The following is a 230,686-nucleotide window of genomic DNA, read 5'->3' on the forward strand; positions in this document are numbered from 1 at the left end:
GCGGCCCAAAAGACGACGAAGATTAAGCGATGGTACGTTGGATCTCGATAATTTCGAATACTTCAATCATATCGCCAACGCGAACGTCGTTGTAGTTCTTCACGCCGATACCACATTCCATGCCGTTACGGACTTCGTTAACGTCATCTTTGAAGCGGCGCAGGGATTCCAGCTCGCCTTCATAGATAACCACGTTGTCGCGCAGTACGCGGATTGGGTTATGGCGTTTAATCGTACCTTCGGTAACCATACAGCCCGCGATCGCGCCGAATTTCGGCGATTTGAACACATCGCGCACTTCAGCCAGACCGATAATCTGCTGTTTCAGTTCCGGAGACAGCATACCGCTCATCGCCGCTTTCACTTCGTCGATCAGGTTATAGATGACGGAGTAGTAACGCAGATCCAGGCTTTCAGATTCGATCACTTTACGCGCAGAGGCATCGGCACGAACGTTGAAGCCAACCAGAATGGCGTTGGACGCCGCAGCCAGGGTCGCGTCGGTTTCGGTGATACCACCTACGCCAGAACCGATGATCTTCACTTTCACTTCGTCGGTAGACAGTTTCAGCAAAGAGTCGGAGATCGCTTCCACAGAACCCTGTACGTCGGCCTTCAGCACGATGTTCACTTCGTGAACTTCGCCTTCGGTCATGTTGGCGAACATGTTCTCAAGTTTAGATTTCTGCTGACGCGCCAGTTTAACTTCACGGAATTTACCCTGACGATACAGAGCAACTTCACGCGCTTTCTTCTCGTCGCGAACGACGGTCACTTCGTCACCCGCAGCCGGAACGCCGGACAGGCCGAGGATTTCCACCGGAATGGACGGCCCCGCTTCCAGCACTTCCTGACCCAGTTCGTTACGCATCGCACGCACGCGGCCGTATTCGAAGCCACACAGCACGATATCTCCCTTATGCAGCGTACCTTCGCGTACCAGAACGGTAGCCACCGGACCACGACCTTTATCCAGGAAGGATTCGATCACCGCACCGCTCGCCATACCTTTACGAACGGCTTTCAGTTCCAGAACTTCGGCCTGCAGCAGGATAGCGTCCAGCAGTTCGTCGATACCGGTGCCCGCTTTCGCAGACACGTGAACGAACTGGCTCTCGCCGCCCCACTCTTCCGGCAGAATGCCGTACTGGGACAGTTCGTTCTTAACGCGATCCGGATCGGCTTCCGGCTTATCGATTTTGTTCACCGCAACCACGACCGGCACACCTGCCGCTTTCGCGTGCTGGATAGCTTCGATAGTCTGCGGCATCACGCCATCGTCTGCCGCTACCACCAGAACCACGATATCCGTTGCCTGGGCGCCGCGAGCACGCATAGAAGTAAACGCGGCGTGACCCGGGGTATCCAGGAAGGTGATCATCCCGTTGTCAGTTTCAACGTGGTAAGCACCGATGTGCTGGGTAATGCCGCCCGCTTCGCCAGAGGCTACTTTCGTGGAACGAATGTAGTCCAGCAGAGAGGTTTTACCGTGGTCAACGTGGCCCATGATGGTCACAACCGGTGCGCGCGGTTCAGCCGCAGCGCCGGTATCACGGTCGCTCATTACCGCTTCTTCCAGTTCGTTTTCACGACGCAGGATAACTTTGTGGCCCATCTCTTCGGCAACCAGTTGTGCGGTTTCCTGGTCGATAACCTGGTTGATGGTGGCCATAGCACCCAGCTTCATCATCGCTTTGATGACCTGAGAGCCTTTAACCGCCATCTTGTTCGCCAGTTCGCCAACGGTGATGGTTTCACCGATCACCACGTCACGGTTAACGGCCTGAGCGGGCTTCTGGAAGCCTTGCTGTAAAGAAGACCCTTTACGCTTGCCGCCTTTACCGCCGCGAACCGCAGCACGCGCTTCTTCGCGATCGGCTTTGGATTCGGCATGTTTGCCTTTTTTCGCCGGACGCGCTGCTTTTGCATTACGGCCACGACCACGACCGCCTTCAACTTCACGATCGTTTTCGTCTTCGGCCTGGCGAGCGTGCTGAGAAGTGGTGACATGATAGTCACTGGTGTCTTCTACTGGCTCAGGCGTTGCGGTCCATTTGTTTTCTTCCGCCATGCGGCGAGCTTCTTCTGCTACACGACGCGCTTCTTCTTCGAGTTTGCGACGTGCTTCTTCTTCCGCTTTACGCTTCAGCTCTGCAGCTTCATTCTCACGGCGGGCTTTTTCGGCCTGGGCGGTTTTGGTCATATCGTCAGTCTGTTGATTGCTCACTTTGTCTTTTTCCGCAGCTTCACGTTTCGCTTTTTCAGCGGCTTCACGCTTAGCTTGTTCTGCGGCCTCGCGTTCAGCTTTTTGTTGCGCCTCGCGTTTGGCCTGTTCTTCTGCCTCACGACGGGCTTGCTCTTCCGCTTCACGCTGCGCCTGCTCTTCCGCGGCCAGGCGTTCAGCCTCTTGCGGATCGCGTTTCACAAAGGTGCGCTTCTTGCGGACTTCGATTTGTACCGATTTACTTTTTCCACCGGTACCTGGAATGTTCAGGGTGCTGCGCGTCTTACGCTGCAGCGTCAGTTTATCGGGACCAGAAACCGCTTCGCGGTTCAGGTGCGCCAGTAAAGTCTGTTTTTCTTGTGCGGACACAGAGTCGTCAGCAGATTTCCGGATACCTGCATCAGCAAACTGCTGTACCAGGCGATCCACGGAAACCTGTCTCTCTGCGGCCAGCGCTTTTAGGGTTACATCTGTCATGCTGTTCCTTCCTGCTACAGTTTATTACGCTTCGTCGCCGAACCAGCAAATATTACGGGCAGCCATAATCAGCTCACCGGCTTTTTCGTCGGTCAACCCTTCGATATCAGCCAGATCATCAATGCCCTGGTCGGCGAGATCTTCCAGCGTACAAACACCACGAGCCGCCAGTTTGAAAGCCATATCGCGATCTAATCCTTCCAGATTCAGCAGATCGTCAGCCGGTTTGTTATCACCGAGGCTTGCTTCCTGGTCCTGCGCCAGAGTGGCCAGTGCGTTTTTAGCACGCTCGCGCAGTGCTTCAACGGTCGGCTCATCAAGGCCGTCAATTTCCAGCAGTTCTTTCATTGGCACATAGGCCAGTTCCTCGAGCGTGGAGAAACCTTCTTCTACCAGAACGGTCGCGAACTCTTCATCAATATCAAGATATTTAGTAAAGATCTCGATAGCGGCATGTGCTTCAGCCTGATGTTTAGCCTGCAAGTCATCAACGGTCATTACGTTGAGTTCCCAGCCGCTCAATTGCGAAGCCAGGCGGACGTTCTGACCATTACGTCCGATCGCCTGCGCCAGATTACCGGCTTCAACGGCGATATCCATGGTATGTTTATCTTCGTCCACCACGATAGACGCGACGTCTGCCGGCGCCATCGCATTAATGACGAACTGCGCCGGGTTATCATCCCACAGCACGATATCGATACGCTCACCGCCCAGTTCGGTAGAGACCGCCTGAACGCGCGCGCCGCGCATCCCCACGCAAGCGCCGACCGGATCGATACGTTTATCGTTGGTTTTCACTGCGATTTTCGCACGAGAACCCGGATCGCGAGCCGCCGCTTTAATTTCAATCACTTCTTCGCCGATTTCCGGCACTTCGATGCGGAACAGTTCGATCAGCATTTCCGGCTTGGAACGGGTGACGAACAGCTGCGCGCCACGCGCTTCTGGACGTACAGCGTACAGAACACCGCGGATGCGGTCGCCCGGACGGAAGTTTTCACGCGGCAGCATATCTTCACGCAGAATCACCGCTTCAGCGTTACCGGCCATCCCTTCGGATTTAATTTCCAGAGAGATATTGTCGCGGTTCACTTTCTTCACCACGCCAGTGACAATTTCGCCTTCCTGGTCGCGGAACTGATCGACAACCATCGCGCGTTCAGCTTCACGGACCTTCTGTACGATAACCTGTTTCGCAGTCTGCGTGGTGATACGGTCAAAGGTGACAGATTCAATCTGATCTTCAACATAGTCGCCGACATTCAGGCTTTCGTCTTCAAAACGCGCCGCTTCCAGCGTAATTTCCTTCGTCGGCATGGTCACTTCTTCAACGATCAACCAACGGCGGAAAGTATCAAAATCACCGCTTTTACGATCGATTTCTACACGAACATCGATCTCCTGCTCATATTTTTTCTTTGTTGCTGTCGCCAGCGCACTTTCCAGCGCTTCAAAAATTTTTTCGCGTGGCAGCGCTTTTTCGTTGGAGACGGCTTCAACAACAGCCAAAATTTCTTTGTTCATCGCGGGCTTTTCACCTCATCCAGACTGTTAAAAGTGGGGAACCAGGTTCGCCTTCTGGATATTACTCAGCGCGAACACTTCATCTTTGCCTTCGACTGTGACGGTAATCATTTCACCGTCCACCGCTTTGATAATGCCCTGCCACTTGCGACGGTTCTGTACCGCCATGCGAAGAACCAGCGCGACTTCTTCACCCTGGAAACGCGCATAATGATCGGCAGTGAACATAGGACGGTCGAGACCCGGTGACGAGACTTCAAGGTTGTAAGCCACGGAGATAGGATCTTCAACGTCCAGCACCGCGCTTACCTGGTGGCTCACATCAGCACAATCATCAACATTGATGCCATCTTCACTATCAATATAGATGCGCAGTGTGGATGTGCGACCGCGAATAAATTCGATGCCGACCAGCTCGTAGCCTAAGGCTTCAACTGGTGCTGTAATCATCTCTGTTAATTTTTGCTCTAATGTGGACAAGCCCACCCCCAAGACATAAAAAAAGGGCCTAAAGCCCAGTTATTCTGTAGTCAGATAACAAAAAACCCCGATAAATCGGGGCTTTAGATAACTGAACCCTATAACCGCAACGGCGGTCTGGTGTACCTTCCGAAAGAATTTTTTTCAAATCCAGCTACGAAGGACATAATCTTCACAGTATATTTGAAAAAGAACTCTAAGGGAAAGTGGTTGCGGGGGCCGGATTTGAACCGACGACCTTCGGGTTATGAGCCCGACGAGCTACCAGGCTGCTCCCCCCCGCGCCTGAAACGTGGCAAATTCTACTCGTTTTGGGCAAAATTTGCAAATACTGCTGGGATTTGGTACCGAGGACGGGACGTAAAATCTGCGCACAGTATAGTGACCAGGCATGAGTTATGTCAACCCTATTCCCAATATGCAGATGAATGAATATCACTCTTCGTTATACTCATCCCACCTCTCCGGCTTATACACGCATTTCACAACGTTATTTCAGTAAACCTTCACTAAACGCTTCCTGTCTCTGCTAAAAGATGATTAAATGAAAACTCAGTTATTTTGCATAAAAATGCACTAAAGCAGAAACCGATCTCATTATCAGTCAATCAAGCAGGGTTCTATTCTATGACGACGATTCTTAAGCATCTTCCAGCAGGTCAACGTATTGGTATCGCTTTTTCCGGCGGTCTGGACACCAGCGCCGCGCTGCTGTGGATGCGACAAAAAGGAGCTGTCCCATATGCTTATACTGCGAATCTGGGACAACCGGATGAGGATGACTATGACGCCATTCCTCGTCGCGCAATGGAGTATGGCGCAGAGAATGCTCGCCTGATTGATTGCCGCAAGCAGTTGGTTGCAGAAGGGATCGCAGCGATTCAGTGCGGCGCTTTCCATAATACGACTGGCGGACTGACCTATTTCAATACCACGCCTCTGGGCCGTGCCGTAACCGGCACGATGCTGGTCGCCGCGATGAAAGAAGACGGCGTGAATATCTGGGGCGACGGCAGTACCTATAAAGGCAACGATATTGAACGTTTCTATCGTTACGGCCTGCTGACGAATGCTGAATTACAGATTTACAAACCGTGGCTGGATACCGACTTTATCGATGAGCTGGGTGGTCGCCATGAGATGTCTGAATTTATGATTGCCTGCGGTTTCGACTATAAAATGTCCGTTGAAAAAGCCTACTCCACCGACTCCAACATGCTCGGCGCCACGCATGAAGCGAAAGATCTGGAGTTTCTTAACTCCAGCGTCAAGATCGTCAACCCGATTATGGGCGTGAAGTTCTGGGACGAGAGCGTGAAGATCCCGGCAGAAGAGGTGACCGTCCGCTTCGAACAGGGTCACCCTGTTGCCCTGAACGGTAAAACCTTCAGCGATGATGTTGAGATGATGCTGGAAGCAAACCGCATCGGCGGCCGTCACGGCCTGGGCATGAGCGACCAAATTGAAAACCGCATCATTGAAGCAAAAAGCCGCGGTATTTATGAAGCCCCCGGAATGGCGCTGCTGCACATCGCTTACGAGCGTCTGTTGACCGGTATTCACAACGAAGACACCATTGAACAGTATCATTCTCATGGTCGTCAGCTGGGTAAACTGCTGTATCAGGGCCGCTGGTTCGACTCGCAGGCGCTGATGCTGCGTGACGGCCTGCAACGTTGGGTCGCCAGCCAGATTACCGGTGAAGTGACGTTGGAGCTGCGTCGCGGCAACGACTACTCCATCCTGAACACCGTGTCCGACAACCTGACCTATAAGGCTGAGCGTCTGACCATGGAGAAAGGCGAGTCCGTATTCTCACCGGACGATCGTATCGGTCAGTTGACCATGCGTAATCTGGACATTACCGATACCCGCGAGAAACTGTTCGGCTACGCGAAAGCAGGTCTGTTAACCGCCTCTTCCGCGACCGGTCTGCCGCAGGTTGAGAATCTGGAAAACAAAGGCAAATAAGCCCGCGTCGTTGATGCAACAGGCCGCGAAAGCGGCCTTTTTTATTGCCAGCTTAGGCTCACATAATTTTTAAGTAAAACTAAATTGAAATTTACTAAAATAAAATCAATAATAAATTCACTTAATTAACGGTTTTATTTACTAAAAAGGTAGAAAAATGAACAGTGAGCACTTTGTACGCCTAGCCTTAGATATCCTTAAATGCAGCCAAAAAGAACTTGCTGGAAAGCTAGGGGTTTCCTCCACTCAAATTAGCAAGTGGAAAAAAGGTGAACATATATCTGATGATATGGAAAAGAAATTCAGAAAAATCACCAACATAGGCGAGTATTCTCCACTGCTTGTTGAGTGGGCAGGCTCCGTCAGTAATGCAGAAAAATGGGATCGTCTGATGCATTTTATTGCTGATAGAGTACATGACAGAGCAGAAACCGGCTACGTCACAACACCTCTACTCGACGAAGAAGGGTTCTTATGTGAAGAAACGATTGATACATTGGAAAAAATGGGGTTATCCGCTCCAAAATCTTTCCCTGTTGAATTAGATATCAACTATGAGAATACAGATGATGAAGAAACTGAAGATCTATGGGATCTCCATCAGCAATAACCCTCACAGTTCAATTATTGAAAAAATCTATAACTCGCTGAATGATGTCTATGGCTTTTATGCTGCTTATGTTGATGAATTAATACAAGATGAAGGGTTGGATATCTATTCAACTGATGCCATCAATATTATGTATTCTTTGATGTCGCTTGCAGCTTGCAAAATTGAGATTGATTCAGCAACAGCACCGAATTTTCGACAATTCCGTTATGAAGTTGAGAAGGATTATGAAAACTGGTTAAGCCAACTCAAACTTCTGGCATTCCGTGCAGGAATTCCATTACGAGCAGAGCTCCTCCAGATGGTTTACGATAGTGCAGATGATCTGAGTGTTGCAGCTGAGGCTGAAAGCTTAGATTTAAATAAATCACGAATCCACCCAGATATCTACATGAATGAAATACTGACTGGTATGCGAATCATTCACCAAGTTCTCCCTGTAATTATGGAAAAACTTGAAATTACAGATTTCGAGTTGGATGAAAGCGCCTTACACATAGGAAGATAACTGAGGCGGCCCTAAGTTAGTAAAGGGCCTCCGTTTTCAACAGACGAAAAAAAGACGCTTTTCAGCGTCTTTTTCCTGGAATATTGGTACCGAGGACGGGACTTGAACCCGTAAGCCCTATTGGGCACTACCACCTCAAGGTAGCGTGTCTACCAATTCCACCACCTCGGCACGGATACTGCTATTAGCGCGGGATATCGCTGGTCGGCTGGGCCGGTGCAGCAGGTTGAGTCTGCTCGGTCTTCGCCGGCGCGCTCAGATTTTCCCACTCGCTTCCTTTATTGGTTTTGTTGCTATTGATATTACCCAACACCAGACTGATGATGAAGAACAGCGTCGCCAATACCGCCGTCATTCGGGTCATGAAGTTACCAGAACCACTTGAACCAAATAGCGTAGCGGAAGCGCCTGCTCCGAAGGAGGCTCCCATATCAGCGCCTTTACCTTGCTGCAGCATGATCAGACCTACAAGGCCAATTGCCACAATAAGGAAAACAACTAAAAGAGCTTCGTACATAATCAACCTGTTCCTTGCGGAGTTGCCGCGTACCAATGCTTCTACCAATAAAGCGGGATTTTTACTGTTTCCCACTGAAGCGGGTGTGAATACTAACCAAAGCGAATGACCTTCGCAAGGGCAATTTAAGCGCATTGTATCAACTGCGGAAAAAAACAGCAAAAGCGTTGTTTTTTGCGGGCCGTAAGGCGGCAACCGCCGCCTTTTTAGTCACTTAAACGCTTAAACGGCTTTTACCGCATCCGCGATACGATGGGCGAATGCCGTAACCTGCGCTTCATCCTCGCCTTCCACCATCACGCGAATCAACGGTTCGGTACCGGATTTACGTAGCAGTACCCGCCCACGATTGCCGAGCGTGGCTTCTACGTCCGCCGTTACCGCTTTCACCGCTTCATTTTCCAGCGGATCGCCGCTACCGGCGGTGTAACGCACGTTAACCAGAATCTGCGGGAACATTTTCATACCGCTGCACAGATCATGCAGACTCATATGATTACGCACCATCGCCGCCAGAACTTGTAGCCCCGCTACAATACCGTCGCCAGTGGTCGTTTTATCCAACAGAATAACGTGACCAGAGTTTTCCGCGCCGATGCGCCAGCCTTTTTCCTGCAATTTTTCCAGCACGTAGCGGTCGCCCACTTTCGCCCGGGCAAACGGAATGCCAAGCTGCTTGAGCGCCAGCTCCAGCCCCATATTGCTCATCAGCGTCCCCACCGCGCCGCCGCGCAGTTGCCCCTGGCGCAGCCCTTCGCGCGCGATGATATACATAATCTGATCGCCATCGACTTTATTGCCTTCATGGTCAACCATGATGACCCGGTCGCCGTCGCCGTCAAGCGCGATGCCGAGGTCCGCCTTCTCCGCCAACACGCGCGCCTGCAACGCGCGCACGTCGGTCGCGCCCACTTCTTCGTTAATGTTGACGCCGTTTGGCTCACAGCCGATGGCGATAACTGTCGCGCCCAGCTCGCGCAGCACATTCGGTGCGATATGGTAGGTAGCGCCGTTGGCGCAATCCACAACCACTTTCAGGCCATTGAGGCTCAGTTCGTTCGGGAAGGTGCCTTTACAGAACTCAATATAGCGTCCGGCGGCATCGACGATGCGGCTCGCTTTCCCCAGCTCGGCGGAGTCTACGCAGGTGATCTCTTTTTCCATTTCGGCTTCTATGGCTTCTTCCACATCGTCAGGCAGTTTCGTACCGTCGATAGAGAAGAATTTAATGCCGTTATCATAGAACGGGTTATGCGAAGCCGAGATAACGATACCCGCCTCCGCGCGGAAAGTCCGCGTCAAATAGGCGACGGCTGGCGTTGGCATAGGTCCGGTAAACGAGGCCGACAGCCCCGCAGCGGCAAGGCCCGCCTCCAGCGCGGACTCCAGCATATAGCCGGAAATACGCGTATCTTTACCGATAATGATTTTACGCGAGCCATGACGCGCCAGCACTTTTCCGGCAGCCCAACCCAGTTTAAGCACGAAATCAGGTGTAATGGGGACATTGCCTACACGTCCGCGAATCCCATCGGTACCGAAATATTTACGATTACTCATAGCGTTTGTTTCCCTTTGCAGACAGAGTGGCTTCTACCACCCGCATCGCCTCTACGGTTTCTTTGACGTCATGGACGCGAATGATCTGCGCGCCCTGCATCGCGGCAATTACCGCGCACGCAAGGCTGCCGTTCAGACGGTCTGATGGTCCCACGTTAAGTAACTGACCAACCATCGTTTTACGTGACATGCCCACCAGCAGCGGCAGGTTAAAATGATGAAACTCACCCAGTCGCGCCAGTAAGGTATAATTGTGAGAGAGATTTTTACCGAAACCGAATCCGGGGTCGAGCAACAATTTCTCTTTTGCGATGCCGGCCTTCTCACAACGTGCTATTTGCTCAATAAAGTAGCGATTCACCTCGGCAAAGACATCGTCATATTTCGGCGCCTCCTGCATGGTTTTGGGGTTGCCCTGCATGTGCATAAGACTGACCGGCAAGCCGGTTTCCGCTGCCGCTTCCAACGCGCCGGGCTCGGAGAGCGAACGGACATCATTGATAATATGCGCGCCCGCCCTTGTCGCTTCACGGATCACCTCGGGTTTAGAGGTATCCACAGAAATCCACACTTCAAAACGTTGCGCGATTGCTTCCAGTACCGGAATAACGCGATCCAGCTCTTCTTCCACGCTCACTTCCGCCGCGCCTGGTCGCGTTGATTCCCCCCCCCACATCAATAATTGTCGCACCGGCATTCACCATTAAATTCGCATGTTTCACCGCCTCAATCAGCGTGTTATGCGCGCCGCCGTCGGAGAACGAATCCGGCGTTACGTTCAGGATACCCATAACATGCGGATGAGTGAGATCGAGCGTGGCGCCCTGAGCGAAGAGTTTCATGGTCAAAATCCCTGTTTTATTTGTGGTGAGTTAAAAAAAGAAAAACCCCGGGGCAAGCCCCAGGGTTTCGGTGAGCGCTAAACATAATGTTGTACAACAAACGTTTATTTATCGCCCAGCTGCTCTGACATCGTGTTGCCCGGGTTCGGCGTGCGTGGTTCATCAACCGGACGCGGCGCCTGAGGCGTACCATTGCTGTCAGAGTTATTGGTGCCGTTTGGATCTTCCCAGCCCGCAGGCGGACGCACTTCACGACGCGCCATCAGGTCATCAATCTGCGGCGCATCGATGGTTTCATATTTCATCAGCGCATCTTTCATCGCGTGCAGAATATCCATATTGTCAGTCAGGATCTGACGAGCGCGATTGTAGTTACGTTCAATCAGCGCTTTCACTTCCTGGTCGATGATACGCGCAGTTTCATCAGACATATGTTTCGCTTTTGCGACGCTACGGCCGAGGAATACTTCGCCCTCTTCTTCCGCATACAGCAACGGACCGAGTTTCTCCGAGAAGCCCCACTGGGTGACCATGTTACGCGCCAGGTTAGTCGCGACTTTAATGTCGTTCGACGCGCCGGTAGAAACATGCTCAACGCCGTAGATAATCTCTTCCGCCAGACGGCCACCGTACAGCGTGCTGATTTGGCTTTCCAGCTTCTGACGGCTGGCGCTGATCGCGTCGCCTTCAGGCAGGAAGAAGGTCACGCCCAGCGCACGACCGCGCGGGATAATCGTCACTTTGTGCACCGGATCGTGTTCCGGCACCAGGCGACCGATAATCGCGTGGCCCGCTTCGTGGTACGCGGTCGACTCTTTCTGCGCTTCCGTCATCACCATGGAGCGACGTTCGGCGCCCATCATGATTTTGTCTTTCGCTTTCTCGAACTCAACCATCGACACAACGCGCTTGTTACCACGAGCCGCAAACAGCGCCGCTTCGTTCACCAGGTTCGCGAGGTCAGCACCGGAGAAGCCCGGCGTACCGCGCGCAATGATCGCCGCATCAATATCCGTCGCTAACGGTACGCGACGCATATGCACCTTCAGAATCTGCTCACGACCGCGAACATCCGGCAGGCCTACCACCACCTGACGGTCAAAACGACCTGGACGCAGCAGCGCCGGGTCCAGAACGTCCGGACGGTTGGTTGCCGCGATAACGATGATACCTTCGTTACCTTCGAAGCCGTCCATCTCAACCAGCATCTGGTTCAACGTCTGCTCACGCTCATCGTGACCACCGCCCAGACCTGCGCCACGCTGGCGGCCTACGGCGTCGATTTCATCGATGAAGATAATGCACGGCGCCGCTTTCTTGGCCTGTTCGAACATGTCACGCACTCGAGACGCGCCGACACCGACGAACATTTCCACAAAGTCAGAACCGGAAATCGTAAAGAATGGCACCTTCGCTTCACCCGCAATGGCTTTTGCCAGCAGGGTTTTACCGGTACCCGGCGGGCCGACCATCAGGACGCCTTTCGGAATTTTACCGCCCAGCTTCTGGAAACGGCTCGGTTCACGCAGGTATTCAACCAGTTCCGCCACTTCTTCTTTCGCTTCGTCACAACCCGCGACGTCAGCAAACGTGGTTTTGATCTGATCTTCCGTCAGCATACGCGCCTTGCTCTTACCGAACGACATGGCGCCTTTGCCACCGCCGCCCTGCATCTGACGCATGAAGAAGATCCAGACGCCGATCAGCAACAGCATCGGGAACCAGGAAATGAAGATAGAAGCCAGCAGGCTTGGCTCTTCAGGTGGTTCGCCAACAACCTTGACGTTTTTAGTCAGCAGGTTATCAAGCAGCTTCGGATCATTAATCGGAATGTAAGTCGTGTAACGGTTACTATCTTTCTTGGTAACGTTGATCTCACGTCCGTTGATACGCGCTTCGCGAACCTGGTCCTGATTGACCTCTTGCAGGAAGGTAGAGTAATCCACCTTACGGCCATTAGACTCGCTGGGCCCAAAGCTCTGGAATACTGACATCAGCACAACGGCAATGACCAGCCAGAGTATTAGGTTTTTCGCCATGTCACTCAAGGGATTAACCTCTTATTACAACTGTGTTAAAAACAGCGTCAGGATACTCTATATCCAGTTTCTTTCAAACCTTACGTCTGAAATCTGCCGGTTATCACTTTCGCCCGGTCGCTACAATGTACACTTCACGCGAACGCGCACGCGAAGAGTCCGGCTTACGAACTTTAACCTTCGTAAACAGGGAGCGAATTTCCCTTAGATACTCATCGAAACCTTCGCCCTGGAACACCTTCACTACAAAACTTCCGCCTGGCGCCAGCACATCGCGGCACATCTCTAACGCCAGCTCCACCAGATACATGGCGCGGGGGATATCCACCGCCGGTGTTCCGCTCATGTTTGGTGCCATATCCGACATGACAACTTGTACTTTACTGTCACCCACGCGTTCCAGTAACGCTTTCATGACAAGTTCATCACGAAAATCGCCCTGAAGAAAGTCCACACCAACGATAGGATCCATAGGTAAAAGATCACAAGCGATGATGCGGCCTTTGCCGCCAATCTGCGTGACCACATACTGTGACCAGCCTCCTGGCGCAGCGCCGAGATCGACTACCGTCATTCCCGGCTTAAAAAGTTTGTCACTTTGCTGTATTTCATCAAGTTTAAACCAGGCACGGGAGCGTAGCCCCTTTTTCTGCGCCTGTTGAACATATTTATCGCTAAAGTGTTCCTGAAGCCAGCGGCTTGAGCTGGCAGAACGCTTTTTACCTGTCATTTAACTTTCCCGTCGGGGCAGTTCATCGTAGCCAATGGCGTAAATTTCTACACGCCTATTTGGCGATATAAGGGAGATGGCGGTAGAATGACCCGTTTTCAATCCCAACGTAAGCAAAAATATACGATGAATCTGAGTACTAAACAAAAACAGCACCTAAAAGGTCTGGCACATCCGCTCAAGCCTGTTGTTATGCTTGGCAATAATGGTTTGACCGAAGGGGTACTGGCCGAGATTGAACAAGCGTTAGAGCACCATGAACTTATCAAGGTGAAAATCGCCTCGGAAGATCGCGAAACAAAAACCTTGATCGTGGACGCTATCGTGCGCGAAACCGGCGCCTGTAACGTACAGGTCATCGGTAAAACGCTGGTGCTGTATCGCCCAACTAAAGAGCGTAAAATCTCGCTGCCGCGTTAAGGATATCCTAAAGTCGAACACAAAATCTGTGTAAAACGAGGGGTTTTCCACGAGCAGGAGAGCAAAATGCCACGCTCTCTCCGTTGATAAAAGGCCGCTATGCGGCCTTTTTCCTTTCTTTACAATACACCAACAATTTGCGTATTGAGTACTACTTAAAGGTATTCCACTTTAAGCACTTCGTATTCCACATCGCCGCCAGGCGTTTTGATCACCACGACGTCATCCTGCTCTTTGCCGATCAGGCCGCGAGCGATTGGCGAGTTTACCGAAATGAGATTTTGCTTAAAATCCGCCTCATCATCGCCAACAATGCGGTAGGTCTGCTCTTCGTCGGTGTCCAGGTTCAGCACCGTGACGGTAGCGCCGAAAATCACGCGGCCATTGTTCGGCATTTTAGTGACATCAATCACCTGCGCATTCGACAGTTTTGCTTCGATATCTTTAATGCGCCCTTCGCAGAAACCCTGCTGTTCGCGTGCAGCATGATACTCCGCGTTTTCTTTTAAATCGCCATGTTCGCGCGCTTCGGCGATAGCGGCGATGATTTCAGGACGGCGCACAGATTTCAGAAAATCCAGCTCTTCGCGCAGTTTTTCGGCTCCGCGTAAGGTCATCGGAATAGCTTGCATTTGTTATACCTCTTGAACATTCCTGTAGGGGGCAATGAACTCTACCCCGGCTGCTAAGCCAGCCCCGGCATATGCCATACCAGGGTCAGAAGCAAAAAAACACCACCCCGGGCGCGCAGTCCCAGGTCAGCTACAATTTCCTCTTTGATAACCATTTTACCCTGGAGTTCCCTATGGGTCATCGTTTACTTTTTAGGGCGTTGCGCCGTAGTATGACGGCTTGTTTCCAGGGTGTTAGCGCGAGATTATGCGATTTTCCAGATTTATCATCGGATTGACCACCAGTATAGCGTTCAGCGTTCAGGCCGCGAATATTGACGAATACATCAAACAGCTTCCGGCCGGCGCCAACCTCGCGCTGATGGTGCAAAAGATTGGCGCGCCCGCGCCGGCTATTGATTATCATAGTCAGCAGATGGCGCTTCCCGCCAGTACCCAAAAGGTGATTACCGCGCTGGCGGCGCTGATTCAACTCGGCCCGGATTTCCGTTTTACGACCACGCTGGAGACTAAAGGCAACGTCGATAACGGCATCCTGAAAGGTGACGTAATTGCGCGCTTTGGTGGCGATCCAACGCTAAAACGTCAGGATATTCGCAATATGGTCGCGACGCTGAAAAAGTCCGGCGTCACGCAAATCGACGGCAATGTGCTTATCGACACGTCGATTTTCGCCAGCCACGATAAAGCGCCAGGCTGGCCGTGGAACGACCTGACGCAGTGTTTCAGCGCGCCTCCCGCCGCCGCCATTGTTGACCGCAACTGTTTTTCTGTGTCGCTTTATAGCGCGCAAAAACCAAACGATTTAGCCTTTATTCGCGTGGCTTCTTATTATCCGGTAACGATGTTCAGCCAGGTACGGACTCTACCGCGCGGTTCGGCAGACGCGCAGTATTGCGAGCTGGATGTTGTGCCTGGCGATTTGAACCGTTATACGCTTACCGGCTGTTTACCACAGCGCGCCGACCCGCTGCCGCTGGCCTTTGCTATTCAGGACGGCGCCAGCTACGCGGGCGCGATCCTCAAGCAGGAACTGAAAGAGGCCGGGATAACTTACCGCGGCACGCTGCTGCGCCAGACGCAGGTTAACGAGCCCGGAACGATCGTCGCCAGTAAACAGTCGGCGCCACTGCACGATCTGCTTAAGATTATGCTGAAAAAGTCAGACAACATGATCGCCGATACTGTTTTTCGGATGATTGGTCATGTCAGGTTTAACGTGCCTGGCACCTGGCGGGCGGGATCGGATGCCGTTCGCCAGATCCTACGCCAACAGGCGGGAATTGATATCGGCAATACCATTATTGCCGACGGTTCCGGTCTTTCTCGCCATAATCTGATCGCTCCCGCCACGATGATGCAGGTGCTGCAATATATCGCCCAACACGATAACGAGCTGAACTTTATCTCTATGCTGCCGCTGGCGGGCTATGATGGTTCATTACAATACCGCGCCGGGCTGCATCAGGCGGGCGTAGACGGTAAGGTTTCGGCGAAAACCGGATCACTGCAGGGCGTGTATAATCTGGCGGGCTTTATTACCACCGCAAGCGGACAACGGATGGCATTTGTACAGTATTTGTCCGGCTACGCGGTTCCACCTGCCGATCAGCGTAATCGCCGAATCCCGCTGGTACGCTTCGAGAGTCGGTTGTATAAGGATATTTATCAGACTAACTGAGTGCATTATTGCCGGATGGCGGCGCTAACGCGTCTTATCCGGCCTACAACGAACATAATAAAATGGGCCGCAAATGCGGCCCGTTGGCTTTTGTAGGCCGGATAAGCTTTAGCGCCATCCGGCTACGAGATTAACGTTTGTAGATGAATTAGACGCCTTCTTCGTCGTCTTCATCCCAGTCGTCATCCCAGTCATCGTCTGCGTCTTCTTCCACTTCAACCAACTGCTGGCGATGATAATCGTCCCACATGAACTCGACTTTTTCCGGCTGTTTTGCTTCTTCAGCCTGCGCGATCGGATTCTCGATGATAAAGGTCATCACATCCCAGCAGAGATCTTTCACCCCTAGCTGACTGGCGGCGGAAATCAGATAGTATTTCCCTTCCCAGCCCAACGCTTCGGCGATCGCTTTCGCTTTCTCTTCCGCTTCGGTTTTATCCATCAGATCGATCTTGTTGAACACTAACCAGCGCGGTTTAGCCGCCAGATCCTGGCTGTATTTTTCCAGTTCGCCAATAATGATACGGGCGTTTTCCACCGGATCGGAACCGTCGATCGGATCGATATCAATGAGGTGCAGCAGTACGCGGCAACGTTCGAGGTGCTTCAGGAAGCGAATCCCCAGGCCCGCGCCTTCCGCCGCGCCTTCGATCAACCCCGGAATGTCGGCCACCACAAAACTCTTTTCGCTGTCCATACGTACCACGCCCAGGCTCGGCACCAGCGTGGTAAACGGATAGTCCGCGACTTTCGGTTTTGCTGCCGATACCGCGCGAATGAACGTTGATTTACCGGCGTTTGGCATCCCCAGCATCCCGACATCCGCCAGCAGCATCAGTTCCAGCAGCAGGTCGCGCTTATCGCCCGGCGTACCATTGGTTTTCTGGCGCGGCGTACGGTTAACCGAGGATTTAAAACGGGTATTGCCTAGCCCATGCCAGCCGCCCTTCGCGACCAACAGACGCTGACCGTGTTTGGTCATGTCGCCCATCGTTTCACCGGTTCCCTGGTCGATAACGCGCGTACCGACCGGCACTTTGATGGTCACGTCTTTACCGCGTTTACCGGTACAGTCGCGGCTCGCGCCATTCTGACCACGTTCAGCGCGGAACGATTTTTCAAAGCGGTAATCGATCAGCGTATTCAGGTTTTCATCGGCTTCCATCCAGACGTCGCCGCCGTCGCCGCCATCACCGCCGTCCGGGCCGCCTTTCGGGATATATTTTTCGCGGCGAAAGCTCACACAGCCATTACCGCCATCGCCTGCAACGACCAGAATCGATGCTTCATCAACAAACTTCATTTTATTCTCCGTAAATCATTCGCCTGAGCGGGGTTGCGAAACCACCGTTTCATGCTTGCGTAAACCGCCCCAAATACGATGACCAATGGCGGAATACATCGCGCCCGCAACCACGACAAACGCACCGAGATAACCTAAAAGGTTTAACATCGGTCTGGCGAAGAAATCGGGCCAGGCCATAGATAAAAGATCTGAAAACAGCAGGGTAAATAGCGGTGTAAGCGTGATTATCGCGCTCACCTGCGCCGCCTGCCAACGCGCCATCGCTTCCGCCAGGGCGCCATATCCTACCAGCGTATTTAGCCCGCAGAAAATCAAACAGGCGAGCTGCCAGTCGCTCAGTTGCGCTATCACCATCGGTTTTGCCAGCGGCAAGAGCGCTATCGTACATAAAGTGTACAGTAAAAACAGGATCTGCTGCGAGGCCAGACGTCGCAATAATACTTTTTGCGCCACGCCATAGCTCACCCACACCATCGCCGCACCTACGCCAAAAATAACGCCCCAGGTGTAGTCGGTCAGTCGGGTAAAAATCTCGATCAGACTGGTGTTAAAAAACATCACCAGCCCGCTCAATAACATCAGCGCGCCAATCACCTGCGTACCGCGCATCTTTTCTTTCAGAATAAAGACGCTGGCGACCATCATGCCAACCGGCGAGAGCTGGCCGATAACCTGCGACGCGGTTGGGCTTAAATATTGCAGGGAAGAACTGAACAAAATGAAATTACCGAACAGTCCGCAGGTCGCTATCGCCAATAACACCAACCAACGCGGCTTACGAAAAATACGCAGCGGCGGCAGCTTTCTTTTTACTGCCAGTATCGCCCCGAGGCCAATGCTGGCCATTAAGAAGCGGTAGAAGACAATGGTTGAAGGCTCCATCACCTCCAGCACTTGCTTCATTGCTATTGGCAACGCTCCCCAGCACATCGCGGTAGTGAGCGCTAAAAGAATGCCAATGCCTGCCTGCTGCTTCATGCCGTGTTCCCTGCAAAGACCCGTTAACGGCATTCGCACAGCCACACGGGTATATTTTAGTCGGCCATCGAATGTAAAAAGCCCCGCAACAGGTGCGGGGCTTTCATCCGTTACCGGACCACAAAAAACTTACTCAGCAACGATGCTGATGTATTTACGGTTTTTCGGGCCTTTAACTTCGAATTTCACTTTACCGTCTGCTTTAGCAAACAGAGTGTGGTCACGACCGCAACCAACGTTGGTGCCAGCGTGGAATTTAGTACCACGTTGACGAACGATGATGCTGCCTGCCAGAACTGCTTCACCGCCAAAGCGTTTTACGCCCAGACGTTTAGCTTCAGAATCGCGACCGTTACGAGTCGAGCCGCCAGCCTTTTTATGTGCCATTTAATCTGCTCCCCTAATCTTAAGCGCTGATGCCGGTAATTTTCACATCAGTGAACCACTGACGATGGCCCTGCTGCTTACGGTAGTGTTTACGGCGACGAAACTTAACGATTTTAACTTTCTCGCCACGACCGTGGGCAACAACTTCAGCTTTGATTACGCCGCCATCAACGAAAGGAACGCCGATTTTGACTTCTTCACCGTTTGCGATCATCAGAACTTCAGCGAACTCGATAGTTTCGCCAGTTGCGATGTCCAGCTTTTCCAGGCGAACGGTCTGACCTTCGCTTACTCGGTGTTGTTTACCACCACTTTGGAAAACCGCGTACATAAAAAACTCCGCTTCCGCGCACACCTTTCAATGATTCAGAGCGCGCTATAAATATTCACAATAGGGCGCGAATATTACGCAAATTGCACGGCTTTGACAAGTGCTACCATCAATACATGAAGAAAAAAAACACAACGCATACGGTAACGTTTATCTGCGGCGTTTTTTCAGTACAATCAGGGTATATTTCTAACCATAAACCCTACGTTACCTCATTCAGACATGGGATAATCGGGGCGATAAGCCCGGCTTTTGCGATGAATTTAGAAAAAATCAACGAGTTAACCGCGCAAGATATGGCGGGTGTCAATGCGACAATCCTTGAACAGCTTAATTCCGACGTTCAACTGATTAATCAGCTAGGATATTACATTATTAGCGGCGGCGGAAAACGCATTCGTCCGATGATTGCCGTTCTTGCCGCACGCGCGGTGGGTTATCAGGGTAACGCGCACGTGACTATCGCCGCTCTGATCGAGTTTATCCACACGGCGACGCTGCTACATGATGATGTGGTGGATGAATCTGATATGCGTCGCGGCAAAGCGACGGCAAATGCCGCTTTCGGTAATGCCGCCAGCGTGTTGGTCGGCGACTTTATCTATACCCGCGCCTTCCAGATGATGACCAGCCTCGGCTCGTTAAAAGTGCTGGAAGTGATGTCGGAAGCGGTCAACGTGATTGCAGAAGGTGAAGTGCTGCAATTGATGAACGTGAATGACCCGGACATTACCGAAGAAAATTACATGCGGGTGATTTACAGTAAAACGGCCCGTCTGTTCGAAGCCGCCGCCCAGTGCTCCGGTATTCTTGCCGGTTGTACGCCTGAGCAAGAGAAAGGGTTGCAGGACTATGGCCGCTACCTTGGTACGGCTTTCCAGCTCATTGACGATCTGCTGGATTACAGTGCCGACGGCGAGCATCTCGGTAAAAATGTGGGTGATGACCTCAATGAGGGCAAACCTACCTTACCGTTGCTTCACGCCATGCGCCACGGTACGCCAGAACAGTCAGCGATGATCCGTACCGCTATTGAACAAGGCAATGGCCGTCATCTTCTGGAACCGGTTCTGGAAGCGATGACCACCTGCGGTTCGCTGGAATGGACGCGTCAGCGAGCGGAAGAAGAAGCCGACAAAGCGATATCCGCGTTGCAGATATTGCCGGATACCCCATGGTGTGAGGCGCTAATCGGTCTCGCACACATCGCGGTGCAGCGCGATCGTTAATGCCGTTCTCTTATCCCGCGTACTGCGCGGGATACCCCATTAAGTTCTAATAAACTCCAGATACCCTATCGCCTGTTTTTCACATACTCATCCAGGACTTCCCCTGGCATATTCTGAATATTGCCGCCACTTACATGAACTTTTTAGAACATTCCTTCACGAAGCGTTATAGTATCGAACGTCGTCGGGTTGTTAAAACCGTAAGTGATTAACCTAAGGAGTGATGGATGTATGGAAAGCAAGCTTATTGACTGGCATCCGGCCGATATCATTGCCGGACTACGTAAAAAAGGGACTTCAATGGCCGCTGAGTCACGTCGGAATGGATTGAGTTCATCCACGCTGGCCAATGCATTAACGCGCCCGTGGCCGAAAGGAGAGTTGATTATCGCGAAAGCATTGGGAACGGAATCCTGGGTTATTTGGCCATCGCGTTATCACGATCCGCGCACGCATGAGTTTATCGACAGAACGCGGCTTATGAGAGCGCGTAATAAAGACAAACAGAATGTAGAGTAAGCGCCTGTAAAATACCCCCCGCAATCGCGTTCGCGGGGGTTATTCAGCGTACAGAAGGTTATTCGCCTTTCACGCGTTCAATATTCGCGCCTAGCGCGCGCAGTTTGTCTTCGATGCGCTCATAACCGCGATCGATGTGATAAATGCGATCCACAATCGTCGTGCCTTCCGCAATACAGCCCGCCAGCACCAGGCTCGCAGATGCCCGCAGATCTGTCGCCATAACCTGGGCGCCAGAGAGCGTTTCTATGCCATGGCATATGACGGTATTGCTTTCAATTTCCGCACGCGCGCCCATGCGGCTGAGTTCAGGCACGTGCATAAAACGGTTTTCAAAGACAGTTTCAGTGATAAAGCCCGTCCCTTCCGCCACCAGGTTCAGCAACGTGAACTGCGCCTGCATATCGGTCGGGAATGCCGGGTGCGGCGCGGTACGGACATTGACCGCCTTCGGTCGTTTGCCGTGCATGTCCAGACTAATCCAGTCCTCGCCCACTTCGATATCCGCGCCAGCATCGCGCAGTTTCGCCAGTACTGCGTCCAGAGTGTCCGGTTGCGCGTTACGGCAGAGGATTTTGCCGCGAGAGATCGCTGCCGCCACCAGGAAAGTCCCCGTTTCGATACGATCCGGCAGCACACGATAAACGCCGCCGCCCAGACGCTCTACGCCCTCGATCGTAATACGATCGGTGCCCTGCCCGGCGATCTTCGCCCCCAGCGTAACCAGGAAGTTAGCGGTGTCGACAATTTCCGGCTCGCGCGCGGCGTTTTCAATGATGGTCGTCCCTTCCGCCAGCGTGGCGGCGCACATAATGGTGACGGTCGCGCCGACGCTGACCTTATCCATCACGATATGCGCCCCTTTAAGACGTCCTTCTACGGAGGCCTTTACGTAGCCCTCTTCCAGCTTGATGGTCGCACCCAGTTGTTCCAGACCGGTAATATGCAAATCAACCGGACGCGCGCCGATAGTACAGCCCCCCGGCAGAGAGACTTGTCCCTGACCAAAACGGGCAACTAGCGGCCCCAGCGCCCATATCGAGGCGCGCATGGTCTTAACCAGATCATAAGGCGCGCAGAACACGTTCACCTGGCTGGCGTCAATGTGTACCGATCCATTGCGTTCCACTTTCGCGCCTAATTGGCTCAGGAGCTTCATCGACGTATCCACGTCTTTCAGTTTTGGAACGTTTTGGATCTCTACCGGTTCTTCTGCCAGCAGAGCGGCGAACAGGATCGGCAGCGCGGCGTTTTTGGCGCCGGAAATTGTGACTTCGCCCTGGAGCGTCGTTGGCCCCTGTACACGAAATTTATCCATTATTGTATTCTCAGTTAAGCATTCATCTCCGCTACCGGCAGGTTACCCGTAGCTTAAAATCCGTTAAGTTTACGATCGCGCGCCCATTCCGCCGGGGTATATGCTTTGATCGATACGGCATGGATACGGTTGTCCGCAATGTACTCCATTAGCGGCCCATAGACCGTTTGCTGTTTCTTGACCCGGCTCATGCCGTCAAACATCTCGCCCACGGCAATAACCTGAAAGTGACTGCCATCGCCGGAGACGTGGACTTCCTGGAGGGAGAGGGCATTCATCAGCACACTCTGAATTTCATGATTTTCCATGGGTTCTTTATTCGTCAAATAGTGAAAACAGCCCAACATCTTAGAGCAAAGTCGCGCCGTCTTAAATAAGCAAAAGATTACGCTGATAAATCAGCGCGGTAAAAGTGCCGGATGGTGCTGCTAACGCAACTTATCCGGCCTACGGGGATCATGCGAAGTGTAGGCCGGATAAACCATCCGGCATTCATTACATACGGGGAAGTACGTCTTCGGGCAAGTTATATAATTGCGCCAGCGCGTAAACCTTGTCGTTAACGCCAGACAGCGACACGGCATTGCCCTGCTTTTTTGCCTGGTTCACAAGGTGCGCCAACAGCGCCAGTCCCCCCGTATCCACCCTGGAGATCTGGCTCAGGTCGATACGGGTAACGCCAGTCATCGCTTCTACGCGCGCGTCCCATAGCGGCGCCAACACGTCCTGATCCAGCTCTCCCGCCAGCACCAGAGTGTCCGCCTCACGCGTCCAGGTGAGTTGCGGCGTCATTACTGTTTCTCGTCCAAAGTAATTTTCTGTTGAGAGATAGATTTCAGTTGTGCGGTCAGGCCGTCGATGCCTTTAGTACGCAGCAGATCGCTCCACTCATTTTGCTTGGTGGTGATCATGCTGACGCCTTCCGCAATCATGTCATACGCCTGCCAGTTGCCGGTCTGAGTGTTTTTGCGCCACTGGAAATCCAGGCGTACCGGCGGACGACCGTTGGGATCGATAATCGTTACACGGATAGGCACAATGGTCGCATCGCCCAGCGGTTGCTCAGGCGCTATCTGGTAAGTCTGACCGTGGTACATCGCCAGCGCCTGACCGTATGCCTGTTTCAGGTATTCGCGAAACGCGGCAAAATAGGCTTCACGCTGCGCCGGGGTCGCCTCTTTGTAGTAGCGGCCCAACACCAGCGCGCCGGCATATTTTACCTGCACGTACGGCAGAAGTTCCTGATCAACAACGTCTCGCAGGTAATCCGGATTGGCACGAATTTTCGGCTGTTCGTTTTTCAGGCGATCAAACGTTTTCTGCGCCGCCTCGTTCATCAGTTTATAAGGATTGCTCTGATCCGCTGCCGTTGCTGCGCTTAATGGCGCAATGACCAGCAGGGCCACCATCATCAGTCGTTTAAACATGCCTCAATTCTCCTGAGATTATTTCGTTTCGCCCGCGGGCGTTGTGGCTTCAGTATGGCCTTCCGTTGCGGCTGGCGCATCGCCAGAATTCTTATTGTCGTCGCCTTTGCTGTTATAAAGGAACTGGCCAATCATATCTTCCAGCACCATTGCAGACTTGGTGTCCTGAATCGTACTCCCATCTTTGAGGATAGACGTTCCCAGCTCAGGATCTTCAAAACCGACGTTTAATGCCAGATATTGCTCCCCCAGCAGCCCGGAAGTACGAATACTCAACGAGCTGGTATCGGGAATATGGTTATAACGCTCTTCGATGTCGAGCGTTACGCGCGGCAGGTATGTTTTCGGATCAAGCGAGATATCTTCAACCCGCCCGACAACCACCCCGCCGATGCGTACCGGGGAACGCACTTTCAGACCGCCGATGTTATCGAAGGTCGCATAAACCTTATAGGTCGGCTCCGTGCGCATAGAGGTCACATTTGCCGCCTTCAGGCAAACAAACAGCGCCGCCAGCAACGCTACCAGCAAAAAAACGCCTACCCAAATTTCATTTTTTTTCGTTTGCATGAACTCAATTCCCAAACATCAGTGCGGTCAGCACAAAATCCAGCCCCAGAACGGCCAACGATGCGTGAACCACGGTACGCGTCGTTGCCCGGCTAATCCCGGCAGAAGTTGGTATTGCGTCATAACCGTTGAATAACGCAATCCATGTTACCGTAATGGCGAACACCACGCTCTTTATCAGACAGTTCACCAGGTCCATACGCCAGTCGACGGCATTCTGCATCGCGGACCAGAAGAACCCGGCGTCGATTCCTTTCCAGCTTACGCCGACCAGCGAGCCGCCCCAGATACCGACCGCCACAAAGATAATGGTCAGTAGCGGCAACGAAATCACGCCCGCCCAAAAGCGCGGCGAAATCACCCGGCGCAATGGATCGACCGCCATCATCTCCATACTGGAGAGCTGCTCCGTCGCCCGCATCAGGCCGATTTCCGCCGTCAACGCCGACCCGGCCCGCCCGGCAAACAGCAACGCCGCGACCACCGGCCCCAGCTCGCGCAGCAGCGAAAGCGCCACTAACATGCCAAGACTGGTCTCCGCGCTGTAAGTGGTCAGAACCAGATAGCCTTGCAGCCCCAGCACCATACCGATGAATACGCCGGAGACAATAATGATAAGCATCGACAAGACGCCCACATTATAAAGCTGGCGCACCAGCAGCGGCGCATGTTTGCGAAACTCCGGCTTACCGATAATCGCATTGAATAACATTAACCCGGCGCGCCCGAACGTCCTGACGGTTTTGATCCCGCTGTGTCCGAGTGCTGCCAGCGCATTTAACAGCATGAGTGGCTTAACTCCCTGTATCGAGTAAATCAAGGTGATAGTCGCCCGCCGGATAGCGGAACGGAACCGGCCCGTCGGCAATGCCGTCAAGGAACTGACGCACGCGCGGGTCCGTATTCTCCTGCAACGCCTGAGCGCTACCGTGAGCGACGATTTTTTTGTCCGCCATGATCCAGGCGTGATCAGCAATACTGAGCACCTCTGGCACATCATGCGAGACCACCACGCAGGTCACGCCCAGCGCGCTGTTCAATTCTGAAATCAGCTTCACCAGAACGCCCATGGTAATCGGGTCCTGGCCGACAAACGGCTCATCGAACATGATGAGATCCGGTTCCAGAGCGATGGCGCGCGCCAACGCGGCGCGGCGCGCCATCCCACCGGAGAGCTCGGAAGGCATCAGTTTTGCCGCGCCGCGCAGCCCGACAGCTTCCAGTTTCATCATCACGACGCTTTTTAGCAGCGGCGCGGGTAAATTGGTGTGCTCCCGTAGCGGATAGGCCACATTGTCAAACACGTTCATGTCGGTAAACAGCGCTCCCGACTGAAACAGCATACTCATACGTTTGCGGACGGTGTAGAGCCGCGAACGGGACATGGCCGGCACATTCTCGCCATCAAATAAGATCTCGCCCTTATCCGGCGGGATCTGTCCGCCAATCAGGCGCAACAGCGTGGTTTTACCGATGCCCGACGGCCCCATGATCGCCGTGATCTTCCCGCGCGGCACCGTCAGGGAAATATTATCGAAAATGCAGCGTTCGCCACGGGAAAAGCTGACGTCGCGCATATCGACTAAATTGGCCGCAGACTGACCCATTGATTCATCCTTCGTATTGCCTTGTTGAGGTAACCATGGCGCTGAATTTAACCATGGGTTCGACATAATTACAGAATATTAACTGACAGGGTTAGCGAAAGCTGGCATTCGTTTTACTTTTTAGCCGCATAAAGTCAAAATTAGGACTTCGTTACGGCTTCCAGATATCCCTTCCAGGGGACCGGCGAGTATACCTGAAGAAAGGACTTTAGATGCTTTTAGCGATGGCGCTACTCATAATTGGTTTGCTTCTGGTGGCCTACGGCGCCGATCGTCTGGTGTTTGCGGCCTCTATTTTATGCCGTACATTCGGTATTCCCCCGCTGATCATCGGGATGACGGTCGTGAGTATCGGCACCTCGCTGCCGGAAATTATTGTGTCGGTCGCCGCATCGCTACACGGTCAGCTCGATTTGGCCGTCGGCGCGGCGCTCGGTTCTAACATCACCAATATTTTGCTGATCTTAGGGCTGGCGGCGCTGGTTCGTCCATTTACCGTGCATTCCGATGTTTTACGTCGCGAATTGCCATTAATGTTATTTGTTAGCGTGGTAGCCGGTTCCGTACTGCATGACGGACAGTTAAGCCGCAGTGATGGTATCTTTCTCCTGCTTCTGGCTGTGCTATGGCTGTTATTCATTGTTAAAATCGCGCGTCTGGCCGAACGCCAGGGGAATGACAGCCTCACCCGCGAACAACTGGCGGAGCTGCCGCGCGAAGGCGGGCTCCCCGTCGCGTTCTTATGGCTGGGCATTGCGCTGGTCATCATGCCGATGGCGACGCGCATGGTAATCGATAACGCTACGGTGCTGGAGAACTATTTCGCCATGAGTGAATTAACGCTCGGTCTGACAGTCATCGCCGTCGGCACCAGTCTGCCAGAACTGGCGACGGCGATTGCCGGCGTGCGAAAAGGCGAAAATGATATTGCCGTTGGTAATCTCATTGGCGCCAATATTTTTAATCTCGCCATCGTGCTGGGACTGCCTGCGCTGATCGCGCCGGGGGAGATCAACCCGCTGGCATTTGGGCGTGATTATAGCGTTATGTTGCTGGTTAGCGTGGTTTTCGCTTTACTTTGCTGGCGGCATCCGCGTCAGATTGGTCGGGGCGCAGGTATACTGCTGACCGGCGGGTTTATCGTATGGCTGGCGATGCTCTATTGGCTATCGCCACTTCTTGTTGGATAACTGGAAACGGATTATGTCGCATTTAGCGTTGCAACCGGGGTTTGACTTTCAGCAGGCAGGCAAAGAGGTCCTGGAAATTGAACGTGAAGGCCTGGCGGAGCTTGATCAATATATCAACCAGCATTTCACGCTGGCCTGTGAAAAAATGTTCAACTGCACCGGAAAAGTGGTGGTCATGGGGATGGGAAAATCCGGTCATATCGGACGGAAAATGGCCGCCACGTTCGCCAGTACCGGCACCTCTTCCTTTTTTGTACATCCAAGCGAAGCCGCGCACGGCGATTTGGGGATGGTTACGCCGCAGGATGTGGTTATCGCTATCTCCAACTCCGGCGAATCCAGCGAGATCGCGGCGCTAATACCGGTACTTAAACGTCTGCACGTGCCGTTAATTTGCATTACCGGGCGACCGGAAAGCAGCATGGCGCGTGCGGCAGATGTGCATCTGTGTGTTAAAGTGCCCAAAGAAGCGTGTCCGTTAGGACTGGCGCCTACCAGTAGTACCACCGCAACGCTGGTGATGGGCGACGCGCTCGCTGTGGCGTTGTTAAAAGCGCGCGGCTTTACCGCCGAGGATTTCGCTCTGTCGCATCCTGGCGGCGCGCTGGGACGTAAGCTACTGCTGCGCGTAAGCGATATTATGCATACTGGCGATGAGATCCCGCATGTTAATAAACATGCCACCCTGCGTGATGCGCTGTTAGAAATTACGCGTAAAAATCTCGGTATGACCGTCATTTGCGATGAATCCATGAAGATCGACGGTATCTTCACCGACGGCGATTTACGTCGCGTATTCGATATGGGCGGCGATATGCGCCAGTTGGGGATCGCCGAGGTGATGACGCCAGGGGGCATTCGCGTGCGTCCCGGTATTCTCGCTGTCGATGCGCTGAATTTAATGCAGTCCCGCCATATCACCTCCGTACTGGTTGCTGATGGCGACCAGTTACTCGGTGTGTTACATATGCATGATCTCCTGCGTGCAGGCGTCGTGTAGAAACTCAAGGATAATTAACGATGAGTAAAGCAGGTGCGTCGCTTGCGACCTGTTATGGCCCCATCAGCACCCATGTCATGACCAAAGCGGAGAATATCCGCCTGCTCATCCTGGACGTGGATGGCGTATTGTCTGACGGCCTGATTTATATGGGCAATAACGGCGAAGAGCTGAAGGCTTTCAACGTTCGTGACGGCTATGGTATTCGCTGTGCTTTGACCTCCAATATCGAGGTTGCCATTATTACCGGACGAAAGGCTAAACTTGTAGAAGATCGCTGCGCCACGCTGGGGATTGTCCATCTTTATCAGGGACAGTCGAATAAGCTGATCGCCTTTAGCGATCTGCTGGAAAAACTGGTCATTGCGCCGGAAAATGTTGCCTATGTCGGCGATGATCTGATTGACTGGCCAGTGATGGAAAAAGTGGGGTTAAGCGTTGCCGTTGCGGATGCGCATCCGCTGCTGATCCCCCGCGCTGACTATGTGACGCACATTGCCGGCGGGCGCGGCGCGGTACGTGAGGTGTGCGACTTGTTGCTGCTGGCGCAGGGCAAGCTGGATGAGGCCAAAGGGCAATCGATATGAGTAAAACCAGACGTTGGGTTATCATTCTACTGTCGCTGGCCATTCTGGTACTGATTGGTATCAATCTGGCGGATAAAGACGATCCTGCTGCCGTGATGGTCAACAGCAACGATCCCACGTATAAAAGCGAGCATACGGATACCGTCGTGTACAGTCCGGAAGGCGCGTTGAGCTATCGTCTGATCGCGCAGCACGTTGAATATTTTTCCGATCAGGCGGTCTCATGGTTTACGCAACCGGTATTAACCACCTTTGATAAGGATAAGGTGCCGACATGGTCGATCAAGGCCGATAAAGCCAAATTGACTAACGATCGGATGCTCTATCTGTATGGTCATGTTGAAGTCAACGCCCTGGTGCCTGACGCTCAATTACGCAGAATTACCACCGATAACGCGCAGATTAATCTGGTGACGCAGGATGTTACCTCGAACGATCTGGTGACGTTATACGGCACAACATTTAACTCCAGCGGACTGAAAATGCGCGGTAACTTACGCAGCAAGAACGCCGAGCTGATTGAAAAGGTTAGAACCTCTTATGAAATTCAAAACAAACAAACTCAGCCTTAATCTTATGCTTGCCGGCTCGCTGCTGGCCGCCAGCATTCCGGCTTTCGCCGTCACGGGCGATACCGAACAGCCTATTCATATTGACTCGGATCAACAGTCGCTGGATATGCAAGGCAACGTCGTGACCTTTACGGGCAACGTGGTGATGACCCAAGGCACGATTAAGATCAACGCCGATAAAGTCGTGGTTACCCGCCCTGGCGGCGAACAGGGGAAAGAGGTGATCGACGGTTACGGCAATCCGGCCACCTTCTACCAGATGCAGGACAACGGTAAGCCGGTGAAAGGCCACGCTTCCCATATGCATTACGAGCTGGCGAAAGATTTTGTGGTGCTGACCGGCAACGCTTATCTGGAGCAGCTTGACAGCAACATTACCGGCGACAAAATCACCTACCTGGTGAAAGAGCAGAAAATGCAGGCCTTCAGCGAGAAAGGCAAACGCGTCACCACCGTTCTGGTGCCGTCGCAGTTGCAAGACAAAAACAAAGGCCAGACTCCGGCGCAAAAGAAGAGTAACTAATTCGTTATGGCAACATTAACTGCAAAGAATCTGGCGAAGGCCTATAAAGGCCGTCGCGTAGTGGAAGATGTCAGTCTGACCGTTAACTCCGGGGAGATTGTCGGGCTGCTCGGTCCAAACGGCGCGGGTAAAACCACCACCTTTTATATGGTCGTCGGTATCGTGCCGCGTGACGCAGGCAATATCATCATCGATGATGAAGATATCAGTCTGCTGCCGCTGCACGCGCGCGCGCGCCGCGGTATCGGCTATTTGCCGCAGGAAGCTTCTATTTTCCGCCGTCTCAGCGTATTTGATAACCTGATGGCGGTACTGCAAATTCGTGACGATTTGACCGCAGAACAGCGAGAAGACCGCGCCAACGAGCTGATGGAAGAGTTTCATATCGAGCATCTGCGCGACAGCATGGGACAGGCGCTGTCCGGTGGTGAACGCCGTCGTGTAGAAATAGCCCGCGCGTTGGCCGCTAATCCCAAATTTATCCTGCTGGATGAACCCTTTGCCGGCGTTGACCCGATTTCCGTTATCGACATCAAACGCATTATCGAGCATCTGCGCGATAGCGGGCTCGGCGTGCTGATCACCGACCATAACGTCCGTGAGACGCTGGCAGTCTGTGAACGCGCCTATATCGTGAGCCAGGGCCACCTTATTGCCCACGGTACGCCGACAGAAATCCTGCAAGACGAACACGTTAAGCGTGTATATCTTGGGGAAGACTTCAGACTCTGATAGGGTAGAGGGCTATGCTGCTCTAGCGGGAGAAAACGACTCTGAATATGAAGCAAGGTTTGCAACTCAGGCTTAGCCAACAACTGGCAATGACGCCTCAGCTACAACAGGCCATCCGTCTGTTGCAGTTGTCTACGCTGGAACTTCAGCAGGAACTCCAGCAAGCGCTGGAAAATAACCCGCTGCTTGAGCAAACCGATCTTCATGACGAAATCGACACTCAGCAACCTCAGGATAACGATCCTCTCGATACCGCCGACGCGCTCGAACAAAAAGAGATGCCGGAAGAGCTGCCGCTTGACGCCAGTTGGGATGAAATTTACACCGCCGGGACGCCGTCCGGCCCCAGCGGCGATTATATCGACGATGAGCTGCCCGTCTATCAGGGTGAAACGACGCAGTCGTTGCAGGATTATCTGATGTGGCAGGTTGAGCTAACGCCCTTCTCGGACACCGATCGCGCTATTGCGACATCCATTGTCGATGCGGTAGATGATACCGGCTATCTCACCGTATCCCTGGACGAAATTCGCGAAAGCATGGGCGATGTAGAGGTGGATCTCGATGAGGTCGAAGCCGTCCTGAAGCGTATTCAGCGTTTTGATCCGGTAGGCGTCGCGGCAAAAGATCTTCGCGACTGTCTGCTGATCCAGCTTTCACAATTCGACAAATCCACGCCGTGGCTGGAAGAGGCGCGGCTCATTATCTGCGATCATCTTGATCTGCTGGCCAACCACGATTTCCGCACGTTGATGCGCGTTACCCGACTAAAAGAAGAGGTGCTGAAAGAGGCGGTAAACCTGATTCAGTCGCTCGATCCCAGACCCGGTCAATCGATCCAGACCGGCGAGCCGGAGTACGTTATCCCGGATGTGCTGGTACGCAAGCATAACGGTCGCTGGACGGTGGAGCTTAATAGCGACAGTATTCCCCGTTTACAGATTAACCAGCACTATGCCGCCATGTGCAATAGCGCGCGCAACGATGCCGACAGCCAGTTCATCCGCAGTAATTTACAGGATGCGAAATGGCTGATAAAAAGCCTTGAAAGCCGCAACGACACGCTGCTGCGCGTCAGTCGCTGCATCGTCGAGCAACAGCAAGCCTTTTTTGAACAGGGCGAAGAATATATGAAACCGATGGTACTGGCGGATATCGCCCAGGCCGTCGAGATGCACGAATCCACTATATCCCGCGTGACCACGCAGAAGTATTTGCACAGCCTGCGCGGTATTTTTGAACTCAAATATTTCTTTTCCAGCCACGTCAATACCGAAGGCGGAGGCGAAGCCTCTTCCACCGCTATTCGCGCGCTGGTGAAGAAGTTAATTGCGGCGGAAAACCCCGCGAAACCGCTGAGCGACAGCAAGTTAACCTCTCTGCTGTCAGAACAAGGTATCATGGTGGCGCGCCGCACTGTTGCGAAGTACCGAGAGTCTTTATCCATTCCGCCGTCAAACCAACGCAAACAGCTGGTTTGACCCAACCGATAAGGAAGACACTATGCAGCTCAATATCACCGGACATAATGTCGAAATTACTGAAGCCCTGCGTGAATTTGTGACGACAAAATTCGCCAAACTTGAACAGTATTTTGAGCGGATTAATCAGGTATACGTGGTGTTGAAAGTGGAGAAGGTCACGCATATCTCGGATGCGACGCTACACGTTAACGGCGGCGAAATTCACGCCAGCGCGGAAGGCCAGGATATGTATGCCGCCATTGACGGCTTGATTGATAAACTGGCAAGGCAGTTAACCAGGCATAAAGATAAACTGAAACAACACTAATTGTCCGGGCAGTTAGCCAGTGCAGGACGGCCTGTTGTGTGACACAACGGGCCATTTGTACAGTTAGCGCTCCGAACCTGGCCATCAACCTGACAGGACAGGTTCTTAGGTGAAATTATGATAAATAACGATACGACTCTACAACTGAGCAGTGTACTTAACCAGGAGTGTACGCGTAGCGGCGTTCATTGTCAGAGTAAGAAACGCGCGCTGGAAATCATCAGCGAACTGGCGGCAAAACAGCTCAGTTTACCTCCTCAGGTCGTGTTTGAAGCCATTCTGACACGCGAAAAAATGGGCAGTACCGGTATTGGTAATGGTATCGCCATCCCGCACGGGAAACTGGAAGAAGATACCTTACGCGCCGTCGGCGTGTTCGTTCAGCTCGAAACGCCGATCGCGTTCGACGCCATCGATAACCAGCCGGTCGATCTCCTCTTCGCCCTGCTGGTGCCCGCCGATCAAACTAAAACGCATCTGCACACGCTGTCGCTGGTGGCGAAACGTCTGGCGGATAAAACGATCTGCCGCCGCCTGCGCGCGGCGCTGAATGATGAAGAGCTGTATCAAATCATTACTGACACCGAAGGTGAGCAGAATGAGGCATAACAACTCAATGGCATTTCTTTCTGTCGTTGTGAGGAGAAACGGTACATGGTACTGATGATCGTCAGCGGGCGTTCCGGATCAGGTAAATCTGTCGCTCTGCGCGCGCTGGAAGATATGGGATTTTACTGCGTGGATAACCTCCCCGTCGTGCTGTTGCCCGATCTGGCGCGAACGCTGGCCGATCGCCAGATTTCCGCCGCCGTCAGCATTGATGTGCGCAATATGCCTGAATCACCTGAGATTTTTGAACAGGCGATGAATAATCTGCCTGGCGCTTTCTCGCCGCAATTGCTGTTTCTTGATGCCGACCGCAATACCTTGATTCGCCGCTACAGCGACACGCGCCGTTTGCATCCGCTTTCCAGCAAAAATCTTTCTTTAGAGAGTGCGATCGATAAAGAGAGTGACTTGCTGGAGCCGTTACGCTCACGTGCGGATCTGATCGTCGACACTTCAGAAATGTCCGTCCATGAGCTGGCGGAGATGCTGCGTACCCGGCTGTTGGGCAAACGCGAGCGCGAACTGACGATGGTATTTGAGTCCTTCGGCTTTAAACATGGTATCCCGATTGATGCGGACTATGTGTTTGATGTCCGCTTTCTGCCCAACCCGCACTGGGATCCAAAACTGCGCCCCATGACCGGGCTTGATAAGCCGGTAGCCGCGTTTCTTGACCGACACACAGAAGTTCACAATTTTATCTATCAGACTCGCAGCTATCTTGAGCTATGGTTACCGATGCTGGAGACCAACAACCGCAGCTACCTTACCGTCGCTATCGGTTGTACCGGCGGGAAACACCGTTCGGTGTATATTGCAGAACAGCTGGCAGACTACTTCCGCTCGCGCGGTAAAAATGTCCAGTCTCGCCATCGCACGCTGGAAAAACGCAAAACATGACCGTAAAGCAAACTGTTGAAGTCACCAATAAGCTGGGCATGCATGCCCGGCCTGCCATGAAGCTTTTCGAACTGATGCAGGGGTTTGACGCCGAGGTGCTATTACGCAATGACGAAGGCACCGAAGCGGAAGCAAACAGCGTCATCGCTCTGTTAATGCTCGACTCCGCCAAAGGGCGTCAGATCGAAATTGAAGCCACCGGCCCGCAAGAAGTTGAAGCGCTGGCGGCGGTTATCGCGCTGTTCAATTCCGGCTTTGACGAAGACTAAACCTCCCCCTCTATACCCTATTTTCCCCCAACGCCGTCCCGGTATTTGATGACAGTCACCCCAAAACCGGGCGTGTTACGCCTGCCTGCCACTTGTCCCGCAGCCCCACCCTTTCGTAAGATTTGTACATTTCGTGCGCTTTACCTATGCATAAAAACATTAAGAAAACCTTAAAAAATTTCGTTTATGCTTTGTTTAAGTTCTTTGTCCATACTAAATTTATGTGAATAAATTTTTCCAGGACTTGCCATGATCCTTTTATCCGAACAGACTCCGCTGGGCGCTGGTCGACATCGTAAATGCTATACGCATCCGGATAATGCCCGGCGTTGCATAAAAGTTATTTACAACCGTGACCACGGCGGTGATAAAGAGATTCGGCGTGAACTGAGCTACTATGCGCATCTGTCCCGCTACCTGACGGACTGGAGCGCTATCCCCCGTTATTACGGCACGGTAGAAACCGATTGCGGCACCGGCTATGTCTACGACATGATTACCGATTTCAACGGCGCGCCCTCTATTACCCTGACCGAGTTCGCCGCGCAATGTCGTTATGAAGAGGATGTCGCTGTCCTGCGGCGGCTACTGAAAAAACTGAAACGTTACCTGCTGGATAACCATATTGTGACGATGTCGCTGAAGCCGCAAAATATCCTGTGCCAGCGTATCAGCGAGTCAGAAGTGGTTCCGGTGGTTTGCGACAATCTGGGGGAAAGTACCTTTATCCCGCTGGCGACCTGGTCAACATGGTGCTGTGAACGCAAACTGGAGAGAGTGTGGCAGCGGTTTATCGCCCAGCCTGCGCTGGCCGTTGCCCTGGAGAGGGACGAGCAGCCAAAAGACAAGAAACGGCTGGCGCTTACTTCTCACGAAGCTTAATGGCCTGTGCTTATCAGGCCTGGACGACACAGATCGCAGGCCGGATAAGGCGTTCGCGCCGCCAATCGGCAAAATTAATTAAGCTGGTTGCGCGTCATAAAAGATTCCCCGCCCAGTTGTCGCATCTGGCGCATAATCCACGCCTGCCGGCTACGCACATAGCCAGACGGCGCATTCGCCTTATAGCGTAACGGATTTGGCAATACCGCCGCCAGCAACGCGGCTTCAGACACACTCAAGCGACTGGCAGGTTTATGAAAATACCGTTGTGCCGCAGCCTCCACGCCAAAAATACCATCGCCAAACTCCGCGATATTCAGATAAACCGTGAGAATGCGCTTTTTGCTCCAGACAGTTTCAATGCCCAGCGTTAGCCCGGCCTCCAGACCTTTGCGCAGCCAACTGCGTCCATCCCATAAAAAGAGATTTTTCGCCGTTTGCTGCGAAAGCGTAGAGGCGCCGCGAATACGGCTCTCATTCCGCTCATTATGCGCCAGCGCTTTTTCAATCGCCGGAACATCAAAGCCCCAGTGCTCAGGGAACTTCTGGTCTTCCGCCGCAATTACCGCCAGCCCCATCCACGGCGAGATATCCGCCATACTGACCCAGTCAGAATGCGCCACATAACCGAACTCTCCGCCGAGCCAGGCGCTAATCTGCCGTTCCGCCATCACCGCCGAAAAAGGCACCGGAACCACGCTAAACAGCGCAATGCCGCCGCCCCAAAAGACGGCGAGCGCAGCAAGGATACGTAAAAGTAGACGGCGCAAAAACGTTAACGGCGCGATGCGTCGTTTGCTCATTCCGCCAGAACCAGCACGCGCGACACTAATTTATCAATGCCGCTTGCCGCCTGGGCGATATCCTGCGCCAGCATATAGGCAGGGGTGGTCACGACCTTGTTATCCTCGTCCACAACGATATCATCAACCGGGCAAGGTACGTGTTCGGCGCCCATCTCTTCAAGTACTTCAGCGGTATCAATATCCGTCCCTATTGTCAGACGTAGCGGGAAGTCAAAGATTTTCGGCAACATTGCGGGCGCGATACAGATGAATCCCAGCGGCTTGCCGGACTGGTGCATGGCCTTCGCCAGCGCGACGACATCGCTATCCACCCGGCATTCGCTCCCCTGGCTGGCGAAATTACTCAGGTTCTTCGCCGCGCCGAAACCACCGGGCACAATGAGCGCATCCAGTTCCTCTGGCTGCGCCTGGGACAGGGGACGAATATCGCCCCGCGTAATACGCGCCGCCTCAATCAGGACGTTACGCGTTTCCGCCATCGCTTCGCCGGTCAGGTGATTAATCACATCCGCTTGTGGTTTATCCGGCGCGAAGCAGACAGCCTGCGCGCCGCTGCGGGCAATGGCCAACAGCGTCAGAACGGCCTCATGAATTTCGGTGCCGTCATAGACGCCGCATCCGCTGAGCACTACGCCAATTTTTTTCATGGTGAACATCCTCCTGCAACCGACTCAAGCCCATTAATAATTTTGATTAAAATGCTACGCTTCACACATTTAAATGATTCATGTAACAAATCATTTAGGATTTGCTATCTTAACTGCGTGCGGCCTGAAAACAGGACTGCGCCTTTGACATCATCATAATAAGCACGGCGCAGCCACGATTTCCCTGGTGTTGGCGCAGTATTCGCGCACCCCGGTCAAACCGGGGTCATTTTTTTTCCGCGTTTGCCACCCAGGCTTTCAGCACCGCGACATCGTGCTGCCACTCCTGCTTCATCTCTTCAATCCATTCCGCGACATTATCTTCCCAGGCAGGAAGATCCGGCGACTGGATTTGCTGGCCAAGCTGTTGCAGATGACGCAGCCCTACCGAACCGGCTGCGCCTTTAATCTTATGCCCTTCCTCAACGACGCCTTTTTTGTCACGCGCCGTCAGATTGGACTCCAGCACGCTTAAATAGCCGGGCATCATTTTTTCAAACACCGCGAGACCGTCGGTGATCAATTTAGGCCCAACCAACTCGATGTACTGTTCCAGCATCGGGATATCCAGCAGCGCTTGCGCTTTATCGCTCTCTTCAGGCGTCACGGTACTCTCCTCTTTATCGGTGGCATCCCAGAATTTTTTAATCATCGCGGTTAAGGCTGGCACCGACAGCGGCTTACTCAGCACATCGTCCATACCAGCGTCCAGATACTCTTTTTTATCTTTCAGAACGTTAGCCGTAAGCGCTACCAGCGGCGGTAAATCTTCCCGCGTGTGGCGACGGGTCAGTTCTCTGGCAATATCCAGACCCGTCATATCCGGTAGCTGAATATCCAGCAAGACCAGGTCATATTCGCCTGGCGCGAACATCTCCAGCGCCGCCTTGCCGGTCATCGCGACATCCACGCTGTTACCCAGTTTTTCCAGTACCGAACGCGCTACGATCACGTTCAGTTCAATATCTTCGACCAGCAGAACATGCAGCGCCGGCAGCGGCATGTCGTCTTCATCAAAGGCGTCCTCCACCTCTTCCGCCACCGCTGGCGCATGAACCGTTAGCGTAAAGGTCGATCCTTTGCCCGGCAGACTGGAAACGGTAATATCGCCGCCCATATTTTTCGCCAGCCGACGGGAGACCGCCAGCCCGATACCGGTACCCGTCGCCGGTTTACCGCCATGACTGTCTTTCACCTGATAATACATGGCGAAAATTTTATCCTGCTCATCCTGCGGAATGCCGATCCCGGAATCTTCCACTTCAAAGTGCAGCATGTCGCCTTCATCATAGCGCGCCCGCACCGTCACCTGGCCCTGCTGAGTAAATTTCACCGCATTGCTGATCAAATTCCATAAAATCTGGCGCAGACGCGTTCCGTCGGTAATGACTTTGTGCGGCAGCGGCAGCGTCGGCTCAAGCACAAAACGTAGCCCTTTTTGCTGCGCCTGCAAACCGGAAAGGTTTTCCAGATCGGCCATAAAGCTGGTGAAATCAACCGGTTGGTTATCAAGCTGAACCTTACGCCGCTCCATCTTATCCATATCAATGATATCATTGAAAATATTGCCTAACGTCACGGCGGAGACATGGATTGTCTTAAGGTATTTTTCCTGTTCGGCGGTAAGATCGGTATCCAGCAGGATGCGGCTTAAACCGACGATGCCGTTAAGCGGGGTGCGCAGCTCATGACTGATGGTAGAGATAAATGTGGTCTTGTCGCGGCTGGCGCGCTCCAGCGCGTCCTGATAACGCTTACGTTCGGTAATATCACGACCAAATCCCATCAGGCCATGACGTTTACCGACACGGTCGTAATAAGGCACTTTACGAATTTCAAAGCAGGCCTTTCGTCCGTCCGGGTAATCCAGCCACTGTTCGTAGGTCAGGGAGACGTTATGGCGGAATACTTTTTCATCGGTTTCAATGACTTTCTCCGCCGCTTCGGGAGAGTACACATCTTCCGGCTTCAAATGCACCAGCTGTTTTTCGCTCTTGCCGGTTAGCAATTCCATTGCGCGGTTACAGCCGGAAAATTCTTTATCCTCATTACGATAAAAAACCAAATCCGGCGAGGCGTCCAGAAAGGAGCGCAGAAAAGAGGATTGCTGTTCTAGCTGGATTTGCGCTTCTTCACGCTCTTTAATTTCTACTTTTAGCTGTTCAAATGTCTCTTGCAGCTCCGCTTCCGCTTTTTCGCGATCGGCAATTTCCTGATTAAGCTGGGCAATATTGTCCTTCAACTGTACGTTAAGCTTGAGATCGCGCTCGCGCATCTCCTCCAGCTTTTGCACCAGACGCGACAGTCGCTGCCTTGACTCTTCCAGTTGTTCAACAACAACGGATAAGAAATAGACCGCCCAGGGCGTAATTAACAGGCCAAAAAAGATGGAACGAATAACGTCGATACTTTCAACCTGACCATGCAGCACCATGGTCACCGCCATCTGCACGACAATCGCCAGCACCACCAATGCCAACGCCAGGAGCATGGAAAAGCGCACCAGACCCAATTTCATCATCAGGTCGACATAGTATTGCGCCAGCATACGAATTTGCTTCATAGAGGATTCCTTCACCACAACTTCGCACATAATACCCAATTATGGGAACCGCGTTGAATATTGTGCGAAATATGCGTAGCGCCCCTCATCACGCTACGCTACAGGTGGTATCCAGGGACGGGCCAGCGCAGAGCCCTGTACGCCATGCTCATTCAGGTATTTGTCCAGCTCAACCATCCCCGTCCAGCGATTCTCGCACCACAGCGGGGCAAGCAGCGTCGGACGGCGAGCGCTGGCTGAAACTCGGTGATAAATCACCTCCGGCGGCGTATGACGAATCATCTCACCTGCCGTTAGCGTGTAGTCGTCCAGTTCGATGCCGTTCAGCCGCCCCGCTTCCCAGGCTTTGGCCATCGTACTGCCTTTCACAATATGCAGCGGATGCAGTTTAATACCGTCAACGCCCGTCTCCACCACACGCTCCATGGTTTGCAGGCATTCTGCCTGCCCTTCTCCCGGCAGCCCCACAATCAGATGCGCACACACTTTCAGCCCGCGCTCCCGGGCAATCCGGGTGGTACGCTGATAGCAGGCGAAGTCATGCCCGCGGTTAATTCGGTGCAGGGTTTTATCGTGCGCGGTTTGCAATCCCAGTTCCAGCCATACCTCGTAGCCTTGATCTTTATATTCACACAGTAAATCTACTACTGCCTGCGGGACACAATCCGGACGCGTACCGACGCATAACCCGACGATACTGGCCTGGCTGACCGCCTGTTGATACATGGAACGCAGCACCTGCACTTCCGCAAAGGTGCTGGTGTAGGCCTGGAAATAGGCCAGATAACGTTTAGCGCGGTTCACCAGATGCGCCTGATGCGCAAGCTGCTCGGCAATCGAATGATGCTGCTGCGCCTCATCGGCAAAAGAGGCGACATTACAGAAGGTGCAACCGCCACGCCCGATGGTGCCGTCGCGGTTAGGGCAGCTAAAACCGCCATGAAGCGTCAGCTTATGAACCTTTTGCCCATACCGACGTAAAAGATCCCCACCAAACATATTGACTAATTTCTGTAACTGCATAATCTGATAGACCGCCTCTTAAAAAGAGGCCAAAGCCTGCCATTTTTAGTCTCCTTTGGCGATGACCTGGATCAATCGTCCCGGAAGGCTTTTATCCGTTGCATAATCAAGCAAAATAAACGACATTTCATTCATAATCCCGTTGATGATTTTTCCTGATATTCCCCTCTTTTTTCAGCGTCTGCTGGGTCATCGATAAAAACAGTAGCATTCAATACTGCTCATGCTTAAAACAGCATAAAATGCCAAGATTTTTGAAAAAGAAAGGTCAGATAACGTCTGGCGAGCGGCTCTTATAGTGAGACAGATCACAGGCTTTCTGCCGCTCCGTATTAGCAGCCCCTCTATAAAAAACCTTTTAATTTCAATATATTCAAAAAGTTATCTGTGCTACAGCACACTTTTGCATAAATCAGTTTGCCATTTGACCTGGGTGTGGATTCCCGATAAGTTGGGGATCCGCTGGAAGCTTTCTGGATGAGCCGTCTGCTCATCATATTTATGCAGTAATTGAGATTCCCTCTTAACCGTATTTACCAATGCGCAAAGGACACAAAGAGGGCGAATGCGAGGTAAGCGTATGATGCGCCAGCCCCGTCGCCATGCTCTTGCTGTGCCCGCGCGCCGTCGGTTGGGAGAGCGTCCCGTAGAGCCTGGGGAGGTTCACTGATATGTTGTACGATAAATCCCTTGAGAAGGATAACTGTGGTTTCGGCCTGATCGCCCACATAGAAGGAGAACCTAGCCACAAGGTAGTGCGTACCGCCATACACGCGCTGGCCCGGATGCAGCACCGTGGCGCGATCCTTGCCGACGGTAAAACCGGCGACGGTTGCGGCTTGCTGTTACAAAAACCTGACCGTTTCTTTCGCATCGTGGCCGAAGAGCGCGGCTGGCGCTTAGCCAAAAACTACGCCGTCGGGATGATCTTTTTGAATAAAGATCCTGAACTGGCCGCCGCGTCACGCCATATTGTCGAAGAAGAATTACAGCAGGAAACCCTGTCGATTGTCGGCTGGCGCGATGTGCCCACCAATGAAGGCGTGCTCGGTGAAATCGCCCTCTCCTCCCTGCCGCGTATTGAGCAGATTTTTGTCAACGCTCCGGCGGGCTGGCGTCCGCGCGATATGGAGCGCCGTCTGTTTATCGCCCGCCGACGCATTGAAAAACGCCTGCAGAACGACAAGGATTTCTACGTATGCAGCCTGTCGAACCTGGTCAACATTTATAAAGGTCTGTGTATGCCGGCGGATCTGCCGCGTTTCTACCTGGATCTTGCGGATCTGCGTCTGGAATCGGCCATCTGTCTGTTCCACCAGCGCTTTTCCACTAACACCGTGCCGCGTTGGCCGCTGGCGCAGCCGTTCCGCTACCTGGCGCATAACGGCGAGATTAACACTATCACCGGCAACCGCCAGTGGGCGCGCGCCCGTACCTATAAATTCCAGACGCCGCTGATCCCGGATTTACAGTCCGCTGCGCCGTTTGTTAACGAAACCGGTTCGGATTCCAGCTCGCTGGACAACATGCTGGAACTGCTGCTGGCAGGCGGGATGGACATCATCCGCGCCATGCGCCTGTTGGTGCCGCCCGCCTGGCAGAACAACCCCGATATGGACCAGGATCTGCGCGCCTTCTTTGACTTTAACTCCATGCATATGGAGCCGTGGGACGGTCCGGCAGGCATCGTGATGTCCGACGGGCGCTTCGCCGCCTGTAACCTTGACCGTAACGGCCTGCGCCCGGCACGCTACGTCATTACCAAAGATAAGCTGATCACCTGCGCCTCCGAAGTCGGTATCTGGGACTATCAGCCGGATGAAGTGGTCGAGAAAGGCCGCGTCGGCCCAGGCGAGCTGATGGTGATCGACACCCGCGGCGGACGTATTCTGCATTCCGCGGAAACCGATGACGATCTGAAAAGCCGCCATCCATATAAAGAGTGGATGGAGAAAAACGTCCGCCGCCTGGTGCCGTTTGAAGAGCTGCCTGATGAAGAAGTTGGTAGCCGCGAACTGGACGATGACCTGCTCGCCAGCTATCAGAAACAGTTTAACTACAGCGCCGAAGAGCTGGACTCGGTTATCCGCGTATTGGGCGAAAACGGCCAGGAAGCCGTCGGTTCAATGGGCGACGATACCCCCTTTGCCGTGCTCTCCAGCCAGCCGCGTATTATTTACGACTACTTCCGCCAGCAGTTCGCGCAGGTCACTAACCCGCCTATCGACCCGCTGCGTGAAGCGCACGTCATGTCGCTCGCCACCAGCATCGGTCGCGAAATGAACGTCTTCTGCGAAGCGGAAGGTCAGGCCCATCGCCTGAGTTTTAAATCGCCAATTCTGCTGTACTCCGATTTCAAACAGCTCACCACCATGAAAGAGGAGCATTATCGCGCTGACCGTCTGGATATCACCTTCGACGTGACCGAAACCACACTGAACGCGACGGTTAAGGCGCTGTGCGATAAAGCGGAACAGATGGTGCGCAACGGCACCGTGCTGCTGGTCCTCTCGGATCGCAATATCGGTAAGAATCGCCTGCCGGTCCCCGCGCCGATGGCGGTGGGCGCGGTGCAAACGCGTCTAGTAGAACAAAGCCTGCGCTGCGACGCCAACATCATCGTAGAAACCGGAAGCGCCCGCGATCCGCATCACTTTGCGGTACTGCTCGGCTTTGGCGCAACGGCTATCTATCCGTACCTGGCCTACGAAACGCTGGGGCGTCTGATTGATACCCAGGCCATCGCCAAAAACTACCGTACCGTGATGCAGAACTACCGTAACGGCATCAACAAGGGGCTGTACAAGATTATGTCCAAAATGGGCATTTCGACCATTGCCTCTTACCGCTGCTCCAAACTGTTTGAAGCGGTCGGACTGCACGATGATGTGGTAAACCTGTGCTTCCAGGGCGTGGTCAGCCGTATCGGCGGCGCGAGCTTTGATGACTTCCAGCAGGATCTGCTGAATCTCTCCAAACGCGCCTGGCTGGCGCGCAAACCCATTAGCCCGGGCGGCCTGCTGAAGTACGTCCACGGCGGCGAATATCACGCCTATAACCCGGATGTCGTGCGTACCCTGCAACAGGCGGTACAGAGCGGCGAATACAGCGATTATCAGGAATACGCCAAACTGGTCAATGAGCGTCCGGCGGCAACGCTGCGCGATCTGCTGGCGATACATCCAGACGGCGAGGCGGTGACTATCGACGAGGTTGAGCCCGCCAGTGAGCTGTTTAAACGCTTTGATACCGCAGCCATGTCTATCGGCGCATTAAGTCCGGAAGCGCACGAAGCGCTGGCGGAAGCGATGAACAGCCTCGGCGGCAACTCCAACTCCGGCGAAGGCGGCGAAGACCCGGCGCGCTACGGCACCAATAAAGTGTCGCGTATCAAGCAGGTGGCTTCCGGCCGTTTTGGCGTGACGCCAGCGTACCTGGTCAATGCCGATGTGATTCAGATTAAAGTCGCGCAGGGCGCGAAACCGGGCGAAGGCGGTCAGTTGCCGGGGGATAAAGTCACTCCGTATATCGCTAAACTACGCTATTCAGTGCCGGGCGTGACGCTGATCTCCCCGCCGCCGCACCACGATATTTACTCTATCGAGGACTTAGCGCAGCTCATTTTCGACCTCAAACAGGTCAACCCGAAGGCGATGATCTCCGTGAAGCTGGTGTCCGAACCGGGCGTCGGCACCATCGCGACCGGCGTGGCGAAAGCCTATGCGGATCTGATCACTATCGCCGGCTACGACGGCGGTACCGGCGCCAGCCCGCTCTCTTCGGTGAAATATGCGGGCTGTCCGTGGGAACTCGGACTTGTTGAAACCCAGCAGGCGCTGGTCGCCAACGGTCTGCGTCACAAGATTCGTCTGCAGGTGGACGGCGGTCTGAAAACCGGCGTCGATATCATTAAAGCGGCAATTCTCGGTGCGGAAAGTTTCGGCTTCGGCACCGGCCCGATGGTGGCGCTGGGCTGTAAATACCTGCGCATTTGCCATCTGAACAACTGCGCAACCGGCGTGGCGACGCAGGATGAAAAACTGCGTAAGAACCACTATCACGGCCTGCCGTTCAAGGTAACCAACTACTTTGAATTTATCGCCCGCGAAGTGCGCGAGCTGATGGCTTCGCTTGGCGTGACCCGCCTGGTGGATTTGATTGGCCGCACCGACCTGCTGAAAGAGCTGGAGGGCTTCACCGCTAAACAGCAGAAGCTGGCGCTGTCTCGTCTACTGGAAACCGCTGAACCTCATCCGGGTAAAGCGCTGTACTGCACCGAAAATAACCCGCCGTTTGATAACGGCGTGCTGAATGCGCAACTGTTGCAGCAGGCGAAACCGTTTGTCGATGCGCGCCAGAGCAAAACCTTCTGGTTCGACATCCGCAACACCGATCGTTCCGTCGGCGCGTCGCTTTCCGGCTACATCGCACAGACCCACGGCGATCAGGGGCTGGCTTCCGATCCGATTAAAGCGCACTTCAGCGGTACCGCAGGCCAGAGCTTTGGCGTGTGGAACGCGGGCGGCGTAGAGTTATATCTGACTGGCGATGCCAACGACTATGTCGGTAAAGGTATGGCAGGCGGTTTGATCACCATCAGACCACCGGTAGGTTCCGCCTTCCTCAGCCATAAAGCCAGCATTATCGGCAACACCTGCCTGTATGGAGCCACCGGTGGCCGTCTGTACGCGGCGGGCCGCGCGGGCGAACGTTTCGGCGTGCGTAACTCCGGGGCGATTACCGTAGTAGAGGGCATCGGCGACAACGGCTGTGAATACATGACCGGCGGCATCGTCTGCGTGCTGGGTAAAACCGGCGTTAACTTCGGCGCGGGGATGACCGGCGGCTTCGCCTATGTGCTGGACGAAGATGGCGAATTCCGTAAACGCGTGAACCCGGAACTGGTAGAAGTACTGGACGTTGATTCGCTGGCTATCCACGAAGAGCATCTGCGCGGCCTGATCACCGAGCACGTGCAGCATACTGGTTCGCAACGCGGCGAAGAGATCCTGTCCAGGTGGTCAAGCTTCTCAACCCAATTCGCGTTAGTTAAGCCCAAGTCCAGCGATGTCAAAGCCCTGTTGGGCCACCGTAGTCGTAGTGCGGCAGAATTGCGCGTGCAGGCGCAGTAAGGAATTGAAATGAGCCAGAATGTTTATCAATTTATCGACCTGCAGCGCGTTGATCCGCCGAAGAAACCGCTGAAGCTCCGTAAGATCGAGTTTGTTGAAATCTACGAACCGTTTTCTGAAGGTCAGGCGAAAGCCCAGGCGGATCGCTGTTTGTCCTGCGGGAACCCCTACTGCGAGTGGAAATGTCCGGTACATAACTACATCCCGAACTGGCTGAAACTGGCTAACGAAGGGCGTATTTTTGAGGCGGCTGAGCTATCGCACCAGACCAACACCCTGCCGGAAGTGTGTGGCCGCGTCTGCCCGCAGGACCGCCTGTGCGAAGGCTCCTGTACGCTGCACGATGAGTTCGGCGCAGTGACCATCGGTAACATTGAGCGCTATATCAACGATAAAGCGTTTGAGATGGGCTGGCGCCCGGATATGACCGGCGTACGCCAGACGGACAAACGGGTAGCGATAATCGGTGCAGGTCCGGCAGGGCTGGCGTGCGCCGACGTGCTGACCCGCAACGGCGTGAAGGCGGTGGTCTTTGATCGCCATCCGGAAATCGGTGGTCTGCTGACCTTCGGTATCCCGGCCTTCAAGCTGGAGAAAGAAGTCATGACCCGCCGCCGTGAGATCTTCACCGGCATGGGTATTGAGTTCAAACTTAATACCGAAGTGGGTCGTGATGTACAGCTTGAAGATCTGCTGAAAGATTACGATGCGGTATTCCTTGGCGTCGGCACCTATCAGTCGATGCGCGGCGGGCTGGAAAATGAAGATGCGGACGGGGTTTTCGACGCTCTGCCGTTCCTGATCGCCAATACGAAGCAGATCATGGGGTTTGGCGAAACCAGCGACGAACCATATGTCAGCATGGAAGGCAAACGCGTGGTGGTGCTGGGCGGCGGCGATACCGCAATGGACTGCGTACGTACCTCCATTCGTCAGGGCGCAACGCACGTAACCTGTGCTTATCGTCGTGATGAAGAGAACATGCCGGGCTCCAGACGCGAAGTGAAGAACGCGCGCGAGGAAGGTGTCGAATTTCAGTTTAACGTTCAACCGCTGGGCATTGAAGTCAATGCCAACGGCAAAGTGAGCGGCGTAAAAATGGTGCGCACTGAAATGGGCGAACCGGATGCCAAAGGCCGTCGGCGGGCAGAGATCGTCGCCGGTTCCGAGCATGTGGTTCCGGCTGATGCGGTGGTGATGGCGTTTGGTTTTCGTCCACACAGCATGGAATGGCTGGCGAAACACAGCGTGGAACTGGACTCGCAGGGACGAATTATCGCGCCGGAACGCAGCGATAATGCTTTCCAGACCAGCAACCCGAAAATCTTCGCCGGTGGCGACATCGTGCGCGGTTCCGATCTGGTGGTGACGGCGATTGCCGAAGGCCGTAAAGCGGCTGACGGGATTATGAACTACCTCGAAGTATAACCCTTCCGGCTCCCCGCTTACTGCCTTGGCTGATGGCTGGGGAGCCGATATTCCTCTCCTCAATATCTCTCCTGCCGATTCTGGAAACCCGCTCGTAAATCGAGATGTAATGCCATGTAAAATCCGTTCATGGATTGATCCGTTTACGCCTGAAGCGTATTGATAGCGTTCTAATTTCACAATAAAACTATCACGTAAGGGATGACATGACGAATCCAACTTTAGTGCCACAGTCTGATGAATATCAGCAAATTCATGACGGTATTATTCGTCTGGTCGATACGGCACGTACCGAGACCGTGCGCAGCATCAATGCCATTATGACTGCCACCTACTGGGAAATTGGCCGACGCATTGTCGAATTTGAACAGGGAGGAGAAGCGCGAGCGGCCTATGGTACTCAGCTTATCGAACGATTATCGGTAGATTTAAGTCAGCGCTATAAGCGCGGTTTTTCCACCAGAAACCTATGGCAAATTCGTACATTTTATCTTTGTTTTCAACACATTGAAATTCCGCAGACACTGTCTGCGGAATTTTCAAATCTCATACCGCTCGCCAAAACATTCCCTCTTCCCTGGTCAGCGTATGTCCGCCTCTTGTCGGTAAAAAATCCCGATGCCCGCACTTTTTACGAGAAAGAGACGCTACGTAACGGCTGGTCAGTTAGGCAGCTCGATCGGCAAATCGCCACTCAGTTTTACGAACGAACGCTACTGTCCCACGACAAATCCGCCATGTTGCAGCAGCCTGCACCCGCCGAGCCAAACGTTTTGCCGGAGCAAGCCATACGCGACCCGTTCATTCTGGAATTTCTTAACCTGAAGGACGAGTATTCCGAATCAGATCTCGAAGACGCGCTGCTCAGCCACCTGATGGACTTTATGCTGGAGCTCGGTGACGATTTTGCTTTTGTTGGCCGCCAACGCCGACTACGCATAGACGATAGCTGGTTCCTCGTCGATCTGCTGTTCTTCCATCGTCGCTTGCGCTGCCTGTTGCTCGTTGACCTGAAAGTAGGCAAATTCGGTTATGCGGATGCCGGGCAGATGAATATGTACCTGAACTATGCCAAAGAGCACTGGACAATGCCCGGAGAAAACCCGCCAGTCGGCCTGGTTTTGTGCGCAGGGAAAGGCGCGGGGGAAGCGCATTACGCGCTGACTGGCCTGCCAAACACCATCATGGCGAGCGAGTACAAAGTGCAGTTGCCCGACGAAAAATTACTCACAGACGAACTTATTCGTTCGCAAACCATGCTGGAAACTCAACTCACACGCGGTGGTTCACTGACAACGGAGAAAAACTAACGAACCATTAATATCATGAATAATTATCAAAAAAATATCATACGAAAACGTTTGCTTTATTCTGAGAACTGTATATTATGCGGCGGATTTTTTGGGCAAAATTCATGGAGGCGTTGTGTCGCAGGACAACAATTATAGCCAGGGCCCCGTCCCTCTGGCGGCGCGGAAGGGCGTGATTCCACTGACGTTTGTCATGTTGGGTTTAACGTTTTTTTCCGCCAGTATGTGGACCGGAGGGACACTCGGCACCGGTCTTACCTATCACGATTTCTTCCTCGCAGTTCTCTTCGGTAATCTCCTCCTCGGTATCTACACTGCATTTCTTGGTTACATCGGCGCAAAAACCGGACTCTCCACCCACCTCCTTGCACGTTACTCCTTTGGCGTTAAAGGATCATGGCTTCCCTCGCTGCTGCTAGGCGGCACACAGGTAGGCTGGTTTGGCGTTGGCGTAGCGATGTTCGCTATTCCGGTCAGTAAAGCGACGGGCATTGATGCCAATATTCTGATTGCCATTTCGGGTCTACTGATGACCCTGACCATTTTTTTCGGCATCTCGGCGTTGACCATTTTGTCTATCATTGCCGTACCCGCGATCGTTATACTGGGCAGCTACTCCGTCTGGCTGGCGGTCAGCGGCGTGGGTGGGCTGGAGCATTTAAAAACGATAGTGCCGCAGACGCCGCTGGATTTTTCCAGCGCGCTGGCGCTGGTGGTGGGCTCGTTTGTCAGCGCCGGTACATTGACCGCCGACTTCGTCCGCTTCGGGCGTCATGCCAAAAGCGCCGTACTGATTGCGATGGTCGCTTTTTTCCTCGGCAACTCGCTGATGTTTATCTTTGGCGCGGCAGGCGCTGCCGCCGTCGGTCAGGCGGATATCTCTGACGTGATGATAGCGCAGGGGCTGCTGCTGCCCGCGATTGTGGTGCTTGGCCTGAATATCTGGACCACCAACGATAACGCGCTGTACGCATCGGGTCTGGGCTTCGCCAATATTACCGGTCTTTCCAGCCGTACGCTGTCGGTGGTGAACGGGATTATCGGTACCGTGTGCGCGCTGTGGCTTTACAATAATTTTGTCGGCTGGCTGACGTTCCTGTCATCTGCCATCCCACCGATTGGCGGAGTGATTATTGCCGACTATCTGTTGAACCGCCGCCGCTATGCCGACTTCAACACCGTGCGCTTTATTCCCGTTAACTGGATTGCTATTCTTTCCGTCGCGCTGGGCATCGCCGCCGGACATTATGTTCCGGGTATTGTGCCCGTCAACGCCGTACTCGGCGGCGTCTTCAGCTATATCCTGCTGAATCCACTTTTCAACCGCAGCCTTGCTAAATCACCAGAGGTCAGCCATGCAGAACAATAACATCACTATTCGTCAGACGCGTCTGCAGGGACACGAAGGATTATGGCAGATTACGATTGAAAACGGGCGCTTTAGCCGGATTGAGCCTCAGGAAGCCGCATCGTTACCGCAGGGCGAAGTGCTTGATGCCGAAGGCGGCCTGGCTATTCCACCGTTTGTTGAGCCACATATCCACCTGGATACCACGCAAACGGCGGGTGAACCGAGCTGGAACCAGTCCGGCACACTGTTTGAAGGGATTGAGCGCTGGGCAGAACGTAAAGCAATGCTCACGCATGAAGATGTGAAAGCGCGCGCGATGCAGACCCTGAAATGGCAGATGGCTAACGGCATCCAGTACGTTCGTACTCACGTTGACGTTTCAGATCCTACGCTCACCGCGCTGAAAGCCATGCTGGAAGTGAAGCAAGAGGTTGCGCCGTGGGTAGACCTGCAAATTGTCGCCTTTCCGCAAGAAGGTATTCTGTCTTATCCCAACGGTGAAGCGCTGTTAGAGGAAGCCGTGCGTTTGGGCATTGACGTTATTGGCGCCATTCCGCACTTTGAATTTACGCGTGAATATGGCGTTGAATCGCTGCACAAAACCTTCGCCCTGGCGCAAAAATACGATCGCTTGATCGATGTGCACTGCGACGAAATTGATGACGAGCAGTCTCGCTTTGTCGAAACGGTCGCGGCGCTGGCGCATCGCGATGGCATGGGGGCGCGCGTGACCGCCAGCCACACCACGGCTATGCACTCGTACAACGGCGCGTATGCGTCACGCCTGTTCCGTCTGTTGAAAATGTCGGGGATTAACTTCGTCGCCAACCCGCTGGTGAATATTCATCTGCAAGGACGGTTTGACACTTACCCGAAACGTCGTGGCGTCACGCGAGTGAAAGAGATGCTGGAAGCGGGGATCAACGTCTGCTTTGGCCATGATGACGTCTTCGATCCGTGGTATCCATTAGGCACGGCAAATATGCTGCAGGTGCTGCATATGGGGTTACACGTTTGCCAGTTGATGGGGTATGGGCAAATCAACGACGGGTTAAATCTGATCACTACCCACAGCGCAAAAACCCTGCATTTACAGAACTACGGTCTGAGCGTCGGCAATGCCGCGAATCTGGTTATCTTACCCGCTGAGAATGGATTCGATGCGGTACGTCGCCAGACGCCTGCGCGTTACTCGATTCGCCACGGGCGAGTGATTGCCGAGACGGTGCCGAGCCAGACGACGCTGCACCTGACCCAGCCGGAAGCCGTGACGTTTAAGCGTTAACCCGTCATACCCGCGCTCTCCGGCACATTCACCACGCAGCCCGTAAGGGGCTGCGTTCGGAAGACTGCTCCGGCAAGAGATTCAGGCCGCCAGCAGACTGGCGCGTACTTTCACTACCACTTTCTTGATGTCATCCGGCTCACCCACTGCACATCCCGGTTTATGCGGTTCTCCTGGCATAAACACAGCAAACATCCCCGCTTGCAGCGTAATAGTCTGCTCGTCGACAATTTGACTACAAAGCTGGTAATCCTCTTCAACGTGCATCTCCTCGCACTGGCGAGCGGCACCGGACATCCCAAACGCAATACGCTCGACGCCGGTTAGTAGTAGCTGAATATCAATGTATTGTTCATGCAATTCCGCTTTCTTCTCGGCCGGCATTTGCGTCGTTAACTGCATTACATTCATAAAGACATTGTCGCCCTGCAATTCATAGTGCCCCGGCGCTTTCTCCTGCGGCCTTGCCGCCAGCGCGAGAGTCAAGGCATCCAACAATCGCGGATGCAACCCGCAAGAAGGCAACGACTGTACTTCCCCCATCATCATAATGTGTCTCCTTGAGCTAACAACGCAGCGCCTAATAATCCTGCGTCATGCCGATAGCGAGCGGCGCTCAGCGCCACGTGATAAGGCGCAGGCTCTTGCATCAAAAACGCGCGAACCTGCTCCAGGTATCCCTCAGCTAACCCTACGCTGCCGCCAATGACCACACACTGGCAGTCGGTAGTCGCTTTCACATCGGCGATCATTCGCGCTATTACCTGCGCGGATTGGCTTACCAGATGTCGCGCCTGCTGATGACCTTCGCCAGCGCGAATAAATAGGGTTTTGGCGTCGCATCCCGCCAGATCGTCCCGCGCCGCCGCGGCCATCCCTCGTCCAGAGGCGATGGCCTCTACGCAGCCAACGCGTCCACAGCCGCATACGGGCCCGTGTGGGTCCGCCAGGGTGTGTCCCAGGTGCCCGGCCAGACCGCCTTTTCCGGTAAGGAGCTTGCCGTCGCAGACAACGCCGCCGCCAACGCCGGTTGAAACGGTGATAAATACCATATCGCGGATATCATCAGGGAGCGCGTGATACTCCGCCCAGGCCGCCGCCTGCGCGTCGTTCACCGCCAGCGTCGGCAGGCCAGCGATCGTTTCCAGTGTTTGTACTAACGGAAAGTGTAGCAATCCGCCCAGATTATGGGGGTTTAGCGCCAGCAGCATCCCTTCCTGAATGATCCCGGTAGAAGCTATCGCTACCTGACGAGCCTCTGCCCGTAGTGGTTCAACCAGCGCCTTTAATGCTTCACGTAACGCATCCGGCGTTTTGCTCGCGGGGGTCGGTAGCTCGCGACGCTGGCTAATGCGCAAGTTTTTGTCGATGAGCGCGGCGGCAAGTTTAGTACCGCCAATATCGATTGCTAACGTAGTCATGACGCCGCCTTTTTTAATGCGTCGTTATACCATCCACAGATATGTTCCAGACGGGTAATGGCGGACCCCACCGTCACCGCCCATGCGCCATAGCGGATCGCCTCCGCTGCCAGTGCTGGCGAGTTATAGCGCCCTTCGGCTATTACCCGGCATCCGGCGTCATGCAACGCTTTGACTAAGGGCAGATCGGGTTCCTCCGGCGTATCGGGGGTGGTGTAGCCGGACATTGTCGTGCCGATAATGTCCGCGCCCAACCGTTGACAGGCGAGACCATCGTCCACGGATGAGCAGTCGGCCATCGCCAGTAGATGGTGGTGATGAATGCGCGCCAACAACGCCTCAACGGCTACCGGCCGTTGCCGAGCGGTTCCATCAACGGCGATAATAGCTGCTCCGGCCTGTGCCAGCGCATCTACATCGTCGAGAAAAGGGGTAATGCGCACTGGAGAGTCGTCCAGATCGCGTTTGATAATGCCGATAATGGGTACCGAAACGAGCGAGCGGGTCATACGCAGGTTGTCTATGCCTTCAATACGCACCGCAACCGCGCCCGCCTGTTCCGCTGCCAACGCCATTGCCGCTACAATCTCCGGCTTATCCAGCGGACTGCCCGGAACGGGCTGGCAGGAGACAATCAGGCCGCCAGAAGCGGCAATATTTTTATCCAGTTGTTCAAGTAACGACATACTACTCCCTTACAAATATTGCCCGGTTGAAAACCGGGCAAGCGGATTAACTTTTCGTTTTTACAAAGGCACCTTTACCACTGCCAAGCGGTACGGCTCCGCTGAACGGTTTGTCGTCAATAGCATCGTGGGTGCGTAACGCTTCCGGACGTAGCCAACGCTGTACGCGAGACGGCATATCAAGCCCAATAAGCAGGATCACGACAAACGTCAGGCTGAAAGAGAGCGATGCCAGCGCAGTGCCCAAATCCAGACGTTGAGCGATCAGCGCTCCCAGGATCGGCGCCAGCGCGCCGCCGAGCGCGCCGACGTTATAAGTAAAGCCCAGCCCCGCCGCGCGCTGATCGGTATCGAAGTAACCGCCGATCAGTTTCGGTAGAATCCCGGCAATCCCCTGCCCCAACATCTGTTGGAAAAACAGTAGCAGACCCAGAACCCAGACGTTTGTGCCGCCAATCGCAAAGACCGGAATAATGAGGATTTGCGAGGCCAGCAGGCTACAGACATATGCTTTACGCGTTCCCAGCCAGTCGCCAAGAAAACCGCCTACGCAGCAACCAACCGCCGCGCCAAATCCGCTAAAGAACAGGACATTCGCCACCGTATGCGGATCGTAGGCCAGCTCGGTTTTCAGATAAGTGGGTAATAGCGCCTGAATCGGCCAGGAATAGAGGAAAGCAAACAGTACCACCAGCATCAGCATGACGCCAGTGGGCCAGCGTTTACCGCTGCTCTGCACCATAAAGCTGATAAAGATAACCGCGCACAGTAGTCCCAGCCCCGCCACAATCGCAGCATTTTGTAGGTTACCGGCAAAACAGAACCACAGCGCAGCGGCGGCGGCGAAAGTCATTAAAATGTTGATGATGCGATGCTCGCCCCGATAAAGAATGTCGACCATCGTGCGTACCGGCGCTTTACCCGCGTGTTTCTCTTTCCAGTCTTCCGCTTCCGGAATGTTTTTCCGCAGCCAGAGAGCGAAGATAATTGGCAAAATGCCAATGAAAAACAGCGCGCGCCAGCCCCAGACAGGCACCACCAGGCTGTACACCTGCGCGGCAACGACCGCGCCGACGGAGAAGCCGGAAATCAGAAAACCGCTGGCTTTATTGCGTAAATGTTTTGGCCAGCTTTCAATCACATAGGTCGCGCTGGAACCATATTCGCCCGCCATGCCCATACCAATCACCAGTCGGGCGATGAACATGGTGGTGTAACCGGGCGCAAACCCGCATGCCAGGGTTCCCACCGAAAACAGAATGATGCTGCTGACCATCGCCAGACGACGCCCATAGCGATCGCCCATCGCGCCCAGTAATAACCCGCCGAACCAGCGAGAGATAAAAGCCGCAGAAATCAGGCTTGCCGCCTGTACCGTCGTCAGCCCAAATTCGCTTTGTACCTCAGTCAGTACAAGAGCAATCAACACAAAATCAAAACCATCAAGCAGATATCCCAGCCAGGCAGCGGAAAATGCCCGCCACTGCGCCCGGTTGAGATGGCGATACCACGGGATGTTCTGGGTAGAAGTACTCATTTTACTCTCCCGACGATTTTTGTTGTCGTTATGCCGAATGGCGGCTCCGCCTTATCCGGCCTACTGTTCGCACTGTTGTAGGCCGGGCAAGCGTAGCGCCCCCGGCATTATGCTGTTACGCCTTTTCTTCCATCAGTTGTTGAGCCAGCGCCTTGAGCGCCGGCAGGTATTTTTCATCAACAGGCGCAAACGGTTTACGACACAGCGGCACCGATAGCACGTCCATATAATGCAGGACCGTTTTCAGGCCGCGGAATACGCCGGTTTTAATCAGTAAATCAATAACCTTATTGCACTCGGTTTGCAGGCGCTGCGCTTTCGCCACATCGCCCTCACGTAATGCCTGAACAATCCCCTGATAACGCCAGCCCATAATGTTGTATGTGCTGCCGATACCGCCGTCCGCGCCCGCCAGCAGACCGGAAGCGAAGATTTCGTCATAACCGTTGTACAGCACCAGATCCGGATGCGCGCGGCGGATCTGCTCCATCTGGAAGAGATCGCCGGAGGTTTGCTTCAGCGCGCTCACGCCCGGTAATGTCACCAGCGTATTGATCTGATCGAGGGTAAGTTTTACGCCGCTTAACGCCGGAATGTTGTATACCACCATCGGCAATCCATCTGCGGAATCAATGATTGCCCGATAATGGTCACAGTGCTCTTCAAAACTGAAAGGGTAATAAAAAGGCGTCACCGCAGAGACCGCATCAAAACCGTAACGCTTTGCGGCGCTGGCAAGCTGCTGGCTTTCTGCGGTGCTTACTGTCCCGACATGGGCGATCAACGTGATTTTTCCCTTCGCCTCTTCGGCGACAATCTCCAGTACCTGCTCTCTTTCAGCAAGGCTCTGTACGAATGCTTCCCCGGTGGAACCGCCAACGTACAGCCCGTCGATACCCTGCCCAATGTTAAAACGCACCAGACGGCGCAGGCTTTCGCTATCCAGTTGCTGCTGATGATCAAATGGGGTCAACAACGCCGCCATTACGCCTTGCAATGCTTTTGCCATACCTACCTCTACGGATGATGAATATATTAACTACCTACCTTTATACCTGTTATACCAGATCAAATAAGCAGCAAATAATACAGAACGCTTATAGTGCGATCTGCTTCACTAAACCGGGATCGGAGGTGCGATCGCTACCGCATTTTTTGACTTTTTTTACCGAGTGCGTGCCAGGTAGCGGAAACGCTATTGAGGTGGGTTTGCAGAGCGCGATCCGCTTTATCGGGATCTCGCTGGCGAATGGCATCAACAATCACAATATGCTGTTGATAACTCACGTTATTATGTTCATGCAGCTCACGATCGGGAACGCTTGGGCGAGCGGCGATTAGCCAGTCCAGCAGAGCAACATGAATAGCCATAAAGATCGGATTACCGGGAATTTCAGCCAACACCCGGTGAAACTCGACATCCGAACGAATAAACAGCGCGTTGTCATCCAGCGACTGGCTATTAATTTCCAGCGCTTTCGTTAACAACGCGATCTGCTCGTCGGTGGCATGTTCCGCCGCATAGCGTACCAGGCTGGATTCAAAGAAAAGCCGTAGCTGTTCAAAGTGAGCGATGCCGCCAGGATGAGTAAGAAAATCTTTCGCCATACCCGACAGTTCGCTGATGATGGTATCAGCAGAGGGGCGCGAGACGCGGGCGCGTTCGCCGTTATTGATTTGCACCAGACCTTTACGCTTCAGCGCAGCTAACGCTTCACGCACGGAGGGACGTCCCACATTGAAGAAGGCCATTAATTCACGTTCAGACGGTAGCTGTTCTCCCTCGCCAAACTCATGACGGCGGATCATCTGCTCCAGCTCTTCCTCAACCATTTCAGACAGTTTTTTACGCGCCAGCGGGCGGCGGCGCAAACTACGCCCGAGGGATGTCGGTGAATCTTCTGCTTGCGAATCAAATGCGTTCATAACGTCCATTCATGAGTGGTCGGTGGCAAATAATAGCAAGCTTATCGTAACACAGCTTCAAAAGCAGGGTGAACCCGCGAGGAGGCCAAACAAAACAGGCCCTTCAGGGCCTGTTGATTATTTTACTACGCGCAGTGCCGGACGTCCGCCACGCGGCGGAGGCGGCTCGTCATCAGGACTACTGTCGTCATCGTGGTCGGGCTTATCGCCATCAATGACGGACATCACGGTCTCGCTTTCCGCGCCTGCGGTATTGTCATCATCATTTAAGCTGACAACGTCTTCATCATAGGCGGCTTCAGGCTCAAACATGGTGCCTGCGCCGTTTTCACGGGCGTAAATCGCCAGCACCGCAGCCAAAGGCACAGAAACCTGACGGGGAACGCCGCCGAAGCGCGCATTAAAACGCACTTCATCATTAGACAGCTCCAGATTACCTACCGCCCGCGGCGCAATATTGAGGACGATTTGCCCATCGCGCGCATATTCCATAGGGACATGCACGCCAGGCAGCATCACATCCACCACCAGATGCGGAGTCAACTGGTTATCCAGCAACCACTCGTAGAAAGCACGCAACAGATAGGGACGACGCGGCGTCAACTGTGACAAATCCATACAGGTTAACCCCGACCGAGGCGCATTTCACGTTCAGCTTCGGTTAAAGAAGCCAGGAAAGAATCACGTTCAAAGACGCGGGTCATATAGCCTTTCAGCTCTTTCGCCCCTGCGCCGCTGAATTCAATACCCAACTGCGGTAAACGCCACAAGAGAGGCGCCAGGTAGCAATCAACCAGGCTGAATTCGTCGCTCAGGAAATACGGTTTCTGACCAAATACCGGCGCAATCGCCAGCAGCTCTTCACGCAGTTGTTTACGCGCAGAGTCGGCCTCGGAAGCAGACCCGTTTACGATGACGTTCATCAGCGTATACCAGTCTTTTTCAATACGGTGCATGTACAGACGGCTTTCACCGCGCGCGACCGGATAAACCGGCATCAGCGGCGGATGAGGGAAACGCTCATCCAGATATTCCATAATGATGCGAGATTCCCACAGGGTCAGCTCACGATCCACCAGTGTCGGAACGCTTTGATTCGGGTTGAGGTCAATCAGATCCTGAGGTGGATTGTCCTTTTCCACATGTTCGATCTCAAAACTAACACCCTTTTCAGCCAACACAATGCGGACCTGATGGCTATAGATGTCAGTAGGACCAGAAAACAGCGTCATTACCGAACGTTTGTTGGCAGCGACAGCCATGAAAACCTCCAGGTATATTCAGAATTTTTACTGCTACCAGCCACAATGTGACCAGCCAGATGTTATGTCACCCAGGGCGAAAAAAGCCATCATTGCTCAGAAACGAGACAAAAAATGAACATTCCCCGCTATTTGGGCAGAAAATTGGATGATAGTTTACCAGATTTTGTGACCTTTGTGGTGAGTCGATTCTGGAAATGAGGAAAAAGAGATATTCCTGGTCTGAAATGCTCGCCCCACCTGAGATATTGTCTTTCGCCTGTTATGCCTGTACTACCGGTGCGCCCTAGCCATCAAAACTGCCGCCATGTTTTTCAGCCAGATCGGTAAGCTGGCAAGTGATTTCTGTCATATGCCATTGTTGCGGAGCATCGGTGCTGATAAAAGACGCCATAAACCCCTGTTGCGGGTCATTCATTCGAATACTGACCAGCGTTATGCCATACGGTAATGCAGCAATATCTTGCGCCAAGTCGCGCGCTGCGACCTCTGTAGGCAATGTCGCATAATAATCAATAGCGCGCGGAAGCGTCAGATCATCACCTTGTTCCTGTAATCCCCGGCACACACGGGAATCGTGTATCCAGTTCCAGTCGTATCGGGTTGGATACAAGAACTGGCGGTAAAAGTTTCCTTTATCATTGTGACTCTCTCTATAACTAAAAGAGATTTCCGGGCCACCAGCGAGCAATTTATCCAGCGTCTTTTCCCAGTTAAGATCCTCTTCCGACATGAACACAAAATCGCGCCAGCCTTGTTGGGTAACCACACCCACCAGCCAGATCGGAAACGTCTTCCCCTTTTCATCAAGCCAGTCCTCTATACGATTTAAACGCTGTGTTTCATCGGGCTGCGGTAAACCATTTTCATAACAGTTGGTGTAATGAACACGTAAGAACCCGGTATGGATAAGGCGATCAAATTTTTCATCCTGAATGGCGCCGATATCCACACGTATACCCGTAACATGGTCATCCACCGTTGTTATAAAGAATTCCCATTTATTCGACAGCATTAACGACTCTTTCTTAGTAAACAATGAGTTAAAAAATCCCACTGCGACTTCCTTTTCTCTGAGCGTGCATGAAAGATGAATAAGATGAGAATAATGCTAAAGATAGGGAGGAAAAGAGACTGGATTCGGACTTTAGCCATAAAAAAACCCGCCGAAGCGGGTTTTTTCGCTAACAGTTGTCTGCCGAAGCAGAACCCCATTAACGTTTGGAGAACTGCGGACGACGACGTGCTTTACGCAGGCCGACTTTCTTACGTTCAACCTGACGAGCGTCACGAGTAACGAAGCCAGCTTTACGCAGTTCGCCACGCAGGGACTCGTCGTACTCCATCAGAGCGCGGGTGATACCGTGACGGATCGCACCAGCCTGACCAGAGATACCACCACCTTTAACAGTGATGTACAGATCCAGTTTCTCAACCATGTCGACCAGTTCCAGCGGCTGACGAACTACCATGCGGGCAGTTTCACGACCGAAGTACTGTTCCAGAGAACGTTGGTTGATAACGATTTTACCGTTGCCCGGTTTGATGAACACGCGAGCTGCGGAACTTTTGCGGCGACCAGTGCCGTAGTATTGATTTTCAGCCATTGCCTATAATCCCGATTAGATGTCAAGAACTTGCGGTTGCTGTGCCGCGTGGTTGTGCTCGTTGCCCGCGTAAACTTTCAGTTTACGGAACATAGCACGACCCAGCGGGCCTTTTGGCAGCATGCCTTTAACCGCGATTTCAATCACACGCTCAGGACGGCGGGCAATCATCTCTTCAAAGGTCGCTTGTTTGATACCACCGATGTGGCCGGTGTGGTGATAGTACACTTTGTCAGTACGCTTGTTGCCGGTTACAGCAACTTTGTCAGCGTTCAGAACGATGATGTAATCACCAGTATCTACGTGCGGAGTGTATTCCGCTTTGTGCTTACCGCGCAGGCGACGAGCCAGTTCAGTAGCCAGACGGCCCAGAGTTTTACCGGTCGCGTCAACAACATACCAGTCGCGTTTTACGGTTTCTGGTTTAGCTGTAAAAGTTTTCATTAAAAGCTTACCCAAATAAATAAGTTACACGTTGGTGAACACCCAAACGTTTTAAATAGTTGAGGTTCACACGACAAAGTCCGGTAAACCTACCCCCTCGGATATGTTTGGCCGGCACAGAGAAAGTTTGGGAAAAAACTCTCTTGTAACGTGGGGTCGCAGGATTATAGAGAAGTCCAGGTCAAAGATCGACCCCTTTTTGCGATTTGCCGCGGGTTTTGTTCAGGCCTGGTTCACCCTCGGTCGGGGAGGTTGCACAGATATAATACCGCATAATGCCGGGGCGCTGCGCTTGTCCGGCTTACGGCATATGCTCCCGCTTGAGGTACTCCGCACTCTGCATCTCTTGCAGGCGTGACAGACAGCGCTGAAATTCAAACTTGAGCTGTTCCCCCTGATAAATTTCATATAACGGTGCGGCGGCGCTGACCACCAGCTTAACGTGGCGCTCGTAAAACTCATCCACCAGCGCAATAAAGCGGCGCGCTTCGTTCTCCATCAGCGGCGTCATGACCGGCACGTCAAACAGCAGAACCGTGTGAAATAACCTTGAGAGCGCAATGTAATCATGCTGGCTGCGGGCCTCGACGCACAGCGTAGCGAAAGAGACCGCTAGCGTTTGGTTTTCAACGCCCAGGGTGGATAAAGAGCGATGATTGATTTCCAGCGTCGGAGCGTGCTCGCGCGCGGCCCCCGCTAACGCCAGCCACAGTTTATCCATTTGCCGCCGGGTTTCATCATTAAGCGGCGTTAGCCATAAATGGGCCTGCGTCAGCGTCCGCAGCCGGTAATCGACGCCGGCGTCCACATTCATAATGTCGCAGTGCTGTTTAATGGCATCGATAGCCGGCAGGAAGCGGGCGCGTTGCAAACCGTTGCGGTAGAGTTCATCCGGCGGAATATTGGAGGTCGCGACCAGCGTAATGCCGCGTGCAAACAGCGCTTTCATTAAACCGCCCAGCAGCATGGCGTCGGTAATATCGGTGACGAAAAACTCATCGGAACACAGTACGTCCGTCTCGGTTTTAAACCGATCGGCAATAATGTCTAACGGATCGATCTGTCCCTGTAGCGCGGTAAGTTCTTCATGCACGCGCAGCATAAACCGATGAAAATGCAGGCGTAATTTTCGCTCACCCGGCAGGCTGTGGTAGAAGAGATCCATGAGCCAGGTTTTGCCGCGACCCACGCCCCCCCACATATACAGCCCGCGAACCGGTATTTGCGCGTCCGGTTCGTTTTTGCCTAATAATTTCCCCAGTCGCGCTATCAGTCCGCCGGGTGGCGTAGCCGACGATTTTTTCGCGGTGAGCGCCTGATAAAGGGTTTCCAGACGGTCGACCGCCTCTTTCTGTACGTCGTCAGGCTGATGGGTGCCTTCGTTGAGTGCCTGGAGATAACGCGATGTAGGGGAAAGGCTTTGCATAATGTTATTGTTATTCCTTGAAAATCTATGTGCCGTCGTTCACGGCTGACGAAAAAAAGGCCGTTCTACACTACGCGATATGCTGTCGGGATTCCACTTCTACGGAATTAGCGGTTATAGTGGCATAATCAGGCGCGGGCATGGAGCCTGGAGCCAACACCCTACGGAAACATAAGACAACGGGAGATGTTCATGACCTGGGAATATGCGCTAATTGGATTAGTCGTCGGTATCATCATTGGTGCCGTGGCCATGCGTTTTGGTAATCGTAAGTTACGTCAACAGCAGGCATTGCAGTACGAACTGGAAAAAAACAAAGCTGAGCTGGAAGAGTACCGTGAAGAGCTAGTTAGCCACTTTGCCCGCAGCGCGGAACTGCTGGATACCATGGCGCATGATTACCGCCAGCTGTATCAGCATATGGCGAAAAGCTCCAGCAGCCTGCTGCCGGAAATGTCTGCGGAGTCGAATCCGTTCCGTAACCGTCTGGCGGAGTCTGAGGCGAGCAACGATCAGGCGCCAGTACAAATGCCACGTGATTATTCTGAAGGCGCGTCTGGCCTGTTACGTAGCGGCGCAAAGCGCGATTAATCGCACGCCGTTAAGAAATTTATCGGGCGCATCGCTTGCGCCCTCGCTCTATCTTTCCTGTCCCAGCTATTATCATTGTTACCAGGCTGAAAATTCAATAACATCAATCTGTTTTGAATTGTCTATCCGTTCATTCAAGGTACGAGAGCAGCATCCATGAAAAAACACACCCAGCTGTTAAGTGCATTAGCGTTAAGTGTCGGGTTAACTCTTTCGGCGCCGTTTCCAGCCCTTGCATCGATACCAGGCCAGGTGCCAGGCCAGGCGACGCTGCCAAGCCTTGCCCCTATGCTGGAGAAAGTGCTGCCTGCTGTCGTCAGCGTAAAAGTCGAGGGAACCGCCGCCCAGAGCCAAAAAGTGCCGGAGGAGTTTAAAAAATTCTTTGGCGAGGATCTGCCAGACCAGCCGTCCCAGCCGTTTGAAGGACTCGGTTCGGGGGTGATTATCGATGCCGCGAAAGGCTATGTATTAACCAATAATCATGTGATTAATCAGGCACAGAAGATCAGTATTCAACTGAATGACGGACGCGAATTCGACGCGAAGCTGATCGGCGGCGACGACCAGAGCGATATCGCTCTGTTACAAATTCAGAATCCCAGCAAGTTAACGCAAATTGCCATCGCCGATTCCGACAAACTCCGCGTCGGCGATTTCGCCGTGGCGGTCGGTAATCCGTTTGGTCTAGGACAAACCGCCACCTCCGGGATTATTTCAGCGCTGGGACGCAGCGGGCTTAATCTGGAAGGGCTTGAGAACTTTATTCAAACCGATGCCTCTATTAACCGCGGCAACTCCGGCGGCGCGCTGCTTAACCTGAACGGCGAGCTGATCGGGATTAATACCGCGATCCTCGCGCCAGGGGGCGGGAGCATCGGCATTGGCTTTGCTATTCCTTCCAATATGGCGCAGACGCTGGCGCAGCAGTTGATTCAGTTCGGCGAAATCAAACGCGGATTGCTGGGAATTAAAGGCACTGAAATGACCGCTGATATCGCTAAGGCATTCAAACTGAACGTTCAGCGTGGCGCTTTTGTCAGCGAGGTTTTACCCAATTCAGGTTCGGCGAAGGCCGGGGTGAAATCCGGAGACGTGATTATCAGTCTTAACGGTAAGCCGCTGAATAGCTTTGCCGAACTGCGTTCGCGTATCGCCACCACCGAACCGGGCACGAAAGTGAAGCTGGGCCTGCTGCGCGATGGTAAGCCGCTGGAGGTGGAAGTCACGCTGGATTCCAATACCTCTTCTTCCGCCAGCGCCGAAATGATCGCCCCGGCGTTGCAAGGCGCGACGTTGAGCGACGGCCAGCTGAAAGACGGGACGAAAGGCGTTAAGGTTGATAGCGTCGAAAAAAGCAGTCCTGCCGCGCAGGCCGGTTTGCAAAAAGATGATGTTATCATCGGCGTTAACCGCGATCGCATCAGTTCTATCGCCGAAATGCGCAAAGTGATGGCGGCAAAACCGTCCATCATTGCTCTTCAGGTAGTACGCGGCAACGAGAACATTTATCTATTGCTGCGCTAATCCTGTCTTAAACCGGGCATCAGCCTGCGATGTGATGTCCGGTTAACTCATGGTATGCTGCTGCCGTTCCCTTTTTTAACGACGCCTCCATCATGTTTGTGAAGCTCTTACGTTCGGTCGCAATAGGTTTAATTGTCGGCGCTATTCTGTTGGCCGTCATGCCTTCTTTGCGCAAAATTAATCCTATCGCCGTCCCGCAATTCGACAGTACCGATGAGACGCCAGCCAGTTATAATTTTGCGGTTCGCCGCGCCGCGCCTGCCGTCGTCAACGTCTATAACCGCAGTATGAACAGTACCGCGCATAATCAACTGGAGATCCGCACGCTAGGTTCCGGCGTGATCATGGATCAACGCGGTTATATTATTACCAACAAGCACGTGATTAACGATGCCGATCAGATTATCGTCGCGCTACAGGATGGCCGCGTCTTTGAAGCGCTACTGGTTGGCTCCGATTCGCTTACCGATCTGGCGGTGCTGAAGATCAACGCCACTGGCGGGCTGCCTACCATCCCGATTAATACAAAGCGTACACCGCATATTGGCGACGTCGTACTGGCTATCGGCAACCCATATAATCTGGGACAGACCATCACCCAGGGGATCATCAGCGCAACGGGTCGTATCGGCCTGAACCCGACGGGGCGACAGAATTTTCTCCAGACCGACGCCTCGATTAACCACGGTAATTCCGGCGGCGCGCTGGTCAACTCGTTAGGCGAACTGATGGGGATCAACACCCTCTCTTTTGATAAGAGTAACGATGGCGAAACGCCGGAAGGCCTTGGTTTTGCGATTCCCTTCCAGCTAGCCACGAAAATTATGGATAAGCTTATCCGCGACGGTCGCGTGATTCGCGGCTATATCGGTATTGGCGGACGAGAAATCGCGCCGCTGCACGCGCAGCAGGGTAGCGGCATGGACCCGATTCAGGGCATTGTCGTTAATGAAGTGACGCCAAACGGCCCCGCCGCGCTTGCCGGTATTCAGGTTAATGATTTGATTATTTCGGTCAATAATAAACCCGCTGTGTCCGCGCTGGAGACGATGGATCAGGTGGCGGAAATCCGCCCGGGCTCCGTCATTCCGGTCGTGGTAATGCGGGATGATAAGCAGCTCACGTTCCAGGTGACGGTGCAGGAATACCCGGCGTCGAACTAAAACGACGCGGCTTTTGCCCGCGTCGTTCGACGACTAGTCAATAAAGACTGGCCCTGCCGGAAAATGCGCCAGGAAACTCGTGAAGATCAGCAGAGCGGGGAGACTTTTCTCCCCGACGGCTTCTTCACGCAGCGCCTTATCCAGTACAAGCAGGCTATGCTCCCCCCCTTCCCCCAAAATGCCGCCCATCCAGAGCAGTCGTTGCGCCTGTTGACGCGCATACTGCGATGCGCTTTTCCAGGCAACCAGATGCAGCAACGTTTGTAACAGCAGGATCCGAGACGCGTGACCATCGCGTTGTAATCGCCTGAATACGGGTAATGCAATACTACGTACCGTCGAGAAACCGCTCGCCGCCTCCCCCTCAATCGGCGATAAACCAACAGCCGCCTGTTTGACGAAATCGCATAACTGATTGTGTGTTAATGGCCGCTCGCCTGCGCTCATATACCCTGCGGCAAAACAGAGTAACCCGATACCCTGAGCCCAATCGGTCGATGGCAGAATCCCCTGCGGAACATTCGGTGCCGACGTCTGTGCGGCACAAAGCCCCTCGTCGTAACACTGTGCAAAACGTTGCTCATATATTGCTGAGTTGACGCCAGACCACGGCAGCAAATGCAGTGCTGGCTCAAGCTCAGTTATCTGATTCACCGTCTCAACAACATAACGCAAGATGGTTTCTCTGGATGGCATGGATGTACCTTGCCGAAACGCAACCATTTCACTCATTACTGTGTCCTCATTTTGCGGGAGCAGAATCACTGCTCCCGATTAGATTGGATTACATTGCCAGCACGTACTTCAGCATCACGCCCGCGGCAATGGCCGAACCGATAACCCCCGCCACGTTCGGGCCCATCGCGTGCATCAGCAGGAAGTTCTGCGGGTCCGACTCCAGGCCCACCTTGTTCGATACGCGTGCCGCCATCGGCACCGCCGACACCCCCGCCGAACCGATAAGCGGGTTGATTTTGTTCTTACTGCACAGGTTCATCAGCTTCGCCATCAGCACCCCGGCCGCCGTCCCAATCCCGAACGCAATCACACCCAGCAGCAGAATGCCCAGCGTCTGCGGCTGCAAAAACTTATCCGCCACCAGCTTCGCGCCCACCGACAGCCCGAGGAAGATGGTCACGATATTAATCAGCCCGTTCTGTACCGTGTCGCTCAGACGCTCCACCACGCCGCTTTCACGCATCAGGTTGCCAAAGCAGAACATCCCCAGCAGCGGCGCGGCGTCCGGCAGCAGCAGGGCCACCAGTAGTAACAGCACCACCGGGAAGAGGATTTTTTCCCGCTTACTCACCGTGCGCAGCTGCACCATGCGGATTTTGCGCTCTTTCTCGCTGGTCAGCGCGCGCATAATCGGTGGCTGGATTAACGGCACCAGCGCCATATACGAGTACGCCGCCACCGCGATGGCCCCCAGCAGCTCCGGCGCCAGCTTGCCCGACAGATAAATCGCCGTCGGGCCGTCCGCGCCGCCGATGATGCCGATTGCCGCCGCCTGCGGCAGGGTGAAGGAAATCAGGCCGAAGTAGTTCAGCGTCAGCGCCCCCAGCACGGTGGCGAAGATGCCGAACTGCGCCGCCGCGCCGAGCAGCAGGGTGCGCGGGTTGGCCAGCAGCGGGCCGAAGTCGGTCATCGCGCCGACGCCCATAAAGATGACCAGCGGCGCGACACCGGAGCCAATCGCCACTTTGTAGAACAACGCCAGCACCCCCGGTGTATAGCCCATGTCCACCGCCAGGTTCTCCATCTGGCTCTGCACCGACGGCAGCGCCAGCGCTAATGCCTCTTTAATGGCGTGCACGTCCGGCGCGCAGTTGAGCTTCGCGGCAATCACCGCCAGTTGCCCGGCGTCGTGGTGCGCCAGCAGGCTCTCCAGAGCGGTCAGCGCCATACCCGCTTCCGGGATATTGGAGAGCAGGCCGCCGAAGCCAATCGGCAGCAGCAGTAACGGTTCGAACTTCTTCGCAATCGCCAGCCACAGCAGCAGCAGGCTGACCAGCAGCATGATGGCCTGGCCTGCGCCAAGGTGCATCAGCCCCATGCCCTGAAGCAGGGCGTTCAGACTTTCCATTTCAGTTCTCCGTTACGCCAGCGTCATCAGGGTGTCGCCCACGGAGACCGCGTCCCCGGACTTCACCGCGATACCGCGTACCGTCCCGGCCTGCGCGGCGCGGATTTCGGTTTCCATCTTCATGGCTTCCAGAATCAGCAGCACGTCGCCTTCGGCCACGCTCTGGCCCTCGGTGGCAATCACCTTCCAGATGTTGCCCGCCAGCGGCGCGGTGACCGGGGTGCCGGCGCCTGCCGGGGCAACCGGGGATGCCGCCTGAACCGGCGCAGACGAAGCCGCCGTCAGCTGGCTGATATCGCCGCCGTCGCTGACCTTCACCACAAAGGCTTTGCCTTCCACTTCCACGGTGTAGATACCGGAAGCGGCAGGCTTCTCTGCTTTTGTCACCGGCTGCGCGGCTTCCGCCTGCGGTACCGGCTCAAACGCCGCCGGGTTGTGGCGGTTTTCGAGGAATTTGAGGCCAATCTGCGGGAACAGCGCCACGGTGAGCACGTCGTCGATGGCGTTTCCCGCAAGCTGAATGCCCTTCTCCTGCGCCTGGCGCCTGACGTCCGCTTCCAGTTCAGCCAGTTCCGGCTTCAGCAGGTCCGCCGGGCGGCAGGTCACCGGAGCGCCCCCTTCCAGCACGCGGGCCTGTAACGCGGCGTTCACCGGCACCGGGGTGTGGCCGTATTCGCCTTTCAGAATGCCCGCCGTTTCTTTGGCAATGGTTTTGTAGCGCTCGCCGGTCAGGACATTGAGCACCGCCTGGGTGCCGACAATCTGCGAGGTCGGGGTCACCAGCGGGATAAAGCCGAGGTCCTCGCGCACGCGGGGGATTTCCGCCAGCACCTGGTCGAGTTTGTCCGCCGCGTTCTGCTGCTTCAGCTGGCTTTCGAGGTTGGTGAGCATTCCGCCCGGTACCTGGGCCACCAGAATACGGCTGTCGTAGCCCTTCAGCTGGCCTTCAAAGGCGTGATACTTTTTGCGCACCTCGCGGAAGTACGCGGCGATATTTTCCAGCTTCAGGATATCCAGCCCGGTGTCGTGCTCAGTACCTGCCAACGTCGCCACCAGCGCTTCGGTGGCCGGGCGGCCGTAGGTGGCGCTCATGGAGGAAATCGCCGTGTCCACGCCGTCAACACCCGCCTCGATAGCCTTCAGCAGGGCCATCTCCGCCATCCCGGTGGTGGCGTGACAGTGCAGGTGCAGGCGCACGTCATAGCGTTTTTTGATTTCGCTCACCAGCTCATACGCCGCCATCGGCGTGAGAATGCCGGACATATCCTTGATGGCGATGGAATCGACGCCGGTCTCTAACAACTGTTCGGTTAAATCCAGCCAGGTCTGCAGGGTGTGCGCCGGGCTGGTGGTATAGCTCAGCGTGCCCTGGGCGTGCGCGCCGTGGCTGCGCACCGCCTGCAGGGCGGCCTTCATATTGCGCGGGTCGTTCATGGCATCGAAGACGCGGAACACGTCCATGCCGTTTTTCACCGCCCGCTCAACGAAGCGTTCCACCACATCATCGGCGTAATGGCGGTAGCCGAGCAGGTTCTGGCCGCGCAGCAGCATCTGCAGGGGAGTCTTCGGCATGGCCTTTTTAAGCTCGCGCAGGCGCAGCCACGGGTCTTCGCCGAGAAAGCGGATACAGGCGTCAAAGGTGGCGCCGCCCCAGCACTCCAGCGACCCGTAGCCCACGTCATCGAGCGCGGCGGCAATCGGCAGCATGTCATCAAGGCGCAGGCGGGTGGCGAACAGGGACTGGTGGGCGTCACGCAGGACGACGTCGGTAATGGCAATGGTCATGGATCCCTCCGGGAATTAAGCGTTAAGGCGGTGATGGTGGTGGATAGCGGCGGCAATCACCGGCTTTAAGCGGGTGAAGTCGTCCACGACGGGAACGGCACGCGGTGCGGGCGCGGCGACGGGTTCCGGGAAGAAGCGAGTAATCACGGCAGACATGCCGCGGATGGCGAAAATCAGCAGGAACAGAAACGCCAGCACGAACCCCATGCCGAGGAACATCAGGGTGAAGCCTTCACCTAATAGCAGAGCTGCATTAGTCATAAAATAGCCTTCAGGCAGGAGGCACGATAATGGGGCTATTTATGACGATGAAATAATAAGAGTGGATTTCCCTGAGCCGCCCCCGGCCAGAGCCCTTGGTTATTATTATCGTCATAACGTATTACCACCATTATCGTGCAATTTACGTAATCAGGTTTATTTGATGAAACTTACGTTCTGGCATATTTCATCAGCGACGATCTCTTTACGCTGATTAAAAATAATTTTGTTCTGTTCAAACAGATTATTCCCATGGGTATCAATAGAAACAATCAGCGGGCCAAACTCTTTAACCCGACAGAGCCACAGAGTTTCCGGCATCCCCAGATCGCGCCATTGGGCATCTTCAATTTCTTCCACGCACACGGCGGCTACAACCGCACAACCGGCAGGGAATACGCAGTGCAGCGCTTTGTGTTCAGCACAGCCCTCTTCGGTACCTTTACCCACAATTAATTTCACGCCGGTCTGCGCAATAAATTCTTTTTCGAATTTCTCCATACGCATGCTGGTGGTTGGTCCAACGGAGACCATTTCAAACTTATCGTCTTCGCCTTTAATTGGGCGGACAATGGGGCCAGCGTGTAAAATAGCGCCGCCGCGAACATCTACCGGAAGCTCGCGACCACCTTCAATTAAACGGCGATGGGCTACGTCACGGCAGGTAACAATATGACCATTGAGATAAATAATATCGCCAGCCTTAATATCCGCTAAATCTTCATCTTTAATTGGCGTAGTCAGGATTTTTTTAGTCATCAGAAATTCACTCCGCTGTGAGACGTAATGGTGTAATTCAAATCTTTATCGAAAACGATATGCCCTTTACGGTGCGACCAGCAGCCGACGTTTACCGCCACGCCGATGGTAGAAGGATGACGCGCGGTGTTTTCAATGTTCACGCCCATAACGGAGGTATTACCGGACATCCCCTGCGGCCCCAGGCCAATTTTGTTAATGCCTTCTTCCAGCATTTTTTCCAGCGAGGCTGCACGCTCATTCTCGTTATGCGAACCGATCGGACGCATCAGCGCTTTTTTCGATAGCAGTGCCGCCGTTTCAACAGAGGTCGCTACGCCCACGCCAACCAGCAGCGGCGGACACGCGTTGAGGCCGTAGCTGGTCATCACATCCAGTACAAAGCGGGTCACACCTTCATAGCCTGCACCCGGCATCAGCACCATCGCTTTCCCCGGCAGGGAACAACCGCCGCCCGCCATATAGGTATAAATGCTGCACTGATCGGAATTGGGAACGATCTCCCAGAAGACCGTCGGCGTACCTTTACCCACGTTTTTACCGGTGTTGTATTCATCAAAAGTTTCTACGCTGTTGTGGCGCAGCGGAGAATCGACAGTTGCTTTGATCACCGCCTCACGCAACAACGCTTCCAGCTCGCCAATCAGCGGAAAGTTCGTCCCGCACTCCACCAGAAACTGAATGACACCGGTGTCCTGGCAGGAAGGTCGATCCAGCTCTTTCGCCAGACGCTGGTTCTCAATCATGGTAGTAAAGATGACGTCGGCCAGTTTACTGGTCTCTTTCTCATGCAAATCTTCCAGTTTTGCAGTGACATCATCAGGCAAAACTTTGCCGGTATATCCCACAAACTTGGCCATAACGTCGGTCATATGGGATATCTGTTCACTTTTGCTCATAAATGCTCCTTAGTCAGAACAGCTTCCGTTAATTACGGATGAAAAGGGAAAAGGATTGGCAGCAGGATCAAGCTGACAATGGTTGAAACGATAATCAGGGGGATACCGGCCTTAGCGTAGTCGACAAATTTATAGCCACCCGCGGAGAGCACCATCATGTTGGCAGGCATACCGATAGGGGTTGCGTAGGCGCAGGAACCGCCAATGACCGTCGCCATCAGAACCGCACGCGGGTCGGCCCCCATACCTGCGGCAATGGACAAACTCACCGGCACCAATAGCGCTGTCGTTGCGGTATTGGACATAAAGTTGGTCATCACAACGGATAAGGCGAAAACGGCGATCAGCAACATGAACGGTGAAGAGTTTTGCCCCAGCATGCCGATTACATAGTCCGCAACCAGCTTGCCTGCCCCGGTCATTTCCAGCGCTTTTGCCAGCGCCAGGGTGCCGCCAAAGATAAAAATAGTCTGTGAATCAATGGCTTTATGGGCCTGTTTTTCCGTGAGTACGCCGGTAACTACCAGCACAAGAGCGCCAATACAACCGGTCACGGCCAGGCTGACACCGATCTTCTTCTCAAAGATCATGCCGAGGATCGTTGCGATCAACACCACCAGTGAGAGCCGTTGTTTCCACTGTGGAACATGGCTGTAGTCACGTTGCTCCCCGACGCTCCCCACCTCACCGCCGGTCGCATTATTCGGCAGAAAGCGATAGCCAATAGTCAGGAAGTAGAGAATGCCGCAGATGAGCATCGGGAGACCGATTTTTGCGTATTCAAAAAAGCCAAAGCCGCCGCCAATATTCTGTAGCGCAGACTGCGCGATAAGATTTCCCGGCGCGCCAATTAACGACAGGTTACCGCCCAACGCAGCGGCGAAAACCAGCGGCATCAGTAGACGAGAACGCGAGAAGCCCGATTTTGCCGCCACGCCGATCACCACCGGAATCAAAACCGCAGCGGTACCGGTGTTAGAGAGGACGCCAGACATCAAACCCACCACCACCATAATGGTGAAGATCAGCTGTTTTTCTGTTTTCGCGAAGCGCGTGATGACGCCGCCCACTTTGTTTGCCATACCGGTCTCGAACAACGCACCGCCCACGATGAACATCGCGACAAAGAGGATAACGTTAGTGTCGATAAAGCCAGCAAAGGCCTGTTTGATATTCAGAACGCCGGTGATCACTAAGGCCACGCAGACAATCATGGAAGTGACGGCAAGTGGCACTTTTTCCCATACAAACATGACGATAGCGAACACCAATAAACATAAGGTAAGGGTAATGGGTTCCATATTTATAATTATCCAATCAATGATATATGATATTGTATCCAATGTTGACAGGGAGAAATTATTCCCATACAAAAACTAAGTCAAATCGTTTCTCAGGAAAGATGCAGGAGTGGGATCTACATCAAGATCGTGGTTAGATCGTTACTGGACGTGATTAATAGAATTGAAGAATTGGTTGAAGCGCCTGCGATGCTCACGCAGGCGAAAAGATCAGGCAGAAGGGTCACCAACATAGCGGGTCAGCATATTCTCCATTGAGCGAATAATGTGTTCGCGCATGCGCTGGCGTGCCAATGTTTCATCATGAAGTTCAAGAGCTTGCAGAATACTTTTATGTTCCTGAATGGAAATCACGGCATACTCTTCTTCGGTGACCTTATGGCCCATCGACAGGCCGTTCCACATATTACAGAGCAACATTTTCATTTTTTCGTTGCCAGCAACATTCCATATTTCCATATGAAATGCCTGATTCAGGTCGGAGTATTCCGCCGAGTTATTTTCCGCGAGAGCCTTTTCAGCGGCATAATGCACCTGGGCTATCCGCGAGATATCGGTGCCAGGACGAGAAGCTTTAGCCACCGCCTCACTTTCTAACAGCGCGCGAATTTCATAGTGTTCACGGATCGTTTGTTCATTGATGCCCAACACCACCGCCCCTTTATTAGGGCGCACTTTTATCAGCCCATCCGCCGCCAGAATCTGAAACGCCTCGCGCACTGGCATACTGGACACGCCGACCATTCTGGCAATGCCTTCTAACGTAATCTCCTGCCCTTCTACTAACTCCCTCGAAAGAATCGCTTTACGCAGCACTGCCGCGACCTGTTCTTTCGCTGAAAGAAGCTTAATCTTCCCTAACTTAGGCTTCTGCACTTTCCCAATCCTTCATATGTTGACGCATTATTTCTGCTAAAGAGAGGAAATAACGCTGCATAACTTGCCCAATCTCATCACGCCGCCCCTGGCGTATGACGTCAGCCAGTTCAGCGAAAAGCTGCGCCGACTCCTGATTATCTTTTTTCAGATGCAAAATAACATAAGAGACATAACCGTCCAGGAACTGCTGATACACCTTTTCCAGATAGCGGTTATTCACATAAGAAATCAGCATCGCATGACACTCCAGTTCGCAGGATTTGTCTTCTGCGACAGCCAGCGCTTGCGCACGTATCAGGAGGGCATCGCCTACTTCGCTGGGTATCAGCGAAAACATTTCGGCGGCCATCGCGGCAATTACGCGAAAAATATGGCTCACGCGATCGGCCTCAAGATGCGCGACCTGCATGTGCCTGTTGGGCAGTCGGATTAAAAAACCTTCCTGTTCGAGTGACTGTAGCGCTTCTCGAACCGGCATTCGTGAAAGACCAAGCTGCTCCGCAATACTTTCCTGCGCGAGTTCTTCTCCCGCTTTTATATTGCCGGAAAGAATTTCATAGCGAAGCATTTGCGTAATGTGATCGCGGGTTTGCGTTCTTTGGATCTTTTTCACGACGTTCTCGTTAATAACCGATAAGACGTGAGGAGTTTAGCAGATTTAGTACTTGATTTCGTGGCTTGTTTACAGTCAAAGAAGCCGGAGCAAAAGCCCCGGCATCGGGCAGGAACAGCTTATTTATTAATAAAATCTTCACCCAACTGAATATCTTTTTTCAGCGTATCCAGCATAGCGTCCAGCGAATGTTGCTCGAAAGCGCTCAGTGTGCCGATGGATTTACGCTCTTCTACACCGTTTTTACCCAGCAGCAGCGGCTGAGAGAAGAAACGGGCATACTGACCGTCGCCTTCCACATAGGCGCATTCCACCACGCCTTTTTCGCCCTGCAGAGCGCGAACCAGAGAAAGACCGAAACGCGCGGCAGCCTGGCCCATAGAGAGGGTTGCCGATCCGCCGCCGGCTTTCGCCTCGACGACTTCAGTACCGGCGTTCTGAATACGTTTAGTCAGCTCGGCCGCTTCTTGTTCGGTAAAACTTACGCCTGGAATCTGCGACAGCAGCGGCAGAATCGTCACGCCGGAGTGTCCGCCAATCACCGGAACTTCAACTTCCGTTGGCAGCTTACCTTTCAGCTCTGCGACAAAGGTATTAGAGCGGATGATATCCAGCGTGGTAACGCCAAACAGTTTGTTTTTGTCGTATACGCCTGCTTTTTTCAGCACTTCCGCCGCAATCGCAACGGTGGTGTTCACCGGGTTGGTGATAATGCCCACGCACGCTTTCGGGCAGGTTTTAGCGATCTGCTGCACCAGGTTTTTCACGATGCCAGCGTTAACGTTAAACAGGTCGGAGCGGTCCATACCCGGCTTACGCGCCACACCCGCAGAAATCAGTACTACGTCAGCGCCTTCAAGCGCCGGGGTTGCGTCTTCACCGGAGAAACCTTTGATTTTTACAGCGGTGGGGATGTGGCTCAAATCAACGGCCACACCGGGAGTCACTGGAGCGATGTCGTACAGGGAGAGTTCTGAACCTGAAGGCAGTTGGTTTTTTAAAAGTAATGCCAGCGCCTGACCGATACCACCAGCAGCGCCGAGGACTGCGACTTTCATCCTAAACTCCTTATTATATGATTAGCTAAGTGTCTATTGCTCCGCGGCGGCGACCTTAATTCACAAATTCAATGATTACAATCCTCACTCATCAAGAATGCGGAGTCGCGCAATTTTGGCTTTTATGCATTTAATTTGCGTAATCCGGATCGACTGCAACCAGAGAGCAACGTTCCTACAGGTGGTGACAATATACCCTACTATCCTCTCAAAACAACATCATTTTGATAACAATTAATTTACTTTTAATCTTATTTGCGAGGCGTGACACAGGCATGTTTCTTGATAACGAAATTTGATAAAATTCCGCTCTTTCATAACATTATTTCAGCCTTAAACAAGGCAGACTGTTTGCATAAAAATTCATCTGTATGCACAATAATGTTGTTTCTACCGCCATATTACGGGTGACTTATGCGAAGCTCGGCTAAACAAAAAGAACTAGTAAGAGCGTTTAAAGCGCTCCTCAAAGAAGAAAAATTCAGCTCACAGGGCGAAATCGTCCTCGCGTTGCAGGATCAGGGCTTTGAAAATATCAATCAGTCCAAGGTCTCGCGCATGTTGACTAAGTTCGGCGCAGTGCGTACACGTAACGCAAAAATGGAAATGGTGTACTGTCTTCCGGCTGAACTGGGCGTCCCAACAACATCCAGTCCGTTGAAAAATCTGGTGCTGGATATCGACTATAACGACGCTGTCGTGGTGATTCATACCAGCCCCGGCGCGGCACAACTCATCGCGCGCCTGCTGGATTCACTGGGGAAAGCAGAAGGTATTCTCGGCACGATTGCCGGCGACGATACTATCTTCACTACGCCTGCCAGCGGCTTTTCCGTAAGAGATCTGTACGAAGCCATTCTGGAACTTTTTGAACAAGAGCTTTAGTCCCACTTCCTCCGTCGTCGTACGGCGGAGGCACCTTTTTGTCCTCTCCCCTCGCCGCTTTCCTGTACGGCTATCATTTGGCAAATCATGCCCTTAAACATTCACCGCATGAATGACAAATCAAAAAAACGCACAAAATGTCAAATTTTTTAACCTATTGATTTTCTTTTATTTTTTAAACATCAGCGGCGAAAAACAGCAATTTTAATTCCATAACGTTATAAAAAATAAAATTTTTAATGTCTTTAAAAAGCAGAAACAATTAGCGTGGTATTAATTAATCGCGTGATTAGTGTATACTTAATTTTGTGATGAGGGTCACGAAACAAAGACCCCAGTAAAGGAATTCGACGAGGTAAAAATCATGAAAATCAAAACCACTGTTGCAACATTAAGTGTTCTGTCCGTTCTCTCTTTTGGCGCTTTCGCCGCAGAACCTATCAGCGCAGAGCAAGCGCAAAATCGTGAAGCAATCGGATCGGTTTCAGTCAGCGCTATCGGCTCATCGCCTATGGATATGAACGCCATGCTGAGCAAAAAAGCGGATGAACAAGGCGCTACGGCCTACCACATTACCGAAGCGCGTAGCGGTAGCAACTGGCACGCCACTGCCGAACTGTACAAATAAAATTCACCTGCCATCGCATATAACGTGTCATTGCTTCGCGGAGATATCGCATAAGAAAAGCCCATTAATCCGCGAGGTTGACCCTATAAAGGAATAAAAGACCATGAAAACGAAATACATTATCGCATCACTCGGCCTGGCCACTCTGCTCTCTTTCGGCGCAAATGCCGCAGTACATCAGGTTAACGCGGAACAGGCGCAGAATCTGCAACCGATGGGCACCATTTCCGCCTCGCAGATTGGCAGTACGCCAATGGATATGCGCCAGGAGATTGTCGCTAAAGCCGAAAAAGCAGGCGCTAATAGCTATCGCATCATCGAATTAAAAGAAGGTGATAACTGGCACGCCACCGCCGAGTTGTATAAGTAAACCCTCGTCGTCTAACCCGACGACTTGCCCCCGCCTGTCGGGGGCTTTTTTATGCTTTTTCAATGCCGGACATTAAACCGTAGCCGCCCCTCCAGCTCTTCTTCCGCTTCATCAAAGAGTAAAATCAGCGCCCCGTAGCGCCTGCGCAGTTTATCAGGCAGGTGAACGAACTCAATCTCTAGCGGTAGAGGTAAGATATCGCTCATTACCGCATCCCATAATGTATCAAGATCGCTTACTTTCTCACTGGCAAGACCAAACGTCTGCGTAAACTCGCGATAAAAATCGCTTTGGTTTTTAATATCATTAAAATCAAAAGTATAGACATTCATAGCCAGCCACCATCCCCGACAGACAATTGTCTGTTTTACTACTAAGCATCATTATGCAGAGGTTTCACTTCCAGAAACGCTTTTAGCCCCGGAGCACTCTTGCGCTGTTTTTGTATCTCAAATAAGTATAGTCATAAAAAAACCGACGCTTTTGGCATCGGTTCTTGTGGGTTAGCTATCGGTAAGCGCGTTCTGGTATTTATGTAACATGCCCGTCAGGCGTTTAACCGGTTCCGTCACCTGCGGCGGCGCCTCCCAGATACGTAATTTCTCCTGATAGATATCCAGCTCATCCAGCAACTGACCAAAGTAGCGTCGCCGTTTATCATCGCTTCCGGCGGAAATAACATGGTCTGCGGTACGACGAAGCTGACGGTGGAACACTGACAGATCCTCATTAACCGGTATCGGCGCGTCGCGCAGACGTTGATGAGCAATGATCATCGTTAGCGCCAGGCGAAACTTCGGCAAATCGCCAGGGAATTTATTCATCAGCAAAAAGAGTTGCTGATATAACGCAGGCAGACGGTTTTCTTTACGACGTACCACGTTGGTCGTCATTGCCGAGACCGCAGCGGAAACAAACTGATTAAGCAGCACGCGACCGGTTCGATCTTTGGATTTATCACGCACCAGCAGGATGACGATAAACGCCAGCATACAGCCGACAATTTGCCCCAACGCGCTGTCGAGGAACTGGCTGAAATGGAACGTCATCGGATTATCCAACACAATAATGTTAATCGTACTGGCCAGCGCCCCCATCGACCCCAGACGCCGTTTCTGGACCTCAATGCCGATAAAGAACCCCAATACCGCCAGGCTCAAACATAACAACAGCATACTTTGCTGCGTATTGGGAATAATCACCAGGAAATAGAGCAATCCCAGCGGCAACGCCGCCAGAGTGCCATAAATAAAATCAATGCAGACCATGCGAGGATTGGGTAAACGCATCGCCAGCGAGGTCACCACGGCAATCATCACCATCGCGCCATTACCCGATGTCCAGCCGGTCCATAGCCAGAATAATGTCCCCAGTATGCAGGAAAGCGTGGTGCGCCAGAAGTTCACCATCGCATGGTGACGTTCAGCGGATTCCACTTTAACTACGGGCTCGCCTTGCAGGATCTCTTCTTCCGTCGCGCTGATTTTGGTGTTGCTGATCACGCCGCGTTTAAGCAGCAGATAGCGCGTCGCTGCGCCTACCCAGCTATAAAGCGTGACGGGCGTTTCGCGCTCGCCGGTCCAGACAATGACACGCCGCATCCGTTTTAACTGCCTGTGAACGTCCTGTACCGTTTCAACCGGCGTCTCGAACAGTTCCCGGAATGTATCGGTAATCAGTTCCGGCCGCGTGTTTTGAATAAGATAAGTTTCACAGGATTGCGTAATCAGCGTGAGCGAAAGCGTATTCAACGCTTTCAGGCGGCGGTTAGCGCGTACCCAGCGCGAAGATTCCATATTCAGATTACTTCGCATTCCCTCCAGCGCCGCCGTGCGTCGCACCAGATCGCCCCAGGCGTTGTCGACTTCTTCGCTGTCGCCATGCTTAATACAAAGTTGCATTAGCTGATATTGCGCTACCAGTAAACTGTCCAGTTCGCGATCAACCTCCTGCTTTATCGATCGCGGCGAGAAAAGCAGATCCGCTAAAATAGCGCAGCCAATGCCGATGACGATTTCGCTACAGCGCTCAAGCGCAAATTGCGGCGTAAGCAGCGGCTCCGTCTGAATGGTAATCACAATGATCAGCGCAGTATAACCTGACAGTCCCCACGCATAAGAGTTTTCGATCCGTACTAAAGAGGAGATCCAGGTACAAAAACCGGCCCAGACACAGCACACCAGAATCATCAATAACGGCGCGCGGATCATAGAGATAATAATGATAAGCGCGGCGATACAGCCAATAAACGTCCCGATAATACGCAACATTCCGCGATAACGGATAGCGCCGGAATAGGGTTCCCCGCCGGCGGCAAATGCCGGGCCTGCCGCCACGATCGCGGCGGTCAGCACCGCCCAACGCGGCGTCTCCAGTTGAAAATGGAAGCCGATAAATAATGCCAGCACAATGGCGCACGCCAGCTTTACCGCAAAACGAATGTGCTGGTTGGCAATGGAGAAAATGCCCATGACGATTAACCGAATTCGCGCAGCCGGTGCGCCAGTTTACGGAAGAAGGAGTCCTGGCTTGCGTCACGATCCTGCTTACCGGTGATCACGACGGTTGCCGTCGTACCGGCAGGCCACAAATTCCCCTGCTGCTCGTCGAGCCGGATACGCACCGGGACACGCTGGGCCAGACGCACCCATTCGAGGTTAGAGTCTATCGTCGCCATCCCTTTCGCATCGCTGGTACTGCTGGCATTCGTTACCCCTGCCGCCACGCTATCGACGGTACCTTTTAATACCCGGTTGCTGCCAAGCGGCGTGATTTCGGCACGATATCCCGGACGCACGCCTTCCAGCTTGGTCTCTTCCATATAGGCCTGCACGTAAAAAGAGTTCTTTTTCACCAGGGCGACGGCTGTGGAACCGCGGGTAATAAATTCACCGGCATAAACATTAAGGTTAGTCACCCAGCCGTCGGCAGGCGCGCGAATGACGGTGCGTTCCAGATCGAGTTTAGCCAGATCGCGCGTCGCCTGGGCTTTAGCCAGTTGATGCAGTACCGTCTGCAAGACGTTGTTCGCCTGATCGATCTCTTCCCGGGACATCGCCTGTACGCCGAGGCGATTACGGCGACCGGCTTCCTGGCGTTTTTCCTGCGCCAGTACCTGATAATAGGCTACATCAGCTTCCGCTTCCGCCAGCGCTTTTTGATAGCGTGGCTGATCGATGGTAAACAGGACATGATCCTTTTTCACCAGTTGGTTATCATGCACGTTTACATGGGTAATCAGGCCCGCGACATCCGGGGCAATAGCGACGACATCGGCGCTAAAACGCGCGTCGCGCGTCCAGGGAGATTCGGTGTAATACACCCAGGCGCGGAAAATGGCGATAAAGGCCAGAATAACCAGTACGAGGGTAATGGCCGTACGGGAGAGTTTTCTTGTTAGTGTTTTCACTTCAACCTCAAACGAACAGGCGCGATATTAAATAAAACAGACAACAATACAGCGCGGTATTGAACAAAGCCGGATGCCAGACAAAATCATAGATACCCGTCGGCACAAGCATCCGACGCACCAGCCAAAAAATAGCCAGTGACAAAAGCAATTCGAAAAATATCGGTGGGAAGGAAAGACCAAACACCACGATAACGGGAAACAGACTCATGTTGACCTTGATTTCTGAGAGAGAGCAGGCGATAGATTGTTAAGCTACATCGCCGCAGAGAAGGGCAAGAGACGCCAGGCGAGAGCGACATAGCTCTTATTCGAATAATAGTATATTAACGTAATTGTTATGCTGTTATCTATATTATGTGATCTAAATCACTTTTAAGCCAGAGTGAATAATGGAACGATTAAAACGAATGTCGGTATTCGCCAAAGTTGTCGAGTTTGGCTCTTTTACCGCCGCAGCCAGACAGCTGCAAATGAGCGTATCGTCCATCAGCCAGACTGTGGCGAAACTGGAAGATGAGCTTCAGGTTAAATTGCTCAACCGCAGCACACGCAGCATTGGGCTCACCGAGGCTGGAAAAATCTATTATCAGGGCTGTCGTCGTATGCTGCATGAAGTGCAGGATGTTCATGAGCAGCTTTACGCTTTTAATAACACGCCCATCGGTACATTGCGTATCGGCTGTTCTTCAACCATGGCGCAAAATGTGCTGGCCGGGCTTACCGCAAAATTATTAAAAGAGTATCCCGGTCTGGCGGTCAATCTTGTGACAGGAATTCCGGCTCCGGATTTAATTGCCGACGGACTGGACGTGGTGATCCGCGTGGGCGCGCTGCAAGACTCCAGCCTGTTTTCCCGTCGACTCGGCGCGATGCCGATGGTTGTGTACGCCGCCAAGCCCTACCTCGCTCAGTACGGCGTCCCGGAAAAACCCGCCGATCTCAGTAGCCATTCCTGGCTGGAATATAGCGTGCGCCCGGATAATGAGTTTGAACTTATCGCGCCGGAAGGAATTTCTACCCGACTGATTCCACAGGGGCGGTTCGTCACTAACGATCCGATGACGCTGGTACGCTGGCTGACCGCCGGAACCGGAATCGCCTATGTGCCGCTGATGTGGGTGATCGATGAGATCAATCGTGGCGATCTGGAGATCCTGCTGCCTCGCTATCAGTCCGATCCCCGTCCGGTGTACGCGCTGTACACCGAAAAAGATAAGCTGCCGCTTAAAGTGCAGGTAGTGATTAACGCGTTAACTGACTATTTTGTCGATGTCGCACACCTGTTTCAGGGGATGCACGGGCGGGGAAAAGAAAAATAAAAACACCGGGTAATTGCTGAAGACGATTGTAGGCCAGATGCCACCCGAGGCTGACATTTCCTGATGGCGCTGCGCTTATCAGGCCTGGGCGGCACACACCACAGGCCTGATAAGGCGGGCAGTTATGCGGTGCCGCCAACCGTCAGGTTATCGACTTTCAGCGTCGGCTGGCCTACGCCTACCGGCAGGCTTTGGCCCTCTTTACCGCAGACCCCCACCCCGTTATCCAGCTTAAGGTCGTTGCCGACCATGGAGATCTGTTGCATCGTTTCAATGCCTGATCCAATCAACGTCGCGCCCTTCACCGGCGTCGTGACTTTGCCATTTTCAATCAGATACGCTTCCGAGGTAGAGAACACAAACTTGCCGGAGGTGATATCCACCTGACCACCGCCAAAGTTAGGCGCATAGATGCCGTACTCAACGGATTCGATAATTTCCTGCGGCGTTGACTGCCCCGCCAACATATAGGTATTCGTCATACGCGGCATCGGCAGATGCGCGTAAGATTCGCGACGCCCGTTACCGGTCGGCGCAGCGCCCATCAGGCGAGCGTTCAGCTTGTCCTGCATGTATCCTTTCAGCACGCCATTTTCAATCAATACGTTGTACTGGCCTGGCGTACCTTCATCATCGATAGCAACGGAGCCGCGACGGTTCATCATTGTGCCGTCGTCCACTACGGTGCAAAGCGCGGAGGCAACCTGCTCGCCGATCTGACCGCTAAACACAGATGTCCCACGACGGTTAAAATCACCTTCCAGCCCGTGACCGACCGCTTCGTGCAGCAATACGCCCGGCCACCCGGCGCCCAGAACCACCGGTAACGTCCCCGCTGGCGCAGCGACCGCGGAGAGATTAACCAGCGCCATGCGTACCGCTTCTTTCGCCCACGCGTCGGCGCGAACCTCGCCGTCGAGATCGGCAAGAAAATACTCATAACCAAAGCGACCGCCGCCGCCGCTGGCGCCGCGCTCGCGTTTACCGTCTTCTTCCACCTGCACGCTAACGGACAACCGCACCAGTGGACGGACATCCGCCGCCAGCGTCCCGTCGGTCGCCGCCACGAGGATTAATTCATATACGCCGGTCAGGCTGGCGTTAACTTCCTGCACGCGTTTATCGGCTTCTCGCGCCACTTTGTCAACGCGTCTGAGGATATCCAGCTTCTCTTCGCGGCTCATACTTTGCAGCGGATCAAGGGTGGTGTAGAGCGGCTGATGCGCTACGGCGGCGAGCGTTTTTACCTTGCCTTCGCCGTTCTCGCGTACAATGGTTCGCGCTGCCTGCGCACTCTGCTCCAGCGCCAGGAGGCTTATCTGGTCAGCATAAGCAAAACCGGTTTTTTCGCCGCTAATGGCGCGAACGCCAACGCCCTGGTCGATATTATATGAACCATCTTTAATGATGCTGTCTTCTAAAACCCAGGATTCGTGATAGCTCGACTGAAAATAGAGGTCGCCATAATCAAGACGGCGTTCGGCCAGTTGGCCCAAAATAGCGAACAGATCCTGATGGTTCAGGCCATTCGCCGCTAGCAATTGTTCACTTACCAGGTTCAGACTCATCGTTTTTGCTACTCGTTGATTTCTGCCGGATGGCGGTTCACGCCTTATCCGGACTACGTTGTTAGATTGTACAAACCGGATAAACGCAGCGCCGTCCGGCATGACTATTTACTGAGAGTGGGGCAATTCCTCGCCCCCGTCAAATCATTGCTGGCTTTCTTTTATCGGTTGGCGCAGAACTTCGTTGATCTGCGGCGCATCGACCGGACCGGTAATGCGATATCGCAAAATGGAGACCTTGCTCCATAGCGGCCCCAACACTTTACTGGCGGCAAATACCGCCGCGCCGACAATCGGGTTAACGGCAAACGCGGCGGCGACGCCCACTGTGGCGGAAATTTCCGGCGCGACAACGGCCTCCATATCAAGACGACGACGCACCAGATCAACAGAACCTTTCATTGCAATATCCGCTTCCAGCCCATCCACCAGCGTATCGTCAGTATGCAGGACGCCATCTTTAATCCACGCGGTACTATGAATAGAGTCGAAATAGAAGCCCTCGCTAAAGGTATCTCTGAAGTCAAACCGCAGCTTACGCAGCAACGCATCAAAACTGAGCAGCCGCAGTAACTGTCCGGCATGACCGCTACTGAGATCAGTAAACTCGCCTTTACCCAGACGCGTACGTAAAATCCCGTTGAGCGTGGCTTCCTCAGGTTGCCAGGGCGGGTTTCGCCAGTGCAGATCGTAATCTACGTTAAAAGACGCGTTCTGGATTGGCGTCGAGATACCGAAGAACCCGGCAGCCGTGTCGAGGTTACTACCATGCAGACTACCTTTCAGCGAGGTTCGTTCATTACCCGGCGCATTCACCCACTCGCCGTTCGCTTTCAAACGGGCGAATCCGGTATCGATCAGGCCATTCGCCAGAGTCAGCGTATTGCCTTTGATGGCGAAATCGCCATCAATACGCCCATATTTTTGCCCCCACAGCCAGCACTCTTCGCAGCGAAGCTGTAAGTCCGGCCAGCCGCGGAAGCTAATCGTGTTCGCCGAAGCCAACGGCGATGTCGGCGTTGGTGACGAGGCGTGCGTTTTTGCGACGCTAGGGTTGTAGTACAGGTACTTAATATTCGCCAGCCACGGCGCATGGTTGCGCATGAGCAGCGTGGCGTTCACCTCACGGCCCTGCGCTTCAATTTTTGTTCCGTTCAGCGAGGGGGCTGAAACGACGCTCAAATTGTTCCACTGCTGGCCACCCAGCGATAGCGCGGGAGTACGCAACGTGACGCGTTGAGGAAACTCGGCTGAACTGCTCACGTTATCCGCCGCGCCTTTCTGGAATAACGCCAGCCATTGTGCGCCATCCAGCGCCGGCAGATTGAGTTCAACGCCTTGTTGAGCAGGTAATGGCGGAATCGTCCGGCTGTCCGTCGTCCAGATAGCCCGATCCAACGTCAGCTTCTGATTTAATAACCAGCGGCTGTTAAAGTGATTTTTACTCCCTGCGCTCCCCGTTAGCGCAAAACTTTTCAGGTTGCCGTCAGCCTGAATGTTCACCGGAATGGCTTCGCCTGCGGGTTTATTTAGCGGAGAAGGTAAGTGACTGCTCACATTTCTCAGATCGCCGTTCAGCTCGATGTGATAAGTGGTGTCAGCGTGATACGGAAGATCGATGCCGACTTTACCATTCCACGTCACGCTGCCGCTCAGGGCGTCATTCAGTTGCGGCGGTAAGACGCCCATACGCGTTGGTTGCCAGTTACCGTTCAGGTTGACGGCGACCTGATAGGCTTTTGCCCCTTCCGTCGTACTGAAATCCAGGTTAAGCGGCTGATTAAACCAGTTTGCCGTCAGCGGCCCGCTTTTTAGCGCGCCATTCACAAAGCTGAATTTACCGTTCAGATTTTTGAGCGTGCTGTTTAGCGGCTTAATAAACAGACTGTTATTACGCAACGAGACATCGCCCTCGGCGGTAACCTGTTCTCCGTCCAGCGGAATATCAAGATGTAAGCGAGCATTCACATCGCCATCTAACTGGAGCTCCGCCAGCGTCGAGCCAAGCGAGTCTTTTAGCGGCGTCTCGTCAAAATAAGGCCCAACGGCTTTTCCCGGCCCGTTAATATCGGCATCAATGAGCAGTTTCTCTTTGGAATAATCCGGAATCGTCGCCGCGAGTTTGCTGGCCTTCACCCCGCCCAAATCGACGCTATCCGAACGCATCCACAGACCGTCGTTCAGGAAATCCAGTTCAATGTTGAGATTTTTTAGCGCCGGCCAGTCGGGTTGAAAGGCAAACGTCGCATTGCGTAGCGGCACCAGCACTTCAAACTGACCTTCGTTATGCTTATAGGGAAAGAGGTGCGGGTTACCACCGTAAACCAACGTGGCGTTATCCGCCTCGCCGCCCTGAATCGCGCCGCTAAGGTAATCGACCAGCGCTTTGCCCATCAGGTTTTCCGGAAAATAGCGCCACGCCTGAGATCCATCATCGGTACTGATTCCGGCCAGAATACCCAGCCACGGTTCGTCGCCCGTCGGTTGCAGATAGCGGAACCCGCCGCGCGCATGTACCGCCTTTGCTTTGACGTCAATGTCGCGGCCATCAAGCTGAAAGCCGTTCTCATTCTTCAACCAGCTAAGCGTCGCGACGCCGTTTTCAATTTCCAGCGGCGCGCGAAAAACGGTTTCATAGGGCATTTTAGCTTGCTGCATCGCAACCTTCATCTGCCCGTCTTCTACGCTTCCCGCCAGCGTACCGGAAAAATGTTCCGCGCCGGGCAACAGCTTCCACTGTTTCCAGGCAAGATTTTCCCACGATGCCTGAAAACGCGTTTTTTCGGTCGCCTGTAGCGGAATATCCAGCGCCAGTGTGGCGATCTTTCCGCTCGGCTGCGTAGCCTGCCATATTTCGCCCAGCACAGGCGACAGTTTAGCCGCCAGCGGACGTAATGCTTCCAGCCCCGCCAGTTCAAGATTACTGGCGCGAATGCGTAGCTCATCGCTACGTGTGTGATTCTCGCCGCCGACGTCCTGCTGCGGGAGCCAGGCCACGGTTAAGGCTCCGCTCGGCCAGGGTTTACCATCAAGCGTAATCCGTGTGTCCGGAATATAAAACTGCCAGCCCGGCTGCTCGCGGCTAATCTGCGCCGTCAGGTTATCGACAGACAGCGTGTGCGTCGTGTTATCGCCCAGCCAGCTTGCGCCGCCCTGTTTCAGCCAGACGTCTCCTCCGGCGATTTCGCCTTTACTGAGCGTCATCCAGCCTTCCAGACTGAAACGCGCCGTCTGGAGCGCCACATTATCCTGCATCCATTTGCCCAGCCACGGCTTGACGTCAATATCGTCGGCCTGTAACCAGACTCTGCCGTTATTCAGCAAACCGTCGTCATCGCGTAAATCCATCCGCACCTGCATCACGCCGTGCTGCCCGGTCAGGCTGGAGAGGCTGACCTCGCCTTCGGCGCGGTGCCGCTCTTTGCCGTTTAGCCAGGTAAGCTGTGGGATCGCCAGCTCCGCGCGTTGTCCGGAAAGCGTCAGAAAACTGATTTGGCTATCGCGCAGATCGAAATGATCGAACTGACGCAGGAAAAGATCGCTTAAACGGCTGGTTTCGATGCCTTTGCCGTCGCTGCTTTGAAGAGGCGTGTTGGTGCGGAAATTGAGTTGCCAGAAGGTCAGGTCGCGAAACTGCCAGCGCATATGCAACAGGCTTTGCCAGACGTCCAGCGCCAGCGTAACGCGTTTTATCGACAGCTCGCCGCCATCTTTCAGGGCGGCATGAATATTATGCGCTTCCAGCGTAGGGCCAAAATTTTGCCAGCTTGCGGAGAGTTGGCTGGCGGCCACCGGCACGCCGGTCACGGACTCAATTTTATTCAGGATAGCTGGACGCCAGGCGTCAAGATGAGGCAACGCCAGGCGCAGCCCGCTAACCAGCAGCGCTGCAATGACGATGAGCGCGGCTCCAGTGAGCAATAAAATCCCCGGCAATCGCCTCACGCGTCTCTCCTTGTCTGCCAAAAAATACGACTCACACCCGTTGAGGGTATATTGCCGGATGGCGGCGCTTGCGCCTTATCCGGCCTACATGCGCTGGTGCTACTACTCAATTACATCATTACGACGTCAAACTGCTCCTGGTTATAAAGCGGTTCGACCTGAACTTTAACCTGTTTGCCGACAAAGATTTCGACTTCCGCCAGCGCGTGTGATTCTTCGCCTTTCAGCGCTTCCGCCACCGCAGGAGAAGCATAAACCAGGAAGCGATCGGAGTCATAAGCGTGATGAACACGTACAATTTCACGCATGATCTCATAACAGACGGTTTCCACCGTTTTTACCGTCCCGCGGCCATGACAGGTTGGACACTCGTTACAAAGCACATGTTCCACGCTTTCACGGGTCCGTTTACGGGTCATTTCCACCAGCCCCAGCGGCGAAAAACCGTTAATACTGGTTTTCACGCGATCCTTACTTAACGCCTGTTCCAGCGAATGCAGCACCCGGCGGCGATGATCTTCATTATTCATGTCGATAAAATCGATAATGATAATGCCGCCCAGATTACGCAGGCGTAGCTGGCGGGCAATGGCCTGAGTCGCTTCAATATTGGTATTAAAAATGGTGTCGTCGAGATTACGGTGTCCGACAAACGCGCCGGTATTGATATCTACCGTCGTCATCGCTTCGGTTTGGTCGATAATCAGATAACCGCCAGACTTGAGTTCAACCTTACGCTCCAGCGCGCGCTGGATCTCATTTTCCACGTCATAAAGATCGAAGATCGGCTGATGGCCACTGTAATGCTCCAGCTTACTGGTCATTTCCGGGATGTATTCTGCGGTAAACTCCAGCAGCGACTCATAGGTCAGACGTGAGTCGACGCGAATTCGGTCCAACTGCGCATCGGCGAAATCGCGCAGCACGCGCTGCGCCAGCGCCAGTTCGCCATACATCTGGTAGCGCGTTTGCGGACGCTTTTTGCGCTCCATGACTTTCGTCCAGACGCGCTTGAGATAGGCGGCGTCAGACGCGAGATCCTCTTCACACACGCCTTCCGCCGCGGTGCGGATAATAAACCCGCCCTGTTCGTCGCAGTATTCCGCCACCACCTTTTTCAGGCGCTCGCGTTCACTTTCGCTTTCGATACGCTGGGAAACGCCAACGTGTGACGCGCCGGGCATAAAAACAAGGTAACGGGAGGGCAACGTGATGTCCGTGGTCAAACGCGCGCCTTTCGTGCCGAGCGGATCTTTCACTACCTGCACCATCAGATCCTGTCCCTGACGCACCAGTTCGGAGATATCGCGCACGGTAAACTGTTTTTGCTCGTCGCCCGCCACGCATTCGGTATGCGGCATAATGTCGGAAGCGTGAAGAAATGCGGCTTTATCCAGCCCAATATCTACAAAAGCCGCCTGCATACCTGGAAGTACACGACTTACACGACCTTTGTAGATATTGCCTACGATTCCGCGTCGCGCTTCGCGCTCAATATGGATTTCCTGAAGAATACCGCCATCAATGTACGCCACGCGCGTTTCCGATGGCGTTACGTTTACCAACAATTCAGCCGTCATGTTTATCCCTTTTATCACGCAGTGCGTTAAAATGACTCAACAACTCATACGTTTCAACCAGCGGTAAGCCGACCACGGCGTGATAGCTGCCATTTATCTTCCTGACAAAACAGCCACCCCGCCCCTGAATACCGTATGCACCTGCTTTATCTAAAGGCTCGCCGCTGGCGACATAGCCAGTAATATCCTGCGCAGAAAGCGTGCGGAAAGTCACCTCCGTTACCACCACACAATCCAGCGTCTGCTGCGAGTCCGCAAGCGCAACAGCAGTCATCACCTGATGCGTATTTCCGGAAAGCAAACGCAGCATTTCTGCGGCATGAGCGGCGTCGCACGGCTTTTCCAGCACCTCGCCGTTTAACACGACTATCGTATCCGCGCCCAACACCGGCAGATCACGGGGAACCAGCGCCACGCCAGCCTGCGCCTTTTCGCGTGCCAGCCGAACAACATACTGCTGCGCGCTTTCCTGAGCACGCCGTTGCTCTTCAATACCAGGCACGACCTGCTCGAATGAAAATCCAAGTTGAGTCAATAATTCCTGGCGACGCGGGGAACCGGAAGCAAGATACAGAGTTGTCATATCGACCTTTATTGCACAGCAAACTGCTGGCGTACTTTACGCATCAGCAAAAAGAGCCAGGGCCACAGCACGCCATTGACTACACTACTCCAGAACACTTCCGGTCTGAAAGAGACGTTGATCACTAAAAACTCGGCCCAGAAAACAATAATGTCCACGGCCAGTGAAAGCAACATTACCACCAGCGCCTGCTGCCAGAGCGCCAGGTTACGGAAGAGCTGGAATTTCAGAGCGACCAGATAGGCGACAATACTCATCGACAGAGCGCGCACGCCAAGTGTGGAACCGCTGATGAGATCAAGTATGGCACCCATCACAAATCCCGTCCCCACATTTACGCGGTGCGGCAGGGCCAGAATCCAGTACAGTAAGATGAGCAAAGCCCAGTTTGGCCGGAAAACAATGATGTCGTCCGGCCAGGGCATGATTTGCAGCAACAGCGCAATAAGAAACGAGAGCCAGATAACCCAGCGCCCCTGGCTACGATAGCTCGCCACCATTACCCTCCCGGCGCACGCGCAGGCGGCGTGGTCGCGCCCGAAGGCGATGGTTGCGTTGATACCGGCGCCGTCTGGCCCGCAGATGGCTGAGTAATCCCCGTCGCCGGGTCCGGCACTGGCGCCGGCGGCCCCATCGCATCCGGAGAAGGCAACACCTGCGGCATCATCTGCATCAGGCGCTCATTGGCGACGCGGTGAACCTCTTCCGGCGTCATCGGATTGGCGCCGTTACGATCGGCTCCCCACAACAGCAGCAGATAGCGTAAACGCTGCAAACCCGCGGTTGGACGTGCCTGAATGACGGTATAGGCGCGCTGAGTGTCCAGCTTGACGGAGGAGACCACCGCCACCGGATACCCTTCCGGGAAACGCCCACCAAGTCCGGACGTTACCAGCACATCGCCAACGCGAATATCGGTATTGGCGGGCAGATGTTCAAGCTGAAGATCGTCAGTGCAGCCGTTACCGGCGGCAATCACGCGGATGTCATTGCGCAGTACCTGAATCGGCAGCGCATGAGTCGCATCGCAAATCAGCAGTACGCGACTGGTCAGTTTCGCCACGGCGACAACCTGCCCTACGACGCCTTTGTCGCTAATGACCGGTTGACCTTCATATACGCCATTAACGCTGCCTTTATCGATAACGACCTGATCGCTGTAAGGATCGTTAACCGTTGAAATAACCTGAGTCACCATTTTCTGCTCGTCCTGACGCAGCGGCGACCCCAGCAGCTCGCGCAACCGCGCGTTCTCCTGTTTGTACTGCCCCAGCATCAGCAGGTCGCTGTTTTTTAGCAGTAATTCCTGGCGCAGCGCCCGATTTTCCAGCTCAAGCTGGTCGCGAGAAGCCAGCGTTTGCGACACGCTGTCGAGCAGTTCACGAGGGCCGTTTGAAATAAAATAGAAAGGACTGACGGCAGTGTCCATGTACGTTCGGATTTGACTGAACGTCCCCAGGCGGCTGTCGGCAATGATAACGCCGAGCGCCACCAGCACCGCCAGAATAAGGCGAATCTGTAGCGACGGGCCACGGCTAAAAATTGGCTTCATAGGCTATGCGTATTCTCGCGTCGGAGAGGCAGGACAATCCAGGGATAATCCTGCCCGTATCCAACTACTCTTCGCTGAACAGGTCGCCGCCGTGCATATCGATCATTTCCAGCGCCTTGCCGCCGCCGCGCGCCACACAGGTCAGCGGATCTTCAGCAACCACGACAGGAATGCCCGTCTCTTCCATTAACAGACGGTCAAGGTTACGCAACAGCGCGCCGCCGCCGGTGAGCACCATACCGCGCTCGGAGATGTCTGACGCCAGCTCCGGCGGACACTGTTCCAGCGCCACCATTACCGCGCTGACGATACCGGTCAACGGTTCCTGCAACGCTTCCAGAATCTCGTTTGAGTTCAGGGTAAAGCCGCGTGGAACGCCTTCCGCCAGGTTACGGCCACGCACTTCGATCTCGCGGACTTCGTCGCCCGGATAAGCGGAACCGATTTCGTGTTTAATACGTTCTGCGGTGGCTTCACCGATCAGAGAACCGTAGTTACGACGAACGTAATTAATGATGGCTTCGTCGAAGCGATCACCACCAATACGGACAGAAGAAGAGTAAACCACGCCGTTCAGGGAGATAACGGCAACTTCAGTGGTACCACCACCGATATCCACAACCATTGAACCGGTTGCTTCAGAAACTGGCAGACCTGCGCCGATCGCGGCCGCCATCGGCTCTTCGATCAAAAAGACTTCACGGGCGCCTGCGCCCTGAGCGGATTCACGAATTGCGCGGCGTTCTACCTGCGTCGCGCCGACCGGCACGCATACCAGTACGCGCGGGCTTGGGCGCATAAAGCTGTTGCTGTGCACTTGTTTAATAAAGTGCTGGAGCATTTTTTCAGTCACGAAGAAGTCAGCGATAACGCCGTCTTTCATCGGACGGATCGCAGCGATATTGCCCGGCGTACGGCCCAGCATCTGCTTCGCATCATGACCGACTGCAGCCACGCTTTTCGGCGAACCGGCACGATCCTGACGAATGGCCACAACGGAAGGCTCATTCAATACGATGCCTTGTCCTTTTACATAAATGAGGGTATTCGCGGTACCCAGGTCAATGGACAGGTCATTGGAAAACATGCCACGAAATTTTTTCAACATACTAAGGGATAATCCTGAAAGCTGGGGCGGAAAACAAAATCCGCTTACTTTACCAACCACACGCAGCAGCGACAAGGCGCAAAAATCATCTGCTACGGTGAAAATTAGTGCAGTTCGTTTCCTTTGTTACAAATCTCGGCCTGAGTCCCTCAGGGCTGAAAAAATCAGCAGCAATCCTCGCCTTCGTTTGCAACCTGTCAAAGGTCATTCACCTGCATATTTGCTGCAACAATCTGGCGAGCAGACAAGCACACCCCCATGAGGCGCAGCGCGCGTTATTCTACGTGAAAACAAATTAAACGGCAGGTTAAACCGAGTATCTTTGCGAATATTTTTTCACGTTTGTGTCAAGTAGTTGGGAGGAGGCAAAAAAATCACCCTGCCCGCCAGCCACGCCGCGTTTTGTCAGCGTCTGCCACTCGCCGCGCGAACGGACGCCCGTCGCGTAAACCTGCGTAGGCGTACCCGCGCAGGCCTCTACCAGACTTTGAACCAGAAGCTGGTTTTCCGTTCGCTTCTCAATGTTTCTGACCAGACTCGGATGCAGCTTGAGTAATTCCACATTGAGCGCTTTAATCCAGCTCGTGCTAACCAGCGTCAAACCCGCCTGTGTCACCGCCACCCGAACGCCAAGCGCATTGACTAAGCGAAGGATGGGTTGTAACCGACAGATGTGTTGACAAACATCTGCCTCCGCAAGTTCAATAATTATGCGATTTCGCTGTGATTTTTCACACTGCATTAACGTATCGCGCAACCAGCGCTGAAAACGCGGACGAATCAGCGACTCGACCGTCAACTGCATTGCCAGATTTTCATCCGGCCAGTAGCCCAGCAACGTAATCAGGCGGCTAATTTGTAATCTGTCATACTCTTCCGATAAACCAAATTGCAACACCATCGGCATATACTCCGCCGAGCTCACCTCTTCTTTACCGTCATAGATGCGACACATCAATTCCCGATGATGTACGCGACCTTCTCGCGTGACCGCCGGTTTTTGATAAAGTCGCGGTCCGCCCCGGTTCAGCATCTGCTCAATCAATGTGCGCCAGCGCACATTGCCGCGCCCTTTTTCCGGCAGCGTGTCGTCGTAGATAGCCCAGCTATTTCCCCCCTGCAGGGCGGCGTTCCGCGCCGCGGCTTCAGCATGTTCCATCACCTGCTCGGTGGACTGTCCGCTGCGCCAGGCGCAAATGCCGATATGTACCATATCGTCACGATCAAGCATTTTGTTAGCCGGTAGCGCATCGACAGCTTTTAAAAGTTGTCCGGCAATACTTTCCGCTTCTTTCAGCGTTCGATGCGGTAGCAGCACGGCAAAGTCGCTGCGGTGATAACGCGCCAGCAGCGAGCCTGGGTAACGCATAATAAATGTCGATAGCAGATTGATAAGCATAAACATCTGCTCTTCCGCCTGATTGCCTCCCAGGCTGTCGCGCAGAAGATTGAAGTCTGGCAAGCGGATCATCATCACCACGCCATGCACTCCCACTTTTTCCTGATCTTCCAGCAGCGTCGCCAGTTGGTTATCAAAGAACAGACGGTTACCGAGTCCGGTTTTGGTGTCTTGCGCGGCGTAGGAGCGAATGAGGGTGTCCAGGCGGCTACGCTGTTCGTGAGCAAACTGAATTTCGGAAAGCAATACATCAAGCGCGCTACTGGTGCGCGCTGGCCATTCGTAAACAGAACCGCGGACATTCGCCCCGCGTTCGCCGTTCAGAATACGCGTTGAGCGAATTTCCAGAAGCTCCTGCCCGGAAAGCTGCCGCTGCAGCCAGCGCACCGATAAAAACAAAATCAGAACGATAAAACCGATCGCCAGCGTTAGCGGCGCCGTGGTGATCAGTGAGTGAAAATAGTTACCCATCGGGTCCTGATAAGCCAGACGTAGCGACATTCCTGGATGTTTTATCAGCGGTACGACCAGCTCGCGATACATGTCGCTGGTGCCGGCTGGCCGATAACCTCTGGCACGAGAATGGCTGTAGACGCTGCGCTCCCCCTGCAACAGATCGACACGCACAATATCGGAAGCGATCATGAGTTCGTCGATTTGCGGCGTCAGCGAGACAATATCATGGGTCACCAGGTGCGTATCAATGGCTGTCGCCGTCGCCTGCACACGGCTGACATACTTATACTGTACGGAGTTATAAAAGCTTAGCGAGCAACCTATCAGAGTCACGAAGATCGTTAACCCCGTGAGCAGCGTGATAAAAGCTGAGAATTTCGTCGTTAATCGCATCCTTGAGTTAACTCCGACGGTTATAAACAGTATGAAAAAGCGAATCTGAAGGCGGAATTCGCCACGGCGCGCAATGAAGCAGGCATACTACCAAAATGGATCTATCTGGCAATTTATTGCGTTGCATCGGCATCACGTTTTAATTAGCGAGTATAGTCTTCGTAGCTATTTTTCCAATCTACCATGTAAAGTGAGGACAGGTTATGCAGGCGTTGATCTTAGAACAGCAGGACGGTAAAACCCTCGCATCCGTGCAACATCTCGAAGAGAGTCAACTGCCGGCAGGTGATGTGACGGTGGATGTCCACTGGTCCAGCCTGAATTATAAAGATGCTCTGGCTATCACCGGAAAAGGGAAAATTATCCGTCATTTTCCGATGATTCCTGGTATTGATTTCGCCGGCACCGTTCACGCAAGCGAAGATCCTCGCTTTCATGCAGGCCAGGAAGTACTACTGACTGGCTGGGGCGTGGGCGAAAACCACTGGGGCGGCCTGGCCGAACGCGCACGCGTTAAAGGCGACTGGCTGGTCGCGCTGCCTGCGGGACTGAGCAGCCGTAACGCCATGATCATCGGCACCGCCGGTTTTACCGCCATGCTGTGCGTCATGGCGCTTGAAGATGCAGGTATTCGCCCGCAAGACGGTGAGGTTGTCGTCACCGGTGCCAGCGGCGGCGTGGGCAGCACTGCCGTTGCATTACTGCATAAGCTGGGCTATCAGGTTGCAGCAGTATCAGGACGTGAAAGCACCTACGGCTATCTTAAGAGCCTGGGAGCTAACCGTATTCTCAGCCGCGATGAGTTTGCTGAATCTCGCCCGTTGGAAAAACAGCTATGGGCCGGTGCAATTGATACCGTTGGCGATAAAGTGCTGGCGAAAGTGCTGGCACAGATGAACTATGGCGGTTGCGTGGCCGCCTGCGGCCTGGCGGGCGGCTTCGCGCTGCCGACCACCGTTATGCCATTCATTCTGCGTAATGTGCGTTTGCAAGGGGTGGACTCGGTGATGACCCCACCGGCACGTCGCGCAGAAGCCTGGGCGCGTTTGGTTAAGGATCTGCCGGAATCGTTCTATGCTCAGGCCGCCACAGAGATTACGCTGGCGGATGCGCCGAAGTTCGCCGATGCCATCATCAATAATCAGGTTCAGGGCCGTACGCTGGTGAAGATAAAATAACGTCACGTATAAAAAAATTTACACTTAATTAACTATTTATTTTTACACATTGACACACTCCCTGTCATATTCACTACACGCCATGTTGTGGTGGGTAGACCGGGAGTCTGTGATGAAAAAGATACGTCCATTAACAGAAGCCGATGTGACTGCGGAATCGGCTTTTTTTATGCAGCGCCGACAGGTGCTAAAAGCATTAGGCATCAGCGCGGCCGCCTTATCCTTACCCTCAACGGCGCAGGCCGATCTCTTCAGTTGGTTTAAAGGCAACGATCGTCCGAAAGCGCCTGCCGGTAAACCGCTTGAGTTTAGTCAGCCTGCCGCCTGGCGAAGCGATTTAGCGTTAACGCCGGAAGATAAGGTGACGGGCTACAACAATTTCTATGAGTTTGGCCTTGATAAAGCCGACCCAGCGGCCAATGCCGGAAGTCTGAAAACCGAACCGTGGACGTTGAAAATCAGCGGGGAAGTCGCGAAGCCATTTACGCTGGATTATGACGATTTAACACATCGTTTCCCATTAGAAGAGCGTATCTATCGAATGCGCTGCGTCGAAGCGTGGTCCATGGTCGTGCCGTGGATTGGTTTCCCTTTATATAAGCTACTCGCGCAGGCACAGCCCACCAGCCACGCTAAATATGTGGCATTCGAAACGCTATACGCGCCGGATGATATGCCAGGACAGAAAGATCGTTTTATTGGCGGCGGACTGAAATACCCTTATGTCGAAGGGCTACGTCTGGACGAAGCCATGCATCCGCTGACTCTGATGACCGTTGGCGTCTATGGTAAGGCGTTACCCCCGCAAAACGGCGCGCCCATTCGACTCATCGTTCCATGGAAGTATGGTTTTAAAGGTATTAAATCTATTGTCAGCATTAAACTCACCCGCGAACGTCCGCTAACCACCTGGAATTTGTCGGCTCCCAACGAATATGGTTTTTACGCCAATGTGAACCCGCATGTGGATCATCCACGCTGGTCTCAGGCTACCGAACGCTTTATTGGTTCAGGCGGTATCCTCGATGTGCAAAGGCAGCCGACGCTGCTGTTTAACGGCTATGCCAATGAAGTCGCTTCGCTGTATCGCGGTCTCAATTTGCGGGAGAATTTTTAAGTGCGTCTGACAGCAAAACAGATAACCTGGCTAAAAGTTTGTCTGCATCTTGCCGGTTTTTTGCCGCTTCTGTGGCTCTTTTGGGCGATAAATCACGGTGGACTCAGCGCAGACCCGGTAAAGGATATCCAACACTTTACCGGCAGAACCGCGCTCAAATTTTTGCTCGCCACCTTGCTGGTTTCACCGCTGGCGCGCTACGCTAAACAGCCATTATTGATACGCACACGCCGCCTGTTGGGGTTATGGTGTTTCGTTTGGGCTACGCTGCATTTAACCAGCTATGCCTTACTGGAACTGGGGATACATAACCTGGCGTTGTTAGGAAGCGAGTTGATTTCACGCCCTTATTTGACGCTTGGGATCATTAGCTGGCTGGTGTTATTGGCGCTGACGTTGACCTCAACGCAATTTGCGCAGCGTAAATTGGGCAAACGCTGGCAAACACTGCATAACGTCGTCTATCTTGTCGCGATCCTGGCTCCCATACATTACCTGTGGTCGGTAAAGATTTTATCACCGCAACCGGTCATCTACGCGGCATTAGCGTTAGCCCTTTTAGCGTTGCGTTACCGGAAGTTTCGCCAGTGGTGGCGCTAGTTTGGTGAACTGTGCGGTCGATTGCAAAACGCAAAACAGGTAATGTCCTTTTTATGTTTCGGGTTGATTATCTTCCCTGATAAGACCAGTATTTAGCTGCCAATTGCGACGAAATAGTTATAATGTGCGACTTTACATTCCCCAACGGCGATTTTCGTTCGCAGAAAGGGTGACAATCGAGCAATGAAGGTATATTTTGTTTTTTGCCCGAAAATGGCAGAAGATAGCCACACAATGACTGGCAAATCATGAATTTCACCTTCGGGTGCTACGGCATAACAGGCAAATCAAAGATGCGCGGTATTTTACCCGCGGCAGTCATTCACATGCTTTACAGACGGCGCTAAAACGCCTGTCACAATCACACTAAACAAAGAGTACGGAACCCACTCATGGATATTCGTAAGATTAAAAAACTGATCGAGCTGGTTGAAGAATCAGGTATCTCCGAACTGGAAATTTCTGAAGGCGAAGAATCTGTTCGCATCAGCCGCACAACGGCAAACGCCGGTTTTCCGGTGATGCAGCAGGCTTATGCGGCGCCGATGATGCAGCAACCCGCTCTGTCTAACGCTGTCGCGCCAGCGGCTACTCCAGCAATGGAAGCGCCTGCCGCAGCGGAAATCAGTGGTCACATCGTACGCTCCCCAATGGTTGGTACTTTCTACCGCACCCCAAGCCCGGACGCGAAAGCGTTCATCGAAGTGGGCCAGAAAGTGAACGTGGGCGATACCCTGTGCATCGTTGAAGCCATGAAAATGATGAACCAGATCGAAGCTGACAAAGCAGGTACTGTGAAAGCGATTCTGGTCGAAAGTGGTCAACCGGTAGAATTTGACGAGCCACTGGTCGTCATCGAGTAACGAGGCGAACATGTTGGATAAAATTGTCATCGCCAACCGCGGCGAGATCGCACTACGTATTCTTCGAGCCTGTAAAGAACTCGGCATCAAGACCGTCGCTGTGCACTCAAGCGCGGATCGCGATTTAAAACACGTATTGCTGGCGGATGAGACGGTCTGTATTGGCCCGGCACCGTCCGTAAAAAGTTATCTGAACATCCCGGCTATCATTAGCGCCGCTGAAATCACCGGCGCGGTGGCAATCCACCCGGGTTACGGCTTCCTTTCTGAGAACGCCAATTTTGCCGAGCAGGTTGAACGCTCCGGCTTTATCTTTATCGGCCCGAAAGCGGACACCATCCGCCTGATGGGCGATAAAGTGTCCGCGATTACCGCGATGAAAAAAGCGGGCGTGCCGACCGTACCAGGATCTGACGGCCCGCTGGGCGACGATATGAATGCGAACCGCGCTCATGCCAAACGTATTGGCTATCCGGTGATCATCAAAGCGTCCGGCGGCGGCGGCGGCCGCGGTATGCGCGTGGTTCGTAGCGATGCTGAACTGGCGCAGTCCATCTCCATGACCAAAGCGGAAGCGAAAGCGGCTTTCAGCAACGACATGGTATACATGGAAAAATACCTGGAAAATCCACGCCACATCGAAATTCAGGTGCTGGCGGACGGCCAGGGCAACGCTATCTATCTGGCGGAACGCGACTGTTCCATGCAGCGTCGCCACCAGAAAGTGGTTGAAGAAGCCCCGGCGCTAGGCATTACGCCGGAACTGCGTCGCTATATCGGCGAACGCTGCGCGAAAGCGTGCGTAGACATCGGCTATCGCGGCGCAGGGACGTTCGAATTCCTGTTCGAAAACGGCGAGTTCTATTTCATCGAAATGAACACCCGTATTCAGGTTGAACACCCGGTGACTGAAATGATTACCGGCGTCGATTTGATCAAAGAGCAGTTGCGCATCGCGGCGGGTCAGCCGCTGTCGATCACACAGGACGAAGTTGTCGTTCGAGGCCATGCGGTAGAATGCCGTATCAATGCCGAAGATCCGAACACCTTCCTGCCAAGCCCAGGCAAAATCACGCGCTTCCATGCGCCTGGCGGCTTTGGCGTTCGCTGGGAATCTCATATCTACGCGGGCTACACGGTGCCGCCGTACTATGATTCCATGATCGGCAAACTCATCTGCTACGGTGAAAACCGCGACGTGGCGATTGCCCGTATGAAAAATGCCCTGCAGGAACTGATTATCGATGGTATCAAAACCAATATCGATCTGCAGACCCGCATCATGAATGACGAGCACTTCCAGCACGGTGGAACCAACATCCACTATCTGGAGAAAAAACTCGGTCTTCAGGAAAAGTAATCGCACGTTAATCTCAAAAGGCCGGTGAATCCGGCCTTTTTTATTTCTGGGGATAGCGATGCCCCATCATGTACAATTCCCGCTTTCTTCACCCATAAGGGACAAAAAATGGACGCTCGTTTTGTTCAGGCCCATAAAGAGGCGCGCTGGGCGCTGTGGCTGACCCTTTGCTATCTGGCGGCATGGTTAGTGGCTGCTTACTTACCTGGAGACTCGCCGGGAATTACCGGTCTGCCGCACTGGTTCGAGATGGCCTGCTTATTGACGCCGCTGGTCTTTATTTTGCTGTGCTGGGCGATGGTGAAATTCATTTATCGCGATATTTCGCTGGAGGATGACGATGCAGCTTGAGGTCATTCTACCGCTGGTAGCCTATCTGGTCGTGGTCTTCGGGGTCTCGATTTACGCTATGCGCAAGCGTACCGCCGGCACTTTTTTAAACGAATATTTTCTTGGCAGCCGTTCGATGGGCGGGATCGTGCTCGCGATGACGCTTACCGCCACCTATATTAGCGCCAGTTCATTTATCAGCGGTCCCGGCGCGGCTTATAAATACGGTCTGGGCTGGGTCTTGCTGGCGATGATCCAGCTTCCCGCCGTCTGGCTTTCACTGGGTATTCTGGGTAAAAAATTCGCTATCCTGGCGCGTCGCTATAATGCCGTCACGCTTAACGATATGCTATTCGCGCGTTACCAAAGCCGCCTGCTGGTGTGGTTGGCAAGCCTGAGTTTATTGGTCGCGTTTATTGGCGCAATGACCGTACAATTTATCGGCGGCGCGCGACTGCTGGAAACCGCGGCGGGAATTCCCTACGAAACCGGCCTGCTAATATTTGGCGTCAGTATCGCACTCTATACGGCGTTTGGCGGCTTTCGCGCCAGCGTACTTAACGATACGCTACAGGGCCTGGTGATGCTGGTCGGCACGATAGTGCTGCTGGTGGGCGTGATCCATGCGGCGGGCGGTCTAAGTCAGGCCGTTGACACGCTGCACGCTCTCGACCCCAAACTGGTAACGCCGCAGGGCGCCGATGACATACTTTCTCCCGCCTTTATGACCTCTTTTTGGGTACTGGTCTGTTTTGGTGTGATTGGCCTGCCGCATACGGCGGTGCGCTGCATCTCCTATAAAGACAGTAAAGCGGTACACCGGGGCATTATTATCGGTACGATTGTCGTGGCGATTTTAATGTTCGGGATGCACCTTGCCGGCGCGCTGGGTCGCGCGGTGCTTCCGGATCTGACGGTGCCGGATCTGGTGATCCCAACGCTAATGGTGAAAGTTTTGCCGCCGTTTGCTGCCGGGATCTTCCTCGCTGCGCCAATGGCGGCGATCATGTCAACAATTAACGCCCAACTGCTGCAAAGTTCCGCGACGATCATTAAAGATCTCTATCTCAACCTGCGCCCCGATCAGATGCAAAATGAGATCCGGCTGAAGCGTATGTCGGCAGCGATTACATTACTGCTAGGCGCGCTGTTGCTGCTGGCCGCATGGAAACCGCCAGAGATGATCATTTGGCTCAACCTGCTGGCGTTTGGCGGCCTGGAAGCGGTGTTCTTATGGCCGCTGGTATTGGGCCTTTACTGGGAGCGGGCAAACGCGGCAGGCGCATTAAGCGCCATGATCGTGGGCGGCGTGCTATATGCCCTGCTTGCCACATTTAATATTCAGTACCTGGGCTTTCATCCGATTGTGCCCGCGTTACTGTTAAGTTTATTGGCTTTTCTGATCGGAAACCGATTCGGCTCTTCCGCTTCGCAAGCCACCGTATTGTCTACTGATAAATAAAGAGTTTTGCCATGCCATGGATCCAATTGAAACTGAATACCACCGGCGCGAATGCTGAAGAGCTGAGTGATGCGCTGATGGAAGCGGGCGCCGTTTCCATTACCTTTCAGGATACGCACGATACGCCGGTTTTTGAGCCGTTGCCGGGCGAAACCCGTCTGTGGGGCGATACCGATGTGATCGGTCTGTTCGACGCCGAAACCGACATGAAAGACGTTGTCGCGATTCTGGAGCAACATCCGCTGCTGGGTGCCGGATTTGCCCATAAAATCGAACAACTGGAAGATAAAGACTGGGAACGCGAATGGATGGATAATTTCCATCCGATGCGTTTTGGCGAGCGTCTGTGGATTTGTCCCAGCTGGCGTGACATTCCGGACGAGAATGCCGTCAACGTGATGCTCGACCCGGGACTGGCGTTCGGTACGGGTACGCACCCCACCACCTCTTTATGTCTGCAATGGCTGGACGGGCTCGATCTCAACGGCAAAACCGTGATCGACTTTGGCTGCGGTTCAGGCATTCTGGCGATTGCCGCGCTGAAACTGGGAGCGGCAAAGGCGATTGGTATTGATATCGATCCGCAAGCTATTCAGGCCAGTCGCGATAATGCTGAACGCAACGGCGTGTCTGACCGGCTGGAGCTGTACCTGCCGAAAGACCAGCCAGAAGCCATGAAAGCCGACGTGGTCGTCGCTAACATCCTGGCAGGCCCATTACGCGAACTGGCCCCGTTAATCAGCGTACTGCCCGTTGAAGGCGGTCTGCTGGGGCTTTCAGGTATTCTCGCCAGCCAGGCGGAAAGCGTCTGCGATGCTTACGCCGAGCTTTTCACTCTCGACCCGGTCGTCGAAAAAGAAGAATGGTGCCGCATTACTGGCCGTAAGAAATAATTCTTGTCAGCGTGGTCGCCCGGCCACGCTTTTCTCCACACAACTGCCTTAACGCCTTTCAGGCACCGAGACATCATTAAATTCATCAAATGAATGCCTGAAATAACTTCTTTGTCACTATCCGTCTGGATAAACAGCTGCTACCAGCGGACAAAAGATACTGGCGTTTTAACGGGTCGCAGCCATCGCCCTCGTACTTAGTAATGCTGTCCGGGTTGTTCTGCAGCATCCGCTAACCCTCTCTTCAGCGCAGCTGGAAAAATTTATCCGTGCCATTCATGAACACAAAAGCGCATCTGTGCGCCCCCTTCCGACTGGCAATGGAGAAAAATCACGCGCAGCGGGAAGTGATCTTGTCCTGAAACGAGACGGCGATCCCATTCATTTGGGGTAATTAGCTTATAAAAAAAGCAGATTATTCCGCTTATCTTGTTTCTGGACGAAGAAATAGAGAGAAGTTACGGGAATTTGTAAGCGCGTACAAAACCGCCGACAATAAATAACCCTATGATTTTACTGAATTATAAATTTATTTTGCTGTTTTTAAGCACGATTCATTGATCTACAACAGTGGATTGTTCAAAGTTTGGCCTTTCATCTCGTGCAAAAAATGCGTAATATACGCCGCCTTGCAGTCACAGTATGGTCATTTCTTAACTCATGCGCATCGGACAATATCAGCTCAGAAATCGCCTGATCGCAGCGCCCATGGCTGGCATTACTGACAGACCTTTCCGGACGCTGTGCTATGAGATGGGAGCAGGATTGACAGTATCCGAGATGATGTCTTCTAACCCGCAAGTGTGGGAAAGCGATAAATCTCGTTTACGGATGGTGCACGTTGATGAGCCAGGAATTCGCACGGTGCAAATTGCCGGTAGCGACCCTGTTGAGATGGCCGATGCCGCACGTATTAACGTGGAAAGCGGCGCCCAGATTATTGATATCAATATGGGGTGCCCGGCGAAGAAAGTGAATCGTAAGCTGGCAGGTTCAGCCCTCTTGCAGTACCCGGATTTAGTGAAGTCTATACTCATCGGGGTCGTAAACGCAGTGGACGTTCCTGTGACTCTCAAGATTCGCACCGGCTGGGCGCCGGAACACCGTAACTGCGTAGAGATTGCCCAACTGGCTGAAGATTGTGGTATTCAGGCTCTGACCATCCATGGCCGCACCCGCGCCTGTTTGTTCAACGGAGAAGCTGAATACGACAGTATTCGGGCAGTTAAGCAGAAAGTTTCCATTCCGATTATCGCGAATGGCGACATTACTAACCCGCATAAAGCCAGAGCTGTTCTCGACTATACAGGGGCGGATGCCCTGATGATAGGCCGCGCAGCTCAGGGAAGACCCTGGATCTTTCGGGAAATCCAGCATTATCTGGACACTGGGGAGCTGCTTCCGCCGCTGCCGCTGGCAAAGGTAAAGCGCTTGCTTTGCACGCATGTTCGGGAACTGCATGACTTTTACGGTCAGGCAAAAGGGTACCGAATCGCGCGTAAACACGTCTCCTGGTATCTCCAGGAGCACGCTCCAGACGACCAGTTTCGGCGCACATTCAACGCTATTGAGGACGCCAGCGAACAGCTGGAGGCGTTGGAGGCATACTTCGAAAATTTTGCGTAAACAGAAATAAAGAGCTGACAGAACTATGTTCGAACAACGCGTAAATTCTGACGTACTGACCGTTTCTACCGTTAACTCTCAGGATCAGGTAACCCAAAAACCCCTGCGTGACTCGGTTAAACAGGCACTGAAGAACTATTTTGCTCAACTGAATGGTCAGGACGTTAATGACCTGTATGAGCTGGTACTGGCTGAAGTAGAACAGCCCCTGTTGGACATGGTGATGCAATACACCCGTGGTAACCAGACCCGTGCTGCTCTGATGATGGGCATCAACCGTGGTACGCTGCGTAAAAAATTAAAAAAATACGGCATGAACTAATTTCGATTAGCTAACTGCTTGTTTAAAAAGGCGCTACTCGGCATGGGGAAGCGCCTTTTTTATACGCATCACATGGAATTTGGTCATGAAAGCGGAATGTGAACCTCAGTACTTTGGCGATGAATCGAAGAAGATTATTCACGGTGACGCGCTAACAGAACTTAAAAAACTGCCTTCTGAAAGCATTGACTTAATTTTTGCCGATCCGCCTTACAATATCGGAAAAGATTTCGACGGTATGGTGGAGTCCTGGGACGAAGCGTCTTTTCTGGCCTGGCTGTATGAATGCATTGATGAGTGCCACCGCGTACTGAAGAAACACGGCACCATGTACATCATGAATAGCACAGAAAATATGCCGTATATCGATCTCAAATGCCGAACGCTTTTTACCATCAAAAGCCGTATCGTCTGGTCCTATGATAGTTCCGGGGTGCAGGCGAAAAAATACTTTGGTTCTATGTATGAACCGATCCTGATGATGGTAAAAAACCCGAAAAGCTATACCTTTAACCGTGATGCGATTCTGGTCGAAACCACTACGGGCGCTAAGCGCGCGCTAATCGATTATCGAAAAAACCCGCCCCAACCATACAATCAGAAAAAAGTGCCGGGCAACGTCTGGTCATTTCCTCGCGTACGTTATCTGATGGATGAATATGAAAACCATCCTACGCAAAAGCCCAGCGCGCTGTTAAAACGGATCATACTGGCCTCTTCTAACCCGAGCGATACCGTATTGGACCCTTTCGCGGGCAGTTTCACCACAGGCGCTGTCGCAGCGGCGTCAGGTTGTAAGTTTATCGGTATTGAACTCAATAATGAGTACGTAAAAATGGGGCTCAGAAGATTGAGCGTCACTTCGCATTATTCAGAAAATGAACTTGCAAAAGTCAAAAAGAGAAAAACACAAAACCTGTCCAAAAAGCAGCGAAATGTCGGGATAAACGCGCTATCTTCAGAGAAGTAAAAGCATTGTAAGTCCGCTTTTCAGCGTCAAAATTTCATGTATATTCCCAGCACGCATGGGCATGAATACACAGGATTTGACGATGATACGTAAGTATTGGTGGCTGGTTGTTTTTGCCGTCTCCGTTTTTCTTTTTGATGCGCTTTTGATGCAATGGATCGAATTGATGGCAACTGAACAGGATAAGTGCCGAAACATGGATTCGGTTAACCCTCTCAAATTGATCAATTGTACCGATCTGGAGTAGCGAACCGGGCGATTTAACCTATGATTATTTATCACCCGGATTTCTTTTATCCCTTATAAAAACAGGGAATTAAAACACGTTGAGGATAAAAGAAGGGGTGATACTGTCTCGTCCTGTTCTTTTCCTGCATAACCAATGAGCTAATGATACATGCCGGTTAGTGAGTACAACCACATCCTTGTGGCGGTTTCATTTGCTGTCGCTATTTTTGCGTCCTATACCGCATTAAATATGGCCGGACGCGTAGCCGGAAGCGCCCGATCAAACGCCAGAATATGGCTAATGGGCGGCGGCTTCGCGCTGGGCGTCGGTATTTGGGCGATGCATTTTGTCGGGATGCTGGCGATGGATCACGCGATGAACATGCGCTTCGATCCGTTCCTCACCGGCCTCTCCATGCTGATCGCGATCGGCTCCTCCCTGTTTGCGCTATGGCTGGTCAGCGCTGAAAAACTGCGCCTGCGCCGTTTACTGCCGGGCGCGCTGGTGATGGGACTGGGCATCAGCGCAATGCATTATACCGGGATGGCGGCGCTGCAATTTGCTTCCATTATCGTCTGGAATAGCGCGTGGGTTGCCCTCTCTATCATTATCGCGCTACTGGCGTCCTGCGGCGCGCTGTGGCTCACGTTCCGCCTGCGTCATGAGGGAACAGATGTCGCCCTGAGGCGAGCAGGCGCCGCGGTATTAATGGGGATAGCTATCGCCGGCATGCATTACGCCGGCATGAAGGCCGCACACTTTCCCCAAAACTGGCCGATGGAGCATCGTGGCGTCGATAGCAACTGGCTGGCTGTTCTTGTCAGCGTGGTCGCGCTGACTATCCTGGGTATTACTCTGCTGGTTTCTTTATTTGACGCCCGGCTTCAGGCCCGTACCGCACTACTTGCCTCTTCGCTGGCGCAGGCGAACCAGGAACTGGCGCAGTTGGCGCTGCATGATACGCTCACCCGTTTACCAAACCGGGTGCTTCTTGAGGATCGTCTGGAACAGGCCATCAGCAAAGCGAATCGGGAAAACACGTCTTTCGCGCTACTGTTTATGGATCTGGATGGCTTTAAAACCGTTAATGACGCTTATGGTCATGATATCGGCGATAAGCTACTGGTAGCGGTCACGCATCGTCTGAACCAACCGCTGAGCGGGCAGTTTACCCTGGCGCGGATTGGCGGCGACGAATTTGTGCTGCTTGCAGAAGTCAGCGCGCCTGACGAAGCGGCTTCCCTTGCCAGCGCGCTGGTACATTCGATAGATGCGCCCTTTACAATAGATCCGTACGAACTGGTCGTCACCCTTAGCGTGGGAATAGCGCTCTATCCGCTGGACGGAAAAAACGAACGGGAACTGATGTTCAACGCCGATGCCGCAATGTACCACACGAAACATACGGGGCGTAACGGATACCATATCTTTCAGCCATCAATGAATATGCTGGCGCAAACCCAACTTCAGCTAATGAATGACCTGTGGCTGGCGCTGGAAAGACAGGAGCTCAGGTTAGTGTATCAGCCTAAATTTCAGGCTTCTGCCGGCCCTATTGTAGGATTTGAGGCCCTGTTGCGCTGGTATCATCCAAAACAAGGCGTACTGAATCCTGACCAGTTTTTACCGCTGGCGGAAAAAACGGGTCTTATCGTCACTATCGGTAGCTGGGTGATAGACGAGGCGTGTCGACAGCTCCGCGAGTGGCACTTACAGGGATACGACTTATGGTCAGTGGCGGTAAATCTGTCCGCCTTACAATTTGAGCAGCCCGGGCTTGTGGACACCATTACGCGGAGCCTGGCCCGACACAGTATCCGTCCCGATTTATTGATTCTGGAAATCACCGAAACCACGGCGATGAACAAGCCAGAGCAAAGCGTCGCTATACTCACCAGATTAACGGAAATGGGGGTTAAGGCCTCTATTGACGACTTTGGCACCGGTTATTCCAGCCTTCTCTATCTGAAACGTCTTCCGGCGTGCGAACTAAAAATTGATCGCGCTTTCGTACATGAACTCAGCGAGGCAGGCGACGGCGCGACCATTGTTGCGGCTATTGTCGCGCTGGCGAAAGCGTTAAATCTGCAAATTGTGGCAGAAGGGGTAGAGAATGAAACGCAGCAACAATTTTTGACCCAGTTAGGATGCCATACGCTTCAGGGGTTCCTGCTTGGCAAGCCGCGTACGGCAGAGGAAATTGCTCGCGATATTCGGGATCCTGCCAATATATTCACAAGGTCAATATATAATATCAACTCAAAATAATCTCAGGCTTCTTCCGCCTGTTGTTCATTTGGCATTAATTGCCTCACACTGCCATCCGGGCTTAGCATTTTTAATACATTATCGACTAATGCAGGCGCCTGCTTATAAAGATCATAACTTGTGGGATTCATTAACCAGTTTTTTACTATTCCGCTAAAACTACCATGCAGAATAATTAATATGACATCCAGATCAAGACTGCCTGAGATCAGTTTTTTATCCATACATCGCTGTAATACTTCAAGCAGCGACTGATGATGGAAACCCATATTCTCCCGAATGGCCTGTTCCGATATCATACCATTATGGAATTCACATTTATGATATAAAATCTGCATTAATGCCTGCTGACGAGGCACTGCCGCAATATATTGTAAGGCTGCAATAAATTTCTCTCGTAGATCCTGTAAAGGATTATCATTCCAGCATCCCGTAAGCCTATCCTGAATAAGTTCGCGTAAAGGTGGTTGCTGTAACCAAACCTCATTAAACAACTGCGTTTTATTCTCAAAGTGCCAGTAGATGGCGCCCCGCGTGACATCAGCGGCATCAGCGATATCATTCAACGTCGTGTTGGCAACGCCGCGCAAAGCGAACTGCGCAATAGCGGTTTCAATCAAATGTTGCCGCGTTTTAAGCGCATCCGCCTTCGTTTTCTTCGCCATAATTAAGATATCCTGGACCATAAAAACGATAAATACGCTGATAAAATACTCAGCACAAAAAACAACTTTATCATGTCCTTTTTAGTCAGACGAGAGACAGCTATTTTTATTTCGCACAATATCGCCAAATCAATAATAAAAACAAATAAATTAATAAAACACATTCATATAAAATATATATTTCTATTTATGTTATTCAACATCATGATTTTACTAATCGGGACATTATGAAACGACAGGGAATAGTTCTTTTTTTTGCTTTTATGTGCCGTGAACCCCATCCCAAAATAAGTATTGCTTACATCACAAGCTAATAATTTGTAGGATACCCCACTGCTATTCTATTTTTCGCGCGTTAACGCCTTACCGTTATCCGGTGAATAACGAGCTTTCGGTTTTTTAAGGAACAGTAATGACGAAACATGCCAGGTTTTCACTCCTGCCCTCATTCATCATATTCTCTGCTGCGCTGCTGGCCGGTTGTAATGACCAGGGAGATACCCAGGCTCATGCCGGCGAGCCGCAAGTCACCGTCCATGTGGTCGAAACAGCGCCGCTAGCCGTAACGACCGAACTTCCCGGACGTACGTCCGCATTTCGCATTGCGGAGGTTCGCCCCCAGGTGAGCGGGATCGTGCTTAAAAGAAACTTCACCGAAGGTAGCGATGTAGAGGCCGGGCAGTCGCTCTATCAGATCGATCCTGCCACTTATCAGGCTGATTATGACAGCGCTAAAGGCGAACTTGCTAAAAGCGAAGCGGCTGCGGCTATCGCGCACCTGACGGTCAAACGCTATGTTCCACTGGTCGGCACAAAATATATCAGCCAACAGGAATATGATCAGGCGATTGCCGACGCCCGCCAGGCCGATGCCGCCGTTGTGGCGGCAAAAGCCGCTGTTGAAAGCGCGCGTATTAACCTTGCGTATACCAAAGTCACCTCACCCATCAGCGGGCGTATAGGAAAATCTAATGTGACTGAAGGCGCGCTGGTGACTAATGGTCAGTCAACTGAACTGGCTACCGTGCAACAACTCGATCCGATTTATGTCGACGTGACGCAATCAAGCAACGACTTTATGCGACTCAAGCAATCCGCCGAACAAGGTAACCTGCATAAAGACAGCGCCAGTAGCACGGTTCAACTGGTAATGGAAAATGGTCAGGTCTACCCGATTAAAGGCACGCTGCAATTTTCCGACGTTACCGTAGATGAAAGCACCGGCTCTATCACGCTCAGGGCGGTGTTCCCTAACCCGCAACACAGTCTGCTTCCCGGTATGTTTGTTCGCGCCCGCATTGATGAAGGCGTCCAGCCCAATGCCATCCTTGTCCCCCAGCAGGGCGTAACCCGCACGCCGCGCGGCGACGCAATGGTGATAGTGGTTAACGATAAAAGCCAGGTCGAAGCCCGCAATGTCGTGGCGGCGCAGGCTATTGGCGATAAATGGCTCATCAGCGAAGGGTTAAAACCGGGCGATAAGGTCATCGCCAGCGGCTTACAAAAAGCGCGACCGGGCGTCCAGGTGAAAGCCACTACCGATGCTCCTGCAGCGAAAACGGCGCAATAAGGTAACCGCACATGGCAAACTTTTTTATTAGACGTCCTATTTTCGCCTGGGTTCTGGCCATTATCCTGATGATGGCTGGCGCACTGGCAATAATGCAACTTCCCGTTGCGCAGTATCCAACCATTGCGCCGCCAGCGGTTTCTATTTCTGCAACCTATCCTGGCGCGGATGCGCAGACGGTACAGGATACGGTTACTCAGGTTATCGAACAAAATATGAACGGTATCGATAACCTGATGTATATGTCCTCTACCAGCGACTCTGCTGGTAGCGTGACCATCACCCTGACCTTCCAGTCCGGAACCGATCCGGATATCGCGCAGGTTCAGGTGCAAAATAAATTGCAGCTCGCCACGCCTTTACTGCCGCAAGAAGTCCAGCAGCAGGGGATTAGCGTTGAAAAATCCAGCAGCAGCTTTTTGATGGTCGCCGGGTTCGTCTCAGATAATCCGAACACTACCCAGGACGACATCTCTGACTATGTCGCCTCTAACATTAAGGATTCTATCAGCCGTCTGAATGGTGTGGGCGACGTTCAGCTATTTGGCGCACAGTACGCCATGCGTATCTGGCTGGATGCGAATCTGCTAAATAAATACCAGCTCACGCCAGTTGACGTCATCAACCAGTTAAAAGTACAGAACGACCAGATTGCGGCAGGCCAACTGGGCGGCACGCCAGCATTACCGGGCCAGCAGCTTAACGCCTCAATCATCGCCCAAACGCGTCTGAAAGATCCGGAAGAGTTCGGCAAAGTTACGTTGCGCGTCAATACCGACGGCTCTGTCGTCCATCTCAAAGATGTCGCGCGTATTGAGCTTGGCGGTGAAAACTATAACGTTGTAGCGCGCATTAACGGTAAACCGGCCTCCGGTCTCGGTATTAAACTGGCGACCGGCGCTAACGCGCTGGATACCGCAACCGCAATCAAAGCGAAACTGGCGGAGCTGCAGCCTTTCTTCCCCCAGGGAATGAAGGTGGTTTATCCTTATGACACAACGCCCTTCGTAAAAATATCTATCCACGAAGTGGTAAAAACGCTGTTTGAAGCGATTATTCTGGTGTTCCTGGTAATGTATCTGTTCTTACAGAATATCCGGGCAACCCTGATTCCTACCATCGCTGTTCCTGTCGTGTTGCTAGGCACTTTTGCGGTACTCGCCGCCTTTGGCTATTCCATCAATACCCTGACGATGTTCGGCATGGTACTGGCGATAGGGCTGTTGGTTGACGATGCGATAGTGGTCGTAGAAAACGTTGAACGTGTAATGATGGAGGATAACCTTCCTCCCCGAGAGGCGACGGAAAAATCCATGTCGCAGATTCAGGGAGCGCTGGTTGGTATCGCGATGGTACTGTCTGCGGTATTTATCCCGATGGCCTTTTTTGGCGGCTCGACCGGGGCAATTTATCGCCAGTTCTCTATTACTATTGTTTCAGCAATGGCGCTATCCGTTCTGGTTGCGTTGATTCTGACGCCAGCGCTGTGCGCTACGCTGCTTAAACCCGTATCTGCTGAACATCACGAGAAAAAAAGCGGCTTCTTTGGCTGGTTCAATACCAGGTTTGACCACAGCGTTAACCACTATACTAACAGCGTAAGCGGCATCGTGCGTAATACGGGTCGCTATCTCATTATCTATCTACTTATTGTAGTCGGAATGCCGGTTCTGTTTTTACGCCTCCCGACCTCCTTCCTGCCGGAAGAAGATCAGGGGGTATTCCTGACCATGATTCAGCTCCCCTCTGGCGCTACGCAAGAACGTACGCAGAAAGTGCTGGATCAAGTCACTCATTACTACCTGAATAATGAAAAAGCGAACGTCGAAAGCGTGTTTACCGTAAACGGCTTTAGCTTTAGCGGTCAGGGACAAAACTCAGGGATGGCATTTGTCAGCCTTAAACCCTGGGAAGAGCGTAACGGTGAAGAAAATAGCGTCGAAGCCGTTATCGCCAGAGCGACACGCGCCTTCAGCCAGATTCGCGACGGGTTGGTGTTCCCCTTCAACATGCCAGCAATTGTCGAGTTAGGTACCGCGACAGGTTTCGACTTTGAACTGATTGATCAGGGAGGACTCGGTCACGATGCGTTAACAAAAGCGCGTAATCAACTCCTGGGTATGGTCGCGAAGCATCCTGACCTATTAGTGCGCGTACGCCCGAACGGGCTGGAAGACACGCCACAGTTCAAGCTGGATGTCGATCAAGAAAAAGCGCAGGCGCTCGGTGTTTCGCTGTCTGATATCAACGAAACCATCTCCGCGGCGTTGGGCGGCTATTACGTTAACGACTTTATCGATCGCGGACGAGTGAAAAAAGTATACGTTCAGGCTGACGCTCAGTTCCGTATGCTGCCGGGAGATATCAACAATCTTTATGTACGCAGCGCCAATGGCGAGATGGTGCCCTTCTCTACCTTTAGCTCAGCACGGTGGATTTATGGTTCGCCACGCCTGGAACGCTATAACGGGATGCCGTCAATGGAACTGCTCGGTGAAGCAGCGCCCGGACGAAGTACCGGTGAAGCCATGTCGTTAATGGAAAACCTGGCTTCACAGCTGCCAAACGGTATTGGCTATGACTGGACAGGTATGTCGTATCAGGAACGGTTGTCAGGTAACCAGGCGCCGGCGCTGTACGCAATCTCACTCATTGTCGTTTTCCTCTGCCTTGCCGCTCTGTATGAAAGCTGGTCAATTCCGTTCTCGGTAATGCTGGTCGTACCGCTCGGCGTGGTTGGCGCTCTGCTTGCAGCGTCATTGCGCGGTCTGAACAATGACGTTTACTTCCAGGTTGGCTTGTTAACCACTATTGGCCTTTCTGCTAAAAACGCCATCCTGATTGTCGAGTTCGCCAAAGATCTCATGGAAAAAGAAGGACGTGGATTGATTGAAGCGACGCTGGAAGCATCCCGTATGCGTTTACGTCCTATTCTAATGACCTCGCTGGCCTTTATTCTCGGGGTAATGCCGTTAGTTATCAGTCGTGGCGCAGGTAGTGGGGCACAGAACGCAGTAGGCACAGGGGTTATGGGGGGAATGTTAACCGCAACCTTATTAGCTATCTTCTTCGTGCCAGTATTCTTCGTTGTTGTAAAACGCCGATTTAATCGCCATCATGATTAACCGGTAAACAGAGGCGTCTTCGGACGCCTTTTTAAACGGTACGTCTTTATCTCCGCTATTCCCCCCTCTCCGCTTACCTCTGCATTCTCCATAGTTTTTACAATTCACATGAGTTGAGATGATTCCTCATGTCGGCCATTTTTTCTGTGGTGGTAAAATAACTCTCGTTTTCGCAGCGGTTAGAGCCAGCATTTACGTTGCTGTACTTCGCGAAACGCTGATTAATGAGGTAACACCATGAAAAGACTAATTCCAGTTGCATTGCTTACCACCTTATTGGCAGGTTGTGCACATGATTCTCCCTGCGTACCGGTTTATGACGATCAAGGGCGGCTGGTTCATACCAATACATGTATGAAAGGTACAACGCAGGATAACTGGGAGACAGCAGGCGCTATCGCTGGCGGCGCTGCGGCGGTAGCAGGGTTGACGATGGGTATCATTGCGCTTTCTAAATGATACATGCAGGCGCGGCAATGCCGCGCTTTCAGTAATAATATAAAGGTCGTAAGGATACTCAGCGACGTAATCTGTTCAGTCTATCCCCCGAAAGTTAACACGATAAAACGCTCCCTTTTCTTACTCGCCCATCCCGATGGTATTTATTCTATTCCTTGTCCGATGCAGACAAAATTATAGCTTGATAGCATCGTAAGCCGCATTACAAACAGGCTTTATACAGTAAGACTTAGAGCGTGATCATTAGGCGTAATTATTACAGACAGTCTGGATATAAACCGGAACATACACGTAATACATGAGGATTTTGAGCACTGTCCCTAGGCCAAACTGGCAAATAAAATAGCCTAATGGGCCAGATTTTTAGTCCTCAGCGAATATCTCTATTGCTTATTAGAGGCGTAAGTAAAAGCCGTTTGTACATCTACTTCAGCACGGTTCACATTCGATGGTTCAGGCGGATATATGGCGGGAAATCACGTTGACTAAAACGGTTTTTATCCACTCTACGAAGATGTTTAAAACGCGTCGGCGTCATTATCCGATAACTTTTTCCATAGAGAGATAAATGCAAAAAGGCCCAGTCTTTCGATTGGGCCCTTTGCTTTATTTGATGTCTGGCAGTTTATGGCGGGCGTCCTGCCCGCCACCCTACGGGCCGTTGCTGCGCAACGTTCAAATCCGCTCCCGGCGGATTTGTCCTCCTCAGGAGACTACTCACCGACAAACAACAGATAAAACAAAAGGCCCAGTCTTTCGACTGAGCCTTTTGTTTTATTTGATGTCTGGCAGTTCCCTACTCTCGCATGGGGAGACCCCACACTACCATCGGCGCTACGGCGTTTCACTTCTGAGTTCGGCATGGGGTCAGGTGGGACCACCGCGCTACTGCCGCCAGACAAATTCTTTTTCAAATACCGAACTTTAACCGTATTAAGTGGTGCTGATACCCAGAGTCGAACTGGGGACCTCACCCTTACCAAGGGTGCGCTCTACCAACTGAGCCATATCAGCACACTAAATTTGATGCCTGGCAGTTCCCTACTCTCGCATGGGGAGACCCCACACTACCATCGGCGCTACGGCGTTTCACTTCTGAGTTCGGCATGGGGTCAGGTGGGACCACCGCGCTACTGCCGCCAGGCAAATTCTTTGTGCTCTGTACGCAATTCTTTATCGCATCAGCGGCGTTGCCTGCGCTCGTAAACTCAGTCACATACTTCTGTATGCTCCTTCCTTTCCTTCGCTTGCCGCCTTGCTGCTGCGCAAATTATTGCGTACTCAACTCTGAATCACTGCTGAAAATCGTCTCTCATCCGCCAAAACATCTTCGGCGTTGTAAGGTTAAGCCTCACGGTTCATTAGTACCGGTTAGCTCAACGCATCGCTGCGCTTACACACCCGGCCTATCAACGTCGTCGTCTTCAACGTTCCTTCAGGAGACTCTAAGTCTCAGGGAGAACTCATCTCGGGGCAAGTTTCGTGCTTAGATGCTTTCAGCACTTATCTCTTCCGCATTTAGCTACCGGGCAGTGCCATTGGCATGACAACCCGAACACCAGTGATGCGTCCACTCCGGTCCTCTCGTACTAGGAGCAGCCCCCCTCAGTTCTCCAGCGCCCACGGCAGATAGGGACCGAACTGTCTCACGACGTTCTAAACCCAGCTCGCGTACCACTTTAAATGGCGAACAGCCATACCCTTGGGACCTGCTTCAGCCCCAGGATGTGATGAGCCGACATCGAGGTGCCAAACACCGCCGTCGATATGAACTCTTGGGCGGTATCAGCCTGTTATCCCCGGAGTACCTTTTATCCGTTGAGCGATGGCCCTTCCATTCAGAACCACCGGATCACTATGACCTGCTTTCGCACCTGCTCGCGCCGTCACGCTCGCAGTCAAGCTGGCTTATGCCATTGCACTAACCTCCTGATGTCCGACCAGGATTAGCCAACCTTCGTGCTCCTCCGTTACTCTTTAGGAGGAGACCGCCCCAGTCAAACTACCCACCAGACACTGTCCGTAACCCGGGTAACGGGTCCACGTTAGAACATCAAACATTAAAGGGTGGTATTTCAAGGTCGGCTCCATGCAGACTGGCGTCCACACTTCAAAGCCTCCCACCTATCCTACACATCAAGGCTCAATGTTCAGTGTCAAGCTATAGTAAAGGTTCACGGGGTCTTTCCGTCTTGCCGCGGGTACACTGCATCTTCACAGCGAGTTCAATTTCACTGAGTCTCGGGTGGAGACAGCCTGGCCATCATTACGCCATTCGTGCAGGTCGGAACTTACCCGACAAGGAATTTCGCTACCTTAGGACCGTTATAGTTACGGCCGCCGTTTACCGGGGCTTCGATCAGGAGCTTCGCTTGCGCTGACCCCATCAATTAACCTTCCGGCACCGGGCAGGCGTCACACCGTATACGTCCACTTTCGTGTTTGCACAGTGCTGTGTTTTTAATAAACAGTTGCAGCCAGCTGGTATCTTCGACTGACTTCAGCTCCGTGAGTAAATCACTTCACCTACGTGTCAGCGTGCCTTCTCCCGAAGTTACGGCACCATTTTGCCTAGTTCCTTCACCCGAGTTCTCTCAAGCGCCTTGGTATTCTCTACCTGACCACCTGTGTCGGTTTGGGGTACGATTTGATGTTACCTGATGCTTAGAGGCTTTTCCTGGAAGCAGGGCATTTGTTACTTCAGCACCGTAGTGCCTCGTCATCACGCCTCAGTGTTAAAGTGAACCGGATTTACCTGGAACACACACCTACACGCTTAAACCGGGACAACCGTCGCCCGGCCAACATAGCCTTCTCCGTCCCCCCTTCGCAGTAACACCAAGTACGGGAATATTAACCCGTTTCCCATCGACTACGCCTTTCGGCCTCGCCTTAGGGGTCGACTCACCCTGCCCCGATTAACGTTGGACAGGAACCCTTGGTCTTCCGGCGAGCGGGCTTTTCACCCGCTTTATCGTTACTTATGTCAGCATTCGCACTTCTGATACCTCCAGCAACCCTCACAGGCCACCTTCGCAGGCTTACAGAACGCTCCCCTACCCAACGAACGTATCCTTAAACCGACTCGACTTTGTATACGCTTTGACGTCGCTTCGCTCCGTCAATCGTAACCCGCTGAATCGCTTTAAGTGATACGTTCGCTGCCGCAGCTTCGGTGCATGGTTTAGCCCCGTTACATCTTCCGCGCAGGCCGACTCGACCAGTGAGCTATTACGCTTTCTTTAAATGATGGCTGCTTCTAAGCCAACATCCTGGCTGTCTGGGCCTTCCCACATCGTTTCCCACTTAACCATGACTTTGGGACCTTAGCTGGCGGTCTGGGTTGTTTCCCTCTTCACGACGGACGTTAGCACCCGCCGTGTGTCTCCCGTGATAACATTCTCCGGTATTCGCAGTTTGCATCGGGTTGGTAAGCCGGGATGGCCCCCTAGCCGAAACAGTGCTCTACCCCCGGAGATGAATTCACGAGGCGCTACCTAAATAGCTTTCGGGGAGAACCAGCTATCTCCCGGTTTGATTGGCCTTTCACCCCCAGCCACAGGTCATCCGCTAATTTTTCAACATTAGTCGGTTCGGTCCTCCAGTTAGTGTTACCCAACCTTCAACCTGCCCATGGCTAGATCACCGGGTTTCGGGTCTATACCCTGCAACTTAACGCCCGGTTAAGACTCGGTTTCCCTCCGGCTCCCCTATTCGGTTAACCTTGCTACAGAATATAAGTCGCTGACCCATTATACAAAAGGTACGCAGTCACACAGGTAAACCTGTGCTCCCACTGCTTGTACGTACACGGTTTCAGGTTCTTTTTCACTCCCCTCGCCGGGGTTCTTTTCGCCTTTCCCTCACGGTACTGGTTCACTATCGGTCAGTCAGGAGTATTTAGCCTTGGAGGATGGTCCCCCCATATTCAGACAGGATACCACGTGTCCCGCCCTACTCATCGAGCTCACAGCACATGCGCTTTTGTGTACGGGGCTGTCACCCTGTATCGCGCGCCTTTCCAGACGCTTCCACTAACACACATGCTGATTCAGGCTCTGGGCTCCTCCCCGTTCGCTCGCCGCTACTGGGGGAATCTCGGTTGATTTCTTTTCCTCGGGGTACTTAGATGTTTCAGTTCCCCCGGTTCGCCTCATTAACCTATGGATTCAGTTAATGATAGTGTGACGAATCACACTGGGTTTCCCCATTCGGGTATCGCCGGTTATAACGGTTCATATCACCTTACCGGCGCTTATCGCAGATTAGCACGCCCTTCATCGCCTCTGACTGCCAGGGCATCCACCGTGTACGCTTAGTCGCTTAACCTCACAACCCGAAGATGTTTCTTACGATTCATCATCGTGTTGCGAAAATTTGAGAGACTCACGAACAACTTTCGTTGTTCTGTGTTTCAATTTTCAGCTTGATCCAGATTTTTAAAGAGCAAAACTTCGCAGTGAACCCTTTCAGGTACACTCTGAAGTATTTTTTCGTAAACACTCACGAGATGGTGGAGCTATGCGGGATCGAACCGCAGACCTCCTGCGTGCAAAGCAGGCGCTCTCCCAGCTGAGCTATAGCCCCATCGTGTAGTCAGAACCTCTTTACCGATAATTTTTCCTGAGACAAGGCGTGGAATAACGAAGCATACATCAGTATGTGAGTTATTTCACAACGCAGTATTCAGGGAAAATTTGGTAGGCCTGAGTGGACTTGAACCACCGACCTCACCCTTATCAGGGGTGCGCTCTAACCACCTGAGCTACAAGCCTGTAGAGGTTTTACTGCTCGTTTTTCATCAGACAATCTGTGTGAGCACTGCAAAGTACGCTTCTTTCAGGTAAGGAGGTGATCCAACCGCAGGTTCCCCTACGGTTACCTTGTTACGACTTCACCCCAGTCATGAATCACAAAGTGGTAAGCGCCCTCCCGAAGGTTAAGCTACCTACTTCTTTTGCAACCCACTCCCATGGTGTGACGGGCGGTGTGTACAAGGCCCGGGAACGTATTCACCGTGGCATTCTGATCCACGATTACTAGCGATTCCGACTTCATGGAGTCGAGTTGCAGACTCCAATCCGGACTACGACGCACTTTATGAGGTCCGCTTGCTCTCGCGAGGTCGCTTCTCTTTGTATGCGCCATTGTAGCACGTGTGTAGCCCTGGTCGTAAGGGCCATGATGACTTGACGTCATCCCCACCTTCCTCCAGTTTATCACTGGCAGTCTCCTTTGAGTTCCCGACCTAATCGCTGGCAACAAAGGATAAGGGTTGCGCTCGTTGCGGGACTTAACCCAACATTTCACAACACGAGCTGACGACAGCCATGCAGCACCTGTCTCACAGTTCCCGAAGGCACAAATCCATCTCTGGATTCTTCTGTGGATGTCAAGACCAGGTAAGGTTCTTCGCGTTGCATCGAATTAAACCACATGCTCCACCGCTTGTGCGGGCCCCCGTCAATTCATTTGAGTTTTAACCTTGCGGCCGTACTCCCCAGGCGGTCTACTTAACGCGTTAGCTCCGGAAGCCACGCCTCAAGGGCACAACCTCCAAGTAGACATCGTTTACGGCGTGGACTACCAGGGTATCTAATCCTGTTTGCTCCCCACGCTTTCGCACCTGAGCGTCAGTCTTTGTCCAGGGGGCCGCCTTCGCCACCGGTATTCCTCCAGATCTCTACGCATTTCACCGCTACACCTGGAATTCTACCCCCCTCTACAAGACTCAAGCCTGCCAGTTTCGAATGCAGTTCCCAGGTTGAGCCCGGGGATTTCACATCCGACTTGACAGACCGCCTGCGTGCGCTTTACGCCCAGTAATTCCGATTAACGCTTGCACCCTCCGTATTACCGCGGCTGCTGGCACGGAGTTAGCCGGTGCTTCTTCTGCGGGTAACGTCAATTGCTGCGGTTATTAACCACAACACCTTCCTCCCCGCTGAAAGTACTTTACAACCCGAAGGCCTTCTTCATACACGCGGCATGGCTGCATCAGGCTTGCGCCCATTGTGCAATATTCCCCACTGCTGCCTCCCGTAGGAGTCTGGACCGTGTCTCAGTTCCAGTGTGGCTGGTCATCCTCTCAGACCAGCTAGGGATCGTCGCCTTGGTGAGCCGTTACCTCACCAACAAGCTAATCCCATCTGGGCACATCTGATGGCAAGAGGCCCGAAGGTCCCCCTCTTTGGTCTTGCGACGTTATGCGGTATTAGCCACCGTTTCCAGTAGTTATCCCCCTCCATCAGGCAGTTTCCCAGACATTACTCACCCGTCCGCCACTCGTCAGCAAAGCAGCAAGCTGCTTCCTGTTACCGTTCGACTTGCATGTGTTAGGCCTGCCGCCAGCGTTCAATCTGAGCCATGATCAAACTCTTCAATTTAAAAGTTTGATGCTCAATGAATTAAACTTCGTAATGAATTACGTGTTCACTCTTGAGACTTGGTATTCATTTTTCGTCCGAGGACGTCAAGAATCCGTATCTTCGAGTGCCCACACAGATTGTCTGATAAATTGTTAAAGAGCAGGTGCGACGCGGCTTTCAGCTCACCGTCGCGAGGTGGCGTATATTACGCTTTCCTCTTTCAGAGTCAACCCTGAATTTCAGGATTTTTCTCTTCAACCGACCGGCTGTTTGTGTGAAGTGATTCACATCCGCCGTGTCGATGGAGGCGCATTATAGGGAGTTCTCTGCTGACCGCAATAGAAAAATTGCAGAAAAATGACTGTTTGCTGCATTCCCCAGCAAAACCCCTGGTTATACCCATTTACGCACAGACTTATCCACAAAATGCGCGTTCATCTCCTGGATCCTCTCACTCTGCAAATGATCTTTCAGGGATAAAAGCGGGGCCAGAATTTAAAAAGAAAAATTCGCGAGCGTTGCGCAAACGTTTTCGTTACAATATCGCCGCAAAATGAGAATACCCCATAAGGGGCGTTAGCTGAGTTTTTCACGAAAAATTCAGCTAACGCTCTCTGTAATCGTCAAATCCAGGGGATTTACCATGCAACAACGTCGTCCAGTCCGCCGCGCTCTGCTCAGTGTTTCTGACAAGGCCGGTATCATCGAATTCGCCCAGGCACTTTCCGCACGCGGTGTGGAGCTGCTGTCTACGGGGGGCACCGCCCGCCTGTTAGCAGAAAAAGGTCTGGCGGTGACCGAAGTTTCCGATTACACCGGTTTCCCGGAAATGATGGATGGACGCGTAAAGACCCTGCATCCAAAAGTCCACGGCGGCATCCTCGGTCGTCGCGGCCAGGACGATGCCATTATGGAACAGCACCACATCGCCCCTATCGATATGGTTGTCGTTAACCTGTATCCGTTCGCCGAAACCGTGGCACGCGTTGGCTGCTCGCTGGAAGATGCGGTAGAGAACATTGATATCGGTGGCCCAACGATGGTGCGCTCCGCCGCGAAGAACCATAAAGACGTGGCCATCGTGGTGAAGAGCAGCGACTACGACGCCATTATTAAAGAGATGGATGCTAACGAAGGTTCTCTGACCCTCGACACCCGTTTCGATCTCTCGATTAAAGCCTTCGAACACACCGCCGCCTACGACAGCATGATCGCTAACTACTTCGGCAGCATGGTTCCGGCCTACCACGGTGAAAGCAAAGAAGCCGCCGGTCGCTTCCCGCGTACGCTGAACCTGAACTTCATTAAGAAGCAGGATATGCGCTATGGCGAGAACAGCCACCAGCAGGCTGCCTTCTATATAGAAGAGAATGTGAAAGAAGCGTCCGTTGCCACCGCACAACAGGTTCAGGGCAAAGCGCTTTCCTACAACAACATCGCCGATACCGACGCGGCGCTGGAGTGTGTGAAAGCGTTCAACGAGCCAGCCTGCGTAATCGTCAAGCACGCTAACCCGTGCGGCGTGGCGGTAAGTACCTCTATTCTCGACGCTTACGATCGCGCCTATAAAACCGACCCGACCTCCGCGTTCGGCGGCATTATCGCCTTTAACCGTGAGCTGGATGCGGAAACCGCGCAGGCCATCATCTCCCGCCAGTTCGTGGAAGTGATCATCGCCCCATCTGCGACCGAAGAAGCGCTGAAGATCACTGCCGCTAAACAGAACGTTCGCGTCCTGACCTGTGGCCAGTGGGCACAGCGCGTACCGGGCCTCGACTTTAAACGCGTTAACGGCGGCCTGCTGGTTCAGGACAGGGATCTGGGTATGGTGAGCGAAGCTGAACTGCGCGTGGTCTCTAAACGCCAGCCGACCGAGCAGGAGCTGCGCGATGCGCTGTTCTGCTGGAAGGTCGCCAAGTTCGTGAAATCCAACGCCATTGTGTATGCGAAAGAGAACATGACTATCGGTATAGGCGCAGGCCAGATGAGCCGCGTGTACTCCGCGAAAATCGCTGGCATTAAAGCGGCTGACGAAGGTCTGGAAGTGAAAGGTTCCGCGATGGCCTCCGACGCGTTCTTCCCGTTCCGTGACGGTATTGATGCCGCTGCCGCCGTTGGCGTGAGCTGTGTGATCCAGCCTGGCGGTTCTATCCGTGATGACGAAGTGATTGCCGCTGCCGACGAACACGGTATTGCGATGATCTTCACTGACATGCGCCACTTCCGCCATTAATGGAGCGAAACATGAAAGTATTAGTGATTGGTAACGGCGGACGCGAACACGCGCTGGCCTGGAAAGCCGCACAGTCGCCGCTGGTTGATACTGTTTTTGTCGCACCGGGTAACGCCGGTACCGCGCTGGAGCCCGCGTTGCAGAACGTGGCTATCGGCGTCACCGATATTCCGGCGCTGCTGAGCTTTGCCCAGCACGAGAAGATTGACCTGACCATCGTTGGCCCGGAAGCGCCGCTGGTGATTGGCGTGGTCGATGCGTTCCGCGCGGCGGGTCTGAAGATCTTTGGCCCAACCGAAGGGGCCGCCCAACTGGAAGGCTCCAAAGCGTTCACCAAAGATTTCCTCGCTCGTCACCAGATTCCGACGGCGGAATACCAGAATTTCACCGAGATTGAGCCAGCCCTGGCTTATCTGCGTGAGAAAGGCGCGCCGATCGTCATCAAAGCCGATGGTCTGGCTGCGGGCAAAGGCGTTATCGTGGCGATGACGCTCGAAGAAGCCGAAGCCGCCGTCCATGACATGCTGGCAGGCAACGCCTTTGGCGATGCGGGCCACCGCATCGTGATTGAAGAGTTCCTCGACGGCGAAGAAGCGAGCTTTATCGTGATGGTCGACGGCGAGCACGTGCTGCCGATGGCCACCAGCCAGGATCACAAACGCGTGGGCAACGGCGATACCGGCCCGAACACCGGCGGCATGGGGGCTTACTCTCCTGCTCCCGTGGTCACTGATGAAGTGCACCAGCGCACCATGGAACGCATCATCTGGCCAACCGTGAAAGGCATGGCGGCGGAAGGGAATACCTATACCGGGTTCCTGTATGCGGGTCTGATGATCGACAAGCAGGGCAACCCGAAAGTTATCGAGTTCAACTGCCGCTTCGGCGATCCGGAAACCCAGCCGATCATGCTGCGCATGAAGTCGGATCTGGTGGATCTTTGCCTGGCCGCCTGCGACGGCAAGCTGGATGAGAAAACCTCCGAGTGGGACGAGCGCGCTTCATTAGGCGTGGTGATCGCCGCGGGCGGTTATCCGGGCAACTACAACACTGGCGATGAGATCCACGGCCTGCCGCTGGAAGAAGTGGCTGACGGTAAGGTTTTCCACGCGGGCACCAAACTCGCCGATGACGACCGTGTGCTGACCAGCGGCGGTCGCGTACTGTGCGCCACCGCGCTGGGCCACACCGTGGCTGAGGCGCAGAAACGCGCTTACGCCTTGATGACCGACATCCGCTGGGACGGCAGCCTCAGCCGTAACGACATCGGCTGGCGCGCCATCGAGCGTGAACAGAACTAACGGCTGAGTTTAGCCAGCAGCGTTTTGCGCGTAATGCCCAATTGACGGGCGGCTTCGGTTTTGTTGCCGCCCGTTTTTTCCAGCGCCGCCAGAATCACCTCTTTTTCGACGTCCACCAGCGGTTGGATCTCACCACTGTATTCCGTTTTTATCGGCGTCGCGGCAATAGCGAGAGGCAATTCGCGTTCAGAAATGTATTCTCCCGTCAGCAACACCACCGCCCGCTCGATAGCGTTTTCCAGCTCACGGATATTGCCCGGCCAGTCGTAGTGGATCAGCAGATCCATCGCCTGCGGCGTAAACCCCTTTACCGCTTTTCGGTTACGTTCGGCAAAACGCCGCAGAAAATGGTCTGCCAGTAGCGGAATATCTTCCCGACGCTGGCGCAAAGAAGGCATTTCAATCGCCACCACATTCAGGCGGTAATAGAGATCCTGGCGAAAACGACCAGCACTCACCTCTTCCGCCAGATCGCGGTGGGTAGCGGCAATTAACCGAACATCCACAGATATCGTCTGGTTACTTCCCACGCGTTGCACTTCGCGCTCCTGAATCGCCCGCAGCAAACGTACCTGCATTAACGGCGAGATATCGCCGATTTCATCAAGAAACAATGTCCCGCCGTCAGCTTCGACAAAGCGTCCCTCCCGACGTTTATCCGCACCGGTAAACGCACCTTTTTCGTGACCAAACAGCTCGGACTCCAGCAGCGATTCATTAAGCGCCGCGCAGTTGAGCGTGACCAGCGGTTTATCGCTCCGGGCGCTACAGGCGTGTAGCGCCCGCGCCACCAGCTCTTTACCCGTGCCGGAGTCTCCGTGAATCAATACCGTGGCGTCTGATGGTGCGACCATCGCGATTTCATTCAGTAAATGTTGCATCGCCGGGCTGCTGCCAATCATGCCAAACTGCGCAGCCGACGCCGATGGCAATTCAGCGCCCGTTTCCCGCGTATGCGCCAACGCCTTTTCCAGCGTCTCCTGCAGACGGTCAAAATCCAGCGGTTTAATTAAATAGTCGAGCGCGCCGGCTTTCAACGCCTCTACCGCCGTTTCCACGCTGGAGAATGCCGTCATAATCAAAATCGGAATGGCGGGGTTGAGCGCTTTAATCTCCTTCAGCGTAGCGATACCGTCCATCTCCGCCATACGCACATCGCACAGTACCAGATCAAAGACTTTCTCACGCACCTGAGCCAACGCATCATGCCCACTGTAGGCCAGAGCGACGTTATAGCCCCAGCCCCGAAGCAGCGCCTGTAAAATCGTGCAGTGGCTTACATCATCATCCACAACCAGAATATCGATTTTTCCGCGTATCACCCTTGTTAATCCTGTTGTCTCGCTATCACTGGCAACCAGATAGTAAAGACCGCGCCTTTACCCTCAATACTTTTCACCTTAATCGCGCCGCCATGCTGTTCGATGATATTTTGCACCACCGCCAGCCCCAGGCCTGTCCCGTCAGCTTTGGTCGTAAAATAAGGTGTAAAAATCGCCTCCAGCTGATCCGGGGCGATCCCTTTCCCGCTATCGGTAACAGTGATGATAACGCGGTCGGTCCCACTTTCTTTTGCCTCTACGGTAATCGTTCCCTGGCGGCCAATCGCATGAATAGCGTTCAGGTACAAATTCAATAGCACCTGAGTCAGCCTGTCCGGGTCAGCCTGAATACGCTTAAGCGTCTCATTCTCCGTGAATCTCAACTGAATCTCTCTGCTTTGGGCATCCTGACTGACCAGATTCAGGGAGTGAGTAATAATATCATTGAGGTTAACCGCCTGGAGCGTCAGATGCGCGGGCTTTACCAGTTCGAGCAATTCGCTTACCACCCGGTTCAAACGGTCGGCCTCTTTGGCCATCACCTGCGCCAGTTCATGCGACTCGCCGCCTGCAGGCGTGCGCTCGGCAAAGTATTTCGCCAGCCCTTTGATGGACGAGAGCGGGTTACGAATTTCGTGCGCGACGCCCGCCGCCAGATGCCCCATCGCCACCAGCTTTTCTTTACGCTTCATTGCATCAAGCAGTTCTCTGTGCGAGCGCTGATAACGCTGATGCCAAAAAAACGCCAGTAACGTTGCCAACAGCACCGTCGCTAACGCAGACAAAACAATCAGCGTATTACGCCACTCCCTTGCCTGTGTCGCGGCCAGCTCGCTGGCGTCAAAGGCAATAAAAATAGTTTGTTTCGCTGGTTCGTCGTCATTGGCGCTACGCGCCATGCCGTGCCCCCTCATACCGTGACCTCTCATACCGAAAAGCGGCTGGAACTGACGGTAAATTTCCAGCGCAGGCACCGTCTCGCCGTTAGCAGCAACGTCGACACGCCGCCAACGCTCCTGCGGCCCGGGGTTTAGTTGATGCATTTCAGATGCGGAATAGAGCGATTTGCCCACCATGCCAGGGTTGCTATGAGTGATGATTACCCCCTGCGCATCCGTTACGGCGAACCACAACACGCCTGGCTGACCCGCCATCTCTTCCAGCAATGTCTGCTGCTGCGCGTGATGCATCCGCATTCCCATACCTACTCGCGTGCCGGACTCCAGAGCGCGAATGAGTACATTTCCCTTTTCCAGCAGCGTCTGCCTGGCGGCAGCGCTCTCACGGCCATAGTCGCGAATGACCATAATGGAAAATAGCCCCACCAGAATGAAGATCGCCGCAGGTAACAGCCGACTCAACCACGTTGCAGCGGCATCTTTATGTAATCGTATAAAACTCACAGGCTTCCCCGGCTCGTTTTTATTTTCCTTACTTAAGCAGAGATCATGCCATTCTTCGCTCCGCATAACCGCGCGTTGCCGCACACCCTTTCGGATACGGATGGGTAAAAATGACTCGCCAGGCGGGTCATGCGAGTCATTTTTACTCGCTTTTTGCCGCCTGAAGCGGGTTAACTCGCTGCCCGACAAGGAATAGTTACCTGGCACGGAAGATGCAAGAGAGGATAAGATGAGCAACAGGAGAACGCAAAATGAAACGGAACAATAAATCAGCTATCGCGCTAATCGCCCTCTCTCTTTTGGCCCTGAGCTCCGGCGCCGCCTTCGCCGGGCATCACTGGGGCAACAATGACGGTATGTGGCAACAGGGAGGTAGCCCGTTAACTACGGAACAGCAGGCGACGGCGCAGAAGATTTATGATGATTACTATACGCAGACCAGCGCGCTGCGCCAGCAACTGATATCCAAACGTTATGAATACAACGCGCTACTGACCGCCAGTTCGCCGGATACTGCGAAAATTAACGCGGTTGCCAAAGAGATGGAGTCATTAGGCCAGAAGTTAGATGAGCAACGCGTGAAACGGGATGTCGCGATGGCGCAGGCTGGCATACCACGCGGCGCAGGAATGGGCTATGGCAGTGGCGGCGGCTATGGCGGCGGTTATCATCGCGGCGGCGGTCATATGGGTATGGGAAACTGGTAAAGCATGTATGCCGAATGGCGGCTTCGCCATTCGGTATTCCATCAAAAGGTTTTCGCTTGCGGCTGCCAGTGACAGAAATCTGAATTCGCCACCAGCAAAAGTTGCGATCCTTCCGGCGCCTCCAGCCATGCTACGCTCACCTCTACCGATGAGTGGTTCTGGCGGCGCTCAATGTGGCTTATTGCCCAGGAATCCAGATCCGGTTTCAGCGTTTCACCTTCACAGGTGGTTACCGTATGGTCGGCGTGCCAGCGTCCCTGGCGTAGTATGACCCGCCCCAGGCGCAAGGCGTCGCTGGTCTGACGGATTTGTTCGGCGCGATAGCGATACAAGGCAATCTGATCGTTGGAAAGCTGCTGCTTCTGCCCCCCGACTTCACGCTGCATAAAACTGAGTTCGCCATGAGCGTCGAAACGCGCGCGAATATGTTCTGGCGGTTTGCTGTAAATATTGAGTTCAATAAGCGAAAGCGTATCACCCTGCCAACGATATTCGCTGGTCGTCGTGCTGCCGCTATGCCACGGGCTAAAAACAGAAAGCAGATGGACTTCATCGTTCGTATCTTTACGCCAGATACGCACCGCGCCGTGATCGCCGGCAAAGCCGCTGGCAGTAAACGGAGGCGGTGAAGCGTTATGACTGCAGGCAGTCAGCAACAGCGCGCCAGAAAACAGAAACGCGCGACGCCAGACAGACAAAAGGGGCTGACGAGCCCCTTCGATAAAACTGTTCACAGCTACGCGTCTTACTTAACTGCGTCTTTCAGAGCTTTACCAGAAACAAACGCCGGTACGTTAGCGGCGGCGATTTTGATTTCTTTACCGGTCTGTGGGTTACGGCCAGTGCGCTCAGCACGGTGGTTCACTTTGAAGGTACCGAAACCAACCAGTTGTACAGCATCGCCTTCTTTCAGAGACTCAGTAATAGCAGCCAGAGTGGATTCCAGAGCAGCTTTAGCCTGGGTTTTGGACAGTTCTGCTTTGTCTGCAATTACATCAATCAGTTGAGTCTTGTTCATAAGTTATCCTTACAATGTGTTTATCGCTTGCTAAGCATCGAGTGCGACGGAAATGCCAGAAAAGCACTCTCCTGCATACACGCACCGATAGCCACTTTTTTTCGCCTCCCAAATGTAGACCAGACGGGGGGCATAAGGGAAGCCTTATGGCACGACAAATCAGACGTTAAATCACGTTTTCTGGTGTCATTGCTGAAAATTTATACCGATATTGCTCTCGCCAGCCTCGCGCAGGTCTGCCCTGAGCCCTTTTATCAGTTCAATATCACGTTCTTCGCAGTCGGCTAAAAGTCGGAATATTTCCCACTGAATATCCCATTCCTGTTCAACGGCAGGGTTCGTTTTGAGCTCCTCATCGGTCATTTCCCGACCAGCCTGAGTCATTTCCAACATCGCTACCGTAGTAATGGAAGTCTTACTAACCTCAATAGCGTGTTCCAGCGTTTCGCCGCTAAGGCGAGAATGCATTAATTCGCTTAATGCGACGCAGGCATCAATCGCCGGGTAAACGCCGTACAGATCATAGTCGTCAGCTGCCGGAATTGCCTCTTCAAACTTCTCCAGTTGGCTATCGAAATTGACCTTTGCATCTTTCACCGTCAGGGTTTCCCAGATCAGATCCAGAATGCGACGGTAGATCTGTCCGTCGCCGAATTCCGTCTGCTTGCAAAACATGGCGTAGTTCGGGTACATGCGCTCGCACAAGCAGGCCATAAAGGTAACGTGCTGCCAGCTTTCCAGCCGCTCCAGACGCAAATGAATCGGGTTTTGTAACATGATGGAATCTCGAATCGGAAATTAGCGGCAGTTTACCTGAATCAGCGCTGAATTTCTTGCCAACGAACAAACGCCGGACGTCCGGAAGCGACGGCATCCGCCCAGCGCGTCGGCTCCGGCAGGCGATACCCTTTCATACAGCGCTGTACCCACGCCAGCGCGCTGTCAGTACTGACCCGGTGCCCTGTCGCGATAAACAGCGGATTACAGCGCGCCTTGCTGCGCCATACCCACGCCAGTTGCTCGCCTTTATCCATTAAGGGGCTAAGTGCGCCAGGTTCGGTGGAAAGTGGTTCAAATTTACCGCATAGCCGTTTTTTCGCCACGCCGATGGTCGGCACGTCCACCAACAGTCCAAAATGACTGGCGACGCCAAGCCGACGCGGATGCGAAATACCGTGACCGTCCACAAACAGCAAATCGGGCTTTTGCGAGAGCTGTTCCCACGCCGCCAGCAGCGCAGGATATTCACGAAAAGAGAGAAAGCCGGGGATATACGGCATGGTGGTGGCAATACGTGCCACCTTGTACTCTACCAGTTCAAGCGACGGATATTTCAACAATACCATCGCCGCCCGCGTCACCTCGCCCCCCTGCTCAAAACCGACGTCCGCCCCGCCGATAAACGCTGGCGGATCTTTGTCCAGGCGATCTTCGCGGCAAACCGATGAAGCAAGTTCTATCTGTTGAGCGCGTAGCGACGCGAGATCCATACTAACTCCTTAGTTGTGATACTGCGCAGAAAGTCGGTGCACTGCCTCCACAAATGCGCCAGCATGTTCTGGCGGCACATCCTGATGGATGCCATGTCCAAGGTTAAAGACGTGCCCTTCTCCCTGACCGAAACCAGCAAGTATAGTCGCTACTTCGTCTTCGATCCGTGCCGGTGGCGCATACAGCATCGAGGGGTCCATATTGCCCTGCAGCGCCACTTTATGGCCAACGCGACGGCGCGCATCGGCGATATCTGTCGTCCAGTCGAGACCCAGCGCGTCGCAGCCGGTTTCCGCCATCGCCTCCAGCCACTGACCGCCACCTTTAGTGAACAGCGTTACCGGCACGCGGCGACCGTCGTTTTCACGCAGCAGGCCATCGACGATTTTATGCATGTAGTAGAGGGAGAACTGCTGGTAATCGCGGCCAGTCAGCACGCCGCCCCAGGTGTCGAAAATCATCACCGACTGCGCGCCCGCTTTGATTTGCGCGTTGAGGTACAGCGTGACGCTTTTCGCCAACTTATCCAGCAGCAGATGCAACGCCTGCGGGTCAGCGTACATCATCTTTTTAATCACCGTGAAGGCTTTGCTACTGCCGCCTTCCACCATGTAAGTCGCCAGCGTCCACGGGCTGCCGGAAAAGCCGATCAGCGGAACCTCGCCTTTTAGTTCGCGGCGAATCGTACGCACTGCATTCATCACATAACCCAGTTCATCTTCCGGATCGGGAATGGGCAGCTTATCGACATCGGCTTTGCAGGTGACAGGGGCCGTAAAGCGCGGGCCTTCCCCAGCTTCAAAATAGAGCCCCAGGCCCATCGCGTCCGGAATCGTCAGGATATCCGAGAAAAGGATCGCCGCATCAAGCGGATAACGGCGCAGCGGCTGTAAAGTGACCTCGCAGGCCAGTTCGGCATTTTTGCACAGCGACATAAAATCGCCCGCCTGAGCGCGAGTGGCTTTGTACTCCGGTAGATAACGGCCCGCCTGGCGCATCATCCACACTGGCGTAACATCAACGGGCTGGCGCAGCAGCGCACGTAGATAACGATCGTTTTTGAGTTCGGTCATTTTTACATTCCTTTAGCGTTGATGCGCCCAGTGTAACATGTCAATCATACTCAGCCCGACACATTGCCACCGTATCTTCGATCAAACGGCGCGCGACGGTGCCCGGCGGCGGCAGTAGCGGCAGATCGTCATAACGGTACCAATTTGCTTCCAACAGTTCTTTCGGGTCGATGACAATCTCGCCGCTGTCATACTCCGCCATGAAAGCAGTCATCAGCGACTGCGGGAAAGGCCACGGCTGGGAAGTCACATAGCGCAGATTTTTCACCTTAATGCCGCTCTCCTCCATCACTTCACGCGCGACCGCCTGTTCTAAGGTTTCGCCGACTTCAACAAACCCGGCCAGTACCGTATGCACGCCGTTGCGGTGGCGAACATGCTGGGCCAGCAGGATGGAATCCTCACGGCGGATCGCGACGATAATGCAGGGGGCAATTTGCGGATAGTAGCGTTCGCGGCAATGGCTGCACAGCATCGCCCATTCGGTTTTACTCGGGTGCATAGGGTGCCCGCAATAGCCGCAAAATTTATGCGAACGATAAAACTCCGCCAACTGTACGCCACGTCCCGCCAGTTGAAACAGCCCTGCATCCTGATCGATAACCTGGCGAACCGATCCCATATCATGACGTCGATGCTGTAACACCAGCCAAACGGGCTCGCCTTGCCATTCACCTATCCGGAGTGCGCGCTGCCCCACAAGATCGAAATTTGCCGCCAGCCCGTGTGGTAATTCCCCATACGGCAACCATAATTTTTGTTCATGGCTGACGATCCACCAGCCACTCTCTAATTTTTCAATTATACGATCCATAGCTATTGCACTACCTTTGCTTCACTGGCATGTTGTTAACATTATTTTTACATTCATGGCGAGCAGCCTTTATCTAACTTGCGGAGACAATCATGCTAAACCAGCTGGAAAACCTGACGGAGCGCGTTGGCGGAAGCAACAAACTGGTCGATCGCTGGCTGGATGTACGTAAGCACCTGCTCGTGGCTTACTACAATCTGGTTGGCATTAAGCCTGGCAAAGAATCGTACATGCGGCTGAATGAAAAAGCGCTGGATGATTTTTGTCAGAGCCTGGTCGATTACCTTTCCGCCGGGCACTTCAGTATTTATGAACGTATTCTCCATAAATTGGAAGGAAACGGTCAGCTTTTACATGCGGCAAAAATCTGGCCGCTGCTGGAAGATAATACGCAGCGCATTATGGATTATTACGACACCAGCCTGGAAACTGCCATCGATCACGATAATTGTCTCGAATTTCAACAAGCTCTGTCAGATATCGGCGAAGCGCTGGAAGCCCGCTTTGTGCTGGAAGACAAGCTGATTATGCTGGTGTTTGACGCGATGCACGACGGCGCCAGAGTCAAACGTCCCGCTTGAGTTCTGCGCGAGTAACAGGTAGTTTACTTCAGCCCCCTCTTCGGAGGGGCGGTTATCTTGTCGGAGTGCTAATTTTCCACAAAAGCGTTCGTGATGCGTCAAGGCGGCAAGTTGGTGAATCTCCAGGAGCTTACATAAGTAAGTGAATGGAGTGAGCGGACGAAGCCAACGAAGAGGCAGCGCGAAGGATGAAGTGGAAAAGGCTGAGACCGTTAATTCGGGATCCGCGGAACCTGATCAGGTTAATACCTGCGAAGGGAACAAGAGTAATTCTGCTTTATGCTGCTGCCTTTACGGGCGGCGCACATCCATTACTCCATCCGTCGTCTGACAAGCCACGTCCTTAATTTTTTGGAATGAGCTATGTCTACAACAACGTTAACCCGCCGCGAGCAGCGCGCTAAAGCCCAGCATTTTATCGATACGCTGGAAGGGACTGCCTTTCCCAACTCGAAACGCATCTACGTGACCGGTTCGCAGCATGATATTCGCGTACCGATGCGTGAAATTCAACTGAGCCCGACGCTCATCGGCGGCAGTAAAGACAACCAGCAGTTTGAAGAGAACGAAGCCGTGCCGGTGTACGACACCTCCGGCCCCTATGGCGATCCTGAGGTGGCGATTAACGTCCAGCAGGGTCTGGCGAAACTGCGCCAGCCATGGATTGACGCACGTAACGATAGCGAAGAATTAGACGACCGTAGCTCGGCTTATACCAGAGAACGTCTGGCCGACGATGGCCTGGACGATCTGCGTTTTACCGGCCTGCTGACGCCAAAACGCGCTAAAGCGGGCAAGCGCATCACCCAGTTACACTACGCCCGCCAAGGGATCGTCACTCCCGAAATGGAGTTCATCGCCATCCGTGAAAACATGGGCCGCGAGCGCATTTGCAGTGAAGTGCTGCGCCACCAGCATCCGGGGATGAGCTTTGGCGCGCGCCTGCCGGAAAACATTACGCCGGAATTCGTGCGTGATGAAGTCGCCGCGGGCCGCGCGATTATTCCCGCCAACATCAACCACCCGGAATCGGAGCCGATGATTATTGGCCGCAACTTCCTGGTCAAAGTGAATGCCAACATCGGTAACTCGGCGGTCACCTCCTCCATCGAAGAAGAGGTCGAGAAGCTGGTGTGGTCAACCCGCTGGGGCGCGGACACGGTGATGGACCTCTCCACCGGTCGCTATATTCACGAAACCCGCGAATGGATCCTGCGTAACAGCCCGGTACCGATCGGCACCGTCCCGATCTACCAGGCGCTGGAAAAGGTCAACGGGATCGCCGAAGATCTTACCTGGGAAGCGTTCCGCGACACGCTGCTGGAGCAGGCCGAACAGGGCGTCGACTACTTCACCATCCACGCCGGCGTGCTGCTGCGCTACGTGCCGATGACCGCCAAACGCCTGACCGGTATTGTCTCGCGCGGCGGTTCGATCATGGCGAAGTGGTGTCTCTCCCATCACAAAGAGAACTTCCTGTTCGAACATTTCCGCGAGATCTGCGAAATCTGCGCCGCCTACGACGTTTCCCTGTCGTTGGGCGACGGCCTGCGCCCCGGCTCCATTCAGGACGCCAACGACGAAGCGCAGTTCTCCGAGCTGCATACGCTGGGCGAGCTGACCAAAATCGCCTGGGAATACGACGTGCAGGTGATGATTGAAGGCCCGGGTCATGTACCCATGCATATGATTCAGCGCAACATGACCGAAGAGCTGGAGAGCTGCCATGAAGCACCGTTCTACACCTTAGGGCCATTGACTACCGATATCGCGCCGGGCTATGACCACTTCACCTCCGGGATCGGTGCCGCGATGATCGGCTGGTTTGGCTGCGCGATGCTGTGTTATGTGACGCCGAAAGAGCATCTCGGCCTGCCGAACAAAGAAGATGTGAAGCAGGGGCTAATCACCTACAAAATCGCCGCCCACGCCGCGGATTTAGCCAAAGGACATCCGGGCGCGCAGATCCGCGATAACGCCATGTCGAAAGCGCGCTTCGAATTCCGCTGGGAAGATCAGTTTAACCTCGCGCTCGACCCGTTCACCGCCCGCGCTTATCACGATGAAACCCTGCCGCAGGAGTCCGGCAAAGTCGCCCACTTCTGTTCCATGTGCGGGCCGAAATTCTGCTCGATGAAAATCAGCCAGGAGGTCCGCGACTACGCCGCCGCGCAAGCCATTGAAGTCGGCATGGCGGATATGTCGGAGAACTTCCGCGCCAAAGGCGGCGAAATTTATCTCAAACGGGAGGAAGCCTGATGTATCAGCCTGATTTCCCGACCGTGCCGTTCCGCCTCGGGCTTTACCCGGTGGTGGACAGCGTTGCATGGATTGAGCGTCTACTGGAGGCGGGCGTGCGCACGATCCAGCTGCGTATCAAAGATAAACGCGATGAAGAGGTGGAAGCGGATGTTATCGCTGCCATCGCGCTGGGGCGTCGTTATAACGCCCGTCTGTTTATCAACGACTACTGGCGTCTGGCAATTAAGCACCGCGCTTACGGCGTGCATCTCGGCCAGGAAGACCTTGAAACCACCGACCAGAAGGCCATTCAGGCGGCGGGGTTACGCCTGGGCGTATCGACTCACGATGATATGGAGATTGACGTCGCACTCGCCGCTAAGCCTTCTTATATCGCGCTCGGCCACGTCTTCCCCACGCAAACCAAGCAGATGCCTTCCGCCCCACAGGGGCTGGCGCAGTTGGCCAGTCATATTGAACGACTGGCGGATTACCCGACCGTCGCGATCGGCGGCATCAGCCTTGAACGCGCCACAGCGGTACTGGCGACCGGCGTCGGCAGTATTGCCGTGGTCAGCGCCATTACTCAGGCCGCCGACTGGCGCGCCGCTACCGCGCAGTTACTGGATATTGCGGGAGTTGGCGATGAATGACCGCGATTTTATGCGCTACAGCCGGCAAATCCTGCTCGGCGATATCGCCATTGAAGGCCAGCAAAAGCTGCTCGCGAGTCATGTACTGATCGTAGGTTTAGGCGGGTTAGGTTCACCCGCCGCGCTGTATCTGGCGGGAGCAGGCATTGGCAAACTGACGCTGGCAGACGATGACGACATTCATCTGAGCAATTTGCAGCGCCAGATCCTGTTTACCACCGATGATATCGCGCGTTCGAAATCCCAGGTTGCCCGGCAGCGCCTGACGCAGCTCAACCCGGATATCGAACTGGTCTCGCTCCAGCGGCGACTAAAAGGCGATGCGCTCCGGCATGCGGTCTCGCGAGCCGACGTGGTGCTCGACTGTACCGATAACATGTCCACGCGCCAGGAAATCAACGCCGCCTGCGTCGCGCTCAATACCCCACTCATCACCGCCAGCGCCGTCGGCTTTGGCGGCCAGTTGATGGTGCTCACGCCACCGTGGGAACAAGGCTGTTACCGCTGCCTGTGGCCAGATGATGTGGAGCCGGAACGCAACTGCCGCACCGCTGGGGTGCTCGGTCCGGTGGTGGGCGTGATGGGTACCTTGCAGGCGCTGGAGGCGATTAAATTACTCAGCGGTATTGAAACACCGAACGGGCAGCTACGTCTGTTTGACGGCAAAACCAGCCAGTGGCGCAGCCTCGCGCTGCGTCGCGCCAGCGGCTGTCCGGTATGCGGAGGGCAGCATGCAAATTCAATTCAATGATGAGCCGATGCAGTGCGCCGCAGGGCAAACCGTCAGCGGGCTGCTTATCCAGCTCAACCAGCTCAAACCGGGCGCAGCGTTGGCGCTCAATCAGCAGATCCTGCCGCGCGAGCAGTGGGAACAGCAAATCGTGCAGGAAGGCGACCAGATCCTGCTTTTTCAGGTTATTGCAGGGGGTTGAGATGTTACGTATTGCCGACAAAACGTTTGATTCACATCTGTTCACCGGTACCGGGAAATTTGCCTCATCGCAACTGATGGTCGAGGCAATTCGCGCTTCCGGCAGCCAACTGGTGACGCTGGCGATGAAGCGCGTGGATTTACGTCAGCACAACGATGCGATTCTGGCGCCGCTCATTGAAGCGGGCGTCACGCTGCTGCCCAATACCTCCGGGGCGAAAACCGCTGAAGAGGCGATCTTCGCCGCCCAGCTGGCGCGTGAAGCGCTGGGCACAAACTGGTTGAAATTAGAAATCCACCCGGACGCCCGCTGGCTATTGCCGGATCCGATCGAAACGCTAAAAGCCGCCGAGGCGCTGGTGAAGCAGGGTTTTGTGGTGCTGCCCTACTGCGGCGCGGATCCGGTGTTGTGCAAGCGGTTGGAAGAGGTCGGCTGCGCGGCGGTGATGCCGCTTGGCGCGCCTATCGGTTCGAATCAGGGGCTGGAAACCAAAACCATGCTGGAGATTATTATCCAGCAGGCCACCGTGCCGGTGGTGGTCGACGCCGGGATCGGCGTGCCCAGCCATGCGGCGCAGGCGCTGGAAATGGGCGCTGATGCGGTACTGGTCAACACGGCGATTGCCGTGGCGGACGATCCGGTGATGATGGCAACCGCTTTCCGTCTGGCGGTGGAAGCCGGATTACTGGCGCGTCAGGCGGTGCCGGGGAATCGTAGCACCTACGCCAGCGCCACCAGCCCGCTCACCGGCTTTCTGGAGGCCCTGGCATGAAAACCTTCACCGACCGCTGGCGGCAACTGGAGTGGGACGATATTCGCCTGCGCATCAACGGTAAAACTGCCGCCGACGTGGAGCGCGCGCTGAACGCCGCGCATCTTAGCCGGGACGATTTGATGGCGTTGCTCTCCCCCGCCGCCGCCGATTATCTGGAACCGATAGCGCAGCGGGCACAAAGGCTGACCCGACAACGCTTTGGCAACACCGTCAGTTTCTACGTGCCGCTTTATCTCTCAAACCTCTGTGCCAACGACTGCACCTACTGCGGCTTCTCGATGAGCAACCGCATTAAGCGTAAGACGCTGGATGAGGCTAAAATTGCCCGCGAGTGCTCAGCTATCCGTGAGCTGGGTTTTGAACATCTGCTGTTGGTCACCGGCGAACATCAGGCCAAAGTCGGCATGGACTATTTCCGCCGCCATCTCCCGGCCATTCGTCGCCAATTTTCATCATTACAGATGGAAGTCCAGCCCTTGTCGCAAGAAAACTACGCGGAGCTCAAAACGCTGGGGATCGATGGCGTGATGGTTTATCAGGAAACTTACCATGAGGCAATCTATGCACAGCATCACCTGAAGGGAAAGAAACAGGACTTTTTCTGGCGGCTGGAAACGCCGGATCGGTTAGGCCGGGCAGGTATCGACAAAATTGGTTTAGGCGCGCTAATCGGGCTTTCCGACAGCTGGCGGGTTGATTGCTATATGGTGGCGGAGCATCTGTTGTGGATGCAGAAACACTATTGGCAGAGTCGCTATTCTGTTTCCTTCCCGCGTCTGCGTCCGTGTACTGGCGGTGTGGAACCCGCATCTGTGATGGATGAAAAGCAACTGGTGCAAACCATTTGCGCGTTTCGTTTACTGGCGCCAGAAATTGAGCTCTCACTCTCCACCCGCGAATCGCCCTGGTTCCGTGACCATGTGATTCCTCTGGCAATCAACAACGTCAGCGCCTTCTCGAAAACGCAGCCCGGCGGCTACGCTGACGATCATCCGGAACTGGAGCAGTTTTCTCCCCACGATGCCCGTCGGCCTGAAACAGTAGCAAGCGCGTTAAGCGCGCAAGGATTGCAGCCCGTCTGGAAAGACTGGGACAGTTGGCTGGGGCGCGCTTCGCAAATTCGGTGAACCCGTATGTAAACGCATTAGTATTTCACGAGCGAGTACGTAATGTGAAAAACGGGAGATTGTTATCGACCTCCCGTTTTTTTATTTTGTCATCGTCAGCAACGGAAGCTGACCAAGGCAAAGTATCCCTTCCTCATTATTGCCCAGCCTTCACCCCTTCATCAGTAACTGACGACCGGGGGCTGGCCACTGGATTATCGAAATAGCGGTGAACTTGAAGTTTTCGGGCAGCGTTCCTGACTGTAATTTCGCTGGCGGCCCCTCTTCCAACCGTGTCTGCTGATCGTTTTTGTCCATAAAATGATGCCCCAGAACAACGGGAATCAGGGGCGAACCCATCAGGGAAAAATGTGTTGCGGCCGGACGCCGATGGTAACGTTACTTGATGGAAAACGCATCTGGGCTGACAAAAATTTAAGCCAGATGTAATCTGACAGATATCTGTATAAATAAAATTGTTATTTAATAACCAATTAAATTATTTAAGCTCTTCTTACCCCCATATTTCACAAGGAATGCCGTATATCTCCGTTCTGAACAGCACTGCGATTTTAAAGTGGCGTTGTAGTAGAGAAAACTGAGCAACAAATATTTTTCGCCGAAACTTGATAGTTTATGCCAATATTTTATGTATTCAATAGCATGATTATTGCCATTTCCGCTACTGCACATGCCTCGCCCATGAACTTTGCGTAAACTGACTGGTATTCATTATAATGTTATCATGCTTAAACTCAATAAAATCGCAAAAAGAATTATAATCTTCATTTAAAGAATAATTAAAATGTTTTCTAATTCCATTACATACACCATCAGAATAGGGATCAGCATCAAATTTAGTATGCATTATTTCTAATCCAGCAAGTAAAGCCGGGTGGTTATTGCGATCAACAGCTATTATCCCGTTTTCCATAGAAGCACGGCCATCTATCCTTTCTACATGAACAGCGATTCCATCCGGAATATATATACCCCCCAGTTTTTCCGTGATAATCATATCAGCATCAAGATATATACACCCACTATTTGTTGATAAATCATAACACCCAACCTTATCCGCCTCCAAAAATAACTGACCAGCCTTTAACATAGCCATATTCCTGTAAAAATCAAACCATCCATGGCCTTTATCCAGTAAGTAAGATTTAATTAATGAATCATTACCCTCTTGAATATCACTCAATTCTTTTTTCAATAGCTGCAGTAAATGACAATCCCTTTTTTCTTCTGGCATGGACTCTTGCTTAGAAATATTTTCCATATAAATTTCTGATAATTTTTTATCGTACATACTAAAGTCAATATCATTTCTATATATGACTTTTATGTTTTCATAGTCATACTCAAGTTTTGAAAAAGCATCCTTTTGTCCCGGAAAAAAATCACCATCTACAAAAATACCTATAAGACGTTCTTTTTCAATTGTTGCTGCTTTAATGATATTGTTAAGGTAGGGGTTTTTCTCTGTGTTAATTATAGGTATATCATTTTTCCCAAAGCGAGCAGGATTCCGCTCAAACCACTGGAAAAGAAGAGGGGTTTTCTCATCTAAAAAGCACAAGGGATAATCTTTTCCATTAAAACTTATAAACTGAATGTCCCTGTTGGTAACAGTTTTAACCAATTCATTTTTTGAAAGCGCGGGAACATATCTATTTAATGGTGGGATCATAACAATTAAATGCTCCATACTTACTTCATTACATATTTTACATGATGATTATTAGCACATGTTTTTTAGCGTTGCAATCGCTGTCAGCTAAAAGATGCTAAACTAAGCATTAACCGGAGGATACATAAATACCCTACCAGTGAGCAATTAAATAAATAATTTATTAACTTTACTTTTATTCCAGAAATGGCATCATATTTATAATTCCTGTAATAAGAGCAAACAAAGACCTTAATGGAATTAAATCCTTCATTTAATAATTTAAAATGTCCCGCGTAAACAATCAATAAAACAGGTTTATCATTTAATGTATGAACAGCAGGTATTTTATAATGGCGAGCCAATAGACTTTAATAACTTAGATTTATGGGATAAATTTAAAGTCACATTTGGAATCAATGTTACAGAAAAAAACAAACCCAATGATAAAAAATTTCAATTTTGAGTATTGTGGATTCTCTACTTTTATTACGCCGGTTGATGGCGTTGGCGGGATTTTAGCAAAGTGGCTCTCAAACAAACATAATGTAATTGTCCCAACGCCTTATACATTCGGTCAAGACCCCATTCCTGGCGTCAATCTTTATCGTAATACAAAAGCAAAATTTGTTATGGCTAACGGTGGTAATAGTCTTCCCTGTGCGATGGCAAAATATAATACAAAAACTGGACAATTTATTCATATAACCAGTGATAATGATTTTTCACCAATAATACGAGAAACAAGAGTCATGAAAAAATAATTCATTTATTCATTAATATTTATAATTACAGATAAAACCAAGAGCCAGCATGGCATTGAAAAATAAAATACGGCTTTTTTATCCGCGCTGGTTTTGACTCGATGAAGAATAGCGGTGGCGACAATAATAATAAGACAATAAATAAATATAAGTAATGATTTATGGTGAAGTATATATAACGATAGAAACAATAAAAAAGCGGACAGAACGTTTGAAATGGTTATCTTTTTTGTAAATACTAAAAGACTAAACATTAAATAGATTAATGAAATAATCGCTGGCATTTTCTTTCCTTGTAGGCAAGCGACCCGGAATTCGGTATCCAGCATGAAGCTGGTGGAGGGATAAATACCCCTCCACCATTTAACGATTACTCGTTATCAGAACCGCCCAGACCTGCGTTCAGCAGTTCTGCCAGGCTTGCAGATGCATCTTCCGCAGTGACCTGCGGTGTTGCTGGCTGCTCGCCCGCGGCGCGACGGCGCATACGATCCTGGTGGTACGCATAACCGGTACCCGCCGGGATCAGACGACCCACGATAACGTTCTCTTTCAGGCCGCGCAGTTCGTCGCGTTTACCCGCAACGGCTGCTTCGGTCAGGACACGCGTGGTCTCCTGGAACGATGCGGCAGAGATGAACGATTCGGTTGCCAGAGACGCTTTGGTGATACCCAGCAGATCGCGGGAGAAGGTAGCCCCCACTTTGCCGTTCGCTTCCAGCTCGCGGTTAGCGATCTTGACGCGGGAATATTCAACCTGTTCGCCTTCCAGGAAGTCGGAACTACCGGCGCTTTCGATGGTCGCTTTACGCAGCATCTGACGAACGATAACTTCGATGTGTTTATCGTTAATCTTAACGCCCTGCAGACGGTATACATCCTGGACTTCGTTAACGATGTAACGCGTCACAGCATGAACACCACGCAGACGCAGAATATCGTGCGGCGCTTCCGGACCGTCGGAAATCACATCACCACGTTCTACACGTTCCCCTTCGAACACGTTGAGCTGACGCCATTTCGGAATCATCTCTTCGTACGGATCGCTACCATCAACCGGCGTAATCACCAGACGACGTTTGCCTTTGGTTTCTTTACCGAAGGAAACGATACCTGCGATTTCCGCCAGAATGGCCGGCTCTTTCGGACGACGCGCTTCGAACAGGTCCGCAACGCGCGGCAGACCACCGGTGATATCCTTGGTACCGCCGGATTCCTGAGGAATACGCGCCAGGGTGTCACCAGAACTGATCTGTACGCCATCTTCCAGCTGTACAATCGCTTTACCCGGCAGGAAGTACTGCGCAGGCATATCGGTACCCGGGATCAGAACGTCATTACCCTGAGCATCAACGATTTTCAGCGCCGGACGCAGATCTTTACCACCGGTAGTACGTTCAGCCGAATCCAGAACCACCAGCGAAGACAAACCGGTCAGTTCGTCGGTCTGACGCGTAATGGTCTGACCGTCGATCATGTCAGTGAAGCGGATGAAACCACTCACTTCGGTGATAACCGGCATGGTGTGCGGGTCCCAGTTTGCCACGGTTTCGCCGCCGGCAACCTGCTCGCCATCACCTTTCGCCATGACAGCGCCATAAGGCACTTTATAGCTCTCTTTGGTACGACCGAATTCGTCGATCAGCTTCAGTTCGGTGTTACGGGAAGTGATAACCAGTTTACCGCTGGAGTTCACAACCGACTTCACGTTGCTGAGCTTGATGCTACCTTTGTTCTTAACCTGGATGCTGGATTCAGCAGCCGCACGCGATGCCGCACCACCGATGTGGAACGTACGCATCGTCAGCTGTGTACCCGGTTCACCGATGGATTGTGCCGCGATAACGCCGATAGCTTCACCTTTGTTGATGATGTGGCCACGCGCCAGGTCACGACCATAGCAGTGCGCACATACACCAAAGTCGGTGTCGCAGGATACAACGGAACGCACTTTAACGGCGTCAACGGAGTTTGCTTCCAGCAGGTCACACCACTGTTCGTGCAGCAGCGTGTTGCGTGGAACCAGAATGTCCGCCGTACCCGGCTTCAGCACATCTTCCGCCGTCACACGACCCAGAACGCGGTCACGCAGCGGCTCTTTAACATCGCCCCCCTCGATAACCGGGGTCATCAGGATACCTTCGTGCGTACCACAGTCATCTTCGGTCACCACCAGATCCTGCGCGACGTCAACCAGACGACGGGTCAGATAACCGGAGTTCGCGGTTTTCAGTGCGGTATCCGCCAGACCTTTACGAGCACCGTGGGTGGAGATGAAGTACTGGAGTACGTTCAGACCTTCACGGAAGTTCGCGGTGATTGGCGTTTCGATGATGGAGCCATCCGGCTTCGCCATCAGACCACGCATACCAGCAAGCTGACGAATCTGTGCCGCAGAACCACGCGCACCGGAGTCGGCCATCATGTAGATGCTGTTGAAGGAGACCTGCTGCTCTTCCTGGCCGTCACGGTTAATCACGGTTTCAGTTTGCAGGTTATCCATCATCGCTTTAGATACACGATCGTTCGCCGCAGCCCAGATATCGATAACTTTGTTATAGCGTTCGCCAGCGGTTACCAGACCAGACTGGAACTGCTCCTGGATCTCAGCAACTTCAGCTTCCGCCTCAGAAATGATCTCGTGTTTTTTCTCCGGGATGACCATGTCATCAATACCAACGGACGCACCTGAACGCGCTGCATAAGCAAAGCCGGTGTACATCGTCTGGTCCGCAAAAATAACGGTCGGTTTCAGGCCCAGAATACGGTAGCAAGTGTTCAGCATTTTGGAGATCGCTTTCTTGCCCAGCGCCTGGTTGACGATGGAGAAAGGCAGACCTTTCGGTACGATCATCCACAGAATGGCGCGACCAACGGTCGTGTCTTTCAGGCTGGTGTGCGCAACGAATTCGCCGTTTTCATCTTTTTCATATTCAGTGATACGCACTTTAACGCGCGCATGCAGAGAGGCCAGACCTGCGCGATAGATACGCTCAGCTTCTTTCGGGCCAGTCAGCACCATGCCTTCGCCTTTGGCGTTAACACAGTCACGGGTCATGTAGTACAGACCCAATACCACGTCCTGAGACGGAACGATGATAGGTTCGCCGTTCGCCGGAGACAGGATGTTGTTGGTAGACATCATCAGCGCACGCGCTTCAAGCTGGGCTTCCAGCGTCAGCGGTACGTGAACAGCCATCTGGTCACCATCGAAGTCAGCGTTATATGCCGCACAAACCAGCGGGTGCAGCTGGATAGCTTTACCTTCGATCAGTACCGGTTCAAATGCCTGGATACCCAGACGGTGCAGTGTTGGTGCACGGTTCAGCAGTACCGGGTGTTCGCGGATAACTTCGTCCAGGATATCCCAAACGACAGCTTCTTCGCGCTCAACCATTTTCTTCGCGGCTTTGATAGTGGTGGCCAGGCCACGCAGTTCCAGTTTGCCGTAGATGAACGGTTTGAACAGCTCCAGCGCCATTTTCTTCGGCAGACCGCACTGATGCAACCTAAGGTATGGACCTACGGTGATTACAGAACGACCGGAGTAGTCAACACGCTTACCGAGCAGGTTCTGACGGAAACGACCCTGCTTACCTTTGATCATGTCGGCCAAAGATTTCAGAGGACGTTTGTTAGAACCGGTGATCGCACGACCGCGACGACCGTTATCCAGCAGGGCGTCGACCGCTTCCTGCAGCATACGTTTTTCGTTGCGTACGATGATGTCCGGCGCAGCCAGATCCAGCAGACGCTTCAGACGGTTGTTACGGTTAATGACGCGACGATACAGATCGTTCAGGTCAGAAGTCGCGAAACGACCACCATCCAGCGGAACCAGCGGACGCAGATCTGGCGGCAGAACCGGCAGAACGGTCAGGATCATCCACTCTGGCTTGTTGCCAGACTGTACGAAGGCTTCCAGCAGTTTGATACGCTTGGTCAGCTTCTTACGCTTGGTTTCGGAGTTGGTTTCGTTCAGCTCTTCGCGCAGAGTTTCACACTCTTGCTCCAGATCCATGCTCTTCAGCAGGGCCTGGATAGCTTCCGCACCCATCTTCGCGTCGAATTCGTCACCGAACTCTTCCAGCGCGTCCAGATACTGCTCTTCAGTCAGGATCTGTTGACGTTCCAGGTTGGTCATACCGCCTTCGATAACCACATAAGATTCGAAGTACAGTACGCGTTCGATATCGCGCAACGGCATATCGAGCAGCAGACCGATACGGGACGGCAGCGATTTCAGGAACCAGATGTGAGCAGTCGGAGACGCCAGCTCGATGTGGCCCATACGCTCACGGCGTACTTTGGTCTGGGTCACTTCAACGCCGCACTTCTCACAAATAACACCACGGTGTTTCAGGCGCTTGTACTTACCGCACAGGCACTCGTAGTCTTTTACCGGCCCAAAGATACGGGCGCAGAAAAGGCCGCCACGCTCAGGTTTGAACGTACGGTAGTTGATGGTTTCCGGCTTTTTAACTTCACCGAAAGACCATGAACGGATCATGTCTGGCGAAGCCAGAGCAATTTTGATCGCATCAAACTCTTCGGTTTTAGTCTGCGCTTTCAGAAACTTTAATAAATCTTTCACGGATTTGCTCCCGTCGGAGTTAGCACAATCTGGTGTCGGGTTTTACCCCGACACCAGTGACCTGTTTGAGCGAGAATTACTCGTCTTCCAGTTCGATGTTGATGCCCAGCGAGCGGATCTCTTTCAACAGAACGTTGAAGGATTCCGGCATACCCGGTTCCATCTGATGGTTGCCGTCCACGATGTTCTTATACATCTTGGTACGACCATTCACGTCATCAGACTTAACGGTGAGCATTTCCTGCAGGGTGTAGGCGGCGCCGTAAGCTTCCAGCGCCCACACCTCCATCTCCCCGAAGCGCTGACCACCGAACTGCGCCTTACCACCCAGCGGCTGCTGAGTAACCAAGCTGTAAGAACCGGTAGAACGCGCATGCATCTTGTCATCAACCAGGTGGTTCAGTTTCAGCATGTACATGTAACCGACGGTTACCGGACGTTCGAACTGTTCACCCGTACGGCCATCGAACAGGGTGATCTGACCGGAGGTCGGCAGGTCGCCCAGTTTCAGCAGCTCTTTGATTTCCGCTTCTTTCGCACCGTCAAACACTGGTGTGGCAATCGGCATACCTTTACGCAGGTTTTCTGCCAGACGCAGCACTTCATCATCGCTGAAGGTGCTCAGGTCGACTTTCTGACGAACGTCGGCGCCCAGATCGTAGGCACGCTGGATGAATTCGCGCAGTTTCGCGACTTCCTGCTGCTGTTTCAGCATGGCGTTAATCTTGTCGCCAATACCTTTCGCAGCCATACCCAGGTGGGTTTCCAGAATCTGACCGATGTTCATACGAGACGGTACGCCCAGCGGGTTCAGTACGATGTCGACCGGCGTGCCGTTTTCATCGTAAGGCATGTCTTCGATCGGGTTGATCTTAGAGATAACACCCTTGTTACCGTGACGACCTGCCATCTTATCACCCGGCTGGATACGGCGTTTAACGGCCAGATAGACCTTCACGATCTTCAGCACGCCCGGCGCCAGATCGTCGCCCTGGGTGATTTTACGGCGCTTCGCTTCAAGTTTTTTCTCGAACTCGTGTTTCAGTTCGTCATACTGCTCAGCCAGTTGTTCCAGCTGATTTTGTTTCTCTTCGTCGGTCAGACCGAGTTCCAGCCAGCGGTCGCGCGGCAGTTTGTCGAGCTTCTCAGCTTCAACGCCGCCGGACACCAACACCGCACGGATACGGCTAAACAGGCCCGCTTCGAGGATCTGCAGTTCTTCAGACAGGTCTTTTTTCGCCTGCTTGAGCTGCATCTCTTCGATTTCCAGAGCACGTTTGTCTTTTTCTACGCCATCGCGAGTAAAGACCTGAACGTCGATAACCGTACCGGAGACACCGTTAGGTACGCGCAGAGAAGAGTCTTTAACGTCAGACGCTTTCTCACCGAAGATCGCACGCAGCAGTTTCTCTTCCGGCGTCAGCTGGGTTTCACCTTTCGGCGTCACCTTACCGACCAGAATGTCGCCGCCGGTCACTTCCGCGCCAATGTAAACGATACCGGATTCATCCAGTTTGGAGAGCGCAGCTTCACCCACGTTCGGGATGTCAGCGGTGATCTCTTCCGGCCCCAGCTTGGTGTCACGGGACACGCACGCCAGTTCCTGAATGTGGATGGTGGTGAAACGGTCTTCCTGGACAACACGCTCGGAAACGAGGATGGAGTCTTCGAAGTTGTAGCCGTTCCACGGCATGAACGCCACGCGCATGTTCTGACCGAGCGCCAGTTCACCGAGGTCGGTGGACGGACCGTCTGCCAGCACGTCGCCGCGCTCAACCGGCTCGCCCAGAGACACACATGGCATCTGGTTGATACAGGTGTTCTGGTTAGAACGGGTGTATTTGGTCAGGTTATAGATGTCGATACCTGCTTCACCCGGGTACATCTCGTCTTCGTTAACTTTGATAACGATACGGGACGCATCCACGTACTGAACAGTACCGCCACGTTTAGCTACTGCAGTAACACCGGAGTCGACGGCGACAGCACGTTCCATACCGGTACCCACCAGCGGCTTGTCAGCGCGCAGAGTCGGAACCGCCTGACGTTGCATGTTCGCACCCATCAATGCACGGTTGGCGTCATCGTGTTCCAGGAACGGGATCAGGGACGCACCGACGGAGACCACCTGCTGGGTGGAAACGTCCATGTAGTCAACCTGGTCGCGGCTGAACAAGCTGGATTCGCCTTTGCTACGGCAGGTCACCAGATCTTCTACAAAGTGGCCTTCGTCATCCAGGTTGGAGTTCGCCTGAGCGATAACGTAGTTGCCTTCTTCGATAGCAGACAGGTAATGAATTTCGTCAGTGACCACGCCATCAACCACACGACGGTACGGCGTCTCAAGGAAACCATATTCGTTAGTCTGTGCGTACACGGACAGGGAGTTGATCAGACCGATGTTCGGACCTTCCGGCGTTTCGATAGGACATACGCGACCGTAGTGCGTCGGGTGTACGTCTCGAACTTCGAAGCCTGCGCGTTCGCGGGTCAGACCGCCTGGGCCGAGTGCGGAGATACGACGTTTGTGCGTAATCTCAGACAGCGGGTTGTTCTGGTCCATAAACTGAGACAGCTGGCTGGAACCAAAGAACTCTTTCACTGCGGCGGAAATCGGCTTGGCGTTGATCATATCCTGAGGCATCAGGGTATCCAGATCGCCCAGAGACAGACGCTCTTTCACCGCACGCTCTACACGCACCAGGCCAACGCGGAACTGGTTTTCCGCCATTTCGCCGACGGAACGGATACGACGGTTGCCGAGGTGGTCGATATCATCCACTTCGCCTTTACCGTTACGGATATCGATGAGCTTCTTCATGACATCAATGATGTCGTCTTTGCTCAGGATACCGGAACCTTCGATTTCGTCGCGCAGCAGAGAACGGTTGAACTTCATACGACCCACCGCAGACAGGTCATAGCGGTCTTCGGAGAAGAACAGGTTCTCAAACAGGCTTTCAGCCGCTTCACGAGTCGGCGGCTCACCAGGGCGCATCATGCGGTAGATTTCTACCAGCGCGCTCAGACGATCGTTGGTTGGGTCGACGCGTACCGTTTCAGAAATGTACGGGCCGTGGTCCAGATCGTTGGTAAACAGCGTTTCGATACGTTTGTGGCCGGACTGGCTCAACTTAGCCAGCAGATCCAGGCTCAGCTCCATGTTCGCCGCGCAGATCAGCTCGCCAGTGGATTCGTCAACGTAGTCTTTAGAGACGACTTTACCTGCGATGTACTCAACCGGAACTTCGATATGCTTGATATAGTCTTTTTCCAGCTGACGGATGTGACGCGCGGTAATGCGACGGCCTTTTTCAACGTACACTTTGCCGTTAGCTTCGATATCGAACGACGCGGTTTCGCCGCGCAGACGTTCTGGAATCAGCTCCATCTGCAGTTTGTTGTCGCGAATTTCGAAGACGACTTTCTCAAAGAACAGGTCAAGGATCTGCTCAGTGGTGTAGTTCAGCGCACGCAGGATGATGGTCGCAGGCAGTTTACGGCGACGGTCGATACGCACGAACAGGTTGTCCTTCGGATCGAATTCGAAGTCCAGCCAGGAACCACGGTAAGGAATGATGCGCGCGTTATACAGCACTTTACCCGAAGAGTGGGTTTTACCTTTGTCGGAGTCAAAGAAGACGCCCGGACTACGGTGCAGCTGAGAAACGATAACACGCTCAGTACCGTTGATAACAAAGGTACCGTTGTCGGTCATGAGCGGAATTTCGCCCATGTAGACTTCTTGTTCTTTAATGTCTTTAACGGTGCCTTCCGGCGCTTCGCGCTCGTAGATCACCAGACGCAGTTTTACGCGCAGCGGTGCGGAATAGGTCACGCCACGGATCTGACATTCCTGAACGTCAAACACCGGTTCGCCAAGGCGGTAGCTGACGTACTGCAGCTCGGAATTACCGCTGTAGCTCTGAATCGGGAACACGGAACGGAAGGCTGCTTCCAGGCCGTACTGCCCTTCAGGATCTTGCTCGATAAACTTCTGAAACGAGTCAAGCTGGATAGAAAGGAGATAAGGTACATCCAGAACTTGTGGACGTTTACCAAAATCCTTACGAATACGTTTTTTCTCGGTATAGGAGTAAACCATAGGGTTCCTCAGCTCGCTGACAAGTCGACCCATCTGTCCTGCGGGGGACAGTTTGTGCAACACTATTTTGTTGACCGGAAAATGGATACTTTCCGCAATGCCTGTTGCTATCACGCTTAAACCATTTCATTGCGATTTACACAGAACGTACGCTCTGTCGCAGTATATTAAGTCGTCGATAGAAACAAGCATTGAAAGGCACAGCAGTAGTCAAACAGTGTGAAACGCTACTGGCGCCTTACAGCGCAAAAAGGCTGGTGACTAAAAAGTCACCAGCCATCAGCCTGATTTCTCAGGCTGCAACCGGAAGGGTTGGCTTATTTAACTTCAACTTCAGCGCCAGCTTCTTCCAGAGATTTTTTCAGTGCTTCAGCGTCATCTTTGCTCACGCCTTCTTTCAGAGCGGCCGGAGCAGATTCTACCAGGTCTTTAGCTTCTTTCAGACCCAGGCCAGTTGCGCCACGTACTGCTTTGATAACAGCAACTTTGTTAGCGCCAGCAGCTTTCAGAATTACGTCGAATTCAGTTTTTTCTTCAGCAGCTTCAGCCGGGCCAGCAGCTACAGCTACAGCAGCAGCAGCAGAAACACCGAATTTTTCTTCCATTGCAGAAATCAGTTCTACAACGTCCATTACGGACATAGCGGATACTGCTTCAATGATTTGATCTTTAGTGATAGACATTTAAATTGTTCCTGAATATCAGAATAAGTTTATACGTAAGCAAATGCTTGATAAAGACAACTGCGATTACGCAGCTTCTTTTGCATCGCGTACAGCAGCCAGTGTGCGAACCAGTTTGCCAGCCGAAGCTTCTTTCATGGTTGCCATCAGGCGTGCAATTGCTTCTTTGTAGGTCGGCAGAGTTGCCAGGCGGTCGATCTGAGACGCCGGGATCAGCTCACCTTCAAAGGCTGCAGCTTTGACCTCAAATTTTGCATTCGCTTTCGCGAACTCTTTGAACAGACGAGCAGCAGCGCCCGGGTGTTCCATAGAGTATGCAATCAGGGTCGGACCAACAAACGTGTCTTTCAGGCACTCGAACTGAGTACCTTCAACGACGCGGCGCAGCAGGGTGTTACGAACAACACGCATGTATACGCCAGCTTCACGACCTGCTTTACGCAGTTCAGTCATTTTATCTACAGTTACGCCACGGGAATCCGCAACTACTGCAGACAGCGCGCCTTTGGCTACTTCGCTGACTTCAGCAACAATCGCTTGTTTGTCTTGAAGATTTAAAGCCATTAGCTTTGCTCCTGGATGTTTGCCGGAACTCATGTTCCGGAACTCACTTCACTCATCTCAACGAGAAGAGCGTCTTAATACGGTGAGCAGAAACAAGCCAGAGTATCAAAAATAATCTTAGCGTTCTGTCACCGTCTACGCAGGGGATTAAGCCTCTTGCGAGACGCCTGCGGTCTTCGACGGAGGCCTGGATAGGCCAGGCTCCAACGAACAAATCTTGTCTATCCGTCGCTATTCAGCTTGTGGCGGCGTTGGCTTCCTTCGTTCGCACCAGTCACATAGTTAGCTATGCTCCTGGCGACTCACTCACTTGCCGCCTTGCCACAACCCGAATATCTCGGATATACGTCTGCAATTAGCAGAATACGTGGGGGTAAGATTGTAGACAAAATCACCGCCCACGTAAAGACTAATCTTAGTTCGCAGATGCGCTCAGACCAGCCTGATCAACGGCAACGCCAGCACCCATGGTGGTGGAGATGCTAACTTTCTTGATGTACACGCCTTTCGCCTGGCTCGGTTTTGCTTTTTTCAGCGCAACCAGCAGAGCTTCCAGGTTTTCTTTCAGTTTGTCAGCGTCAAAGTCCACTTTACCGATGGTGGTGTGGATGATGCCGTTTTTATCGTTACGGTAACGAACCTGACCTGCTTTAGCGTTCTTAACCGCTTCAGCAACGTTCGGAGTTACGGTACCGACTTTCGGGTTTGGCATCAGGCCGCGCGGACCCAGAACTTGACCCAGCAGGCCAACAACGCGCATTGCATCCGGGGATGCGATAACAACGTCGAAGTTCATTTCGCCTTTCTTGATCTGGTCAGCCAGATCTTCCATACCTACCAGCTCAGCGCCAGCAGCTTTAGCTGCTTCAGCGTTCGGGCCCTGGGTAAATACGGCAACGCGAACAGAACGGCCAGTACCGTGCGGCAGTACAGTCGCGCCACGAACGTTCTGGTCAGATTTACGAGCATCGATGCCGAGGTTAACGGCAACGTCAACGCTTTCGTTGAATTTAGCAGTGGCCAGCTCTTTCAGCAGGGCAATAGCTTCGTTGATGTCGTACTGTTTGGTCGCATCAACTTTTTCACGGATCACGCGCATACGCTTGGTCAGTTTAGCCATTTCTTAGTCCTCCACTACCAGGCCCATGGAACGTGCAGTACCTTCGATGGAGCGAGTCATCGCTTCAATGTCGGCACCGGTCATGTCGGCAGCTTTGGTCTGCGCGATTTCCTGCAGCTGAGCGCGGGAAATTTTACCTACTTTGTCTTTGTTCGGCTTGCCGGAACCAGACTTGATACCAGCCGCTTTTTTCAGCAGAACAGCTGCCGGAGGCGTTTTGGTAACGAAGGTGAAAGAACGGTCAGCGTAAACGGTAATAACAACCGGAATCGGCAGACCTTTTTCGATGGAATCCGTTTTTGCGTTGAACGCTTTGCAGAATTCCATGATGTTCACACCCTGCTGACCCAGTGCTGGACCAACCGGCGGACTCGGGTTCGCCATACCAGCTGCAACCTGCAGCTTGACGTAGGCTTGTACTTTCTTAGCCATTCTAAATTCCTCGAATTGGGTAGTATCGCTTCAAAGAAGCTCCCCGTGATAAATATCGCTTTATGGGCATAAGGCCCATAAAAACAAAAGGCGCGAAATTGTATGTCAATTTCGCGCCCTATGCAACGATTAGATCGCTGCTTTTTTGATCGCAGCCTTACGCTTTCTCAACCTGGCTGAAGTCCAGCTCTACCGGGGTCGCACGACCGAAGATAGAAACAGACACTTTCAGGCGAGACTTCTCATAATCGACTTCTTCGACAACGCCGTTAAAGTCTGCGAACGGACCGTCGTTAACACGAACCATTTCACCCGGTTCAAACAGAGTTTTCGGCCGCGGCTTATCGCCAACCTGCTGCAGGCGGTTCATGATCGCATCGACTTCTTTGTCGCTGATCGGCGCCGGACGGTCAGAGGTACCGCCGATAAAGCCCATCACACGCGGCACGCTGCGCACCAGGTGCCAGCTTGCGTCGTTCATGACCATCTGGACCAGAACGTAACCCGGGAAGAATTTGCGTTCGCTTTTGCGACGCTGGCCGCCACGGATCTCAACAACTTCTTCAGTCGGCACCATGACTTCGCCAAACAGCTCTTCCATATTGTGTAATTTGATATGCTCGCGCAGCGATGTGGCTACGCGGCCTTCAAAACCGGAAAACGCCTGAACGACGTACCAGCGCTTTTTAGGTGCTTCAGACATCTCAGAACCTCAGGCCAGTGATAAAGGATACCAGGCGAACCAGAATACCATCCAGTCCCCACAGGATCAGTGACATAACTGCGGTAACCGCAGCGACGATCAGCGTGGTGTGCAGCGTTTCCTGGCGAGTCGGCCAAATGACCTTACGGACTTCGGTTCTCGCTTCACGGGCAAAAGCAACGGTTGCTTTACCTTTTGTCGTCAACAGCGCGACACCACCCGCTGCAGCAATCAGAATTACTACGGCCAGCGCACGCAGCGGCAGCATCATGTCGCGATAGAGGTAGTTGCCGACGATTGCGACGATCAGCAATATGGCAACAACTATCCACTTCATCGCTTCCAGGCCGCGCCCGCTCCCTTGAGCTTCGGTATTCGCACTCATAAACCAACCTGTCAGAAGTATTCTACAAACATTTTCACCCCGCAATCGCGAGGCAATCCAAATCGAAACGCTTATTCGCCTTTCGGATTATACGCCCTCTACAGAGCCTGTCTCAGCAATGATTATGACAAATAAAATCACTGATGAGCCAGGTTCTGGTGTGAAAGCGTGCAAAAAGGGCATCAAATGATGCCCTTTTATTGCGCATTGCGTCAAATGTTATCAGCGATTAGCCGAGAACTTTAGCAACAACGCCCGCGCCAACGGTACGGCCGCCTTCACGGATTGCGAAACGCAGACCGTCGTCCATTGCGATCGGGTGGATCAGGGTAACAACCATTTTGATGTTGTCGCCCGGCATTACCATCTCTACGCCTTCCGGCAGTTCGATGGTGCCAGTCACGTCAGTAGTACGGAAGTAGAACTGCGGACGGTAGCCTTTGAAGAACGGAGTGTGACGGCCGCCTTCATCTTTGGACAGAATGTACACTTCAGATTCGAACTTGGTGTGCGGCTTGATGGTGCCCGGCTTAGCCAGTACCTGACCACGTTCGATTTCTTCACGTTTGATACCACGCAGCAGAACACCTACGTTCTCACCGGCACGGCCTTCGTCCAGCAGTTTGCGGAACATTTCAACGCCAGTACAGGTAGACTTCTGAGTCTCTTTGATACCAACGATTTCAACTTCTTCGCCCACTTTGATGATACCGCGTTCTACACGACCGGTAACAACGGTACCACGACCGGAGATGGAGAATACGTCTTCGATCGGCAGCAGGAACGGCTTGTCAATCGCACGCTCTGGTTCCGGGATGTAAGAATCCAGGAAGCCAGCCAGTTCGATGATTTTCGCTTCCCACTCTGCGTCGCCTTCCAGCGCTTTCAGAGCAGAACCACGAACGATCGGAGTGTCGTCGCCCGGGAAGTCGTACTGAGACAGAAGTTCACGAACTTCCATTTCAACCAGTTCCAGCAGCTCTTCGTCATCAACCATGTCGCATTTGTTCAGGAACACGATGATGTACGGAACGCCTACCTGACGCCCCAGCAGGATGTGCTCACGGGTCTGCGGCATCGGGCCGTCAGTCGCAGCAACAACCAGAATCGCGCCGTCCATCTGAGCAGCACCGGTGATCATGTTTTTAACATAGTCGGCGTGCCCCGGGCAGTCTACGTGTGCGTAGTGGCGGGTCGGGGTATCGTATTCAACGTGAGAAGTGTTGATGGTGATACCACGCGCTTTTTCTTCCGGCGCGTTATCGATCTGGTCGAATGCGCGGGCGGCACCGCCGTAGGTTTTAGCCAGTACGGTAGTAATGGCAGCGGTCAGCGTTGTTTTACCATGGTCAACGTGGCCGATAGTACCGACGTTAACGTGCGGTTTTGTACGTTCAAACTTTTCTTTAGACATCGATTGTCCCTCTAAGACACGGATAAATCGGTGATATCACCACATCAACCAGGCAACACGCCCGACTTGTTGAATGCTAATAAACAGAAGAGAAAAACAGGAAGGAGAAAAGAAGTGGTGCTGATAGGCAGATTCGAACTGCCGACCTCACCCTTACCAAGGGTGCGCTCTACCAACTGAGCTATATCAGCACATCTTGGAGCGGGCAGCGGGAATCGAACCCGCATCATCAGCTTGGAAGGCTGAGGTAATAGCCATTATACGATGCCCGCATCCTGGAACTCGGCTACCTGATTTTCATTCTGCACTGAATATCGAGAGAAACTCTCTTTATTCGAGCCGGTAAGCGAACTTATCGTCTCGGGCTGCGCCATCGCGCGGCCGAAAATGGTGGTGGGGGAAGGATTCGAACCTTCGAAGTCTGTGACGGCAGATTTACAGTCTGCTCCCTTTGGCCGCTCGGGAACCCCACCGGACTTGATGGTGCCGACTACCGGAATCGAACTGGTGACCTACTGATTACAAGTCAGTTGCTCTACCTACTGAGCTAAGTCGGCATCAAGTAGCGCGCATTCTATGGAGACCTGCGTGCTCATGCAACTAAAAAATTGCATAAAATGTTCTATCGCTCACATTTTGCGCTATAAGAGACAAAAATGCTCTAATTTCAAACAAGAGAGCATAAATTTTCGGCATTTTACTGACCGTCTGACCAGAATACGACGCGGCATTTCAACGCTCCGTCGATAGAAAGCAATCTTCTGTATCTGGTATATTCGTCACATTGCTTCTCAGGGATAGCTTTCACAGCGAGATTTTTTCTTATTATTCCTCCCCATCTGGTGTTACCCTCCTGCCCATTGTCCAAATTAACTTAAATGTGACGTGCCGTTGCATGTCAGGGATGGCCCTCGTTCATCGCTGAACTGATGTAGCAATAGCAGCCAGAAACATGCTTATGAGTATAAAAGAGCAATCGTTAATGACGCCTTACCTACAGTTTGATCGCAGCCAGTGGGCTGCGCTTCGCGATTCTGTGCCGATGACCCTGACCGAGGATGAGATCGCGCAGTTAAAAGGCATTAATGAAGATTTATCGCTGGAAGAAGTTGCAGAAATATATTTACCTCTCTCCCGTTTGCTAAATTTCTATATCAGTTCAAATCTGCGTCGTCAGGCTGTCCTGGAACAGTTTCTGGGCACTAACGGCCAGCGAATCCCTTACATCATCAGTATCGCGGGCAGCGTCGCAGTGGGTAAAAGCACGACAGCACGCGTTCTGCAAGCGTTGCTGAGTCGCTGGCCGGAACACCGCCGTGTTGAATTGATTACCACTGACGGCTTCCTCCACCCAAACCAGGTGTTGAAAGAACGCGGGTTAATGAAGAAAAAGGGGTTCCCCGAATCGTATGATATGCACCGACTGGTGAAATTCGTTTCTGACCTCAAGTCGGGCGTACCGAACGTGACGGCGCCAGTCTATTCTCATTTGATTTACGATGTTATTCCTGAAGGGGATAAAACCGTCGCTCAACCTGATATATTGATTCTTGAAGGTTTGAATGTTTTACAAAGCGGTATGGATTATCCTCACGATCCGCATCATGTACTTGTCTCTGATTTCGTTGATTTCTCTATTTACGTTGATGCGCCAGAAGAACTTCTTCAGACGTGGTATATCAATCGCTTCCTGAAATTCCGCGAAGGGGCGTTTACCGATCCTGACTCTTATTTCCACAATTATGCGAAATTATCTAAAGAAGAAGCTGTTAATACAGCGACTTCGCTTTGGAAAGAAATTAACTGGTTGAATTTAAAACAAAATATTTTACCCACGCGAGAACGTGCCAGCCTTATTATGACTAAGAGCGCTAACCATGCGGTGGAACAGGTAAGATTGCGGAAATAACAGAAAAAAGGGGAGCACCGACTCCCCTTTTTTACTATTCGGCGCTTCGCAGCGATATTTCTCCGCCCATCCAGGGTTTAATCACGCCATCCTGTTCAAGCAATAATGCGCCTTGAGTATCAATGCCGCGAGAAATACCAAATATTTCTTTGTCACCAATAATTAGTTTTACCGGGCGATCAATAAAATTATCCAGTTTTTTCCAGCGCGAAAGATAAGGAGAAAGACCTTCTTGCTCAAAAAGCTCAAGCGCAGCACGTAGCTTATAAATCAGCTTTGCGGCCAGCATATTGCGGTCGAGCGTAATTCCGGCCTCTTGTAGTGTGATCCATCCCTGATTTATCACGTCCTCTTCTACGCGACGCATTGCCATGTTAATACCAGCGCCAATCACTATTTGTGCGGCATCGCCCGTTTTACCGGTTAACTCGACCAGAATACCCGCCAGTTTGCGGTCCAGTAGGTAAAGGTCGTTAGGCCACTTCACACGAACTTTATCTGCGCCCAGTTCACGCAGCACTTCCGCCATCACAATTCCAATGACCAGACTCAGGCCTATTGCCGCCGCAGGGCCCTGCTCCAGACGCCAGTACATTGAAAGATATAGATTCGCGCCAAACGGTGAGAACCATTTACGCCCGCGACGACCACGCCCCGCCTGTTGGTATTCTGCTACACAGGCATCGCCTGAGCGCAGCTCGCCAATTCGATCAAGTAAATACTGATTGGTTGAATCGATAACGGGCAATACCGCCACGTTTCCGCTATCCAGTTGGCTATGAATACGGTCAGCATCCAGTAACTGGATGGGTTCCGGTAAGCTATATCCTTTCCCGGGAACGGTAAATACATCTACTCCCCAGTCGCGTAATGTCTGGATATGTTTATTAATCGCCGCGCGGCTCATTCCCAGCCGTTCACCCAACTGCTCGCCTGAGTGAAACTCTCCGTCGGCAAGTAGTGAGATCAGCGTCAGGGGAACGGTAGTATCTTTCATGCAATGCTCTCCACAGCGTTCACCTCTCCGGACCGACCAATAAAGCGAACCTCAGGCTCCAGCCAGACATTAAATTTTTCACCCACTTTTTGCCGGACATGATGCGCCAGCGCCACCACATCTTTACTTGTCGCATCATTCGCATTAATCAATACCAGCGCCTGTTGGCGATGCACCGCAGCGCCGCCAATGGTGACGCCTTTCAACTGACATTGATCTATCAGCCAGCCTGCCGCCAGCTTTACTGAGCCGTCTGCCTGAGGGTAATGCGGCGCGTTGGGAAATCGTTCTAACAGTTCCATAGCGATATCGGCTGCGACAACGGGATTTTTAAAAAAGCTGCCCGCATTGCCATTCACTTTAGGATCCGGCAATTTTGTGGTGCGCATATGGCATACAGCATCAAACACCTGTTGCGCGGTGACCGTTTTCGGGTCCAGACGAGTAAGATCGCCATAGGTCAACACCGGCTGCCATTGCTTTGGCAAACGCAGACCCACCGCGACGATCGCAACGCGATCCTGATATTCATTTTTGAAGATACTGTCACGATAGCCGAAACGGCATTCCGCCGCGGACAAACGCAGACGTTTTCCCGTTTCCAGTTCAACGCAGTCAACGTAGTCGCAGACGCGCTGTAGTTCTACGCCATACGCGCCAATATTCTGTATAGGCGAGGAACCAACGCAGCCAGGGATGAGCGCCAGATTCTCCAGGCCAGGCATGTTGTTGTCCAGCGCGTAGCGAACCAGCTGATGCCAGTTTTCGCCTGCGCCGACGTGTAGGTGCCAGGCGTCCGCGGTTTCATTCACCTCAATGCCTTTCAGGCGGTTAAGGATCACGGTGCCGGCGTAATTTTCCAGAAACAGGACATTGCTTCCTTCACCCAGGATCATAACCGGCAGTCCCTCACGAGTTGCTTGCTGCCAGGCGCTCAGTAGTTGTTGTTCGTTTTCAGCGCATACGATGTGCTTTGCACAATGATCAATGCCGAAGGTATTCCAGGGTTTTAGGGAGTGGGTCATGGCTGCTTTCCTGATACTCAATCGGCAATAGTTTACCGTATCTGTGTTGGGAAGGCTTGTGGTTATATTGAGGGTAGATCGGCGCGTCCCTGTAGGCCGAATAAGGCGGAGCCGCCATCCGGCAGACTACAGATAAAACAAAAGGCCCTGTCTTCCGACAGGGCCCTTCGTTTTATTTGATGCCTGGCAGTTCCCTACTCTCGCATGGGGAGACCCCACACTACCATCGGCGCTACGGCGTTTCACTTCTGAGTTCGGCATGGGGTCAGGTGGGACCACCGCGCTACTGCCGCCAGGCAAATTCTTTGTGCTCTGTACGCAATTCTTTATCGCATCAGCGGCGTTGCCTGCGCTCGTAAACTCAGTCACATACTTCTGTATGCTCCTTCCTTTCCTTCGCTTGCCGCCTTGCTGCTGCGCAAATTATTGCGTACTCAACTCTGAATCACTGCTGAAAATCGTCTCTCATCCGCCAAAACATCTTCGGCGTTGTAAGGTTAAGCCTCACGGTTCATTAGTACCGGTTAGCTCAACGCATCGCTGCGCTTACACACCCGGCCTATCAACGTCGTCGTCTTCAACGTTCCTTCAGGAGACTCTAAGTCTCAGGGAGAACTCATCTCGGGGCAAGTTTCGTGCTTAGATGCTTTCAGCACTTATCTCTTCCGCATTTAGCTACCGGGCAGTGCCATTGGCATGACAACCCGAACACCAGTGATGCGTCCACTCCGGTCCTCTCGTACTAGGAGCAGCCCCCCTCAGTTCTCCAGCGCCCACGGCAGATAGGGACCGAACTGTCTCACGACGTTCTAAACCCAGCTCGCGTACCACTTTAAATGGCGAACAGCCATACCCTTGGGACCTGCTTCAGCCCCAGGATGTGATGAGCCGACATCGAGGTGCCAAACACCGCCGTCGATATGAACTCTTGGGCGGTATCAGCCTGTTATCCCCGGAGTACCTTTTATCCGTTGAGCGATGGCCCTTCCATTCAGAACCACCGGATCACTATGACCTGCTTTCGCACCTGCTCGCGCCGTCACGCTCGCAGTCAAGCTGGCTTATGCCATTGCACTAACCTCCTGATGTCCGACCAGGATTAGCCAACCTTCGTGCTCCTCCGTTACTCTTTAGGAGGAGACCGCCCCAGTCAAACTACCCACCAGACACTGTCCGTAACCCGGGTAACGGGTCCACGTTAGAACATCAAACATTAAAGGGTGGTATTTCAAGGTCGGCTCCATGCAGACTGGCGTCCACACTTCAAAGCCTCCCACCTATCCTACACATCAAGGCTCAATGTTCAGTGTCAAGCTATAGTAAAGGTTCACGGGGTCTTTCCGTCTTGCCGCGGGTACACTGCATCTTCACAGCGAGTTCAATTTCACTGAGTCTCGGGTGGAGACAGCCTGGCCATCATTACGCCATTCGTGCAGGTCGGAACTTACCCGACAAGGAATTTCGCTACCTTAGGACCGTTATAGTTACGGCCGCCGTTTACCGGGGCTTCGATCAGGAGCTTCGCTTGCGCTGACCCCATCAATTAACCTTCCGGCACCGGGCAGGCGTCACACCGTATACGTCCACTTTCGTGTTTGCACAGTGCTGTGTTTTTAATAAACAGTTGCAGCCAGCTGGTATCTTCGACTGACTTCAGCTCCGTGAGTAAATCACTTCACCTACGTGTCAGCGTGCCTTCTCCCGAAGTTACGGCACCATTTTGCCTAGTTCCTTCACCCGAGTTCTCTCAAGCGCCTTGGTATTCTCTACCTGACCACCTGTGTCGGTTTGGGGTACGATTTGATGTTACCTGATGCTTAGAGGCTTTTCCTGGAAGCAGGGCATTTGTTACTTCAGCACCGTAGTGCCTCGTCATCACGCCTCAGTGTTAAAGTGAACCGGATTTACCTGGAACACACACCTACACGCTTAAACCGGGACAACCGTCGCCCGGCCAACATAGCCTTCTCCGTCCCCCCTTCGCAGTAACACCAAGTACGGGAATATTAACCCGTTTCCCATCGACTACGCCTTTCGGCCTCGCCTTAGGGGTCGACTCACCCTGCCCCGATTAACGTTGGACAGGAACCCTTGGTCTTCCGGCGAGCGGGCTTTTCACCCGCTTTATCGTTACTTATGTCAGCATTCGCACTTCTGATACCTCCAGCAACCCTCACAGGCCACCTTCGCAGGCTTACAGAACGCTCCCCTACCCAACGAACGTATCCTTAAACCGACTCGACTTTGTATACGCTTTGACGTCGCTTCGCTCCGTCAATCGTAACCCGCTGAATCGCTTTAAGTGATACGTTCGCTGCCGCAGCTTCGGTGCATGGTTTAGCCCCGTTACATCTTCCGCGCAGGCCGACTCGACCAGTGAGCTATTACGCTTTCTTTAAATGATGGCTGCTTCTAAGCCAACATCCTGGCTGTCTGGGCCTTCCCACATCGTTTCCCACTTAACCATGACTTTGGGACCTTAGCTGGCGGTCTGGGTTGTTTCCCTCTTCACGACGGACGTTAGCACCCGCCGTGTGTCTCCCGTGATAACATTCTCCGGTATTCGCAGTTTGCATCGGGTTGGTAAGCCGGGATGGCCCCCTAGCCGAAACAGTGCTCTACCCCCGGAGATGAATTCACGAGGCGCTACCTAAATAGCTTTCGGGGAGAACCAGCTATCTCCCGGTTTGATTGGCCTTTCACCCCCAGCCACAGGTCATCCGCTAATTTTTCAACATTAGTCGGTTCGGTCCTCCAGTTAGTGTTACCCAACCTTCAACCTGCCCATGGCTAGATCACCGGGTTTCGGGTCTATACCCTGCAACTTAACGCCCGGTTAAGACTCGGTTTCCCTCCGGCTCCCCTATTCGGTTAACCTTGCTACAGAATATAAGTCGCTGACCCATTATACAAAAGGTACGCAGTCACACAGGTAAACCTGTGCTCCCACTGCTTGTACGTACACGGTTTCAGGTTCTTTTTCACTCCCCTCGCCGGGGTTCTTTTCGCCTTTCCCTCACGGTACTGGTTCACTATCGGTCAGTCAGGAGTATTTAGCCTTGGAGGATGGTCCCCCCATATTCAGACAGGATACCACGTGTCCCGCCCTACTCATCGAGCTCACAGCACATGCGCTTTTGTGTACGGGGCTGTCACCCTGTATCGCGCGCCTTTCCAGACGCTTCCACTAACACACATGCTGATTCAGGCTCTGGGCTCCTCCCCGTTCGCTCGCCGCTACTGGGGGAATCTCGGTTGATTTCTTTTCCTCGGGGTACTTAGATGTTTCAGTTCCCCCGGTTCGCCTCATTAACCTATGGATTCAGTTAATGATAGTGTGACGAATCACACTGGGTTTCCCCATTCGGGTATCGCCGGTTATAACGGTTCATATCACCTTACCGGCGCTTATCGCAGATTAGCACGCCCTTCATCGCCTCTGACTGCCAGGGCATCCACCGTGTACGCTTAGTCGCTTAACCTCACAACCCGAAGATGTTTCTTACGATTCATCATCGTGTTGCGAAAATTTGAGAGACTCACGAACAACTTTCGTTGTTCTGTGTTTCAATTTTCAGCTTGATCCAGATTTTTAAAGAGCAAATATCTCAAACGTGACTCGTAAGTCAGTTTTGAGATATTAAGGCAGGTGACTTTCACTCACAAACCAGCAAGTGGCGTCCCCTAGGGGATTCGAACCCCTGTTACCGCCGTGAAAGGGCGGTGTCCTGGGCCTCTAGACGAAGGGGACGTATCAGTCTGCTTCGCAAGACGCCTTGCTATTTACTTTTCATCAGACAATCTGTGTGAGCACTGCAAAGTACGCTTCTTTCAGGTAAGGAGGTGATCCAACCGCAGGTTCCCCTACGGTTACCTTGTTACGACTTCACCCCAGTCATGAATCACAAAGTGGTAAGCGCCCTCCCGAAGGTTAAGCTACCTACTTCTTTTGCAACCCACTCCCATGGTGTGACGGGCGGTGTGTACAAGGCCCGGGAACGTATTCACCGTGGCATTCTGATCCACGATTACTAGCGATTCCGACTTCATGGAGTCGAGTTGCAGACTCCAATCCGGACTACGACGCACTTTATGAGGTCCGCTTGCTCTCGCGAGGTCGCTTCTCTTTGTATGCGCCATTGTAGCACGTGTGTAGCCCTGGTCGTAAGGGCCATGATGACTTGACGTCATCCCCACCTTCCTCCAGTTTATCACTGGCAGTCTCCTTTGAGTTCCCGACCTAATCGCTGGCAACAAAGGATAAGGGTTGCGCTCGTTGCGGGACTTAACCCAACATTTCACAACACGAGCTGACGACAGCCATGCAGCACCTGTCTCACAGTTCCCGAAGGCACAAATCCATCTCTGGATTCTTCTGTGGATGTCAAGACCAGGTAAGGTTCTTCGCGTTGCATCGAATTAAACCACATACTCCACCGCTTGTGCGGGCCCCCGTCAATTCATTTGAGTTTTAACCTTGCGGCCGTACTCCCCAGGCGGTCTACTTAACGCGTTAGCTCCGGAAGCCACGCCTCAAGGGCACAACCTCCAAGTAGACATCGTTTACGGCGTGGACTACCAGGGTATCTAATCCTGTTTGCTCCCCACGCTTTCGCACCTGAGCGTCAGTCTTTGTCCAGGGGGCCGCCTTCGCCACCGGTATTCCTCCAGATCTCTACGCATTTCACCGCTACACCTGGAATTCTACCCCCCTCTACAAGACTCAAGCCTGCCAGTTTCGAATGCAGTTCCCAGGTTGAGCCCGGGGATTTCACATCCGACTTGACAGACCGCCTGCGTGCGCTTTACGCCCAGTAATTCCGATTAACGCTTGCACCCTCCGTATTACCGCGGCTGCTGGCACGGAGTTAGCCGGTGCTTCTTCTGCGGGTAACGTCAATTGCTGCGGTTATTAACCACAACACCTTCCTCCCCGCTGAAAGTACTTTACAACCCGAAGGCCTTCTTCATACACGCGGCATGGCTGCATCAGGCTTGCGCCCATTGTGCAATATTCCCCACTGCTGCCTCCCGTAGGAGTCTGGACCGTGTCTCAGTTCCAGTGTGGCTGGTCATCCTCTCAGACCAGCTAGGGATCGTCGCCTTGGTGAGCCGTTACCTCACCAACAAGCTAATCCCATCTGGGCACATCTGATGGCAAGAGGCCCGAAGGTCCCCCTCTTTGGTCTTGCGACGTTATGCGGTATTAGCCACCGTTTCCAGTAGTTATCCCCCTCCATCAGGCAGTTTCCCAGACATTACTCACCCGTCCGCCACTCGTCAGCAAAGCAGCAAGCTGCTTCCTGTTACCGTTCGACTTGCATGTGTTAGGCCTGCCGCCAGCGTTCAATCTGAGCCATGATCAAACTCTTCAATTTAAAAGTTTGATGCTCAATGAATTAAACTTCGTAATGAATTACGTGTTCACTCTTGAGACTTGGTATTCATTTTTCGTCCGAGGACGTCAAGAATCCGTATCTTCGAGTGCCCACACAGATTGTCTGATAAATTGTTAAAGAGCAGGTGCGACGCGGCTTTCAGCTCACCGTCGCGAGGTGGCGTATATTACGCTTTCCCGCTTCAGAGTCAAGCGTTTATTTTCGCTTTTCTCCGTGAGGTTCTGGTCTGAACCCCGCTGACCCGGCGGCCTGTGTGCCGTTGTTCCGTGTCAGTGGTGGCGCATTATAGGGAGTTATTTCTGCCTGACAAGAGGAAATTTAAAATAATTTTCTGAGTGCGCACTTTTTATTCTTTGCGTTTATTTTGCCGACGATTTGTTGGTTAAATGGGCTATTTCACGGGCAAAGTGCGCAACCTGCTCCCAGTCGGTGTACACCACTTCTTTACTGGTATCCGTTTCGCCGCCCGACATCTTCATAATAAGCTTGATCATCAGACGGTCATACCAGCGATAGCGGGGATAGCGAAGCGCGCCTGCAATGACGGCACAGTAGTCAGGTCGCCACGGAGAGCTCATTAAAAACTTACGCGCGTAGCTGTTAGTCTGCGGCGTCCGTTTTTCAGCTTTACGCGCCACCAGGTTAACGGAATAAAAGGCGCTCGGCATTCCGTTCAACCGCGTGGCATATTTCTTAACAAACTCCTGAAAGGCGCTGTGGTAATGACCATAACGAATAGACGCGCCAATCACTACGCGATCATAGCTATCCCAGTCCGGCTCTTCTGCGCGATGCAGATTAACGACATCGCCCCAGATCCCCATCTCTTTGAGTTCAGAAGCCAGATAAGAGGCAATTTCGCGCGTTTGTCCGTCCCGGGTAGAGAAAAGAATCAATGTTTTCACGTGTTACTCCATTATTCACGCCAGAAAGTCGGGGTAAAAAGTACCAGCAAAGTGAATACTTCCAGACGACCAAATAGCATGTTGGCGATGAGTATCCATTTCGCAACCGGATTCATACTGGCGAAGTTATCAGCAACCACCCCCAGCCCCGGTCCCAGGTTATTAAGCGTAGCCACTACCGAGGCGAAAGCCGAGAAATCATCTACGCCTGTAGCGATAATGGCCAGCATACTGACGATAAATACCAGCGCGTAGGCAGAAAAGAATCCCCAGACGGCTTCCAGAATACGTTCTGGCAGCGCCCGGTTCCCCAGCTTAATACTGTAAACGGCATTCGGATGCACCAGACGTTTGAGTTCGCGGTTCCCCTGTTTAAACAACAACAGAATACGGATGACCTTTAACCCCCCGCCCGTTGACCCGGCGCAACCGCCAATAAACGCGGAACATAGCAGCAAGACGGGCAAAAACAGCGGCCAGCGCGCAATGCTGTCCGTGGTAAACCCTGCCGTTGTCGCCATCGACACAACCTGGAAGAATGCCTGATTTAGCGTTGTCAGCGCCGAGTCGTAGATATTATGGAACCACAGTACCAGCGTGCAGATCACCACCAGCGTCAACTGTACGCCGATGAACATGCGGAATTCCGGATCGCGCCAGTATACTTTCAGGCTACGCCCGCTTAATAAAGAGAAATGCAGGCCATAGTTACAACCGGAGATCAGCAGGAAAATAGCGATGATGGTATTAATAGTGGGACTATCAAAATAGCCTACGCTGGCGTCATGCGTTGAGAAGCCGCCGATAGCGATAGTGGAGAAGCTGTGTCCGATAGCGTCAAACGCGGGCATCCCTGCAAACCATAGCGCCAGCGCGCAGGCTACCGTTAGCAAGACATAGATAAGCCACAGCGTTTTCGCCGTCTCGGCAATACGCGGGCGCATTTTGTTATCTTTGAGCGGCCCCGGCATTTCCGCCCGATAGAGCTGCATCCCCCCGACGCCGAGGATAGGGAGAATCGCCACCGCCAGCACAATGATCCCCATACCCCCAAACCATTGCAGCATCTGACGATAAAAGAGAATGGCGTGCGGTAATGAGTCCAGCCCCACCAGCGTAGTGGCGCCCGTGGTGGTTAACCCGGAGAACGATTCAAAAAAAGCATCGGTAATGGTGAGGTTTGGGCTTTCCGAGAAAATAAACGGCAGCGCACCCACGCTGCCCAGCACGGTCCAGAACAGCACCACGATAAGAAATCCTTCGCGGGATTTCAGCTCGCCCTTTTCCCTACGGTTTGGCCACCACAGTATGGAACCGATCGCCAGCGCGACAAAAAAGGTCTGCGTGAACGCTCTTCCTGCGCCATCACGATATATTAGCGCTACCAGTCCCGGGAGAATCATTGTCCCCGAAAATAAGATAACCAGTAGTCCAACGATTCGGGTAATGGCGCGAAAATGCATCTCTGCCGCTTCCTTTATTCTTAAAAATGAGGTGGGGATTATTCTTCAATCGCTAACAATTGCAATGAACCACGGCTAAAATCCGCCAGTTTTGTGGAAAATGCATTCACATGAGCAAAAGGAAGCGCCACCCTGAGCCGAACAGACGCCTGATAATCGCTGGAAACGATCTTCCCGGCAAACCGTCCTAATAATGCTTCGATTCCGGCCAACTGACCGTACTCACACTGCAAAGTATATTCGGTTAATGGCGTCTTGCGTTGTGTGGCAAGCTGACGTAATGCCTGATTCACACCGCCGCCATAGGCTTTTACCAGCCCGCCCGTACCCAGCAGAATACCACCATAGTAGCGCACGACGACGGCAGTAATTTCTCCGACGCCGCTGCCCATCAATTGCGCAAGCATCGGCTTGCCTGCCGTTCCCGCCGGTTCGCCGTCGTCTGAAAAGCCCAGTTGCTGTGAGTCGTCCGGCGCACCCGCCACCCACGCCACACAATGGTGGCGCGCATCAGGGTGCTCAGCTCTGACTGACTCAACAAACGCTTTCGCCGCGTCTACGCCATCGGTATGCGCCAATAGCGTAATAAAGCGGCTTTTTTTGATCTCTTCAACAACGGTGACCGGCGCTGCAGGGATTAACCAACTGTCCATTACGCCAGTTTTAAATCCCGCGTCATGTTTTCCACGCCGTTTTCGTGGATGACCACGTTATCTTCAATGCGAATACCGCCGAAAGGCTTGAGCGCTTCAATTTTCTGCCAGTTGAAGTGCTTGCTGAACGGGCCTTCGCGCCACGGCGCTAACAGCGATTCGATGAAGTAAATCCCCGGTTCGATGGTCAACACCATTCGCGGCTGTAACACACGCGTGCAGCGCAGATACGGGTATTTGGACGGTGCAGCGAGATGCGTACCGGAATCATCCTGCATAAACCCGGCCACATCGTGTACCTGCAGACCCAACGGATGACCAATACCGTGCGGCATAAACGGCCCGGTAAGATCATTTTCCACCATCGCCTCTTCACTCATGTCGGTAATGATTTGATGTTTACGCAGCAGCTTCGCGATACGTTGATGGAACTGAATATGATAATCCACATAGCTGACGCCCGCCTTCATGGTAGCGATCAGCGCCAACTGTTCGTCGTTAACATCTTTCACCAGGTGGGCGTAGTCGTTATCGCTTTTCGCCGACCAGGTCCGCGTCAGATCCGCCGCGTAGCCATTGTATTCCGCGCCCGCATCCAGCAGGAAACTGCGCATTTCAGACGGTGCCTGATGATCCAGTTTCGTGTAATGCAGCACGGCGGCATGTTCGTTCAGCGCCACAATGTTGCTGTATGGAACATCAGTATCGCGATGTCCCGTGGCGGTCAGGTACGCCAGGTTGATGTCGAACTCACTCATGCCGGAACGGAAGGCCTCTTCCGCCGCCCGATGACCGCTCACCGCCATTTTCTGCGCTTCGCGCATACAGGCCAGTTCATAATCCGTTTTATAGGCGCGGTAGTAATGCAGATAGTCGATAACACCTTTCGGGTTGATGTTGCTGGCGGCGATATCCAATTGTAGCGCGCGCTCAGGAACCGGGCCGATATAGCCGATATTGCCACGCGCGGCAGGCAGTTGGCTGCCGATGCCATCCGCTTTCGGTAAGGCGACGACCTCGACTTCTTCTGTCCAGAATGACGTTGGCAGCGGTTCAACGTTATGCCAGTAATCGACCGGCAGATAAAACCACAATTTGGGTTTGTTGACGCCATCGACCAGCAGCCAGCAATTTGGAACCTGAGTTACCGGCACCCACGCTTTAAACTGCGGATTGACCTTAAACGGATAAGGGTGATCGTCGAGAAAGACGTTGAAAAGCTCGCCGGAATGAATAAGTAACGCATCCAGCTTAAAGCGCGCCAGAACATCGCGCGTCCGTTCTTGTAAGGTAACAATATGATTTTTATAGAGCGCGGCCAGTGATTCCATTTTTTACCCTTCTGTTTTTTTGACCTCAAGTTTCCGCATCTTAGCACATCGCCCCACGAGAGCGTGATCTCTGCCGAGCGTGATCACATCGGCATTTCTTCAATCATTTATTTGCATTTTATTAACACAAAATACACACTTCGCTTCATCTGGTACGACCAGATCACCTTGTGGATTCAGGAGACTGACATGCTTTATAAAGGCGACACCCTGTACCTCGACTGGCTGGAAGATGGCATCGCCGAACTGGTGTTCGATGCTCCAGGCTCGGTCAATAAACTCGACACCGCAACCGTCGCCAGCCTCGGCCAGGCGCTTGAGGTGCTGGAAAAGCAACACGATTTAAAAGGGCTGCTGCTGCGCTCTAATAAAGCGGCCTTTATTGTCGGCGCGGACATCACCGAATTTCTTTCACTGTTCCTCGTCCCCGAAGAGCAGTTAAGCCAATGGCTGCATTTCGCTAATAGCGTCTTTAACCGTCTGGAAGATTTACCCGTACCGACCCTTGCCGCCGTAAACGGCTATGCGTTGGGCGGCGGGTGCGAATGCGTGCTGGCCACCGATTACCGTCTGGCGACGCCAGACCTCCGTATCGGTCTGCCGGAAACTAAACTGGGCATCATGCCGGGTTTCGGCGGCTCCGTTCGTCTGCCGCGTATGCTGGGCGCAGACAGCGCGCTGGAGATTATCGCGGCAGGTAAAGATGTCGGTGCTGAGCACGCGCTGAAAATCGGCCTTGTGGACGGCGTGGTCAAACAAGAGAAGCTAATTGAAGGCGCGATAGCGGTGTTACGCCAGGCCATTACCGGCGATCTCGACTGGAGAGCTAAACGCCAGCCGAAACTGGAACCGTTGAAACTCAGTAAGATTGAAGCGGCGATGAGCTTTACCATCGCTAAAGGCATGGTCGCACAAACGGCGGGTAAACATTATCCGGCGCCGATGACCGCAGTGAAAACCATTGAAGCCGCCGCGCGTTTTGGTCGTGAAGAAGCGCTGAATCTGGAAAATAAAAGCTTTGTTCCGCTGGCGCATACCAATGAGGCTCGTGCGCTGGTCGGTATCTTCCTCAACGATCAATATGTAAAAGGTAAAGCCAAAAAGCTGACCAAAGATATTGAGACGCCGAAACAGGCAGCCGTACTGGGCGCGGGCATTATGGGCGGCGGTATCGCTTACCAGTCGGCCTGGAAAGGGGTACCGGTCATCATGAAAGATATCAACGATAAATCGTTGAACCTCGGCATGACCGAAGCGGCCAAGCTGCTGAACAAACAGCTGGAGCGCGGCAAGATCGACGGTCTGAAGCTGGCGGGCGTCATTTCGACCATCCACCCGACTCTCGATTATGCCGGTTTCGATCGCGTAGATGTTGTTGTCGAAGCGGTAGTCGAAAATCCGAAAGTGAAAAAAGCGGTACTGGCGGAAACCGAGCAGAAAGTGCGCCCGGAAACCGTGCTGGCCTCAAATACCTCCACCATCCCAATTGGCGAACTGGCAAGCGCCCTGGAACGTCCGGAAAACTTTTGCGGAATGCACTTCTTCAACCCGGTACACCGGATGCCGCTGGTTGAAATCATTCGCGGCGAGAAGAGTTCAGACGAAACCATCGCCAAAGTCGTCGCCTGGGCCAGCAAAATGGGCAAGACGCCGATTGTAGTCAACGACTGCCCCGGCTTCTTTGTTAACCGCGTGCTGTTCCCCTATTTCGCCGGTTTCAGTCAACTGCTGCGCGACGGCGCGGATTTCCGCAAAGTCGATAAAGTGATGGAAAAACAGTTCGGCTGGCCGATGGGCCCGGCCTATCTGCTCGACGTGGTGGGTATTGATACCGCCCACCACGCGCAGGCGGTAATGGCGGCAGGCTTCCCACAACGGATGCAGAAAGAGTATCGCGACGCGATCGACGCATTGTTTGACGCCAGCCGTTTTGGGCAAAAAAACGGTCTGGGCTTCTGGCGCTATAAAGAAGACAGCAAGGGTAAGCCGAAGAAAGAAGAAGATGCTGCGGTGGATGACCTGCTGGCAAGCGTCAGTCAGACGAAACGCGACTTCAGCGACGACGAGATAATCGCCCATATGATGATCCCGATGATTAACGAAGTGGTTCGCTGTCTGGAAGAAGGCATTATCGCAAGCCCGGCGGAAGCCGATATGGCGCTGGTCTACGGCCTGGGCTTCCCTCCGTTCCACGGCGGCGCATTCCGCTGGCTGGATACACAGGGCAGCGCGAAATATCTTGATATGGCGCAGCAGTATCAACACCTCGGCCCGCTGTATGAAGTGCCGGAAGGGCTGCGTAATAAAGCGCGCCATAACGAACCGTATTATCCCCCGGTTGAACCAGCCCGTCCGGTTGGTTCTCTGAAAACGGCTTAAGGAGTCACAATGGAACAGGTTGTCATTGTCGATGCTATTCGCACCCCGATGGGCCGTTCGAAGGGCGGCGCGTTTCGCAACGTGCGGGCAGAAGATCTCTCCGCCCACTTAATGCGTAGCCTGCTGGCGCGTAATCCGTCGCTTACAGCGGCGACCCTCGATGATATTTACTGGGGCTGCGTACAACAAACGCTGGAGCAAGGCTTCAACATTGCCCGTAACGCCGCGCTGCTGGCAGAAATTCCCCATTCGGTACCGGCGGTCACCGTCAACCGTCTGTGTGGTTCCTCGATGCAGGCGTTACACGATGCAGCGCGAATGATCATGACCGGCGATGCGCAGGTTTGTCTGGTTGGCGGCGTGGAGCATATGGGGCACGTGCCGATGAGCCACGGCGTGGATTTTCACCCGGGTCTGAGCCGCAACGTCGCCAAAGCGGCAGGGATGATGGGGCTAACGGCGGAAATGCTCTCCCGCCTGCACGGCATTAGCCGGGAAATGCAGGACCAGTTCGCCGCGCGTTCTCACGCTCGCGCCTGGGCCGCCACCCAGTCTGGCGCATTCAAAACGGAGATTATCCCGACTGGCGGTCATGATGCCGATGGCGTGTTGAAGCAGTTTAGCTACGATGAAGTGATCCGCCCGGAAACCACGGTCGAAGCGCTATCAACGCTGCGTCCGGCATTTGATCCGGTTAGTGGCACGGTCACGGCGGGCACCTCATCCGCGCTTTCCGATGGCGCAGCCGCCATGCTGGTAATGAGCGAAAGTCGTGCCCGTGAGCTGGGCCTGAAACCTCGCGCCCGTATTCGCTCAATGGCAGTGGTGGGTTGTGATCCGTCAATTATGGGTTACGGGCCGGTTCCGGCGTCAAAACTGGCGTTGAAAAAAGCGGGACTGTCAGCCAGCGGTATCGATGTGTTTGAGATGAACGAAGCGTTTGCCGCACAGATCCTGCCATGCATTAAGGATCTGGGATTGATGGAGCAGATAGACGAGAAGATCAACCTCAACGGCGGTGCGATCGCGCTTGGTCATCCGCTCGGCTGCTCCGGAGCACGTATCAGCACCACGCTTATCAACCTGATGGAGCGCAAAGACGCACAGTTTGGTCTGGCGACGATGTGTATTGGTCTGGGTCAGGGCATCGCCACGGTGTTTGAGCGGGTTTAATCAAAGATAATATCCCCTAAATAACTCGCATTGCAGCGCAGCGGCAACTGAGCGAATCCCCGGGCACATAGATAACTATGTGCCCGGGGTGAGCAAAGGCAGCCAACAAAGAGGCTGCGCGAATTATGACGGGAAACAGTTTAGTTGCCGTTTTTCCCGCCCGTCAGGGGCGGGTTTTTTCACCGTATGGCCCGCTCTACTCAGTAAGCGCTTTGGTCAGGCTAAATGGCATAGCCTGATATCCACGCGCACCATGTATTTGCATTTCAACCGCAGGCTCTTTTTCTCCCCATTTGAACTCTTCCAGATACGGATTAGGCAAGCTGGTAAATGCGCCTACCGATAAATCAAACGCACCACCTGCTGTTGCGGAATACACGAACACAGAATTCTTGTCAGTCTGGTACTCGGTGATAGAGGTTACCGGGCTAAACCACTCGTTCCCGCGCTCTTTACCGTATTGCCAGATCTGTTAGACTGTCTTGTTTTTCTGGTCGATTTTGTAAATCACGGAGCGGCTGTATTTCATACTCTGCATAGCAGGCTGTTCTAAGCCGCGGCCATCGCCATTGTCGAAAGCGGAAAGGTATAAGATATCGCCTTTACTCTTACTATCAATTTTAAAGGCCGTATGTTGCGTCCATGTCCAGTCGAAGTCACCCTCGCAGCCACTGTCCTGGCAGGCGATTTTTTGGCCTTTGCTATCCACAGGCGTCAGAATTGCGGCATTAAATGGCGCTTTCCAGCCAGCAGGCGTACCCAGTATCCACTTCACTTTCTTATCGCGGCCGATTTTGATAATCGCACTCTGGTGGCGGGAGCTGATGATGATGGAATCATCTTCACTGTCATAGTCGACGCTGTTGACATGCGCCCAGTTGCGGCCAGCCCCACTACCCACGATATCCCCGAATTTGTCGGAGGAGTCCAGCGCCGCCAGATCTTCTTCGCTCAACGTATGGCCGGACTGGCTGGCGTCGATATTCAGGCACACAGCGCCCTGATCGAGGGTTTTCATTATCACATCACGATAAGGATCGAGGATATCAAACAGACGCCATTCATCCACTACCACGCCGTTCTGATCAACTTCGGCAATCACATCACGCACGGTACGAACATTTTTCCCATCAGGGCGTTTATAGTTAGAGCTGGCTACACGCAGGAAGTAGTGACCGTTGGCCGCGTTATCCATTGAGTGTGAAAAATCGTTATAATTATCCGGCAGGCGGCGGTTAAAGATTTCACGCCCCATGATATCGTATTTCACATAACGCTGACCGTAGCCCCACGATAGTGCGCCATCCTGGTTTTGTTTAAAGCCCATCATAACGCCAGCACGATAAATTGACTTTAAATCATAAATTGAACTTGGATTCATAAACCAACGAATATCACCGGAGGTGTCGATAATAGCGTTAGCTGTAGTGAAGTTCCATTCTAATGCACCCCCAGTAGGGTTGTTCCAGACAGTACGCGTTCCATTCCCAGACTTATCTTTCGTATTATTCAAAAGATACAAGCGATCTTTAAATTCTGGGGAAACCTTTTTAACATCGATAGTAAAGAGTGCTGATTGTTCTTCTTTTGTACCCGCTGATTCAATATAGGCAGGCGGTGCATACATTTTATAGCTTTCTTTTATATTTTCGGTTTTACTACCCTGGATCCTTGTATATTCAACTTCAACGGTATTGACATAATCTGGATAAAGACCAAAGACGGGGATACCGCCATACGTTAAAAGGTATTTATTATTAACTTTATACGCGATCTCCTGGCCATTTTCTTTGGGGACAATCCGTACATGCACGTCACGTAACTGGTAACCGCCATTACGAATAACGGCGGTTAGCGGCGCGATATCATAGGGGTTCATAACAACTTCGCCAATTTTTCCCTGGACCTGATAGTCCACTTTAGCGCCGCTGGCGCCGCCGATGGCGAAAGCAGTAGAAGGTACTGATGACAAAATTGCAACAGATAATGCGAGAGAAGTTAAAGCATATTTAAATTTCATAACACTCTCCATCTTATAAATAAATAACTAACTTTCCATTTTATGTTTCTTTTATAAAAATAAATGAAGCATATATAATTAACTATTTTTATTGATAGCCTCAGGACATAATATTACTTAATTTATTACACGCAATACAAAGCCTGTAGATATTCAATATCATAAGGTTTTATAGTTGACGATTAATTAATATTTAAGAGGACTTTTAGGTAGGCTAACGTAAAAAGGGACGCTACTGCGTCCCATAAAATAGTTAAATAAATGCGAACGCATCGCCAAACAGACGATCTTCCCGCGCGTTACGCTCATGACAGAACAGATCGCGGGCGATTTTCGCCATCTCAAAACGTCCGGCAATATAAATATCGTGCCCCGCCAGCGTACCATAATCCTGCAATACCGCCGTAAGTACCGTTCCTGTACGTCCACGCCAGCCTTCTTCCGGCTGCTCGACAACAGGTTCAATACGCAAATTCGGATGGTTAACAGAGAGTGCTTCCAGCTCAGAGAGATCATAGAGGTGCTTTTCTTCGCGACCACCCCAGTAAATGGTAACATCGCGGTTCGGGTTGCGCGCTAACGCCGTCAACAGGATGGAGCGCACATAAGAAAAGCCCGTACCGCCCGCGATAAGAATCAACGGACGCTCTTCATCGTCACGTAGCCAGGCGTCGCCATGCGGAATATCGACGACGATTTCCCGGTCTTTCAGAATTCGATCCATGACCGCCATCGCATACAGATTGAGCTCGGAAGCGCCAATGTGTAATTCAATAAACCCTTTCTCGTCCGGCGTTGAAGCCATCGAAAACGGGCGTTTGTCACGCTCGTCCATTACGACCATCAAATACTGACCAGCGCGGAATGAAAACGCCGCGTCCGGCACTAAACGAACCCGATATACGGTATCGGTGATAGCTTCTACCGAGGTCACTTTACAGCTTAAGGTTGTCATGCGCTCCCTCTGTCGGGTGTCGGGTCAATACCGACATTTTTCAAGCCGAGTCGCCGCAGCCTGAAATGTCGATGTCCGCTTTCAGTTATTTAAAGATAGCCAGCTCATCCCAAATCGCATCAATACGCGCGGTAACTTCAGGATCTTTAACAATAGGACGACCCCACTCGCGTTGGGTTTCGCCCGGCCATTTGTTTGTGGCATCCAGCCCCATTTTTGAACCCAGCCCGGAGACCGGCGAGGCAAAATCCAGGTAGTCAATCGGCGTATTTTCAACCAGCACCGTATCCCGCACAGGGTCCATACGGGTGGTAATCGCCCAGATCACATCATTCCAGTCGCGTGCGTTAACGTCATCATCGCAAACGATAACAAACTTCGTATACATAAACTGGCGCAAAAACGACCAGACGCCCATCATGACGCGTTTCGCATGACCAGCGTACTGCTTTTTCATCGTCACTACCGCCAGGCGGTAAGAACACCCTTCCGGCGGCAGATAAAAGTCGACGATTTCCGGAAACTGTTTTTGCAGAATAGGCACGAAGACTTCATTGAGCGCCACCCCTAATACCGCAGGCTCATCGGGCGGACGCCCGGTATAGGTGGAGTGATAGATGGCATCCTCACGCTGCGTAATATGCGTGACGGTAAAGACCGGAAAGTTATCCACTTCATTATAATAGCCCGTATGATCGCCATACGGTCCTTCCGGCGCCATCTCTCCCGGCTCAATGTAACCTTCAAGGATAATCTCGGCGCTGGCAGGCACTTCCAGATCGTTAGAAAGGCATTTAACCACTTCAGTTTTCGTGCCGCGCAGCAGGCCCGCAAAGGCATACTCCGACAGAGTATCGGGAACAGGAGTCACGGCGCCAAGTATCGTCGCCGGATCGGCGCCCAATGCGACGGAGACCGGGAAACGTTCACCCGGACGCGCGGCTAACCACTCCTGAAAATCCAGCGCGCCGCCTCGGTGAGACAGCCAGCGCATAATAAGCTTATTTTTACCTATCAACTGCTGACGATAAATGCCCAGGTTTTGCCGTTCTTTGTGCGGGCCACGCGTTACCGTCAGTCCCCAGGTAATCAGCGGCGCGGCGTCGTCCGGCCAACAGGTCATGACAGGAAGACGCGTTAAATCGACATCATCGCCAGACGCGATTTTCTGTTGGCAAGGCGCGCCGCGTAACCGTTTCGTCGGCATATTCAGCACTTGCTTAAACTGCGGCAGCTTGTCAAACAGATCGCGAAAGCCTTTCGGCGGCTCAGGTTCTTTAAGAAACGCTAATAATTTACCCACTTCCCGTAAGGCGGAAACATCATCCTGCCCCATGCCCATCGCCACGCGTTTTGGCGTGCCAAAAAGGTTGCACAGCACCGGCATGGCGTAACCTTTAGGATTTTCAAACAGCAACGCCGGTCCACCGGCACGCAGCGTGCGGTCAGCGATTTCCGTGATTTCCAGATGAGGATCCACAGGTAGCGTGATGCGTTTTAGTTCCCCCTGCAGCTCAAGTAGCGTCAGGAAGTCGCGTAAATCGTGATATTTCATGGCGTCCATTGTAGCCTCTTGGTAAGCGCATCATTATACGGCGTTCATCATCGGGATGCTGTATTTTTGTTAAATTAGCGTGAACTCTGGCAACCAACGCTAATCCAGATACGGCTTAAAGGATGAAGTGTATAATTAACTTCGCGCATGGCTTTTGCTATGCTTGCGCCCCGAACAAGCGGATAAGAGTCATTATGCAATCCTGGTATTTACTGTACTGCAAACGCGGGCAACTTCAGCGTGCTCAGGAACACCTCGAAAGACAAGCGGTAAGTTGCCTGACACCGATGATCACCCTGGAAAAAATGGTACGCGGAAAACGTACCTCCGTCAGCGAACCGCTCTTTCCTAATTATCTGTTCGTTGAATTTGATCCGGAAGTGATACATACCACTACAATCAACGCCACGCGCGGCGTCAGCCATTTTGTGCGCTTTGGCGCGCATCCTGCGATCGTGCCTTCCAGCGTTATTCATCAGCTTTCTATCTACAAGCCCGAAGGCGTTGTCGATCCTGAAACCCCCTATCCCGGCGATAGCGTCATCATCACGGAAGGCGCATTTGAAGGGCTGAAAGCGATTTTTACCGAACCGGATGGCGAAACGCGTTCGATGTTACTGCTTAATTTACTCAATAAAGAAGTGAAGCAGAGCGTAAAAAACACCGGTTTTCGCAAGATTTAGCTATCGTTCAGAATACGACCTCAAATAAGGTTCTGGCGTTGGCATCTGTCATCGCCGCTAACCATTGCGGATCTTCACCACGCCATAGCGCAATGCGCTCCAGGATGTGAGGCAGATACGCGGGCTCGTTGCGTCGTGACGTTGGTTTCGGCGTAAGATCGCGGGGCAACAGATACGGCGCGTCGGTTTCTATCAGTAGCTTTTCCGCTGGAATAAACGGTAAGAGTTCACGTAGCTCAAGCCCGCGTCGTTCGTCGCAAACCCACCCGGTAATACCGATATAGAGCCCTCTATCCACACAGGCCTGCATTTGCTGGCGTGAACCGGTAAAGCAGTGCAGTATTGCACCAGGAAGACTATCCAGCCAGGGATCAAGCAATGCCAGAAATCGCTCATGCGCGTCCCGGCAGTGCATAAAGATTGGCATCTGCAATTCGGCGGCAATTTGTAGCTGCGCCTGAAAGGCACGCTCCTGCTCCTGCGGCGTGGAAAAATTGCGATTGAAATCCAGCCCGCACTCACCGATAGCGACGACTTCCGGCTGGTTCGCCAGCGCAATAATGGCGTCTTCAGACGCGGGTGACCACTGACTGCTGTCATGGGGATGGACGCCAGCCGTCGACCAACAATGGGGGTAGCGCCGCGCCAGTTTTAACGCCTGCTGACTTTCATGGATGTTCGTTCCGGTCAGTAGCATACCTTTTACTCCCGCCGCAAACGCACGGGCGACCACATCATCACGATCTTTTGCAAACTGGCTACTGGTTAAATTAACGCCAATATCAAACATGCTTGCCCCCATATGACAACCGCCCTGGCGGGCGGTTGTGTTTAGTCTTCAGTGTGCTCGGCCTTTTCGGTTTCGGCCTCGTTATCTTCGTCGCGCGTCCGTCGCTTACCGACATAAAAGCGTGAGCAGAAAACGCCAATTTCAAACAGGCAGTACATCGGTATCGCCAGCAACGTTTGCGAGAAAACATCTGGCGGCGTAAGCAGCATTCCCACAATGAATGCCCCGACCAGGATATAAGGCCGTTTTTTACGCAAATCTTCTGGCGTGGTGATGCCCATCCAGCACAGCAACACAATCGCCACCGGCACTTCAAAGGCTACGCCAAAGGCCATAAAAAGCACCATGACAAAGCTAAGATAGCTGGCGATATCTGTCGAAACCTGTACCCCTTCCGGCGCCGTATGCGTCAGGAAACCAAAGGCCAAAGGGAATACGACAAAATAGGCGAAGGCCATACCAATGTAGAAAAGCAGCGAACTGGATACCAGCAGCGGTACGACCAGACGACGCTCATGTTTATACAGCGCCGGGGCGATAAAGGCCCAAACCTGGTACAAAATGACAGGCGCGGATAAGATCAAAGACACCATGAAGGTGAGTTTGATAGGCGTAAAAAACGGCGACGCCACATCCGTCGCAATCATTGTCGCCCCTTGCGGCATCTGTTTAATCAGCGGTGCGGCGACTAAATGATAAATATCATTGGCGAAATAAATTAACGCCAGAAAAATCAGAAGTACTGCGACGATGCAGTTTAGCAGGCGCTTACGCAACTCGATCAGATGCGTGATAAGCGGTTGAGTATCTTCTACAGCCATGTTTACGGTTTATCACTCGACGAGGGGGAAGATTCGACAACAGGCGCAGCGGATTTCTTCTCGGCGTCTATCGTGGCTACGGAAGCGGTTTCCGTCGACTCAGGCACGTTAGCTTTAACGGGCTCCGGCTTTTGTTCCGGCGCGCTCGCCTGTGTTTCAGCGGCGGCAGGGGTGACGCCCTCATGCTGCGTTTCGTTCCCTTTTACCACCGGATTATGGATGGTATGCGCTTCATCGCTCGCTTGTTCGGGATCGTTAGCGCTGTAGGTGCGTTTCATCGACTCCGCCGCCTGACGCAGTTCATCCATAGATGCTTTCAGTTCGGGAGTCAGATTTTCCAGGCTCGCCTTTTCGACTTTTTTCAGACTGTCCTGGAACTCCTGAAGTTTCAGTTCCTGAGTCAGTTCATTCTGAACCGTTGTCGCAAGGGATCGCAACGCGCGAATCCAGCCCGCTACCGTTTTTACCGCTACTGGCAATCGTTGCGGCCCCAACACAATGAGGCCGATAACGAACACTAACAGCAGTTCGCTAAAACCGATATCAAACACGGATTATACCTGCTCTTTATCTTGGCTTTTAGCGTCTTCCTTTTTCGCTTCGCCTTGCTTATCCGCGATAGATTTAGCGGTAAAATCAGCGTCCTGACTGGTTTTATCCTGTTTGGCATCATCATCGCTCATGGCCTTTTTAAAGCCTTTGATAGACGCGCCAAGATCGGAACCGATGGAACCGAGTTTTTTGGTGCCGAACAGCAGTACGACGATGACGGCAACAATCAACAACTGCCAAATACTGATACCACCCATACATGTTCCTCTGTGATAGATGATGAATTAATAGGGCCGCATTATACACATTATCCTTCGCGCTGCCTCTTTGTTAGCCGCTTTCGCCCGCCCTATTCACATACTTTTACATACGACCGGGACGACATTGACTTGCGGCCTGAGTATTGCCTCGAGTGATAATATGTACCTGCGTGACACAACCGGCGTTGAGCGATAAAAAATCTCAACGAGTTTTACGCCAGCCAACCAGCCAGACAACTACGCCGCCGACCATGAGCCAGCTAGGCATCAATCCCCATTCAGGGCGGTTGACGAGTAAGAATGACCCGCTCAGTAACAGCGTTGCGCCAATTCCCAATAAATAACGAGACTGACTTTGGCGCACATGGTTTACCTGTAACTCGCGCGCAATCTTATCAACACTGTGCTGTAAATATTTGCCCTGGCGCAAACTGTCGTACACCAGTTCAGGTATTTCTGGCATTTTTTCGACCCAGAACGGCGCTTTTTCTTTAAGAGCCCGCGTGAGAGCCGGAATACCCACCTGATCTTTGATCCAGGACTCAAGAAACGGCTTCGCCGTTTTCCACAAATCAAGCTGAGGATAAAGTTGCCGCCCAACCCCTTCAACATACAATAATGTTTTCTGCAACAACACCAGTTGCGGCTGGACTTCCATGTTAAATCGACGCGCTGTATTGAAAAGGTTTAACAACACATGACCAAACGAGATTTCCGCGAGCGGCTTTTCAAAGATAGGTTCACAGACGGTGCGGATGGCAAACTCAAAATCTTCAACGTTGGTATCTGGCGGAACCCAGCCTGAATCGACATGCAGTTCTGCCACCTTTCGGTAATCGCGATTAAAAAACGCGATAAAGTTTTCAGCCAGATAACGCTTATCTTCTTTGTTTAGCGACCCGACGATACCGCAGTCAATGCCGATATATTGCGGGTTTTCAGGGTGTTCATGGCTGACAAAAATATTTCCCGGATGCATGTCCGCATGGAAAAAGCTGTCGCGGAAAACCTGGGTGAAGAAAACTTTAACCCCGCGTTCCGCCAGCAGTTTCATGTTGGTGCCGTTCTTTTCCAGCGCCGCCACATCCGAAACAGGAATGCCGTATATCCGCTCCATCACCATCATGTTCTGGCTACAGTAATCGGAGTACACCTCCGGGATATACAGCATGGGACTATTTTCAAAATTGCGGCGTAACTGAATCGCGTTGGCCGATTCCCGCAGCAGATTCAGCTCATCGATCAGCGTTTTTTCATACTCACGCACCACTTCCGTCGGGCGCAGACGACGCCCATCCGGCAACAGGCGTGGTACCCAGCGAGCAAGGCGATAAATCAGTTTCAGGTCTGCCTGAATTACCGGCAAAATATCCGGGCGAATGACCTTAATAACCACTTCTTTACCGTTTGATTTCAATCGCGCGGTATGTACCTGGGCGATTGACGCCGACGCTAAAGGCTGGATATCAAAGTCGTCAAACCAGGCGTCGACAGGTAGCCCCCCCATCGCCTCTTCAATCTGGGCTTTCGCCAGCCGACCATCGAATGGCGCGACTTTATCCTGGAGCAAAGCGAGCTGATCGGCGATTTGCGGCGGGAACAGGTCACGGCGCGTGGAGAGCATCTGGCCAAATTTGATCCAGACCGGTCCCAGCTCTTGCAACGCCAGTCTTAATCGTTCACCCAGCAATTTATCTTTATGCCGGTTTGGCATCCAGAACAGCGAATAGCGCCATAATCGGAGTGGCAGTGTAAGACGCATTCGGGGGATGAGTTCATCAAGGCCGTAGCTTAAAAACGTGCGGATGATGAAATATAGGCGCCGTACTTCACCTGGCGTCATTTGGCCTCCAGTTTTTCCAGCCGTGTGGTCAGAGAATCTACGGCGCGCTCAACAGCCGCGGTTTCTTCGGCAAACCATGCGACTTCCAGCGGGCCAGGCGCCATACGCCACTCTTCAGTGATCGCTTCAGCGGCATAACGCTGCTGGCGTTGAAACCCGTGGCGCAGGAATTTAGCCCCGCCACGCACGGCCTTACCGATACTTTCCGCCGCAATATCACCCGTGTATGGCGCCAACAGCTCCGCAGGATCGAATTCGGCGAGATCGGCGAGCGCCACAAAATTTTGCACGACCTGAATATCGCCCTGCACTTCCAGTTCGCCGCTGCGAATAAGCGCGGCCAGCTGCTGACGATCGCGTAGTTTTGGCAAAACGCTAGCTTGAGTGATTACCGTACAGTCCGCTTCGCCTTCCCATGCCCCCAGCACATCAACCTGGCGTTCGCTGAATACCAGGACTAATGGCGTCGAAAATCCCTTTAGTTTCACACACAGTACTTTTCCCTGTAAGCGCGTTCTGGCTGATTTCAGCGCTGGCGAACGATACAGAAACGTATTGAGGAGACCTTCAATTCCTGCGGTCACTAAGGGTTTAAAAGGCATTCCACCCTCCTAGAATTTATAACCACGGTGCAATGCCACAACGCCCGCCGTCAGATTGTAATAATCCACGCTCTCAAATCCGGCGTCCTGCATCATGGCTTTTAAGGTATCCTGATCGGGATGCATACGGATGGATTCCGCGAGATACCGATAGCTATCCGCATCGTTTGCGACCATCGAGCCAATACGCGGTAAAATATGGAAAGAATAGGCGTCATACGCTTTACTCAGCGGCTCAATGATAGGCTTGGAAAATTCAAGCACCAGTAAACGTCCGCCGGGTTTCAACACACGGAACATTGACCGCAGCGCTTTTTCTTTTTCCGTTACATTGCGCAAACCAAACGAAATGGTAATGCAATCAAACGTATTATCAGGGAAAGGCAGAGCTTCGGCATTCGCCTGCACATACTCTACGTTGCCGATCACGCCGATATTACGCAGCTTCTCACGCCCCATTTTGAGCATAGAATCATTAATATCCGCCAGGATAACTTTGCCAGTTTCCCCGACCATACGTGAAAATTTCGCGGTAAGATCGCCCGTACCGCCCGCTAAATCGAGAACGGTTTGTCCACGACGCACGCCACTGCAATCAATGGTGAAGCGCTTCCACAAACGATGAATGCCAAATGACATTAAATCATTCATCACATCGTACTTTGACGCCACAGAATGAAAAACGTGGGCCACCATGTCAGCTTTCTGCTCTTTAGCGACGGTCTGAAAGCCAAAGTGCGTCGTTTCTTGTGAATCTTCCACCATCTCAGTGCCTGCTTATCGATAAAAATGTTCAAGAAGTGTAACAGATTGGGCCAATTTGCCCTACTCTGCGCCAGGACTAAACTACTCCGTATGGGTTAACTTAACTGCTGCTTCACCCGTTCATCATTGGGATAATGTTCATCCTGCCGCCCTTCAGGGATCGATCGTAAACGATATTCTTCATCTTGCGTAACGGCCTGTTCCGCTAAATCCGGATTAATCTCGCGTTTGATTTCCACGCCTAGCCCCCGGAAGGCCTCCGCCTGCGCCAAAACGTTGCCACGCCCCGACGCAAGTTTTTTCATCGCCTGGCGGTAGTTATCCTGCGCTTTATCCAGACTCTGACCGATCGCTGACATATCATCAACGAACAACCGCATTTTATCGTAGAGCTTACTGGCTCTGTCTGCGATGTGCTGCGCATTGCGGCTCTGGTGTTCATAGCGCCACAGGTTGGCGATTGTCCGTAACGCCACCAGCAGCGTCGTGGGGCTTACCAGCATAATGTTATTTTTCAGCGCCTCGGTTATCAGTTCGGGCTGTTTATCTAACGCCAGCAGGAAAGCGGGTTCTACGGGGATAAACATCAGAACATAGTCCAGCGAGCGGAGGCCGGGAAGCTGCTGGTAGTCTTTACGCCCCAGTAAGCGAATATGATTGCGCACCGAGGCGATGTGCTCTTGTAAAGCGGCCTCGCGCGTGTAGTCATCTTCAGCGTTAAAGTAACGCTCGTAGGCGACCAACGTCATTTTAGCGTCGATGACCACATCTTTGCCCTGCGGCAAGCGGACGATGACATCCGGCTGCATCCGCGAGCGCGCATCGTTCTCAATACTGACCTGGGTTTCGTATTCGTAGCCTTCACGCAGTCCGGATGCCTCCAGCACCCGCGCCAGCACAACTTCGCCCCAGTTTCCTTGCGCCTTATTGTCCCCTTTCAGGGCGCGCGTCAGGTTGATCGCTTCCTGCGCCATTTGCGCGTTAAGCTGCTGCAAATTACGAATTTCGTGCGCCAGCGTATGCCGCTCCTGCGCTTCTTTGCCAAAACTCTCCTGAACCTGGCGGCGAAAACCGTCCAGTTGCTCACGCAGCGGCGTCAGCAGGCTATTCAGGCTTTGTCGGTTTTGTTCGTCTACGCGACGATTACTGTGTTCAAAAATACGGTTCGCCAGATTTTCAAACTGCTCGCTTAAACGCTGTTCGCTGTTGATCATCTGACGGATTTTGTCTTCCGCGTGTTGTTGAGTCGCTTCCAGACGGGTCGTGACTTCACGCAGATCGGCTTCCAGAGAGGTATTGATACTGTGCAGGCTACGCAGTTCGTTATTAAGTAACTCGCATTCACTGCGCCAGTGCGCTTCTTGCGCTAATTGCTGCCGGGCCGCGCTAAGTTCGATATCCAGCTCACGCCGTTCTTCGATAAGATCGACGCGGATTTGATCGGCGTGCGCTTTCGTCGCCAGCCAGCCAATCACCGCCCCAGCCGCCAGCGCCACGACGGCGCTTATCATAAGAGTAATATTCACAACACCTCTCCTGGAACCACACTGTCCTGCACAAAATAGAATTGTGCTGTATAAACGTCCAGTTTAAAAGGGATTTCCTGCGAGGCGCCACGCAAAAAGAAAAGGCCGAACGCGTCGGCCTTTGCAAAAGAGAGGAGAATTACAGCAGACGACGGGCCGCTTCCACGACGATTTTCACCGCGTGGCTTTCAGTTTGTTTCATCGTTTCCGCATTCGGAATCTCTTGTTGGGTACGGTTGACGATAACGCCCGCCACCATACCTGCGCGTAAACCCTGGCTTGCGCACATGGTTAACAGCGTAGCGGATTCCATTTCGTAGTTCATCACGCCCATCGCCTGCCACTCTTCCATAGAGCCTTTGAAGCGACGAACAACGCGGCCAGAATAGGTGTCGTAACGTTCCTGACCCGGATAGAAAGTGTCGGAAGAGGCGGTTACGCCAACGTGAGTCGTGGCGCCAATCGATTTCGCGGCTTCAACCAGCGCAGTGGTGCAGGCAAAGTCGGCAACCGCCGGGAATTCCATCGGCGCAAAATGCAGGCTCGCCCCATCCAGACGTACGGATGCGGTCGTTACCAGAACGTCGCCGACGTTAATGTGCGGCTGAATAGCCCCCGTGGTGCCGATACGCAAGAAGGTACGAATACCCAGTTGCGCCAGTTCTTCCACGGCAATAGAGGTAGACGGGCCGCCGATACCGGTAGAGCAAACGATAACTGCTTTGCCATCCAGCTCAGCGCGCCAGGAGGTGAATTCGCGGTGAGATGCCAGCTTAACCGGCTTATCCATCAGCGCGGCGATCTTTTCCACACGCTCAGGATCGCCAGGGACGATGGCGAGCTGGGCCCCTTGTAAATCGTTTTTGGTGAGGCCGAGATGAAAAACATCAGACTTGGACATATAAAACTCCTCTGTGAATCGGGTTTGTCAGAAGAAGCAAAGAGACACTTTACCTAAGGCATAAAGATATTTTCGTGACAGCCATCACTATGACGTAAAACAATTGCACTCGCTTACCATTAAAAAGTGATGTTCATCACAATAAATAATCAATATCGCCAGGCATTGCACAAAAGATAGCCGCTTTAAGGCAATGTGGTTTGTTACACACTGTCTATAGTTAAGATTGCGCTATTTTTTAAGGGTACGGAGAATACCATGACAACGACACATCCATCCGGCTTTGCACCTGCAGCTTCCCCACTTGCCCCTACGATGATTCATACGCCTGATGGGGCCATTAGCGCGGGGATAACGTCGATCCCCTCTCAGGGCGACGATATGCCAGCCTATTACGCCAGACCAAAAGCGAGCGACGGCGCGCTGCCTGTGGTCATTGTGGTACAGGAAATTTTTGGCGTACATGAACACATTCGCGATATTTGCCGACGACTGGCGCTGGAAGGCTATCTCGCTATCGCGCCAGAACTCTATTTCCGCGAAGGCGACCCCAATGATTTCGCCGATATACCCACATTATTGAGCGGGCTGGTGGCTAAAGTACCGGATTCGCAAGTCCTTGCCGACCTGGATCACGTCGCCAGTTGGGCTTCGCGCAACGGCGGGGATGCGCATAGGCTGATGATCACCGGTTTTTGTTGGGGAGGCCGAATTACCTGGCTGTACGCCGCGCACAACCCTCAGTTAAAAGCGGCGGTAGCGTGGTACGGCAAGCTGGTGGGCGACACGTCACTCAATTCGCCGAAGCATCCCGTTGACATCGCCACCGATCTTAACGCGCCGGTACTGGGTTTATACGGCGGGCAGGATACCAGTATTCCACAGGAGAGCGTGGAAACCATGCGTCAGGCGCTACGCGCCGCTAATGCGAAGGCGGAAATCGTGGTCTATCCCGATGCAGGGCACGCGTTTAATGCCGATTATCGTCCGGGCTACCACGAAGCCTCAGCGAAAGACGGCTGGCAAAGAATGCTGGAATGGTTCGCGCAGTACGGTGGGAAAAAAGGCTAACCACAGCGCATTACGATGTTTGTTGGGCCTACGAGACCGGAGTCGGTGTAGGCTCAACAAATCGTCATCGCCACGTTAGCTATGCTTTACCACAGCATTTTTTATATTTTTTGCCTCTGCCGCAGGGACAGAGATGGTTACGACTGACGGCTCCTGTGTCTTTACGCGCGTCCTGCGCCAGCCAGCGCATGATCGATGCCATCGGATAGCCTTGCGCCAGCAGCTCCCGCCAGACATTCATATACGGCGTAACGTGCTGGAAAAAATGTTTATAGCCCGCACACAAGTAATTATGCGCAGGATGACCGGACGGCGAGACGGCAAAGCGATGCTTCGGACAGCCGCCATGACACGCAAAGCGGTAGTCACAGCGACGACAATCGGCGGTCAGGGTCTCCCGCTTGGCCTCGCCAAACGCAATAGCCCGCTCGCTATTATTTAAGGTTTTGATGCTGTGCTGGTGGATATTCCCCAGCAGATGCTCCGGGTAGACAAAGTGGTCACAGTTGTAGAGATCGCCGTTCGACTCCAACGCGAAGGCATGTCCACAAGTCTCGGAATGTACACACAGTACCGGCTGCTGCGCCGTCCAGGCGGCTAACGCCACGTCAAACATCTGCACATAGACGCGGTCTACGTCGCGACGAACCCAGATATCAAAGATCTGGTTGAGAAATTCGCCATATTGCCACGACGGTACCGTCCATGGCGCCAGCTTTGCCGCGCTTTCGCCGGGCATCACCAGATTAAGTACCGATGAGTTATCGGTGCTCATTCGCTCCACCAGCGGGATAAACTGAATAAAACGCGATCCCGCCGCCAGAAGAAATTCGTAGACGTCTGCTGCATGACCGACGTTATGTTTTCCCACGACGGTTAAGGTATTAAAGTCGACATGGTGCGCTTTAAGCCGCGCCATTGCTGCGACGACCTGTTCATGAGTTCCTTTTCCAGCGCGATTAAGCCGATAGTGGTTGTGTAACGACGCCGGGCCGTCGATAGAGAGACCGATGAGAAAATGCTGTTCAGCGAAAAAGCGCGCCCACTCGTCATTCACCAGGATGCCGTTCGTCTGCAACGCATGAGTGATTTTTCGCCCATCGCCGTACTTTTCACATAATGCGACAACCCGGCGGAAAAACGGTAGCCCCATCATGGTCGGTTCGCCGCCCTGCCAGGCAAAGTCAATGCGGTCGCCACTCTGCGCGGCAATATGCTGGCGTATAAATTGTTCCAGCGTCTCGTCCGACATCCGCCAGTTTTTATTGCGTTCCGGGTACAGCGCCTCTTTTTCAAGATAGAAGCAATATGTGCAATCAATATTGCAGATCGCGCCGCCGGGTTTGGCCATTACGTGACAACCTGCTACCGCCATGTCAGACATCTCCGTTAAAAAATAAGGTTCACCAGCGCCATGAGACAATGCGACGTTTATCGTCGCCAGGGAACATAACAGAATGGAAAACCTCGTTTTGTGCTATGAGAGCGCTGGGCGATCATGACAGGAAAAACGATCTGCGAGGCAATAAAATCCGCCGCGCTGCTTCCGGGGACGCTATCCGCCTGGTTGTCATTCATACGGAGAACCTTTTTATTATCAAGATCGCCAAATAGCCAGATCCTGAAAAAGACAGCGCGGAAAATAAGAAAAAGGGAAATGAGAAAAAAGAGGAGATAGAGGCGCTGTTAATCAGGTCAGGCACGGGCGCTACCCGTCAAAGGGTAGCGCCGCATTGCTGCCGGATAAACGCAGCGGCCAGGATGGGTTATTTCGCCTGACGCAGATTGTGCGCCGCTTTGACCATGTTCGCTAACGCCGCGCGGGTTTCAGGCCAACCGCGAGTTTTCAGACCGCAGTCCGGATTCACCCACAGGCGTTGTGCCGGTATACGCTGTGCCGCCTTCTTCAGCAGGGCTTCAATCCACTCGACGCTCGGCACGTTCGGCGAGTGAATATCGTACACGCCCGGCCCGATTTCGTTCGGGTAGTCGAACGCTTCGAACGACTCCAGCAACTCCATATCCGAGCGGGAGGTCTCAATGGTGATCACATCCGCATCCAGCGCGGCGATCGAATCCATAATGTCGTTGAACTCGCAGTAACACATGTGGGTGTGGATCTGGGTTTCATCCTTCGCCACCGCCGCGTTGATGCGGAAGGCTTCCACACCCCATTCCAGATAGGCGTCCCAGTCGCTGCGACGCAGCGGTAAACCTTCACGCAGCGCCGGTTCGTCAATCTGAATAATCCCGATCCCCGCCGCCTCCAGATCCGCGACTTCATCACGCAGCGCCAGCGCAATCTGTTTCGCAATCGTTTCGCGGGTCACGTCTTCGCGGGGGAATGACCAGCAAAGAATAGTCACCGGGCCGGTCAACATCCCTTTTACCGGCTTGTCGGTCAGCGACTGGGCATATTTCGCCCACTCCACGGTAATCGGTGCCGGACGGCTGATATCGCCAATCACTACCGGCGGTTTCACACAGCGGGAGCCATAGCTTTGCACCCAACCATCCTGGGTAAAGACGAAGCCGTCCAGATGCTCGCCGAAGTATTCCACCATGTCGTTTCGCTCGGCTTCGCCGTGTACCAGCACATCCAGCCCTAAACGCTCCTGCTCGATGATAGCCTGTTTGATATGTTCGGCGATGCCGGTGCGGTAGTTGTTCGCGTCGAGGTTGCCCTTTTTGAAGTCCAGACGCAGACCGCGAATTTCCGTGGTTTGCGGGAACGAACCGATAGTCGTCGTCGGCCAGGCGGGAAGTTTAAAGCGGGCGCGTTGCGCTTCAGCGCGCACCTCATACGGATTCTCACGCTGGCTGGCCTGCGCGGTGATCGCCGCCAAGCGTTTTTCTACCGCGGCATTATGTACGCGGCGGGAGTGACGACGAGCCTGAATCGGTGCGCTCCATTCCTCAAGTGCCGCCGTTTCGCCGCTGTTCAGCGCATCGCGCAGCAACGCCAGTTCACCGCATTTTTGCAGCGCAAAGGCAAACCAGCTTTTAACTTCCGTATCCAAACGCGTTTCGACGCTGAGATCGATCGGGCTGTGCAGCAAAGAGCAGGAGGATGCTACCCACAGCGCGCGTTTGCCCACAATGGCGTTAATCTGCGCGTATTTTTCGGTCAAATCGGCGCGCCAGACATTACGCCCGTTAATCAAGCCTGCGGAGAGCAGCCAGTCGACCGGCAGACGTTGATGCAGTTCCGCTACATCATCTTTGCCATGAATGAGGTCAACATGTAACCCCTGTACCGGTAGCGCGATAATAGTGTCCAGGTTTGGCGTCACGCCTTCAAAATAGGTCGTCAGCAACAGCTTCACCTGGCCGGCGAGCGCGTCGTAAGCCGGTTTGAAGGCATCCAGCCACGCCTGCGGCAGTTCCAGCACCAGTGCTGGCTCATCAATTTGGACCCACTCAACACCACGCTTCGCCAGCTCAGCCAGCACGTGCTGATACACCGGCAAAATGTCTTTCAGCAACGTCAGGCGGTCAAACGGCTCGCCTTTCACTTTACCCAGCCACAGATACGTGACAGGCCCCAGCAGTACGGGTTTGATCTTATGCCCCAGCGCCAGCGCTTCGTCCACTTCCTCCAGCAACTGTGTCCAGGTAAGCCTGAACTGCTGGCCTTTGCTGAACTCCGGTACTATGTAGTGATAGTTAGTATTAAACCATTTGGTCATTTCCGCTGCCGCCGCCGGTTCGCCGGTTGGCGCGCGACCGCGGCCAATGCGGAACAGAGTGTCGATGTCCACGGAACCGTCGTTGTTCTGATGACGAGCCGGCACATTGCCTAACAGCAGGCTGGTGGTCAGAACATGGTCGTACCAGGCAAAGTCGCCTACCGGTAACAGGTCAATACCCGCTTGTTTCTGCTGCTCCCAGTGACGCGCGCGCAGTTCGCGGCCTACCGCCAGTAACGCTTCACGCGTTGAGTTCCCCGCCCAGTAGCTCTCTTGCGCTTTTTTCAGCTCGCGACGCAGGCCAACGCGAGGAAAACCGAGGGTATGAGTCAATATTGTCATTTTACTTCCTCTCTTATTTTATTGAATCTGAAAGTAAAACTCTAAATAGTTCGGCTTGCAGGAAGGCGGCGACACAGCGCATCCCCAGGAGCTTACTGAAGTAAGTGACTGGGGTAAGCAAGGAAGCCAACGCATCTGCAAGTCGAAATATGACGAGTTTTAGACGTCTGGATGTTTACACATCCATAATGTAAAGGTACTGTATATTCCTCAAGCGCAATTTGTTCATGGCGAAGTGAAGGACTTTCATGATCGAAATTAAACATCTGAAAACACTCCAGGCATTGCGGAATAGTGGATCGCTGGCTGCCGCGGCGGCGGTGCTGCACCAGACCCAATCCGCTCTGTCTCATCAGTTCAGCGATCTGGAACAACGCCTTGGCTTCCGCCTGTTCGTGCGTAAAAGCCAGCCGCTGCGCTTTACGCCGCAGGGGGAAGTTCTGCTGCAACTGGCAAACCAGGTGCTGCCGCAAATCAGCCGTGCGCTGCAGGCGTGCAACGAACCGCAGCAAACTCGTCTGCGCATCGCTATTGAATGTCATAGCTGTATTCAGTGGCTGACCCCGGCGCTGGAAAACTTCCGTGCAAGCTGGCCGCAGGTAGAAATGGATTTCACATCCGGCGTCACTTTTGATCCGCAACCGGCCTTGCAACAAGGCGAGCTGGATTTGGTGATGACGTCGGATATTTTGCCGCGCAGCGGGCTGCATTATTCGCCGATGTTTGATTTTGAAGTCCGACTGGTGCTGGCGCCCGACCATCCGCTGGCCAGCAAAACGCAGATTACGCCGGAAGATTTAGCCAGCGAAACGCTGTTGATTTACCCGGTGCAGCGCAGCCGACTGGATGTCTGGCGACATTTCCTGCAACCGGCGGGTACCAGTCCGCTGCTGAAAAGCGTGGATAATACGCTACTGCTGATTCAGATGGTGGCGGCCAGAATGGGCATTGCCGCCCTGCCGCACTGGGTGGTGGAAAGCGTTGAGCGCCAGGGTCTGGTGGTGACCAAAACCCTGGGCGATGGTCTGTGGAGCCGCCTGTATGCCGCCGTGCGCGACGGCGACCAGCGTCAGGCGGTGACCGAGGCGTTTATTCGCTCGACGCGGGATCACGCCTGCGATCATCTGCCGTTTGTGCGGAGCGCGGAGCGACCCATTTTCGATGCACCCACAGCGAAGCCAGGATCACAGCCGCGCCTGTAATAAAGCTTGGCCAGTGGGGCTGCTGATGCCAGATGGCAAGATTAACCAGTAGTCCTGCGGGAACATGCATATTATTCATGATACCCAGCGTCCCGGCATCTACCTGGGTAGCGCCATAGTTCCACATAAAGTAGCCAATGCCGGACGCCACCACGCCGAGAAACACCAGAATGCTCCATTGCAGCGTGGTTTCCGGCAGCTTTTGCGCGTTCCCCAACAGCGACCACGCCACCGCCGCCACCAAAAACGCCCCCAGATAGAACCATGCAAAGGCGTTGTGCTGCGGCATGGGACGGGTCTCCATCAGACGTTTATACCCCACCATTCCGATAGCGAAACTGATATTAGAAAGCTGCACCAGGAGCAAACCGACCCAAAAATGGTCGGTCACGCGATCGTAGCGAATAATCCCGGCGCCAATCACCGCCAGCAACGCGCTAAATGCATAGCCCCAGCGCAAACGACGCTGACTCATCACATCGTAAATCAGCGTGATATAGAGCGGCGTCAGAACGGTAAACAGCAGCAGTTCGGATACGGTCAGGTAGAGGTAAGCATGGAAGCTCAACATATACATGATGCCAAGCTGCATCGCCCCCACCAGCATATACAGGCTGATGGTTTTTAGGTTGTGCCCGCGAGAACGCAAAAACGGCAGAAAAACGAGCGCCGCCAGCCCAACGCGTATCAGCACCGCGAAATAGCTATCGACATGCCCGGCAAGATACTCGCCAAATAGACTAAAGGAGAAAGCCCACAGGATAGTGGTAATGATGAGTAGCGCCACAATGGATGTCTCTTAAAACAGGGAACACCCATTGTAGCGGAGAGTGAAGTTGACAACTGGTCAACTAACAAACAATCACATCAGCGTAAGAAAAGATCGCGCAGGTAATGCGGCACGGCGTTATCCGCGTTGATGCCGATCACCTCAAGTTCGGGATACAGGTCTTTCAGACGCTGGTGCGCATTGCCCATGATGCAGCCTTTGCCCGCCATCGTGAGCATTTCAGCGTCGTTCATTCCGTCGCCAAAGGCGATACACTCTTTCAGGCTGTACCCCATCGCCTGAGCGACCGCTTCCAGCGCATGACCTTTCGACACTCCGCCCGCCATCACTTCCAGACAGGTTAGCGTAGAGAAGCTCACGTTTACCCGATCGCCCCAGCGCGCGTTAATCGCCTGCTCCAGCGGCAACAACTTTTCATGAGTGTCGCTGGTGAAAAACACTTTGCTGACGCCCTCCGGCTCCAGCAGCGCAGGCTCAAACAGCGAGTAGTTAAATACCGCCTCTTTGAAAAAACGCATTTCATCGGGGCGATGACGATTCATAAACCATTCGTCGTCGCGATAAACGTTAGTCACGATGTCCGGGTTCTCATTCACCACCCCGAACAGGTCGCTGGCAATGTCGCTGTCCAGATTATGCGTAAAAACCAAATTCCCGTCGGTATCGTGCACTCGCGCGCCGTTGGAGGTGATCATGTAAGACTTGATTTCAAGATTATCGCGGATTTGCCCTACATCGACATGATGACGACCAGTGGCAAAGACAAAATGGATGCCGCGTGCGGTCAACAGCTTCAGAGTCTCTTTGGCATAAGGGGACAACGTATGGTCGGGGGAGAGCAGCGTGCCATCTAAATCAGACGCAACAACCTGATACATAATAAAATTTAACCTCTAAGCAAAGCGATTTCCGCTGGATAAATTAGGCTTGTTGAAAAATTCAACAATGGCGTTAAGCGCGACTGAGCGCATGGCGTCCTTTTCAAAAAGGATCTCATGGTACGCGCCTTTGATAACCAGCGGTTTTCCCCCTTCACAAGGGTATCCCGCCGCGGCGCGAATTTCACAAAAACGATCGTGGGTGCGGTTATCCACTACCCGCTCTTCTTCCGCCTGAATCAGTAGCGTAGGCGTCGTGTCATCGCTCGCCCCAGCCAGAACCTGCTCACCCGCCAGAATGCCTTCGCGTACCCAATGCCAGGTGGGGCCGCCAACGCGCAGCTGCGGCTCGTCGGCATAAAATCGTAAGTTGCGCTGATAACGCTGGCGGCTGTGGGTCAGCGCATTCATCCCAAACGGCAACGCCCGCCACTGACCGGTACCAATAGCGTAATCTTCACGGATACGCTGGTGCCCCTCGGCCCAGTCGAGAATATGGCGCACCATAAAGGAAGGCAAGCGTATCACAATACCAAACATCGGCGCGGTGAGCGCAATAGCGTCGCACCGCACACGATGGCGTTGCAGGAACAGGGTGGCTATCGCGCCCCCCATTGAGTGCGCCAGGATATAACGCTTACGCCACGGCCCCAGCTCAATTTCCTGCTGCCAGAACGCCGCTAAGTCCTCAACATAATCGTTAAAATGATCAACGTGGCCCCGATGCGGGTCCGATAACATCCGCCCGGAGCGCCCTTGACCACGGTGGTCGATGATGAAGATATCAAAACCGAGATGAAAAAGGTCATACGCCAGTTCAGCGTATTTTACATAACTCTCAATGCGGCCAGGACAAATGACGATCGTCCGATCGTTAGAATCATTCCGAAAACGGACAAAGCGCACCGGAATGTTACCCACGCCGATAAACTCCGCCTCTTCCCGCTGACGCCAGAAGTCGGTCAGCGGCCCCATAGCAAAAGCGGCAAACGCATTTTCTCTTGTTTCCCAGTCATTTTGCTGCTGAAACATCGGGTTTTCGGCCTCGTTTACCAGGTAAAATCGTTTTTTGCGTCGTGCCTGACACAACACAGCGGCAGTAGCGTATTGTGGCACAAAAACAGACAACCAGGGAGTTTCGCATGACCTTTGAATGGTGGTTCGCCTATCTACTGACCTCAACTCTGCTGAGTCTTTCTCCGGGTTCAGGCGCCATCAATACCATGACGACGTCTATCAACCATGGATATCGTGGCGCAGTGGCTTCTATCGCCGGACTCCAGACCGGGCTGGGGATACATATCGTACTGGTGGGCGTCGGACTGGGTACGCTCTTTTCGCGCTCGCTCCTCGCTTTTGAAATTCTGAAATGGGCTGGCGCGGCTTATCTTATCTGGCTGGGTATCCAGCAATGGCGCGCCGCAGGCGCTATCGATCTGCATACCCTCGCCCAGACGCAATCGCGGGGTCGGCTGTTCAAACGGGCGATATTTGTCAATCTAACCAATCCCAAAAGTATTGTCTTTCTTGCCGCCCTGTTTCCGCAATTCATCATGCCGCAGCAACCGCAACTGGCGCAGTACCTCATTCTCGGCGTCACCACGATTGTGGTGGATATGGTTGTGATGACCGGTTACGCCACACTGGCGCAGCGCATTGCCGCCTGGATTAAAGGACCAAAGCAGATGAAGGCGCTGAATAAAGCGTTTGGTTCGTTGTTTATGCTGGTAGGCGCGCTCCTGGCGTCGGCAAGACACGCGTGATAGTCGTGCCGGATGATGTTTATCCGGCCCGGAGGTAAATTAGCGCGAAATAATCAGGTGAATACCAAAGCCCGCAAACAGAGCGCCGGCAAAGCCATCAATCCATTTCGCCAGACGCTGATAGCCACGGCGCATTTTCGGCAGCGCGAACAGGCTGGCGACTACGGTAAACCAGGCCAGCGTTTCCAGGGTGATTAACGCGAAAATACCCCAGCGCGCCGCAGCGCCGACGTTATCGCCGACAAAAAGTGAAAAAACGGAACCAAAATAGATAATCGCTTTAGGATTCGACAGATTGGTCAGCAGCCCTTTGAGAAAGCTGCGCCCGCTCTGCGCCAGTTCAATGTGCGGAGAAGACGCCGCCGCATCCTGTTTTTTCAGCGCGCCGCGCAGCATCTGATAGCCCATCCAGCACAGGTACAGGCCGCCGCCTACCATAATGATCGTATGCAGCCAGGCCATTTTTTCGATGATGAGATGCAGGCCAAGCAGCGCCACGCCCGCCCATACCATCACGCCGCAGGTGATGCCCAGTACGCCCATCATCGCTTCTTTACGCGAACGGCTGACAGCAGTTTGAGACACGAAGAAAAAGTCGGGGCCGGGGCTCATTAGCGCAACGATGTGCACCATTGCCACGGTGAAAAATAGCATCATCATAAAAATGGCTCGCGGGGAAATAGTTCAGTGAGTCACCATCCTGGCACTTTTTTGCCGGGCTGACTACTCTTCGTCATCACCATCGACATGCGCGCGGATGAGCGCCATAAATTCTTTCCCGAAGCGCTCCAGTTTGCGCATCCCAACCCCGTTAACGCTTAACATCTCGCTGGCGGAAACCGGCATCTGTTCCGCCATTTCTATCAACGTGGCGTCGTTAAAGACCACATACGGCGGGATATTCTCTTCATCAGCGATAGCTTTACGCAGCTTGCGCAACTTAGCGAACAATTTGCGATCGTAATTACCGCCGAACGATTTCTGCATCACGCGGGGTTTGAGGGCGACGATGCGCGGCACCGCAAGCTTTAGCGGAACGTCTCCACGGAGTACCGGACGCGCGGCATCCGTCAACTGTAATGCGGAGTGCTGCGCAATATTTTGCATTACCAGCCCCAGATGAATGAGCTGGCGAATCACGCTCACCCAGTGCTCATGGCTCTTTTCGCGTCCCATGCCATAAACCTTGAGTTTGTCATAACCGAAATCGCGGATGCGTTGGTTATTCGCGCCGCGGATCACCTCGACAACGTAGCCCATGCCAAAACGCTGGTTAACCCGACCAATGGTAGAAAGCGCAATCTGGGCATCGTTTAAGCCATCATATTGTTTGGGCGGATCGAGACAGATATCGCAGTTGCCGCACGGTTCTTGTCGGCCTTCGCCAAAGTAATTAAGCAATACCAGGCGGCGGCAGGTTTGCGCTTCAGCAAAAGCGCCCATCGCATTCAGTTTATGCCGTTCAATATCCTGAAGCTGTCCGGCTGGTTTCTCTTCCAGACAACGACGTAGCCAGGCCATGTCAGCCGGATCGTAAAATAGCATGGCTTCCGCAGGCAGTCCGTCGCGCCCGGCGCGGCCCGTTTCCTGATAGTAGGATTCAATATTACGCGGGATATCGAAATGCACGACGAAACGTACGTTAGGTTTGTTTATGCCCATTCCAAAAGCGACGGTCGCCACCACGATTTGCAGATCGTCGCGCTGAAATTTTTCCTGCACATCGGCGCGAATAGCGTTTTCCAGCCCCGCATGATAGGCCGCCGCGCTAATGCCGCGACTTTGCAAGCGCGCGGCGGTATCTTCCACTTTCGCCCGACTGTTGCAGTAGATGATACCCGATTTGCCGCGTTGCTCCTGAACATAGCGCATTAGCTGGTCGAGCGGCTTAAACTTCTCCATCAGCATGTAGCGGATATTCGGTCGGTCAAAGCTACTGATCTGGATTAACGGATCGTTAAGCCCAAGCAGACGAATAATATCCAGGCGCGTGGTGTCGTCGGCGGTGGCGGTCAATGCCATAAACGGCAAAGCGGGAAAACGCTGGCGAAGCTGACCGAGCGCCGCATATTCCGGACGGAAATCATGTCCCCATTGCGAGATACAGTGCGCTTCATCCACCGCCAGCAATACCGGATTCCAGTGCGCCAGATGATCAAGAAAGTTGTCCAGCATCAGGCGTTCCGGCGCAATATACAGCAGACGAATCTGTCCGGTACGGCACCCCGCCATCACCTCAAGCTGCTGCTCGCGGCTTTGAGTGGAGTTCAGGCACGCCGCCGCCACCCCGTTCGCCAGTAGCTGATCGACCTGGTCTTTCATCAACGAGATCAGGGGCGAAACGACGACGGTCAACCCGTCCAGCAACAACGCGGGGATTTGATAGCACAGAGATTTGCCGCCGCCGGTGGGCATGACGACCAGACAGTCGCGACCGGAGAGCGCAGTATCAATAATCGCTTCCTGGCCCGGGCGAAACTGTTGGTAGCCAAAGGTTTCCTGCAAAACCTGTTTGGCCCCTGATTCCAGATTCAACACTTCCGCCTGCGCCACATTAACCCCGTTCACCATAAATCAAAACAGGCGCTATTTTCAGCGCCTGCGAGAGAAACTGCAATGTTTAAAACACAATCCAATCAGAAGATATCGTTAAGCATCACGCCGACGCCGACACGTGTCTGATTAAAATTATAGTCGATCAGCGATTCGCCATAGCCGCTGTACACCTGGGTATAAAGCCGGACATGTTTGGTGACCGGATAGCTTAATCCAACTTCCGCGCCGCCGTAGCCTGTATTCCAGTTGTACTGGCCTTTGGCGCTTAATACCGCCTCGCCCAGGTGATAACCGATTTTAAGCTGGTAATAACCCATATATTTGGTGATGTCCGGATTATCGTCGGTACTGCCAATCACGTACCACGGTTTGACCTCTACCAGCCAGTTACCGTTTTCGGCCATCAGACGGGTATACAGACGGTTCCAGCTACGCGAGGTGGGGTCCGAACGTCCGTTAGAGTCATGGTTGTAGCCCATCTCTACGTCGCGCAGCGTCCAGCCGGCAAAGCGATAATCGGTAGCAAAACCAAGAAAAAGCTGCGGTTCGTAGTTGGTTTCGCGAAACGGCGAAGACTCTTTACTGTTGGAAAGCTGCCACCAGGATTTCTGCGTATAGGAAGCGCCCAGTACCGAGTTCGGCCCCAGTATTCCGCGCCACAGCGGAAACGCCAAGCTCAACTGAAATTTCACTTCATCTTTACGTGCGTTTTCAGACCAGTTGTAGGTACTTATGGCCTCTTTGTTCAGATCGCTGGTGTTCGTGTAGATCAAGTAGTTCGTGTCATAAGGGTAAAGCGTAAAAGGGTTATCATGCTCCTGTAGCATGTTAGCGATGATACTTCCCCGTACTGCAGGCGCATCATGAACCTCTTTTATCGTAGCTTCTTGTGCATATGCCGCTAATGGCAGTAGCGTGGCTGGCAACAACCCTCTCAAAATCGCCCGCATTCTTGACGTTCTCCTGACGAAGTATTTTCAGCTTGAATCATTCTCTGCCAACCATTTTTACATATTTACACACATAGCCGTTAGTTATCCCTTCTTAAAGTAGAGAACAACAATTAAGAAGCATAATATCAACATTTCATTAACCAATGGAGTGTCAGGAATCTATGTCCGCTGTACTTACCGCTGAACAAGCTCTGAAATTAGTGGGTGAAATGTTTGTCTACCACATGCCGTTTAATCGGGCGTTAGGGCTGGAGCTGGAACGCTATGAAAAAGCGTTCGCCCAACTGGCCTTCAACAACCAGCCGATGATGGTCGGCAACTGGGCGCAAAGCATTTTACACGGCGGCGTGATCGCCTCTGCGCTGGATGTCGCCGCCGGACTGGTATGCGTCGGCAGCACGCTAACTCGCCACGAAACCATCAGCGAAGATGAACTACGCCAGCGCCTGTCGCGGATGGGAACGATTGACCTGCGCGTTGACTACCTGCGTCCGGGCAGAGGCAACCGCTTTACGGCCACCAGTAGCCTGCTGCGCGCAGGGAATAAAGTGGCCGTCGCCCGCGTGGAATTACACAATGAAGATCAGCTGTACATCGCCAGCGCCACCGCTACTTATATGGTGGGATAAAAGCAGGTAAACTGTTGTTACAATTCAGATACGAGTTTTCCGGATGGACGCAAAACAAACACGGCAGGGCGTATTACTCGCTCTTGCCGCCTATTTTATTTGGGGGATCGCCCCCGCGTATTTCAAGCTGATCTATTACGTTCCCGCAGATGAGATCCTGACGCACCGCGTGATTTGGTCATTTTTCTTTATGGTGGCGCTGCTTAGCGTCAGCCGGCAGTGGCGACAGGTTAAGCGCTTACTGAAAACGCCAAAGAAGATTTTCCTGCTGGCCCTGTCCGCCGTACTGGTCGGCGGTAACTGGCTATTATTCATTTGGGCGGTAAATAATCACCATATGCTGGAGGCCAGCCTGGGTTATTTCATTAATCCACTGGTTAACATCTTGCTGGGGATGATTTTTCTTGGCGAACGCTTCCGTCGAATGCAGTGGCTGGCGGTGATTCTGGCGGTGTGCGGCGTGCTGGTGCAACTCTGGACGTTTGGTTCACTGCCGATTATCGCGCTGGGGCTGGCGTTTAGTTTTGCGTTTTACGGCCTGGTGCGTAAGAAGATCGCCGTTGAAGCGCAGACGGGTATGCTGGTCGAAACGCTATGGCTGTTGCCGGTCGCGGCAATTTATCTGTTTGGCATCGCCGATAGCCCTACCAGCCATATGGGACAAAACGCACTATCGTTGAACTTGCTGTTAATGGCGGCGGGTGTGGTCACTACGATTCCGCTGCTGTGCTTCACCGGAGCGGCTACGCGTCTGCGTCTTTCTACACTGGGCTTTTTCCAGTATATCGGCCCAACGCTGATGTTTTTACTGGCGGTGACGTTTTATGGCGAAGTGCCGGGCGCGGATAAGATGGTGACATTTGCGTTTATCTGGGTCGCGCTGGCGATTTTCGTGATGGATGCGATTTATACGCAGCGGCGTAAGCATTAAATAATAAAATGGCAGCTATTATCTGGCTGCCATTTTATGTTATTTCTTCTTAGTAAATAGCAATACAATAAATAATATAATATTTGTTACTGGAAACACGCCCAACACACCAATAAACTTATTCCAACCAACAAACGTTAAATAGCGGGCATGAATCTGGCAAAAGCCGAATCCCAACGCTATTCCAATCCCCCTCAAATTTAATGAAGTACAAATCGACAGTACACCGAGCAGGACAATAGCAATCACCCACCATCCAATCCAAGCTTTAATGAATTCGGCTTTAGAAAAAGGGTCTTTACCAAAATAAATTTGCCAGAAATTTTTCTTTTGCATTTTATGAAATCCATTCATTGAAATTGTTAATTACCAGATAATATATTTAATTATTATCGATTGCTGTACAGCGTAATTATCATGACATTAATTACCATTGCTGTCATTAGAAAATTCAGTGTAATATATTTACATGTGAGATCTGAAGTTGGTTATCAATATGGAAAAAATAATATGATTAGGATTATTAAAGATATTTTTCACCCTTCCCCAAGGGATACATTGAAGCGAGCAAAATTTGTTATTTATACATTATCATCGTGGATAATATTATTTACTATAATGCCTAAAAACCAATATCTTAATTTAATATTTATTATTGCCAATACCTATATCCATATTAATATTGGCGCGAAGAGAATCAGAGATTCAGGTTGCAGGGCACTTTATTTCATCGCATTGTCTATAGGTGTAGATGTCTTCTGTACAGTCAGTGTCGCACTCAATGGGGCTGATTGCGATAACATTGGTATACAACTCAATATTGCCTGGGTAATACTCACAACACTACTGCTATCTTTCATCGCTTCTTCAAAACAAGAACTTTCCTCATGATGAAGAACTTCCAACGGACTGGCGGTTAAATCGCCAGTCCGTATATTTTACAACCAGTTCTTACGCTTAAAGTACAGATACGGCGCAAGCCCCGCCAGAATCATAAAGATAATCGCGCCTGGATAACCAAAGCTCCACTTAAGTTCCGGCATAAACTCGAAGTTCATCCCATAGCTGGAAGCGACCAGCGTCGGCGGCAGGAACACCACGGAAACCACCGAGAAGATTTTGATAATGCGGTTCTGCTCGATGTTGATGAACCCCATCGCCGCCTGCATCAGGAAGTTCACCTTCTGGAACAGCGATTCATTGTGCGGTAGCAGAGATTCGATATCGCGCAGGATCTCACGCGCCTGCTCCAGCTGTCCGCCCGGTAAGCGCGCCTTGCGCACCAGGAAGTTCAGCGCGCGCTGGGTATCCATCAGACACAGGCGTACTTTCCAGCCGATATCTTCCAGCTCCGCCAGCGTGGAGAGCGCTTCGTCGTATTCATCGCCCTGATGCCCTTCCATAATGACGCGGCTCAGTTTTTCCAGATCGCTGTAAATGTTTTCGATCTCATCCGCTAGCTGTTCAATTTTGGTTTCGAACAGATCGAGCAGTAATTCATAAGCATTACCGTCGACCATCGCCTGGCTGCGGGCGCGCATACGATACAAACGGAAGGCGGGCAGTTCACGTTCACGCAGCGTAAACAGACGGCCATCGCGAATAGTGAATGCCACCGTAGAGTTACCGGCATGATCTTCCGCATCTTCGAAGAAGAAGAAGGAGTGGATATGCAGTCCGTCTTCGTCTTCAAAGAAGCGCGCGGATGCTTCGATATCTTCCAGTTCAGGACGCGTCGCCAGACTCTGGCCCAGCTCAGATTGTACGCGCAATCGCTCGTCGTCGTCCGGTTCGACCAAATCGACCCATACGGCATCAATCAGGCTTTGTGACTCCTCGACTTCCAGCCGGGTCAGTCGGTTTTTTTCCAGTTGAAATGCGCTCAGCATGACCGGGACTCCCAATGCGTAAAAATATCGGACAGTTCAGATGGGCACACAGAAACAAATTGGGTTTCAGACCATTAAACAGCCTGACTCAACGCGACGGGAAAAAATGAAAGGTCGCTGACAACCGCTAAGGCTATCAGCAAAAAGGGATAGCCTTAGGAGTTGATCCTGGATGACAGGATAATGAGCCAGTATCTACTGGGTGTGTCCAAGGCGAATGTCCTCTTAGCGTAATCGTGGGCGCATGTTACGCCAGCAAAAATTTGCCGTCAACACGCAACGAAACGCGAAAAAGCAATAATTTCCCCTTATGCAGAAAGGTTAGCAGAGTGAGAGTATTTATCTATGATTTCAGAATATTAACATCAATATATCGCCGGATGGCGGCTTCGCCTTATCCGGCCTACAAATCAAAATGTTAGCCAGCACGTAGGCCGGATAAGAGGTGCCATCCGGCAATATGAGAGCCGGTCAAACCGTTTCCAGCTTCGCATACGCGGCAACCAGCCATTTGATCCCTTGCCCCTGAAAAGCCACCTGCAACCGGCTATGCTCGCCGCTGCCCTCCAGGTTGACAATAGTTCCCTCGCCGAACTTCGCATGGCGCACGCGTTGGCCGAGTTTGTAGCCTGTGTCGTTTTCCGCCAGCGGCGTTCCCATTCGTTGATGGCTCACCGGACGACTGACGGTGGCGCGCAGACGGACCTCTTCCACGCACTCCTCCGGCAACTCGCCGATAAAACGCGACGGGCGATGGTAGACCTCTTTACCATACAGACGGCGAGTTTCGGCATAGGTTAGCGTCAGTTTCTGCATGGCACGGGTAACGCCGACGTAGGCCAGACGACGCTCCTCTTCCAAACGCCCGCCCTCATCCAGCGACATCTGGCTGGGGAACATCCCCTCTTCCATCCCGACGATAAACACCTGCGGGAACTCCAGCCCTTTGGCCGAGTGCAGCGTCATCAGCTGTACCGCATCCTGCCAGGTATCCGCCTGCCCCTCGCCCGCTTCCAGCGCCGCGTGAGAGAGGAAGGCCTGCAATGGCATTAAATCTTCATCTTCGTCGTTGTAGCTGAACTGCCGCGTCGCCGTCACCAGTTCCTCTAAGTTTTCGATGCGCGTCTGGCCTTTCTCGCCTTTTTCTTGCTCATACATGGTGCGCAGGCCGGAATCTTTGATCACCCGGTCAGTCTGCACATGCAGCGGCATGTCGGCAGTTTCCTGCGCCAGAGCGTCGATCAGTTCCATAAAGCGTTGCAGCGCGCTGGCCGCACGCCCGGCCAGGGCTTTTTCCTGTAACAATTCACGGCACGCCTGCCACAATGTTAGCTGGCGATCGCGCGAGGTCTGGCGCACCACGTCCAGCGTGCGGTCGCCGATACCGCGCGTTGGGGTATTCACCACGCGTTCAAAGGCGGCATCATCGTTGCGATTGGCAATCAAACGCAGATAAGAGAGCGCATCTTTGATCTCCTGGCGTTCGAAGAAGCGCATACCGCCGTAAATCCGGTACGGCATACTGGCCTGTAATAACGCTTCTTCCAGCACGCGCGACTGGGCGTTGCTGCGATAAAGGATGGCGCATTGCGCAAGCGCGCCGCCGTTGTCCTGCCAGGTTTTGATACGGTTAACCACAAAGCGCGCTTCATCCAGTTCGTTGAAAGCGCAGTACAGCGATATCGGTTCGCCATCAACGCCGTCAGTCCACAGCTTTTTACCCAAACGCCCATTGTTATTCTCAATCAGAGCGTTCGCCGCGCTAAGGATGTTGCTGGTCGAGCGGTAATTCTGCTCCAGACGAATGGTCTGCGCGCCGGGGAAATCATTGAGGAAGCGCTGGATGTTCTCTACCTGGGCCCCGCGCCAGCCGTAAATCGACTGGTCATCGTCGCCGACAATCATCACCTTACCGGTATCGCCCGCCAGCAGACGAACCCAGGCGTACTGAATGTTGTTGGTATCCTGGAATTCGTCCACCAGGATGTTAGTAAACCGCTCGCGATAGTGTTGCAGGATGTGCGGCTTGTTCAGCCATAGTTCATGAGCGCGCAGCAGTAGCTCGGCGAAATCCACCAGACCAGCGCGATCGCACGCTTCCTGATAGGCCTGATACACCTTCTGCCAGGTCTGTTCCACCGGATTGCCATAGCTTTGGATATGGTGCGGGCGTAGCCCTTCGTCTTTCTGGCTATTGATGTACCACATCGCCTGACGCGGCGGCCACTGCTTCTCATCAAGATTCATCGCCTTAATCAGGCGTTTAAGCAAACGCATCTGATCTTCGCTGTCGAGAATCTGGAAATCCTGCGGCAAATTAGCGTCCATATGATGCGCGCGCAGCAGGCGGTGCGCCAGACCGTGGAACGTCCCTACCCACATTCCGCCCTGGCTGGTCCCCATCAACTGGCCAATACGATGGCGCATTTCCGCCGCCGCTTTATTGGTAAAGGTCACCGCCATGATGGAGTATGGCGAATTGTTTTCTACGCTCAGTAACCAGGCGATACGGTGCACCAGCACGCGGGTTTTCCCGCTTCCCGCGCCCGCCAGCACCAGCATGTTGCTACGTGGCGCGGCCACCGCTTCGCGCTGTTTATCATTAAGGCTGTCGAGCAGGTAAGAAACGTCCATTGGCACCGCCGCGTAAAAACATGAAAACTAAAAACGCCCGGTGGCGCTTCGCTTACCGGGGCTACTTATCGTAGGGCGGATAAGCATAGCGCCATCCGCCAGAATAACTGGGAATTTATACAGAACTACTGGTGATTATATCAGCGAGGTGAGAGATGCCAACCGCGAAATTTCGATATGCGGCAGTAAACGGCTGTCCTGCGTCCGCATCAGGTCGGCATTTTCAGGTTTAATCCAGCAGGCCTGCATCCCACAGCGAATAGCGCCAGCCACATCGGTAGTCAGATCGTCGCCGACATGCAGGATCTCGCCGATCGGCACATGCAGCTTTTCCGCCGCCAGGAAATACATGTCGCTAAACGGCTTGGAACGTCCATCCGGGCCGGCGCGCAGTACAAACTTAAAGTAATCGCCGAGACCAAATAGTTCCGGCTGGGCGTTGCCGTTAGTGATCGCCACCAGCGGCCATTTTTTCGCAAGCTGCTGTAATGTCTCATGGGTAGCCTGCGGAACCTCAATCTGGCTGCGCCATTTGGCAAAATGCATCATCGCCGCATTCGCGCCGGCAATGGCCTCCTGCGCCGATAATCCCGCATCCCGCATGGCCTGCTCTATCGCACGATGGCGCCAGCGGGTAACGTCATGATAGATTTCCGGCTCCGCTTCACGCACCGCCTGCCGTATCCGCTGTAAATCGACGTTTTGAAACGAACGTAGCGACGGGTGATAATTTTGCATAAAAGCGAGCGCTTCCTGCTCAGTACGCAAAATCACCGGACGGTTATCATAAAGGGTATCATCCAGGTCAAAGGTGAGCGCGGCAATACGCCCCAAAGGCCGGTAAAAACGCATTATTTCCCCCGTTTAGCGCGCGGATGCGCCGCGTCGTACACTGAAGCAAGATGTTGAAAATCAAGATGAGTATAAATTTGGGTGGTGGAAAGGTTGGCATGACCCAGCAGCTCTTGCACGCCGCGCAGATCGCCGCTCGATTCCAGCATATGGGTCGCGAACGAATGGCGCAGCTTATGTGGATGCACGTGGCTGTTTAGCCCCTGCTTTATGCCCCATTCGGCGAACCGTTTTTGGACATTGCGCGCGGAGATACGCTTGCCGAGCTTCGACAGGAATAACGCCTCTTCATCGCTGGCGAACAGGCCGCGCAGATCCAGCCAGTGCTCAATCCACGTCACCGCGTTACGGCCAATCGGCAGGCGTCGCTCTTTGCTGCCTTTACCCATTACCCACACTTCGCCGGTATCAAGATCGAGGTGCTTTATATCCAGGCCAACCAGTTCGGATAAACGCAGCCCCGCGCCGTACATGACCTCCAGCATCGCCCGGTCACGTACGGCGAGCGGATCGTTAAGATCGATGTCCAGCAGGCGGTTAACGTCGTCGACATCAATATTTTTCGGCAGATGACGCGGCGCTTTCGGTGCGGAGACGCCCTTCGCCGGGTTAGCTTTCAATTCGCCCTGACTGACTAACCAGTCAAAAAAGCTTCGCAATGCCGAGAGACGTAGCGCCAGACTGGCAGGGCCAAGCCCTTTACGCCGACTGCGCACCGCAAAACTGCGCACAATCGCAGCGTCACATTGTTGCCAGCTTTTCAGCCCGGTTTCTCCGGCTAAAGCGATAATGGCATCAAGCTGACGCTGGTAGTTCTGCACGGTAATGGGGCTAAGCTGGCGCTCCACGCCTAAATAGCGCAGGAACCGCGAGACATCCTGAGAAAGCGCGACATCCGTCATACGCGTTTAATCCAGCGTTCCAGCAGTTCCGGCAGCATCAGCGCGATCTCCTGTAAAAGCTGCGTCCCCTGCCCCGGCTGATAGAGGTGCGGGTCACGGCTGCTGAAGAGAATCACCCCGAGGTCGCCATCGCTGCCCATCATCGACATAGCTACCGAGCCTACAGCCTTCGCCTCCGGCAAGACCACCAGCAGTTCCGGGCCGTTTAGCGGGCCAAGATAATGCTGCGACTGTCCCAGTCGTTGAATACGCAGCGGCTCGAAGGCCTGACGGTTTAAAGCCAGATGCGTATAGCGCGATGGCGCGCCAAGACGCCACCGATCCGGGAACAAACGCAGCGTCGCGCCGGCAAGCCCCAAATCGCGCGCCCAGCGGTGAAACCGCACCAGCATCTCATCCAGACTATCCGCGGCGACCAGACGGCTTTGCAGATGCAGCAAGCGATAAAACAGGCTTTCATTGGCATGAGCCTGTTCCATCAGCAGCGTCATATTTTCTTCAAGCACATTGATGTGATTACGCGCGCGGGCCATATGCCACTCAACGAGCGAAACCGTTCCCCGCACGGGATGTGGAACACGCATCGCTTCCACGGCATGGGCGTTACGGATAAAAAACTCAGGGTGATGGCGCAGGTAATCGACGACCGCTCGATCGTCCAGTTCCGTGAGCGTTTCCTGTAGTTCTTCCTCTGGTTGCTTCATAAATGGATAAATCCGTCGTAGATATGTGCCGCCGGACCAGTCATGTATAACGGATGACCCGGACCTTTCCAGGCGATATCCAGCCGACCGCCCGGTAATTCCACGCGTACTTCTTCAGCCAGCAGCCCCTGCTGAATCCCCACGGCAACGGCAGCGCACGCGCCGCTGCCGCACGCGCGGGTCTCCCCTGCGCCGCGTTCATAGACTCGCAGCCGGATATGCTCACGTCTTACAACCTGCATAAAACCAATGTTGGCGCGTTCCGGAAAACGCTCATGGCTTTCCAGAACCGGCCCCAGTGTTTCAACGGCCGCCGTGTCGACGTTATCAACCTGAATGACACAGTGCGGATTGCCCATTGAAACCACACCGCACAGTATGGTCTGTTCCGCCGCTCGCATAATATACGTCTTTTCCGCTTTGTTGGCGCGAAAAGGCACCTGCGCGGGTTCAAAGTTTGGCTCCCCCATATTCACCCGCACCAGTTCATCTTCCGTGACGCTCAGTACCATCCGGCCATTCGCGGTACTGACCCGAATGTCGCGTTTATTGATTAGCCCTTTCAGGCGAACAAATCGCGCGAAACAGCGCGCGCCATTGCCGCACTGCGAGACTTCACTGCCGTCGGCGTTGAAGATGCGGTAATGAAAGTCCAACTCAGGATCATAGGGCGGCTCAACCACCAGCAGCTGATCGAACCCTACGCCCAGGTGTCTGTCGGATAGCCGACGAATCAGTTCCGGCGAAAAAAAGACATTCTGCGTTACCGCGTCGACGACCATAAAATCGTTGCCAAGGCCATGCATTTTAGAGAATTGCATCATTCACTCCGTTCACGCGGGGACAGAAAACTATCCTCAGTAATTGACCTGGGACGGGCCATCTCCCGTTGCGCGATCGTTCTTATCGGGCATCGTGGACTGCGTTTGCGAATCGACTTTTTTCGTCGGCGGCGGCGCATTTTTATCGGCTGGCGGGAAATAAAGCGGCCCTTTCAAACCGCAGCCCGTCAGGCTGAACAGAGTCAGAAGTACAGCGAGTGTCTTAAACACGTTTTTCATTATGGATTGCCTGTAAGTTCATGCTTTCTATTTTCTATCATCGCAGGAGAAGGCGTAAAAGCAAGCGTTTAGGGGCTCTTTATAAAATCTGAAAAGCGGCGCGTTGCCATGATTATTGCGCATTTACATCAGGAAACATGCTTTGCTCATCACTTTAGGTTTACGTACCACGTCCGGATGACCTTATGCAATCTCGTAATTTGTTTTGCCTTTTTTCGCTTTCACTTCTGCTACCTCCCGCCTGGGGATGCCGGCTGAGTGAATCTCCGCACAATGTTTATCAACGGCAAGGCAGCGGCGTGGTTTATCTCCAGCCAGAAGAGGAGAACAATCTTTCGTTGCCGGAGGTGAATTTCAAACGCCTGCGTCGGTTACCCAATTCATTGATTAACCCGGCAAATCAGGGCTGGAACTGGATAGCCCAGCCCCCTTCCTGAACCGGGAAATTAACGCCGGAAAAGAGCATGGCTATTTTATGCGTGATAGCCAGCAAGGTCAGGGTATTCATGTCTTTAGCATCAATGGGCCGCTAAAAGTCACCGAGCGTTTTGCGTATGACAACCGCTATGTTTATACGTGGATTGGCAGCCAGCTTTACCGAACAGCATCCCCCTGCCCGGATAAGTCGCATACTCTGAATAGGAACGTCATGTACACCAATAATAAAGATATCATCATCATAACGCAGGCGCAGGAATGCCAAAAATGACGCCGCTAAACCGTTTTGCGCGTTTGAATAAACATCTGAAAAAAGCCCTTCGGGGCGTGGGGATCGGTTCATGCATTTACGTCATTGTTGAAAGCGTTATGCACGGCACGATAAACGGTGTTGAAGCTGCCGGAGTCCTGACGATAAGCGCGGTACTCGGTCTGCTTAGCGCTCTTTTGGATATCAAAGCAAAGCCGCGCGCCCCCTTAATCCTGTTGCATTTTCTCCTCTGCGGCGGCTGCGTCGCGCTGATGGTGGCAATGCTGTCGGCTCTGAACCATTTCCCGGTTAACGCGTCCGTCATACTTATCACCAGTGCGCTATTTATCGTCATTTACCTACCGCTGAGTTTTATCCTTTACCGCTCACAACGGTAATTCGTATCGGTTCCAGAAGCTGACGCTTCCCCTTATACTGGCGATATCACTCAATAGCGGGATAAAACAATGAACGACAGTGAATTTCATCGCCTGGCTGACGCCCTGTGGCTCACCATTGAAGAACGCCTCGATAACTGGGACGGCGACAGCGATATCGACTGCGAAATCAACGGCGGCGTGCTGACCCTCAGCTTTGAGAACGGCAGTAAGATCATTATTAACCGTCAGGAGCCGTTGCACCAGGTGTGGCTGGCGACCAAACAGGGCGGCTATCATTTCGATCTGAAAGGCGACGAGTGGGTTTGCGATCGCAGCGGCGAAACGTTCTGGGATCTGCTGGAGCAGGCGGCAACGCAGCAGGCGGGTGAAAAGGTGAGTTTTCGTTGATTTATTTGCCGGATGCGCTTTGCTTATCCGGCTTACTGTAGACCCGGTAAGGCGTAGCCGCCACCGGGCAAAAATCCTCAGGAAAAATACTGCTGCAATAGCGGCGCGTCATGATCCTGGTTTGCTGGCGGCACGGTGTTGATAGGCTGCGTACGGAATGGGATCACCTGCGCGCGGCCATCGGTTTTCACTATCTGGTAGAACTGCGGCAGGTTAAAGTTGATAAAACTGGAGCCATACGTGAAGCGATCGTGCGATGATGAATAGAAGCGACTGACGTCGCGCACCAGTTCTTCCTTGCTACCTTCGCAGTGGTGATACACTTCCGCCCGGTTACTTTCATCCAGAATATAAATATTAAAGCCTTTCTCATCGCCCGTTTCTTCAAAGAAGAACTGGATAATCCCTTCGCTGGCGAAGCCATCCACCACTGACGGCAATTTCACCTGGTTGGTTTCCACCTGTACCGACAGCCCGTGCAGCTTGTTATGCGAAATCGCGCCGTAGAATTCGATAGCGTTCTCCAGCTTCTGCACCGAGACATTCAAGCGTTCGAAGAATAGTCCCCACGTCTGCCCGGAAACCCGCAGCGCCTTGAAGCGACCGGTCTCCTGACGGGTGCTGGAAAGACGTAGCTCGATACATTCGGAGACCAGTTGCTGCACGCGGGTGCGAATCAGACCGCGAAGATGCTGACTGTAGCAGAACACCTCCACGCTATCCGGCGGCGCGGCATCCTGGTGCATTTTCCCCAGAATCGTTTTCAGCGCTTCGATCATCGCCTGCTCGCCGTGAAAGTGCAGAGTACGCACTTCGTTCCACGAGTTGCGATATAACAAGTCGATACTGCCTATCAGACAGTTTTGCTCTTCGCCAAAGCTGAAAACATCCAGCTTACGGAAGTCAAAATGGACCACTTTATTGCGAAACGCCGCCGTCGGGTCATATTCGAGGTTAACGATAATCGCCAGATGGCGAATTTCACAGGGGCTGTAGAGCGCTTTCGGCGTCGGAGCAGGCAAGCGCAGCGGGAAATGGTGCGAAACATCGGCGACCATCTCCTGCAACTTAGGCAGGTCGACAATACCGTTGCCCTTAATAAACAGATGCGTTCGCGACGTCAGCAGGCCGTTGAACCACGCCCACGCGACCAGCTTATTAAGATAACGGTTATATTCCAGCGGCTGATGGCTGATGATGGAATCCATGTTCGGCGCGCGGTTGTAGAGATACCAGCCTGAACGGTTGGCGCGTCCCGGCGGCACATGGATAAAGGTTAAATTCGGCTCGGACAGATCCGGCGATATCTGCGGGTTCACCAGCGTGACTTTACCCGGCAACGCTTCAAAAGCAGCGTACAGCTTACGCGTCAGTACGCCGATATCCTGCGGGCTGGCACTCACGCTGAGGTTGTTGCGCCGCGCAAAGCGAATCAGATTACGATAGCTTTGCATCATGGCGTCGAGCAATTCGTTGTGGGCTTCGCGCACCTGATCGATTTTCCAGTTTGCGCGATTATCGAGCATGGTCAGACGCGCGTCGTCCCATCCCCACTCGCTGACTAACTGGCTTAATACTTCCCGACGCCAGCCTACGCAGGCACGCTCGCGACTTAATTTCTCGCACACTTTCAGGTAAAAGCAGCGGCGGACTAAATCCAGCCGCGTCGGATCTTCAATCGCCGTCAGGTATTCAGTGACCCGTTCCAGCATCATGCAGTAGGGATCGAGTCCAAACGATACGATTTCACCGTCATGCAGACGTTGTTTAATATCTTTCGCCAGCAGACGTGGGTTAGGATATTCCCATGAATAGGCTTCCAGCAGCAGCGTTTTCAGCACCGCTTTGTACGGCGAGTCAATGCTCTTGTATAGCTGCCACAGGCTGGCGCCAAAGTACTCTTCGGCGGAGAGCGAGCTTAAGCCCCCCAGATCCAGCCATTCGTTTGGCGTTAATACGCCCTGCGCGTAGAGCGTCATGACATAGTCGTCGTAATGCTCTTCTTCGTCGCACGGCACCATACTCCACAGGATACGTTTCCCGGCCAGGCGCACAGCGGTACGATAAAACTCATCAAGCAACAGGATATGCTGCGTAGAACCACAGTCTTCCCCGCCCAGACTGCCGCTTTCGTTATGGCGGAAACGGTTCTCGTCGATCAGGAAGAAGCTCACCTCAACGCCAAGCGAGGCGGCCCAGCTTTCCAGCAGGCTACACTTACGTTGCAGCAACTGACGCTCTTCACCGTCGAGCCAGGACTGATGGCACACCCAGATATCCAGGTCGGACGAGCAGCTCTGCCCAACCGAGGAGGTGCTGCCCATGGTGTAAACGCCGGTAATCGGCAGCTCGCCCTTCGGCGGGTCCTGCGGCGTCATACCGCGGTACAGCTCAAGTTCGTTCAGATAGTGGCGTTGGGTTTCATCAGGCGTGTAGAAGCAAATACCGCTGGGAACGTTACCATCAAGGTAACCCGGCATCAGTGGATGGTGATAGTGCAATAATGTCGGCAGAAGACTGTAAACCTGCTGAAAAGCGGGTCCCATGGCAGCAAGCGCGCGATCCACACGCAGTTGATTTATGGCATCCAGTCTCTGTTTCAGAGTCTCAATATAGAGGTACAAGACGTATCGCCTGATGTTGCTACCCGTCATGGTGCAGGTCAGTACTTGACCGTCGCCATTCGGGATAAACCGTATGTCAAAAATAACCGTTACCCTTTCTCGCCTGCATATTTTTATCTAATACCGACGAAAAAATGGTCTAAAACGTGATCAATTTAACACCTTGCTCATTGACCGTAAAGAAAGATGCGCTACATACAAGTGTAGCACCGTTCGCTGCGTGTAAATTCTTAAATACGGGCTGGCGGTTTCTCGTCATTATTCACTGTCCTTGACGACACTGCGCCTTATCCTCTCACTCACGGTGACCGGAAAACTAACATACTCTCTATAAGGATGTTAGGATGGTCAATGATTGATAATGACGGTAACAAGCATGTTAGACAATGTTTTAAGAATTGCCACACGCCAAAGTCCCCTTGCGCTTTGGCAGGCACATTATGTCAAAGACGCATTGATGGCAACCCATCCGGGACTGACGGTAGAACTGGTGCCGATGGTCACACGCGGCGACGTGATTCTCGATACTCCCCTGGCGAAAGTGGGCGGTAAGGGACTGTTTGTTAAAGAGCTTGAAATCGCGCTGCTGGAAAAACGCGCTGATATCGCCGTGCACTCTATGAAAGACGTTCCGGTGGCCTTCCCGGACGGTCTCGGTCTGGTGACCATTTGCGAGCGCGAAGATCCGCGCGACGCGTTTGTCTCGAATAAATATCACAGTCTGGACGATCTGCCCGCGGGTAGTATCGTCGGGACGTCCAGTTTGCGTCGTCAGTGTCAACTGGCGGAACGCCGTCCGGACCTCATTATCCGTTCGTTGCGTGGCAACGTTGGCACACGTCTCGGCAAGCTGGACAACGGCGATTATGACGCCATTATCCTGGCCGTGGCCGGTCTGAAACGCTTAGGTCTGGAGCCGCGCATTCGCACAGCCTTGCCGCCCGACGTTTCACTTCCTGCCGTAGGCCAGGGCGCCGTCGGGATTGAGTGTCGTCTTGACGACGCGCGAACACAGGCGCTGCTCGCACCGTTGAATCACTCGCAAACCGCGCTGCGCGTAACGGCGGAACGCGCTATGAACACCCGCCTGGAAGGCGGTTGTCAGGTGCCGATTGGCAGCTATGCAGAAATCATCAACGGTGAAATTTGGCTACGCGCGCTGGTTGGCGCGCCGGACGGTTCGGTGATGGTGCGCGGCGAACGTCGTGGTTCTCCCGAGCAGGCGGAGCAAATGGGCATCTCGCTTGCAGAGGAACTGCTGGAAAACGGCGCACGCGCGATTCTGACGGAAGTTTATAACGGCGAGACGCCCGCATGAGTATTCTGATCACCCGCCCCTCTCCCGCAGGGGAAGCGTTAGTGAGCCGTCTGCGCGCACTGGGGCAGGTGGCCTGGAGTTTTCCACTGATTGAATTTGTCGCCGGCCGGGAGCTACCCACCCTGGCCGACCGCCTGGCGACACTGACGGAAAACGATCTGGTTTTTGCCCTTTCACAGCACGCCGTCGCCTTTGCTCACGCCCAGCTCCAGCGGGATGGCCGAAACTGGCCTGCGTCGCCGCGCTATTTCGCGATTGGCCGCACCACGGCGCTCGCCCTTCATACCGTTAACGGGTTCGATATTCGTTATCCATTGGATCGGGAAATCAGCGAAGCCTTGCTACAATTACCTGAATTACAAAATATTGCGGGCAAACGCGCGCTGATTTTGCGTGGCAATGGCGGCCGCGAACTGCTGGGCGAAACCCTGACAGCTCGCGGAGCCGAAGTCAGTTTTTGTGAATGTTATCAACGATGTGCGAAACATTACGATGGCGCGGAAGAGGCGATGCGCTGGCATACTCGCGGCGTAACAACGCTTGTTGTTACCAGCGGCGAGATGTTGCAACGGCTCTGGTCGCTGACTCCCGAGTGGTATCGTGAGCACTGGTTACTACGCTGTCGGCTATTGGTCGTCAGTGAACGTCTGGCGCACCTCGCCCGGGAGCTGGGCTGGCAAGATATTAAGGTCGCTGATAACGCCGACAACGATGCGCTGTTGCGCGCATTACAATAACTCTCATAATGGGATGCCATAATGACGGAACAAGAAAAATCCTCCGCCGTGGTTGATGAGACCAGGGAGAGCGTGGAAACCACGCCACAGCCAGTTAATACCGAGAAAAAAAGTAAGAACGGCGCCGCGCTGGTATTAAGCGCGGTGGCGATTGCGATTGCCCTGGCGGCAGGTATTGGGCTTTATGGCTGGGGGAAACAGCAAGCAACCGCGCAAACGGAAACCAGCGATGCGCTGGCGACGCAACTGACCGCCTTGCAAAAGGCGCAGGAGAGCCAAAAAGCGGAGCTGGAAGGGATTATCAAAAAACAAGCGGCGCAGTTAGATGACGCGAATCGCCAACAGGCGGCGCTGGCGAAACAGCTTGATGAAGTACAACAAAAAGTCGCCACCATTTCCGGCAGCGATGCTAAAACCTGGCTGCTGGCGCAGGCTGATTTCCTGGTGAAACTCGCCGGACGTAAGCTGTGGAGCGATCAGGACGTCACTACCGCCGCTGCGCTGCTCAAAAGCGCTGACGCCAGTCTGGCGGACATGAATGACCCCAGCCTGATTACCGCACGACGCGCGATTACTGACGATATCGCCAGCCTGTCATCCGTTGCGCAGATCGACTACGACGGCATTATTCTCAAGCTCAATCAGCTCTCTAACCAAATCGATAACCTGCGTCTGGCGGATAACGATACCGATGGTTCGCCGATGGATTCAGACAGCAGCGAGCTGTCCAGCTCGCTAAGCGAATGGCGCGTTAACCTGCAAAAAAGCTGGCAGAACTTTATGGACAGCTTTATTACCATTCGCCGCCGCGATGATACCGCCGTACCGCTGTTGGCGCCCAACCAGGACGTCTATTTACGCGAAAATATTCGCTCCCGCCTGTTAGTCGCCGCGCAGGCCGTGCCACGCCATCAGGAAGAAACATACCGTCAGGCGCTGGATAACGTTTCGACCTGGGTTCGCGCTTATTACGATACTGACGACGCCGCGACAAAAGCCTTCCTGGAGGAGGTCGATAAATTAAGCCAGCAAAATATCACGATGGATCTGCCGGAAACTCTGGGAAGCCAGGCGATTCTTGAAAAACTGATGCAAACCCGCGTGCGTAATCTGCTGGAGCAACCGACAGTCTCTACGGCAGCGCCTGCCACGCAGACAGACGCTCCGGCAGCCGCGCCGCAAGGAGAATAATGATGCTAAAAGTATTATTGCTCTTTGTGTTGTTGCTTGCGGGTATCGTGGTCGGCCCGATGATAGCCGGTCACCAGGGCTATGTGTTAATCCAGACCGATAACTACAACATTGAAACCAGCGTCACCGGCCTGGCGATCATTCTCATCGTCGCTATAGTGGTGCTATTCGCCATTGAGTGGTTACTACGCCGTCTGTTTCGTACCGGCGCGCACACCCGCGGTTGGTTTGCCGGTCGTAAACGCCGTCGCGCCCGCAAGCAGACCGAACAGGCGCTGCTGAAGCTGGCGGAGGGCGACTATCAGCAGGTTGAAAAGCTGATGTCAAAAAATGCCGACCATGCTGAACAACCGGTGGTAAATTATCTGCTGGCGGCAGAAGCGGCGCAGCAGCGCGGCGATGAAGCACGCGCTAATCAGCACCTTGAACGTGCGGCAGAGCTGGCGGGGAACGACACCATCCCGGTCGAGATCACGCGCGTGCGCTTACAGCTGGCGCGCAATGAAAATCACGCAGCGCGTCACGGCGTGGACAAACTGCTGGAGGTCACGCCGCGTCACCCGGAAGTTCTGCGTCTGGCGGAGCAGGCCTATATTCGCACCAGCGCATGGAGTTCTTTACTGGATATCATCCCATCCATGGCGAAAGCGCACGTCGGCGATGAAGCGCATCGCGCCATGCTCGAACAACAGGCGTGGATAGGACTCATGGATCAGGCGCGCGCCGAGCAGGGCAGCGAAGGATTACGCACCTGGTGGAAAAACCAAAGCCGTAAAACCCGCCATCAGGTGGCGCTGCAGGTCGCGATGGCCGAGCATCTGATCGAATGTGACGATCATGATATGGCGCAGCAGATTATCATCGACGGTCTGAAACGCCAGTATGACGATCGGCTGGTGCTGCCCATTCCTCGCCTCAGAACCAATAATCCGGAACAACTGGAGAAAGTGCTGCGTCAGCAAATCAAGACGGTAGGCGATCGCCCGCTGTTATGGAGCACGCTCGGCCAGTCGCTAATGAAACACGGTGAATGGCAGGAGGCAACCCTGGCTTTCCGCGCCGCGCTAAAACAACGCCCGGACGCGTATGATTATGCCTGGCTTGCCGATGCGCTTGATCGACTGCATCAACCGGAAGAGGCCGCCGCCATGCGGCGCGATGGCTTGATGCTGACATTACAGAACAATCCCCCGCAGTAATTCCCTCTTGCCCGGTGGCGCTTCGCTTACCGGGCCTACCGCCTACACAAAATCATTCGGGATGCATAAAAAAACGCCTGCCCGGTTAAGGGGCAGGCGTCAAAACAGGTCTGTATGACAACATAAAGGGGTGCTTCACTCAACGTTGTGTCCAGGGTGTTTGATGAGACGTAAGCGACATCTGTCAGTGGACGATAAGCACCGTAAACGGCTCTGCATCATTCCTGAGTTTATGAGGCCAGAAGGCGAACATAAGAGATGGAATGAGCATCTACCCGTACATTATTGCACATAACGTGCCATCTTTGCACCGCTAAAAAACAGGCGCAGGCATTAAAAAAACGTAGACAATTCACGCGATTGTCATCCCCCCACCGCTGGCGAGGTTTTAGCGTGTCGCCCGGCGGAGACAGAACAGGATGCTTTTTACAAAGTGATTATAAATCAATAGATTATTCGTCACCGAATAGCGACAAATGAAGACTGGGATATCGCCAATAAACCATAATGGCAACACGTGCGGGATAAGGGGTTGAAAATGAACAGAAAACAAAAAACCCCGCCGAAGCGGGGTTCAAAATTGGTCGGCGAGAGAGGATTCGAACCTCCGACCCACTGGTCCCAAACCAGTTGCGCTACCAAGCTGCGCTACTCGCCGATATACTGCTTTTTTGAATTTTTAGTTCAATTCATTGAGTCGTGGTGCGAGGGGGGGGACTTGAACCCCCACGTCCGTAAGGACACTAACACCTGAAGCTAGCGCGTCTACCAATTCCGCCACCTTCGCGTTTCACAACTCTATATTAATGGGGTGGCTAATGGGATTCGAACCCACGACAACTGGAATCACAATCCAGGGCTCTACCAACTGAGCTATAGCCACCACTGAAACTTTTTACGCGGTATTAAACCACCGCAGCTCAAGCACCTAAATAAATGGTACGCCCGACAGGATTCGAACCTGAGACCTCTGCCTCCGGAGGGCAGCGCTCTATCCAGCTGAGCTACGGGCGCTTAGCGCCGTTGCGGGGGTGTATAATACGGACTTCACACCCCGCTGTCCAGTGCCTTTTTAAATAAAATGCGCGTTTGGTTATGCTTTGCGCATTTTGGCGCTTATTCCCCCACCTTGTGGGCGGTTCCGTGACGATTCAGACCGAAAACTTTGTAGACCAGCGTGACGGCCAGCAGGAAGATGACGCCGACAAACAGCGACATGCGCGTATCTTCATTAAAGTACATGCCGATTAAAACGCAAACCAGAAACGCCATCGTCAAATAGTTCGCCCACGGAAACATAATGGAACGAAAAGGATGATCCGCAATCGCTTCTTTATGCGCCCGACGAAAGCGCAGTTGGCTAATCAGAATGACAAACCACGGCACCATCCCCGGCAGTACGCTGGCGCTATAAACGTAAACAAAGACGCGCTGCGGATTGGGGATGATGTAGTTCAGGCAAGAACCTACCAGCAAAATCAAAATAGAGAGCGCCACGCCCGCGACCGGCACGCCGTGGCGAGAGACTTTCGCGACTGCCGCCGGCAGTTGACGGTTTTTCGCCAGCGCGTAAAGCATACGCCCACAGCTATACATTCCGCTGTTACAGCCGGAGAACGCCGCCGTCAGCACGACAAAGTTGATAATGCCTGCCGCGGCGGTGATGCCGATTTTCGCGAAGGTGAGCACAAAGGGACTGCCGTTGCTGCCAATCTCATTCCACGGGAAAATGGTGACGATCACGAAAATCGCGCCAACATAAAAAATCAGGATACGCCACAGCACCTTACCCACCGCGCTACGCAACGTCACCTGTGGATTCTTCGCTTCACCGGCGGTAATACCGATCAACTCAACCCCTTGATAAGAGGCCACCACGATACATAATGCGGTCAGAAAGCCTTTCCAGCCGCCGGCAAAAAAGCCGCCATGCTCGGTCAGATTACCAAAGCCAATCGCCTGGCCGCCGTTACCAAAGCCGAAGAAAATCACCCCCAGACCGATGATGATCATCACAATAATCGTGGTGACTTTGATCATCGCAAACCAGAACTCGATTTCACCATACAGGCGCACCGCAGCCAAATTCGCCAACGCAACAAGTCCGACGGCAATCAGCGCCGGTATCCACTGCGCCATCTCCGGAAACCAGAACTGGACGTAGACCCCAATGGCGGTAATTTCCGAGATCCCGACCGCCATCCACATAAACCAGTATGACCAGGCGGTAAGATAGCCAAAAAAAGGACTCATATACCGGTGGGCGTACACGGCAAAGGAGCCGGTAACAGGTTCCAGAAAGAGCATCTCCCCCATCGAACGCATGATGAAAAAGACGAACAATCCGGCGATGATATACGCCAGCAGCACTGACGGGCCCGCCCATTTCAGCGTACTGGCGGCGCCCATAAAGAGTCCGACGCCGATGGTGCCCCCGAGGGCAATCAATTCAATATGACGAGCTTCCAGCCCACGCTGTAGCTCCGGTTTTTTCTCTGCCATAAATCCTCATGTCGTGTTTGCAACGGTTCCGGTAGTACCGGTTATTGTTATGGGTACATCGATTGTTGCGAATATTTTCTTAAATTTGGACAAATGGCAAATGGAGCATTAAAAAAATGCACTTATTGTGTAAGAAATCATCGATTATGTTGTAAATGAGCAGCACCATAAGCACAATCCGCTGCTCAAGTCATCAGAAGGGAGAATTAGAGATCGCCAGTATAGTGCCAGCGAAGATAGCGCAGCAGGCGCATCTGGCGGGTAATACGCCTCGGTTGAGAAAGCAGACGATACAACCACTCCAGCCCCAGGTTCTGCCATATTTTTGGGGCGCGTTTGACGTGACCGGTAAACACATCATAGGTACCGCCCACCCCCATATATAGCGCATGGGGATGCACTTCCCGACAATCGCGCATGAGTAATTCCTGTTTTGGCGATCCCATCGCGACGGTGACAATTTTCGCGCCGCTGGCATGGATACGCGCAAATAGCGCCTGACGCTGCTCCGGCGTAAAGTAACCGTCCTGGCTACCCACAATATTGACGTTCCACTGCGTCCGCAGTTTTGCTTCCGTCTGCGCCAGCACCTCAGGCTTGCCGCCGACAAGAAATACCGGTGTGCCTTCTTTCCCCACGCGCGCCATTAACGCTTCCCAAAGGTCGGCGCCAGCCACGCGAGAAACCTGCGCCTGCGGAAATTTTTTACGTATTGAACGCACCACGCTGATGCCATCGGCATATTTAAATTCCGCCGCCGCTATCAACGCGCGGACTTCCGGATTATCTTCCGCCGTCAGCAGCTTTTCGGCGTTGATCGCCACCAACGTGCCTTGCTTCAGTTGACCATCGGCAAACAGATAATTCAGCGCGTGTGACATGTCGCGCCAGCCAATCAGAGGTAATCCACGCAGCGAGTAAAGGGGCGCAGCGGCATTATTGGTCATAGTTTTCCTTCCACCTGTGCCTGAGGGAGCGAAGTTGTACGTTTATGAATCAGCCCGGCGCTATCAAATAACCAGAACAGAAGCTTAGCGACCAGCAGGCTGGCGCCAAAAACCACCAGGAAGAAAACCACGCGCGAAACAAACGAATCCAGCCCTTCTCGCACCAGCACAATCATATTAAAGATGGCGCCAAAGCAGAAACTGTGCAGAATCGCCGCCTTATAGCGATTGGGCTCCCGGTTACCCAGTTCATACAGCCAGTCGAACCATTTGATAATCAGCCCGACGACGATCGCGCCGAGCGGAATAAACAGCGCCCCGCCCATGACCACCAGCGATCCGATAAGCGTTGGCGATATCGCCAGGCCAGAATGGTTGTTCAGGACTTCCCAGGTGAAGTAATTCGCAGAGTTCAGCACAATACTGGGTCGTCCCGGCCATAACCAGGTGGGAATAAAGACGTAGAAATCACGCACGATAGGGGCCAGCCCCTGAAAATCGATATTGTGGTAATTTTGCAACAGCAGCGCCAGATTCTCCCACGGCGAAAAGGTATCGCGCGTCAGATAAAGAAACGTATAGAACGCCTCATCGCCGCTCACATTTAATCCGTAGCGTTTGAGCGCCAGCCAGAACATACCGACAATCCCCAGCACGCCCGCCGCCGCCAGCATCCACAGGCTGATCCAGCCCCGAATAATGCCGATAAACAGGAAGATAGCAAACGCAATAATGATGTTAGCGCGCGTGCCGCCGACAATCATGTAGGTCAACAGACCAAACGCGACGGTGCTCACCAGAAAGAACAGCCACGCTTTGCTGTCCTGGCGCAGGAAATAGACCACCAGCATCGCCGGAATGAAGAAATAGAAGAACCGTTTTAACGCCACGCCGGAGACTTCGCTGGAAAATATCTGGCTGTAGGAGTGCAGCCGGAACAGCAAAAAGCCGTTATGCATAAAGAAAATCGCCACGCTCACCAGCGCGATGCCCATCAGGATCACCCAGGTAAGGTGGGTTTCCACCCGGTTCATGGTAAATAGCGGCTTGCGTGGTACATCCACAACGCGTTTGCGTAAACGCGTTTTATAGGTCACGTAATACACGCCGTAGAAACAGGCGGCGGATAATAGAGCCTGCAATAAGATTTCCGGCGGCGCGACGCCAACGTCGAAACGAAATACCAGCACGCTGGTTAGCGGAAAACCAAAAAAGAAGGTCAACAAAAACAGCAACGAAAAGAAAACGTTGAAGTTAAAACGCACGCGGCGGAATTCAAACCAGGTCAGCGTGGCGATAAACAGCGTAGAGAGCAGCCAGACCACCAGCAGCCCGCTGAATTGCATTAAACTCATTCGGCTTCTCCTGCGGCGATTCTCAACGCATTATGCCACGGCTGCAGGTAGTTGGGGCTAAAGAAGGTGATGCCGCTTTTATCTACCGATGCGAGCTGACGCTGCGCCTCGCGCACGACCTGCTCATTAAGATCGTCCGTGGTAAACAGGACGGGCAGATGCTGTTCCGCCATATCCTGCCAGAAAGGATTGTCGCGGTTCAGTACGCACGGGATATCGGCCTGAATTAGCAGACACAACGTCCCGATCCCCTGTTGGCGGGCAAAAATAAAATAACCGAGGTCGCACTGGCGCAAAAGCGCAAGATAGGCATCAAATTCCATTTTTTCGCTAAGAATTTGTAGATTTTCGGCGCTAAATAGCGCCAGGCCGGCCTGGCGAACCTCATCAATATAGGCCTGGTTATTGGCCGGATAGCCCATCGGCACCACCACGTTTACCGTATCGCCAAACTGCTGATACACCGCCCGTAACGCCGCAATATGTTGGTTACTGCGATCGCCGGAGTTCCCTACTAAAATGGTCAATTTCCCCGCACGTTGGCACTCTTTTGCCATAGCATTCAGGGAAGGATCCATGCGCGTCGGGAAATAGAGCAACTCGCCGCGTACGTTCGGATGCTGGCGCGCAAAATAGCTGAGATCGCCGCGCGTCGCGAATACGCACCCTACTCGCCCCTGCGCGATACGACGAAGCGGGTAGAAAAGGCGGAATTTCAGCCCGTTGGACACTTCGTAGAGATCCGCGCCCCAGATATGCCAGTAAAACTGAGCTGGCTTAATACCGCCGCTTAACAGCGCCAGCCACAGGCTGGTGTTGAACTGACCGTGAAAGAAGAATCTCTGTCGACGATTTGCTTTCGCTTTGGCGATGACCGCCTGCGCCAGCGCTTTCTTACTGCCATAAAAACGAAGCGAGAGCGCCGGGCAGCTTTCCGTGAAGCCGTTATCTTCACCGGCAACCATAAATTCGCGCGCGTGCTCGCTTGTGGCGGCCAGCGTATCATTGAAAAACCGCAGCACGGTGTGGTTATGGTGAGGGATATCCGATCCCAGGACGTGAATCAGTACAGTCATGCTCGCCTACGCCAGAGTAAAAATACGCCGCAACAAAGTGAAAAATAGACAATATAGGTGACCATATAAGCCTGTGCCGCACCCAGCGCGCCGTGAGCGGGAATCAGCCAGTGAGCGAACGCCGTTAACAGAATGAACTGGCTAATTTCGGCCAGAATGTAAAATCGCAACGACGCTTTGGCAATCACCAGATAACCGAAAACATAGGCGCCAACTTTCAGCACGTCGCCCACTAACTGCCAGGCGAACAGATCGCGCATCGCGGTGAATTTGGCGGAAAAAAGCAGCCAGATAGCAAAATCGCGCAGTAGCCAGACGGTAAAACTCGCCGCCGCAACCGCTGGTAAAACAAATTTCAGCGCTTTTACCACTTCACGCGTAATGTCCTGTTTTTCCGTCAGGCGTGAGAGCGTGGGTAACAGGTAAACGCTGAAGGAGGCGGTGATAAATTGCAGATAGGCGTCAGAAATACTGCTTACGCCCTGCCAGATCCCGACATCGCTCCAGCTATAGTGCGCGGCCAGTTGGTTTCGCATCATCACATAGGCGACCGGCATCGTAACGGAGGTAATCAGCGCCATCAGGGTAAATTTACTGAGCTGCCCTGCCAGACCATTGTCCCAGGAGGGCTTGAGATAGCGTAGCGGGACGGTGCCGCGCTTAATCAGTATCATACCGGCTGGTACTACTACCAGCGCCGGCACCAGCGCCAGACCAAGCAGAGCACCTTCATAGCCGCCGACACGGTAGCAGAGATACCAAGCGGCGACGCCCAAAAAGCTGCCGACAATTAACGATAAGGCATTACCCGACGCGTCACGAAAGCCCTTCATTAGCGCCAGCAGCAGGTTCGCCCAGGCGATCCCCATTTGTACCAGCGCAACCAGACGCACCAGCCCTTGATAGTCCGTGTGACCGAACAATCCCTGGCTAATCGGCGCCGCCGCCAGCAAGAAGACCAGCGCCAGCAGCGTAGAGAACCCCAATACCATCGCGGAGGAGGTTCCCACCACGGTACGTAACTGCGCCGGGTTATCATGATGTTGTGCGACAAGTTTGGTAACGCCGTTAAATATCCCGGCGCCAGCCAATACGCCCAGCACGGTAATCATCTGGCGGAAGTTACCCGCTTGTCCGACGCCCGACGGACCAAAAGAGACGGCCAGTAGTTTCACCACCAGCAGTCCGGCGCCAATTTTTACCAGCGTACTGACCGCCGTCCACAGGGAGGCTTTAGCAAGCGACATATCAGGAGAAATAATTTAGCAAGGTAGTAATCACCGTTCGTTGATCGACGGGCGCAAGGTTATAAAACAGCGGCAGACGCAACAAACGTTCGCTCTCTTTTGTGGTGTAGACATCGTCCCCGATAAACTCGCCGAATTTATCGCCCGCCGGACAATCATGCAGCGGAATGTAATGGAATACCGCCATGATTTCCGCCTCTTTCAGGAAATTAATCAGCGCGCTGCGATCGGCGATATCCCGCAGTTTGATGTAAAACATGTGGGCATTATGCCCGCAGTTTTCCGGAATAGAAGGCAGCTCGATACGCCCGGCGCGCGCCAGCGGCGTTAACGCATCGTAGTAAGTCTGCCACAGCGACAGACGCTGTTGATTGATACGATCGGCGGCCTCCAGTTGCGCCCACAGATAGGCAGCCTGCAGATCGGACATCAAATAACTGGAGCCGATATCCCGCCAGGTGTATTTGTCCACCTGACCACGGAAGAACTGGCTACGGTTGGTGCCTTTTTCGCGGATGATCTCCGCGCGTTCAATTAGCGTACGATCGTTGATCAGCGTCGCGCCGCCTTCGCCGCCAGCGGTGTAATTTTTGGTTTCATGGAAGCTAAAACAGCCGATGTGACCGATCGTCCCTAATGCGCGCCCTTTGTACGTGGACATCACACCCTGGGCGGCATCCTCGACAACGAACAGATTATACTTATCCGCCAGCGCCATGATGACGTCCATTTCACAAGCGACGCCAGCGTAGTGTACCGGCACGATAGCGCGGGTTTTATCAGTAATCGCCGCCTCAATCAGCGTTTCGTCAATATTCATCGTATCCGGACGAATATCGACAAACACAATTTTCGCGCCGCGCAGGACAAAAGCGTTAGCAGTGGAGACAAACGTAAAGCTCGGCATGATCACTTCATCGCCGGGCTGAATATCCAACAACAGAGCCGCCATCTCCAGCGATGCGGTACAGGAAGGCGTTAGCAACACCTTCGCGCTGCCGAAATGTTGCTCCAGCCACTGCTGGCAACGACGCGTAAAGCCGCCGTCGCCACACAGTTTGCCGCTGCTCATTACAGACTGCATGTATTCGAGTTCGGTTCCCACCACCGGCGGCGCATTAAAAGGAATCATGTTGTCACCTGTATAACCAGTACGCAGTGCTTTCGATGTTGGCACCGCTTTGTATGTAACGTTTAAGCGCGGCGGTGTTGCCCAACTGGGTCGCCACCCGCAATGTTGCTTTGCCGCGACTCTGCGCCCAACAGATCGCCGCCTGCATAAGTTCCGCTCCCGCGCCGCGTCCGGCCAACAGGCCAATGCGCGCGTCGGTATCATTCAATTCCCGCAGCGAGACGTAACCGCGGATAGCGCCTGTCTCCGTGCGAAGCACCAGGCATTGGTGATCAAACGTGCCGCGTACCGCATTCTCAATCCACTGGGCGTAAAAACGGGCGCTGGCGTCGGGCGCATACCACGGCGCGCGAAAACGACTCTGCGTAAACGCCTCTCCGGCCAACTGACGCAAAGCAGGAATGTCCGTAAGGTGTGCAATTTCCGCGCCATGCTGGTCGCGATGCCCTTTTACCGGCAACGCAAAATCCACCTCGCCTTCAACCAAAGAGAATCCCAGCGATTGCAACGCCGACAGCCAGGCGATGTTTTCAGCCGGCACTTTTACCTGCACGCGTTGCCACGCCTGCAGCGCTTCTGGCGTTAATTCGGGCGCTGAGGCATCGATACGCACAATGCCGCTATTCACGCCAAAAAACGTATTTTCCCAGAGTAACGGTTCAATACTGGCGCGGACGGGCACGGAGCAACTCCAGTAAATATTGGCCATAGCCGGTTTTTTCAAGCTGACTGGCGGCGCGTTTCAAACCATCATCATCCAGCCAGCCGTTGCGCCAGGCAATCTCCTCCAGACAGGCAATTTTGAAGCCCTGGCGCTTTGATACGCCGCGCGTAATGGGATGCAACCGGGTACCGGAACCTCCCGCCAGAATGATGCCTTTCATTCGTTTCTCCTCCAGGAGTAAGAACCTGCCGTTTAGCGTTTCAGTCCTAAGCGTTCGCCCTGATAACTGCCATCCTGCACGGGTTTCCACCAGGCCTCATTGGCGAGATACCACTGAACGGTTTTTCGCATCCCGCTTTCGAAGGTTTCCTGCGGCGTCCAGCCCAGCTCGCGGGCGATTTTCGACGCGTCGATGGCATAACGTAAGTCATGGCCGGGTCGATCGTCGACGAAGGTAATCAGATCGTGATAATTCGCCACACCCTGCGGTTTTTGTGGGGCCAGCTCTTCCAGCAGAGCGCAGATCGTCCTGACCACATCCAGATTTTTACGTTCGTTATGACCGCCGATATTATACGTTTCGCCCACCGCGCCGTTCGTCACCACGTGATACAACGCACGGGCATGATCCTCTACATACAGCCAGTCGCGAATTTGCTGACCGTTGCCATAGACCGGCAATGGTTTACCCGCCAGCGCGTTCAGAATCATCAGCGGGATCAGTTTTTCCGGGAAATGGTAGGGCCCGTAGTTATTAGAGCAGTTGGTGACAAGCGTAGGCAGACCGTAGGTACGTAACCAGGCGCGTACCAGATGGTCGCTGCTGGCTTTGGAGGCGGAATAAGGGCTGCTTGGCGCATATAGCGTGGTTTCGGTGAAGAAATCGTCTGCAGTATGCAGATCGCCATACACTTCATCGGTGGAGATATGGTGGAAGCGGAGCGCCGCTTTAGCGTCCGCGTCAAGCGCGGACCAGTAAGCGCGAGCGGCTTCCAGCAAGGTGTAAGTACCAACGATATTCGTTTCAATAAACGCCGCCGGGCCGTCGATGGAACGGTCTACATGGCTTTCCGCCGCCAGGTGCATCACGCTATCGGGCTGATACTGCTGGAAAACTCGCTCCAGTGATGCCCGATCGCAGATATCCACCTTCTCAAAGGCGAAACGGTCGCTTTGCGCCACCGACGCCAGAGACATCAGGTTGCCCGCATAGGTGAGTTTATCCACCACCACCACCGCGTCTGCCGTTTCATGGATGATATGCCGCACCACCGCAGATCCGATAAAGCCTGCGCCTCCGGTCACCAGAATGCGTTTCATCAGCGCCAGACTCCTTTGGTATCAACCACATAACGTTGATGAACCGCATCGCCGGGAATCGCTTTAAATTCGTCGTGATCGACCAGCATCACCAGCACATCGGCGGCGGTCAGCGCCGCGTCCAGTTTCGCCAGCGTGCAAAGTCCGTCCAATTTTTTCGGCAACTGACGGATATTCGGTTCGACGACCAGGGTTTCGCCGCTGTGCCAGCAGGCGATACTTTGCGCGATCCCCATCGCCGGGCTTTCGCGCAGATCGTCGATATTCGGCTTAAAGGCCAGCCCAAAACAGGCGATTTTCACTTCTCTGGCGCGTTTATCGGTGGCCGCCAAGCAATCTGCGACCGCGGCTTTTACCTGATCGACCACCCAGTGCGGTTTGCCGTCGTTCACTTCACGCGCGGTGCGAATCAGTCTCGCCTGCTGCGGATTTTGCGCCACAATAAACCACGGATCGACCGCAATGCAGTGCCCGCCAACGCCTGGGCCCGGCTGCAAAATATTGACGCGCGGATGGCGGTTCGCCAGACGGATCAATTCCCAGACGTTAATCCTCTGTTCGGCGCAAATCAGCGACAATTCATTCGCAAAGGCGATATTCACATCACGGAAGCTATTTTCCGTCAGCTTGCACATCTCTGCGGTGCGCGAGTTGGTGACAACGCATTCGCCCTCAAGGAAAATTTTGTACAGCGCGCTGGCGCGAGCCGAACATACTGGCGTCATACCGCCAATCACGCGGTCATTTTTAATGAGTTCCACCATCACCTGACCCGGCAGCACACGCTCCGGACAATAGGCGATATTCACGTCGGCCTGCTCGCCCGCCTGCTGGGGAAAGGTCAGATCCGGGCGCATCCCGGCCAGCCAGCCAGCCATTTGCTCCGTTGCGCCGACCGGCGATGTTGATTCCAGAATCACCAGTGCCCCTTTTTTTAATACCGGCGCAATGGATTTCGCCGCGGCTTCCACATAGGCCATGTCAGGGTCGTGATCGCCTTTGAATGGCGTCGGCACGGCAATCAGGTACGCATCGGCCTCGACAGGTGTCGTCGTCGCACGCAGAAAGCCGCCTTCCACCGCCATCTTCACCACATTGCCCAACGCCGGCTCCACGATGTGAATTTCACCGCGATTTATGGTGTCTACCGCATGTTGGTTGATATCCACGCCGATAACCTGCTTCTGGCGGGAAGCAAAAGCGGCCGCAGTCGGTAATCCGATATACCCCAGCCCAATAACAGAAATGGTCGTAAAACTCATAACGATACCCGATAACTTTTTAACGCCTGTAAAATGCGCGCGCATGATTGCCCGTCACCATAAGGATTATGGGCGCGGCTCATGGTTTGATATTCATTTTCGTCGTGCAGCAGACGCATAACTTCCGCCACAATGCGCCGGGAGTCCGTGCCGATCAGTCTTACCGTACCAGCGGTAATGGCTTCCGGACGCTCTGTGGTTTCACGCATGACCAATACCGGCTTACCTAATGACGGCGCTTCTTCCTGAATACCGCCGGAATCGGTCAGAATGAGCCAGGCGTGATTCATCAGCCAGACAAAAGGTAAGTAGTCCTGCGGCTCAATCAGTACCACGTTTTCAACATGGCCGAGGATACGGTTGACAGGTTCGCTGACGTTGGGATTGAGATGCACCGGATAGACAATTTGCACATTCTGGTTCGCGGCGGCGATTTCCGCCAGCGCCTGGCAGATATGCTCAAAGCCCTGACCAAAGCTTTCACGCCGATGACCGGTCACCAAAATCATCTTCTTATTCGCGTTGAGGAAAGGATACTGCTCGGCCAGTTCAGCCTGTAATGTATCGCTCGTCAGAACGCGATCGCGTACCCAGATCAGCGCGTCAATAACGGTATTGCCAGTGACAAAAATGCGCTCATCCGGAATGTTCTCCCGCAACAGATTCTGCCGCGAGTTTTCCGTCGGCGCAAAGTGGTACATCGCCAGATGTCCGGTCAGCGTGCGGTTTGCCTCTTCCGGCCAGGGGGAATAGAGATCGCCGGTTCGCAACCCGGCTTCTACGTGCCCTACCGGAATTCGTTGATAGAAAGCCGCCAGGCTGGTAGCAATCGTAGTGGTGGTATCGCCATGAACCAGCACCACATCAGGTTTAAAATCTGCCAGGATCGGCTTTAATCCCTCCAGAATTCGGCAGGTAATTTCCGTCAACCCCTGTCCCGGCTGCATAATGTTGAGATCGTAATCAGGCACAATAGAAAAAAGAGTTAATACCTGATCAAGCATCTCCCGATGCTGCGCAGTAACGCATACTTTGGCCTCGAAATGAGGATCTTTTTCCAGCGCATGGACCAGAGGCGCCATCTTAATGGCCTCCGGTCGTGTACCAAATACAGTCAGTACTTTCACATCGATTCTCTTCGAATAGACAGTAGGGGCCCAGCCCCCTACTGCAGAGGTGTTGCTAAATCGTGCGGCGACGGGTTAAGGCAACGCCCGCACCGATTAGCGCCCCAACGATACCCCACATGATCATCAGGAAGGCTCGGCGTGGGCTATCACGTTTTACCGGTTCTTCCGGCGTACGCAAATAACGATAGGTCTGAAAACGAGGGTCCAGGGTCGGCCCCACATTAAGCGTATTCAACATTGCCCGATTTTGAAAGTAGTCCAAATCGAACGCAGGGCCAACCGCTTGCAGATTTTCAAGACGCGCCTGCAACATAGGGCGACCGAGTAAAAAAAGCTCTGAGTCCGGTAATTCATCCGCCGGGACATCCGTCGCGCTACGAGAAATATTATGTTGTTCCGCAATTTTGAGCGCCTGCTCAATACTGTTTACACGACGCGAATAGATCGCTTTCGCAACCTCCTCCTGCCGTTTGACCTGGGCTTTCATCTGCACGGTACGCGCAGCCCAGGCACCTTTTAATTCATCATTCAGATGGCTCGCCGCCCGCTGGCTGGCGAATGCGACATACTGACGCAGCAGATTATTGGCGTCCGGCGCAGTTTCAGCAATCAGCTTCACATTGTCGTTGATGGCGCGTGTAAAATCGCCGGGCGTAAACTGTATGTTATTGATCAGTTCATCAAGCATCGCCGCATCAGCTTTGCTATTCCCGACCATTCGCTGCTTGTAATAGTCCGTCTGTAACCAGAAATCGCGACGCGTATCCCAGGAGGCAAGTTGCATGATGAACTCTTTATACGCTTCATCCATCACCGAGGGCTTATCAGAAGAAGCAGGATCGGTCTTAATATCCAGGTTGCGCAGAAACTGCTGCTGGGAGTAATAACCGCCCAACATATTTACGGTTGGGCGATCGGTGATCGCCGTCGCACTCCACTCCTGACGAGCAAAAAAGGTATAGGCTAACGCGATAAGGGCAAATAGCAGGCCAATGCCGATAATCCAGAATTTGCCAGCCCATAAAGTACGAAACAACCCGCGAATATCCAGTTCATTTTCAGCGCTCACCGCGCGTGCCCCCGGTAATGGTTGTGTCATCGTATCCTCATTTACTTGGTTAAGTTTGGCCGGTTCTCACGTTGCCTGCGCAGGCGACGCTTCACACGCTTAATAAATCTCGCCACCTTCCAGGCCCGCTTAATGCAGTAGCCATAGAGGAAGAATGCTAGCAAAAAGAGCACCAACATAACCCATTCAGGAACAAAATGAGAGTATTCTGCCGTTACGCCTACTCCCGCCAGAATCGCCGCTGCGAGCGTAATAAGAACAAATGCCTGGCGGGAAGTAAACCCTGCTCGCATAACCAAATGATGAATATGTTGGCGATCAGGGGAAAAGGGGCTCATCCCTTTACGCAGACGGCGATACATAATCGCCACCATATCCATCAATGGAATAGCGATAATCCATAGCGCGGTAACCGGGCTGATAGAGTGAGTTTTCCCCTGCGTCGTTTCCAGTAAAAGCCAGATGACGGTAAAGCCAATCAGTGTACTACCGGCATCGCCCATAAAGACTTTATAACGCCGCCCCAAAATACCGAGATTAAGCATAATGTAAGGCAGAATCGCGGCGATCATGGCAAAGCACCACATTGCCAGACTAGTCTGACCATCAAACCATAAAATCAGCCCCATCGCCGCAAATGAGACGCTGGATAACCCACCCAGCAGGCCGTCAATACCGTCCACCATATTGAAAGCGTTGATCGCCGCCCATACCGCAAACAGAGTAAGGAAATAGCCAAAGGGGCCAAGCACTAACTCCCAAGGCCCAAAGATGTAACCAAGGCTACCTAAGTGAAGTTTTGCGATAACCATCATTACAACCGCAATAACAGCCTGAACCACAGCACGAATTTTTACACTGATATCAAAACGGTCATCCATCGCACCAACAAAAACCAATACACCAGCGCAAATAAGATATAGCGATAAGTGCGGTATGTAGTAATCCGAGAGGCCAAACATAAAGCAGATTCCTGCAAACACAGAAATCCCGCCGACTAATGGGATAACGCCCTGATGTCGTTTACGAAAGTTTGGTTTATCCACTAAACCAATTTTTATGGCTACTTTTCGCGCAAGAAAAATAAAAATGGTCGTGAATAAAAAAATACTGATTAGCTCAGATAAAGCGGTGAGTAACTTCACAGTGTATGTGCTCTCAGCATATATCATTTCCTTAAAGTATAATGCGTTACGCCAGCTCCTAGAAGAGACCTGTTAGAACATTACACTTTTTACCGCAAACAATGTGTATTGTGCATGGTGTTACTCTGTAGCGCATATCCCGATGACCAGTTTATATGACATGACGCCAGGATGAATCGCAAAACAAAAACGCCACGTAAAAACGTGGCGTTTTCAGGTAAAGACCAGGTTATGAGCGCTTCATCATCTCGAAAAAGTCGTCATTAGTTTTGGTCATCGCCAGTTTGTTAATGAGGAATTCCATCGCGTCAATTTCACCCATCGGATGGATGATTTTACGCAGGATCCACATTTTCTGCAGCTCTTCCTGAGTGGTGAGCAGCTCTTCTTTACGGGTACCGGAACGGTTGTAGTCGATAGCCGGGAAGACACGTTTTTCAGCGATCTTACGCGAGAGATGCAGCTCCATGTTACCGGTGCCTTTAAACTCTTCGTAGATAACTTCGTCCATCTTGGAACCGGTATCGATTAGCGCCGTCGCGATGATAGTCAGGCTACCGCCCTCTTCCACGTTACGCGCCGCGCCGAAGAAACGCTTCGGACGATGCAGGGCGTTAGCGTCCACACCACCGGTCAATACTTTACCGGAAGCCGGCACCACGGTGTTGTAGGCACGCGCCAGACGGGTGATGGAGTCGAGCAGGATGATAACGTCTTTCTTGTGTTCAACCAGACGTTTCGCCTTCTCGATAACCATTTCGGCAACCTGAACGTGGCGGGATGCCGGTTCGTCAAAGGTAGAGGCAACCACTTCGCCTTTCACCAGACGCTGCATCTCGGTCACTTCTTCCGGACGTTCGTCAATCAGCAGCACCATCAGCACGCAGTCTGGGTGGTTATACGCTATGCTCTGCGCGATGTTCTGCAGCAGCATGGTTTTACCCGCCTTCGGCGGCGCGACAATCAGACCGCGCTGGCCGCGACCGATCGGCGAAGCCAGATCCAAAACGCGCGCCGTTAAGTCTTCGGTAGAACCGTTACCACGCTCCATACGCAGACGAGAGTTTGCGTGCAGCGGGGTTAAGTTCTCAAAGAGGATTTTGTTACGGGCGTTTTCCGGTTTGTCGTAGTTAACTTCGTTAACTTTCAACAGCGCAAAATAGCGTTCACCTTCTTTCGGCGGGCGAATCTTACCAGAAATGGTATCACCAGTGCGGAGGTTGAAACGGCGGATTTGGCTGGGGGAAACGTAGATATCATCAGGACCGGCGAGGTAGGAGCTGTCTGCAGAACGGAGGAAACCAAATCCATCCTGCAATATCTCCAGCACACCGTCGCCAAAGATATCTTCGCCACTCTTTGCGTGCTGCTTCAGGATGGCAAAAATAATGTCCTGCTTGCGCATACGGGCCAGGTTTTCCAGCCCCATACTTTCGCCGAGAGTGATCAGCTCAGAAACCGGCGTATTCTTTAATTCGGTAAGATTCATAATGGTGTGAGTTCTTAAACTTGGGGTAAATCTCGAACTTAAT

Annotated in this window: 200 protein-coding genes, 14 tRNA genes, 7 rRNA genes and 6 pseudogenes; 77 read left to right on the plus strand and 150 right to left on the minus strand. The window is 53.1% G+C overall.

The window, feature by feature from the left end:
• Positions 1–22: 22 nt before the first annotated feature.
• The 4 genes from infB to ACQ29O_RS20335 all read right to left on the minus strand — a co-directional run bounded on the left by infB (position 23) and on the right by ACQ29O_RS20335 (position 4,992).
• Positions 23–2,701 (minus strand): translation initiation factor IF-2, encoded by a 2,679-nt coding sequence (infB, locus tag ACQ29O_RS20320; protein WP_000133064.1) that lies wholly within the window; start codon positions 2,699–2,701, stop codon positions 23–25.
• 24 nt (positions 2,702–2,725) lie between these two features.
• Positions 2,726–4,228, minus strand: coding sequence for a transcription termination factor NusA (gene nusA / locus ACQ29O_RS20325; protein ID WP_001031038.1), 1,503 nt, complete (start codon positions 4,226–4,228; stop codon positions 2,726–2,728).
• Between the two features lie 27 nt (positions 4,229–4,255).
• Positions 4,256–4,708 carry a ribosome maturation factor RimP gene (rimP, locus tag ACQ29O_RS20330; protein ID WP_000105461.1) on the minus strand — a complete coding sequence of 151 codons (453 nt, stop codon included), beginning with the start codon at positions 4,706–4,708 and terminating at the stop codon, positions 4,256–4,258.
• A gap of 207 nt (positions 4,709–4,915) precedes the next feature.
• Positions 4,916–4,992: transfer RNA gene (locus tag ACQ29O_RS20335), tRNA-Met, on the minus strand.
• Positions 4,993–5,335: 343 nt separating this feature from the next.
• Here ACQ29O_RS20335 and argG point away from each other — a divergent pair.
• Together argG and ACQ29O_RS20345 are read left to right on the plus strand one after the other, a co-directional pair.
• Entirely contained in the window at positions 5,336–6,679 is a 1,344-nt protein-coding gene (argG, locus tag ACQ29O_RS20340) for an argininosuccinate synthase (protein ID WP_000207646.1), read from the plus strand.
• 157 nt (positions 6,680–6,836) lie between these two features.
• A pseudogene (locus ACQ29O_RS20345) lies at positions 6,837–7,797 on the plus strand (helix-turn-helix domain-containing protein).
• An 84-nt stretch (positions 7,798–7,881) separates the two neighbouring features.
• Here the strand turns inward: ACQ29O_RS20345 and ACQ29O_RS20350 are convergent.
• The 6 genes and pseudogenes from ACQ29O_RS20350 to rlmE form a co-directional block, all read right to left on the minus strand.
• Positions 7,882–7,968: transfer RNA gene (locus tag ACQ29O_RS20350), tRNA-Leu, on the minus strand.
• A 13-nt stretch (positions 7,969–7,981) separates the two neighbouring features.
• Entirely contained in the window at positions 7,982–8,314 is a 333-nt protein-coding gene (secG, locus tag ACQ29O_RS20355; RefSeq protein ID WP_000272680.1) for a preprotein translocase subunit SecG, read from the minus strand.
• A gap of 222 nt (positions 8,315–8,536) precedes the next feature.
• Positions 8,537–9,874, minus strand: coding sequence for a phosphoglucosamine mutase (gene glmM / locus ACQ29O_RS20360; protein ID WP_020937195.1), 1,338 nt, complete (start codon positions 9,872–9,874; stop codon positions 8,537–8,539).
• Positions 9,867–10,716 (minus strand): annotated as a pseudogene (gene folP, locus ACQ29O_RS20365) (dihydropteroate synthase). The gene glmM and the pseudogene folP overlap by 8 nt, the downstream one beginning before the upstream one ends.
• 104 nt (positions 10,717–10,820) lie before the next feature.
• Positions 10,821–12,755, minus strand: coding sequence for an ATP-dependent zinc metalloprotease FtsH (ftsH, locus tag ACQ29O_RS20370; RefSeq protein WP_001107481.1), 1,935 nt, complete (start codon positions 12,753–12,755; stop codon positions 10,821–10,823).
• A gap of 103 nt (positions 12,756–12,858) precedes the next feature.
• Complete coding sequence (gene rlmE, locus ACQ29O_RS20375; RefSeq protein WP_000145974.1) at positions 12,859–13,485, minus strand: 23S rRNA (uridine(2552)-2'-O)-methyltransferase RlmE; 627 nt, start codon at positions 13,483–13,485, stop codon at positions 12,859–12,861.
• 126 nt (positions 13,486–13,611) lie between these two features.
• On the opposite strand from rlmE, the gene yhbY reads away from it, so the two are divergent.
• Positions 13,612–13,905, plus strand: coding sequence for a ribosome assembly RNA-binding protein YhbY (gene yhbY, locus ACQ29O_RS20380; RefSeq protein ID WP_001592995.1), 294 nt, complete (start codon positions 13,612–13,614; stop codon positions 13,903–13,905).
• Positions 13,906–14,060: 155 nt separating this feature from the next.
• Here yhbY and greA read toward each other — a convergent pair whose 3' ends face one another.
• Positions 14,061–14,537 carry a transcription elongation factor GreA gene (gene greA, locus ACQ29O_RS20385; protein WP_001148008.1) on the minus strand — a complete coding sequence of 159 codons (477 nt, stop codon included), beginning with the start codon at positions 14,535–14,537 and terminating at the stop codon, positions 14,061–14,063.
• 247 nt (positions 14,538–14,784) lie between these two features.
• Here greA and dacB point away from each other — a divergent pair, with 247 nt between their 5' ends.
• Complete coding sequence (gene dacB, locus ACQ29O_RS20390) at positions 14,785–16,218, plus strand: serine-type D-Ala-D-Ala carboxypeptidase (protein ID WP_001212681.1); 1,434 nt, start codon at positions 14,785–14,787, stop codon at positions 16,216–16,218.
• A gap of 148 nt (positions 16,219–16,366) precedes the next feature.
• Here the strand turns inward: dacB and cgtA are convergent, their stop codons facing one another.
• The 4 genes from cgtA to rplU form a co-directional block, all read right to left on the minus strand.
• Positions 16,367–17,521 carry an Obg family GTPase CgtA gene (gene cgtA, locus ACQ29O_RS20395; protein ID WP_045161821.1) on the minus strand — a complete coding sequence of 385 codons (1,155 nt, stop codon included), beginning with the start codon at positions 17,519–17,521 and terminating at the stop codon, positions 16,367–16,369.
• A gap of 15 nt (positions 17,522–17,536) precedes the next feature.
• Positions 17,537–18,502: a DMT family transporter gene (locus ACQ29O_RS20400; RefSeq protein ID WP_000813052.1), complete on the minus strand. Its 966-nt coding sequence runs from the start codon at positions 18,500–18,502 to the stop codon at positions 17,537–17,539.
• Positions 18,503–18,631: 129 nt separating this feature from the next.
• Entirely contained in the window at positions 18,632–18,889 is a 258-nt protein-coding gene (rpmA, locus tag ACQ29O_RS20405; RefSeq protein WP_000940593.1) for a 50S ribosomal protein L27, read from the minus strand.
• Positions 18,890–18,908: 19 nt separating this feature from the next.
• Positions 18,909–19,220, minus strand: a complete 312-nt coding sequence (gene rplU / locus ACQ29O_RS20410) for a 50S ribosomal protein L21 (RefSeq protein WP_000271396.1) — start codon at positions 19,218–19,220, stop codon at positions 18,909–18,911.
• Positions 19,221–19,477: 257 nt separating this feature from the next.
• Here rplU and ispB point away from each other — a divergent pair, with 257 nt between their 5' ends.
• On the plus strand, positions 19,478–20,449 hold the full coding sequence (gene ispB, locus ACQ29O_RS20415; RefSeq protein ID WP_001047352.1) for an octaprenyl diphosphate synthase: 972 nt from the start codon (positions 19,478–19,480) through the stop codon (positions 20,447–20,449).
• Between the two features lie 231 nt (positions 20,450–20,680).
• On the plus strand, positions 20,681–20,968 hold the full coding sequence (gene sfsB / locus ACQ29O_RS20420) for a DNA-binding transcriptional regulator SfsB (protein ID WP_000444169.1): 288 nt from the start codon (positions 20,681–20,683) through the stop codon (positions 20,966–20,968).
• A 58-nt stretch (positions 20,969–21,026) separates the two neighbouring features.
• On the opposite strand, the gene murA is transcribed toward sfsB, so the two are convergent.
• From murA to mlaF, 7 genes are all read right to left on the minus strand, one after another.
• A complete protein-coding gene (murA, locus tag ACQ29O_RS20425) occupies positions 21,027–22,286 on the minus strand; it encodes a UDP-N-acetylglucosamine 1-carboxyvinyltransferase (RefSeq protein WP_000357287.1) in 1,260 nt (419 codons plus the stop codon).
• Between the two features lie 53 nt (positions 22,287–22,339).
• The gene (gene ibaG, locus ACQ29O_RS20430; RefSeq protein WP_001518349.1) at positions 22,340–22,594 is read right to left on the minus strand and encodes a BolA family iron metabolism protein IbaG; all 255 of its coding nucleotides are present in this window, start codon (positions 22,592–22,594) and stop codon (positions 22,340–22,342) included.
• Positions 22,595–22,781: 187 nt separating this feature from the next.
• Positions 22,782–23,078 (minus strand): lipid asymmetry maintenance protein MlaB, encoded by a 297-nt coding sequence (mlaB, locus tag ACQ29O_RS20435; protein WP_000188844.1) that lies wholly within the window; start codon positions 23,076–23,078, stop codon positions 22,782–22,784.
• Positions 23,078–23,713, minus strand: coding sequence for a phospholipid-binding protein MlaC (gene mlaC / locus ACQ29O_RS20440; protein WP_000476475.1), 636 nt, complete (start codon positions 23,711–23,713; stop codon positions 23,078–23,080). Before mlaC ends, mlaB begins: the two co-directional genes overlap by 1 nt.
• Before the next feature lie 18 nt (positions 23,714–23,731).
• Complete coding sequence (gene mlaD, locus ACQ29O_RS20445; RefSeq protein ID WP_001193591.1) at positions 23,732–24,283, minus strand: outer membrane lipid asymmetry maintenance protein MlaD; 552 nt, start codon at positions 24,281–24,283, stop codon at positions 23,732–23,734.
• 4 nt (positions 24,284–24,287) lie between these two features.
• Positions 24,288–25,070 (minus strand): lipid asymmetry maintenance ABC transporter permease subunit MlaE, encoded by a 783-nt coding sequence (mlaE, locus tag ACQ29O_RS20450; RefSeq protein WP_000925786.1) that lies wholly within the window; start codon positions 25,068–25,070, stop codon positions 24,288–24,290.
• Positions 25,071–25,077: 7 nt separating this feature from the next.
• The gene (gene mlaF, locus ACQ29O_RS20455) at positions 25,078–25,890 is read right to left on the minus strand and encodes a phospholipid ABC transporter ATP-binding protein MlaF (protein ID WP_000531565.1); all 813 of its coding nucleotides are present in this window, start codon (positions 25,888–25,890) and stop codon (positions 25,078–25,080) included.
• Positions 25,891–26,102: 212 nt separating this feature from the next.
• Between mlaF and ACQ29O_RS20460 the strand changes: the two genes are divergently transcribed.
• From ACQ29O_RS20460 to yrbL, 12 genes are all read left to right on the plus strand, one after another.
• On the plus strand, positions 26,103–27,080 hold the full coding sequence (locus ACQ29O_RS20460) for a calcium/sodium antiporter (protein WP_000922743.1): 978 nt from the start codon (positions 26,103–26,105) through the stop codon (positions 27,078–27,080).
• Positions 27,081–27,093: 13 nt separating this feature from the next.
• Positions 27,094–28,080, plus strand: coding sequence for an arabinose-5-phosphate isomerase KdsD (gene kdsD / locus ACQ29O_RS20465; protein WP_000018621.1), 987 nt, complete (start codon positions 27,094–27,096; stop codon positions 28,078–28,080).
• A 20-nt stretch (positions 28,081–28,100) separates the two neighbouring features.
• A complete protein-coding gene (gene kdsC, locus ACQ29O_RS20470) occupies positions 28,101–28,667 on the plus strand; it encodes a 3-deoxy-manno-octulosonate-8-phosphatase KdsC (RefSeq protein ID WP_020937197.1) in 567 nt (188 codons plus the stop codon).
• A complete protein-coding gene (gene lptC, locus ACQ29O_RS20475) occupies positions 28,664–29,239 on the plus strand; it encodes an LPS export ABC transporter periplasmic protein LptC (RefSeq protein WP_000047845.1) in 576 nt (191 codons plus the stop codon). The genes kdsC and lptC overlap by 4 nt, the downstream gene beginning before the upstream one ends.
• Positions 29,208–29,762, plus strand: coding sequence for a lipopolysaccharide ABC transporter substrate-binding protein LptA (gene lptA, locus ACQ29O_RS20480; protein ID WP_000669770.1), 555 nt, complete (start codon positions 29,208–29,210; stop codon positions 29,760–29,762). Before lptC ends, lptA begins: the two co-directional genes overlap by 32 nt.
• Before the next feature lie 6 nt (positions 29,763–29,768).
• The gene (gene lptB, locus ACQ29O_RS20485; RefSeq protein ID WP_000224104.1) at positions 29,769–30,494 is read left to right on the plus strand and encodes an LPS export ABC transporter ATP-binding protein; all 726 of its coding nucleotides are present in this window, start codon (positions 29,769–29,771) and stop codon (positions 30,492–30,494) included.
• 47 nt (positions 30,495–30,541) lie between these two features.
• Positions 30,542–31,975 (plus strand): RNA polymerase factor sigma-54, encoded by a 1,434-nt coding sequence (gene rpoN, locus ACQ29O_RS20490; protein WP_020937198.1) that lies wholly within the window; start codon positions 30,542–30,544, stop codon positions 31,973–31,975.
• A gap of 22 nt (positions 31,976–31,997) precedes the next feature.
• Positions 31,998–32,285 (plus strand): ribosome hibernation promoting factor, encoded by a 288-nt coding sequence (hpf, locus tag ACQ29O_RS20495; protein WP_001176589.1) that lies wholly within the window; start codon positions 31,998–32,000, stop codon positions 32,283–32,285.
• A 117-nt stretch (positions 32,286–32,402) separates the two neighbouring features.
• The gene (ptsN, locus tag ACQ29O_RS20500) at positions 32,403–32,894 is read left to right on the plus strand and encodes a PTS IIA-like nitrogen regulatory protein PtsN (protein WP_000609332.1); all 492 of its coding nucleotides are present in this window, start codon (positions 32,403–32,405) and stop codon (positions 32,892–32,894) included.
• 45 nt (positions 32,895–32,939) lie between these two features.
• Positions 32,940–33,794 carry an RNase adapter RapZ gene (rapZ, locus tag ACQ29O_RS20505; RefSeq protein WP_000243749.1) on the plus strand — a complete coding sequence of 285 codons (855 nt, stop codon included), beginning with the start codon at positions 32,940–32,942 and terminating at the stop codon, positions 33,792–33,794.
• Entirely contained in the window at positions 33,791–34,063 is a 273-nt protein-coding gene (gene npr / locus ACQ29O_RS20510; RefSeq protein WP_000216797.1) for a PTS phosphocarrier protein NPr, read from the plus strand. The genes rapZ and npr overlap by 4 nt, the downstream gene beginning before the upstream one ends.
• Before the next feature lie 249 nt (positions 34,064–34,312).
• Positions 34,313–34,945 (plus strand): PhoP regulatory network protein YrbL, encoded by a 633-nt coding sequence (yrbL, locus tag ACQ29O_RS20515; RefSeq protein WP_000602193.1) that lies wholly within the window; start codon positions 34,313–34,315, stop codon positions 34,943–34,945.
• A 74-nt stretch (positions 34,946–35,019) separates the two neighbouring features.
• Here the strand turns inward: yrbL and mtgA are convergent, their stop codons facing one another.
• From mtgA to ACQ29O_RS20535, 4 genes are all read right to left on the minus strand, one after another.
• Complete coding sequence (mtgA, locus tag ACQ29O_RS20520) at positions 35,020–35,748, minus strand: monofunctional biosynthetic peptidoglycan transglycosylase (RefSeq protein ID WP_000044648.1); 729 nt, start codon at positions 35,746–35,748, stop codon at positions 35,020–35,022.
• Complete coding sequence (elbB, locus tag ACQ29O_RS20525; protein ID WP_000719822.1) at positions 35,745–36,398, minus strand: isoprenoid biosynthesis glyoxalase ElbB; 654 nt, start codon at positions 36,396–36,398, stop codon at positions 35,745–35,747. The genes mtgA and elbB overlap by 4 nt, the downstream gene beginning before the upstream one ends.
• A gap of 226 nt (positions 36,399–36,624) precedes the next feature.
• On the minus strand, positions 36,625–38,961 hold the full coding sequence (gene arcB, locus ACQ29O_RS20530) for an aerobic respiration two-component sensor histidine kinase ArcB (protein ID WP_000809819.1): 2,337 nt from the start codon (positions 38,959–38,961) through the stop codon (positions 36,625–36,627).
• 93 nt (positions 38,962–39,054) lie between these two features.
• Complete coding sequence (locus ACQ29O_RS20535; RefSeq protein WP_001176880.1) at positions 39,055–39,984, minus strand: TIGR01212 family radical SAM protein; 930 nt, start codon at positions 39,982–39,984, stop codon at positions 39,055–39,057.
• Between the two features lie 671 nt (positions 39,985–40,655).
• Between ACQ29O_RS20535 and gltB the strand changes: the two genes are divergently transcribed.
• The 5 genes from gltB (at position 40,656) to ACQ29O_RS20560 (ending at position 50,490) form a co-directional block, all read left to right on the plus strand.
• On the plus strand, positions 40,656–45,116 hold the full coding sequence (gene gltB, locus ACQ29O_RS20540; RefSeq protein WP_253336070.1) for a glutamate synthase large subunit: 4,461 nt from the start codon (positions 40,656–40,658) through the stop codon (positions 45,114–45,116).
• Between the two features lie 9 nt (positions 45,117–45,125).
• Positions 45,126–46,544 (plus strand): glutamate synthase subunit GltD, encoded by a 1,419-nt coding sequence (gene gltD / locus ACQ29O_RS20545; protein ID WP_000081705.1) that lies wholly within the window; start codon positions 45,126–45,128, stop codon positions 46,542–46,544.
• 206 nt (positions 46,545–46,750) lie between these two features.
• Positions 46,751–47,854 (plus strand): PDDEXK nuclease domain-containing protein, encoded by a 1,104-nt coding sequence (locus ACQ29O_RS20550; protein WP_000184320.1) that lies wholly within the window; start codon positions 46,751–46,753, stop codon positions 47,852–47,854.
• Between the two features lie 115 nt (positions 47,855–47,969).
• The gene (codB, locus tag ACQ29O_RS20555; RefSeq protein WP_000076269.1) at positions 47,970–49,223 is read left to right on the plus strand and encodes a cytosine permease; all 1,254 of its coding nucleotides are present in this window, start codon (positions 47,970–47,972) and stop codon (positions 49,221–49,223) included.
• A complete protein-coding gene (locus tag ACQ29O_RS20560; RefSeq protein WP_020937200.1) occupies positions 49,210–50,490 on the plus strand; it encodes a cytosine deaminase in 1,281 nt (426 codons plus the stop codon). The genes codB and ACQ29O_RS20560 overlap by 14 nt, the downstream gene beginning before the upstream one ends.
• Before the next feature lie 81 nt (positions 50,491–50,571).
• Here ACQ29O_RS20560 and nanQ read toward each other — a convergent pair whose 3' ends face one another.
• The 12 genes from nanQ to zapE all read right to left on the minus strand — a co-directional run bounded on the left by nanQ (position 50,572) and on the right by zapE (position 60,799).
• A complete protein-coding gene (gene nanQ, locus ACQ29O_RS20565) occupies positions 50,572–51,039 on the minus strand; it encodes an N-acetylneuraminate anomerase (protein ID WP_000979898.1) in 468 nt (155 codons plus the stop codon).
• A complete protein-coding gene (gene nanK / locus ACQ29O_RS20570) occupies positions 51,036–51,911 on the minus strand; it encodes an N-acetylmannosamine kinase (RefSeq protein WP_000208970.1) in 876 nt (291 codons plus the stop codon). The genes nanQ and nanK overlap by 4 nt, the downstream gene beginning before the upstream one ends.
• Positions 51,908–52,597, minus strand: coding sequence for an N-acetylmannosamine-6-phosphate 2-epimerase (locus tag ACQ29O_RS20575; RefSeq protein WP_000054439.1), 690 nt, complete (start codon positions 52,595–52,597; stop codon positions 51,908–51,910). The genes nanK and ACQ29O_RS20575 overlap by 4 nt, the downstream gene beginning before the upstream one ends.
• A gap of 46 nt (positions 52,598–52,643) precedes the next feature.
• Complete coding sequence (gene nanT, locus ACQ29O_RS20580) at positions 52,644–54,134, minus strand: sialic acid transporter NanT (protein ID WP_000108071.1); 1,491 nt, start codon at positions 54,132–54,134, stop codon at positions 52,644–52,646.
• Between the two features lie 115 nt (positions 54,135–54,249).
• Positions 54,250–55,143, minus strand: a complete 894-nt coding sequence (gene nanA / locus ACQ29O_RS20585; protein ID WP_001029665.1) for an N-acetylneuraminate lyase — start codon at positions 55,141–55,143, stop codon at positions 54,250–54,252.
• Between the two features lie 134 nt (positions 55,144–55,277).
• Positions 55,278–56,069, minus strand: coding sequence for a transcriptional regulator NanR (gene nanR / locus ACQ29O_RS20590; protein WP_000382926.1), 792 nt, complete (start codon positions 56,067–56,069; stop codon positions 55,278–55,280).
• Positions 56,070–56,177: 108 nt separating this feature from the next.
• A complete protein-coding gene (gene sspB / locus ACQ29O_RS20595; protein WP_000366112.1) occupies positions 56,178–56,678 on the minus strand; it encodes a ClpXP protease specificity-enhancing factor in 501 nt (166 codons plus the stop codon).
• 5 nt (positions 56,679–56,683) lie between these two features.
• Complete coding sequence (sspA, locus tag ACQ29O_RS20600) at positions 56,684–57,322, minus strand: stringent starvation protein SspA (RefSeq protein WP_000257298.1); 639 nt, start codon at positions 57,320–57,322, stop codon at positions 56,684–56,686.
• A 286-nt stretch (positions 57,323–57,608) separates the two neighbouring features.
• Positions 57,609–58,337 carry a DUF695 domain-containing protein gene (locus ACQ29O_RS20605; RefSeq protein ID WP_077909781.1) on the minus strand — a complete coding sequence of 243 codons (729 nt, stop codon included), beginning with the start codon at positions 58,335–58,337 and terminating at the stop codon, positions 57,609–57,611.
• A 199-nt stretch (positions 58,338–58,536) separates the two neighbouring features.
• The gene (gene rpsI, locus ACQ29O_RS20610; protein ID WP_000829815.1) at positions 58,537–58,929 is read right to left on the minus strand and encodes a 30S ribosomal protein S9; all 393 of its coding nucleotides are present in this window, start codon (positions 58,927–58,929) and stop codon (positions 58,537–58,539) included.
• A 15-nt stretch (positions 58,930–58,944) separates the two neighbouring features.
• Positions 58,945–59,373, minus strand: a complete 429-nt coding sequence (rplM, locus tag ACQ29O_RS20615) for a 50S ribosomal protein L13 (protein ID WP_000847559.1) — start codon at positions 59,371–59,373, stop codon at positions 58,945–58,947.
• A gap of 301 nt (positions 59,374–59,674) precedes the next feature.
• A complete protein-coding gene (zapE, locus tag ACQ29O_RS20620) occupies positions 59,675–60,799 on the minus strand; it encodes a cell division protein ZapE (protein WP_020937201.1) in 1,125 nt (374 codons plus the stop codon).
• 192 nt (positions 60,800–60,991) lie between these two features.
• Here zapE and zapG point away from each other — a divergent pair, with 192 nt between their 5' ends.
• The 3 genes from zapG (at position 60,992) to degS (ending at position 64,077) form a co-directional block, all read left to right on the plus strand.
• Complete coding sequence (zapG, locus tag ACQ29O_RS20625) at positions 60,992–61,390, plus strand: Z-ring associated protein ZapG (RefSeq protein WP_001519074.1); 399 nt, start codon at positions 60,992–60,994, stop codon at positions 61,388–61,390.
• Between the two features lie 156 nt (positions 61,391–61,546).
• Positions 61,547–62,914: a serine endoprotease DegQ gene (degQ, locus tag ACQ29O_RS20630; RefSeq protein ID WP_000716690.1), complete on the plus strand. Its 1,368-nt coding sequence runs from the start codon at positions 61,547–61,549 to the stop codon at positions 62,912–62,914.
• A gap of 92 nt (positions 62,915–63,006) precedes the next feature.
• Positions 63,007–64,077 carry an outer membrane-stress sensor serine endopeptidase DegS gene (degS, locus tag ACQ29O_RS20635; protein WP_000497705.1) on the plus strand — a complete coding sequence of 357 codons (1,071 nt, stop codon included), beginning with the start codon at positions 63,007–63,009 and terminating at the stop codon, positions 64,075–64,077.
• 33 nt (positions 64,078–64,110) lie between these two features.
• Here degS and ACQ29O_RS20640 read toward each other — a convergent pair whose 3' ends face one another.
• From ACQ29O_RS20640 to mdh, 10 genes are all read right to left on the minus strand, one after another.
• Positions 64,111–64,842 carry a triphosphoribosyl-dephospho-CoA synthase gene (locus ACQ29O_RS20640; protein WP_000602034.1) on the minus strand — a complete coding sequence of 244 codons (732 nt, stop codon included), beginning with the start codon at positions 64,840–64,842 and terminating at the stop codon, positions 64,111–64,113.
• A 19-nt stretch (positions 64,843–64,861) separates the two neighbouring features.
• Entirely contained in the window at positions 64,862–66,163 is a 1,302-nt protein-coding gene (locus tag ACQ29O_RS20645; RefSeq protein ID WP_000444887.1) for an oxalacetate decarboxylase subunit beta, read from the minus strand.
• A 12-nt stretch (positions 66,164–66,175) separates the two neighbouring features.
• Positions 66,176–67,948: a sodium-extruding oxaloacetate decarboxylase subunit alpha gene (gene oadA / locus ACQ29O_RS20650; RefSeq protein WP_343095986.1), complete on the minus strand. Its 1,773-nt coding sequence runs from the start codon at positions 67,946–67,948 to the stop codon at positions 66,176–66,178.
• 15 nt (positions 67,949–67,963) lie between these two features.
• Complete coding sequence (locus ACQ29O_RS20655) at positions 67,964–68,209, minus strand: oxaloacetate decarboxylase subunit gamma (protein WP_000180121.1); 246 nt, start codon at positions 68,207–68,209, stop codon at positions 67,964–67,966.
• A gap of 156 nt (positions 68,210–68,365) precedes the next feature.
• Complete coding sequence (gene ttdB, locus ACQ29O_RS20660) at positions 68,366–68,968, minus strand: L(+)-tartrate dehydratase subunit beta (protein WP_000162407.1); 603 nt, start codon at positions 68,966–68,968, stop codon at positions 68,366–68,368.
• Positions 68,968–69,867, minus strand: a complete 900-nt coding sequence (ttdA, locus tag ACQ29O_RS20665; RefSeq protein WP_020937202.1) for a L(+)-tartrate dehydratase subunit alpha — start codon at positions 69,865–69,867, stop codon at positions 68,968–68,970. The genes ttdB and ttdA overlap by 1 nt, the downstream gene beginning before the upstream one ends.
• A gap of 32 nt (positions 69,868–69,899) precedes the next feature.
• Positions 69,900–71,168 carry an SLC13 family permease gene (locus ACQ29O_RS20670; protein WP_000433391.1) on the minus strand — a complete coding sequence of 423 codons (1,269 nt, stop codon included), beginning with the start codon at positions 71,166–71,168 and terminating at the stop codon, positions 69,900–69,902.
• Between the two features lie 210 nt (positions 71,169–71,378).
• Entirely contained in the window at positions 71,379–72,044 is a 666-nt protein-coding gene (locus ACQ29O_RS20675) for a GntR family transcriptional regulator (RefSeq protein WP_001171585.1), read from the minus strand.
• Positions 72,031–72,660, minus strand: coding sequence for a GntR family transcriptional regulator (locus ACQ29O_RS20680; protein WP_000723776.1), 630 nt, complete (start codon positions 72,658–72,660; stop codon positions 72,031–72,033). Before ACQ29O_RS20680 ends, ACQ29O_RS20675 begins: the two co-directional genes overlap by 14 nt.
• A gap of 119 nt (positions 72,661–72,779) precedes the next feature.
• A complete protein-coding gene (gene mdh, locus ACQ29O_RS20685) occupies positions 72,780–73,718 on the minus strand; it encodes a malate dehydrogenase (RefSeq protein ID WP_000861586.1) in 939 nt (312 codons plus the stop codon).
• A gap of 414 nt (positions 73,719–74,132) precedes the next feature.
• On the opposite strand from mdh, the gene argR reads away from it, so the two are divergent.
• The 3 genes from argR to yhcN-B all read left to right on the plus strand — a co-directional run bounded on the left by argR (position 74,133) and on the right by yhcN-B (position 75,601).
• Complete coding sequence (gene argR / locus ACQ29O_RS20690; protein ID WP_001257855.1) at positions 74,133–74,603, plus strand: transcriptional regulator ArgR; 471 nt, start codon at positions 74,133–74,135, stop codon at positions 74,601–74,603.
• Positions 74,604–74,967: 364 nt separating this feature from the next.
• Positions 74,968–75,231: a peroxide/acid stress response protein YhcN gene (yhcN, locus tag ACQ29O_RS20695; RefSeq protein WP_000695695.1), complete on the plus strand. Its 264-nt coding sequence runs from the start codon at positions 74,968–74,970 to the stop codon at positions 75,229–75,231.
• A gap of 103 nt (positions 75,232–75,334) precedes the next feature.
• Complete coding sequence (gene yhcN-B, locus ACQ29O_RS20700; RefSeq protein ID WP_000853276.1) at positions 75,335–75,601, plus strand: DUF1471 family stress response protein YhcN-B; 267 nt, start codon at positions 75,335–75,337, stop codon at positions 75,599–75,601.
• Between the two features lie 59 nt (positions 75,602–75,660).
• Here the strand turns inward: yhcN-B and ACQ29O_RS20705 are convergent, their stop codons facing one another.
• The 4 genes from ACQ29O_RS20705 to aaeX all read right to left on the minus strand — a co-directional run bounded on the left by ACQ29O_RS20705 (position 75,661) and on the right by aaeX (position 79,221).
• A complete protein-coding gene (locus tag ACQ29O_RS20705; RefSeq protein WP_001103887.1) occupies positions 75,661–75,933 on the minus strand; it encodes a barstar family protein in 273 nt (90 codons plus the stop codon).
• A gap of 171 nt (positions 75,934–76,104) precedes the next feature.
• On the minus strand, positions 76,105–78,072 hold the full coding sequence (gene aaeB / locus ACQ29O_RS20710) for a p-hydroxybenzoic acid efflux pump subunit AaeB (protein WP_000510913.1): 1,968 nt from the start codon (positions 78,070–78,072) through the stop codon (positions 76,105–76,107).
• Between the two features lie 5 nt (positions 78,073–78,077).
• The gene (gene aaeA, locus ACQ29O_RS20715; RefSeq protein WP_253336256.1) at positions 78,078–79,010 is read right to left on the minus strand and encodes a p-hydroxybenzoic acid efflux pump subunit AaeA; all 933 of its coding nucleotides are present in this window, start codon (positions 79,008–79,010) and stop codon (positions 78,078–78,080) included.
• Positions 79,011–79,017: 7 nt separating this feature from the next.
• Positions 79,018–79,221, minus strand: coding sequence for a p-hydroxybenzoic acid efflux pump operon protein AaeX (gene aaeX, locus ACQ29O_RS20720; RefSeq protein ID WP_000051840.1), 204 nt, complete (start codon positions 79,219–79,221; stop codon positions 79,018–79,020).
• 181 nt (positions 79,222–79,402) lie between these two features.
• Between aaeX and aaeR the strand changes: the two genes are divergently transcribed.
• A complete protein-coding gene (gene aaeR, locus ACQ29O_RS20725; RefSeq protein WP_253336257.1) occupies positions 79,403–80,332 on the plus strand; it encodes an HTH-type transcriptional activator AaeR in 930 nt (309 codons plus the stop codon).
• 122 nt (positions 80,333–80,454) lie between these two features.
• Here the strand turns inward: aaeR and tldD are convergent, their stop codons facing one another.
• The 8 genes from tldD to csrD form a co-directional block, all read right to left on the minus strand.
• Positions 80,455–81,900, minus strand: coding sequence for a metalloprotease TldD (gene tldD, locus ACQ29O_RS20730; RefSeq protein ID WP_000055943.1), 1,446 nt, complete (start codon positions 81,898–81,900; stop codon positions 80,455–80,457).
• Positions 81,901–82,044: 144 nt separating this feature from the next.
• The gene (gene yhdP, locus ACQ29O_RS20735; protein WP_020976782.1) at positions 82,045–85,845 is read right to left on the minus strand and encodes an AsmA2 domain-containing protein YhdP; all 3,801 of its coding nucleotides are present in this window, start codon (positions 85,843–85,845) and stop codon (positions 82,045–82,047) included.
• A gap of 110 nt (positions 85,846–85,955) precedes the next feature.
• Positions 85,956–87,425: a ribonuclease G gene (gene rng, locus ACQ29O_RS20740; RefSeq protein ID WP_000123188.1), complete on the minus strand. Its 1,470-nt coding sequence runs from the start codon at positions 87,423–87,425 to the stop codon at positions 85,956–85,958.
• Positions 87,415–88,008: a Maf family protein gene (locus ACQ29O_RS20745; protein WP_000210304.1), complete on the minus strand. Its 594-nt coding sequence runs from the start codon at positions 88,006–88,008 to the stop codon at positions 87,415–87,417. Before ACQ29O_RS20745 ends, rng begins: the two co-directional genes overlap by 11 nt.
• Positions 88,009–88,016: 8 nt before the next feature.
• Entirely contained in the window at positions 88,017–88,505 is a 489-nt protein-coding gene (mreD, locus tag ACQ29O_RS20750) for a rod shape-determining protein MreD (protein ID WP_001747138.1), read from the minus strand.
• Positions 88,506–88,507: 2 nt separating this feature from the next.
• A complete protein-coding gene (gene mreC / locus ACQ29O_RS20755) occupies positions 88,508–89,560 on the minus strand; it encodes a rod shape-determining protein MreC (RefSeq protein ID WP_000802538.1) in 1,053 nt (350 codons plus the stop codon).
• Between the two features lie 64 nt (positions 89,561–89,624).
• The gene (gene mreB, locus ACQ29O_RS20760; RefSeq protein ID WP_000913396.1) at positions 89,625–90,668 is read right to left on the minus strand and encodes a rod shape-determining protein MreB; all 1,044 of its coding nucleotides are present in this window, start codon (positions 90,666–90,668) and stop codon (positions 89,625–89,627) included.
• A 307-nt stretch (positions 90,669–90,975) separates the two neighbouring features.
• Positions 90,976–92,916, minus strand: coding sequence for an RNase E specificity factor CsrD (gene csrD / locus ACQ29O_RS20765; protein ID WP_001241385.1), 1,941 nt, complete (start codon positions 92,914–92,916; stop codon positions 90,976–90,978).
• A 203-nt stretch (positions 92,917–93,119) separates the two neighbouring features.
• Here csrD and ACQ29O_RS20770 point away from each other — a divergent pair, with 203 nt between their 5' ends.
• The 13 genes from ACQ29O_RS20770 to ACQ29O_RS20830 all read left to right on the plus strand — a co-directional run bounded on the left by ACQ29O_RS20770 (position 93,120) and on the right by ACQ29O_RS20830 (position 106,134).
• Positions 93,120–94,094, plus strand: coding sequence for an MDR family oxidoreductase (locus ACQ29O_RS20770; protein WP_001148247.1), 975 nt, complete (start codon positions 93,120–93,122; stop codon positions 94,092–94,094).
• A 112-nt stretch (positions 94,095–94,206) separates the two neighbouring features.
• Positions 94,207–95,211 carry a protein-methionine-sulfoxide reductase catalytic subunit MsrP gene (msrP, locus tag ACQ29O_RS20775; protein ID WP_000723872.1) on the plus strand — a complete coding sequence of 335 codons (1,005 nt, stop codon included), beginning with the start codon at positions 94,207–94,209 and terminating at the stop codon, positions 95,209–95,211.
• A complete protein-coding gene (gene msrQ, locus ACQ29O_RS20780; protein WP_001240053.1) occupies positions 95,212–95,811 on the plus strand; it encodes a protein-methionine-sulfoxide reductase heme-binding subunit MsrQ in 600 nt (199 codons plus the stop codon).
• A gap of 392 nt (positions 95,812–96,203) precedes the next feature.
• Positions 96,204–96,674, plus strand: a complete 471-nt coding sequence (accB, locus tag ACQ29O_RS20785; RefSeq protein WP_000354626.1) for an acetyl-CoA carboxylase biotin carboxyl carrier protein — start codon at positions 96,204–96,206, stop codon at positions 96,672–96,674.
• Positions 96,675–96,684: 10 nt separating this feature from the next.
• Positions 96,685–98,034 (plus strand): acetyl-CoA carboxylase biotin carboxylase subunit, encoded by a 1,350-nt coding sequence (gene accC / locus ACQ29O_RS20790; protein WP_079917369.1) that lies wholly within the window; start codon positions 96,685–96,687, stop codon positions 98,032–98,034.
• A gap of 108 nt (positions 98,035–98,142) precedes the next feature.
• Complete coding sequence (locus ACQ29O_RS20795; protein ID WP_000340018.1) at positions 98,143–98,385, plus strand: YhdT family protein; 243 nt, start codon at positions 98,143–98,145, stop codon at positions 98,383–98,385.
• Positions 98,375–99,826: a sodium/pantothenate symporter gene (panF, locus tag ACQ29O_RS20800; RefSeq protein ID WP_001175752.1), complete on the plus strand. Its 1,452-nt coding sequence runs from the start codon at positions 98,375–98,377 to the stop codon at positions 99,824–99,826. Before ACQ29O_RS20795 ends, panF begins: the two co-directional genes overlap by 11 nt.
• An 11-nt stretch (positions 99,827–99,837) precedes the next feature.
• Positions 99,838–100,719 carry a 50S ribosomal protein L11 methyltransferase gene (gene prmA, locus ACQ29O_RS20805; protein ID WP_001145849.1) on the plus strand — a complete coding sequence of 294 codons (882 nt, stop codon included), beginning with the start codon at positions 99,838–99,840 and terminating at the stop codon, positions 100,717–100,719.
• 660 nt (positions 100,720–101,379) lie between these two features.
• Complete coding sequence (gene dusB / locus ACQ29O_RS20810; RefSeq protein ID WP_001219665.1) at positions 101,380–102,345, plus strand: tRNA dihydrouridine synthase DusB; 966 nt, start codon at positions 101,380–101,382, stop codon at positions 102,343–102,345.
• 25 nt (positions 102,346–102,370) lie between these two features.
• Complete coding sequence (gene fis / locus ACQ29O_RS20815) at positions 102,371–102,667, plus strand: DNA-binding transcriptional regulator Fis (RefSeq protein ID WP_000462905.1); 297 nt, start codon at positions 102,371–102,373, stop codon at positions 102,665–102,667.
• Between the two features lie 85 nt (positions 102,668–102,752).
• Complete coding sequence (gene yhdJ, locus ACQ29O_RS20820) at positions 102,753–103,637, plus strand: adenine-specific DNA-methyltransferase (protein WP_000642610.1); 885 nt, start codon at positions 102,753–102,755, stop codon at positions 103,635–103,637.
• A gap of 82 nt (positions 103,638–103,719) precedes the next feature.
• Positions 103,720–103,884 carry a DUF2556 family protein gene (locus ACQ29O_RS20825; RefSeq protein WP_000620015.1) on the plus strand — a complete coding sequence of 55 codons (165 nt, stop codon included), beginning with the start codon at positions 103,720–103,722 and terminating at the stop codon, positions 103,882–103,884.
• Between the two features lie 150 nt (positions 103,885–104,034).
• On the plus strand, positions 104,035–106,134 hold the full coding sequence (locus tag ACQ29O_RS20830; RefSeq protein WP_001145333.1) for a putative bifunctional diguanylate cyclase/phosphodiesterase: 2,100 nt from the start codon (positions 104,035–104,037) through the stop codon (positions 106,132–106,134).
• A 2-nt stretch (positions 106,135–106,136) separates the two neighbouring features.
• Here the strand turns inward: ACQ29O_RS20830 and envR are convergent, their stop codons facing one another.
• Positions 106,137–106,799, minus strand: a complete 663-nt coding sequence (envR, locus tag ACQ29O_RS20835; protein WP_001085727.1) for an acrEF/envCD operon transcriptional regulator — start codon at positions 106,797–106,799, stop codon at positions 106,137–106,139.
• Between the two features lie 412 nt (positions 106,800–107,211).
• On the opposite strand from envR, the gene ACQ29O_RS20840 reads away from it, so the two are divergent.
• From ACQ29O_RS20840 to ACQ29O_RS20850, 3 genes are all read left to right on the plus strand, one after another.
• Positions 107,212–108,369 (plus strand): efflux RND transporter periplasmic adaptor subunit, encoded by a 1,158-nt coding sequence (locus ACQ29O_RS20840; protein WP_000160378.1) that lies wholly within the window; start codon positions 107,212–107,214, stop codon positions 108,367–108,369.
• An 11-nt stretch (positions 108,370–108,380) separates the two neighbouring features.
• Positions 108,381–111,494, plus strand: a complete 3,114-nt coding sequence (locus ACQ29O_RS20845) for an efflux RND transporter permease subunit (RefSeq protein ID WP_001273280.1) — start codon at positions 108,381–108,383, stop codon at positions 111,492–111,494.
• 237 nt (positions 111,495–111,731) lie between these two features.
• On the plus strand, positions 111,732–111,953 hold the full coding sequence (locus ACQ29O_RS20850) for a membrane protein (RefSeq protein ID WP_000825645.1): 222 nt from the start codon (positions 111,732–111,734) through the stop codon (positions 111,951–111,953).
• 783 nt (positions 111,954–112,736) lie between these two features.
• Here the strand turns inward: ACQ29O_RS20850 and rrf (ACQ29O_RS20855) are convergent.
• The 7 genes from rrf (ACQ29O_RS20855) to ACQ29O_RS20885 all read right to left on the minus strand — a co-directional run bounded on the left by rrf (ACQ29O_RS20855) (position 112,737) and on the right by ACQ29O_RS20885 (position 118,339).
• A 5S ribosomal RNA gene (gene rrf, locus ACQ29O_RS20855) occupies positions 112,737–112,852 on the minus strand.
• Between the two features lie 39 nt (positions 112,853–112,891).
• A tRNA-Thr gene (locus tag ACQ29O_RS20860) sits at positions 112,892–112,967 on the minus strand.
• 14 nt (positions 112,968–112,981) lie between these two features.
• Positions 112,982–113,097, minus strand: a 5S ribosomal RNA gene (gene rrf, locus ACQ29O_RS20865).
• Between the two features lie 196 nt (positions 113,098–113,293).
• A 23S ribosomal RNA gene (locus tag ACQ29O_RS20870) occupies positions 113,294–116,282 on the minus strand.
• A gap of 182 nt (positions 116,283–116,464) precedes the next feature.
• Positions 116,465–116,540 (minus strand) — tRNA-Ala (locus ACQ29O_RS20875).
• 111 nt (positions 116,541–116,651) lie between these two features.
• Positions 116,652–116,728, minus strand: a tRNA-Ile gene (locus ACQ29O_RS20880).
• A 69-nt stretch (positions 116,729–116,797) separates the two neighbouring features.
• Positions 116,798–118,339: ribosomal RNA gene (locus ACQ29O_RS20885) — 16S ribosomal RNA — on the minus strand.
• Together the 16S, 23S and 5S rRNA genes with 3 tRNA genes alongside form the textbook arrangement of a ribosomal RNA operon.
• Before the next feature lie 625 nt (positions 118,340–118,964).
• Between ACQ29O_RS20885 and purH the strand changes: the two genes are divergently transcribed.
• Together purH and purD are read left to right on the plus strand one after the other, a co-directional pair.
• Positions 118,965–120,554 (plus strand): bifunctional phosphoribosylaminoimidazolecarboxamide formyltransferase/IMP cyclohydrolase, encoded by a 1,590-nt coding sequence (purH, locus tag ACQ29O_RS20890; RefSeq protein ID WP_001187494.1) that lies wholly within the window; start codon positions 118,965–118,967, stop codon positions 120,552–120,554.
• A gap of 11 nt (positions 120,555–120,565) precedes the next feature.
• Positions 120,566–121,855: a phosphoribosylamine--glycine ligase gene (purD, locus tag ACQ29O_RS20895; protein WP_000866766.1), complete on the plus strand. Its 1,290-nt coding sequence runs from the start codon at positions 120,566–120,568 to the stop codon at positions 121,853–121,855.
• Here the strand turns inward: purD and zraR are convergent.
• A complete protein-coding gene (zraR, locus tag ACQ29O_RS20900; protein WP_000617928.1) occupies positions 121,852–123,177 on the minus strand; it encodes a sigma-54-dependent response regulator transcription factor ZraR in 1,326 nt (441 codons plus the stop codon). The two genes, purD and zraR, sit on opposite strands and share 4 nt — an antisense overlap.
• Positions 123,178–123,182: 5 nt before the next feature.
• Complete coding sequence (gene zraS, locus ACQ29O_RS20905) at positions 123,183–124,580, minus strand: two-component system sensor histidine kinase ZraS (protein WP_014341207.1); 1,398 nt, start codon at positions 124,578–124,580, stop codon at positions 123,183–123,185.
• A 251-nt stretch (positions 124,581–124,831) separates the two neighbouring features.
• Between zraS and zraP the strand changes: the two genes are divergently transcribed.
• The gene (gene zraP, locus ACQ29O_RS20910) at positions 124,832–125,287 is read left to right on the plus strand and encodes a zinc resistance sensor/chaperone ZraP (RefSeq protein WP_000828132.1); all 456 of its coding nucleotides are present in this window, start codon (positions 124,832–124,834) and stop codon (positions 125,285–125,287) included.
• Positions 125,288–125,328: 41 nt separating this feature from the next.
• On the opposite strand, the gene ACQ29O_RS20915 is transcribed toward zraP, so the two are convergent.
• From ACQ29O_RS20915 to nudC, 6 genes are all read right to left on the minus strand, one after another.
• Complete coding sequence (locus tag ACQ29O_RS20915) at positions 125,329–126,021, minus strand: DUF1481 domain-containing protein (protein WP_001083931.1); 693 nt, start codon at positions 126,019–126,021, stop codon at positions 125,329–125,331.
• An 11-nt stretch (positions 126,022–126,032) separates the two neighbouring features.
• Entirely contained in the window at positions 126,033–126,305 is a 273-nt protein-coding gene (hupA, locus tag ACQ29O_RS20920) for a nucleoid-associated protein HU-alpha (protein ID WP_001044509.1), read from the minus strand.
• Positions 126,306–126,491: 186 nt separating this feature from the next.
• Complete coding sequence (locus ACQ29O_RS20925; protein WP_000940092.1) at positions 126,492–127,082, minus strand: YjaG family protein; 591 nt, start codon at positions 127,080–127,082, stop codon at positions 126,492–126,494.
• Positions 127,083–127,123: 41 nt separating this feature from the next.
• Positions 127,124–127,795, minus strand: a complete 672-nt coding sequence (gene nfi / locus ACQ29O_RS20930) for a deoxyribonuclease V (protein WP_000362363.1) — start codon at positions 127,793–127,795, stop codon at positions 127,124–127,126.
• A 9-nt stretch (positions 127,796–127,804) separates the two neighbouring features.
• Complete coding sequence (gene hemE, locus ACQ29O_RS20935) at positions 127,805–128,869, minus strand: uroporphyrinogen decarboxylase (RefSeq protein WP_000137619.1); 1,065 nt, start codon at positions 128,867–128,869, stop codon at positions 127,805–127,807.
• Between the two features lie 40 nt (positions 128,870–128,909).
• The gene (nudC, locus tag ACQ29O_RS20940) at positions 128,910–129,683 is read right to left on the minus strand and encodes an NAD(+) diphosphatase (protein WP_000373958.1); all 774 of its coding nucleotides are present in this window, start codon (positions 129,681–129,683) and stop codon (positions 128,910–128,912) included.
• 92 nt (positions 129,684–129,775) lie between these two features.
• Between nudC and rsd the strand changes: the two genes are divergently transcribed.
• The 7 genes from rsd to thiH all read left to right on the plus strand — a co-directional run bounded on the left by rsd (position 129,776) and on the right by thiH (position 135,992).
• Positions 129,776–130,264 (plus strand): sigma D regulator, encoded by a 489-nt coding sequence (rsd, locus tag ACQ29O_RS20945; protein ID WP_000934315.1) that lies wholly within the window; start codon positions 129,776–129,778, stop codon positions 130,262–130,264.
• A 363-nt stretch (positions 130,265–130,627) separates the two neighbouring features.
• Positions 130,628–132,523, plus strand: coding sequence for a phosphomethylpyrimidine synthase ThiC (gene thiC, locus ACQ29O_RS20950; protein ID WP_000108429.1), 1,896 nt, complete (start codon positions 130,628–130,630; stop codon positions 132,521–132,523).
• A complete protein-coding gene (gene thiE / locus ACQ29O_RS20955; RefSeq protein ID WP_254486136.1) occupies positions 132,523–133,158 on the plus strand; it encodes a thiamine phosphate synthase in 636 nt (211 codons plus the stop codon). The genes thiC and thiE overlap by 1 nt, the downstream gene beginning before the upstream one ends.
• Positions 133,151–133,909 carry a HesA/MoeB/ThiF family protein gene (locus ACQ29O_RS20960; RefSeq protein ID WP_000999761.1) on the plus strand — a complete coding sequence of 253 codons (759 nt, stop codon included), beginning with the start codon at positions 133,151–133,153 and terminating at the stop codon, positions 133,907–133,909. Before thiE ends, ACQ29O_RS20960 begins: the two co-directional genes overlap by 8 nt.
• Positions 133,890–134,090: a sulfur carrier protein ThiS gene (thiS, locus tag ACQ29O_RS20965; protein ID WP_001166833.1), complete on the plus strand. Its 201-nt coding sequence runs from the start codon at positions 133,890–133,892 to the stop codon at positions 134,088–134,090. Before ACQ29O_RS20960 ends, thiS begins: the two co-directional genes overlap by 20 nt.
• A 1-nt stretch (position 134,091) precedes the next feature.
• Positions 134,092–134,862 carry a thiazole synthase gene (gene thiG / locus ACQ29O_RS20970; RefSeq protein ID WP_000944083.1) on the plus strand — a complete coding sequence of 257 codons (771 nt, stop codon included), beginning with the start codon at positions 134,092–134,094 and terminating at the stop codon, positions 134,860–134,862.
• Positions 134,859–135,992, plus strand: coding sequence for a 2-iminoacetate synthase ThiH (gene thiH / locus ACQ29O_RS20975; protein WP_000847564.1), 1,134 nt, complete (start codon positions 134,859–134,861; stop codon positions 135,990–135,992). Before thiG ends, thiH begins: the two co-directional genes overlap by 4 nt.
• 150 nt (positions 135,993–136,142) lie before the next feature.
• Here the strand turns inward: thiH and ACQ29O_RS20980 are convergent, their stop codons facing one another.
• Positions 136,143–136,331, minus strand: a complete 189-nt coding sequence (locus ACQ29O_RS20980) for a hypothetical protein (RefSeq protein ID WP_001526923.1) — start codon at positions 136,329–136,331, stop codon at positions 136,143–136,145.
• Here ACQ29O_RS20980 and ACQ29O_RS20985 point away from each other — a divergent pair.
• Positions 136,314–136,421: pseudogene (locus ACQ29O_RS20985) on the plus strand (IS481 family transposase); the annotation flags it as partial. The gene ACQ29O_RS20980 and the pseudogene ACQ29O_RS20985 overlap by 18 nt on opposite strands.
• Positions 136,422–136,653: 232 nt before the next feature.
• Here ACQ29O_RS20985 and ACQ29O_RS20990 read toward each other — a convergent pair.
• The gene (locus ACQ29O_RS20990; protein WP_000400596.1) at positions 136,654–137,682 is read right to left on the minus strand and encodes a type III secretion system effector arginine glycosyltransferase SseK1; all 1,029 of its coding nucleotides are present in this window, start codon (positions 137,680–137,682) and stop codon (positions 136,654–136,656) included.
• 380 nt (positions 137,683–138,062) lie between these two features.
• On the opposite strand from ACQ29O_RS20990, the gene ACQ29O_RS20995 reads away from it, so the two are divergent.
• Complete coding sequence (locus ACQ29O_RS20995; RefSeq protein WP_012543419.1) at positions 138,063–138,407, plus strand: hypothetical protein; 345 nt, start codon at positions 138,063–138,065, stop codon at positions 138,405–138,407.
• A gap of 5 nt (positions 138,408–138,412) precedes the next feature.
• On the opposite strand, the gene ACQ29O_RS21000 is transcribed toward ACQ29O_RS20995, so the two are convergent.
• The 14 genes from ACQ29O_RS21000 to ACQ29O_RS21065 all read right to left on the minus strand — a co-directional run bounded on the left by ACQ29O_RS21000 (position 138,413) and on the right by ACQ29O_RS21065 (position 152,964).
• Positions 138,413–138,736, minus strand: coding sequence for a membrane protein (locus tag ACQ29O_RS21000; protein WP_001576436.1), 324 nt, complete (start codon positions 138,734–138,736; stop codon positions 138,413–138,415).
• Positions 138,737–138,777: 41 nt separating this feature from the next.
• The gene (gene rpoC / locus ACQ29O_RS21005; RefSeq protein WP_000653974.1) at positions 138,778–143,001 is read right to left on the minus strand and encodes a DNA-directed RNA polymerase subunit beta'; all 4,224 of its coding nucleotides are present in this window, start codon (positions 142,999–143,001) and stop codon (positions 138,778–138,780) included.
• Positions 143,002–143,077: 76 nt separating this feature from the next.
• The gene (rpoB, locus tag ACQ29O_RS21010) at positions 143,078–147,106 is read right to left on the minus strand and encodes a DNA-directed RNA polymerase subunit beta (protein WP_000263110.1); all 4,029 of its coding nucleotides are present in this window, start codon (positions 147,104–147,106) and stop codon (positions 143,078–143,080) included.
• A gap of 317 nt (positions 147,107–147,423) precedes the next feature.
• A complete protein-coding gene (gene rplL / locus ACQ29O_RS21015; RefSeq protein ID WP_000028882.1) occupies positions 147,424–147,789 on the minus strand; it encodes a 50S ribosomal protein L7/L12 in 366 nt (121 codons plus the stop codon).
• Between the two features lie 66 nt (positions 147,790–147,855).
• Positions 147,856–148,353, minus strand: coding sequence for a 50S ribosomal protein L10 (gene rplJ, locus ACQ29O_RS21020; protein WP_001207204.1), 498 nt, complete (start codon positions 148,351–148,353; stop codon positions 147,856–147,858).
• Positions 148,354–148,768: 415 nt separating this feature from the next.
• On the minus strand, positions 148,769–149,473 hold the full coding sequence (gene rplA / locus ACQ29O_RS21025; RefSeq protein WP_001096675.1) for a 50S ribosomal protein L1: 705 nt from the start codon (positions 149,471–149,473) through the stop codon (positions 148,769–148,771).
• A 3-nt stretch (positions 149,474–149,476) separates the two neighbouring features.
• Positions 149,477–149,905 carry a 50S ribosomal protein L11 gene (rplK, locus tag ACQ29O_RS21030; RefSeq protein ID WP_001085926.1) on the minus strand — a complete coding sequence of 143 codons (429 nt, stop codon included), beginning with the start codon at positions 149,903–149,905 and terminating at the stop codon, positions 149,477–149,479.
• Positions 149,906–150,062: 157 nt separating this feature from the next.
• Positions 150,063–150,608, minus strand: coding sequence for a transcription termination/antitermination protein NusG (gene nusG / locus ACQ29O_RS21035; protein ID WP_001287521.1), 546 nt, complete (start codon positions 150,606–150,608; stop codon positions 150,063–150,065).
• Between the two features lies 1 nt (position 150,609).
• Positions 150,610–150,993 carry a preprotein translocase subunit SecE gene (secE, locus tag ACQ29O_RS21040; protein WP_001275691.1) on the minus strand — a complete coding sequence of 128 codons (384 nt, stop codon included), beginning with the start codon at positions 150,991–150,993 and terminating at the stop codon, positions 150,610–150,612.
• Between the two features lie 229 nt (positions 150,994–151,222).
• Positions 151,223–152,407 (minus strand): elongation factor Tu, encoded by a 1,185-nt coding sequence (tuf, locus tag ACQ29O_RS21045; protein ID WP_000031748.1) that lies wholly within the window; start codon positions 152,405–152,407, stop codon positions 151,223–151,225.
• 115 nt (positions 152,408–152,522) lie between these two features.
• Positions 152,523–152,598: transfer RNA gene (locus tag ACQ29O_RS21050), tRNA-Thr, on the minus strand.
• A 6-nt stretch (positions 152,599–152,604) separates the two neighbouring features.
• Positions 152,605–152,679: transfer RNA gene (locus ACQ29O_RS21055), tRNA-Gly, on the minus strand.
• Positions 152,680–152,795: 116 nt separating this feature from the next.
• Positions 152,796–152,880: transfer RNA gene (locus ACQ29O_RS21060), tRNA-Tyr, on the minus strand.
• An 8-nt stretch (positions 152,881–152,888) separates the two neighbouring features.
• Positions 152,889–152,964 (minus strand) — tRNA-Thr (locus ACQ29O_RS21065).
• A gap of 19 nt (positions 152,965–152,983) precedes the next feature.
• Here ACQ29O_RS21065 and ACQ29O_RS21070 point away from each other — a divergent pair.
• Together ACQ29O_RS21070 and coaA are read left to right on the plus strand one after the other, a co-directional pair.
• Positions 152,984–153,157, plus strand: a complete 174-nt coding sequence (locus ACQ29O_RS21070; protein WP_001541267.1) for a hypothetical protein — start codon at positions 152,984–152,986, stop codon at positions 153,155–153,157.
• A gap of 208 nt (positions 153,158–153,365) precedes the next feature.
• A complete protein-coding gene (gene coaA / locus ACQ29O_RS21075) occupies positions 153,366–154,316 on the plus strand; it encodes a type I pantothenate kinase (RefSeq protein ID WP_000023071.1) in 951 nt (316 codons plus the stop codon).
• A 34-nt stretch (positions 154,317–154,350) separates the two neighbouring features.
• Here the strand turns inward: coaA and birA are convergent, their stop codons facing one another.
• The 10 genes from birA to pepQ form a co-directional block, all read right to left on the minus strand.
• Positions 154,351–155,313: a bifunctional biotin--[acetyl-CoA-carboxylase] ligase/biotin operon repressor BirA gene (gene birA / locus ACQ29O_RS21080; protein ID WP_000655746.1), complete on the minus strand. Its 963-nt coding sequence runs from the start codon at positions 155,311–155,313 to the stop codon at positions 154,351–154,353.
• On the minus strand, positions 155,310–156,338 hold the full coding sequence (gene murB / locus ACQ29O_RS21085) for a UDP-N-acetylmuramate dehydrogenase (protein WP_000149793.1): 1,029 nt from the start codon (positions 156,336–156,338) through the stop codon (positions 155,310–155,312). The genes birA and murB overlap by 4 nt, the downstream gene beginning before the upstream one ends.
• A 181-nt stretch (positions 156,339–156,519) precedes the next feature.
• Positions 156,520–156,635 (minus strand): 5S ribosomal RNA (gene rrf, locus ACQ29O_RS21090).
• A gap of 196 nt (positions 156,636–156,831) precedes the next feature.
• Positions 156,832–159,820: ribosomal RNA gene (locus tag ACQ29O_RS21095) — 23S ribosomal RNA — on the minus strand.
• 193 nt (positions 159,821–160,013) lie between these two features.
• Positions 160,014–160,089: transfer RNA gene (locus ACQ29O_RS21100), tRNA-Glu, on the minus strand.
• Positions 160,090–160,174: 85 nt separating this feature from the next.
• Positions 160,175–161,716 (minus strand): 16S ribosomal RNA (locus ACQ29O_RS21105).
• 380 nt (positions 161,717–162,096) lie between these two features.
• Positions 162,097–162,642: a menaquinone-dependent protoporphyrinogen IX dehydrogenase gene (gene hemG / locus ACQ29O_RS21110; protein ID WP_000853985.1), complete on the minus strand. Its 546-nt coding sequence runs from the start codon at positions 162,640–162,642 to the stop codon at positions 162,097–162,099.
• A gap of 11 nt (positions 162,643–162,653) precedes the next feature.
• Positions 162,654–164,105 carry a Trk system potassium transporter TrkH gene (trkH, locus tag ACQ29O_RS21115; protein WP_000545688.1) on the minus strand — a complete coding sequence of 484 codons (1,452 nt, stop codon included), beginning with the start codon at positions 164,103–164,105 and terminating at the stop codon, positions 162,654–162,656.
• Between the two features lie 38 nt (positions 164,106–164,143).
• Complete coding sequence (locus ACQ29O_RS21120; RefSeq protein ID WP_000378900.1) at positions 164,144–164,758, minus strand: IMPACT family protein; 615 nt, start codon at positions 164,756–164,758, stop codon at positions 164,144–164,146.
• Complete coding sequence (gene pepQ, locus ACQ29O_RS21125; RefSeq protein WP_000444529.1) at positions 164,758–166,089, minus strand: Xaa-Pro dipeptidase; 1,332 nt, start codon at positions 166,087–166,089, stop codon at positions 164,758–164,760. The genes ACQ29O_RS21120 and pepQ overlap by 1 nt, the downstream gene beginning before the upstream one ends.
• A 189-nt stretch (positions 166,090–166,278) precedes the next feature.
• Here pepQ and fadB point away from each other — a divergent pair, with 189 nt between their 5' ends.
• Entirely contained in the window at positions 166,279–168,468 is a 2,190-nt protein-coding gene (fadB, locus tag ACQ29O_RS21130; RefSeq protein ID WP_000966002.1) for a fatty acid oxidation complex subunit alpha FadB, read from the plus strand.
• Between the two features lie 9 nt (positions 168,469–168,477).
• Complete coding sequence (gene fadA, locus ACQ29O_RS21135; RefSeq protein ID WP_000438784.1) at positions 168,478–169,641, plus strand: acetyl-CoA C-acyltransferase FadA; 1,164 nt, start codon at positions 168,478–168,480, stop codon at positions 169,639–169,641.
• 196 nt (positions 169,642–169,837) lie between these two features.
• Here fadA and ACQ29O_RS21140 read toward each other — a convergent pair.
• The 3 genes and pseudogenes from ACQ29O_RS21140 to ubiD form a co-directional block, all read right to left on the minus strand.
• Positions 169,838–171,661: pseudogene (locus ACQ29O_RS21140) on the minus strand (aryl-sulfate sulfotransferase).
• 253 nt (positions 171,662–171,914) lie between these two features.
• Positions 171,915–172,616 carry an NAD(P)H-flavin reductase gene (gene fre, locus ACQ29O_RS21145; protein WP_000209832.1) on the minus strand — a complete coding sequence of 234 codons (702 nt, stop codon included), beginning with the start codon at positions 172,614–172,616 and terminating at the stop codon, positions 171,915–171,917.
• Between the two features lie 85 nt (positions 172,617–172,701).
• Positions 172,702–174,180 carry a 4-hydroxy-3-polyprenylbenzoate decarboxylase gene (gene ubiD / locus ACQ29O_RS21150; RefSeq protein ID WP_000339755.1) on the minus strand — a complete coding sequence of 493 codons (1,479 nt, stop codon included), beginning with the start codon at positions 174,178–174,180 and terminating at the stop codon, positions 172,702–172,704.
• 185 nt (positions 174,181–174,365) lie between these two features.
• Here ubiD and rfaH point away from each other — a divergent pair, with 185 nt between their 5' ends.
• Positions 174,366–174,854 carry a transcription/translation regulatory transformer protein RfaH gene (gene rfaH, locus ACQ29O_RS21155; protein ID WP_001192410.1) on the plus strand — a complete coding sequence of 163 codons (489 nt, stop codon included), beginning with the start codon at positions 174,366–174,368 and terminating at the stop codon, positions 174,852–174,854.
• 7 nt (positions 174,855–174,861) lie between these two features.
• Here the strand turns inward: rfaH and tatD are convergent, their stop codons facing one another.
• The 9 genes from tatD to udp all read right to left on the minus strand — a co-directional run bounded on the left by tatD (position 174,862) and on the right by udp (position 182,914).
• Positions 174,862–175,644 (minus strand): 3'-5' ssDNA/RNA exonuclease TatD, encoded by a 783-nt coding sequence (tatD, locus tag ACQ29O_RS21160; RefSeq protein WP_000459637.1) that lies wholly within the window; start codon positions 175,642–175,644, stop codon positions 174,862–174,864.
• 41 nt (positions 175,645–175,685) lie between these two features.
• Positions 175,686–176,465 carry a Sec-independent protein translocase subunit TatC gene (tatC, locus tag ACQ29O_RS21165; protein WP_020937207.1) on the minus strand — a complete coding sequence of 260 codons (780 nt, stop codon included), beginning with the start codon at positions 176,463–176,465 and terminating at the stop codon, positions 175,686–175,688.
• Positions 176,466–176,467: 2 nt separating this feature from the next.
• Positions 176,468–177,016, minus strand: coding sequence for a Sec-independent protein translocase protein TatB (gene tatB, locus ACQ29O_RS21170; protein WP_000459612.1), 549 nt, complete (start codon positions 177,014–177,016; stop codon positions 176,468–176,470).
• Between the two features lie 3 nt (positions 177,017–177,019).
• Positions 177,020–177,274 carry a Sec-independent protein translocase subunit TatA gene (gene tatA / locus ACQ29O_RS21175; protein ID WP_000508972.1) on the minus strand — a complete coding sequence of 85 codons (255 nt, stop codon included), beginning with the start codon at positions 177,272–177,274 and terminating at the stop codon, positions 177,020–177,022.
• Positions 177,275–177,479: 205 nt separating this feature from the next.
• Positions 177,480–179,120 (minus strand): ubiquinone biosynthesis regulatory protein kinase UbiB, encoded by a 1,641-nt coding sequence (ubiB, locus tag ACQ29O_RS21180; RefSeq protein WP_000187555.1) that lies wholly within the window; start codon positions 179,118–179,120, stop codon positions 177,480–177,482.
• The gene (gene ubiJ, locus ACQ29O_RS21185; protein ID WP_001116090.1) at positions 179,117–179,722 is read right to left on the minus strand and encodes a ubiquinone biosynthesis protein UbiJ; all 606 of its coding nucleotides are present in this window, start codon (positions 179,720–179,722) and stop codon (positions 179,117–179,119) included. The genes ubiB and ubiJ overlap by 4 nt, the downstream gene beginning before the upstream one ends.
• A gap of 9 nt (positions 179,723–179,731) precedes the next feature.
• Positions 179,732–180,487: a bifunctional demethylmenaquinone methyltransferase/2-methoxy-6-polyprenyl-1,4-benzoquinol methylase UbiE gene (gene ubiE, locus ACQ29O_RS21190; RefSeq protein ID WP_000229009.1), complete on the minus strand. Its 756-nt coding sequence runs from the start codon at positions 180,485–180,487 to the stop codon at positions 179,732–179,734.
• A gap of 95 nt (positions 180,488–180,582) precedes the next feature.
• Complete coding sequence (gene rmuC, locus ACQ29O_RS21195) at positions 180,583–182,013, minus strand: DNA recombination protein RmuC (protein WP_001027864.1); 1,431 nt, start codon at positions 182,011–182,013, stop codon at positions 180,583–180,585.
• Positions 182,014–182,152: 139 nt separating this feature from the next.
• On the minus strand, positions 182,153–182,914 hold the full coding sequence (gene udp, locus ACQ29O_RS21200) for a uridine phosphorylase (protein ID WP_000045169.1): 762 nt from the start codon (positions 182,912–182,914) through the stop codon (positions 182,153–182,155).
• 258 nt (positions 182,915–183,172) lie between these two features.
• On the opposite strand from udp, the gene ACQ29O_RS21205 reads away from it, so the two are divergent.
• Complete coding sequence (locus ACQ29O_RS21205; RefSeq protein ID WP_000213959.1) at positions 183,173–183,985, plus strand: dienelactone hydrolase family protein; 813 nt, start codon at positions 183,173–183,175, stop codon at positions 183,983–183,985.
• A gap of 79 nt (positions 183,986–184,064) precedes the next feature.
• On the opposite strand, the gene ACQ29O_RS21210 is transcribed toward ACQ29O_RS21205, so the two are convergent.
• Entirely contained in the window at positions 184,065–185,408 is a 1,344-nt protein-coding gene (locus ACQ29O_RS21210; RefSeq protein ID WP_000017940.1) for an anaerobic sulfatase maturase, read from the minus strand.
• Between the two features lie 343 nt (positions 185,409–185,751).
• Positions 185,752–188,016 (minus strand): 5-methyltetrahydropteroyltriglutamate--homocysteine S-methyltransferase, encoded by a 2,265-nt coding sequence (gene metE, locus ACQ29O_RS21215; RefSeq protein WP_000154186.1) that lies wholly within the window; start codon positions 188,014–188,016, stop codon positions 185,752–185,754.
• A 248-nt stretch (positions 188,017–188,264) separates the two neighbouring features.
• On the opposite strand from metE, the gene metR reads away from it, so the two are divergent.
• Complete coding sequence (gene metR, locus ACQ29O_RS21220; protein ID WP_000569790.1) at positions 188,265–189,218, plus strand: HTH-type transcriptional regulator MetR; 954 nt, start codon at positions 188,265–188,267, stop codon at positions 189,216–189,218.
• Here the strand turns inward: metR and ACQ29O_RS21225 are convergent.
• The 3 genes from ACQ29O_RS21225 to pldB all read right to left on the minus strand — a co-directional run bounded on the left by ACQ29O_RS21225 (position 189,106) and on the right by pldB (position 191,918).
• Positions 189,106–190,005, minus strand: a complete 900-nt coding sequence (locus tag ACQ29O_RS21225; protein ID WP_001196254.1) for a carboxylate/amino acid/amine transporter — start codon at positions 190,003–190,005, stop codon at positions 189,106–189,108. The two genes, metR and ACQ29O_RS21225, sit on opposite strands and share 113 nt — an antisense overlap.
• A gap of 80 nt (positions 190,006–190,085) precedes the next feature.
• Positions 190,086–190,886: a sugar/pyridoxal phosphate phosphatase YigL gene (gene yigL / locus ACQ29O_RS21230; protein ID WP_000285340.1), complete on the minus strand. Its 801-nt coding sequence runs from the start codon at positions 190,884–190,886 to the stop codon at positions 190,086–190,088.
• Positions 190,887–190,901: 15 nt separating this feature from the next.
• Positions 190,902–191,918 (minus strand): lysophospholipase L2, encoded by a 1,017-nt coding sequence (pldB, locus tag ACQ29O_RS21235; RefSeq protein WP_000487682.1) that lies wholly within the window; start codon positions 191,916–191,918, stop codon positions 190,902–190,904.
• Between the two features lie 110 nt (positions 191,919–192,028).
• Here pldB and rhtB point away from each other — a divergent pair, with 110 nt between their 5' ends.
• The gene (gene rhtB / locus ACQ29O_RS21240; protein ID WP_000142528.1) at positions 192,029–192,649 is read left to right on the plus strand and encodes a homoserine/homoserine lactone efflux protein; all 621 of its coding nucleotides are present in this window, start codon (positions 192,029–192,031) and stop codon (positions 192,647–192,649) included.
• 39 nt (positions 192,650–192,688) lie between these two features.
• Here rhtB and rhtC read toward each other — a convergent pair whose 3' ends face one another.
• From rhtC to pldA, 3 genes are all read right to left on the minus strand, one after another.
• Positions 192,689–193,309, minus strand: a complete 621-nt coding sequence (gene rhtC / locus ACQ29O_RS21245; RefSeq protein ID WP_000980080.1) for a threonine export protein RhtC — start codon at positions 193,307–193,309, stop codon at positions 192,689–192,691.
• 63 nt (positions 193,310–193,372) lie between these two features.
• On the minus strand, positions 193,373–195,202 hold the full coding sequence (gene recQ / locus ACQ29O_RS21250; RefSeq protein ID WP_001747157.1) for an ATP-dependent DNA helicase RecQ: 1,830 nt from the start codon (positions 195,200–195,202) through the stop codon (positions 193,373–193,375).
• 83 nt (positions 195,203–195,285) lie between these two features.
• On the minus strand, positions 195,286–196,155 hold the full coding sequence (gene pldA, locus ACQ29O_RS21255) for a phospholipase A (protein ID WP_001201692.1): 870 nt from the start codon (positions 196,153–196,155) through the stop codon (positions 195,286–195,288).
• 164 nt (positions 196,156–196,319) lie between these two features.
• Between pldA and yigI the strand changes: the two genes are divergently transcribed.
• The gene (gene yigI, locus ACQ29O_RS21260) at positions 196,320–196,787 is read left to right on the plus strand and encodes an acyl-CoA thioesterase YigI (RefSeq protein ID WP_001277136.1); all 468 of its coding nucleotides are present in this window, start codon (positions 196,320–196,322) and stop codon (positions 196,785–196,787) included.
• 43 nt (positions 196,788–196,830) lie between these two features.
• Positions 196,831–197,718 (plus strand): EamA family transporter RarD, encoded by an 888-nt coding sequence (gene rarD / locus ACQ29O_RS21265; RefSeq protein ID WP_000339081.1) that lies wholly within the window; start codon positions 196,831–196,833, stop codon positions 197,716–197,718.
• Positions 197,719–197,757: 39 nt separating this feature from the next.
• Here the strand turns inward: rarD and ACQ29O_RS21270 are convergent, their stop codons facing one another.
• Positions 197,758–198,054, minus strand: a complete 297-nt coding sequence (locus tag ACQ29O_RS21270) for a hypothetical protein (protein ID WP_001170054.1) — start codon at positions 198,052–198,054, stop codon at positions 197,758–197,760.
• A gap of 174 nt (positions 198,055–198,228) precedes the next feature.
• Between ACQ29O_RS21270 and ACQ29O_RS21275 the strand changes: the two genes are divergently transcribed.
• Positions 198,229–198,609: a hypothetical protein gene (locus ACQ29O_RS21275; protein ID WP_000619296.1), complete on the plus strand. Its 381-nt coding sequence runs from the start codon at positions 198,229–198,231 to the stop codon at positions 198,607–198,609.
• A gap of 47 nt (positions 198,610–198,656) precedes the next feature.
• Here ACQ29O_RS21275 and corA read toward each other — a convergent pair whose 3' ends face one another.
• The 8 genes from corA to lptM form a co-directional block, all read right to left on the minus strand.
• Positions 198,657–199,607 carry a magnesium/cobalt transporter CorA gene (gene corA / locus ACQ29O_RS21280; RefSeq protein WP_000947139.1) on the minus strand — a complete coding sequence of 317 codons (951 nt, stop codon included), beginning with the start codon at positions 199,605–199,607 and terminating at the stop codon, positions 198,657–198,659.
• A 155-nt stretch (positions 199,608–199,762) separates the two neighbouring features.
• The gene (gene ysgD / locus ACQ29O_RS21285) at positions 199,763–199,819 is read right to left on the minus strand and encodes a YsgD/CorL family protein (protein ID WP_212723238.1); all 57 of its coding nucleotides are present in this window, start codon (positions 199,817–199,819) and stop codon (positions 199,763–199,765) included.
• A gap of 259 nt (positions 199,820–200,078) precedes the next feature.
• Entirely contained in the window at positions 200,079–202,241 is a 2,163-nt protein-coding gene (gene uvrD / locus ACQ29O_RS21290) for a DNA helicase II (protein WP_000383436.1), read from the minus strand.
• Positions 202,242–202,376: 135 nt separating this feature from the next.
• Positions 202,377–203,093, minus strand: coding sequence for a 5-amino-6-(5-phospho-D-ribitylamino)uracil phosphatase YigB (yigB, locus tag ACQ29O_RS21295; protein WP_001213560.1), 717 nt, complete (start codon positions 203,091–203,093; stop codon positions 202,377–202,379).
• Positions 203,093–203,995, minus strand: a complete 903-nt coding sequence (gene xerC / locus ACQ29O_RS21300; RefSeq protein WP_000132878.1) for a tyrosine recombinase XerC — start codon at positions 203,993–203,995, stop codon at positions 203,093–203,095. Before xerC ends, yigB begins: the two co-directional genes overlap by 1 nt.
• A complete protein-coding gene (locus ACQ29O_RS21305) occupies positions 203,992–204,699 on the minus strand; it encodes a DUF484 domain-containing protein (protein WP_000812764.1) in 708 nt (235 codons plus the stop codon). Before ACQ29O_RS21305 ends, xerC begins: the two co-directional genes overlap by 4 nt.
• Positions 204,696–205,520 carry a diaminopimelate epimerase gene (gene dapF, locus ACQ29O_RS21310; RefSeq protein ID WP_001160662.1) on the minus strand — a complete coding sequence of 275 codons (825 nt, stop codon included), beginning with the start codon at positions 205,518–205,520 and terminating at the stop codon, positions 204,696–204,698. The genes ACQ29O_RS21305 and dapF overlap by 4 nt, the downstream gene beginning before the upstream one ends.
• Before the next feature lie 36 nt (positions 205,521–205,556).
• The gene (gene lptM, locus ACQ29O_RS21315) at positions 205,557–205,760 is read right to left on the minus strand and encodes an LPS translocon maturation chaperone LptM (RefSeq protein ID WP_000799903.1); all 204 of its coding nucleotides are present in this window, start codon (positions 205,758–205,760) and stop codon (positions 205,557–205,559) included.
• A gap of 185 nt (positions 205,761–205,945) precedes the next feature.
• On the opposite strand from lptM, the gene ACQ29O_RS21320 reads away from it, so the two are divergent.
• The 4 genes and pseudogenes from ACQ29O_RS21320 to cyaY all read left to right on the plus strand — a co-directional run bounded on the left by ACQ29O_RS21320 (position 205,946) and on the right by cyaY (position 207,236).
• Entirely contained in the window at positions 205,946–206,197 is a 252-nt protein-coding gene (locus tag ACQ29O_RS21320) for a hypothetical protein (RefSeq protein ID WP_024134369.1), read from the plus strand.
• A pseudogene (locus tag ACQ29O_RS21325) lies at positions 206,167–206,469 on the plus strand (hypothetical protein); the annotation flags it as partial. The gene ACQ29O_RS21320 and the pseudogene ACQ29O_RS21325, both read left to right, overlap by 31 nt.
• Positions 206,457–206,846 carry a DUF3021 family protein gene (locus ACQ29O_RS21330; protein ID WP_001125560.1) on the plus strand — a complete coding sequence of 130 codons (390 nt, stop codon included), beginning with the start codon at positions 206,457–206,459 and terminating at the stop codon, positions 206,844–206,846. The pseudogene ACQ29O_RS21325 and the gene ACQ29O_RS21330, both read left to right, overlap by 13 nt.
• 69 nt (positions 206,847–206,915) lie before the next feature.
• Positions 206,916–207,236, plus strand: a complete 321-nt coding sequence (gene cyaY, locus ACQ29O_RS21335; RefSeq protein ID WP_000999925.1) for an iron donor protein CyaY — start codon at positions 206,916–206,918, stop codon at positions 207,234–207,236.
• 77 nt (positions 207,237–207,313) lie between these two features.
• Here the strand turns inward: cyaY and cyaA are convergent, their stop codons facing one another.
• The gene (cyaA, locus tag ACQ29O_RS21340) at positions 207,314–209,860 is read right to left on the minus strand and encodes a class I adenylate cyclase (RefSeq protein WP_000281714.1); all 2,547 of its coding nucleotides are present in this window, start codon (positions 209,858–209,860) and stop codon (positions 207,314–207,316) included.
• Between the two features lie 376 nt (positions 209,861–210,236).
• Between cyaA and hemC the strand changes: the two genes are divergently transcribed.
• From hemC to hemY, 4 genes are read left to right on the plus strand one after another with little or no spacing between them, the layout of a single operon-like run.
• The gene (gene hemC, locus ACQ29O_RS21345) at positions 210,237–211,178 is read left to right on the plus strand and encodes a hydroxymethylbilane synthase (protein ID WP_001675062.1); all 942 of its coding nucleotides are present in this window, start codon (positions 210,237–210,239) and stop codon (positions 211,176–211,178) included.
• The gene (gene hemD / locus ACQ29O_RS21350) at positions 211,175–211,915 is read left to right on the plus strand and encodes a uroporphyrinogen-III synthase (RefSeq protein ID WP_020937210.1); all 741 of its coding nucleotides are present in this window, start codon (positions 211,175–211,177) and stop codon (positions 211,913–211,915) included. Before hemC ends, hemD begins: the two co-directional genes overlap by 4 nt.
• Positions 211,916–211,936: 21 nt before the next feature.
• Positions 211,937–213,106: a uroporphyrinogen-III C-methyltransferase gene (gene hemX / locus ACQ29O_RS21355; RefSeq protein WP_000138963.1), complete on the plus strand. Its 1,170-nt coding sequence runs from the start codon at positions 211,937–211,939 to the stop codon at positions 213,104–213,106.
• Positions 213,107–213,108: 2 nt separating this feature from the next.
• Positions 213,109–214,305, plus strand: coding sequence for a protoheme IX biogenesis protein HemY (hemY, locus tag ACQ29O_RS21360; protein WP_031606502.1), 1,197 nt, complete (start codon positions 213,109–213,111; stop codon positions 214,303–214,305).
• A gap of 581 nt (positions 214,306–214,886) precedes the next feature.
• Here hemY and ACQ29O_RS21365 read toward each other — a convergent pair.
• From ACQ29O_RS21365 to rho, 18 genes and pseudogenes are all read right to left on the minus strand, one after another.
• Positions 214,887–214,963: transfer RNA gene (locus tag ACQ29O_RS21365), tRNA-Pro, on the minus strand.
• A 42-nt stretch (positions 214,964–215,005) separates the two neighbouring features.
• Positions 215,006–215,092: transfer RNA gene (locus ACQ29O_RS21370), tRNA-Leu, on the minus strand.
• A 20-nt stretch (positions 215,093–215,112) separates the two neighbouring features.
• Positions 215,113–215,188, minus strand: a tRNA-His gene (locus tag ACQ29O_RS21375).
• 54 nt (positions 215,189–215,242) lie between these two features.
• Positions 215,243–215,319 (minus strand) — tRNA-Arg (locus tag ACQ29O_RS21380).
• A 102-nt stretch (positions 215,320–215,421) separates the two neighbouring features.
• The gene (thrP, locus tag ACQ29O_RS21385; RefSeq protein WP_020937212.1) at positions 215,422–216,807 is read right to left on the minus strand and encodes a bifunctional threonine/serine APC transporter ThrP; all 1,386 of its coding nucleotides are present in this window, start codon (positions 216,805–216,807) and stop codon (positions 215,422–215,424) included.
• Between the two features lie 206 nt (positions 216,808–217,013).
• A complete protein-coding gene (wecG, locus tag ACQ29O_RS21390) occupies positions 217,014–217,754 on the minus strand; it encodes a lipopolysaccharide N-acetylmannosaminouronosyltransferase (RefSeq protein ID WP_253336243.1) in 741 nt (246 codons plus the stop codon).
• Positions 217,751–219,109 (minus strand): ECA oligosaccharide polymerase, encoded by a 1,359-nt coding sequence (gene wzyE, locus ACQ29O_RS21395; RefSeq protein ID WP_000055606.1) that lies wholly within the window; start codon positions 219,107–219,109, stop codon positions 217,751–217,753. Before wzyE ends, wecG begins: the two co-directional genes overlap by 4 nt.
• Entirely contained in the window at positions 219,106–220,185 is a 1,080-nt protein-coding gene (locus ACQ29O_RS21400) for a TDP-N-acetylfucosamine:lipid II N-acetylfucosaminyltransferase (protein ID WP_000217198.1), read from the minus strand. Before ACQ29O_RS21400 ends, wzyE begins: the two co-directional genes overlap by 4 nt.
• A complete protein-coding gene (gene wzxE / locus ACQ29O_RS21405; RefSeq protein WP_000050305.1) occupies positions 220,182–221,432 on the minus strand; it encodes a lipid III flippase WzxE in 1,251 nt (416 codons plus the stop codon). The genes ACQ29O_RS21400 and wzxE overlap by 4 nt, the downstream gene beginning before the upstream one ends.
• A gap of 1 nt (position 221,433) precedes the next feature.
• Entirely contained in the window at positions 221,434–222,564 is a 1,131-nt protein-coding gene (gene rffA, locus ACQ29O_RS21410; RefSeq protein WP_000612089.1) for a dTDP-4-amino-4,6-dideoxygalactose transaminase, read from the minus strand.
• Positions 222,565–222,568: 4 nt separating this feature from the next.
• A complete protein-coding gene (gene rffC / locus ACQ29O_RS21415) occupies positions 222,569–223,246 on the minus strand; it encodes a dTDP-4-amino-4,6-dideoxy-D-galactose acyltransferase (protein WP_001145156.1) in 678 nt (225 codons plus the stop codon).
• Positions 223,224–223,388, minus strand: a pseudogene (locus ACQ29O_RS21420) (glucose-1-phosphate thymidylyltransferase); the annotation flags it as partial. The gene rffC and the pseudogene ACQ29O_RS21420, both read right to left, overlap by 23 nt.
• Positions 223,389–223,480: 92 nt before the next feature.
• Entirely contained in the window at positions 223,481–224,548 is a 1,068-nt protein-coding gene (gene rffG, locus ACQ29O_RS21425) for a dTDP-glucose 4,6-dehydratase (protein ID WP_000822146.1), read from the minus strand.
• Positions 224,548–225,810 (minus strand): UDP-N-acetyl-D-mannosamine dehydrogenase, encoded by a 1,263-nt coding sequence (gene wecC, locus ACQ29O_RS21430; RefSeq protein WP_020937214.1) that lies wholly within the window; start codon positions 225,808–225,810, stop codon positions 224,548–224,550. The genes rffG and wecC overlap by 1 nt, the downstream gene beginning before the upstream one ends.
• The gene (gene wecB / locus ACQ29O_RS21435) at positions 225,807–226,937 is read right to left on the minus strand and encodes a non-hydrolyzing UDP-N-acetylglucosamine 2-epimerase (protein WP_000866685.1); all 1,131 of its coding nucleotides are present in this window, start codon (positions 226,935–226,937) and stop codon (positions 225,807–225,809) included. Before wecB ends, wecC begins: the two co-directional genes overlap by 4 nt.
• Positions 226,938–226,992: 55 nt before the next feature.
• Positions 226,993–228,039 carry an ECA polysaccharide chain length modulation protein gene (gene wzzE, locus ACQ29O_RS21440; protein WP_000193413.1) on the minus strand — a complete coding sequence of 349 codons (1,047 nt, stop codon included), beginning with the start codon at positions 228,037–228,039 and terminating at the stop codon, positions 226,993–226,995.
• 11 nt (positions 228,040–228,050) lie between these two features.
• Positions 228,051–229,154: a UDP-N-acetylglucosamine--undecaprenyl-phosphate N-acetylglucosaminephosphotransferase gene (wecA, locus tag ACQ29O_RS21445; RefSeq protein WP_000771937.1), complete on the minus strand. Its 1,104-nt coding sequence runs from the start codon at positions 229,152–229,154 to the stop codon at positions 228,051–228,053.
• A 229-nt stretch (positions 229,155–229,383) separates the two neighbouring features.
• A complete protein-coding gene (rho, locus tag ACQ29O_RS21450) occupies positions 229,384–230,643 on the minus strand; it encodes a transcription termination factor Rho (RefSeq protein ID WP_001054532.1) in 1,260 nt (419 codons plus the stop codon).
• Positions 230,644–230,686 lie beyond the last annotated feature (43 nt).

This window comes from Salmonella sp. GDC200615 (assembly GCF_050574145.1).
In the GTDB taxonomy this organism is placed as follows: Bacteria; Pseudomonadota; Gammaproteobacteria; order Enterobacterales; family Enterobacteriaceae; genus Salmonella; species Salmonella enterica.

Bases quoted from the DNA above. Each gene is read 5' to 3' on its own strand.
- mtgA (WP_000044648.1), bottom strand. From the start codon at position 35,748: ATGAGCAAACGACGCATCGCGCCGTTAACGTTTTTGCGCCGTCTACTT.
- thiH (WP_000847564.1), top strand. From the start codon at position 134,859: ATGAAAACCTTCACCGACCGCTGGCGGCAACTGGAGTGGGACGATATT.
- rpoN (WP_020937198.1), top strand. From the start codon at position 30,542: ATGAAGCAAGGTTTGCAACTCAGGCTTAGCCAACAACTGGCAATGACG.
- hupA (WP_001044509.1), bottom strand. From the start codon at position 126,305: ATGAACAAGACTCAACTGATTGATGTAATTGCAGACAAAGCAGAACTG.
- zapG (WP_001519074.1), top strand. From the start codon at position 60,992: ATGACCTGGGAATATGCGCTAATTGGATTAGTCGTCGGTATCATCATT.
- birA (WP_000655746.1), bottom strand. From the start codon at position 155,313: ATGAAAGATACTACCGTTCCCCTGACGCTGATCTCACTACTTGCCGAC.
- coaA (WP_000023071.1), top strand. From the start codon at position 153,366: ATGAGTATAAAAGAGCAATCGTTAATGACGCCTTACCTACAGTTTGAT.
- ACQ29O_RS20645 (WP_000444887.1), bottom strand. From the start codon at position 66,163: ATGGAAAGTCTGAACGCCCTGCTTCAGGGCATGGGGCTGATGCACCTT.
- rplA (WP_001096675.1), bottom strand. From the start codon at position 149,473: ATGGCTAAACTGACCAAGCGTATGCGCGTGATCCGTGAAAAAGTTGAT.
- envR (WP_001085727.1), bottom strand. From the start codon at position 106,799: ATGGCGAAGAAAACGAAGGCGGATGCGCTTAAAACGCGGCAACATTTG.
- aaeB (WP_000510913.1), bottom strand. From the start codon at position 78,072: ATGGGCATTTTCTCCATTGCCAACCAGCACATTCGTTTTGCGGTAAAG.
- rhtC (WP_000980080.1), bottom strand. From the start codon at position 193,309: ATGATGATGCTATTTTTCACCGTGGCAATGGTGCACATCGTTGCGCTA.
- argR (WP_001257855.1), top strand. From the start codon at position 74,133: ATGCGAAGCTCGGCTAAACAAAAAGAACTAGTAAGAGCGTTTAAAGCG.
- ACQ29O_RS20550 (WP_000184320.1), top strand. From the start codon at position 46,751: ATGACGAATCCAACTTTAGTGCCACAGTCTGATGAATATCAGCAAATT.
- ibaG (WP_001518349.1), bottom strand. From the start codon at position 22,594: ATGGAAAATCATGAAATTCAGAGTGTGCTGATGAATGCCCTCTCCCTC.
- npr (WP_000216797.1), top strand. From the start codon at position 33,791: ATGACCGTAAAGCAAACTGTTGAAGTCACCAATAAGCTGGGCATGCAT.
- ACQ29O_RS20845 (WP_001273280.1), top strand. From the start codon at position 108,381: ATGGCAAACTTTTTTATTAGACGTCCTATTTTCGCCTGGGTTCTGGCC.
- ACQ29O_RS20655 (WP_000180121.1), bottom strand. From the start codon at position 68,209: ATGACTAATGCAGCTCTGCTATTAGGTGAAGGCTTCACCCTGATGTTC.
- wzzE (WP_000193413.1), bottom strand. From the start codon at position 228,039: ATGACACAACCATTACCGGGGGCACGCGCGGTGAGCGCTGAAAATGAA.
- gltD (WP_000081705.1), top strand. From the start codon at position 45,126: ATGAGCCAGAATGTTTATCAATTTATCGACCTGCAGCGCGTTGATCCG.
- rlmE (WP_000145974.1), bottom strand. From the start codon at position 13,485: ATGACAGGTAAAAAGCGTTCTGCCAGCTCAAGCCGCTGGCTTCAGGAA.
- udp (WP_000045169.1), bottom strand. From the start codon at position 182,914: ATGTCCAAGTCTGATGTTTTTCATCTCGGCCTCACCAAAAACGATTTA.
- ACQ29O_RS21070 (WP_001541267.1), top strand. From the start codon at position 152,984: ATGGAGACCTGCGTGCTCATGCAACTAAAAAATTGCATAAAATGTTCT.
- pldB (WP_000487682.1), bottom strand. From the start codon at position 191,918: ATGTTTCAGCAGCAAAATGACTGGGAAACAAGAGAAAATGCGTTTGCC.
- rpoB (WP_000263110.1), bottom strand. From the start codon at position 147,106: ATGGTTTACTCCTATACCGAGAAAAAACGTATTCGTAAGGATTTTGGT.
- sfsB (WP_000444169.1), top strand. From the start codon at position 20,681: ATGGAAAGCAAGCTTATTGACTGGCATCCGGCCGATATCATTGCCGGA.
- purD (WP_000866766.1), top strand. From the start codon at position 120,566: ATGAAAGTATTAGTGATTGGTAACGGCGGACGCGAACACGCGCTGGCC.
- secE (WP_001275691.1), bottom strand. From the start codon at position 150,993: ATGAGTGCGAATACCGAAGCTCAAGGGAGCGGGCGCGGCCTGGAAGCG.
- ACQ29O_RS20460 (WP_000922743.1), top strand. From the start codon at position 26,103: ATGCTTTTAGCGATGGCGCTACTCATAATTGGTTTGCTTCTGGTGGCC.
- dapF (WP_001160662.1), bottom strand. From the start codon at position 205,520: ATGCAATTCTCTAAAATGCATGGCCTTGGCAACGATTTTATGGTCGTC.
- zapE (WP_020937201.1), bottom strand. From the start codon at position 60,799: ATGCAAAGCCTTTCCCCTACATCGCGTTATCTCCAGGCACTCAACGAA.
- rffA (WP_000612089.1), bottom strand. From the start codon at position 222,564: ATGATTCCTTTTAATGCGCCGCCGGTGGTGGGAACCGAACTCGAATAC.
- nfi (WP_000362363.1), bottom strand. From the start codon at position 127,795: ATGGATCTCGCGTCGCTACGCGCTCAACAGATAGAACTTGCTTCATCG.
- mreC (WP_000802538.1), bottom strand. From the start codon at position 89,560: ATGAAGCCAATTTTTAGCCGTGGCCCGTCGCTACAGATTCGCCTTATT.
- ttdA (WP_020937202.1), bottom strand. From the start codon at position 69,867: ATGAGCAAAAGTGAACAGATATCCCATATGACCGACGTTATGGCCAAG.
- rho (WP_001054532.1), bottom strand. From the start codon at position 230,643: ATGAATCTTACCGAATTAAAGAATACGCCGGTTTCTGAGCTGATCACT.
- ACQ29O_RS20575 (WP_000054439.1), bottom strand. From the start codon at position 52,597: ATGTCGTTACTTGAACAACTGGATAAAAATATTGCCGCTTCTGGCGGC.
- hpf (WP_001176589.1), top strand. From the start codon at position 31,998: ATGCAGCTCAATATCACCGGACATAATGTCGAAATTACTGAAGCCCTG.
- uvrD (WP_000383436.1), bottom strand. From the start codon at position 202,241: ATGGACGTTTCTTACCTGCTCGACAGCCTTAATGATAAACAGCGCGAA.
- mlaD (WP_001193591.1), bottom strand. From the start codon at position 24,283: ATGCAAACGAAAAAAAATGAAATTTGGGTAGGCGTTTTTTTGCTGGTA.
- ACQ29O_RS20825 (WP_000620015.1), top strand. From the start codon at position 103,720: ATGATACGTAAGTATTGGTGGCTGGTTGTTTTTGCCGTCTCCGTTTTT.
- ACQ29O_RS20745 (WP_000210304.1), bottom strand. From the start codon at position 88,008: ATGACAACTCTGTATCTTGCTTCCGGTTCCCCGCGTCGCCAGGAATTA.
- hemX (WP_000138963.1), top strand. From the start codon at position 211,937: ATGACGGAACAAGAAAAATCCTCCGCCGTGGTTGATGAGACCAGGGAG.
- oadA (WP_343095986.1), bottom strand. From the start codon at position 67,948: ATGACCATTGCCATTACCGACGTCGTCCTGCGTGACGCCCACCAGTCC.
- ACQ29O_RS20840 (WP_000160378.1), top strand. From the start codon at position 107,212: ATGACGAAACATGCCAGGTTTTCACTCCTGCCCTCATTCATCATATTC.
- panF (WP_001175752.1), top strand. From the start codon at position 98,375: ATGCAGCTTGAGGTCATTCTACCGCTGGTAGCCTATCTGGTCGTGGTC.
- wzxE (WP_000050305.1), bottom strand. From the start codon at position 221,432: ATGTCGCTTGCTAAAGCCTCCCTGTGGACGGCGGTCAGTACGCTGGTA.
- ACQ29O_RS20560 (WP_020937200.1), top strand. From the start codon at position 49,210: ATGCAGAACAATAACATCACTATTCGTCAGACGCGTCTGCAGGGACAC.
- rsd (WP_000934315.1), top strand. From the start codon at position 129,776: ATGCTAAACCAGCTGGAAAACCTGACGGAGCGCGTTGGCGGAAGCAAC.
- pldA (WP_001201692.1), bottom strand. From the start codon at position 196,155: ATGCGGGCGATTTTGAGAGGGTTGTTGCCAGCCACGCTACTGCCATTA.
- ubiJ (WP_001116090.1), bottom strand. From the start codon at position 179,722: ATGCCTTTTAAACCCTTAGTGACCGCAGGAATTGAAGGTCTCCTCAAT.
- tatC (WP_020937207.1), bottom strand. From the start codon at position 176,465: ATGGCTGTAGAAGATACTCAACCGCTTATCACGCATCTGATCGAGTTG.
- ubiB (WP_000187555.1), bottom strand. From the start codon at position 179,120: ATGACGCCAGGTGAAGTACGGCGCCTATATTTCATCATCCGCACGTTT.
- wecG (WP_253336243.1), bottom strand. From the start codon at position 217,754: ATGACCAATAATGCCGCTGCGCCCCTTTACTCGCTGCGTGGATTACCT.
- rng (WP_000123188.1), bottom strand. From the start codon at position 87,425: ATGACGGCTGAATTGTTGGTAAACGTAACGCCATCGGAAACGCGCGTG.
- aaeX (WP_000051840.1), bottom strand. From the start codon at position 79,221: ATGAGTCTGTTTCCCGTTATCGTGGTGTTTGGTCTTTCCTTCCCACCG.
- argG (WP_000207646.1), top strand. From the start codon at position 5,336: ATGACGACGATTCTTAAGCATCTTCCAGCAGGTCAACGTATTGGTATC.
- tatA (WP_000508972.1), bottom strand. From the start codon at position 177,274: ATGGGTGGTATCAGTATTTGGCAGTTGTTGATTGTTGCCGTCATCGTC.
- ACQ29O_RS20795 (WP_000340018.1), top strand. From the start codon at position 98,143: ATGGACGCTCGTTTTGTTCAGGCCCATAAAGAGGCGCGCTGGGCGCTG.
- lptA (WP_000669770.1), top strand. From the start codon at position 29,208: ATGAAATTCAAAACAAACAAACTCAGCCTTAATCTTATGCTTGCCGGC.
- metE (WP_000154186.1), bottom strand. From the start codon at position 188,016: ATGACAATATTGACTCATACCCTCGGTTTTCCTCGCGTTGGCCTGCGT.
- mlaC (WP_000476475.1), bottom strand. From the start codon at position 23,713: ATGTTTAAACGACTGATGATGGTGGCCCTGCTGGTCATTGCGCCATTA.
- nanR (WP_000382926.1), bottom strand. From the start codon at position 56,069: ATGGACGTTATGAACGCATTTGATTCGCAAGCAGAAGATTCACCGACA.
- dacB (WP_001212681.1), top strand. From the start codon at position 14,785: ATGCGATTTTCCAGATTTATCATCGGATTGACCACCAGTATAGCGTTC.
- ACQ29O_RS20995 (WP_012543419.1), top strand. From the start codon at position 138,063: ATGTTACAGAAAAAAACAAACCCAATGATAAAAAATTTCAATTTTGAG.
- gltB (WP_253336070.1), top strand. From the start codon at position 40,656: ATGTTGTACGATAAATCCCTTGAGAAGGATAACTGTGGTTTCGGCCTG.
- lptC (WP_000047845.1), top strand. From the start codon at position 28,664: ATGAGTAAAACCAGACGTTGGGTTATCATTCTACTGTCGCTGGCCATT.
- rplJ (WP_001207204.1), bottom strand. From the start codon at position 148,353: ATGGCTTTAAATCTTCAAGACAAACAAGCGATTGTTGCTGAAGTCAGC.
- ispB (WP_001047352.1), top strand. From the start codon at position 19,478: ATGAATTTAGAAAAAATCAACGAGTTAACCGCGCAAGATATGGCGGGT.
- fis (WP_000462905.1), top strand. From the start codon at position 102,371: ATGTTCGAACAACGCGTAAATTCTGACGTACTGACCGTTTCTACCGTT.
- sspA (WP_000257298.1), bottom strand. From the start codon at position 57,322: ATGGCTGTCGCTGCCAACAAACGTTCGGTAATGACGCTGTTTTCTGGT.
- sspB (WP_000366112.1), bottom strand. From the start codon at position 56,678: ATGGATTTGTCACAGTTGACGCCGCGTCGTCCCTATCTGTTGCGTGCT.
- tldD (WP_000055943.1), bottom strand. From the start codon at position 81,900: ATGAGTCTGAACCTGGTAAGTGAACAATTGCTAGCGGCGAATGGCCTG.
- thiC (WP_000108429.1), top strand. From the start codon at position 130,628: ATGTCTACAACAACGTTAACCCGCCGCGAGCAGCGCGCTAAAGCCCAG.
- kdsC (WP_020937197.1), top strand. From the start codon at position 28,101: ATGAGTAAAGCAGGTGCGTCGCTTGCGACCTGTTATGGCCCCATCAGC.
- ubiE (WP_000229009.1), bottom strand. From the start codon at position 180,487: ATGGTGGAAGATTCACAAGAAACGACGCACTTTGGCTTTCAGACCGTC.
- wzyE (WP_000055606.1), bottom strand. From the start codon at position 219,109: ATGAGTTTAATGCAATTCAGCGGGCTGCTGGTGGTCTGGCTGCTCTCT.
- ACQ29O_RS20925 (WP_000940092.1), bottom strand. From the start codon at position 127,082: ATGTTACAAAACCCGATTCATTTGCGTCTGGAGCGGCTGGAAAGCTGG.
- rapZ (WP_000243749.1), top strand. From the start codon at position 32,940: ATGGTACTGATGATCGTCAGCGGGCGTTCCGGATCAGGTAAATCTGTC.
- ftsH (WP_001107481.1), bottom strand. From the start codon at position 12,755: ATGGCGAAAAACCTAATACTCTGGCTGGTCATTGCCGTTGTGCTGATG.
- accC (WP_079917369.1), top strand. From the start codon at position 96,685: ATGTTGGATAAAATTGTCATCGCCAACCGCGGCGAGATCGCACTACGT.
- lptB (WP_000224104.1), top strand. From the start codon at position 29,769: ATGGCAACATTAACTGCAAAGAATCTGGCGAAGGCCTATAAAGGCCGT.
- ACQ29O_RS20850 (WP_000825645.1), top strand. From the start codon at position 111,732: ATGAAAAGACTAATTCCAGTTGCATTGCTTACCACCTTATTGGCAGGT.
- ACQ29O_RS20770 (WP_001148247.1), top strand. From the start codon at position 93,120: ATGCAGGCGTTGATCTTAGAACAGCAGGACGGTAAAACCCTCGCATCC.
- dusB (WP_001219665.1), top strand. From the start codon at position 101,380: ATGCGCATCGGACAATATCAGCTCAGAAATCGCCTGATCGCAGCGCCC.
- hemY (WP_031606502.1), top strand. From the start codon at position 213,109: ATGCTAAAAGTATTATTGCTCTTTGTGTTGTTGCTTGCGGGTATCGTG.
- wecC (WP_020937214.1), bottom strand. From the start codon at position 225,810: ATGAGTTTTACGACCATTTCTGTTATTGGGCTGGGGTATATCGGATTA.
- fadA (WP_000438784.1), top strand. From the start codon at position 168,478: ATGGAACAGGTTGTCATTGTCGATGCTATTCGCACCCCGATGGGCCGT.
- metR (WP_000569790.1), top strand. From the start codon at position 188,265: ATGATCGAAATTAAACATCTGAAAACACTCCAGGCATTGCGGAATAGT.
- purH (WP_001187494.1), top strand. From the start codon at position 118,965: ATGCAACAACGTCGTCCAGTCCGCCGCGCTCTGCTCAGTGTTTCTGAC.
- ACQ29O_RS21120 (WP_000378900.1), bottom strand. From the start codon at position 164,758: ATGGACAGTTGGTTAATCCCTGCAGCGCCGGTCACCGTTGTTGAAGAG.
- xerC (WP_000132878.1), bottom strand. From the start codon at position 203,995: ATGACGGATGTCGCGCTTTCTCAGGATGTCTCGCGGTTCCTGCGCTAT.
- thiS (WP_001166833.1), top strand. From the start codon at position 133,890: ATGCAAATTCAATTCAATGATGAGCCGATGCAGTGCGCCGCAGGGCAA.
- mlaB (WP_000188844.1), bottom strand. From the start codon at position 23,078: ATGACGCCGCAACTCACCTGGACGCGTGAGGCGGACACTCTGGTGCTG.
- rplK (WP_001085926.1), bottom strand. From the start codon at position 149,905: ATGGCTAAGAAAGTACAAGCCTACGTCAAGCTGCAGGTTGCAGCTGGT.
- yigL (WP_000285340.1), bottom strand. From the start codon at position 190,886: ATGTATCAGGTTGTTGCGTCTGATTTAGATGGCACGCTGCTCTCCCCC.
- nanQ (WP_000979898.1), bottom strand. From the start codon at position 51,039: ATGATGATGGGGGAAGTACAGTCGTTGCCTTCTTGCGGGTTGCATCCG.
- ACQ29O_RS20980 (WP_001526923.1), bottom strand. From the start codon at position 136,331: ATGGGTTCGCCCCTGATTCCCGTTGTTCTGGGGCATCATTTTATGGAC.
- msrP (WP_000723872.1), top strand. From the start codon at position 94,207: ATGAAAAAGATACGTCCATTAACAGAAGCCGATGTGACTGCGGAATCG.
- nanA (WP_001029665.1), bottom strand. From the start codon at position 55,143: ATGGCAAAAGCATTGCAAGGCGTAATGGCGGCGTTGTTGACCCCATTT.
- yrbL (WP_000602193.1), top strand. From the start codon at position 34,313: ATGATCCTTTTATCCGAACAGACTCCGCTGGGCGCTGGTCGACATCGT.
- nanK (WP_000208970.1), bottom strand. From the start codon at position 51,911: ATGACTACGTTAGCAATCGATATTGGCGGTACTAAACTTGCCGCCGCG.
- ubiD (WP_000339755.1), bottom strand. From the start codon at position 174,180: ATGGACGCCATGAAATATCACGATTTACGCGACTTCCTGACGCTACTT.
- ptsN (WP_000609332.1), top strand. From the start codon at position 32,403: ATGATAAATAACGATACGACTCTACAACTGAGCAGTGTACTTAACCAG.
- accB (WP_000354626.1), top strand. From the start codon at position 96,204: ATGGATATTCGTAAGATTAAAAAACTGATCGAGCTGGTTGAAGAATCA.
- glmM (WP_020937195.1), bottom strand. From the start codon at position 9,874: ATGAGTAATCGTAAATATTTCGGTACCGATGGGATTCGCGGACGTGTA.
- infB (WP_000133064.1), bottom strand. From the start codon at position 2,701: ATGACAGATGTAACCCTAAAAGCGCTGGCCGCAGAGAGACAGGTTTCC.
- nusG (WP_001287521.1), bottom strand. From the start codon at position 150,608: ATGTCTGAAGCACCTAAAAAGCGCTGGTACGTCGTTCAGGCGTTTTCC.
- yigI (WP_001277136.1), top strand. From the start codon at position 196,320: ATGTCCGCTGTACTTACCGCTGAACAAGCTCTGAAATTAGTGGGTGAA.
- ACQ29O_RS21205 (WP_000213959.1), top strand. From the start codon at position 183,173: ATGACAACGACACATCCATCCGGCTTTGCACCTGCAGCTTCCCCACTT.
- secG (WP_000272680.1), bottom strand. From the start codon at position 8,314: ATGTACGAAGCTCTTTTAGTTGTTTTCCTTATTGTGGCAATTGGCCTT.
- mlaE (WP_000925786.1), bottom strand. From the start codon at position 25,070: ATGCTGTTAAATGCGCTGGCAGCACTCGGACACAGCGGGATCAAAACC.
- cyaY (WP_000999925.1), top strand. From the start codon at position 206,916: ATGAACGACAGTGAATTTCATCGCCTGGCTGACGCCCTGTGGCTCACC.
- elbB (WP_000719822.1), bottom strand. From the start codon at position 36,398: ATGAAAAAAATTGGCGTAGTGCTCAGCGGATGCGGCGTCTATGACGGC.
- rplL (WP_000028882.1), bottom strand. From the start codon at position 147,789: ATGTCTATCACTAAAGATCAAATCATTGAAGCAGTATCCGCTATGTCC.
- ttdB (WP_000162407.1), bottom strand. From the start codon at position 68,968: ATGACTAAAAAAATCCTGACTACGCCAATTAAAGATGAAGATTTAGCG.
- mdh (WP_000861586.1), bottom strand. From the start codon at position 73,718: ATGAAAGTCGCAGTCCTCGGCGCTGCTGGTGGTATCGGTCAGGCGCTG.
- mlaF (WP_000531565.1), bottom strand. From the start codon at position 25,890: ATGGGTCAGTCTGCGGCCAATTTAGTCGATATGCGCGACGTCAGCTTT.
- degQ (WP_000716690.1), top strand. From the start codon at position 61,547: ATGAAAAAACACACCCAGCTGTTAAGTGCATTAGCGTTAAGTGTCGGG.
- ACQ29O_RS20400 (WP_000813052.1), bottom strand. From the start codon at position 18,502: ATGAAGCAGCAGGCAGGCATTGGCATTCTTTTAGCGCTCACTACCGCG.
- yhdJ (WP_000642610.1), top strand. From the start codon at position 102,753: ATGAAAGCGGAATGTGAACCTCAGTACTTTGGCGATGAATCGAAGAAG.
- ACQ29O_RS20705 (WP_001103887.1), bottom strand. From the start codon at position 75,933: ATGAATGTCTATACTTTTGATTTTAATGATATTAAAAACCAAAGCGAT.
- rplM (WP_000847559.1), bottom strand. From the start codon at position 59,373: ATGAAAACTTTTACAGCTAAACCAGAAACCGTAAAACGCGACTGGTAT.
- yhcN-B (WP_000853276.1), top strand. From the start codon at position 75,335: ATGAAAACGAAATACATTATCGCATCACTCGGCCTGGCCACTCTGCTC.
- ACQ29O_RS21000 (WP_001576436.1), bottom strand. From the start codon at position 138,736: ATGCTGGATACCGAATTCCGGGTCGCTTGCCTACAAGGAAAGAAAATG.
- murB (WP_000149793.1), bottom strand. From the start codon at position 156,338: ATGACCCACTCCCTAAAACCCTGGAATACCTTCGGCATTGATCATTGT.
- rarD (WP_000339081.1), top strand. From the start codon at position 196,831: ATGGACGCAAAACAAACACGGCAGGGCGTATTACTCGCTCTTGCCGCC.
- thiG (WP_000944083.1), top strand. From the start codon at position 134,092: ATGTTACGTATTGCCGACAAAACGTTTGATTCACATCTGTTCACCGGT.
- fre (WP_000209832.1), bottom strand. From the start codon at position 172,616: ATGACAACCTTAAGCTGTAAAGTGACCTCGGTAGAAGCTATCACCGAT.
- ACQ29O_RS20990 (WP_000400596.1), bottom strand. From the start codon at position 137,682: ATGGAGCATTTAATTGTTATGATCCCACCATTAAATAGATATGTTCCC.
- lptM (WP_000799903.1), bottom strand. From the start codon at position 205,760: ATGAAAAACGTGTTTAAGACACTCGCTGTACTTCTGACTCTGTTCAGC.
- mreB (WP_000913396.1), bottom strand. From the start codon at position 90,668: ATGTTGAAAAAATTTCGTGGCATGTTTTCCAATGACCTGTCCATTGAC.
- ACQ29O_RS21400 (WP_000217198.1), bottom strand. From the start codon at position 220,185: ATGACTGTACTGATTCACGTCCTGGGATCGGATATCCCTCACCATAAC.
- ACQ29O_RS20960 (WP_000999761.1), top strand. From the start codon at position 133,151: ATGAATGACCGCGATTTTATGCGCTACAGCCGGCAAATCCTGCTCGGC.
- nudC (WP_000373958.1), bottom strand. From the start codon at position 129,683: ATGGATCGTATAATTGAAAAATTAGAGAGTGGCTGGTGGATCGTCAGC.
- ACQ29O_RS20605 (WP_077909781.1), bottom strand. From the start codon at position 58,337: ATGCTGTCGAATAAATGGGAATTCTTTATAACAACGGTGGATGACCAT.
- fadB (WP_000966002.1), top strand. From the start codon at position 166,279: ATGCTTTATAAAGGCGACACCCTGTACCTCGACTGGCTGGAAGATGGC.
- zraP (WP_000828132.1), top strand. From the start codon at position 124,832: ATGAAACGGAACAATAAATCAGCTATCGCGCTAATCGCCCTCTCTCTT.
- kdsD (WP_000018621.1), top strand. From the start codon at position 27,094: ATGTCGCATTTAGCGTTGCAACCGGGGTTTGACTTTCAGCAGGCAGGC.
- tuf (WP_000031748.1), bottom strand. From the start codon at position 152,407: ATGTCTAAAGAAAAGTTTGAACGTACAAAACCGCACGTTAACGTCGGT.
- rpsI (WP_000829815.1), bottom strand. From the start codon at position 58,929: ATGGCTGAAAATCAATACTACGGCACTGGTCGCCGCAAAAGTTCCGCA.
- nusA (WP_001031038.1), bottom strand. From the start codon at position 4,228: ATGAACAAAGAAATTTTGGCTGTTGTTGAAGCCGTCTCCAACGAAAAA.
- degS (WP_000497705.1), top strand. From the start codon at position 63,007: ATGTTTGTGAAGCTCTTACGTTCGGTCGCAATAGGTTTAATTGTCGGC.
- hemE (WP_000137619.1), bottom strand. From the start codon at position 128,869: ATGACCGAACTCAAAAACGATCGTTATCTACGTGCGCTGCTGCGCCAG.
- hemD (WP_020937210.1), top strand. From the start codon at position 211,175: ATGAGTATTCTGATCACCCGCCCCTCTCCCGCAGGGGAAGCGTTAGTG.
- trkH (WP_000545688.1), bottom strand. From the start codon at position 164,105: ATGCATTTTCGCGCCATTACCCGAATCGTTGGACTACTGGTTATCTTA.
- thrP (WP_020937212.1), bottom strand. From the start codon at position 216,807: ATGGCAGAGAAAAAACCGGAGCTACAGCGTGGGCTGGAAGCTCGTCAT.
- cgtA (WP_045161821.1), bottom strand. From the start codon at position 17,521: ATGAAGTTTGTTGATGAAGCATCGATTCTGGTCGTTGCAGGCGATGGC.
- prmA (WP_001145849.1), top strand. From the start codon at position 99,838: ATGCCATGGATCCAATTGAAACTGAATACCACCGGCGCGAATGCTGAA.
- ACQ29O_RS21330 (WP_001125560.1), top strand. From the start codon at position 206,457: ATGCCAAAAATGACGCCGCTAAACCGTTTTGCGCGTTTGAATAAACAT.
- hemC (WP_001675062.1), top strand. From the start codon at position 210,237: ATGTTAGACAATGTTTTAAGAATTGCCACACGCCAAAGTCCCCTTGCG.
- ACQ29O_RS21305 (WP_000812764.1), bottom strand. From the start codon at position 204,699: ATGAAGCAACCAGAGGAAGAACTACAGGAAACGCTCACGGAACTGGAC.
- tatD (WP_000459637.1), bottom strand. From the start codon at position 175,644: ATGTTTGATATTGGCGTTAATTTAACCAGTAGCCAGTTTGCAAAAGAT.
- ACQ29O_RS20535 (WP_001176880.1), bottom strand. From the start codon at position 39,984: ATGCAGTTACAGAAATTAGTCAATATGTTTGGTGGGGATCTTTTACGT.
- arcB (WP_000809819.1), bottom strand. From the start codon at position 38,961: ATGAAGCAAATTCGTATGCTGGCGCAATACTATGTCGACCTGATGATG.
- corA (WP_000947139.1), bottom strand. From the start codon at position 199,607: ATGCTGAGCGCATTTCAACTGGAAAAAAACCGACTGACCCGGCTGGAA.
- csrD (WP_001241385.1), bottom strand. From the start codon at position 92,916: ATGCGATTAACGACGAAATTCTCAGCTTTTATCACGCTGCTCACGGGG.
- ACQ29O_RS20830 (WP_001145333.1), top strand. From the start codon at position 104,035: ATGCCGGTTAGTGAGTACAACCACATCCTTGTGGCGGTTTCATTTGCT.
- rhtB (WP_000142528.1), top strand. From the start codon at position 192,029: ATGACCTTTGAATGGTGGTTCGCCTATCTACTGACCTCAACTCTGCTG.
- pepQ (WP_000444529.1), bottom strand. From the start codon at position 166,089: ATGGAATCACTGGCCGCGCTCTATAAAAATCATATTGTTACCTTACAA.
- greA (WP_001148008.1), bottom strand. From the start codon at position 14,537: ATGCAAGCTATTCCGATGACCTTACGCGGAGCCGAAAAACTGCGCGAA.
- yigB (WP_001213560.1), bottom strand. From the start codon at position 203,093: ATGCGTTTTTACCGGCCTTTGGGGCGTATTGCCGCGCTCACCTTTGAC.
- murA (WP_000357287.1), bottom strand. From the start codon at position 22,286: ATGGATAAATTTCGTGTACAGGGGCCAACGACGCTCCAGGGCGAAGTC.
- yhbY (WP_001592995.1), top strand. From the start codon at position 13,612: ATGAATCTGAGTACTAAACAAAAACAGCACCTAAAAGGTCTGGCACAT.
- rfaH (WP_001192410.1), top strand. From the start codon at position 174,366: ATGCAATCCTGGTATTTACTGTACTGCAAACGCGGGCAACTTCAGCGT.
- ACQ29O_RS20670 (WP_000433391.1), bottom strand. From the start codon at position 71,168: ATGGAACCCATTACCCTTACCTTATGTTTATTGGTGTTCGCTATCGTC.
- aaeR (WP_253336257.1), top strand. From the start codon at position 79,403: ATGGAACGATTAAAACGAATGTCGGTATTCGCCAAAGTTGTCGAGTTT.
- ACQ29O_RS21275 (WP_000619296.1), top strand. From the start codon at position 198,229: ATGATTAGGATTATTAAAGATATTTTTCACCCTTCCCCAAGGGATACA.
- nanT (WP_000108071.1), bottom strand. From the start codon at position 54,134: ATGAGTACTTCTACCCAGAACATCCCGTGGTATCGCCATCTCAACCGG.
- yhcN (WP_000695695.1), top strand. From the start codon at position 74,968: ATGAAAATCAAAACCACTGTTGCAACATTAAGTGTTCTGTCCGTTCTC.
- rplU (WP_000271396.1), bottom strand. From the start codon at position 19,220: ATGTACGCGGTTTTCCAAAGTGGTGGTAAACAACACCGAGTAAGCGAA.
- thiE (WP_254486136.1), top strand. From the start codon at position 132,523: ATGTATCAGCCTGATTTCCCGACCGTGCCGTTCCGCCTCGGGCTTTAC.
- ACQ29O_RS21270 (WP_001170054.1), bottom strand. From the start codon at position 198,054: ATGCAAAAGAAAAATTTCTGGCAAATTTATTTTGGTAAAGACCCTTTT.
- rpmA (WP_000940593.1), bottom strand. From the start codon at position 18,889: ATGGCACATAAAAAGGCTGGCGGCTCGACTCGTAACGGTCGCGATTCT.
- ACQ29O_RS21320 (WP_024134369.1), top strand. From the start codon at position 205,946: ATGCAATCTCGTAATTTGTTTTGCCTTTTTTCGCTTTCACTTCTGCTA.
- rffG (WP_000822146.1), bottom strand. From the start codon at position 224,548: ATGAAACGCATTCTGGTGACCGGAGGCGCAGGCTTTATCGGATCTGCG.